The following is a 230,686-nucleotide window of genomic DNA, read 5'->3' on the forward strand; positions in this document are numbered from 1 at the left end:
TGTTATGGATTGGCTGAGATTTCATTATAAATTAGTTTAACTAATATAATGATTCCGGAAAACTTGAGCACCTTATTGGGTTGGGGATGGTTATTACCCCTCACCCTTCGGTAGCTCCCTAAAATAGGGGAGCAGGTATGGCGCCTATGCAAAATGCCAGTAAATGGAGGCATTAACAAGTTTTATAAATAATAATTTTTGAATTACCTGCCTCATACTCCCCTCCTTATTTTCAATGAGGGTTGGGGGTGGTGAAGATCATCTACTCATTATTTCCCCCTTGAATGATGGAGAAATAATTTACAGCTTTATCTCTTCATAATCTATAAAGTCTCCCGCTCTATCTGCAGCCCGGGCCTCTTTGTCTTTTGGAGGTACATAATCAACATGAAGTTTTCCAACCGGGCGGCGGGGTTGTTCTTGTTGACGATACTGGGAATTTACATGCTCCTGTGCTTTACTTACCATCTTCTTAAATAAAACAGGTAATAATACGCGGGCAATCATTTTGATTATCCACAACACAAGAATCGTTATAATAATAAACTTTAATACCATCTCAATTTAAATCAATACAAATATGACTATAAAAAAAATTAATTGTTTCAGTCAGCATTTCAAGCTTACATTTTTATGATAATTAATGAAGAAGCTTTTTAATTAATTCACCATGCTGAGGAAACTGTTTGATCAGTGCTTCGTTTGCTAATTCAAAATCATTAAAATCGAATCCCGGAGCAACTGTACATCCTACTAACGAGAAACCTTCCTTATTTATTGGACACGAAGCAAACCAGCATCCTGCTTTTACAATTCCCTGAAATTTACAGCCTCCCTCTAAATCGTTTCCAATCTTTAATGTTTCCAGCTCCCCATTGGGATGGATAATGTAAACCAGAAGAGGAATGCCATCATAAAAATGCCATAACTCATCCGATTGAATGCGATGAAAAGCAGAAAACTGGTGGCCCTCTAAAAGAAAGTAAATAGCTGTCGAAAAATTTCTGTTACCTCCAAACTTTTCGGGTAAAGCATTGGCATCAATTAACTCATCAGACCTATAAGTTTCGGCAAAATAACCTCCTTCCGGATGAGGCCGGAGCTTTAATTTGTCAATATAATAGGAAACACTTTGTTTCATTCCTCTACAATTTGAGCAACTCTCCCAACCTGCCCGTCTTCTAACCGTACTTTAATTCCCCTGCTGTGAAATGAGGAGCTGGTTAATAAATCTTTCACTATTCCCCTGGTTAATTTCCCGGAGCGTTGGTCTTTCTTCAAAATAATATCAACTTCTAAGCCGGGATATATGTCGTTTCTGTTTTGTCCGTTCATTGTTTAATAGATTTGAGATGTTAGATATGAGATATGTTATTAGTAAGAATAAAAAATACCAAATTATCGATTACAAATTTTAACTTTTGACTATTTTTACTTCTTTCCAAACTTCTCATCCATCATCTTCTCAAGCGCATACATTTCATCACGTAATTTGGCTGCGCCTAAAAAGTCCATGCCTTTCGCTGCGGCCAGCATTTCTTTCTTGGTTTTATCAATAGCTTTCTGAAGTTCAGGCTTCGTCATGTAGACTACAATCGGATCGGCGGCAATATTAGCTGCGCCTTCGTGACCAACATAAACTTTTTGAACACCACCTTTAAAATCCATTACAGAAGTTTGCTCAAGGATTTCCTCACGTGATTTGCCGATAGTAGTTGGCGTTATGCCATGCTCCTCGTTGTACTTCATTTGCTTCTCACGACGGCGATTCGTTTCCTCAATAGTGACCCGCATGCTTTCTGTAATCTTATCAGCATACATAATTACCCGTCCGCGGTCATTACGGGCAGCTCGGCCGATGGTTTGAATTAGTGAGCGCTCGGAACGAAGGAAGCCCTCCTTATCTGCATCTAAAATGGCTACGAAAGAAACTTCGGGCAGATCAAGCCCTTCACGTAAAAGGTTAATCCCTATTAACACATCAAACTCTCCCAGGCGCAATCCTCTTAGAATCTCAACCCGTTCAAGTGTTTTTACTTCAGAATGGATGTAACGGACCTTAATCCCCAGCCTGTCCATATATTTCGACAGTTCTTCAGCCATGCGTTTGGTTAGCGTGGTCACTAAAATTCGATCCCCCTGTTTAACGGTTTTATCTACTTCGTCGAGCAAATCATCCACCTGGTTTATTACCGGGCGGATTTCAATCACAGGATCTAATAAGCCGGTAGGACGTATAACCTGCTCTACAACTACTCCCCCGGATTTTTCCAGTTCATAATCTCCCGGTGTGGCGCTTACATAGATCGTTTGCGGAGCTAAGCGCTCAAATTCTTCAAAGTTTAAAGGGCGGTTATCCAGGGCTGCCGGTAAGCGAAAGCCATAATCCACTAGAGCAAGTTTCCTTGATCTGTCACCTCCGTACATGGCTCTCACTTGAGGGACAGTAACATGACTTTCATCAATTACCATCAGGTAATCTTCAGGGAAATAGTCCAACAGGCAGAAGGGCCGCATTCCGGGAGTCCTTCCATCAAAAAAACGTGAATAATTCTCAATCCCGCTGCAATAACCCAGTTCACGGATCATCTCTAAATCATAATTCACCCGTTCTTCCAGTCGCTTGGCCTCAAGGAAGCGCTGGTCACCGACAAATTGCTTTTTCCTTGTTTCCAGTTCTTCCTGTATTGCCCATACCGACTGGTTAAAGCGCTCCTTGGGTGTTACAAAAAGATTTGCCGGATAGACCACCATGTGGGTCATTTTCTCCAGGGTTTTTCCCGTTGCCGGATCTATGGCTGATAGTTCTTCAATGTCGTCGCCAAAAAAAGACACACGGTAGGCATGGTCCATATAAGCCGGATAGATGTCCACAGTATCACCCTTGACCCGAAAGGTTCCCCTTCTGAAATCGGCTGTCGTTCTTGAATACAGAATTTCTACCAGCCTGTGAAGGAAGGCATTGCGGCTGACGCGGGTTCCCACAGCAAATTTAAAAACGGAATTGCTAAAGTCTTCCGGGTTTCCCATACCGTATATACAGGAGATAGATGAAACAACTATAATATCGCGTCTTCCCGACATTAAGGAAGAAGTGGTACGAAGGCGAAGTTTTTCTATCTCTTCGTTTATCTGCAGATCTTTTTCTATATAGGTATTTGAACTGGCTATATAAGCTTCAGGCTGATAGTAATCATAATAGGATACGAAGTAATTTACGGAGTTTTCCGGAAAGAACTGCTTGAATTCACCGTAGAGCTGCGCTGCCAGTGTTTTATTATGACTTAATATTAATGTCGGCTTTTGAGTTTGTTCAATGACATTAGCAATAGAATAAGTTTTACCCGATCCTGTGACCCCAAGTAAAGTCTGGTAGTTTTCACCCCCTCTCACTCCTTCCACTAATTGTCTGATGGCTTCCGGCTGATCGCCGGCAGGCTGATACTCTGAAGTTATTTTAAAATCCATGCGAATATCAAAAGTACAAAAAGGTATTTTAGTATATGCTTAAAACGAATAGGAAGCTTGATGCATTAAAGGCCCTATGTCATTACTCGTACATCGATACCTGAGCAGCAAGATGAATACCATAATGCAATAATCTTGAATAAACTTTACTCAAATTATCTTTTCAATCTTCAGGATGACAAGCCCTTGAAGACAAGCGCTTGCCGAAATAATAAATGCTTTCCGAATGCAAACTTCTTAAGCAGGTTTAGGTTTTTAATAAGGAGATTAACAGAATTGTTTGTATCCCGTTCAATATAAAATGTCTAATTTTATTTTTGATGTTTGTACTAAGCACAATACCTTCCATTGGTAATAATTTTATTGCCGAACTACGTGATTCTCAAATTCAGCAGGACAGTATGCGTTTTCGTAAAAATCTTGAACGTTTGGGTGAGCTCTTCGCTTATGAAATCAGTAAAGGGATGGAATATGTGGATACGGAGTTTGAAACACCTTTGGGAACTGCGACCGTACCTATACTTAACGAACAGCCTGTTTTAGCCACCATTTTACGTGCGGGCTTACCTCTTCACCAGGGTTTATTAAATATTTTTGACAGAGCAGATTCCGCTTTTCTGGCTGCGTATCGGAAACCTACTAAAAATGGGGATTTTATCATTCAGCAGGAATATGTCGCTTCTCCGGACCTGAACGGAAGAATCGTCATCCTTTCCGATCCTATGCTTGCCACCGGGTTAAGCATGACCGCCTGCTGCAAAGAGCTCCTCAACCAATATAAAATTAAACAATTACACATCGTTTCGGTAATAGCCAGCGTCGAAGGCATTGCACATGTAAGAGCTAATCTGCCAAAAGCTAAGCTTTGGTTCGGAGCAATTGATGATGAAATGACCACCAAGGCATATATTGTACCCGGACTGGGAGACGCAGGCGATCTGGCCTTCGGGACACGGGAGTAAAAAAGCAAATACCCTTAAAACTTCATCTGTATATCAATTAATTCGCACATTTAAAAGGTCTGCACTTTTATTCGCACCTTTGCATAATTAATTCATTTGCAGAATCATGCTCCGCCATATATTTTTCGATCTCGATCATACCATCTGGGATTTTGATAAAAATGCTGAAGAAACACTTCATGAACTGTATCATACCTATTCTTTGGCCAGCCTGGGCGTTTCCTGCCCATTTACGTTCATTGAAACCTATACCCGTAATAATCACCTGCTCTGGGCAGATTACCATTTAGGAAAAATCACGAAAGAACACCTCCGTACTACCCGTTTCAGTACCACCTTTTTAGAATTGGGCTTGCCTGCCGAATGCATTCCACCCGCCTTTGAAGAGGATTATGTTCGCATTTGTCCAACCAAAACAAATCTGTTCCCGCAAGCTCATGAAACCTTAAGCTATCTTCGGAAAAAGTATAAGCTTCACCTTATTTCAAATGGATTTAAAGAATCTACCGAGTTAAAAATACAGGTTAACGGCCTGGCACAGTATTTTGAGAATATTGTGATATCCGAAATTATCGGGATAAATAAACCAGACCGAGCCATTTTCGAGTTTGCTTTAAATGCTGCCCAGGCAAAGAAAGAAGAAAGTATTATGATAGGAGATAGCCTCGAAGCAGATATTCGCGGAGCGATGAATTTTGGAATGGATGCTATTTATTTTAATCCTTGTAATAAAGAAAAACCGGAGGACGTGAAGACACAAATTCTCTGCCTGGATGAATTGATGGTGATGTTGTAGGCTTGTCTAAGTATCCTTCTTGTATCAGCCCCGTCATTCCTGCGCAGGCAGGAATACTAATGCTGGGCAAAGATAATCTGGATTCAAGGTTTTAATTTGACTGTTTCCCATATAATCGGGATGAATGGAGATTCTTAATCCCTCCTTAATCTTAAGCTAATATCCCTTCCTCATTTTAGGAAAATAAAATGACATCTGAAATTCTATCAATAATCTTTCTGGTCATCCTTTCAGGGATAATTATCCTGCTCTTTTTTTCTCCTTATGAGATGCAATTCGATGAAGAAGATGATTGTTAAATTAGAATTGACAGACAAAAAGTGATGATGATGTAAAATACTGCATTTTTTAATGGTTTGAGAAATTGTGAGCTATCGCTTATAATAGCTTAATACTATTGAATAGCTTTGTTAAAGGTGTCTGAGTATATTTGGCAAGGAAAATCATATGAAATATTTATTTGCTCATTTTTTCAAAGAATCTGCTTAGTATTACAATTAATCATGCGCATTTTATTTGCAATACAGGGAACAGGTAATGGCCATATAAGCAGGGCTCGCGAAATTGTGCCATTATTACAACAATATGGAGAGCTTGACGTGCTGATCAGCGGAACACAGGCTGATGTGCAGCTTAATTGCCCCCTTAGCTATCGATTCCATGGTTTTAGTTATATTTTCGGTAAGAAGGGCAGTGTAGACCACTGGAGTACTTACAAAAAAATGAATCTTCCCCGCCTGATGAGGGATATCCGCTCACTTCCTCTAAAAGAGTATGATCTGATCATCAATGATTTTGAGCCTGTAACCGCCTGGGCCTGCAAACTGCAGGGAAGGCCGAGCGTGGCGTTAAGTCACCAGGCTTCCTTTCTCTCTAAAAACACTCCCCGCCCGAAAGATAGATTTCACTGGCATGAATGGGTTTTCAAATTTTATGCGCCTACTACTCATCAAATAGGCTTTCATTTTCAGAGTTACGATAAATTTATCAATACCCCTGTTATTCGCAGCGAAATCCGAAACCTGGAAACAAATAATTTCGGTCATATCTCCGTGTATTTGCCGGCCTACCATGATCATTTACTGGTGAGTTATTTAAAAAAAATTCCCGAGGTTCGCTGGGAAGTGTTTTCCAAACATTCAGCCAGAACGTATACCGAAAACAATGTTTTAGTTCAGCCTATAAATAACGATAAGTTTAACCATAGCCTGGCCAATTCCGCCGGACTACTTACCGGTGGGGGCTTCGAAGGTCCGGCTGAAGCTTTGTTTTTAGGAAAAAAGGTTTTGGTTATGCCTATGAAGTATCAATACGAACAATTATGTAATGCCGAAGCTTTAAAAAAAATGGGCATACCGGTTCTATATCAGATGGATAATGAGTTTATTTCAAAAGTAAAACATTGGCTCGGCACCGAAATTACTGTTGCAGTAAATTTCCCTGATTGTACTTCCGCAATAGTTGAGAATATGATAAAAACCTATTCCGCATAAGTTTCTGAACACGATTTGTTTCCATCCCCGCAATTTTGTTTTATTATTGTCTTTTAAGAAAGCAATACGCAGTGCATGATAAGTCTTTTTAGAAGATTAAATCCCGTTAATATATTACTGCTTGTTATAATCGCCGTAATTCTCAGATTGGGGATCTTTTCCAATCAGCCTGAAAGTCTTGACTTTAAAATATTCGAGTCCTACGCCTCTGTTTTATTTAATATCCAGAGCAATAACCTGTTCAGTGTAGAGTCAAACCTTTTTTTTGCGCTTTTGCTTACGCTGGTACAGGCCCTTCTGTTTAACAGGATAGTGAACGAGTATAATTTGCTTGGCAAACCTTCCTTTATACCCGCCCTCATGTTTATTACCGGTTCAAGTGTGCTGGTCAATTTCCTGGTATTAACTCCCGTATTACTATGTAATTTCCTGACGATATGGATGTTGTCAAAGTTTCTGAGTATTCATAGGAAGGAATCCGCTCAATCTACCATGTTTGATCTGGGAATGATAATTGGTGCGGGTACCCTGATATATTTGCCATTTGTAGCCATGATGCTTTTGTTATGGATTTCACTGATAATTTTCAGAGCTTTTAACTGGCGGGAGTGGGTGGCCGGAATAATAGGATTTATCACAGTTTATTTCTTTATCGCGGTAGCTTATTACCTGACCGATTCATACGAAACTCTCAAGAATTTTAAGGTGCCTCTCGCCATTGAATTTAAGCTAGGTCAGATCAATATATATGATTACCTGGTCCTGGTTCCTTTACTTATTATCCTGTTTTTGTCTGGGCTTTCTTTACAACAAAAGCTTTACCGGAGTAATATTCATATCAGGAAATCTTACCTGCTATTTTTCTTTATTCTTTTATTTTCTATCTTATCTTTCTTTATTACCTCCCAGCATCATTTATTTCACTTTCTGCTTGCTGTTCCGGCAGCGGCAGCTTTTATGGCTTTTTACTTTATTTCTGCTACAAAAGCATGGTTTTACGAAAGTCTTTATCTGGTTCTGGTGGGCTTCATTATTTATTTTCAGTTTTTTTAAGAGATACTCCACTCCGTGGTTTGTGTCTCACAGACCACAATTCATGAGTTTTCCCCTTCGGAAGATCCCTTTACTTATATCCAGTGCGCAACCCTAGCAGATTTTACTTATGGTTGGTCTGTGGAGGCACGGAACCACTATTTCCTCCTTTTGAAAACAGGAGATGAATATGATAAACTGAAATACGATTATCATTATAAAAATCGTTTTTCTTAAAAATCAGTTGGCTATATCCAGTGATACAAAACCTTCCAAACCTTCTTAACCTTTTTTAACAAAATAAAAACCCGTAAAAACTTAAAATTTAAATAGTTTTGTATTATGAAATTCGGAGTAGTAGTTTTCCCCGGATCCAATTGCGATCAGGACAGCATTTACGTATTAGAGAATATTTTAGAGCAAGAGGTTGTAAAGCTTTGGCACAAAGATCACGATCTTCAGGGAACAGATTTTATTATCCTGCCAGGAGGTTTTTCTTATGGCGATTATTTAAGATCAGGCGCTATAGCCCGCTTTTCGCCTATTATGCAGGAAGTTATCCAATTTGCGAATAAAGGTGGGTATGTAATGGGCATCTGCAACGGCTTTCAAATTCTGACTGAAGCTGGTCTTGTTCCCGGAGCATTGCTTCACAACAGCAACAGGAAATTTATTTGCCGCAATGTTCATATCAAAGCAGAAACCAACAATTCATTAATCACCTCAGGTTTAAATACAGCTCAGGCTCTGAAAATTCCCATCGCTCATGGCGAAGGAAACTATTTCGCTACAGAAGATAACCTTAAAAGACTTAACGACAATGATCAGGTTCTTTTCCGCTATTGCGATGAAAACGGGCAGATCACTCCTGAATCAAATCCAAACGGATCTGTTCAGAACATTGCCGGTGTATGTAATGAAGGGCGTAATGTGTTTGGCTTAATGCCTCACCCTGAGCGTGCCGCTGACTCTGTTTTAGGAAATCAGGACGGACTGGGAATATTTGAATCGATCCTTAAAACGGTTCTTGCTTAATGACTAACCTCGTTATTGATATTGGTAATACTTTTTCAAAACTTGCAGTATTCAATAACAGGGTGATCACAAGCCTGATTCAGGTTAAAAATTTAACTATCCATTACCTGCGCAATTTTCTCGAAGAAAACGCCGTAGATAACGCAGTGATTTCCAGCGTTAATGTTGAGATAGATGCTTTTGAGGATTTACTCAAGTCAAAAACAAATTACTTCCGTTTCAGCGGATCCAGCTCTTCGGGTATTGTAAATCATTATAAAACACCTCAAACTTTAGGCCTGGATCGCTATGCTGCCGTAATCGCTGCAGAAGCTCTTTTTCCCGGTCATAGTTGTTTGGTGATCGATGCCGGCTCCTGTATAACCTACGACTTTGTTGATGCTCACAAGAATTACTGGGGTGGCAGTATTAGTCCGGGGATAAACATGCGCTTTAAAGCGATGAATGAGTTTACCGGCAGGCTCCCCTTAATTGAAGCCGATTTGTCGGGAAATTCAGAGTATGGTGACGATACCCGCTCTGCGATGTTAAGCGGTGTTCAAAAAGGGATCGTTTATGAGGCTATAGGCTTTATTAACTCATTCTATTCGAAGTGGCCCGACTTAAAAGTGATCCTGTGCGGAGGCGATGTTAATTTTTTTGATACCGAACTGAAAAATAGCATCTTTGCCCACACTTTACAAACCGAGCCGAACTTGGTACTTATTGGTTTAAATGAAGTTATCTATTATAATAATGACTAAGACTTTAAGAAATATATTTATTCTTGGCTGTGTAATATGCAGCTTTAACAGTTTTTCGCAGAGTACCACCAGTTCTCCATACTCGCAATATGGAATAGGGATGATCAACGGTTCACAATTACCCGAAAGCAGATCTATGGGAGGTTTAGCGGCTGGTTTGAGAAAACCTTCGCCCTACAGTAACGTCAATCTAGCTAATCCGGCATCATATTCGGCAATACGCATTACAACTTTCGATATCGGGGTTTATGGTGGTAATACAAACCTGAGCAGGGGCCAAGCTTCAGAGAATACTTTTGATGCAGCTCTTAATCACCTGGTTTTTGCTATGCCGGTAACCAAAACTTCGGCATTAAGCTTCGGACTGGTTCCATTCAGCAGCAAAGGATATAGCCAGACGATTTCAGATTCGGATGGATCTGCGCCTGTGAATTATGTGTATAGCGGTAAGGGAGGTACATCAAAAGCATATCTTGGTTATGGGTTTAAAATAGGCAGCCGCTTTAGTGTCGGCGCAAACGCTTCGTACCTGTTTGGTAAGCTTACAGAAAGTAAAGCGGTTGAATATGACGACCTTACATTTCTTAATTCCAGCACTCAGTCAAATAATTCTATATCGGGCCTTAATTTCGATTACGGAGTTCAGTACGAGACACCTGTAAGTAAAAATGTTAATTTGATACTGGGATATAGCGGTAGCTCAGCTTCTAAAATAAAGTCCAGAAATGATTTGTTGACAACCAGGTATTTTAAAAATGCTGAAACCGGCCTGAATAGTGTAGCACTTGATACCACTGAGTTTATCGAAAATGAAAAGAGCAATATTCAGCTTCCATTGATGCATACTGTGGGTTTTGCTATTCAACGCCCTAACAAATGGATGGTAGGCGCGGACCTGTCACTTGGCCAATGGAAAAACTACCGCGAAGGGAATAGCAATCCCGGCCTGCAAAACTCTATGGGGATTGCAGTTGGCGGCCAGATTATTCCTGATTTTACCTCCGTTGGAAGCTATTTTAAACTCGTGGATTACCGATTCGGATTTAAGTATGATAAGACGTATCTTAATCTTAACGATCAGAATATAAATCAGGCAGCAATAACATTCGGATTGGGATTACCTCTTCCTGCGAACCGTTCAACATTCTATAAAATAAATCTGGGAACAGAAATTGGTCAGCGGGGTACATTAAGCAATAATCTGGTACGTGAGCGTTATGTAAATGTATTCCTAAGCTTTACCATGAACGATCAGTGGTTCCAGAAATATAAATTTGATTAATAATGCTCTCCTTCAGATTTAACATCGCATATTTTTTTGCTTTGGGATGTTTACTATTCATCTCCTGCGAAAATGATCTGAAGGAAATCGAGAAAATATCAGCTAAAACCAAAGTTTCTGCAGATACATCAAGAGGGGTAGAAATTATTCTCAGTGATTCTGCTGTGGTTAAAGGCAAGCTTTCGGCGCCTTTGCTCTTATATTATAATACCTCAAACCCTTACAATGAAATGCCTGAGGGCCTTACTGTTATTTTTTATGATGAATTTCAAAAGGAAAGCAGCAGGATAACTGCCGACCATGGTATTCGCCGTGAAAATGAGCATTTGGTAGAATTAAGGAAGAATGTGGTGGTAACTACACAAAAGGGAGATACCTTTAAATCGGAGGAGCTTTTTTGGGATGAAACAAATAAGGTGTTTTATTCTAATCAGCTGGTAAATATTACGAAACCTGACGGCACTTCTATAAATGGTACACAATTTAGAAGCGACCAGAATTTTGATAATCCGGTTATCAATAATGCTACCGGAAGCCTTGCCACAGGCAATAAGCTAACCTATTAATAATGAATTTTTGAGGCTTGTTTTTTTGCTATAATTTTTTTTTAAAAATTGTATCTTGCGCCCTCTTTTAAAACGAAAGAAGAATAGAATATATGGGAATAATGAGTTTTTTGCGGAACCGTGCGGGTGCTATCCTTATAGGGGCAATCGGTTTTGCTTTATTTGCGTTTTTACTGGGCGATGCTGTTCAAATGGGCGGCTCTTTTATGGGTGGCGATCGTAACGAAGTTGCTGAAGTTGCCGGTAAAAGCATTTCATATGATGAGTTTAAAGCTAAGGTCGATCAGAACGAAGCTAACTTCAAGCAGCAAATGGGTGGAAACTTAAACCCTCAGATGAGTGCTTATGTTGTAGAAAATACCTGGAACCAGGTCATTTCAGAAGTTTTAATCGATAAAGAAGTAGAGCGTTTAGGATTACAGGTTGGTAAAGCCGAGCTAAATGATATGCTTACAGGTAAAAATCCGCATCCACAGGTAGTTCAAACCTTTACAGATCCTCAAACCGGACAGTTTAATAAATCTCAGATCGCTGGAATTATCGACAATGTGAAACTTCAGGGAGCTAACAGCCCGATGGGTAAACAATGGGGCGACTTCCTGCTTTCTATCAAACGCGACAGGTTATTTCAGAAATATAATAATCTTGTTAAAAACAGCATTTATGTTACTTCATTAGAAGCAAGAGAAGATTATGCCCAGCGCAATAAGCTTGCGAACTTCAATTATGTTAACTTAGATTATGCTTCAATTCCTGATAATAAGGTCAGCCTAAGCGATGACGATTACAGCGATTACTACGAAGAAAATAAAACCCGTTTCAAAAACCGGGAAGAAACACGATCTTTTGAATACGTAATATTTGATGCGAACCCTTCAAAAGAGGATTCATTAGCTGCCCGTTCTGCTATCAATAAAATTGCGGCAGATTTTCGTAACACAAAGAACGATTCATTATTTGTTGCTATAAATTCTGACACAAAAGCTCCTCTTGCTTATGTAAAAAAAGGTTCTTTAGAACCGGCGATAGATTCTGTGGCATTTTCATCGGCACCAGGTGCAATCATTGGTCCCTTGTTTTCAAACGGAGCATTCAAGGTTGCCAAGGTCCTTGATGTGAAAATGAGCCCCGATTCAGTAAAGGCAAGCCATATTTTATTAAATCCGGCTGCCGAAGGAGGAATGGATAAGGCTAAAGCCAAGGCTGATTCTATTCTGGCGCTTATTCGCAAAGGAACAAGTTTTGAAGAAATGGCGATCAAGTTTAGCGTCGATCCTTCTAAAAGTCAAGGGGGGAGTTTAGGTACTTTCGGACGCGGAGCCATGGTTCCAGCATTTGAAGATGCGGTGTTTAACGGAGCAACGGGCGATACTAAAGTTGTTACAAGCCAGTTTGGTGTACATATTGTACGTATCGATAAACAAATCGGTTCCTCAAGAGTGGCAAAGGTTGCGCTTGTGGATAAGGTAGTTGCCAGCAGCAGCCAAACTCAGCAAAAGGTATATCAGAAAGCTTCTGAATTTTTGGGTGCCGCAGATGACGACAAAGAATTTGACAATAGGGTTAAATCAGCGAAACTTCAGAAATTAGTTGCAGATAATGTTGCGGCTTCTCAGTCTAATGTTCCCGGACTTGAAAATCCACGTGAACTTGTTCGCTGGGCATTTGATGCTGAAGAAGGTGATGTAACCGATAAAGTTTATGAAGTAGGTAACCAGTATGTAGTTGCTAAACTTACAAGCATCCGTGAAAAAGGCCTTCTACCTTTAGAAAAAGTTAAAAAAGATATAGAGCCTATGGTACGCAACCGTGTTAAGGCCCGCATGCTCACCGAGCGTTTTGAAGAGGCGCTTAAAGGTGTGTCGTCTATCAGCCAGGTGGCCCAAAAAGTTGGCAGACAGGCTCAGCCGGTTCAGAATATAGTTTTCGCTAACCCCGTTATCCCAGGAGGCGGACAGGAAAATAAAGTTATTGGTACTGTATTCGGCTTACAGCCAAATAAACTTTCTAAACCTATACAGGGTGAGGCGGGTGTTTTTGTAGTGCAGGTAAATGGCTTTACAAATCCGGCGCCTTTAACAAATACGTTTAAACAGAAAGAGCAGATAATGCAATCAGTAGCTCAAAGGGCTCAAAGTCAATTCTTTGAAGTTCTTAAAGAAAAAGCGGAAATCAAAGATAACCGACTTCGTTTCTTTTAAGGAGTTTAAGCTAAATATCAGCCGGAAGAAATATTCTTCCGGTTTTTTTGTTATATAACAATAGGATGATTAAGCTTTACCCTAAGCTTTATAACTTCACATTCAAGCTTTTATCGTAAAATGGATATACAGGAAAATATTGTCAATCGCGTTGCCCAAAGTGGTTTAATAAGTCTTGATCCGGCAGAACTATATCCGGCCGGCGATAGAATTGTCTATGATATCAAAGATAACCTGTTTCACGGCTTAATGCTTCGGGAGAAAGATTTCAGGGAATTTATCAAACAACACGACTGGTCGCAGTACCAGGATAAGCATGTGGCGATTACCTGCTCATCGGATGCGATTGTTCCCACCTGGGCCTATATGTTATTAGGAAATAAGATGGCGCCTTTTGCGCGCACCATTGTTTTTGGTAACCTTGAACTGCTCGAAACCGTATTGTTCGACCGTGCTGTAAACATGCTCGATATTGAAAAGTATCGCGATGAACGGGTAGTTATCAAGGGATGTGGCGATATTTCTGTCCCTGTTTCAGCATATGTCGACTTAACAGCAAAGCTTAGCGGTGTAGCAAAAAGCATTATGTATGGCGAACCCTGTTCTACTGTGCCTATTTACAAGAGGAAGGATTAAGTGGAATTAAAAATTAAAAAGTAAAAATTAAAAAGTTAGAAATAAAAAGGCAGTTCATTTGAAAAGTAAAACAACTCCGGAAATATTGCCACAGCCTATAATACATTACGCAGCTTTATGAGAAAACTCCATCTTTTGGTTCTGTTATTTTTATCTTCAAATGTTGTGTATTCACAATATCTAGAGAACAGAAAAGAACCAGTTTTTAAAGTTGGCGAAGAGCTCAAATATAAATTGCGATACGGTTTTGTAACTGCCGCTGAAGCTACATTATCTGTCAGAAACAGTGATCTTAAATTTAATAATCAGTCTGTTTATCATTTATTGGCAGAAGGCAGAACCTCAGGGACCTTTGATGTTTTTCATAAAGTACGAAACCGCTATAACTCATACATTCATCCGACCCAATTACTCCCGTTTTTATATACTGAAACGATAAGAGAAGGGAATTACAGGCGTAATGACAAGGCCCGTTATCATCAGGAGGAAAAGAAAGTTGTTTCAAACAAGGGCACGTTCTTTGGTAAACGCAGTCAGCTGTTTGATATAGTATCGGCTTATTATTTTGCGAGAAGTCTGGATCTGAGCGAAGTAAAGCAGAATGAAAAATTTAAGATGACTTATTTTCTCAATGACGGTTTGGCCGATCTTGAAATAATTTATATTGGTAAAGAGAGGGTAAAAACCTCTATGGGCTATTTTAATTGCCTGAAATTTAATCCCTCGATTCAGGCTGGCCGGGTTTTTCGCGAAGATAGTAAGCTATATCTGTGGATTACTGACGATGGGAACCGTATCCCTGTGAAGGCTCAGGTCGAAATTTTGGTGGGCACCGTAACGATGGAACTCACTTCTGCTAAAGGTTTAAAATATCCTTTAGATGTAACAAAGATTAAATAATGATTGAAGTACTGAATACCCTGGTAGATGAAGATCTGCTGACAGAAAGTTTTGTGTGCCACCTTGATAAATGCAAAGGTGCATGCTGTGTTGAAGGAGATGCCGGTGCACCCCTCGAAAGAAGTGAGCTGGCTGTGCTGGAAGAAATCTATCCGCTTGTGAAGCCTTACATGACCGAAAAGGGCATACAGGCTGTAGAGGAAGCCGGAACCTGGGTTAAAGATGGCGAAGGCGATTATACCACTCCGTGTGTGGACGGTCATAAAGAATGCGCGTATGTAATGTGGGAAGACGGAATTAGCAAATGCGCCATAGAGCGGGCATACCTCGATGGTAAAACCGGCTGGAAAAAACCCGTTTCCTGTCATTTATACCCAATCCGGATTACCGAGTATCCTGAGTTTGATGTCCTTCATTACGATCGCTGGCATATCTGTAGCTCTGCATGCAGTTTTGGAAAGGAATTGAAAGTTCCGGTGTTCAGATTTTTAAAAGATCCTCTTATCCGGAAATATGGAGAGAACTGGTATAATGAACTGGAAGAAGCGAATACTGCATATAAGGAGCTGAAGGGATAAGCAAAGCGCTGTTGGTGAGGCGCGCACGTGGTCGGGTTTCGTTTCAAACTCAAAGCATCCTATGCAAACGTTCTTAACATAATTCCGAACGAATGGCCCTGTGGTATTGCATTGTGCGGAAGAGAGATATCTCCGCGGACAAGGGGCTTCACTTCCATCGGTAGGAGACCTCTCTCTGCTCTATCCCCAGCTATAGACCGTTCGAGGTGACGGCCGAGGTATTGGTTTTCGTGTTTGAACTGACAGCATCCTATGCAAACGCCCATAACATAATTTCCGCCATATCGAGCGAATGGCCCTGTGCTACTGCATTGTGCGGAAGAGAGATATCTCCGCAGAAAAAGGGTAGATACTTTCATTGGGGTAGTATTCGGAAATTTAGTTAATTGCCAATTGCTCCCACAAATCTATCCATTCTGGATTCAAGGTATTTATTAAAACCACCTTCTTTTCTCTGCGCCATTTCTTTATTTCTTTCTCCCTTCCAATTGCTTCTTCAATTCTGGAAAAGAACTCGTAATATATACAGTATTCAAGATTGTACTTTGCAGAAAAACTTGAGGGATATTTGTGTTCTTTATGCTCCAGTATCCTGTTAAGTAAATGAGAAGTTACCCCAATATATAAAGTAGTTCGATGTTAATTGGTCATGATGTAGATGCATCCTCCATATTCCATTTTTAAAAGTAAAAAATCTTATAAAAAGCTTTGTAATAAATTTCCCATAATATAATTCCCGTCATGTCGAACGAATGCCCTGTGCTATTGCATTGTGCGGAATAGAGATATCCGCGGACAGGAGGTAGCTGCTTCCATCGGTAAGAGACCTCTCTCTCTGCTCTAACCCCGGCTATAGGCCGTTCGAGGTGACGGATGAGTGTTTGGTTTCGTTTTCAAACTGACAGCATCCTATTCAAACGCCCATACCATAATTTCCCGTCATATCGAACGAATGGCCTGTGCTATTGCATTGTACGGAAGAGAGATAACTCCGCGGACAAGGGCTTTACTTCCATTGGTAGGAGACCTCTGCTCTATCCCCGGCTAAAGGGCTGTTACTTCCATCGGTAGGAGGCCTGCTCTATCCCCAGCTTAGGCCGTTCGAGGTGACGGATGGGTGTTGGTTTCGTTTACAAACTCAAAGAGCTGAGATTTACTCTATTCCCCAGTACCTCTCTCATTCAATAATTTTGATAAATTTGCAGCTTTAGAAATATTAATGAGCAAAATCATAGTTTTTGGAGCTTCAGGGCAGCTCGGCCAATGCCTTAAAGTGGTAGCCGGACAGCAAAATATAAAGGATATCAATTTTCTGCCTGAAGAGCAGGCCGACATATTGAATGTAGAAGCACTAAAATCTATCTTTCAAACCGAAGCTCCGGCTTATTGCATCAACTGCGCCGCATATACCGCCGTAGATAAAGCCGAAGACGAACAGGACCTCGCCCGGAAAATAAACCGCCAGGGAGCAGATAATCTTAGCCGTTTATGTAAGGAATATAGTACTACACTCGTTCATGTTTCCACAGACTTTGTATTTGCCGGAAATGAAGCCAAAGTTTTAACCGAAACCGATGCTGCAGAACCTGTAAACATTTATGGCTTAACCAAACTCGAAGGAGAACAGGTAATTGCAGCGACAAATGATAAGTATTATATTCTGCGCACCAGCTGGTTGTATTCCGAATTCGGGAATAACTTTGTTAAAACCATGCTTCGTTTTGGTAAAGAAAAGGAAGAGATGCGTATCATATGCGATCAGATTGGTACGCCAACCTATGCTATTGACCTTGCGCGTTGTATATTCCACATCATTAAGAACGACAGTCAGCAATACGGATTATATCATTACAGCAACGAAGGAGTAACTTCCTGGTACGATTTCGCGAAAGCTGTTTTCGACATCGCCGCACTGAAAGTTAAAGCGATACCCATTAAAAGTTCAGAATATATTACAAAAGCGATTCGTCCCGCTTTTTCAGTAATGGATAAATCAAAAATTAAAAATACATTTAATATCGAGATCCCCTATTGGAGGGATAGTTTGATTGAATGTATGAAGAAGTTGGACTAAGGAGATGGACTTGTTGACGTAGTTTCATACTGAGCTTGCCGAAGTATAAGCCCGTCGAAACATACACCTGCTTATATTAAAATAAAACGAATGAAAGGAATTATACTAGCCGGCGGGTCAGGCACCAGGCTGCATCCTCTGACCCTTGCCACCAGTAAACAAATGATGCCGGTTTACGATAAGCCGATGATCTATTACCCCTTGTCGATCCTGATGCTTGCAGGCATTCGGGAGGTTCTTATCATTTCAACGCCCCATGACTTGCCAAACTTTGAAAAACTTTTAGGGGATGGCTCCCGGCTTGGCTGCAAATTTTCCTATAAAGTGCAGGAGGTTCCAAACGGACTGGCCCAGGCTTTTGTAATAGGAGAGGAGTTTATAGGGGAGGACAGCGTTGCGCTGATTCTTGGAGATAATATTTTTTACGGCGACGGGCTCTCCATGCTTTTACAAGATCTTAAAGAACCTGAAGGAGGTGTGGTTTTCGCGTATCCCGTTTCCGATCCTGAAAGATATGGAGTAGTGGATTTTGATAAGGATAATAATGTGCTTTCTATTGAAGAAAAGCCCGTTAATCCTAAATCTAATTATGCCGTTCCTGGTTTGTATTTTTATGATAATTCCGTAGTGGAAATCGCTAAGAACATCCCCATGTCGCCTCGTGGTGAATATGAAATTACCGATGTCAACAAGGTTTATCTTGAGCGGGGAAAGCTTAAGGTAGGAGTGCTTAGTCGCGGTACTGCCTGGTTAGATACAGGAACCTTTAAATCACTGATGCAAGCCAGCCAGTTTGTACAGGTTATTGAGGACCGTCAGGGCCTGAAGATCGGATGTATTGAAGAAGTGGCTTACCGTATGGGATATATTTCAGCGGATGATTTAAGTGAAATCGCAGCCCCGCTTGTTAAAAGCGGCTACGGACAATACCTGTTGAAGATTGTTAATCAGGGGCTGGTGCAGTAATGCACTCGCCTATTAAAGCGGTTAACCACCGGATTACCGTGTGGACATAGGTTTTTAAGGCGTTATGATTCCCCTCTTGAGAGGTGTTAGGGGTGTATTTAGTATCCTTTTCAAATGCATAAACATATCCCATCAAATTTTGTAAGACTTGCAAATATATGCAGCCCATATTCACCGGCAACCTTAAAGCGTTTAGTGTCCCCCGCTGGCGGGGGAATACAAGGGGGTGGATTCGAACAGCACTATACTGGAATTAGTATAAAAACATCAACCCATGAAAATCTGCAAATAAAAACAAAACATGCCACCAAAGATTGAAGACATCCACATCGCAATTATCGGACTGGGTTATGTCGGCCTGCCTTTAGCGCTGGCCTTTGCCGAAAAACACCCGGTCACAGGATACGATACCAATCCTGTCCGTATAAATGAATTGCAATCCGGACACGATTACACTTTACAGGCGAAATCTACCGATCTTTTAGACAGCACTGTAAAATTCAGCGATAGCGCTGCAGATATTCAATCTGCTAATGTGTACATCATCACCGTACCAACACCTGTGGATGAATCAAAAAAGCCCGATCTGGGTCCATTGCTTGAGGCCTCTGCCAGTGTGGGCCGACTGTTAAAAAAGGGTGACATTGTAATTTATGAATCTACCGTATATCCCGGCTGCACCGAAGAAGACTGTGTGCCGGTTCTACAGGCTGTCAGCGGTTTGAAATTCAACATCCAATTTTTCTGCGGTTATTCCCCCGAGCGGATCAGTCCGGGCGATGCTGTTCATACCCTGAAAACTATCGTAAAAGTAACCTCAGGTTCAACCCCCGAGGTCGCCGATTTTATTAATACCCTGTATGCAGGCATCATAGAAGCTGGCACCTTTAAAGCAAAATCCATTAAAGTGGCCGAAGCAGCCAAGGCCATTGAAAATGCCCAGCGCGATGTGAACATTTCCTTTGTGAACGAACTGGCTTTGATATTCGACAGGATGGATGTCGATACCACAGATGTTTTGGAAGCTGCAGCAACAAAATGGAACTTTTTAAAATTTAAACCCGGACTGGTAGGCGGGCATTGCATAGGAGTGGACCCCTATTATCTTGCCCATAAAGCAGAACTATTAGGTTATCACCCGGAAGTTATTCTCTCCGGACGACGTGTTAATGATAATATGTCAACCTTCATTGCCAGTAAAGTTGTGAAGATGATGTTGGCAAAAGGCACTGCAGTGAAAAACGCCCGGGCTTTGATACTTGGTATTACCTTTAAAGAAAACTGTCCCGATATACGTAACACTAAAGTCATTGATATTTACAGGGAGCTGCAGCAATACGGTATTGAGGTGGATGTCTTTGATCCATGGGCCAAAGCAACCGAAGTATCTCAGACCTTCCAGTTTAATCTGCTTTCGGATATTTATCAGAATGAATACCAGGCTGTGATCCTGGCTGTGGCCCATCAGGAATTTTACGAACTGGATTACTCCGCCTTAAAACAGGAAAACACCATACTCTTTGATACCAAGTCGATTATAGACAGGGTTTGGGTGGATGCAAGGTTGTAGCTTCATGCGTCATACGGAGCCTGTCGGCTTCATGTCGAGCCTGCAGAGTCATGCTGAGCCTGTCGAAGCATAAAGTGGTATATGCCCACCCCAATCACACCCTTCGACAGGCTCAGGGTGACACCTCCACGCAGTCCTCACGAAAACTGACTCTTCAAATTTCGTCGCCTGCTGTGCAGCGTCGATACTCGTGCAGCGTCATACTGAGCTTGTCAAAGTATAGAGCTTGTCGAAACATAGAGCGGAGAATCTGCCTTTCAGTTTTGACATCCTACAATACAAACCAATTTCCTATCTTTAATGATGCAATACATGGCTGGTCTTCAATGTTCAGATGGGAGTTACTATGTTGGGGTTACAAATGATGTAGAAAGAAGATTGTGGGAACATCAAAATGGATTAGATCCCAAAAGCTATACATTCAAAAAGCGCCCGGTTCAACTCATGTTTGTTGAATACTTTCAGGATGCTACTCAAGCCATAGAATTCGAAAAACAAATAAAAGGCTGGCGCAGAGCGAAAAAAGAAGCTTTAATAAAACGGGAATGGGATAAGCTTCCTGAATTAAGTGTTAGCTATCAATCTCGCTTGAGGTGACTCCGTGTGGCGCCATACGAGTAGCGTCATACTGAGCTTGTCGAAGTACCAGCTTGTCGAAACATAAAGCCACTCCGTCTTCTTCCGGATTAAATTTTTCAATATTCCCCTCAATATCATGCAAATTTTATAATTTTATTGCCGGAATATTGCAAACCATTCTTGTTGTTTGTTGTTTTTTGATTTTATCCATCACTTTAATAAATAAATGTATTTTTGAAGGGCCCTTATCAGGCCATGCAAAATACAACACCCAAAAAAGACATTTGTAAATGAAAGTAGCGTTAATCACAGGGATTACTGGACAGGACGGAGCCTATCTGGCAGAATTTTTATTAAAAAAAGGCTATGAAGTCCATGGTTTAAAAAGACGGTCGTCATTATTTAATACAGACCGTATCGATCATTTATACCAGGATCCTCACGAAACAAATGTCAGGCTTAAATTACACTACGGAGATTTAACCGATTCAACTAACATCATACGTATTATACAGGAGGTTCAACCGGACGAAATCTATAATCTGGCTGCAATGAGCCATGTTAAGGTAAGTTTTGACACCCCCGAATATACCGCAAACGCCGATGGTATCGGTACCCTGCGTATCCTTGAGGCAGTGCGTATTTTGGGACTTACTAAAAAGACCCGTATCTACCAGGCATCTACTTCAGAATTATACGGTTTGGTACAGGCGGTTCCGCAAAGTGAAACAACGCCTTTTTATCCCCGTTCGCCTTATGCAGTGGCAAAAATATACGGCTACTGGATTACCGTGAACTACCGCGAGGCTTACGGAATGTACTCCTGCAACGGAATTCTATTCAACCACGAAAGTCCGATCAGGGGGGAAACTTTCGTAACCCGTAAAATTACCCGCGCTACCGCGAAAATCGCTTTAGGCCTGCAAAGCTGTTTGTACCTGGGTAACCTTTCCGCTCAGCGCGACTGGGGGCATGCGAAAGATTATATCGAGGCCATGTGGCTGATCCTTCAACAGGATAAAGCGGAAGATTACGTAATCGCTACCGGTATCACTACCGCTGTTCGTGAATTTGTACGCATGAGTTTTGCCGAACTGGGAATCGAAATCGAATTCAGCGGAAAAGATGAAAACGAAAAAGGTGTAATCGTCGATGTGGATCAGGCAAGGGCATTAGAGCTTGGCTTAAACACCGATGCTTTAAAGGCAGGTCAGACTATCGTTAAAGTAGACCCGAGATATTTCCGCCCAACAGAAGTTGATCTATTGCTCGGTGATCCTACCAAAGCAAAAGAAAAGCTGGGATGGAAATTGAAATACGATTTACCGGCTTTAGTAAAAGATATGGTGCACTCAGATTTAAATCTCACTAAAAAAGACGAATACTTAAAACAAGGCGGACACCAGGTTTTAAACTATTTCGAATAAAATACCCCAACGCAGACAGCGTTTGGAACGCTGTCTGCGTTTATCTTCTAAAAACTGACTTATTTTTCTCTGCATTAAGATTCCTGCCTGCGCAGGAATGACGGGTCGAGTAATTGGACGAGTATCGTCATCATCCTCATATCCACAACCATCATTTTTCGCGTATCGTCATTGCCGATGCGATTGGCAATCCTAAAGCGCCATACCGGTATCAGATTTATTGTGCTCAGCATTAAGATTCCTGCCTGCCCCTGTCCGTCCGGTCAGGCGGGCGTTCCGTTTCAGGCGGGCCCGCGCAGGGATGACGGTGATTGGTAATTTGACGAGACTCGCCATCATTGTTCTAACCACAACCATCATTTTTCGCGTATCGTCATTGCCGACGCCATCGGCAATCCTAAAGCGCCATACCGGTATCAGATTTATTGTGCACAGCATTAGGATTCATCTCCCAATCCGATCGGCAATCCTAAAGCCCCATACCGGTATCAGATTTATTGTGCTCAGCATTAGGATTCCTGCCTGCGAAGGAATGACGGGTCGAGTAATTGGACGAGTATCGTCATCATCCTCATAACCACAACCATCATTTTTCGCGTATCGTCATTGCCGACGCGATCGGCAATCCTAAAGCGCCATACCGGTATCAGATTTATTGTGCACAGCATTAGGATTCCTGCCTGCGCAGGAATGACGGTACCTGGTAATTGGACAAGAATCGTCATCATCCTCATAACCACAATCATCATCCACCCCTAATCGTCATTGCCGATGCGATCGGCAATCCTAATGCGCCATACCGGTATCAGGTTTATCGTGCTCAGCATTAGGATTCCTGCCTGCGCAGGAATGACGGTACCTGGTAATTGGAAAAGAATCGTCATCATCCTCATAACCACAATCATCATCTACCCCTAATCGTCATTGCCGATCCGATCGGCAATCCTAAAGCGCCATACCGGTATCAGGTTTATCATGTTCAGCATTAAGATTCATCTCCCAATCCGATCGGCAATCCTAAAGCCCCATACCGGAATATGATTATTTTACGACCCGTAATATTAATTCATCATAATAATATCTGGAAACCACCACCCCTTTTAATTCCCCGCCGGCGGGGGGTACAAAACGCTTTAACCCCGTTCACGCCCTGTACGAGATTATACCTTAAATACCCATATTTTTTGCACACGCAGGCAACCGTTATTAAGCACGATAATCATCAAAAACCAGAAGGTAGCGCCCGGCCCGAGCCCTCCCACTTTTTTGCATCTGGCAGGCAAAGCCGTTAAGCGCAACAATCATCAATTACCAGAATGTAGCAGTCAGCCCGAGCATACCTTTTTAAAAGCGAAAATCATTATCTCAGTCGCCTCGTACTCTCCTCCTTATTTCCAAGGAGGGGGCAGGGGGTGGTTATTATTGCATTGCCAGAATCTTTGGCACGGATTCCCATAGCACGGTGCCAGATGTGCTTTTTTGCAAACGCCCAGTCCAAACGCCATTAAAGCACGACAATCATCAGAAACCCGAATCTAGCGCTGGCCGGAGCAGAACGGCGAGCAGAGAGTTTGCCCTGTGCGGCTGCCAGCAGGAATGATGGGTTGGATAATTGAACGATACAATCGGAGTAAAATCACCCCTTTATCCCCTCCTTGGAAATAAGGAGGGGAGTATAGCGCTTTAGGCAGGCTGCCCGAACAGTCGGTCAGATATAAAAAACACTGGTTATCAGAGGGGTTATTCTTAGACATGGATTCCCAGAGCAGGATGCCAGATGCACTTTTTGCAAACGCCCACGCAAACGTTATTAAGCACGATAATCATCAAAAACCCAAATCTGGAAGAGGAGATCAGGCAGATGTTTCGTGAGCTGGATGCCTGCAGGAGCCTGTATCCTTTTAAAGATGAAAACGCGAATTGAGGCGGGAGGGAAGGCGCATTAGCGAAATCCTGCCCTGCCATGCAGAAAGTACGGATTTTAAGAATGCGAGTTAAACATCGTATGTAGATAAACACGGATCTTATCTTTTTATCCCACACGAAAATGTCTTTCGGGCACGAAATTTTATTCTTATGTATTTTGGTTCGACAAGTATTCTTACCGGCACTAACGCGCTTCGTGTCCCCCGCAGGCGGGGGAATAAAAAGGGGGTGGTGGCCTTTATCTTAAAATATCGGATCTTTCTAAATCGAGCCTGCTTGCTGCCACCTTGTTCAGTTCTTGTTCATACCTTGTTTACCCTTTGTTCAGCTCAAATGGCTCTGGAGGCGGTTTGAGCTGAACAAGAACTGAACAAGAGCTGAAGAAGGGCTAAACAAATGCGCGATTTTTGGTCAAAAATAGGTCGTTTCGGTTAAATCGGTGACATGGCTTTAATGCTGTAATCGCTGAATTCTATCAAAAAGATTTTCTTATTGCCAATAAACACCAGGTAAAAGCAGTCTGCCCCCTGCAGCGTTCATGTTTGTTCCCGGCCCTGCTCTACCCATGGTCACATATGCCGGCTATCTGCACTATATATGCTTCGTATCACGAGGCTGATTGCTCCGAAACTTCACGGTGCAGATTCGATGCAGATACGGAGGTGATACGAAGGAGATCGGTAGATGGGTGGATGATAAATCAGGCGTTGCCGGGGGTAACAGTAATTCCACCCGCCTTGTGCTCCGCAGGAATGACGGGACTGTTAATTGGACTATACAATCGGAGTAAAACCGCCCCTTTATCCCCTCCTTGAAGATATGGATGGGAGTATAGCGCTTTAGGCAGGCTGCTTGAACAGTCGGTCAGGTATAAAATGGATTTTCATAGCATGATAACAGATGCACTTTTTTGCACCCGTCCAGGCATGGTCTCGCTATAACTCGGCATTGTCCTTTTTTGCTAAGAAAAAGGGACTAGGCCTCCCGCGGCTATGAGCGGGAAAGAATACTATTTTTATTGAGATTATAAAACCAGAATGACGCTCCTATACTATCATTCTAACCCTGTGCTTTTTGCACCCGCCAGTCAAACGTCATTAAGCACGACAATTATCATTTTCCGCGGCTCGACTTGATCGGTAATCCTAAAACCACCCCTTTATCCCCTCCTTGAAGATAAGGATGGGAGTATAGCGCTTTAGGCAGGCTGCTTGAACAAGCAGGTCAGGTATAAAAATAGATTCCCATAGCATGATGCCAGATGCACTTTTTTGCTCCCGTCCAGGCCAAAGTTATTAAGCACAACAATCATCAAATTACCAGAATCTAGCGCCGGCCCGAGCAGAACGGCGGACCGGGAATTTGCCCTGTGCGGCTGAAGCTTCCCTGCCCCTGCCCGTCCGTTCAGGCGGGCGTTCCGTTCAGGCGGGGTTCTGTTCTTGGCGTTATTCACCTGTTTTTTATTGTTTTTAAATGGCTATTTTTATTGAGATTATAAAACCAGAATGACGCTCCTATACTATCATTCTAACCCTGTGCTTTTTTGCACCCGTCAGTCAAACCTCATTAAGCACGACAATCATCATCTTCTACGCCTCGTCCGACTTGATCGGCAATCGTAAGCACCATACCGGTATCAGGTTCATCGTGCTCTGCATTAGGATTCCTGCCTGCGCAGGAATGACGGGGATGAGGCAGGAAGAACAGAAACTATAAAATAAATGAAAAGGAACTTGTATAGCTCCAATACAATAAACACCTTGCGGTGTATAGTCAATCTACAATTAATTCAATAACCTGTATAGCTATATTAGGGTAAGACAACCCAAAACTCATCTCATACTTTATCCATACTTTATCTATGCCTTTGCCATACTTTAACCATATACTAGCCCTCACAATAGGGGCCTTCAAACAGGCTTAGTAAATCTTTTAAAAAAAGCCCTTTAACATTGTTACATTTCCATATCTTTGCCCTCGCATAAAAATGATGCTGTCCGAAAGCGGTGTTCATCCTGAGATATTTCGGAATCTGTTAAAAGATCCTGAAATGCACGCGCCGAAAAGGCGACAAACCGGATGGTCCCTGCACATGGATATTGTCTGGGTTTAAAGAGAAAAGGGATCCTTTAACTATGCTGAAAAACGTTGCTCTTATGAAATTTAAAAACATTAATAGATTGAATCTACCCAAATCTGTTATATTGCTTATACTGTTTTTATGCCTGGGTGCTATACACCCCGTAACAGCACAAACCACACAAAACTTCAGCAATATTAATGTTGACCAGCTATCCGACGCTCAGATTAAGCAATTCATCCAGCAGGTAGAGGCCCAGGGTTTAAGCGAATCACAACTGGAACAGGTTGCCCAGGCCCGGGGTATGAGTGCCACTGAAGTTGCCAAATTACGCGCCAGGGTTAACAAAATAAAGCAAGCAGGATCCTCAAGCACAAATACGAATACAGCAAATAGTAATACATCATCTGGCTCAGGAGAACGGGAACTAAACTTTAAAGCCGATACCACAACCGCTGAAGTGTCCGGCCCTGTTTCCAGGATCTTTGGCTCAGAACTGTTCAAAAACTCTAAAATTTCGTTTGAGCCAAACCTTCGCCTCGCCACACCTCAAAACTACCAGCTAGGTCCGGACGATGAACTGAACATCGATATCTACGGATATTCAGAGGCGAATTATAAATTAAAAGTATCCCCCGACGGTAACATCAATATCCCTTATGTGGGTATGGTTTCCGTAGGCGGGCAAACCATAGAACAGGCCAGTCAGAGGATTCGTTCCAGGCTGGCTAGCATTTATCCGAATATGCGCGGCGGAAATACCAAAGTGAATATCACCCTGGGAAATATCCGAAGCATAAAAGTAACCTTATTGGGGGAAGTTACCCGTCCGGGTACCTACACTCTGTCCTCTCTTTCTACAGTTTTCAACGCCTTGTATTCGTCCGGCGGTCCTGCAGAAAACGGCTCATTCCGGGAAATTGAAATTATCAGGAACAACCGCGTAATCGCTAAGCTGGATGTGTACGAGTTTCTTCTACGCGGCTTTCAGCGAAATAATATCCGTTTGCAGGATCAGGATATTATCCGTATCCCGACCTATAGAAAACGTGTAGAATTCTCAGGCGAGGTAAAGCGTCCCGCAATATTTGAAGCCACAACAAATGAATCTCTGGAAGATGTAATTGCTTTTGCCGGTGGTTTCACCAGTGAAGCTTATACAGCAAGGATCAAAGTGATCCAGAACACCGCTAAAGAGCGTCGTATCTCCGATGTTTTAGCTAACAACTTCAATACTTATACCCCTCAGAACGGTGACAAATATTTTGCCGAGCCCATTCTCGATCGCTTTGAAAACAGGGTAAGCATTACAGGTGCGGTGTTCCGTCCGGGCCAGTATCAGTTGGAACCAGCTTTAACCCTCGGACAGTTAATCAGAAAAGCGGAAGGTATAACCGAAGACGCTTTTTTACCCCGGGGATATATTACCCGATTAAGAGCAGATAATTCTCCAGAACTGATATCCTTCGACCTGACAAAGATCATGAACGGTTCGACTGCCGACATCACTCTCCAGCGCGAGGACCAGGTTACCATATCCTCTATTTTTGACTTACGCGAGGAATATAAAATAAGTATTGAAGGAGAAGTCAGGTCACCCGGTACAATAGGTTACGCAGAAAACATGAGCCTGGAGGACCTGATAATTTTAGCTGGTGGATTTAAAGAAGGAGCATCTCCCAAACGCATAGAAATTTCCCGCCGGGTAAAAGACAGCGAAGCAGGCGCAGCCAATTCTCGTATCGCACAGGTATACCAGTTAGATGTGGACAAAAACCTTATTATCCAGGGTCCGAAATTTAACTTACAGCCCTTCGATATAATTTCAGTAAGAAATGCCGCGGGATATGAAATTCAGCGCCAGGTAAGGGTAGAAGGGGAAGTCCTATATCCCGGAACCTATACCATTACCCGTAAAGATGAGCGCATCTCTGACCTGATCAAACGGGTTGGGGGCTTAACTGATCTGGCTTACCTATCCGGAGCTTCTTTAAAACGTACCGAAGCCAGTGAAAAGGGTTCTGGTAAAAATAAGATCAATACAGCTGAAGAAGATCAACAGAAAATACTGAAACTACAGCGTTTACAGGAGACTGCGAAGGATTCAACAGATATTATACAGCAACAAGATATTTTACGAAATGACTTTGTTGGAATTGATTTGGAAAGGATATTGGATAAGCCAAAAACAAAGCTGGACCTGATATTGGAAGAAGGGGATGTGCTTAGGGTTCCGAAACAACTTCAAACCGTGAAAGTGAGCGGGGAAGTCCTATATCCTACTACTGCTATTTACAATGGTGGAAAAACATTCCGGCAATATATTTCTGATGCGGGTGGATTTTCTGACCGCTCATTAAAGAAAAGATCTTACGTGATCTATGCGAATGGCGCGGTTAGAAGTACAGGAAAGTTTTTGTTTTTTAATAATTATCCGATGGTGAAGCCGGGGGCGGAGATATTTGTGCCAAAGAAAGCTGAACAAAAGAAACTGTCGGCTTCTGAGATTGTAGGATTGACCTCTGGTATTGCTTCACTCGGAGCAATTATATTGGGAGTTTTAAATTTGATTAAGTAGTGGGTCCTGAAAATATTATCAAAGTTAGTCAAGACGATGAGATATCGATGAAGGAAATCATCCTTCGAATTCAATACCTGTACAAATATTTATTAAAAAGGTGGCCCATTTTCGTATTGGCAATAATTTTGGGTGGACTTCTAGGAGTAATGTATGGGTACACAAAGAAGCCGGCTTACAAAGCTGAAATAATGTTTGTGTTGGAAGAAAGTCAATCAGGTAATGGACTTGGGGGATATACGAGTTTAGCTGGCCAGTTTGGAATAGATTTGGCGGGAGCAAGTGGGGGTGGGGTTTTTGCCAGTAGCAATCTACTGGCGCTAATGAAGTCAAGATCCATGATTCAGAAGGCACTGCTTACGCCTGTTGTAATAGATAGCACTAAGATCACCCTGGCTGAACTTTATATTAGAATAAATAATCTTCGCGACCAATGGGTGGATAGTAAATTGCTTGCTTCAGTAAGCTTTCCCCTTGGCTTAAAGCCAGAGGAGTTTTCATTAGCTCAAAATGCTGCAATGAAATTATTCCATGGGGCAATTACGACGAAAGATTTGAAGATTGAAAAGCCTGATAAAGAGACTGGCATAATATCCGTTAAGGTCATTTCAACACATGAGATATTTTCACAGCAATTTGCAGAGGCTCTCATTAAAGAGGTGTCAAATTTTTACATCGAAACAAAAACCAGAAAGTCTGCAGCTAATGTAGCTATACTTCAACATCAAACGGATTCGGTCAAGAGGGCGTTAAACTCCTCGATCACTGGCGTAGCAGTCTCTTCCGATGCTAATCCAAACCCAAATTTGGCCTTACAAGTATTGCGTACCCCTTCTCAAAGGAAGCAATTTGATGTTCAAATTAATCAAGCTATATTAACGCAGTTGATCCAGAATCTTGAAGTTGCAAAAGTTTCCTTGCGCAAGGAAATGCCTTTGATCCAGATTATTGATAGGCCTATAATGCCTCTAGAGGTCGTTGAATTCAGCCTTTATAAGGGATTTTTTCTCGGAGCTTTTTTAGCGTTCTTTCTGACAAGTTTTTATATTCTATTCAGAGAGATTTTGAGGAGTATAATGGCTTCAAAGTGAACATGACATTTGCTTTCATCAAAAAAGGTGTATATTTGCGAGTAGTTTTTTTACTCGATCTTGTGTTAAATTCCATTGTTACTTCTAAAACACGGTTAAAGCTTCTTTTAAAGTTTTTCATAAATAGCGACACTAAATCTTATTTAAGGTCCCTTGCTGTCGAATTCAATGAGTCCACTAATGCTGTTAGAATTGAGCTTAATCGTTTGAGTAAGGCGGGGTTATTACACATGCATACTCAAGGAAATACAGTTATTTACCAAGCCAATAAAATGCATCCTCTTTTTCCGGATATCGTGAGTATTGTTAAAAAGTATGTCGGAATTGACCAGATTATCGGCCAAGTGGTAGCTAAGCTTGGTGATTTAAAGCTCGCATACATCTCGGGAGATTATGCGCATGGAAAAGACTCGGGGATTATTGACATGGTTCTGGTTGGCAATATAAATAAGTTGTATGTAGCCAGTTTAATTGACAAGGCAGAGAGTGTAATAAAGCGAAAGATACGATCGGTAATATTTACTGAATTAGAGTATGAGCAATTTGCCAAATTGTCCTCTCCACAGAATATTTTGATAATTTTTAATGAGCGGCCAGAGTGTTGATTGACATTACTAAATATCAAATCCAAATTTACGTGAAACAAACATTAGATAATGGATTTTAGGAAGCTCTTGAAATCTGAATCTAAAAGTACCCTGATTTACTTGGTATCAACTTTAGTAACCGGTTTTGGCTCTTTTTTGATTATACCGATTTATTGGTCTAAGTTATCTTTGTCTGACTATGGCATCATCGCAGTAACTGACCTACTATCGGGGATTTTGGGTATTTTTCTTGGGTTAAATATTGAGCAAGGGATAACTCGCTACTATTACGAATGGAATACTAATGAGCGAAAATTTGCATTGGGAAGTTTATGGTTGACGAGTTGGGGGGCCATAATATTGATGTTTCCTTTGTTTTTTGCAATAGTTTATTTTTTCAGTGATAGTCTTTTCCCAGACATCGACTTCTATCCCTATATATTTATAGGATTGATCATTTCTTTTCTAACACCTTTTGACCGAATTCCTACAGTTGTATTTAGAGTGCTTCAAAGACCGTATTTGTATTCTGGATTCAATATAATATCATTTTTTATTACAAATGCGACAGCTCTAATCTTTGTTTTCGCTTATAATATGGGTGTCATTGGATATCTTTATGCAATGATTTTAAGTAAAATTGTCCTTATAATTGCCTACACCATTATAATGCTCCTTTTAGCTAAGCCTACATTGCGTTGGAAGTATGTTAAAGAACCGTTGGCTTTTTCATTTAATTTTGTGTTTCCCGAAATAGTAACCTCGATTTCAAGTCAGGGAGATCGTTATCTTTTACAGTTACTACTAAACGTGAAATTATTAGGGATATATTCTATAAGTTTAAAATTCGGGGCACTGTATACTAATATTCATAACATACTTAAATTGTCTTACGTTCCTTTTCTGATTAAAACAGCCGCTGAAGAAGAAAATGGAACCAATATTGTAAAAAAGACTATTCCATTTTATATCGTTCCGATGTTTTTTGGCTTTGTTATAATTAGCTTATTTGCCGACAATCTGATCGTTTTAATTGGGAATAAAGAGTATTTTCCAATAATTGACTATTTGCCCTGGGTTTGCTTTTCTTTATTAATTCCCAGTCTATATATGTATTATGCTCCTGGAATTTACTTGTCTAAAAATACTAAGTATCTTATTTATCCACCCTTGGCAAGTTCCTTATTGTTTTTAGTGTTTTCGCCCATATTAGTCCCATTTATGTCATTATTTGGACTCATAATCGCAAAGGTTATTGCCGGAGTCGGATACTTATATGTCTCTTTAGTCTTATCCAAAAAATTGTATAATTGGGATAATGATTTTTGGTTTTTATTTTTTATTTCAGGAGTAAGCCTTTTGATAATTCTAATCGACATAGCACTCTCGAAAATGGATATGAACAGTATTTATACAGAGTTTTTTTTGATCTTAAGTTTCACTCTTTCCTGCTTTTTAATTTTAAAACGGCACTGGAAATTAATTATATAGACATCGCATAAATTGAATAAAGCTAATGCATAAAGTTAAATTAATGTTACAAGACGCTGGTTATAAATTGATTAATTCTCTTTGGGGAATAGTCCCGCAGAGGGTCAAGATTTTGCTTATATCTCAAAAGATAGTTGACTATCTCGATTATTCTCATTCGAAAATTCGAATGATAATTAGCTCGACTGTGAGTTACCAAAGATTATACTCCTGCCAAAAGGAGCCTGGGACGGTTAGCTGGGTTACATCCAATTTATCAGAATCGGGAGTCTTTTATGACATTGGGGCAAATACGGGTGCGTATTCGTTAATTGGAGGAAGCAGACTGAATGCATATGGAAAGGTATATGCATTTGAACCAGTTCCAAGCACTTTTATAGAATTATGTCAGAATGTGCAATTAAATAAATTAGAAGAAAAGGTTATCCCTATAAATGTGGCTTTAAGTGATTCAAATTCGGTTGTTCCGTTCGGACTAAATAGTTTTAGCGGTGGAGTAGCAATGCATATGGGATTATCAGATACAGAAATATTAGCAAATAGCGACGAAACGGTGTTTAATTATTTGATTCGTACCCAAACATTAGATTCACTTGTAAAGGAATTTAATTTGTTGCCGCCCACCATTATTAAAATCGACGTTGATGGCCCAGAATTTAAGGTTCTTAAAGGCGCTTCAAATGTTTTAAAGAGCGAAAAGTTATTAAGCTTGCAGATTGAAATGGATGAGCTAAATCAGCCTATTAAAGAAATGACATCTTTCCTGGAAGATCATGGGTTAATATTCAAAGACAAATATCAACATGGGAATAGTGAAATTTTTGATTATGTTTTTGAAAGAAAAGTATAACTATATGAATTAATTTAACAAAACCTAAAATAGTACAAAATAGAAATTTAAAGATGAAAAATATCTTAGAAAATTTGGTCGCAAATCCGAACAATGTTTTTGTGATCGCAGAAATCGGTCATAACCATCAAGGGAAGGTAGAGATCTGTAAGTCAATGTTTTTAGCAGCGAAAGAGGCTGGCGCTCATGCAGTGAAGTTGCAAAAAAGGAATAATAAAACTTTATACACTAAAAGCTTATATAATGAGCCATATAATAGTGAAAACAGCTATGCTTCAATTTATGGGGAACACCGGGAGGCACTAGAATTTAATAAGGAGCAATATCTAGAATTAATCGATTACGCTAAACAGATTAACATTTATTTTTTTGCTACTGCTTTCGATTTTGAGAGTCTGGATTTCCTAATTAATTTAGGTATGCCAGCATTTAAAATTGCGTCAGGCGACCTGCTTAATACGCCCTTACAACGTAGGATTGCTAAACTCGGGAAGCCCGTTTTTCTAAGTACTGGAGGAGGCACTTTTAATGATATAAAGAGAGCTGTGGAGACAATTATAGAGCACAATCGGGAGTTAATAGTTTTTCATTGTACCGCATCATATCCTGCCGATGTTGAAGATATGAATCTCAACGTCATCCCAGAGCTGAAACGGTTGTTTCCTGATATTATCATCGGTCTTTCAGATCACGAGAATGGTATTGATGCTGCTTCTGTTGGATATATGCTAGGGGCTCGCGTCTTCGAAAAGCATTTCACCTTAAATAGAGCTTGGAAAGGAACTGACCAATCATTCTCACTGGAACCGGAAGGACTTCGAAAGCTAATTAGAAACCTAAACCGTATACCCATATTGCTTGGTAGCTCTGATAAACAGTTACTTGAAAGTGAGAAAAGACCGTTAAAGAAAATGGCAAAATCTTTAGTAGCTAAAACAAATTTAAAGGCTGGTCATGCTCTTAGCGAGGTAGATATTGCGATAAAATCTCCGGGAGGAGGCTTACCACCGTATGAATTGGAGAATATCATTGGTAAAGTGCTTAAAGTTGACATTAATGAGGATGAAAACCTACTATTTGAAAACTTTATTTAAATACAAGTCAACTATTAAAAATGAAATTTAAACATATACAATCAATTGTATTTGATTTTGATGGGGTGTTTACTGATAACACTGTAGTTGTTGATCAGAATGGTATCGAATCAGTTCGCTGCTGGAGAAGTGATGGTCTAGGCCTTGACAGATTAAGAGCTCTTGGTTTAAAATTATTGATAATATCCACTGAAGTTAACCCAGTTGTAAGTGTTCGAGCTAAAAAGTTAAAAGTGGAATGCTTTCAGGGAATATGTGACAAAGCTGAAGCAATTCTCAAATGGACTAAAGATAATAATGTAGATTTATCTAAAACCGCTTTTGTTGGGAATGACATAAACGATATAGCTGCATTTAAAGAAGTGGGTTTCGCTATCGCAGTAGCGGATTGTTATGACGAAGTAAAGCCCTATGTGAAATTTCAGTTGAGTAAGCCTGGCGGATATGGAGCTGTAAGAGAAATATGTGATTTGATTTATAATGATTACCAAACTTTATCTTCAGCGGTTTCTTCTAATACTAGTTCTAATCTTGAAGAAGTATGAGGGAAAATCTTTTTGATATTTCTGAGGAAATTGTAATTATTACTGGTGCTTCGGGGCAATTAGGTCTGGAATATTCAAAAGCTTTTCTTCATAAAGAAGCTAAAGTAATCGGTTTGGATTTAAGGGGGAATGATTTAATCATTGAGCTTTCTGAACAATACAAAGATAGCTTTACCTTTATAAAATGTGATATCACCGATAGCGAAAGCTTAAAACGCGCCGCTGTAGAAATTCAGGATATCTATGGTTGCCCTACTGTTTTAATAAACAATGCGGCTATTGATTCGCCACCCGAAGCGCCACTGGAAGAGACAGGGCCTTTTGAGGATTATCCGGAAACTTCTTGGGATAAAGTTATGAATGTAAACGTCAAAGGAGTATTTTTGGCCTGCAAAGTTTTTGGTTCTTTAATGGCAAATAATCTACGCGGTTCAATTATCAATATCTCATCTATATATGGTGTAGTTGCACCCGATCAGAGCTTGTATGAATACAAACGTGAAAGGGGAGAAGTCTTTTTTAAGCCTGTAGCTTATGCAGCATCAAAATCTGCTTTAATTAATTTAAGTCGTTATCTGGCAGTTTACTGGGCCAAAAAGAGAGTTCGTGTAAATACCTTGGTAATTGCGGGGGTTTTTAATGGACAGGAAGAAGGTTTTTTGAACGCTTATTGCCAAAGAATTCCAATAGGTAGAATGGCCAATCATGACGAATATAATGGGGCTTTAGTTTTTTTAGCCAGCAATGCGTCAAAGTATATGACTGGTTCTCAAATGACGATTGATGGAGGGTGGACTGCCATATGATATCAGATAAAATTATTTCTAATTGGATTGACGGTCAGATACAGTCCGTCGAAAACAAGGAGTTCCTTGATAAATACAACCCTGCTACCGGGCATAAATATTCTTCACTCGTAAATTCTACTGCTGAGGATGTTAAACTCGCTGTAATAGCAGCTCAAAAGGGCTTTAATATTTGGTCTGTTGTTACACCAATAGAACGCGGAAGGATTTTAAGCGAACTGGTAAAGCTAATGGAACAAACCAAGAATGATTTGGCATCTATAGTAGCTATCGAAACTGGTAAGCCCTTAAATGATGCAATTGGGGAAGTGAATGCTTCTATTTTGCAAGGTAAGTATTTTGCCGGCGAAGGAATGCGTCTATATGGACGTTCTTTGACATCAGGCATGCCAGGTAAATATTCACATACAGTACGCCAGCCGATCGGAATTGCAGGATTAATAGTTCCGGCTAATACTCCGATTGCCAATATTGCTTGGAAGCTATTTCCAGCGTTAATTTGTGGTAATTCGGTTATTTTAAAGGCATCCGAGGATGCTCCCGAAACCGCCTTGAGAATTGCTGAATTATCTAAAGAAGCTGGGCTTCCGGATGGAGTATTTAATGTTCTTCAGGGAAAAGGTGATTCGGTAGGTGTTGGCATTGTAGAGAGCACTTCGATATCTATAATTAGTTTTACAGGGTCAACTTCAACAGGGCGATGGATTGCAAAAACCGGCGGTGAGCGTTTAGCACGTGTCTCGTTAGAATTGGGCGGAAAAAATCCATTTGTTGTTTGTGATGATGCGGATCTTGATGCAGCAGTACAATGGGCTGTTTTAAGTGCCTTTAGCAATGCAGGGCAGCGTTGCGCAGCAGGTAGTCGTATTTTGATATTTGAAAACATTTATGACCAGTTTGTAGACAAACTGGTTGAAAAAACCAAAACACTAAAACTTGGTGTAACAGAAGGATGCAATTTGGGGCCGGTTATAAACTCCAGGCAGCAGAAGGCTATTCTTGCTGCTATAGAAAGAGCAAAAAATGGAGGAGGAAAAGTTTTAGTTGGAGGTAAAGCTCCTCAAGAGATTTCTTTAAAAAATGGATTTTATATAGAACCAACCCTAATCGATGGCTTAACAGAGGAAGACGAATTATCAACCAAAGAAGTATTTGGTCCTGTAGCAACCCTGCATCGTGTTTCAAGTATAGCACATGCCTTAAAATTAGCTAATTCTACTGAGTATGGACTTACTGCAGCTATTCATACAAAAAATGTTGACCGCGCGATGTGGTTTGCTCAACGGGTAAGATCAGGAGTAGTCAATATTAATATAGGAACCTTTGGAAGTGAAGCACATATGCCATTTGGTGGCATGGGAGCTTCTGGAAATGGAACAAGAGAGCCTGGAGTTGAGGCGCTTGATGTTTATAGCGAACTCAAAAATATTTCTTTCCTGGTGAGAGAATCAGCAATCTAATGAAAAAGTCTATTGCACTTATTCCAGCGCGTTCAGGTTCGCAACGTATTAAAGATAAAAACATCCGGTTTTTAGGAGGACACCCTATTCTTGCTTATTCTATACGCTCTGCAATTGATAGTGGTGTTTTCGATGCAGTAATATGTGCTACGGATAGTGAAGAGTATGCTAAAATAGCCAGATATTATGGAGCAGAAGTGCCGATGTTACGTAGCACGAGTATTTCAGGAGCCAAATCTCCAGATATAGAATGGGTGGAATGGATTCTTGATTTTATGAACAAGCACGAGCGGGCTTATGATATATTTAGTATTTTACGGCCCACAAGTCCCTTTAGAAAGGCAGAGACTATCCAACGGGCCATGAAACAGTTTTTAGCGCAACCCGAAGTACATTCCTTACGTGCCGTTGAAAAATGTAGTCAGCACCCAGGTAAAATGTGGGTTGTTCGTGGAGCTTACATGACTCCTTTAATGCCTTTAAGCCCTTCAGAACAGCCTTGGCATAGTAGCCAGTACGCAGCCTTACCTGATGTATATGTTCAAAATGCGAGTCTTGAAATAGCATGGACCCGGGTTGTTTTTGAACAGCACTCAATAGCGGGCAATGTTTTGTGCCCGTTTATCACTACCGAGGAAGAGGGACTTGACGTTAATAATGAATTCGACTGGTGGAGAGCTGAACGTCTTTTGGAGTTAGACTTAGCGACTTTACCGGAAATTAAAATTAAACCAATCATATTATAATTGTAATGGGCGAACAAATAACATATAGTATTTCTGAGGCAATTGAATCATCTACAAAAGGAGTATCACTGTCTCACTATGGAAAAGAGGCATTCGATATTTTGATAAAATCTGATGTTCCTCCAAAAGAGAAAACACAAATATTCGCGCAAATGGCCAGGTTTAACACCCTATACATGATTGCAAAAGCCGGTTCAGGGCATTTAGGAGGGAGCTTTTCAAGTTTAGATATAGTAAGCTGGCTTTATTTAAATGTATTAAAAGCGGAAGATCGATATTTTTCATCAAAGGGCCATGATGCCCCCGCGTTGTATGCTGTTCATACGGCTCTGGGAGTACTTCCTATGGAAAAAATTCATGCTCTCCGACGACTGGGAGGATTGCCAGGTCATCCTGATACTAAAACACCCGGTGCACATACAAATACAGGCTCTTTAGGCATGGGAGTATCAAAGGCTAAGGGCTTCTTGTATGCAAACGAGGTGTTAGGAAATGTCGAAGGTAGTGTTTTTGTGTTAACTGGTGATGGAGAACTCCAGGAAGGCCAGTTTTGGGAATCACTTGTCTCGGCCTCAAAGTTTAGAAACGGTAAATTAACCGTGATTGTAGATCATAATAAAATACAATCAGACACCTTTGTTGCAAATGTTAGTGATCTGGGAGATTTAGAGGCTAAGTTTAAGGCCTTTGGTTGGGACGTTCATCGTATTGACGGTCATAACTATGATTCTCTTAATACTTTACTTGGTTCTCCGGGTTCTGAAGGTAAGCCATTAGCAATAATTGCTGATACGATTAAAGGCAAAGGTGTTTCGTTTATGGAACATACTTCTATGCAGAAAAATGAAGAATATTATCGGTACCACTCTGGTGCACCAAGTCCGGAAGATTATGTCAAGGCTGCTAATGAGTTAAAGCAAAGTATTAACACTCAGGCTGAAGCGCTTAATATTTCATTACCAGAGACATTATCGGTTGAGTTTGAACCATTAAAATTACCTTCTGGAGCTGAGCGAATGATTCCGGTTTATTCGGAAGCGCTATTAAATATAGCTCGAAGCAACCCTAAGGTAGTTGCCTTAGATGCGGACCTTGTTTTAGATACTGGCCTTATTCCGTTTAAAAATGAGTTCCCAAAACGTTTTATTGAGTGTGGAATAGCTGAGCAGGATATGGTTTCACAAGCGGGAACAATGGCGCTTAGCGGACTTATTCCTGTTGTGCATTCTTTTGCCTGCTTTTTAACGAGCAGAGCATCAGAACAAATTTACAATAATTGCACTCAGGGCGGTAAGGTAGTGTATGTTGGGTCTTTAGCAGGTGTTTTGCCTGGTGGCCCTGGAAGTTCGCATCAGGCGGTAAGAGATATAGCGGCTATGTCGGCTATGCCGGATATTACAATTATAGAACCAGTCTCTCCATTCCAAGTCAATCTAGCTCTTAATTGGGCTATAAGATCCAATGAAGCTAGCTCTTACCTTCGATTGGCATCAATACCTATTGAAAGTAGGGAGGAATTTAATCAGATAAAAACTCTGGAAATAGGTAAAGGAAATCTTTTAAGAAAAGGAGGAGATACTACATTTTTAACACTTGGTCCGATTGTTACTATTGAAGCGTTAAAAGCAGCCCAAAAATTAAGCTCAGAACATGGAATAGAATGTAAGGTTATAGCAACGCCATGGGCAAACGCCTGTGATGTAGCATGGTTGAAAAGTGTATTGACAAATGATTTGGGCCCATTGGTCATTGTCGAAAACCATTATTTAGAGGGTGGTTTTGGTGAAAAAATTGCCAAAGTAATTTTAATGAATAAACTTACTAAAGATAGAAACATAACGATGCTGGGCATCAGCGGATTACCTAAGTCTGGCTTAAATTCTGAAGTTCTAAAGGCACATGGTCTGGATAGTGAATCTCTGGTGGAAGTGATTAAAAATCTGAAATGATTAAAAGTAAAATATTAGTCGTTATTACCGGTAATGAGTATATAAGAAATTATATACAAAGTGATGCATTGCGGGCTTTGGAAAGCGAATACGATTGTTACTTTTTAGGTTCAGACCAAATTACTATAAGAGAGCAGTTAATTAACAAACCCAACTTTTTAGGGTTCTACACCGAAGATCCCAAGCAAAAGGGAAGGTCTTATAGTTACTTTAATGTTTTGATGTATAAAAATCGAAATCAATGTAGCTCATTTAAATTTCGTACATATAGAACATATTATAAGCCTGAATCTTTTTATAATACAATTAAATTAATTTTATCAGAAAGTGTAAAGCTGAAGTTTGACTTTTTAAGAAAGTTCAAAGAAAAATCCAAAGTTAGGATTTTTTCTCGCACACCTTTTTTTAACTATTATGAGAGCAAGTTTAAAAAACTGCATTTAATAAACCCCTTACTTCTATCAGCTATTGAAAAGAATAAGATTGATATTGTTCTATTTCCATCATCAGCCTACGATCCAATTGGGGTGGATATTGTTCAGGCTTGCAGGAAATTCCACATACCGTCACTCTTTCTAATTGATAATTGGGACAACCTTTCAAGTAAATCAATCTTATTTGAAAAGCCAGATTATCTGGGAGTTTGGTCACAACAGAGCTTAGAGCATGCTACCGAAATTCAAGGTATTGAGAAATCGAATATTTTCATATTGGGCACACCACGGTTTAACCATTATTTTAAAGATCGTGACAGGGACCTTCCATCTTCCTTCAATTTTAGATACATATTATTTGTAGGCACGGCGGTAGCCTTTGATGAAGCAGGGATTATTACAAAAATCAATCAGGTTATGGAAGATAATCAGCATATCTTTTCAGGTGTTAAATTACTGTATCGCCCCCATCCTTGGAGACATAGTAAGGACTCAATAGCAGATAAAGATTTACCTCACCTAGTTATTGACCCACAACTGAAAGATGCTTATTTAAAGAAAGATGCAAGTTATGCCATACAACCATCTCTTGATTATTACCCATCTCTTATTAAAAACTCTGAATTTGTAATGGGAGGACTTACTTCCATGCTCATAGAGACATTAATTTTCAAGAAACCATATTTTGCCTTAGCATACGACGATGGCATAAATTTAACCAGTCCTCATAATGTACTAAAATACTATGTCCATTTTAAAGGTCTTGAAAACGTAGAGGCAATTAAGTTCTGTACTGAATTACAGGATTTTCCTTCTCAGTTTATAGAACAGTGGAATGAACGTGGCGATATCAATTCAAAGAAGGTGGATGATCAAAGGGAATATTACTTGTCTCATGACCAGAATATGGAATATAAAGATAAGTTGAAGTCAATAGTTGAAAATATTATAACAAAAGATGCTCACTAACAAACTAATTCTTATAACCGGGGCTGATGGCTTTATTGGCTCTCACCTTACAGAAACATTAATAAATGAAGGATATAGTGTTCGTGCTTTTGTTTACTATAATTCTTTTAACTCGTGGGGCTGGCTTGATACATTATCACCTGAAATAAAAGATAAGATAGAAGTCTTTGCTGGTGACATAAGGGACCCTAATGGAGTGCGTAAAGCCATGAAAGGAGTTGATGTGGTTTTTCATCTTGCAGCTCTTATAGCTATCCCTTTCAGTTATCATTCACCAGATTCATATATAGATACTAATGTAAAGGGCACTCTAAACATTATTCAAGCGGCTAAAGACTTAAAAGTTAGTAGGGTTATTGTAACTTCGACATCAGAGGTTTACGGAACCGCTCTATATATTCCTATAGACGAAAAGCATCCTCGCCAGCCACAATCTCCGTATTCGGCATCTAAAATAGGTGCAGATTGTATAGCTGATTCATTTTATAGGAGTTTTGATTTACCCTTAACTATTGTTCGACCTTTTAATACGTTTGGTCCAAGACAATCTGCACGGGCAGTCATACCTACCATTATCACGCAACTGCTAAATAATATCGAAGAAGTAAAGTTAGGAGATTTAACTCCTACACGTGATCTTTTATACGTGCAAGATACAGTTGATGGTTTCCTAGCCATAGCGAAATGTGATGAACTGATTGGACATGAATGCAATATAGCTACTCAAACTGAAATATCGGTAGCAGAATTGGCCCAGGAATTGGTCCGTCAAATAAACCCTAAAGCCCGGATTGTTTCTGATGAACAGCGAATCCGACCTGTAAAATCTGAAGTTTTCCGTTTGTATGGGTCAAATGAAAAAATAAAACAATACACCAACTGGCAACCTAAACATACTTTAGCAACAGGGCTCGCTGAAACTATAAAGTGGTTTAAAAATCCTGAAAATTTAAAGCAATATAAGGCAGGAATTTATAATATCTAACTCAAGATGGGCTCACTATTCCAAAATATTACAGATACAATCAAAAGCCAGTTTCCTGGGAAAGACTTTATTCCTTTACATGCCCCAGTTTTTAAGGGGAATGAAAAAAAGTACGTGCTTGATACAATTGAATCTACTTTTGTTTCGTCTGTAGGAGCCTATGTAAATAAGTTTGAGGAAATGATGTGTGATATAACAGGCGCTAAATATGCGGTAGCAATAGTAAATGGTACCAATGCATTACACATGGCTTTAATTCTTGCAGATGTTATTGCGCATGATGAAGTACTAACTCAAAGCTTAACCTTTATAGCAACTGCAAATGCTATTTCATACATGGGAGCTAGTCCGGTTTTCATCGACGTTGATAATGATACACTCGGCCTGTCTCCAAATGCTGTCGAAGCTTTTTTAGAGGATAATGCGCTACTTAGATCAGACGGTTTTACTTATAATCGACATACGGGTAAAAGAATAAAAGCATGCATACCTATGCATACATTCGGTTTTCCATGTCGTGTAGATGAGCTTTTCACTCTTTGTGAAAAGTGGAATATTAGTTTGATTGAAGATGCTGCAGAGTCTTTAGGAAGTTATTACAAAGAGAAACATACAGGGACATTTGGATTAATAGGGACGTTTAGTTTTAACGGGAATAAAACAATTACTTCAGGGGGCGGAGGAGCGATTGTGACCGATGACGTTGCAATAGCTAATAGGGCAAAACATTTAACTACTCAGGCTAAGCAAACGCATCCATGGGCCTTTATTCATGACGAAATTGGATATAACTATCGCATGCCCAATTTAAATGCTGCATTAGCTTGTGCTCAACTCGAACAACTGGATACCTTTGTGGATAATAAAAGAGAGCTCGCGTCTTTTTATAAAGAGTATTTTAAATCTATAAATATTACTCTAATTGAAGAGGTCGAGAGTTCAAAGGCGAATTACTGGTTGAACGCTATTCTTTTAAATGACAAGGACCAACGCGAGGCGTTTTTAAAATTTTCAAATAATAATGGGGTAATGACTAGGCCTTGCTGGGAGCTGATGCATCGTTTACCGATGTTTTCAAAAGCTGAAAGAGGAAATCTGAGCAATAGTGAATGGATTGCAGACAGATTAGTTAATATTCCAAGCAGTGTAAGGTTGTGAAAGAGGCAGTAATTATAGGATATTCTGGTCACGCTTATGTGGTATTGGACCTACTCTTAGCGAATAAATATTCAATAAAAGGATATTGCGAAAACCGTGTCATTATAGAGAACCCTTATAAACTTGTTTATCTAGGTTCAGAAAATAATTATGAAGTATATAATTCAATCAAGCATGTAGATATTTTTATAGCTATTGGAGATAATGCAATAAGGAAATCAATTATTGAGAACTTACTTGAGAAGGGAAGCCATCTGCCAAGTCTGATTCATCCTTCAGCTATAGTTTCAGATACCGTAACAATGCAAGGGGCCAATGTAGTTATGCCAGGCGTAGTAATAAATTCATGTGCTCGTTTGGGAAAAGGTATAATTTGTAATTCGTCTTCCATAATTGAGCATGAATGCCAGATAGGCGATTATGTTCATATAGCCCCAGGTGCAGTATTGACAGGAAATGTAAGTATTGGAAATAATAGTTTTATAGGCGCAAATGCCGTGATTAAACCAGGAATAAAAATAAGCGACAATGTAATTATTGGTGCTGGTGCAGTTGTAACTAAAAATATTGATAGCGGAGAAATAGTTGCTGGGAACCCTGCTAACCCCATTAATATTTGACATTTATGAGAAGAACATTAATCATAGCAGAAGCAGGTGTCAATCACAACGGCAATCTTAAAACAGCTAAAGTGCTTATTGATGCTGCAGCCAGAGCAGGCGTTGACTTTGTTAAGTTCCAGACATTTAAGGCTGATAAGTTAGTTAGCCCCGCTGCTCAGAAAGCAGAATATCAAAATAATAATACCGGAATTGAAGAAACACAACTTCAGATGCTTAAAAAGCTAGAGTTAACTGAAGAGGATCATAATGTTTTGGTGAAGTATTGTTCCAAAAAGGGAATAAATTTTTTATCAACGGCATTCGACCTCGAGAGCCTTGACTTTTTATACAAACTTGGAATCAGACTCTTTAAAATCCCCTCCGGAGAAATTACTAATTTACCTTATCTTGAAAAAGTTGCTCACCTTGCAGAAGAAATTATTCTTTCAACGGGAATGAGTAATATGTTAGAAATTGGCGAAGCATTAACAGTTCTTCAATCAAATGCAAAATTAAATACTCGTATAACAGTTTTACACTGCAATACAGACTATCCTACTCCCTATCAGGATGTAAACTTAATGGCCATGGAAAGCATTAAAAATAGGTTCGGTGTAAATATTGGCTATTCAGATCATACTTTAGGCATTGAGGTGCCGATTGCTGCAGTAGCGTTGGGCGCTAACGTGATAGAGAAACATTTTACCTTAGATCGAACTTCACCGGGCCCGGATCATAGTGCCTCGTTAGAACCAGATGAATTGAAGGCAATGGTTACAGCTATCCGGAATATCGAAAGCGCATTAGGGTCATCAGTTAAAGAACCCAGCTCTTCTGAAAAAAAGAATATAGAAATTGCAAGAAAAAGTATTCATTTGATTAAAAGTTTAACCCAAGGTGATTCCTTAAAGGAATCTGATTTAATTATGCTTAGGCCAGGTAATGGAATCTCTCCAATGAGATTGAGGGAAGTTATTGGTAAGACTGTAAATAAGGACTTAGCTGCAGGTAGTAAACTAAGATTTGAGGATTTGGAATGAAAATAGGTGTATTAACAAGCTCGCGAGCAGATTTTAGCATCTATCTTCCTTTACTAAAGGAATTGCAAAAAGATGCCTTTTTTGATCTGGAAATCATTGCTTTTGGAACTCATTTATCTCATTTCCATGGCTATACCATCCGTCAAATTGAAGAAGAGGGGTTCACTGTAAATTACACCATCGAGTCCATGCTGGTTTCTGACAGCAAAGAGGGCATTGCGACAGCGATGAGCTTAACCATGATGAAGTTTTCTACATTCTGGAAAGAACATTATAAGAACTTTGACCTTGTATTTTGCTTAGGAGATAGGTATGAAATGTTTGCTGCTGTTATGGCAAGTGTTCCTTTTCAAGTTAAATTTGCCCATTTACATGGTGGAGAGAAAACTTTAGGTGCTATTGATAATGTTTTTAGACATGCGCTTTCCCATGCATCGATGATTCATTTTACGTCTACAGAACAGTATAAGAGACGTATCGAGGAAATGATTGATGAACCAAATCATATATATCATGTAGGTGCTTTGAGCTTAGATAATTTATTAACAATTCGGTTATTAAGCATTGAAGAGTTTAAAGCTAAATGGGGCATTGACTTAACCGTACCTACGGTTCTTACAACGTTCCATCCGGAAACTATTAATGTAGATCTTAATATTAAGTATGCTGAAGAGCTATCTTATTCGATAATAGAAGCATCCAAAAAATATCAGTTTATAATTACGATGCCTAATGTTGACACTAGCGGTAACAGCATTAGAGAGATATTCAAAGAGAGATTTTCTGGTCTGAAAAACGTATTTCTTATTGAGAATTTAGGTACTCAAAGTTATTTCACCGTTATGAAGCACAGCAATTTCTTACTGGGAAATACATCTAGTGGGATAATAGAAGCAGCTTCCTTTGGTAAATATGTTATCAATTTAGGGGAGCGGCAACATGGCAGAGCCTGTGGAAACAATGTAATTCAAACAGATATAACCTCAGGAGCAATAGATGTGTCTATTGCAGCCATTGAAAATACTCCGGAATATTTAGGCGGCAATATATATTATAAAGCGGGTGCAACAGATGCTATAATAAATATTTTAAAAACAGGTCATGAATAATAACCGGCAGCATATTGTTAAAGTAAACCAGGAAGCACGGGCAGCTTTGCGTGCATTAGATATCTTGAAGGATAGTGTCAGTAGAACATTATTTGTAATTAATGATACAAACAAACTGGTAGGCTCGTTAACGGATGGTGATATCAGGAGAGGCCTTTTAAAAGGGCTGGAAATTTCGTATTCAATCGAGTCTTTTATGAACACTAATTTTAAGTATTTAAAAGAGTCAAACAATAATATCGATCGAATAAAGTCCTTCAGAGAGGCCGATATTAGTTTAATACCTCTAGTCGACGACGAGTTTTATTTATTGGAAGTTTTAGATCTTAAAATAACCAAGACTGTTATTCCTGTTGCCGCGTTAATTATGGCAGGAGGCAGAGGAGAGCGACTAAAGCCCTTAACCGATACGCAACCTAAACCTATGCTTAAAGTAGGCAGCAAGCCTATTCTTGAGCATAATATAGACCGTCTTATCTCATATGGCATAAAAGAGATTTTTATTAGTGTTAAATATTTAAAGCGGCAGATAATGGACTATTTTGGTGATGGTTCACCTAAAGGAGTAAGTATTTCTTATATAGAAGAAACTGAAGGCTTAGGAACGCTGGGAGCTTTATCTTTAATAAGCAAATCGGGATACCATGATATATTGGTGATGAATTCAGATCTTTTAACAAATATTGATTTCGAGGATTTTTATCAGTTTTATAAAGATCAAAATGCCAGTATGGCACTTGCAAGCATCCCTTACGAGGTAAATATCCCATATGCTGTTTTGGAAACTAATGACCATCACGTTTCAGCCTTTAAAGAAAAGCCGCGATACACGTATTATTCAAACGGTGGAATTTATTTAATGAAATTTGAATTAAGAAATCTGTTCAAAAAAGGCGATTATTATAATGCGACCGATATGATGGATCTTCTTATTCAAAAAGAGAAAGAAAGTTTAGTTCATTATCCTCTGTTAAGTTATTGGCTGGATATTGGCAAATACAGTGATTTTACCAAAGCACAGGAAGATATAAAGCATATTAGATTATAATGAGAGTGCTATACGTTATCCCCGCGAGAAAGGGGTCTAAGGGTCTTCCGGGAAAGAATATCAAGCTGTTAAATAACAAACCTCTAATTAGTTATTCCATTGATTTTGCCTTGCAAAACATGGACCTAGATGCTGAAATATGTATTACAACTAATGATGATGATGTAATAGCTATAGCAAAACAAAGAGGCATTGAAATTCCATTTAAAAGACCTGAACACCTTGCCTCTGATATAGCTAATACCTACGATGTTTTATTACACGCTTTGAATTATTACAAGGGAAATGGTAAAGAATTCGAAGCTGTCATGCTATTACAGCCTACCTCACCGTTTAGAAATTCATCAGATCATAAAGCTGTTATAGATACATTTGATCTAGAATGTGATATGGTGGTAACGGTTAAAGAGTCGAAAGAAAATCCTTATTTCACGATCTTCGAGGAGAATGAATTCGGATATTTGGAAAAATCAAAACGAGGGGAATTTCAACGTAGGCAAGACTGCCCTCAAGTGTATACATACAACGGCTCAATTTATTTAATAAGAGTTTCGTCATTGGAAGTTGCTCCACTAAGTACTTTTAAAAAGGTAAAAAAAGTGCTAATGCCTGAAAATCGAAGTATTGATATAGATACCATGGCAGACTGGGTCTTAGCAGAATATTTTTCCAACGCATATAATTAATGAAGACAGTAAGAATTATCCCCCGTTTAGATATTAAAGGACCAAATCTTGTAAAAGGCATTCACCTAGAAGGATTAAGAGTTTTGGGTAAGCCTTCTGATTTTGCGAAGTATTATTATGAACAAGGTGCCGACGAGCTGATATTTATGGATGTAGTTGCCTCATTATACGAGCGTAATAGTTTACATGATATTATATCTGAAACCGCCAAGAGCATCTTTATTCCTATTACAGTGGGTGGCGGTCTTCGGAGTATCTCAGACATTAAAGAAGTTTTAAGAGCTGGTGCCGATAAAGTTTGTTTAAATACCGCCGCAATAAATAACCATCAGTTGGTTAAGGAGGCGTCAAGAATGTTTGGCTCATCTACAATTGTCATCGCTATTGAGGCAATCAAGGAAACAGATGGACGTTATCTTGCATATACAGATAATGGCAGGGAGTACACTGGGGTTGATGTTCTTGAATGGGCGCAAAAGGCAGATGAACTAGGTGCAGGCGAGTTAGTGATAACTTCAGTAGATAGGGAAGGAACAGGTGAAGGATTTGATTTGGAACTTATATCTAGAATTAGTTCTCTGGTAAGCATTCCTGTAATAGCCCATGGGGGCGCTGCTAAAGCGGAGCACGTTACCTCTGTATTTAATGATGGATTTGCAGATGCTGTTGCCCTCTCTTCTTTATTGCATTATCATTTTATAAGAGAAAATGAATCAGAAGTTTCTAGTCTGGAGGGAAATGTGGAGTTTTTGAAACAAAAAAGAAGTTATCATATTTTTGAGCCCTGTAGTATTTCTGAGGTAAAGAATATATTAAAGTCGAATAATATTGATTGTAGGATATGATGAGTAAAGCTAAAAAAGTAACTATTATCGATTATCGGTTGGGTAATCTGTTTAGTGTAAAGCAAGCCTGTGATACTATTGGTTTGGGAACCAAAATCAGTACCGATAAAAACGACATCTTGGAGGCTGACGCACTTATTTTGCCAGGGGTTGGAGCTTTTATAGAGGCAATGAATAACCTTGAAAATTTAGAACTTATTAATCCTATAAAGGAAGTTGTTAAAGCTGGTAAACCCATTTTTGGGGTTTGTTTAGGGCTGCAGTTACTATTTACCGAAAGTGAGGAATTCGGTTCAGGAAAGGGATTAGACTTAATCCCAGGAGTAATTAAAAAATTTCCTTCATCAAAAGATAAAAAGAAAATTAAGGTGCCTCAAATTGCCTGGAATCGTCTTTACGCTTTTAAGCAAGCTTGGGCAAACACCCCACTTAATTCTTTAAGTGATCAAGAATTTATGTACTTCGTGCATTCTTATTATGTGCAGCCCTCAAATGAGTCATGCATATTAACGAAAACAAATTATGAAGGTGTTGAATATTGTTCTTCCATCTTAGAAAATAATATATTTGCAACACAGTTTCATCCAGAGAAAAGTTCAGAAAAGGGACTATCTATCTATAAAAATTGGGCTACAACTAATAATTTACTATAATGGCAGAAAAAGGCAATCTTGAAGCTTATTACGGCTTGCCGCAAGACGTAAAATTTTGCGAAAAATGTGTTATGTCTAACCAGCGCCCAGCTTCAACAGTTGAATTTAGACATACGAAAGACAGCAAGAAAGTTACCATGAATTTTGATGAACATGGTATTTGTGATGCATGTCGCACGGCAGAGATTAAAGAAAGTATCAATTGGGAAACTCGTGAAGAAGAATTAATTAAGCTTCTTGATAAGCACCGAAAGAATGATGGCTCTTATGATTGCTTGGTACCCGGGAGCGGAGGAAAGGATAGTGCCTATCAATCTCACGTTTTAAAGTATAAATACGGCATGAATCCTTTAACGGTGACGTGGCCACCCATTCTTTATACTGATTATGGACTTAAAAATTGGAAAAATTGGCTTGATAGCGGGTTTGATAATATTTCGTTCTATAGAAATGGAAAAGTAATGAAGCTTTTAACCAGGCTTTCAATCGAGAACCTTCTACATCCATTTCAGACGTTTATTCTGGGACAAAAAAATCTGGCGCCAAAAATTGCAGCTAAGCATGGAATTAATTTAGTATTCTACGGTGAAAATGAGGCCGAATATGGTAATCCTATTGCTGATAATATGACATCGTTACGGGATAAATCTTACCATAGCTTCGATCATTTAGAAGATATTTTTTTGGGTGGAGTTTCTGTACCGGAACTAATTGATAGCTATGATGTAAGGCTATCAGATATTTTAACCTTTTTGCCTCCAAAAGCTGAAGAATTGGAAAAAGCTAATATAGAAGTTCATTATTTGGGTTATTACTTAAAGTGGACTCCTCAAGAAGTTTACTATTATGCAATCGAAAATACAGGATTTAAGGCCAGGCCTTTTAGAACTCAAGGAACCTACAGTAAATACAGTGGTATAGATGATAAAATTGATGATTTGCATTTTTATACCACCCACATAAAATTTGGAATTGGGCGCGCATCTTATGACGCTTCTCAGGAAATAAGAAATAAACACATTACGCGTGAAGAAGGTGTCGCTCTCGTAAATCGTTTTGATGGTGAATTCCCCGACAGGTATTTTAACGAGATCATGGAGTACATTGGCATGAAGCCTGGGCATTTCCATGAGCTTTGCGATAAATTTAGGTCACCCCACTTATGGGATAAGGATGATAAAGGCGAATGGAAATTACGTCACAACGTAAGTAAGTCAGGTTTAGAAGACTAAAATCGAATATTATGTATTTGTTTAAAGTGTAGTGTTTAATGGATAACGGATTACCTCATTCTAAAACGACTCTTTTAGCAGTACAGGGCCCAACACAATTTATTGCAGCTTATATCGCTTTTCTTTGGTATAATAAGGTGATTGCAAAAAAGGATCCAGAAGCGGTACTATTGATATATGACACATATGCTCCTTCAGCAAATGAATCACCAATTAAAAATGCTATATTAAAGTTAGCTTCAATATTTCCCTGGCATGACATTGTTTTTCTTAATGAAAGTGATATGAGAAAGATATCATTGTCAAATTATAAGAAATCTATCTCAAAGTTGCGAGTAAAAATGCTCAATTATGATTTTGAAGAAATTTTTATCGCAAGAGATTACGGTAGTTTTGGTACTCAGCTTATCCTAAATACATATCCAACTTCTCTTCGCTTTGAATATGGGGATTCCTTTGGCTTGGTTGGAGATGAATCTGCTATAGGTCTCTCCTTTAAAGATTTTTTTAATGCCCCACTGCCTGTGCTTAAATCCGTCTTAAAACAGCTAATTTTCTGGCACTTTCCGGCTCGTTATAAGTTTACGGCCTCTATTCTTTCTATGCCTCTGGATTGGACAGGGAGTTATCTTAAAGGAAAACAACTAATGATTCCATCTAGAGAGTTTGGAAAGAAGGTTTTTACTGATCTGGCAGATCAGATTCCTGAATTAGCTAATTATTGTAATGACTTGCTTAAGGATAATGAGGTCCCGTGCAATTTATATCTTTTAAGCAATTTGGCAAATTCAGGATTAAGTACATTTGAGAATGAATTAGGACTATATGAAGAAATTATTAATGAGACTGCAGAAAGCGGCACCCTTATAATTTTAAAAAATCATCCTCGTGGATCCGAAATAATAATCGATAGGCTTCGTGAAAAGTTAAATAAGAGTTATAATGTTAAAATTATTAATCGTGAAGCTTTTAGCGCTTATCCAATTGAACTTTGGACCTCTTTGTTGAACAAATGTAACGTTTATCCAATTTTCTCAACCAGTGTAATTAGCTTAATGTATTTATTATCTAAGGGAGTTATAATGACGCTGGATATTAAAAAAATTGAAAGGTATATTTACCCCAATAAAAGAGATTTTATATTAGAGAGTGAAAAGATGTCAAGACAAGCTCTTGCAACGCTAATTGACTGGGATGCAAAGTCCCCACTATGGAGTGGTTCAAAAGTATAAATCCTTGGTAATAACAAAAATAAAGATTCTCCTTTGTAAATTTAAATATCGATTCAAGCGATATAAGACTTCTAATATTTCTTGGAGCGCGTTTTTAGCACCCAAAGTGCAAATATTAGGTATTGATAATATTTCAATAGGAAGAAACTGTACTATAGGGGAATCCACTTTATTTACTATTAATAATAGAAAAAATAAGGATGCCCAGCTTATTATTGGTAATAACTCCTACATCGGCAGGGATAATTTCTTTTCTGTCGGCAAATTAATTACAGTTGGAGAGTATTGTATCTTTGGTAATAAATGTTCTTTTATTTGTAGTGATCATAAGTTCCAAGATCCCTTAATCCCGTATGCAAAATCCGGGAATAGTTTTGAAAAGGTTATTCAAATTGGAGTTAATTGCTGGTTAGGACATGATGTTGGAATTATTGGTAACATAAGGATCGGTCATGGATCTATTATTGGAGCTAAAGCATTAATCACTAAAGATATACCGCCTTTTAGTATGGTAGTAGGAAATCCGTCGAAGATTATAAAAAGATATAATTTCGAAAAAGGGGAGTGGGTGAGAGGGAATGAAATAATAGAAAGCATTTTTCTAGACGAACAAGTCTATTTGCAATTTTTGCGTAGTTCAGGAGATTTGCCGATCGCTTATCATGCTAGTTCGTCATACAGTGGTGATCTTTAGTTTTATAAGAATTCAAAATATAAATCTGTCAAAAGGGGGCCGTACTTATTAATCAAATGAAAATAAACACTCAGATAACATCAATAGTATGAATGTATTAATTACGGGTGCATATGGTTTCTTAGGAAGATATGCGGCTAAAATGTTTAAACAGCAAGGTTATTTGGTCACCGGCATGGGACATGGTAAATGGTATTCCGATGAATATTCAAGGTGGGGAATTGACCATTGGGTAGAATCAACCGTTACGTTTGACTCATTGATGAATATAAATAAAAAGTTTGATTTAATTATTCATTGCGCTGGAAGCGGTTCAGTAGCCTTCTCAAGGGAAAATCCATATGAGGATTACCAAAAAAGCGTTCAAAGTACGTTGTCACTTTTAGAATATATTAGACTGCAAAATCCAGATTGTAAATTTATTTACCCATCCAGCCCTGCAGTTCAGGGAAATCTTGGTAATGTACTTATAAGGGAGGATATGATTTCCACACCTGTTTCTCCTTATGGATTTCATAAAAAGATTGCTGAGGAACTTTGTTTGTCTTATCATAGGAACTTTAACATTAAAATTGGGATAGTTCGTTACTTTTCTATTTATGGTGAGGGTCTGAAAAAGCAGTTATTATGGGATGCCTGCAGAAAGATTCAACAGTCAAACGAGGTAGTTTTTTTTGGCACAGGGAAAGAAACGAGGGATTGGATTCATGTATCAGATGCTGTTAATCTCTTGTTTTTTTTAGCTAATAATTTAACTGATTATAAAGTAGTTAATGGAGGAAGTGGTAAGAGCATTGAAATAGAAAGTGTGATTTCTTATTTATGCGAAGCTTTTAACAAGCCTGTTAACGTAAGCTTTAACGGCCAAATAAAGGAGGGCGACCCCCTGCACTTTTGGGCCGATTTGAATCAAACTTCAACTTTGGGATGGCAACCGAAAATTGATATTAAAGATGGCCTGAAGGGTTATGTGAATTACTATAAAACCCTTATTAATGATTAGAGTAGCTTTTTTGCTGAATTTCCCTTTGACCTACAAAGGGGGAATAAATTATTTAAAAAATTTATTTTACGCGATCTCAACTGTCAAGCGTAAGAAGGTGGAGATTTATTTGTTTGTCCCTGATGGTATCGACCAGGAATATATAGATGCTTTTTCACCGTTCGCTACAATTGTTAAAACTAAAATATTAACGCGGAGAGATCCTCAGTGGTTTATAGATAAGATCTCCGAAAGGATATTTCATTATAACATACTTCTTAACCAGGTACTGAGAAAATATCAAATAGATGTCATTTCGCACTCTAACTACGTCAGTAAAAATCATGCATTTAAAGTGCTAAATTGGATACCGGATTTTCAAAGTATGCATTATCCACATTTATGGACACCCAAAGCGCTTAAAAACAATTTCTCTTTTTATCATAAATTAATAAAGAGAAGTGATTTAGTAATTCTTAGCAGCAACAGCGCTTTTGATGATTATAAGAATTTTTCGAAAACAAATGAAGATAAAGTTCGTGTCTTACAGTTTGTTTCGCAACCTGAAAATGACCTAGGACCTCAGGAGATGAAAGATATGTTCAGCTCAATTAAATCGAAGTATAATATTGAGAATAATTTTTTTTACTTGCCCAATCAATTTTGGCAGCATAAAAATCATATTGTAGTTTTTAAAGCTGTTAAGATCTTAAAAGATAGGGGGGTTGACATTAAACTTGTAACGAGTGGTCAAATGGGGGATTACAGGGTTGGAGAAGAACATATCAACATGCTAACAAACTTTGTTTCCCAAAATAAATTAGATGAAAATATCTTACTACTAGGCCTTATTCCTTATCGGGAAGTTTTAGTAATGATGCAAAGCTGTACGGCTTTAATAAATCCGTCTCTTTTTGAAGGTTGGAGTTCAACAGTTGAAGAAGCGAAAAGTATTGCTAAAACCATAGTACTGTCAAATATCCCTGTTCATCGAGAACAAAGTCCCTCGAAAGGAATTTTTTTTGATCCTCATGATGCGGAAGCTCTGGCGGACATTCTCTTAGAGCTGTGGCAGAACCTAGTGACATCTCACAACTCAGATGATTTAACAAAAAGCGACCTTTATTTGCGAACGATTAGTTTTGCAAACAATTATCATGGCATCATTGAAGATGCCATGAAATTGCCTTTAAAGACACTCCGTTAATAGATCCTAGTTTTCTGTTAGCTATATTAGCTTACAGACTATTCGAACTAGCAATTATATGATAGCCCAAAATAAAAATCGTGTCGTTGATCTTTTGTTTATTATAAGTGTATTTTGCGTTACGCGATTAGTGCCCTTTTTTTTTCTGTCACCGATCATGAATATGTCTGTGTTAGCGATCTTGTTTGTAACGCTTGCAGTCTATCGATTTACGCGTGAGAATATCGTTATTGTACTTGGTCTGTTAATAGTGCCGTTGTGCCTAAACCTGTTGTATACAGTGTTATTGACAGATAATAATTTACTCATAAGCACAAAATTTTTTATTACTTTAATTACTGTCGGTCTCGCTTACTTTGTAACCGTTAATCGATATGCATTGAAGTGGTTTATCTGGTTAAATCTTTTGCAAGCTATAGTTCTAATCTCTATATTTCTTTTTGTTTTATTCTATATAGGTCCGAAAGAGTACTTGCCAATACGTTTTTTCTTTATTGAGAAAGATTGGGGCGATATCTATACCTATAACGGGTATTTTTTCAGAATACAAATTAGAGGCAGTGCTTTACTTCTTGTATCCATAATATTAACCAATGAAACAAACCTTATTAAAGGGAAGTATTTAACGCTAACGATACTTATCATAGGGCTAATTTTGGCCGGAAATTTTGCATTTTTAATTGCGGGTGCTTTATATATCATTTATTGCATTTTACGTATAGAAGGGAAAAGGTCTAATAATGCTTACTTGTTAATAATTTTAATTTTTGTTATTGCCGGAGTTTTTTTAAGTCCCTATATTTCTGAATATGTAGTTAGTACCCTAGAAAGTAAGCAGGAAAGCTCGATTGGAGCTAGGAATGATCAAGCTGCTTATCTTGTAAAAGATGTATTTGAGAATCCTTTTTCAACCATGCTGGGCCAGGGTTTGGGAAATACCTTACAAGTCAAATCAAGCTTCAGAGATTACACCACAAGTACTTATTATGAATTGCAGACTCTTTATATCTTCAACCAGTTAGGTGTTCTTTTTTTTCTTATTTACTTGCTATATCACATATTTATGGTCATTCAGAGATGGGGGAAGGCTAAAAACGTAATATTTATAACCTACTTAATTTACGTTTGTTATGCAATTACAAATCCTTACATTTTTGATACAAATCATTTTATTATAATTGTAGTTTTAAATTCATGGGTTAATACCATTAAATGCGATGCCATATACTAGTGCAGTCATAGTTCTATATAACCCAGTAATAGATGAACTAGCGAAAAATATATATGCTATTATTCCGCAAGTTAATAGCATAATCTTAATTGATAATTCAGTTAGACACTTAAACCTTGAATTTTTAAAGGAGATTAGGGAGTTAAAAAAACTGAAAATTGAATACATATTTAATAATCAAAATTTAGGGGTTGCGGCAGCACAGAATATTGGGCTAAAGATGGCCATCTCCCGCGGCGCAGAATATTTGATTATTTTCGATCAGGATAGTTGTCCGTCGGATAATATGGTTAGACAGTTGTTCGAGGATTACCAGTTGCTGCTTGAGAATGGAGTAAGTGTTGGTGCGATTGGACCAATGGCAATAAATATTCAAACAAATAAGCCGTACAATCCCAGAATACGAAGATTCAGACCATTTCCCCAAGTTCAGCACGTCCTTCAGGTCACGGAATTAATAAGCTCAGGCTGTTTGTTGCATAAAGACGTCTTAACGATAGTAGGCCTTATGGATGAAAAATTATTTATTGATGGAGTAGATCATGAATGGTGCTGGAGGGCTAAGACGTTTAATTATCATTGTGCGTTAACCACAAAAGCTCGTTTATATCACATGCTAGGCGAAGGTGATAGAAAATTTTTAGGCATAAACGTTGCAATCACATCTCCCTTCAGGGTGTATTTTCAATACAGAAACTTCTTTTACCTTTTGAAAAAAGGATATGTGCCACTCTATTGGAAGTTAAATAATGCTCTAAAATACGTTATCAAACTGCTTTATTATCCGGTTTTTATTCACCCGCAAAAAGTATATTTTAAGAATATAATAAAGGGGATTATAGATGGTGTTAAAAAAAGATGAGCAATATATAAGTTGAAACCTAAATGGCTAGTGTCTGTGTGATGAATTTTTCCGTTTTAATGTCCATTTATTCTAAAGAAAATCCTGTATTTTTTAGACAGGCCTTAAATTCTATCTTAAAGCAGACCGTACTTCCCGACGAAATTGTTTTAGTTAAAGATGGCCCGCTCCCAATCGAATTAGAAGAGGTTATTGAAGAATACCGCAAAATATTTTTCATGAAAATTGTACCGTTGGAGAAGAATATGGGCTTAGGGGAGGCTTTGAGGGTCGGGGTGAATGCAGCGTCAAATGAGCTAATTGCGAGGATGGATACAGATGATATCTGCTATCTTGATCGCTTTGAGATTCAATTAAATTATATTCGTAAGAACCCGGATGTTGCAGTTTTAGGCAGTAGTGTACAAGAGTTTGGTAGCTATCCAGAAGATCTGGGTTCTTTCCGCGTCCTTCCGGAAAAGGGTCAAGCATTACTACGTTATGCTAAATATAGAAGTCCAGTAAATCATCCCTCTATTATGTTTAGAAAGTCTGCCGTAATTACAAGTGGCAACTACAGTGGTACCATTAGGCTTTTTGAAGATTATTCGCTTTTTATGCGAATGATATTAAAAGGTTACAAATTCTATAACCTACAGCGAGCCTTGCTTCATTTTCGGGTGGGTGATGGAACTCAGAACATTAAAAGACGTAGCGGATTACACTATATCAAAAGTGAACTCAAATTTCTTCAATATGCCAGGTCTATTGGGTATCTTAATACACGCGAGTATTTGTTATCAATCATTATGAAGACTCCAGTTAGGGTTCTCCCGTTATTTATTGTAAAGTTTATTTATTTTCGTTTACTTCGAAAAAAAACCGGTTTATGAATATTGGAATTACAGGCGCGACAGGATTTGTTGGGATAAATATTAATTCCTATCTTACTAGGTTTAATCACACCTGTCAAACTATTTCAAGAACGGAATTGAATGGAGGTAAAGTTGACTTCGGAGCCATTAAAGCCATTATACACTTGGCGGGGAAAGTTCATAATTTAAAAGAAAGTGATCTTCTCGATGATTATTATAGGATTAATTTTGAATTGACAAGAAGTCTTTATGATAGTTGGTTACAATCTGAATCAAGTGTCTTTATCTTTATTAGCACAGTAGCTGCCGTAGCGGGTAGGGTTGAAGGCATTTTAACAGAGGATTGGTTTCCATCGCCCATCACCCATTACGGCAAGTCTAAATTGATGGCAGAACAATATATTCAGAACCAACCATTACCTGAAGGAAAATCTTATTATATCTTTCGCCCTTGCATGATTCATGGGCCGAATAACAAAGGCAATCTTAACCTCTTGTATAACTTTGTGTCTATGGGTATCCCATATCCTTTAGCATCTTTTTCAAATAAGCGCTCTTTTTTAAGTGTAGAAAACCTTTGTTTTATCATCAAGGAAATTCTTGGTAGAACCGATATCCCTTCTGGGATATATAATGTTGCAGATGATGAGCCTTTATCGACAACTGAGGTGGTAACTTTATTGGCCCAGGCACAAATTACATCACCCCGCCTATTGAATATTCCTCAGAAAATAATCAAGCTTCTTGCTAAAATTGGAGATAAACTACATTTGCCGTTAACTACAGAACGCCTTCAAAAGCTCACGGAAAACTTTGTGGTAAGTAATTATAAAATCAAGGCAGTTTTAAAAAAGGATTTACCTTTGTCTTCCCGGGAAGGAATGTTGAAGACAGCTCGTTCTTTTAAAAATTTGAGAAGTTAGACAATCTATTGTAATTTAACTCAATATTTTTTACAGCTAAAATATATAAATAGACCAATGAATGCAACAGAAACAAAGTTAAAGGGCTGTTTTATTATCGAGCCCCGAGTCTTTAAAGATTCCCGTGGCTATTTTTTCGAATGTTTTAACTCAGAGAAATTTGAAGAGTTAACCGGTCAGAGCGGACGTTTTGTACAGGATAATCAATCTGCTTCCATTTATGGTGTTGTACGTGGACTTCATTTTCAGAAAGGTGAACATGCTCAGGCTAAATTAGTTCGGGTTTTGGAGGGAAAAGTTCTGGATGTGGCTGTGGATATTCGAGAAAACTCAGAGACCTACGGTGAATATGTAAGTGTAGAGTTGTCAGCGGAGAATAATCTTCAGTTATATGTTCCAAGAGGTTTTGCTCATGGTTTTTCGGTATTAAGTGAAACCGCTGTTTTTGCCTATAAATGTGATAATGTATATAATAAGGATTCTGAGGGTGGAATTCATTATAATGATCCTTTCTTGAATATAAACTGGGAAATACCGGTAGATAAGATGGTTCTTTCTGAAAAGGATTTGGTTCTGCCGTTTTTGAGTTCGGTAGAGGTTTTTGGATAAAACCGCTTTATGTTTCGACAGGCCCATACTTCGACAGGCTCAGTATGACGCTGCTCCGAGAGGATTTGGTTCTGCCGTTTTTTAGATCGGTAGAGGTTTTTGGATAAATTAATTCCTGGAGATCGGGTATCAAAAGCTTAGTAATGGTATGGTCACTGGAAACCGCTTTATGTTTCGACAGGCTCAACATGATGCTACGCCGACAGGATATAGTTCTGCCATTTTTGAGTTCGGTAGAGGTTTTTGGATAAATATATTTAGAATGTATTTTGCAGTTTTCTGATAAGAGGATAGCACCGGGTGTCATTGCGAGGCTTGATTTGGCCTTTATGTGTTGGTGCTGTGGCAATCCTGTATTTAAAGGTTATGTGGGATTGACCAGGGGGCGGAATCGCTCTATACTTCGACAGGCTCAGTATGACGCTATGCCCGACAAGCTCAGTATGACGCTTCGCCCCTTGCCTTAAAATCGGGCAGACCTTTATATATGCTTTTCTTACGGTATTGTCCCTCAACATGACAAAACCTTTACCACCTCTCTCTTTTTCAGTGCTTTATTTATCCCTATCTTTGCCATCAGAATTTTTTGAAGCATGACATTGTTCTTATCCATAGCCTTTTTAGTAGGATTATTTATCCTCGAGCTCATCTACTTTAAGCTCGCGGATCATTTCAATATTATAGATCATCCCAATGAGCGTAGTTCGCACACCTCTATAACCTTACGTGGCGGAGGAGTTATTTTTCCTTTGGCAGCGGTGTTGTTTTACCTGTGCTTTTCTTTTCAATATCCTTATTTTTTAGCCGGCCTGGTAGCTATCGCTGTCATCAGCTTTTTAGATGATCTGCATACTTTAAACAAAAGGGTCCGGATTATAACCCATTTACTGGCTGTGGGGCTGTTGTTTTACCAATGGGGTTTATTTGCTCTGCCCTGGTATTGGGTAATACTGGTTGCTATAGTAGTTATTGCCACTATCAATGCCTATAATTTCATGGATGGGATCAATGGCATAACAGGTTCGTATAGCCTCTTAACTATTCTTTCATTATATTTTATTAATGAGCGAGTGGTCGCCTTTACTTCCTCTGATTTCTTACTTGTGATGGTTTTATCTCTGCTGGTTTTTAACTTTTTTAATTTTAGAAACAAGGCCAAATGTTTTGCCGGTGATGTGGGTAGTATAAGCATGGCCTTTATCATTATATTTTTAACAGGTCAGTTAATCCTGCAGACTCAGAATTTAACTTATTTCTGCCTGCTTTTAGTCTACGGTCTGGATGCTGTGACAACAATCGTTTTCAGACTGATCAGGAAAGAAAATATTGTTCTGGCCCATCGCTCGCATTTTTACCAGTATTTAGCGAATGAAAAAAAGTGGCCGCATTTAGGAGTGTCTGGCTTATATGTTAGTGTGCAGCTTCTTATAAACGCTTTAGTTATATGGGTTTTTTCAAACGCCGAAGGCTTTGAGGAAAGTTTCTATTGGTTATTCGGTTTGGTGCTTATTTCTGGTCTGGTGTTTCTACTGGTAAGAATTGAGGTTGAAGGAAAAGAAAGATTGTTTAAGAGGGAAGAGGCAGAAATATTGGAGTTGGAGTCTGTGGAAGGGTAGGTTAAGCTACCTGAAGCTTCATCACTTCAAATACAGCGCCTTTACTAATGGCTTCCTTTCCTTTCTCCATGATGATCTTTGTCATCTCTTCTGATAGATAATAATGGCCGCAATTTGTACACACCTCGGCAGGTACATCTTTAATCAGGATAATAGCGGAACCCTTTTCAAGGGTTACAGTTACATTGCCTTTTTGGATAGTCCCATTTTTACATAATGCACAATCCATGTCTATTTCTTTTTTATTTTAAAATCTGCCTTCCATATTGCATGGTCCGGCTCGTAAGCGGTAATAATGATACATCTTTCGTTTTCTGCATCTTTTGCAATCACCACATGTATCGACCTTATCTGCACAAAACCGAGTAATAAGAAGCTGGGATAAGGTTTATCGTCAGGATATTCATTTATAGCCTCGACATGTTCAAGAATGTGCCTGATGTTGTTATTTCAATATCCCGTTTAAAAGGCTACGGCATGGTCACTATATAAAACCTCTGCGCATTGCATCTATTCTTCTATTTCCGTTAAAACAGCCTCGCATTTTAATTTAATTACCTTTTTTATTAAATTCCGTTAAAATGTTTTTTGCACACTCCAGTCAAACGTCATTAAGCACGACAATCATCAAAAACCCGAATCTAGCGCTGGCCCGAGCAGAACGGCGGGTCGGGAGTTTGCCTGTGCGGCTGAAGCTTCCCTGCCCGTTCGTTCAGGAGGGCTTGCCCGTCCAGCAGGCGGGGTTCTGTTCTTGATTTTATTCACCTGTTTTTATTGTTTTTAAATGGTGTTCATGGTCTCGCTATGGCTCGGCATTCGTTCTTTTTTATCAAGAAAACCTGCGCAGCAAGCATTGAAGCCTTAAACAAACAATAGATCCTTTCAATAACGAACTAGGCCACCCCGCGGCTATGAGCGGGAAAGAATATCGTTTTTATCAGGTAAAAAATAAGCCCGGTAGCCACCCCCCCTTTACTTCCCCCCGCCGGCGGGGGATACAAGGCGCTTTAATCCGCTACTGTTCACGGTCTCGCCTCGGAATAAAAAGGGATACTTTGCAAAATAAACGAATAATTCTTTGCTCCGATAACAGCCAATTAAATGAGGTAGCACCCAAATTAAGAGTCTCACTCTTTTATTTTCTTAATTTAGCATTTTTAAAATCTACGCTTAGGCATCCTTATGGTTAAACACTGTTTCTTTTACTTATTGCTAATAGCATCTTCTCATGTTTTTAGTCAATCAAGAACATATACCTACGACTATCACCATTACCAAAAAATTAATTCATCCCTTTACTCCTTAGACACCAATCTCCATACTTCAATTCGTCCCATTTTTCCGAACGATAGTCTGCAATATCGTCTTCTGGATTCATTAAGTTCTTTACACAATGATACGTCAGAGCAAAGATCATGGATTTACCGGAAGATATTTACCGACCATCTTATACAGGTAGAGCGACCAGATTACAATGTATACATTGACTTCCTCCCGGATTTTCAGATTGGTCGCGACAGTGAGCGTAAGCGTGCTACCTGGTTAAACACACGCGGATTCCAGGTGCAGGGAAATATTGGCAAAAAGTTTCGTTTTTACAGCAGTGCCTATGAGAATCAGGGGAAACTGCCTGTATATCTTAATAACTTTGTGAATAGCAACGGAGTGATTCCGGGACAGGTCAACGCGAAATTTCTTTCTAATGGGGATAAGGACTGGGCCTATGCTTCAGCCCTGATTAATTATACACCGAACAAGTATTTTTCTTTTGTTCTGGGACAGGATAAAAACTTCATCGGTGATGGTTACCGCTCCATGATTTTATCAGATGTGGCTTCCAATTATCCTTTCTTCAAAATTGAAACCACTTTGGGAAATGTCAGATATATGAATCTCTGGGCGCAGTTCCAGGACCTGAAGGCACCTGTTTTATCGCACGATAACGGATTCAGAAAGAAGTATGGTGTTTTTCATTACCTGGACTGGAATATAAATAAACGACTTTCTTTGGGCGTTTTTGAGTCTATTATCTGGCAGGATGCTGATAGCAGCGGAAAGCGCGGCTTCGACTTAGGATATCTCAATCCAATTATTTTCCTGCGGGCCATTGAGGGTTATCACGGCTCTCCGGATAATGCCTTGTTAGGCTTTACTGGTAAATATAAATTAGCAAAGAATTTAACAGGTTACGGGCAGTTTATACTGGATGAGTTTACCGCAAAAGAGTTTTTCGGAGGCAGTGGTTATTGGGCAAATAAATTCGGAGTTCAGCTCGGAATTAAAGGCTTCGATGCTTTTAAAATCCGGAACCTGAATTTCCTTACCGAGTTTAACACGGCTCGTCCTTATACTTATTCTCAGCGAAGTTCATTATTAAATTACGGACATTACAATCAAGCTCTGGCGCATCCTTTCGGAGCCAACTTTAAGGAGTATCTGGCCATTGTTGATTACAGTTATAGGCGCTTTCAGTTTTTTCTTCAGGGTAATATTGCCGAATACGGCTTAGATCCCGCGGATGCTAATTTCGGAAAGGATATATTTAAACCATACACCACCCGGAACACTGCAAAAGGCAATTATGGAAATCAAACCGGGCAGGGTGTAAAGACTGATTTTGTTTATTTTGACGGGAGAACATCCTTTCTTTTAAATCCAAAAACTAATTTGCGAATTGAATTGGGTGCTGTATTCCGAAATGAAAAAAACTCATTAAGTTATGATAAAACAACCTGGCTGACGTTTGGCCTTCGCAGTTCCTTCAGGAATTTATACCAGGATTTTTGATCTTAATGATATCCCGGTAGCCACCCCCTTTAATTCCCCCGCCGGCGGGGGATACATAGCGCCTTAGCCCATCAAACGCTTTATTCGTAGATTTTAAACGATAATTTCAAATTCACTTGCCTCATACTCCCCTCCTTATTTTCAAGGAGGGGGCAGGGGGTGGTTAATTATTGCATTTACACAATGATCTTTGGCAGGAACTCCCATGGTTGGTGCTAGCTTTTTTGCACCGCCAGTCAAACACCATTAAGCATGATAATCATCATCTGCGGGGATCGTCATTGCCGATCCGATCGGCAATCCTAATGCATCATACTTTTAACCTTTTATCCGTGCTCCGCATTAACATTCCTGCCTGCGCAGGAATGACGAGGGTGGGTATTGGACGTATCGTCATTGCCGACCGATCGGCAATCGTAATGCATCATATTTGTAAACTTTTATCGTGCCGTATTAAGATTCCTGCCTGCGCAGGAATGATGGGGGTGGGTATTGGACGTATCGTCATTGCCGACCGATCGGCAATCCTAATGCATCATACTTTTAACCTTTTATCGTGCTCCGCATTAAGATTCCTGCCTGCGCAGGAATGACGAGGGTGGGTATTGGACGTATCGTCATTGCCGACCGATCGGCAATCCTAATGCATCATATTTGTAAACTTTTATCGTGCTCCGCATTAAGATTCCTGCCTGCGCAGGAATGACGGGGGTGGGTATTGGACGTATCGTTATTGCCGACCCGATCGGTAACCGTAATGCATCATATTTGTAAGCTTTTATCGTGCTCAGCATTAGGATTCCTGCCTGCACAGGAATGACGGGGGCGGAATTGGACGCGTATCGTCATTGTCGACCTGATATATCGTCATTGCCGATCCGATCGGCAATCGTAAAGCGCCATATCAGTATCAGGTTTATCGTGCCCAACCTAAACCTTGTAATTTTTTTAGTTTTCAGCTAATGTCTTCTATATAAGCCTTTAACGTAATGTTAAAAAAATACAGAGAATTCCAGGTACATGGCTGACCTTCCTTTTATAACCCTCCCTCGGGCAAAAGTTTATGATGCTTTAGCCCTTCAAAAGCCTTAAATCTTAGATTTTTTAAAATCATATGTTCAATATCATATATCTCCTTTGATCTGGAAGAGGCCCTTACAGTATTTAAACACTCATTCCCCTCACATACAGCCTATTGTCCGCCAATCAATATGCCGGTTTTCTTCATTCTCTTTTAATTTAAAGTAAATTATTCAAATGAAAAACTATCTTTGCGTTCACAAGCTTAACTATCTACATGTTCAGCAGAATAAACATAGTTCCCCGTTGGATAATTTTTTGTTTAGATCTCGTTTTTTGCATCTTCTCATTGTGCTTTGCCTATTTTATCAGGTTTAATTTTAACATCAATCAAATTGATATCAGTGAATTAAGCAGAAATGTACTGGTGTTTTCATTGATAAGCTGCCTGGTTTTTTATAATGCCCGCACCTATGCCGGAATAATCCGTTATACCAGCGCACAGGATTCTTTCCGAATTCTGTTTTCCGTATTTGTCAGTAACTTCCTTCTTTTTATAGCCAACCTTGTTCTCATATCCTTTCATGAGGCCGCAGTCATCAGCAATGCTGTGCTGGTTATTAACGGACTTTGCAGCTTTTTACTTTTAATCACCTACAGGGTTTTCATTAAATATTTCTTTATCTATATAAAAAACTTAAGCCTGGACAGGCGAAAGATCATGATCTATGGGGCCGGAGAGACCGGAATTGCTATGAAAAGGACTCTGGATCATGACCGCAACCTGAACATGCACGTTATCGCATTTTTAGATGACGATGAGAGAAAGTCGGATAAAGTAATTGACGGCATTAAGATCTTTCATCCAAGGGAAATGAAAAGGGTTATTCTGGAGGATAAGGTGAATGATATCCTGATTGCAGGTAATATCACTCCCGAAAGGAAAAACAATATCGTAGATTTTTGCCTGGAAAACGGGATTAAAGTATTAACCCTTCCATCTGTTCCGAACTGGATAAACGGGCACATCAATACCCAGCAGATTCACCAGATTAATATTGAGGACCTGCTAGAACGCGAACCCATTGAGATTCACAATGATATCATCGGAGCCCAACTGAAAGGTAAAAGGGTGTTGGTAACAGGAGCTGCAGGTTCTATAGGTAGCGAAATTGTGCGTCAGGTCGCTCTGTTTGAGCCTCAAATGGTTATCCTTAATGACCAGTCCGAATCACCTTTGCATGAGCTGCAGTTAGAGTTACAGGATAAGAATCTTGCTAATATTTTTCACGCTTTTATCGGCGACGTTAGGGATCAGTGCCGGATGGAGGCCTTGTTTCAGACCTTCAAACCACATTATGTGTATCATGCCGCGGCTTACAAGCATGTGCCCATGATGGAACATAATCCCGCCGAAGCGGTGCGCACGAATGTAATGGGTACTCACAATCTGGCAGATCTGTCTGTAAAATACGGGGTGGAAAAGTTTGTCATGATCTCTACGGATAAGGCTGTGAATCCTACGAATGTGATGGGGGCTTCTAAGAGGATTGCGGAGATTTATGTGCAGTCGCTTTATAATTCTTTTAAGCATACCGGTGTAAGCTATACCAATGGCTTAAGCCATTTAAACGGCAAGCAGGCTAAAACGGTGACGAAGTTCATCACCACACGTTTCGGAAATGTGCTGGGCTCGAATGGCTCGGTAATTCCACGCTTTAAAGAGCAGATAGAAAGAGGGGGACCTATAACCGTAACCCATCCTGAAATTACCCGCTATTTTATGACTATACCGGAAGCCTGCCGTTTGGTGCTGGAGGCCGGTTCGATGGGAGAGGGAGGTGAGATCTTTATTTTTGATATGGGCAAGTCGGTTAAGATTCTGGAACTGGCTAAGAAGATGATTCGTTTATCAGGGCTAATTCCTAATCAGGACATCAGAATAGAGTTTTCGGGACTGCGTCCGGGAGAGAAGTTATATGAAGAGCTGCTGAACGACAGCGAAAATACCTTGCCTACTCATCATGAAAAAATAATGGTGGCCAAAACCCGTGAATACGACTTTGAAGCCATTAATAAGGATATTGAGAAGCTTATTCAATTAAGTTGCCAGTATCAGGACCGCCAGGTAGTTGTTAAAATGAAGGAAATCGTTCCCGAATTTAAAAGCAAAAACTCTGTTTACGAGGACCTGGATGTGCAGCCACGCATGAAGCAGGTTGTAGCGGGGTAATCAGTCAAAACGTCATTAAACAAGATAATCACATCTTCTTCTGATCGTCATTGCCGACCTGATTGCAATCCTAATGCGCCGAACCGGTATCAGATTTATCATGCTCAGCTTTAAGATTCCTGCCTGCGCAGGAATGACGGAATGGGTAATCTGATCGTCATTGCCGACCTGATCGGCAATCCTAATGCGCCGTACTGGTATCAGATTTATCATGCTCAGCATTAAGATTCCTGCCTGCGCAGGAATGACGGAATGGGTAATCTGATCGTCATTGCCGACCTGATCGCAATCCTAATGCGCCGTATTGGTATCAGAATTATCATGCTCAGCATTAAGATTCCTGCCTGCGCAGGAATGACGGAATGGTTCTTCTGATCGTCATTGCCGACCTGATCGCAATCCTAATGCGCCGGACTGGTATCAGATTTATCATGCTCAGCATTAAGATTCCTGCCTGCGCAGGAATGACGGAATGGGTAATCTGATCGTCATTGCCGACCTGATCGCAATCCTAATGCGCCGTACCGGTATCAGATTTATCATGCTCAGCATTAAGATTCCTGCCTGCGCAGGAATGACGGAATGGGTAATCTGATGCGCCGTACTGGTATCAGATTTATCATGCTCAGCATTAAGATTCCTGCCTGCGCAGGAATGACGAGATGGGTAATTTTACGTTTAGTAACAACATCTCTAACCCTCGACCACTCCTTTAATCCTTCTCTCAGCTTCAGCAATCACTTCCTCATGCGTTTTCCCTGCCGGTTCAATAGGTTCCAGAACAGTATACCGGATTCCTTGTCCGAATTTTAAAGGATATGACCCATATTGGGTAAGTTCCCAGGAGCCCTGGATAGCAATCGGGACTACTAAAGCATCAGGGACTTTTTTCAACAGGGTAGCCACCCCGCCAAGGGCGAAAGGCTTCATTTTCCCGTTTCTGGTACGTGTTCCTTCCGGGAATATAACCGTCGACCACTTATTGTCGCGCATACGGCCTGCTAACCTGAGTATCTCTGTGATTGATTGCTTGGGGTCTTTCCGGTCGATATTGGCCCCTCCGCCATGAAGCAGGTTAAAAGAGATACTTGGAATCCCTTTAGTCAGCTCGATTTTAGAAACGAATTTTGCATGGTACTTTCTGAGGTGCCAGATCAGCGGTGGTATATCATAAACGCTCTGGTGATTTGCCAGGAAAATAATAGACCGGTTGAGGGGAAGCTGATGTTTATTATCAAACCTGACCACGCATCCCACGCAATAATAGGTGCTTTCCAGGAAAAAGTTCAGAATATCAACAGCGCGCTTATGTGCCGAATACCCCCCCAGCTTTAAACTGATCCATTGAATGGGATGGAAAATAAGCAGAAACATTCCGAATGTCAGATATTGCAGCGGAGAAAAGATGTAGCCAAGAATTTTGTTCATGCAAAATAATTATGCCGCAAAGCTAAGAGCTTATAACTTATTTTCAAGTGATAAGAGTTTTACGCGTAATATTGCCGCAACGCTAATAGAATCGCTGATTTTGCCTGAGGTAACCATTTCATAGGCTTCATCTAAAGAGACTCTCTTTACCTGGATTTCTTCAGTTTCTTCAGGTTCGGCCTCGCCCTGTTGCAAACCCCTGGCTAAATAGATCATTCCCGTCTCGTCGCCTACAGAATTAGACAAATGAATAGGTTGAAGTTCTGTCCAATCCGTAGCGGTCAGTCCCGTTTCTTCAAGCAGCTCCCTTTTAGCGGATTCCAGGAGGTCCTTATCTAAAGGTCCCCCGCCTTCAGGGATTTCCCAGTGATATTGATTTAATACATAGCGGTATTGCCCTACCAGCCAGATATGATTTTCTTCATCTAAAGCTACAATGCCGATAGCATGGTTTTTATAATGAATCTTTCCGTAAATACCCTTTCCGCCCGAAGGATTTATAACCTGGTATTCTGTGACATTGATCCATGGATTATCATATACCTCCCTGCCGGATAACGTTTTCCATGGGTTTTTATCTTCGTCGATCATGTGGATTTTAATAGGAAATGTTTCGCGAATTTAATAAAACGAGGCAAAGATAAGAGTTCATGATTATATTTTTTATAAGCCAGTTTTATCCAAATATCAAAACCACCCTTAAACCCTCACCTCAGAGCTTAATCACGCAGTGGTCTTCGGCGTCGCGTATTTGCAGATGCGATCGGGAATCGTAAAGTGCAATGTCGGTATGATCATATTTATCGTGCTCCGCATTAGGATTCCTGCCTGCCCCTGCCCGTTCGGTCAGGCGGGCGTTCCGTTCAGGCGGGCCAGCGCAGGAATGACGGAGCCGGATAATCAATTCACAACTCATCACTAAACAAATCCAACCACTTGGGATTTGTATCCTGAATCAATTTATCTTTCCATTCTCTCTTCCACTTTTTCAATTGCTTCTCCTTGCCAATTGCTTCTTCAATGCTTGGAAACGTTTCATAGAAAACTAATTTATTACAATTGTATTTAGCAGTAAAAGAATCAGGATACTTTTTACTCTTGTGTTCAGTTACCCTTGAGTAAAGATCCGAGGTTACACGCCACCTCGTTCCAAAATCAAAAATAAAAAAGAAAAGCAGGCCAGTATCATTTTAAGATTCCTGCCTGCGCAGAAATGACGATCAGGGTAGTTGACTGTATCATCGCTCTAACCCTAACGATAGTCTTACGCGTTTCTTCATTGCCGACGCGATCGGCAATCGTAAAGCGCCATGCTGTTATCGGATGTAATGTGCTCAGCATTAGGATTCCTGCCTGCGCAGGAATGACGAATTGGGTAATTTAGAGGAGTATCGTCATTGGCGACGCGATCGGCACTCGTAAAGCGCCATGCTGGTATCATCAGAGTTATCGTGCTCAGCATTTAGATGCCTGACAGGGGAGGGATGACCAGTTGGGTAAAATTACCGGGTATCATTTTTGCCTGCCGTAAATATCCTCCAATAAAAAAGCCCTCTGTACTACTACAGAAGGCTTTTACATATTATATTTTAAACTGCTTAAATTCCGAAAGCCGCTTTTACTTTATCAAGATAATCAAGCTTCTCCCAGGTAAACAATTCCACTTCCACATTTTTCTTTTCACCGTTTGCACCTTCAAACTGCTTGTTAACAATTTCAGAAGTTCTTCCCATATGGCCGTAAGCAGCAGTCTCTGCATACATAGGATTACGTAACTTTAACCTGGTTTCGATCCCGTAAGGAGTCATATCAAAAAGTTCTGAGACCTTATTGGCAATCTCGCCATCATTAAGACCCACTTTTGCAGTCCCGTAGGTGTTAACATAAATACCCATAGGGTCTTTTACGCCGATTGCATAAGATACCTGAACCAGGATTTCATCACAAACTCCGGCTGCAACAAGGTTTTTAGCGATATGACGGGTTGCATAAGCTGCAGAGCGGTCAACTTTTGAGGGATCTTTACCCGAAAAAGCACCACCACCGTGCCCGCCTTTACCACCATAAGTATCTACAATGATTTTACGGCCTGTTAAGCCGGTATCACCATGAGGCCCGCCTATAACGAACTTTCCTGTAGGATTGATATGATATTTAATATCGCTGTTGAACAAACTTTGTAATTCAGGTTTAAGCTGTGCTTTGATTCTTGGAATAAGAATATTGATGATGTCGGCGCTGATTTTCTCCTGCATCGCTTTTTCCTCTGCAAAATCATCATGCTGTGTAGACACTACTATAGCATCGATACGCACAGGTTTGTGATCATCGTTGTATTCGATAGTAACCTGGGATTTTGCATCCGGACGTAAATATTGAATTTCAGAATTTTCTCTGCGCAGTACAGCAAGCTCAATTAAAATCTTATGTGCCAGATCCAGCGCAAGCGGCATATAGTTCGATGTTTCGCTGGTTGCATAACCAAACATCATCCCCTGGTCTCCAGCGCCCTGTTCCTGTCTCTCCAAACGATCTACCCCCTGATTGATATCAGCAGACTGCTCATGAATTGCAGAGATGATACCGCATGAGCTCGCTTCGAACATGTACTCAGCTTTTGTATAACCAATTTTAGTGATTACCTCTCTTGCGATTTTCTGTACATCGAGATAAGTATTCGATTTAACCTCACCGGCTAACACTACTAAGCCAGTGGTTACCAGGGTTTCGCAGGCTACTTTAGAATCAGCATCCCAGGCTAAAAAGTTGTCGATTAGAGCATCTGATATCTGATCCGCTACTTTATCCGGGTGTCCTTCAGAAACAGACTCAGAAGTAAATAAATATGGCATATTAAAAAAAATAAAAAATTAAAAACTCAATCTTGAGGAAGGAAAGGGATTGCAGATGTAAAAAACTCAGTATTAGCAATTTTTTTACGTGGTTGCAATCTTGCTGCCCTAAGCAGCAAAGCAAATCATTCCACTGTTACGAGGGCGAAAGTACAATTATTTTTATATTAAGGGAAATTATAAGGTATTTTAGCTTTTTATATTTTCATTGAAAAAGAGCGTATTATTCATCATAAACCCCATATCCGGGGGCAAAAGAAAATCAGATTTTCCGGTATTCGCAAAGACCCGCCTGGATTTGAGTCTGTTTGAACCTGAGTTTGTTTATACCGAATGGCCTACGCATGCTAATGAGCTGGCGCAGGGAGCTGTGGAAAGCGGAAAGGATATAGTGGTTTCTGTGGGCGGCGACGGCACAATAAATGAGATCGCTTCAGCGCTGGAAGGCAGCGAAGTGATCATGGGCATCATTCCCTTTGGCTCGGGCAACGGACTGGCCAGGTCTATGAATATCTCCCTGGATAATGAAAAAGCTATTGCTGTTATAAATAACTTAAACAGCCGCAGGATTGATTCGGCAGCATTAAATGACCGTAAATTTTTTAATATGGCGGGCATGGGCTTTGATGCGCATATCAGTTTGAAGTTTGCCAGCCTTAAAAACCGGGGGTTAAAGGGCTATATCAGCACTGCTCTGACCGAAATTTCATCTTATGTGCCCGATGTGTATGATCTGATCATTGACGGAAATCATTTTCAGAGAGAGGCATTTATGATTAGTATTGCAAACTCGTGTCAGTATGGGAATAATGCTTATATATCGCCGGAGGCTAAACTGGATGATGGGTTACTCGATATTTGTATCATTAAGCCTTTTTCATTGGTTCAGTTGCCGCTGATAGGGTATCATTTGTTTAATAAAACTGTACATAAAACACAGTACGTTGAGATAATAAAAGGAAAAGATATACGTATTAACAGAAAAAACGAGGGAACAGTCCATTTAGACGGAGAGCCGGTAGAAATGGATAAAGAGATCAGTATCAGGGTCAAACCCCTTTCTCTCTCAGTTTTGAACTAATTATAATGCCAAAAAAAAACAAAAATATTGCCGGTGTGGTTTACTCCACAGACCCTGAATTTCAGTATCAGTTTGATGAGGAAGCGGAGCAGCAAACCCTGGCTCCAAATCAGCAGGATTTGAGAGTACAGCTGGATAAGAAACAAAGAGGCGGTAAAGCAGTTACCCTGATAACTGGGTTTATAGGCACCGAAACCGATTTAGCAGAACTGGGAAAAAAGCTTAAACAGAAATGCGGAACAGGCGGTGCCGCAAAAAACGGTGAAATTCTGGTACAGGGCGATTTTAGAGATAAAATTGTTGAAATGCTTAAAAATGACGGATTTAAGGTGAAAAAATCCGGGGGTTAATACCGATTTAACAAAAGCTTAACCTCTATTTGATCAGTATACTTGCATTTAAGAGAAAAAATAGTTTTCATTGTAAAACTATTTTTTTCAAATAAGAGTTATTGTCCGGTAAGAAAGGGTATAAACACGTAACGCATTTGTTATCTTAGGCGCGGGATATTTTTTATTATTTCGTAACTTATACTTTTATTAACCTATTGAATTATATTGCAATCAAAAATTAAACTAATATTATAATCTAAACTAAAACTAAATTTTAAAGTAAAATGGCAACCGCACCAAAAGCAACAACAGCAACAGCGAAGAAAGAGGGATCAGGTTCAAGCATCTTTGCAAGTTTAACCATAGTAATCTGTATCGTGATCGGATTTCTATTGTGGAAATTTGTAATGGGTAACCCTTCAAATTTTGAAGGAGGAGACCCTGAAAACGGACACCCACTACCAGGGAATTATTTTGGTATGGTTTACAAAGGTGGTTTTATTGTTCCTGTATTAATGGGAATGTTTTTAATGGTAATCGTTTTTTCAATAGAGCGTTTTATCGTAATTAATAAAGCATCCGGAAGTGGCAGTATCGATGTATTTGTTAAAAAGATACAGGCTAACTTAAACGCAGGGAATATCGAAGCAGCAATGGCTGAGTGTGATAAACAAAAAGGATCTGTTGCCAATGTTATTAAATCAGGATTAAAAAAATACCGTGAAGTGGAAGCAGATTCAAAAATGGATACCGAGCAGGCTTCATTAGCGATTCAGAAAGATATTGAAGAAGCAACTTCACTTGAAATGCCGATGCTGGAGCAAAACTTAACCGTAATTGCGACATTAGTATCAATTGGTACATTAGCGGGTCTGTTGGGTACGGTAACAGGTATGATTAAAGCGTTCGCCGGTTTGGCAACTGCTGGTGCACCCGATCAGGCTGCTCTTGCAAATGGTATCTCTGAGGCATTAATTAATACAGCAACCGGAATCGCGACTTCTGCACTGGCAATTATTATGTATAATATATTCACTTCTAAGATTGATAAGTTAACCTATTCAATTGATGAAGCTGGATTTTCAATTGTACAAACTTACGCGAGTACACATAAATAAAATTTTTAGAAGATTTTTATACCGGGCTTATGGAAAATCCGGTATAATTTCATCTCTATATAAACCGATAAGAAATTTAAGCGATGCCAAGAGTTAAAGTTCCAAGAAAGAGTACCGCTATTGATATGACGGCTATGTGCGACGTAGCTTTTCTGTTGTTAACTTTTTTTATTTTAACAGCAACTGCACGCCAGCCCGAGCCTCTGCCGGTAGATACTCCTTCATCCACAGTACAGATAAAACAACCAACAGTTGATATTGCTACTCTTACTATAGGGCAGGGGAAAGTGTTTTTTGCTGTTGCAGGTCAGAATGTGCGTACACGTACACTTGAATTAATGAGTGAGCGTTATGGCGTGCCCTTTACCGCTGATGAAAAAAACCGCTTCTCCTTAATTGAGACATTTGGAGCGCCTATTGGCAATTTAAAGCAAATAATTGGCATGAACGCGGGTGAGAGAAACAAAGAAGGCCTTCAGCCGGGAATTCCGATTGATTCGATTGCTAACAATGCTTCCGAGTTGCACTGGTGGATCTATAACGCACGTGTTGCTACCAAGGAAGTTAATGGTACATCCCTGCGTTTTAGTATAAAAGGCGACTCCAAAGAGCAGTATCCAACTATCAAAAAAATAATTGATATGCTTCAAAAGCAGGAAGTAAATAAATTCAGTTTAATTACTTCTCTGGAAGGAAGAGATTAATAATCTTTAAAATATTATAAAATGGCAGAATTAGATACCTCCGGCGGGGGTGGTAAAGGCGGGAAGGTTAGAAGTAAGAAAGCATCAACACGTATCGACTTAACAGCGATGGTGGATCTTGCATTCTTGCTGATCACATTCTTTATGCTTACTACTACCCTTGCGAAACCCCAGGCAATGGACCTTGCAATGCCGGATAAAGACGAAAAATTAGATCAGAGATTAGAAGTAGCAGATGATCGCACCATGACCATTCTTTTAGGCTCAAATAACAATATTGAGTGGTACATGGGAACAGTGGATAATCCATCGACACCCACGAAGACGATTTTTGGGAAAACAGGCATCAGACAGTCGATTCTGGACAAACTTAAGGACGTGAAACAGACAACCGGGAAAGATTTAATGATTTTAATAAAACCCAGTGAGAAATCCAACTACAAAAACCTTGTTGATATCCTGGATGAAATGAAAATCACCAATGTAAAGTCTTACGCTATTGTTGATATTACCACTCCTGAAATTGGATTACTTCAACGCGACAAATTTTATTGAAAATGGGAAAGTTAGATATTTTTAATCCGGCATGGCTCGATGTTGTTTTCGCAGGGCGAAACCAGGCATACGGCGCATACCAGTTGCGGAAGGCTAATCCTAAGAACACTACAAAGGCTCTCTTTTTAGGCAGCGTACTCTTTATCGTCGCGGTTAGTTCCCCTTTAATTTTAAAATACATAAAAGGGATAACACCGCAGAGCGAAGACGAAAAATTGATAGAAACAGAAGTAATTCTTACTCCTCCGCCTCCGGTTGACGAGAATACTCCTCCGCCTCCGCCTCCTGTAGAGCCTCCGAAACCAAAAACAGATCAGGTTAAATTCCCGCCTCCGGTGGTAGTACCCAAAGAGCAGGTAAGAGATGAAGAGCCGCCTACTGTAGAAGAGCTTAAGGTTGCTGACCCGGGTCAGAAAACCATTGAAGGTGATCCTACTCAGGAAGTGCGTATTGATGAGCCCGTTGGAGAAGCGCCTGTAGGTTCGAAAATTACAGAGGATAACGGTGTGTATAACCAGGCAAGCGTTGAGCTGATGCCTGAATATCCCGGAGGTATCCAGAAGTTTCTTGAATGGGTGGGTAGTAATTACTCATTCCCTGCTGCGGCTTCAGAAGCGGGAGTTTCAGGAAGAATGATTGTACAATTCGTTGTTGAAAAGGATGGTACATTAACAGATATCCAGGTACCCAGAGATTTAGGTTACGGTACCGGCGAAGCGGCCAAAAAACTTTTGTCAAAATCCAAAAAATGGAAAGCAGGAGTACAAAACGGACGTCCGGTTAGGGTTCAGTATACATTACCATTAATGCTAAAAGTTCCTGAATAACACAATGTTTCATAAAGAAAACAGAGAACAGAAATCGCCCGCAAAGCGATTTCTGTTCATTTTAGGGCTACTAATCTTCCTGTGTTATCTTGTTCTGGGCTTATGCCTAATATTCTGGAATAAGTTTTTACCACAGATTGAAAGTCCGTACCGGCATTTATTTGCGGTTCTTTTGATTGTATATGCAGCATTCCGTTTTAGCAGATTGTTTAAAACAAGAGAGGTTTAAATGAAATGTTCATTTGTTTACGTGGTCTTATGTTGCCTGGTTTTTCTATCCTGTTCGGAGAGCAAGACCAAGCAGTCTGCAACTGTGGGAACAACAAAAATCCTTGTTGATGATAGCTTTGCACCTATTATAGAAGATCAATACATTGTATTCGACAGCAGTTATCCCCGGGCAAAGATCGATCTCGTCTATAAGCCTGAAATTCAGCTGTTAAATCTGCTGCTGACAGATAGTATTGATGTCGCTATTATGTCAAGAAAATTGTTGGCCCATGAAGCCAGGTTTTATGAAAGCCGCGACGTTATTATCCGGACCAACCATATCGCTACAGATGCAATAGCACTTATAACCAGGCAGCCTGCCTCCGATTCGACAATAACTATTGATGAAATTAAGGCGATTATGAGGGGTAAATCTTCAAAAAGCCTCGTGTTTGATAATCCCAGCTCCAGCACGGTAAGGTATCTTAAAGAACTGGCAGAAATAAAAAATTTACCCGCGCGTGGTGTTTATGCCCTTAGCAGCAATGCAGAAGTTATTAAATATGTGCACAATAATCCGGGTACTATAGGTGTTATAGGATATAATTGGATAAAGCAGCCAACTAAAGAGTTAGAACCTATCGTTGAAAAACTTAAAATTATGTCAGTAAAAAATTCGCCGGGGCTTGCAGGCTCGGATCAATTTTATGAACCGACTCAAAATAACATAGCTTTGGGCTTATATCCGCTTTGCAGGGAATTGTATATAATTAACTGTCAGGGTGGTTCTGGTGTGGGCACGGGTTTTGCTGCTTTTCTTGCCAGCGAGCGCGGACAAAGAATAATGCTGAAAGCAGGTTTATTGCCGGATAGTATACCGACCCGGGAAGTTATAATAAGATAATTAATACATTAAATATTTAAGCATGAAAATGATTAAAAAAGGCGTAAAAACAAGTTTAGTTATTGCATTAATGGGCGGAACTTCCGTTTTTGCACAGTCGATAACGGATGTGAAGCAGGCGATAGACGCTGAACAATATCAAAAAGCTAATACAACATTGAAAGGCATGATCAGCGCTAAACCAGCTGATGCTCCGAATTATTTCTACCTGGGTAATCTGTATCTGAACTCCGGATATGCTGATTCAGCTCAGACTACATTCTCGAAAGGAATTTCAGCAGATGGGAAATATCCTCTAAATTATGTGGGACTGGGAGCATTGGCATTGAGAGCAAATAATACTGCTCTAGCTGAAGAGAACTTTAAAAAAGCAATTGATCAGGCCGGTAAAAAGGATAACGACCCGTATATATATGTTGCAAAAGCATATGTAGCGGCGCCGAAGCCAAATTATGCTGCCGCAATAACTCATCTTCAAAAAGCGATCGCGCTGGATGCTAAAGACGCAGAAGCATACTTAGCTTTAGGAGATGCATACAGGGGACAAGAGAAGATCAGCGAAGCTTTTAGTGCTTACCGTACAGCTTTTGATCTGAACAAAAATCTTTTGCGTGCTAAAATAGAGTTGGGAGTGATTAACAAACGTGCACAGGCATGGCAGGAATCTCTTGACGAGTTCAACAGTGTATTGAAAATTAATCCTAATTACGGACCGGCTTACCGCGAGATGGCAGAAACATATTTACGTTGGGCCAATACCGCTACCGAAACAGCAGACTACGAATCAAGGATTAAAAATGCTTTGAATTCTTATGTTAAATATATGGATCTGACAGACAGATCGATGGACTCAAGAATGCGTTACGCTGACTTTTTAGTTTTGTCGAAGGACTTTAAAACTTTGGAGAAAGAAGCGCAGGAAATGGCCAGATTAGATCAAACCAATCCGCGTATCTACAGATATTTAGGCTATTCTGCTTACGAAAACGGTCATTATGCTGAAAGTTTAAAAGCTTTGAATAACTGGATATCAAAAGTGGATAAGGACAGATTAATCGCTCATGATTACCTGTATCTTGGAAAGGCACAAATGAAAACCGATACCACGAATATGGCTACCGGAATTCAAAATCTTGCTAAAGCTATAGAATTAGATTCTACTCTTGCCGAGCAGATGAGTGCTATTGGAAAAGATTTATTTGCGGCAAAGAAATATGATGAAGCTGCCCAGGTTTACGAATTAGCTCTTAAAGGGCCCAAACCTAGCGTGACGGATAGATTCTATATAGGCTATTCACATTATTTCAATTACATTTTTAATGTACCTGCCGATAAGAAAGCACAATTTAAATCTTCGCTGGTGAGAGCCGATACCGCATTTAACAATGTAAATAAAGTAGTTCCAACCTATGCTCTTGCATATATTTACAGAGCCCGTATCAACAAGCTTATGGATGACGATCAAAGCCCTAAAGGCCTGGCTGTTCCTTATTATGAAAAATTTATTGAGATACAGGCAGCTGCCCCGGCTCAAAATGAAAATAACAAAAAGGATCTGATTGAGTCATATAACTATCTTGCCAACTATTATAGCAAGAATGATACAAATAAATCAAAAGAGCTTTTAAAGAAAACCTTAGCTCTTGATCCGGCAAATGAATATGCAACTGCTGCATTAAAAGCATTGGCAAGTCAATAAGATATCTGAGATTTTACAGGGCCGGTATCTGAAAAGATCCGGCTCTTTTTATTTATATTTGCGACCGTAATCTCTAAAATGGAAGCACAAAGTACACCGGTAAGTTATCTGCCGATCATTTTTCAAATGATTGTAGCTCTAGGGTTTGTTGTAGTTACAATGATTGCTACACACCTTCTGGGGCCCAAAAGGACAACTAAAGATAAGTTAACTCCGTTCGAATCCGGAATAGAAGTAATAGGAAACGCACGCCAGCCGTTCTCAATAAAATATTTTCTGGTAGCTATCCTGTTTGTCCTTTTCGACATTGAGGTGATTTTTATGTATCCATGGGCGGTAAACTTTCGTGAAATGGGAATGGAGGGTCTGATCGAAATGTTTATTTTTATGGGTACTCTGCTGCTCGGCTTTATCTACATTATCAAGAAAAAGGCTTTAGACTGGGAGTAGTAATTAGAACATTTCTAAATAAATATACCCTCCGAAAGAGAAATAGTAAACCTTTAAATTTGCCGCTTGATTCTATATAGATCCAAGCATTGGGAAGGACAGAAGAAATGAGTGATATAAAATTAGCAGAAGCCCCTCCGGGTATTGAAGGATCAGGTTTTTTTGCAACTTCATTCGATAAAGTTATCGGGCTTGCCCGTTCACATTCATTGTGGCCATTGCCGTTTGCTACTTCATGCTGCGGAATTGAATTCATGGCAACTATGGGTTCACATTACGATTTAGGTCGTTTCGGTGCCGAAAGGCCTTCGTTTTCACCGCGTCAGGCCGATATGCTATTAGTTATGGGAACCATCGCAAAAAAAATGGGACCTGTATTAAGGCAAGTATATTTACAAATGGCAGAACCCCGCTGGGTTATCGCTGTGGGTGCATGTGCATGCAGCGGGGGTATCTTCGATACCTATTCTGTTTTGCAGGGTATAGATGAAATTATTCCGGTCGACGTGTACGTTCCTGGTTGTCCGCCTCGTCCGGAAGCTATTTTAACCGGCGTGATGAAATTGCAGGATCTGGTTAAGGATGAATCACTGCGCAGGCGAAACGGAGCGGAATATAAAGATTTAATGAATAAATACGGAATACAGTAAATGGCTAAGATCAGCAATCAAACTGTACTGGATAAACTAAATACGCAATTCGGCCAAAAAATTTCTGCTGCTGCAGAACCCTATGGTCTTTTAACGTTTGAAACTTCTAAGGAAGATATTATCCCGGTTCTGACATTTTTAAAAACTGATTCGGAGCTGAAGTTTAACTTTCTTACAGACATCACCGGAATACATTACCCGGGAACAGAGCTGCCGATAGGTGTTATTTATCACGTGCACAGCTTTGTGAATAATGTCAGAGTTCGTATCAAAGTGTTTTTAGAAGAAATTAATCCGGTTATACCCTCAGCAACAGTTTTGTGGGAAGGCGCAAACTGGATGGAAAGAGAAACCTATGATTTCTTTGGAATTACATTTGAAGGACATCCCAATTTGTGCCGTATTTTAAATATGGACGACATGACGGTTTTTCCGATGCGCAAAGAATTTCCTTTGGAGGATCCAAACCGCGTAGATAAAAAAGACTTTTTCTTCGGAAGATAAAAATGAATCATCCTATAATCGCCGAAAGGCACGAGTTAAAAGAAACTACTACATTAAACCTGGGACCAACCCACCCTGCTACGCATGGAGTTTTCCAGAATGTGCTGGAAATGGATGGTGAACGTATAGTGAGTGGCGTTTCCACCCTCGGATATATTCACAGAGCATTTGAGAAAATTGCGGAACACCGCCCTTTTTATCAGATCACGCCTCTGACCGACCGTTTAAATTATTGCTCATCTCCTATTAATAATATGGGATGGCACATGACGGTTGAAAAGCTTTTGGGAATTCAGACTCCTAAACGTGTTGATTATCTCCGGGTGATCATTATGGAGCTGGCCCGTATTTCAGATCACCTTATCTGCAACAGTATTCTTGGTGTAGATACAGGTGCTTATTCAGGATTTTTATACCTGATGGAGCAGCGTGAGCATATCTACGAAATTTACGAAGAGGTTTGCGGCGCACGGTTAACCACAAATATCGGGCGGATCGGTGGATTTGAACGCGACTTTAATGATATTGCTTTCGCGAAGATTAAAAAGTTTCTTAAAAACTTTTCGCCGGTATTGAAAGAATTTGAGGCCTTGTTTAACAGGAACAGGATCTTTATTGACAGAACAGCAGGGGTGGCCGCGGTTGATGCTGAAACAGCAATGAGCTATAGCTGGACCGGACCGATACTCAGAGCCTGCGGCGTAGATTACGACGTTCGGGTGAATGAACCTTACAGTTCTTATGAAGATTTCGATTTTGACATCCCGGTAGGGAAGACAGGCGATATCTATGATCGTTATCTTGTTCGCCAGGAAGAGATGTGGCAGAGTATTCGCATTATTGAACAAGCTCTTGAAAAAGTGGAAAAAGAGCCCAAGGGGATTTTTCACGCAGATGTGCCTGAATTTTACCTTCCTCCAAAAGAAGAAGTTTATAATAATATGGAAGCCCTGATCTATCACTTTAAAATTGTGATGGGCGAAATAGATACTCCTAAAACCGAAGTTTATCATTGTGTTGAAGGAGGAAATGGTGAACTTGGATTTTACCTGGTAAATGATGGTGGCCGTAGTCCTTACAGATTGCATTTCCGCCGCCCAAGCTTTATCAATTATGCAATGTATGCACCTATGAGCGCAGGAATGCTGCTTTCGGATGCTATCATCAATCTGAGTAGTTTAAATGTTATTGCAGGAGAATTAGATGCTTAATATTGCTCAACCCGAGGAAGTAGTTTTTAGTCCTGAGCTTATTACTAAGTTCAATGAAATGGTTAGCCGTTATCCGGAAGGGAAACAGAAGTCGGCTTTGCTGCCGGTTTTGCATTTGGTCCAGGCAGAGTTTGGCTGGCTTAGTGCTAACTCCATGGACAAGGTGGCCGATTACCTGGACATCAAGCCGATAGAAGTATATGAAGTAGCTACTTTTTATACGATGTTTTTTTTGAAACCATTGGGTAAACATGTTCTGGAGGTTTGCCGGACCGGACCTTGCTGTTTGGTAGGCGCAGAAAAGATAATGAAGTATATCGAGCAGAAGCTTGGTGTTAAAGAAGGTGAAGTTACTGCCGATGGCTTATTCAGCTGGCGCGGCGTAGAATGTCTTGCAGCTTGCGGAATGGCTCCGGTATTACAGATTGGTCCCGAATACAAATTCCATGAGAATTTAACCGAGGCTAAAATTGATGAGTTAATTGATAGTTTAAGGCTGACAACTGCTGCAAAACCTCAAATAAGCTAATAAAATGGGACGCAAATTATTATTAGAACATATCAACGTTCCCGGAATAAATACTTTCGATGTGTATCGTCAGAAAGGCGGCTATCGTGCTGTTGAAAAAGCGCTGAAAACCATGTCTTCTGAAGATGTAGTTGAAGAAGTGAAAAAGTCCGGTCTTCGCGGGCGTGGTGGGGCAGGTTTTCCTACCGGGATGAAATGGAGTTTTCTGGCCAAACCAGAAGGTAAACCACGTTACCTGGTGTGTAATGCAGATGAATCTGAACCAGGTACATTCAAAGACAGATATTTAATGACCTATATTCCTCACCTTTTGGTGGAAGGAATGATCGCGGCCAGTTATGCCCTGGGTGCAAATACATCATATATTTACGTACGTGGCGAAATGATGCCGCAAATACGAATTCTTGAGAAAGCCATTGCCGAGGCAAAAGCTGCCGGTTTTCTTGGAAAAAATATTTTAGGCTCGGGTTTCGACCATGAGATGTATGTACAACCCGGTGGCGGGGCTTATATCTGTGGCGAAGAAACGGCATTAATTGAATCGCTGGAAGGAAAAAGAGGGAATCCTCGGATTAAGCCACCTTTTCCTGCGATATCCGGTTTGTATAACTGCCCTACTGTAGTAAACAATGTAGAATCTATTGCCGCGGTTGTGCCTATTATTAACGACGGTGGCGATGAATATTCTAAAATAGGAATTGGTAGAAGTACAGGTACCAAGCTTATTTCTGCTTCGGGCAATTTAAATAAGCCTGGAGTCTATGAAATTGAATTGGGTGTTCCGGTTGAAGAGTTTATTTATTCCGATGAATACTGTGGCGGAATTGCGAATGGCAAACGTTTGAAAGCGGTTGTTGCCGGTGGTTCATCTGTTCCGATTCTTCCGGCAAACCTTATTCTTAAAACCACTAATGGTGAAAATCGTCTGATGACTTATGAATCTCTGGCGGATGGTGGTTTCGCTAGTGGTACGATGCTTGGTTCCGGAGGTTTTGTGGCCTTTGATGAGGATCAGTGCATAGTAAGAAATACCTGGAACTTCTCGCGTTTTTACCATCACGAAAGCTGCGGACAATGTTCTCCTTGCCGCGAAGGTACAGGCTGGATGGAAAAGGTGTTACACAGGCTTGAATACGGTCATGGTAAATTAAGTGACATTGATTTACTGGTAGACGTTTCGAAGAAAATAGAAGGAAATACCATTTGTCCGCTTGGAGACGCCGCCGCATGGCCTGTGGCTAGTGCTATCCGTCATTTCAGGGACGAGTTTGAGTGGCATGTAAGCCAACCGAAGGAAGCAATGGAAAGAAATTATGGTTTGGCAGGTTATGCTGATCCCTTGGAATTAATTCAAAATTAAAAAGTAAAAATTAAAAATAGCGTTAACCTTAGAAGTCCGAACTAAGAAGCAGGGTGTTCGAGAAGAGACGTTAGAAAATTAGGAACTTATTGATGAGAGCGCTGAGCTATATAAATAATTGCTTCTATAGTCACCAATCTCGATAAGAATAATTGATGTACTCGCCTTAAATGCATTTTTAATTTTGATTTTAACTTTTATAATGCTTCATGCAGGCATTTTTAATTTTAACTTTTAGCTTTTAACTTATAATGAAAGTTACAATAGACGGAATAAGCATCGAGGTAGAGCCGGGAACAAGTATCCTGAACGCTGCCCGTCAAATTGGCGGAGACATTGTTCCTCCGGCAATGTGCTATTATTCTAAACTGGAAGGCAGCGGGGGTAAATGCCGCACCTGCCTTGTGAAAGTAAGTAAGGGTTCAGAAAAAGACCCCCGGCCGATGCCTAAGCTTGTGGCTTCATGCCGCACAGCGGTAATGGATGGCATGGAGGTCGAAAATATTACTTCACCGGAAGTGAAGGAAGCCAGAAAAGGTGTTGTAGAGATGCTACTGATCAACCATCCTTTGGATTGTCCGGTATGCGATCAGGCAGGCGAATGTCATCTGCAGGATCTAAGTTATGAACACGGTTCTGAAGCTACCAGGTATGAATTCGAACGCAGAACATTTGACAGAATTGATATAGGCGATAAGATTCAGCTGCACATGACACGCTGTATTTTATGCTATCGCTGCGTATACGTAGCAGATCAGTTGACCGATAGCCGCGAACACGGTATTCTGGGTCGTGGTGATGCTTCAGAAATATCCACTTATATAGAAAAAGCAATCGATAACGACTTTTCAGGGAATGTAATAGACGTTTGTCCGGTTGGAGCGCTGACTGATAAAACTTTCCGCTTCAAACAGCGCGTTTGGTTCAGCAAACCGGTTGATGCTCATCGTGATTGTCCTACCTGCACCGGAAAAGTTGCTTTATGGTACAAAGGTGAAGATGTTATCCGGGTAACCGCTCGTAAGGATGTATATGGCGAAGTGGAAGAGTTTATCTGCAATACCTGCCGTTTTGAAACTAAAAATACAAAAGACTGGGTAATTGAAGGACCAAGAAAGATTTCAAACCATTCGGTTATTTCATCAAATCATTACGAACAATTAGTTCCGCCAGCTGTGGTAAGAAAAAATCACGCTTTGCAGGAAGCAAATAAAGAAGAATTCGAAAGAGCAACTAAACATCACTAATGGAACTGGCATTCGTTATAGAGAAATTCGTTTTAGTTACTGTAATATTTATGGTATCCTTAGGTGTCGCAGCCTATTCCACTTTGGCAGAACGTAAAATTGCAGCTTTCCTTCAGGGAAGAGTTGGCCCGAGCAGAGCAGGCTGGGGCGGTATGTTTCAGCCATTAGCAGATGGAGCAAAAATGTTTTTTAAAGAGGAGATCATTCCAACTCAGTCTAATCCGTTTTTATTCATTGCGGGACCTTCACTGGCATTGATGACTGCATTAATCGGGAGTGCCGTAATTCCCTTCGGACAGTCATTAACTTTTGGAGATAAGGTTATTAACCTCCAGGTAGCCGATATAAATGTAGGCATCCTGTATATTTTCGGAGTAGTTTCTCTTGGAGTTTACGGAATAATGATTGGTGGATGGGCGTCAAATAATAAGTTCTCACTGATGGGGGCTATTCGTGCGGCATCGCAAAACATCAGCTATGAAATAGCGATGGGGCTTTCAATTATCGCCCTTTTGATGGTGACCGGAAGCCTGTCTCTTAAAACTATTGCCGAACAGCAAAGCGGCTTTTTAAACTGGAATGTCTGGGCGCAGCCACTGGGCTTTTTAATTTTTATTATTTGCGCCTTCGCGGAATGTAACCGGACACCATTCGATTTGCCTGAGAGTGAGAACGAACTGGTAGGCGGCTATCATACAGAATATTCTGGGATGAAGCTTGGAGGGTTTTTATTTGCCGAATACATCAATATGTTTGTATCATCGGCAGTAATGGCCACACTCTACTTCGGGGGCTACAATTTTCCTTTTATGAATGATCTGGGGCTACCTCCGAATGTTATAACCATTATCGGAGTTCTGTTCCTTTTTGCCAAGATATTCTTTTTCATTTTCTTCTTTATGTGGGTTCGCTGGACTGTTCCGCGTTTTCGCTATGATCAGTTAATGAATCTGGGATGGAAGGTGCTTATCCCCTTAGGAATAGCAAATATTGTGATTACAGGGATCTGGATAATAGTAAAGGACACTTATTTTAAGTAAAAATAAAAAGTAAAAAGTAAAAAGTAAAAAGTAAAAAGTAAAAAGTGCCACTGCAATAGCAGAGTGGCTGATGAAACAGGTTGAGATAAAATAGGCTTAAAATTACAGTATAGGCTTTGCTTTTACCTTTAACCATAAAAAGTAAAATATTGAAACAAGGTTAGATAAGAAGAAAAGTGTGGTTGGACCTGATGCAGCTTTCACCTTTTTGCTTTCACCTTTTAGCTTAATTATATGGAATCATTAAGTAACAGAAAAAAAGTAATCGAGCAAAAGCCTATGAGCCTTGCGGAGAGAATGTATCTCCCGGCAATAATCAGAGGACTGGCCATTACTTTCCGCCATATGTTCCTAAAGAAGGAAACAATCTTTTATCCTGAGCAGGAAAGACCTATGTCTGAAAACTGGCGCGGTTTGCATTCACTAAAAAGAGATGAAGCGGGCAAGGAACGTTGCACCGCTTGTGGCTTATGCGCACTGGCTTGTCCGGCCGAAGCGATCACCATGATTGCTGCTGAACGAAAAAAAGGAGAAGAGCATTTATACAGGGAAGAGAAGTATGCCGCAGTGTATGAAGTAAATATGCTTCGCTGTATCTTCTGCGGACTGTGTGAAGAGGCCTGCCCTAAAGAAGCAATTTACCTTGACGGACCATTTCTCAAAGCGGATTATCTGAGAAAAGATTTTATTTTCGGTAAAGATAAACTGGTTGAGGCTCCGTTCAAATCGTAAAAAATTATACCTTTGCCCATCTTTTCCGCATATAAGGAGAAGCAGGGCAAAGAAACAAACATACAATTAATGAATTTATTCTATTTAATTGCTTTTTTATCCATCTTCTTTTCGTTACTGGTTATCTTTTCAAAGAATCCGGTGTACAGTGTACTGTATTTAATAGTTACTTTTTTCACCTTTACTATCCATTATATTTTACTGAATGCGCAGTTTTTAGCAATCGTAAACTTTATTGTTTATATGGGTGCCATAATGGTTCTTTTCCTCTTCGTTCTGATGCTCCTTAATCTCAACGAAGATTCTGAGCCAATGAAATCAAACCTGATAAAAATTGCGGGTGTGGTTGCAGGCATGTGCTTACTGGTAACCCTTGTTGGTTCAGTTAAGGCTCTAGGTTCATCTGCTCCTGTGATTCTTAAAAATCCTGAAATCGGCCTGGTAAAGAACCTTGGAAAGGTACTGTTTAATGAATTCCTTCTTCCTTTTGAAATATCTTCTATTTTATTATTATCAGCAATGGTTGGAGCTGTTTTACTCGCTAAAAAGGACCCAAAGAAAATATAAATGGAATCTATAACAAATTCAATCCAGGGAGTTCCGCTAAATCACTACATCTTATTCTGTTCCATCCTTTTTTGTATCGGGGTAATGGGCGTATTAATTCGCAGGAATGCCATAGTGATATTTATGTCTGTTGAATTAATGCTTAATTCTGTGAATCTTCTTCTTGCTGCATTTTCGGCGTACAGAGGTGATGCCTCAGGACAAGTATTCGTGTTTTTTGTAATGGCTCTTGCCGCGGCCGAGGTGGCTGTAGGTTTAGCAATTATTGTTATGATATATAGAAATACCAGCTCAACAGATATTAATGTGTTGAACAGGTTAAAGTGGTAATATTTTTTTGAGATTTAAACGTCGAAAACGTTCATGATAAATTTAGTTTGGCTGGTTCCTTTATTTCCATTAATAGGATTTCTGATCATTGGCCTGGGCCGGAATATTTTACCTAAAACACTCGCAGGAATTATTGGTAGTCTTACAGTATTCCTTTCATTCGCAACCAGTATTGCGATCTTCTTAGAATTAAAGGGAAGTGCAGCCAAAACCTTTGTGGTTCCTTTATTCGATTGGATACAAGCCGGAAATCTTCTGGTTCCTTTTTCATTCCAGATTGATCCCTTAAGTTCGTTAATGCTGCTTATTGTAACGGGTATCGGTTTTCTGATCCATGTTTATTCGATAGGCTATATGCATCACGATACTGGCTTTGGGAAGTTCTTTTCCTATTTAAATCTATTTGTGTTTTTCATGTTGCTGCTGGTATTGGGTTCCAATTATGTGGTAATGTTTATAGGATGGGAAGGTGTCGGATTATGCTCATACCTGCTGATAGGCTTCTGGTTCACAAATCCATCGTACGCTAGTGCAGCCAAAAAAGCATTTGTAATGAACCGTATCGGAGACTTAGGGTTTTTAATTGCAGTATTCCTGATTTTCAGCACATTCGGGAGCCTTGAATTTTCAAATGTATTTCCGCAGGTAGCCACATTAGCGCCGAATAACAGCATGCTCACGTTGATTACGCTGCTACTATTTGTAGGTGCGATTGGTAAATCGGCTCAGATTCCTTTATTTACCTGGTTGCCTGATGCAATGGCCGGACCAACCCCTGTTTCGGCATTAATACATGCCGCTACGATGGTTACAGCAGGTATTTACATGATTGCACGCTCAAATATTTTATTTACCTTATCGCCATTTACACTTATGGTTATTGCAGTGATCGGTATTGCTACAGCAATTCTGGCCGCAACAATAGCTATTACCCAAACCGATATTAAAAAAGTTCTTGCGTATTCTACAGTTTCGCAATTGGGTTATATGTTTTTGGGATTAGGGGTTGGTGCTTACACCGGTGCTTTCTTCCACGTGCTTACACATGCATTCTTTAAAGCATTATTATTTCTTGGTGCCGGATCGGTTATACATGCCATGAGCAACGAGCAGGATATGAGATTTATGGGAGGATTAAAAAAGAAGCTTCCTATTACCTTCATCACTATGCTTGTTGGTACCATCGCGATAGCTGGTATTCCGCCATTCTCAGGTTTCTTTTCCAAAGATGAAATACTGGCCCATGCTTACGAACATAATAAAGTTTTATGGGTACTTGGTGTGATTGGAGCTTTGTTCACCTCATTCTATATGTTCAGAATGTTGTTCCTCACTTTTAACAACAAGTTCCGGGGTACGCATGAGCAGGAACATCATTTACATGAATCTCCGCTCTCGATGACTGTGCCACTGATTGTATTGGCTGTTCTTTCTGCTCTGGGTGGATTTTTAGGTGTCCCTGAAGTACTCGGAGGCCATCACTGGCTGGCTGATTTTCTGAGCCCGGTATTTTATCAGTCGAGCGTAAGAACCGGCGGGTTGAAACTCGATCATTCAACTGAATATCTTTTAATGGGTATTTCCGTTGCCGGAGCCTTAATTGCTGCATTGATCGCTTTTGTTAAATATGCAAAGAACAATCATGTGCCACTTGCAGATACTGCGGAAAGGGGTTTACTGGCAAACTTATCATACAACAAATATTATATCGACGAGATTTATTATGCCATTATTACTAAACCTTTAAATGCTTTGTCAGGCTTCTTCTTTAAAGTAATAGATAAGGGGGCGATAGACGGCTTTGTTAACGGATTAGGTAAGGGAACTACCGAAGTCAGCAAAGGTATGCGCCTTTTACAGTCGGGCAATATTGGTTTTTATATTTTTATGATGGTGGCTGGCATTGTTGGCCTGCTTCTTTACGGGTTCTATAATATATAATAAAAGGGATAAGAACATATAGATGGAAATTTTACTGCTTATATTTTTACCCATACTCGGTGCAGTGCTTACATCCCTGCTTGGTAAATCACAACAGGCAAGAACGCTGGCATTAATATGGTCATTGCTGTCATTAGGCTTAACAGTTTATCTTCTTATTGCTTTTAACCAACACTCCTCCAGATTTCAGTTTGCTGTTGATTACCCATGGTTAAGCACTTACGGCATTCGCTTTAGAGCGGGTATCGATGGAATCAGCATGATGATGGTCTTGCTGACAAATGGCTTAATCCCACTTATTATTCTCTCCAGCTTTAAACATCATTATAAAAATAGCGGTGCTTTTTACGGGCTGATTCTCTTTATGCAAAGTGGTTTATTACTGGTTTTTACTGCTCTGGATGCATTCTTGTTTTACATAGGCTGGGAAGCTGCTTTGATCCCGATATACTTTATCTGTGCCATATGGGGAGGAGAGAATCGTATTAAGGTTAATCTTAAGTTTTTCATCTATACCATTGGCGGTAGTTTAATAATGCTTTTAGGCATTATTTTTATGTACCTGAACACTCCTTATAAAAGCTTCAGTATCGATGCATTTTATAATCTGAATCTCGATGCCCATACGCAAGGATGGGTATTTTGGGCATTCTTTCTTGCTTTCGCAATTAAAATGCCTGTTTTTCCTTTTCATACCTGGCAGCCTGATACGTATACCGAAGCTCCTACTACTGGGACTATGCTGTTATCGGGGATCATGCTTAAGATGGGTATTTACGGAGTTATTCGCTGGTTAATTCCGGTTGCGCCTTTGGGGTTTGTGGAGTGGGGACAAACCGCTTTAATATTATCTATAATTGGTATCGTTTATGCTTCTTTAATTGCCTTCACACAGAAAGATGCCAAGCGTTTGGTGGCTTATTCCTCTATTGCCCACGTGGGTTTAATATCCGCAGGAATATTTGCGTGGAACCCTCAGGGAGTTCAGGGAGCTATGATCCAAATGATCAGCCACGGTATCAATGTTTTCGGATTGTTCTTTGTGCTGGATATCATCATCAGGAGATTAAATACACGGGAAATAAGCAGCATGGGAGGCATTGCCAAAGTGGCGCCCCAGTTCGCTATCGCTTTCCTGATTATTTTACTGGGTACAGTAGCCCTTCCGCTTACCAATGGGTTTATCGGGGAATTTTTACTCCTGTTAGGAGTTTATAAATACAATATCTGGGCAGCAGCAATATCCGGTCTTACAATAATTTTCGGTGCTGTATATATGCTCAGAATGTACCAGCGAATTATGCTTGGCGGAACAAACGACAATACTATTAATTTCGCAGAAATTGATGGCACCGAAAAAGTTGTTTTGTTTATAGTTTGTGCTCTGGTAATTTTTATTGGTGTTTACCCTCAGCCATTATTAGACATTTCCGATGCTTCTGTGAAAACATTGATTGAGTTTGTTAATAATCGCATCGCAGGAATAAATCCATATATACATTAGACAGTGACGAAAACATGGATGTAATAATAACGATATCTCTTTTAGCCATACTGGTTTTATACCTTGGACTGTTCAAAGCAGGTAAGGCTCTTTTACCTGTTTCAATCGTGGGATTGGTTGTGTCACTCGGACTAACCGTTAACCACTGGGATTGGGCCAACAATGTGCGTACAATTTTTAATGGTATGCTGTTGTTTAATAACTTTGCCGTTGCTTTTTCAGCAATTGCTATTGCCTCAACTATATTAATTTTACTCCTTTCTAAGGATTATTTTGAGCGTATCAGCAGTAATGTGGCGGAGTATTATACCATCATTCTTTTTTCGCTTGTTGGAATCATTATCATCGTTTCTTACCACAATTTATCCATGCTGTTTATTGGTATAGAGATTATGTCGGTGAGTTTATATATCCTTACCGGGATAAAAAAGCGTGATTTCGCTTCGAATGAGGCAGCTTTGAAATACTTTCTCATGGGTGCCTTTTCAACAGGATTTCTGTTGTTCGGTATTACCCTGTTATACGGGGCCTCAGGGTCGTTTGATTTATCAGAAATCAGACAATATGTAGCTTCCTCGAATTCAGAGATATCCCCGATATTTTATGCCGGTATACTTCTCACTATAGTTGGCTTGTGTTTTAAAGCCGGGGCGGCTCCTTTTCATTTCTGGACTCCTGATGTGTATGAAGGCGCTCCTACGCTTATCACGGCATTTATGAGCACTGTTGTAAAAACAGCGGTTTTTGCGGCTTTTCTAAGACTGTTCTATATGTGTATGGCTCCATTACAGGATTTCTGGACACCGGTTTTAGTTGTACTGGCTTCTTTATCATTGCTGATAGGAAATGTTACAGCTGTGTATCAGCAGCATTTTAAAAGGATGCTGGCATTTTCAAGTATCTCTCATGTTGGTTATATGTTGTTTGCTTTAATAGCAATCAATAGTTCATCCGATAATGCAGTTTTTGTATATGCGGCAGCTTATACCATAGCTTCCATAATTGCATTCGCAGCCTTAATGGTGGTTCAGCGTCAGGTGGGTAACGATAGTTTCGACAGCTTTAATGGTCTTGCGAAAAAGAATCCTTTATTGGCGATTACCCTGACTGTGGCGATGCTTTCACTAGCAGGTATCCCTCTCACTGCCGGCTTTATCGGTAAGTTTATGATGTTCACCGGTGTATTGTCTAAGTATCATACATATCTGGTTGTCTTCGCCGTGCTTAATGCAATAGTTGGTATATTCTATTATCTGCGTGTGGTTGTTGCCATGTATTTTAAGGACGCCGAACGCAACGAATTACTGGTTCCTGCCTACTTTAAAGTTGTCTTAATTATATCTACCCTTGCTACCTTAATTTTAGGGATTTATCCTGGTTTTATTTCCGATCTGATCTGATTATTAAAAAATTAAAATTTATTTTAATAATCGTAGATTTACGGGTATTCAAATATGTACGAAATCTGGGATTCAATCCAACATCTTATGCATCCGGAGACTTTACTGAGGGAAGGCGGATTTTATCTCCTTCTTTTCGTGGTATTTGCAGAAACCGGACTTTTTTTTGGATTCTTCCTTCCAGGCGATTATTTGTTATTCCTGGCAGGGATGTTTGTAGCAACAAATAAGCTTGATGTCAGCATTTATTTATTGATAGCAGGTTTGATTGCTGCAGCTATTTCAGGAAATTTTGTGGGTTACTGGTTCGGGATGAAAACGGGTCCTGCTTTGTACAAACGTAAAGATTCGTTTTTTTTTAAACAGAAATATCTGGCAGCGGCAGAGGCCTATTATAATAAACAGGGCGCCTTTGCCTTAATTATGGGTAGATTTATTCCGATAGTAAGAACGTTTGCCCCTATCATCGCTGGTATGATCGGCCTTGATCATAAGAAGTTTGCCTTCTATAACGTATCCGGAGCTTTACTCTGGATATCATCCTTAACACTCCTTGGATATTTCCTGGGGATTAAATTTGCAGATGAGGTTAATGAATACTTATTCTATATTATAATGGGTTTCATCGCAGTTACAGCGATTCCTTTAATATGGACATACTTAAAAAGAAAATTACCCTAAACAAAATATCAATAGTTTAGTTGAACGAAAATATAGATTACATATGAGTAAAGACCACCCCTGGCATTGCGTTTCACCCGGTGAAGATATTCCAAACCTAGTTAATGCCATTATCGAGATCCCTAAAGGCTCAAAAGCAAAATATGAGATAGATAAAGAGTCGGGACTTTTACGGCTCGACAGAATTCTGTTTTCATCTGTAATGTATCCTGCGAATTACGGATTTATTCCTCAAACATATTGCGATGATCATGATCCATTGGATATTTTAGTTCTGTGTTCGGCAGATGTGTATCCTATGTCAATTATCGAAGCAAAGGTAATCGGAGTAATGCATATGGTGGATAATGGCGAACAGGACGATAAGATAATCGCAGTAGCTAAAAACGATATGTCTGTTAATTATATCGACGATTTAACCGAGCTCCCTCCGCATGCGATGAAAGAAATTGTACGTTTTTTCCAAGATTATAAAGCTCTGGAGCATAAAAACGTATCCATTGAGGATCTTCTGGGTAAGGAGTATGCCTATAAAGTGATCGAAGAAAGCCTGGAGCTTTATAAGAGCACATTTGTAAACCTTATTTAAAAGAATGGGCCTCCAGATATTTTGGACTTTCTTCCTGGTTTTCCTGAACGGATTTTTCGTAGCAGCAGAATTCGCTATTGTAAAGGTCCGAGCATCCCAGATCGAAATTAAAGCGAAATCGGGAAGCCGTGTTGCTAAAATTGCCAAACACATTACACAGCGTTTAGACGGGTATCTTGCCGCTACACAACTGGGTATTACTTTAGCCTCTTTAGGCTTAGGTTGGGTTGGTGAATCGGTAATGGAACATATTATTACCAATGTGCTTACTTTTTTCCATGCCGAACCAGCGTTTATCGATTCGATGGCCAATACAGCATCTCCGATAATCGCATTCTCGGTAATTACCATTATGCATATTGTATTTGGAGAACTGGCGCCTAAATCTATTGCAATACAGCAGCCTATAGGAGTTACTATGGCTATTGCTTTTCCTCTTCATATCTTTTACCTTGTTTTCAGACCTTTCATTATATTGCTTAATGGCTTTGCCAATGCTCTTCTAAAAATATTTGGTATCAATGCTATCGGCTCTCATGAATCAGCGCATACGTCCGAAGAGCTGCAATATCTGCTTGAACAGGGGAAAGAAAGCGGCGCCCTGAATTTAAATGAGCATGAGCTTATAAAAAATGTGTTCGATTTTAATGAGCGGGTGGTGAAGCATATCATGGTACCCCGTACTAAAATATCGGGAATCGAACAAAACACACCGGTAGATGAGCTGATTGATACCCTGGTAAAAGAGGGCTATTCGCGTATGCCCATATACGAGGAAACTATTGACAAAATTATTGGTGTGATCCATGCCAAAGATATCCTTCCGCTATTGGCGCAAAAAAAGGAGCTTATTTTAAAGGATATCATCCGGAAACCTTATCTGATCCCAGAAACTAAGAAAATCAATGATCTTCTGGCTGAGTTTCAGCTTCGCAGAATTCAGATTGCAATTGTTTTGGATGAATTTGGCGGCACTGCCGGTATGGTTACATTAGAAGATATTGTTGAAGAGCTTGTAGGGGAGATTCAGGATGAGTATGATGAAGAAAAGCCGATTGTCGATAAAGTTTCTGACGGCGAATTTATAGTAAATGCCTCCGCTACAATTTATGATGTAAACGAATATCTTCCCCACGATTTGCCTGAAGATGAAGATTATGATACGGTTGGTGGTCTGGTGGGTGCCTTATTCGGCAAAATTCCCGAAGTTGGCGAAAGCAAAGAGTTTTACGGTTACAATGTAACGGTATTAAAGAAATCTGAACAAAACGTTGAATCAGTAAAGATGGAACTGGTCATTAATCCTGAGGATGTTGTTGATATACATTAAATAAAGGTGAACTATGCACCTGTTTTATACACCAGATATTTCCGGGGACAGTTATGAGCTTAATGAAGAAGAAAGCCGGCACTGTTCCAAGGTGCTTCGACTTGAGCAAGGCGACAAGGTAAACCTTATCGACGGGAGAGGAGGCTTTTATTTAGCTGAAATTGTTAACTCTCATCCTAAGCATACCAGTTTAAAAATCCTGGAGCATCATCAGGAATATTCCAGACGTAACCATTATCTTCATATCGCGGTAGCGCCAACAAAGAACATAGATCGTTTTGAGTGGTTTCTTGAAAAAGCTACCGAGATCGGGATTGATGAAATCACCCCAATTATTTGCGATCGCTCTGAAAGAAAGGAAGTAAAAACCGAACGTCTGAATAAGATCATAACCTCGGCCGTAAAGCAATCGCTCAAAGCTTATCATCCCAGGCTTAACGAACCGTGCCGGTTCAAAGATTTTATAAGCAAACCCGCAGCAGAAAAATTCATTGCTCATTGCATAGACAGTGAGAAAAGTTCTTTAAGTGACAGGATAACGCTTCATGGCAATTACACTATTTTAATTGGTCCGGAAGGAGATTTTTCTACCTCCGAGGTAGAAAATGCTATTGATTCAGGATATATTCCAGTAACTTTAGGAAACAGCCGCCTAAGAACAGAAACCGCCGCTCTTCAGGCCTGTTTTGAAATAAACTTTTTGAACCGCTAAAGCCTCATTAAGAGCTTTTGCAGGTAACCAATAAAATAAATGTAATCTATGAAAAGGCTGCTTCTCCCTGCGTTGATTTTGCTTGTTATCCTGAGTGGTCTGAAACCCCCTTCTTACAGGCTAGGGAAACTAAAATATAACGGAGGAGGGGATTGGTATGCTAACCGGAGCGCGCTGGTTAATCTTATTGAATTCTGCAATAAAAATACAGGTACGAACTTTGAGCCGGAAGAATCAATTGTTGAAGTGGGCAGTACAGATTTATTCAATTATCCTTTTGTTTATATGACAGGTCACGGCAACGTGGTGTTTTCCGATCAGGAGGCTGAAAATCTTCGGAAATATTTAATGGCCGGTGGATTTCTTCATATCGATGATAATTACGGCATGGACAAATTTATTCGTCCGCAGATGAAAAAAGTATTTCCTGAATTGAGTTTTATAGAATTGCCTACCAACCATCCGCTTTATCAGCAGAAGTTTAAATTTCCGGCCGGGCTTCCCAAGATACACGAACACGATGGAAAACGTCCGCAGGGACTGGGGCTGGTATACAAGGGGCGGGTTGTTTGTTATTATACCTATGAAACGGATCTTGGTAACGGATGGGAAGATGCAGGCACTTATGAAGATAGTCCGGAAACCAGGGAAAAAGCTCTGAAAATGGGCTCTAATCTTGTTCAGTATGCTCTAACACAATAATATGTATAAAGTAAAGGTAAATGGAAGGTATCTGTTCGCTTTTAGCAGCGATAATGGTGCTTTAACTTATGATGGAGAAAATGTTCAGATAGATCACAAGCTTAACAGCAGCACTCTAAGCCATATACTTTATGAAAATAAATCTTACCAGATAGAGCTTATTGAGCATCGGGCGGCAGAAAAAATACTTGTACTAAAAGTCAATTCCAAAGAATACCTGGTGGAAATTTCGGATCAGTATGATGAACTGCTTCATAAGCTGGGGTTTGATAAGGCGGTGTCAAACCATATTAAAGAACTGAAGGCTCCAATGCCGGGGATGGTATTAAATATACTGGTTAAAGAGGGTGATAAAATTGCCAAAGGTGATAACCTGGTTATTTTAGAGGCTATGAAGATGGAGAATATAATGAAATCTCCTTCCGATGGTATTGTGAAAGAGATCAAAGTAATGATTGGTGATAAGCTTGAAAAGAGCCAGGTGATAATGGGTTTTGAGTGAAATTTAACTTTAAAACTTGAATGTTTGGCCTCGCTCTGAGGGAGTTTTCATTAAACAGGAGAGCAGGTGAGGCGATAGTTAGCATAGTGGCATCCCTCTCTGCCTTCGGCATCTCTCCCAGAGGGCGAGAAAGCCCACCGCTCCCTTGCAAACGCCATAATTACAATCGAACTCAGCTTTATATATTTTTATCTTCAATCACCTTAAAGAAATTGTCCCGGTAGGTATCTCCGATGGGGATGGTTTTGTCGCCAATTTGAATCCTGCTTCGTTCGATACTCTCAATTTTATCAATGGATATGATATAAGATTTGTGAACCCTGATAAATCTGCCTGCAGGTAGGTTTTCTTCCATTTTTTTCATATGCTGAAGCGTGATGACACGTTCCGTTTTTGTGAAAATGGAGATATAATCTTTTAGTCCCTCAATGTAAAGAACATCGTCAAGATATATTTTTTGTATCCGATGTTCGGTTTTTACAAAAATAAAAGCATTTGGACCGCTGTCAAGATTCTTGCTGTTATTTGCGGGAGGAGTAAGCTGTTGAATTGCATTCTGAACTTTTACTACTGATTTATAAAATCTGTCGAACGCAATGGGTTTAAGTAAATAGTCGGCAACATCCAGTTCATATCCATCAAGGGCATACTGTGAATAGGCTGTGGTGAGTATCACATTACATTTACCGTTAATGATTTTGAGAAATTGTATGCCTGTTAATTCTGGCATCTGCACATCCAGGAAGATCAGATCCACCTCATCTTTTTGTACTATGGCCAGGGCCTCAAAAGCACTTGTCGTTGCTGTTACGAGTTTTAAAAAAGGTACCTTTTCTATATAATCTGTAAGGATATCAAGAGCTAAAGGTTCGTCATCTACAACAAGGCAGCGTATCATTTTATAAAGTGTCTATCCCGCTATAAGCCAGGATTTGTCTGGTAGCGAAGATATTGATTTATAGCGCATTTTTCCAAAAAGATACTGGACTGTAACTTTTTCCTGCCTGCATCCGTCTATATAATACACACAAACCTAAAACTATCATAGCATGAAAAGATTTGCATTAAGTGCCTTAGTGGTAACAGCTGTTTTACTGCAGGCATGTTCGTCTGAAGTATATAATAATTCGGCTTATTTAAACCAGGCAGGCGTGGAAGGAAAGAGGGTTGCCATACTTCCGGCTGAGGTGGAATTAACAGGACGTATGCCTGCAGATTTTAGTGAAGCGAAAAAGCAGCAGACTGAGGAGTCTGAAAGTATACTTATTCAGCAGGAGATATATAATCAATACCTGTTTAAATCTAAACCGAACAGGAAAAAGAAAAAGTATGTTGAGTTAATGAATGTCGACCAGGTGAATAGTAAACTGAGGGAGAAAGGAATTGACACCCGCAAGTCATGGACTATGAATCCAGATAGTTTGGGTAAATTAGTGGGAGCAGATATGGTGTTGAAGGTTAGGGTGAAGAAGAACCGGATCATGTCTGATGCTGCCGCTTTTGGCATCGGGGTAGCGACTACAGTGCTGGGGAATATCTTAAACAGAGGGAATGGTACAAATACCTCGGTAAATAACAGTGCAAAAACTTATAATATGTTTTTTGATGCAACTTTAACCGATATAAATAACCATGCGGTAATAACCAAATTTACGCATGACAGCAATGCAAGCTGGAGCCAGCCTCCTGAAAAAATAATTGAATCATCTGGAAGGAAGATTGTAAGAAAAGGAGGTATTTATGTTCAAAAGTAGAGGCTGAGTAATTCCTTCACAAACGCACGGAGGTACAAAGATTTTGATTGGTATTTTTCTCTGTGCCCCTGGCGTCTTAATGGCTGATTTTATAAACTCAACCATTTCTTTCGTATGGCTAATTGTTCTGTTGTCGCGCTTTTATCTATTTCAATACGGTATTTGCCTGAAGTTGCCTGAGTAATAGTCACCTCAATAGTCCGAATAATTCCATCTCTTGAAATGATTGCTGTAAGTTTATCGCCTGTTTTTTTCACAGCGATATGTTTAGCTAAGTCGGTGATTCCTTTACTGTCTGCAACTCCGGTAATCCGGTAATCATCAATGGCAATTAATTCATCATTTACGTTAAGGCCATCGTTCCAGGCAGCGCTTCCTCTTTGTACCGCTGTAATTACTACCTTCCCATCTCTTACTGCCGTAGCTATTCCAAGTGATGGGTTTGGTTTTCCGGCATAATCGTTAACCAGATACAAACCCGCATGACCCAGGTAAGAATTGAAACTTATGGGCTCAGTGCCATTAATATATTTAGTATAAATTTCATCAAGAGATTTACCCGCTATTTTTTCGGCCATGGCTTTAAATTCCGCATCGGTGTATCCTCGTTTCTGATTTTTATAAAATTCATCATACATGGCTTTCATTACATCATCAAGCCGCTTTTGACCCTTGGTTGAACCAAGAATTTCCAGGTCTAAGATCATTCCGATCAAGGCCCCTTTATCATAATAAGAAATAGTGCTGTTCCTGGAGTTTTCGTTCGGCCGGTAATATTTTATCCATGCATCAAAGCTGGCTTCACTTACTGGCTGAATTCTGTTTCCAGCCTGATTTTCTACCGTATTTATATCAGTTGTAAGTGTGCTGATGTATTTTTCCGGAGAATATATTCCGGTGCGGCGCAGCATTAAATTATCATAATATGCTGTAAAGCCTTCGGCAATCCATAAATTACGGGTGTAATTTTCATTGCTGTAATTAAATGGTCCTAAAGCCTCTGGGCGTAATCTCTTTACGTTCCATAAGTGGAAGTATTCGTGAGCCACCAAGCCTAAAAAGCTTTTGTAGCTGTCCTCCTCTGCATATCCAAGTCGTATTGCCCCAAGAACAGTGGAATTAAGATGCTCTAAACCTCCGCCACCGGCAGATGTATTATGAACAATAAAAACATACCGTTTATTAGGGTTTTCTTTGAATATATCAGTTTCAGCTTCAATGATTTTAGTCATGTCTTCAGCTAATTCAGTTTTATTATAATTCCCACCGCCATACATGGCAACTTCGTGTTTTACACCCGCAGCTTCGAATTCAAAGGTATCGTGAGTACCTACCTCTAATGGTGAATCGTATAGAATATCATAATCGGGAGCATAGAAGGTTTGATTTTTTCCTTTTACAGGATCTAATCCAGTTGATATTTTGTTCCAGTTTTTATAAGGTTTAATAACAATTGTTGAAGGAGATTTAAGCATTCCTTCAGGATACATTAATAGTCCGCTTGGTGATAAAAATGCATGCGACGCATCCACAAAACTGGTCCGTACTGAAAGCTCAAAAGCATATACCCGGTAACGAATGCTGATGTTTTGGTTCCGCGTATCTGAAATACGCCATGTGTTTTTGTCGATTTTAGCTGCCGATAAGATGGAATTGGAAGAATTTCTTGCAGAAAAGCCTTCTACATTTTTTGCAAACTCTCTCACCATGTATGACCCTGGTGTCCAGACAGGCATTTTTACGTCAAGGTAATTGCCTTTACTCTCTTTAATGTTCATTTCAATATCAACATAATGTGCCTGAGCTTCGGGAAAAGAAATTTGGTAAGCTATTTCGGATTGAGCAAAACTTTCTTCCGTGTTAAGTGCCATAAATAAAATATAAATAAGGGGGTAAATCAGAGCCTTCTTCATTATTCAATTTTAATCAAAAATTTTGTATAGCCAACCACAACTTATTTCAGATCTGTAAAATAGTTGGTACTTTCAACTAATACTATTTAGCCAACTTACCTTTGTAAAGGTTATGAGTATTAAACAGCCATTGGCACATCTTCTGGTTTCGGTAACGAAAAAGTATTTAAGCATCTTTTCGCAACAAACAGAAGGAGTAGGTATAGACAGATATCAGTATGTTCTTGTTCTGATTAATTTACATGACGAAAAATTAACTCAAAAGGCGTTAAGTGAATTATTGGAAGTGGACAAATCGTACATGGTGAATATTATCGACTATCTGGCAGATAAGGGATACGTGGTACGGGAAACAAACTTAAAAGACAGGCGGCAGCATTTGATTAAATTAACCGAGAAAGCGAGAGCTGTGGTTCCTGAGATTGAACAGGTTATAGCGGGTTTAAACAAGAAATCAATGGAAAATTTATCTGAAGGTCAAATTGAAATATTTTCTGAGGTACTGGTGCAGATTAACAGTAATTTGTCCGGGGGTATACCAAGTGAGATCATTATAAATTACAAGAAATAAAGAAAATGAAACTTAAACATATTATTTACGCGGTACTTATTATCTGCTTCGGATCTCTGATTGTATACCGCATTTCCAAAAATAAGGAAGTGGCCGGACAAGGCGGAGGTGGCAAGAAGGGAGGGCCGGGTGGGTCCGAGCAAAGACCTATGAGCGTAAATGGTATAGTTGTGATGCCCGTAAATTTTGCCAATTCACTAACGGTAACCGGTTCTATTGACGCAAATGAAGAAGTTCGTATAATAAGTGAGGTTTCCGGTATTATTAAAGGGATTTATTTTAACGAAGGAAGTAATATCAGAAGGGGGCAGGCACTGGTTAAAATAGACGACTCTGAGCTAAGGGCGCAATTGGCCCAGGCAAATACAAAGCAGAATCTATCGTCGGAAAATGAAAGAAGGGCCCGTTTATTATTGCAGAAGGAAGCAATCAGTCGGGAAGAGTATGATATTGCTTCGGCAGATTTTCGTACGTCCAGAGCCCAGACCCAGCTGATTCGTGCCCAAATAGCTAAAACTGTGATCAGCGCACCCTTTAGTGGCCGGATAGGACTCCGGGCTGTTTCTGTGGGTGAGTATGTAACTCCTGCTATGCCGATAACTAATTTGGTAAGTATTAATCCGGTTAAGATTACTTTTTCAGTTCCGGAGAAATATTCACGACAAGTAACGGCAGGAACAGCCATTAATTTTACGGTAGCGGGTTCTACGCAGGTTTACACTGCCCGGGTATATGCAATTGAACCCAGGATAGAAGCAGCAACACGGACATTACAGTTAAGAGCCAGGGCAGATAATCCCTCAGGATTACTTATTCCCGGGTCATTTGCCAATATTTCATTACCCCTCACAACTATTGAAAATGCTATTTTGGTTCCTACCGAAGCTATCATTCCTGTTCAGGATGGAAAAAAGGTTTTTGTAACCGACAGTGGTAAAGCAAAAGAAGTCATGGTTCAGACATCTACCCGTACCGAGAAAGATATTTTAGTGACTTCAGGGTTAAAAGCAGGGGATACCGTGTTAACTACCGGAATTATGACAATGAAAGAAGGAAACAAGGTGAAGGTGAAAACAGGAAACAGAAAAAGCGTGAAGCTATGAGTTTATCAACCACAAGTATAAGACGGCCGGTTTTTACTATTGTAATTAACCTGATGCTCATCCTTTTTGGAATAATCGGTTATACCTTTTTGGGTGTCAGAGAATTTCCTTCTATCGACCCGGCAATAGTATCGGTCAGAACAAGTTATTCTGGTGCTAATTCGGATATTATTGAATCTCAAATTACAGAACCCCTCGAAAAAGCAATAAATTCTATTGACGGAGTACGGAATATAACCTCCTCAAGTAACCAGGGAACCAGTAATATCACTATTGAATTTAATCTGAGTAAAAATTTAGAAGAAGCTGCTAATGATGTACGGGATAAGGTTTCCCAGGCAGTGCGCAGTTTGCCTGAAGATATAGATTCTCCTCCGGTTGTCTCAAAAGCGGATGCAGATTCGGACCCTATTATTACAATGACCGTCAGAAGCAGTACGCGGGATCAGTTAGAATTAAGTGATTATGCAGAAAATGTTATCTCCCAACGATTTCAGACTATTCCCGGAGTAAGTAGTGTGCAGATCTGGGGTCAGAAACGTTTTGCTATGCGCTTATGGTTAAGTCCTGAGAAATTAGCTTCTTACGGGCTTACTGTATCTGATGTCAGGGATGCTTTAAACCGGCAGAATATTGAATTACCATCCGGTAAAGTGTCGGGGGCAAATACTGAGCTCGTTGTAAAAACTCTTGGAAACCTCTCGAACCAGGAACAGTTCAATAATCTTATAGTTAAGTCTGATGGAGATAAAATAATAAGGTATAGCGATATCGGATCTGCAGAACTGGGCCCGGAAAATCTTGAAACTAAAATGAGTGAATCGGGCCAGCCTATGATTGGTTTGGCCATTATTCCTCAACCCGGAACAAACTATCTGGAGATTGCTGGTAAATTTTATGATGAATTCGAAAAGTTAAAAAATGAAGCGCCAAAGGACTTGCAACTCGACATTGCGATGGATAACACGCTGTTTATAAAAAAATCAGTTGTTGAAGTTGCCGAGACAATTTTGATAGCGCTTATTCTGGTAATCTTAATTATATACTTATTCTTCCGAGACTGGGGAATTGCTTTCAGACCATTAATTGATATCCCGGTTTCTTTAATTGCTACCTTCTTTATTATGTACCTGGCTGGGTTTTCTGTAAACGTACTGACCTTACTGGCCATTGTACTTGCAACAGGCCTGGTTGTGGACGATGGTATTGTTGTTACAGAAAATATTTATAAAAAGGTAGAAGAGGGCATGTCGCCGATTGAGGCTGCAATTAAAGGTTCAAACGAAATTTTTCTGGCTGTTATTTCTATTTCTATTACCCTGGCCGCGGTATTTCTTCCGGTAATTTTTCTTGAAGGTTTTGTAGGGAGGCTATTCAGAGAGTTTGGGGTGGTTATCGGGTCGGCTGTATTGATTTCAGCGTTTGTATCGTTAACCTTAACCCCCATGCTTAATGCCTATTTAATGAAAGGCGGAGCCCAGAGGAAGTCGAAATTTTATATTTGGAGTGAACCCTATTTTCAAAAAATGAATTCGGGTTACGCATCGGCCTTAGGCAACTTTATGAAAAAGCGCTGGCTAAGTTTTCCTATTATTCTTTTGTGCCTGGGTATAACCGTTTTTTTCTACACCAAACTTATAAAAGAAACTGCACCCCTGGATGACAGGAGTATGCTACGGCTCCAGGTTTCTGCGCAGGAAGGCGCTTCTTATGAATATACTGATCGCTTTATGCAGGAATTAACGACTTTATTAAATGATTCTGTACCTGAAAAACAGGTCGCGCTTGTTATTACTTCGCCAGGGTTTGGCGGTTCCGGATCGGTTAATAGCGGAATGGTGCGATTAGGACTAAAACAGCCCGGAGAGCGGAAGCGTTCCCAGAAGGAAGTCGCCGAGTATTTAACGAAAGTGACTAAAAAGTATTCGGAAGCACGTGTGAACGTTACGCAGCAACCTACCATATCAGTAAATCGCCGGGGCGGACAACCGATACAATATATTATTCAGGCGCCCAATTTTCAAAAGCTTCAGGAAAAAATACCTCAGTTTTTAGATGTAGCAAGTGAAGATCCTACATTTTCGATGGTAGATGTTAATCTGAAATTCAATAAGCCTGAAATTAACATTACTATAAACCGCGAGAAAGCGCAGAGTTTAGGTGTTTCGGTATTGGATATTGCTCAAACACTGCAGTTATCATTAAGCGGACAACGCTTCGGGTATTTTATGATGAATGGCAGGCAATATCAGGTTTTAGGTCAGTTTGAACGTGAGGACAGAGACGATCCATTAGATCTGACATCATTATTTGTGAGAAGTAATACAGGACAATTAATCCAGCTGGATAATGTTGTTAATCTGGAAGAGCGGAGCAGTCCGCCGCAATTGTATCATAACAACAGGTATCTTTCCGCAACGATATCGGCTGGTTTAGCGCCAGGCAAAAGTATTGGTGATGGAATAGAAGCCATGGATAGAATCAAGGAGAAAGTATTAGATGATACATTTACCACAGATTTATCAGGCGAATCGCGGGATTTCGTTGAAAGCAGCTCAAATACAGCGTTTGCTTTTGGGCTGGCGCTTTTGCTGATCTATCTTATTCTGGCAGCGCAGTTCGAAAGCTTTATTGATCCTATGGTTATCATACTTACAGTACCGATGGCAGTAGCCGGCGCGATGTTTTCATTATGGCTATTCGGACAGACATGGAATATTTTCAGCCAGATCGGAACAATAATGCTGATAGGTCTTGTCACGAAGAACGGGATCTTAATTGTGGAGTTTGCTAATCAGCTCAGGGAACAGGGCAAACCCAAAATGCAGGCTATTATGGAAGCTTCGGAAGCCAGGCTTCGTCCTATTTTAATGACCAGTCTGGCTATTGCATTAGGTGCTTTGCCGATTGCATTGGCCCTGGGCGCTGCCTCTCAAAGCAGGATTGGAATGGGGGTGGTAATTGTAGGAGGAACTATTTTTTCGTTAGTCCTTACCTTATTTGTTATTCCCGGCATTTATTCTATGTGGTCTAAAGAACGTAAACATCATCCTGAATTCGACAGAATAAAGGAATTTGAAAAGGAAGAAGTTATTGCACATTAAGTTGTTTATGAAATTAAAAAATATAGTCTTGTTATTTCTTTTGGGGATTTATGCAGGCACAACATCAGCTCAGGAAATATTAACTCTGGAAGAGGCTGTAAGAATTACTTTAGAAAATAATTACAATATTCTTATTTCAAAAAATGATGCTGAAATAGCTGAACGGAATGTTAACCGGGCCAACGCGGGCATGCTCCCCGCTGTTTCAGGCACTCTGAATAATAATAATACTATTCAAAATAGTACACAAACACGGTCTACCGGCGAGGTTACAGAAAGAAATAACGCGAGAGGAAATAGCCTGAATTACGGTGTTGGACTAAATTGGACTATTTTTGATGGTTTCAGAATGTTTGCCCGGTATGACCAGTTGAAAGAGTTGCAAAGGTTGGGCGATGCCAATCTTCAACTGAATGTTCTGACTACTCTGGGTGATGTCATGGAACAGTATTTTAATCTTGTTCAACAGCAGCAGCAGCTCAAAGCATTCGATACGGCAGTATCCATATCCAGGTTAAGGGTAAAAACAGCTCAAACCCGGTTTGAAGTAGGAAAAGCTGCCCGCCTAGAAATTCTGAACGCCCAGGTGGATTATAATACCGATACTGCCAGTTATTTACAGCAGGAGGTTCTGTACAAAACTTCGCAAATCTCACTAAACGAATTAATGGGAAGGGATGTAAACATACAGTTTCGCGTAGCTGATGGATTTCAAATCGATGAAAGTCTTGTGCTCGGTAAGCTTCTTACCTTATCTATGCAACAGAATCCAGCTTTAAGGGCCGCCCTGATAAGTAAGAGAATAGCTGAATTGGATTTAAAACAGGTTAAAGCTAACCGATATCCCGTTATCGGGTTAAATAGCGGCTATAATTTTAACCGTTCTGAATCAGCCCTGGGCTTTGCGACCCAAACGACCGGACGTGGTTTCAACTATGGCTTGAGCGCTTCTGTAAATATTTTTAATGGTTTTTTGCAACGCAGAAATGAAAAGAATTCGGAAGTGCTAATAAGAAGTGCGGATCTGGATTATCAGCGGATTAACCAAAGCGTAAACGCCCAGTTAGCAAGTGCATATCAAACTTATCTTACCAATCTGAGTTTGGTAAAACTCGAAGAAAACAATCTTAAAATTGCGAGTCAGAACCTGGATATAACCCTTACAAGGTATCGTTTAGGGACTATTACCCAGGTAGAAATCAGAGATGCACAGCTTAATTATTTAAACGCAGCAGTTCGCTTAAATAACTCGAGATACCAGGCAAAAATAGCAGAAGTTTCGTTAAAGGAAATTTCTGGTTCCATAAATTTGTAATATGAATATTATTCATAGTTTTATAAAACTTTTTTAGTGCCCATCCGTAGAAAATAACATCCAACTGCGGTTTATGCCATATATGGAAGACTTTAAATACAAATCTGTGTTGCTCGTGGATGATAGTTATGTAGATAACCTTATCAACCGGAAAATGTTGCAGTCGTATAATTTCGCAGATGATATTACTGTTATTGATTCTCCCTTAAAAGCAATTGCCTATTTACATCAATGTGTTGATGAAGGTACATTTCCCGACGTGATCTTTTTGGATATAAGAATGCCGGAGATGGACGGTTTTCAATTTCTTGAAAATCTGAATGATATTACCGATGTAGAAAATTCCAACTTAAAAATTTATATGTTATCTTCGTCTCTTGACCCAAATGATTTGAAGCAGATTGCCGATAACGATTTGGTGTCAAAATTTATCAGTAAGCCTCTTACTGAAAAAATACTGAATGAGATTGGATAAACATGATTCTTGTAGCCGATAGCGGTTCCTCAAAAGCAGATTGGACAATAACCATAAGCGATACTGAACGGGTAGAGTTTAGCACCAAGGGTATTAATCCTTTTTTTATTAATGAAAAGGAAATTTGCAAGCTCCTTTCAGGCTATGATGAGGTTCAGGAGTATAACTCTAAAATAAAAGAAGTTCATTTTTTCGGTGCCGGCTGCTCGAGTCCGGATAAAAGGGAAATTGTATCAAATGGACTTTCAAAGGTATTTTCAAAAGCTTTTATTAATGTAGAAGATGCTGTTTTGGGAGCCGTATATGCCACGTGCGGTACCAGTAAAGGATTTACCTGCGTGCTGGGTACCGGTTCAAATATTGCCTATTTTGATGGAGAGCGGACTCAATATGGAAAGCATGGAATAGGATTTGTATTGGGGGATGAAGGATCGGGTGCCTATTTTGGTAAGAAAATAATTACAGCTTACCTGTATGGTTTAATGCCAAATGATCTGAAAAAGTCATTTGAGGAGTTGTATGGCATTGATAAGGAAAGCGTTATTGTAAACGTTTATCAGAAACCCTCACCCAATATCTATTTGGCTTCATTTTCCAGATTTATGTATAAGCAGCGGAATAATGAATTAATACGATCTATCTTACTTGAGGGTCTGGAAGAATTTGCCAAAATGCACATTCTCCGGCAAGCCAATTACCAAGCTTATCCCTGTCATTTTGTAGGGTCTATTTCTTTTTTCTTTCAGGACCTTGTAAAGGAGGTTTGCAATAGAAATAAAATTAAGCTGGGAAAAGTAATTGCCAGCCCCATTAACGAATTAACCGAGTACATTATTAAAAAAACGATTTGATTTTTTTTCTGTTGTTAAGGAAATAATCCGGTTAGAAACGCAGTTTAATCACCAGAGTTATTAAACAAAATTTGCATTTATAATTTGCTAAATATATCTTCGTAATAATACGGAGCAAGACTATTCCAGGAATACTGGTGTGGTCTTGTTTGTTTTTTATACAGTTTAAACCTACTAGTGAGTCATGACAGAGGTAACATATTATACCAAAGAAGGAATTGAAAAACTTAAAGAAGAGTTGCATTACTTAAAAACGGAAGGCAGGTCTCAGATAGCAAAAGCTATTGCAGAAGCGCGGGATAAGGGAGATCTTTCTGAAAATGCAGAGTATGACGCAGCGAAGGAAGCACAGGGTATGCATGAAGCAAAAATCTCCAAACTTGGAGAATCACTTGCAAATGCCAGGTTAATTGATGAGTCAAAACTGGACTCTTCAAAAGTACTAGCTCTGTCTATAGTTAAAATAAAAAATATTAGAAACGGATCATCAATGACCTATCAGCTCGTTTCGGAAACAGAAGCGGATTTAAAATCAGGTAAGATCTCAGTTAAATCTCCAATAGCGAAAGGTCTGTTGGGTAAATCTGTTGGTGATAAAGTGGAAATTGCGGTTCCGGCCGGTAAAATGGAATTTGAGATACTTGAAATTTCCAGATAATGGGATCAATATTTTCTAAGATAGTTGCCGGAGAGATACCTGCTTATAAAGTGGCTGAGAACGAAGAGTTCTTGGCCTTTTTAGATGTACATCCATTAGTAACGGGACACGTACTTGTAATTCCTAAAGTGGAGGTAGATTACATTTTTGATCTTGAAGATGAAGTTTACATCGGTTTGCATGCATTTGCAAAGAAAGTTGCTTTGGGCATTAAAAAGGCTATTCCATGTCAGCGTGTCGGTGTTGCGGTAATGGGGCTCGAGGTTCCGCACGCTCATATCCATCTCGTTCCGATGAAGAGTATGAGTGACCTAAATTTTTCGAAGCCAAAATTAAACCTCTCGGCAGAGGAGTTTAAGAAAACAGCAGATCTGATTGCCCGGGAAATTAGCTTATAGCTTATCTTTAATTTTCAGAGGGTTGGCACCTGCCAGCCTTCTCTCATTATCCTTTACAAAAGCACCCCAACCAGAATAACTTTTGCTCTCTCCGCTTGTTCCGAGTCGTTGAAAGGAGTGACATACAGCTACCGCAAGCCCATCAGTGGCGTCCAGAAACTGCGGAGTTTCAGTGAATTTTAACAGTGTTTGCAACATTGCAGAGACCTGCTCTTTAGTGGCATTTCCATTCCCTGTAATAGATTGCTTGATTTTTCTTGGAGCGTATTCAAAAATCGGAATGTTTCTGGAAAGAGCCGCGGCCATAGCAACACCCTGCGCCCTCCCTAATTTGAGCATTACCTGGATGTTCTTACCATAGAAAGGAGCTTCAAGGGCCAGGCAATCCGGATGATACTGATCTATCAAAGCGATAGTCTTCTCGAAAATACGCTGAAGTTTTAAAGGATGATCATCTAAATGATCGAGTTTTACGATGCCAAGGTTGATCATTTCAACGTTCTTTTTGACTTCTTTAACAAGCCCATAACCCATTATTGAGGTTCCGGGATCTATTCCCAATATGATTCGCTCCTTTGAATTTTCTTTCTGCATCCAGACAAAAATACTAAACAGTTCGCATTAATAGTTTGCTGAGGATTTTTGTAACATTGCAACAAATTCTATAAATGACCAACAGTAAGAAGAAAACTATCAATACAATTATAAAGATTAGTATTCTGGTACTGGCTGCAGTTTTTATTTTCCATAAACTAAACAACAATAAAAACCTTGTAAACTTTGAGCACCTGCTAAATGGTCTTTCAAAAAATAAGGTCTATAGCATACTTTCACTCGTGTTTGTACTTATGTTGGTAAACTGGTTTTTAGAGGCTCTTAAATGGAGGTTTTTAGTAAAGCCAATACAAAGAATTAGCATAGTGAAGGCGGTAGAGGCAGTTTTTTGCGGACTAACGCTGGCGGTTTTTACTCCTAACAGGATAGGTGAATATGGGGGGCGGGTATTTTTTCTCGCGCCCAGAAAGCGGGTGTTGGGCATAATTGCAATGGGAGTGGGCGCCATAGGACAAATGGTGGTTACCAATATACTTGGAGCCATAGCTATTTTATGGTTTATAGGTAGTTATGTTGAAATGAGCTTTTGGCTCTATTACGGAATAATTACTTTGGTAGTTTTCTATTGCCTCTTTTTTCTATTGTTATATTTTAATATCAGTTTTTTATTGGCCATTCTTAACAGCATTAAATTCTTAAAACGGTTTCAGAAGTTTTTTAGAATATTAGCAAGGTATAAGTATTCGGAGTTAATTGTTGTTTTTTCATATAGTCTGTTACGGTTCATGGTTTTTACATCTCAATACTGCTTGATTATTAGCATGTTAATACCAGATATTCCGCAGTTTCAAATGGTTATGATGATTTTTATACTCTTCTTTATTCAATCAGCTTTACCTTCGCTGGACTTGCTTGATGTAGGGGTAAGAGCCATGACGGCTACATATTTTTTCAGTTTTATTACATCCAATGAAGTGGCTATTATGGCGGCAACAGCTTCCATATGGTTGGTAAATCTTATTATTCCTGCTATTTTAGGCTCCGTATTCGTTTTTAAACTTAATATTTTTGGCACTCACCGCACTTAGCTTTCTTACGTTCACTTTAATAATTTTTTATGCACTGGCTGTACTTTTTTTCAGATATGGCTGGATGAGGATTTCTCTACCAAAAGAAAGCTTAAGTCTGCCTTCAACATTTGTAAGCATTCTGATAGCTGCAAGAAATGAGGAAGATAAAATAGCTACAACTATTGAAGATATTTTGGGTCAGGTTTATCCTAAGGGACTAATAGAGCTGATAGTGATCGACGATCATTCAACAGATCGGACAGCAGAAATTATTTCAGGGTATTCTGATTCAGGGGTTAAGCTTATTAAACTTAATGAGGATAAAGCTTTAAATTCGTATAAGAAAAAAGCAATTTCTGAAGCAATAGCAGTTGCTAAGGGCGAGCTCATCGTTACAACAGATGCAGATTGCAGAATGCATAATAAATGGTTAAGCACCATTGTTTCTTATTACGAAAGCAATCATTTCAAACTGATCTCTTCGCCCGTTGTATTTTATGAGGAAAAGAATTTTTTTGAGCAATTGCAAACCCTGGAATTTTTATACTTAATTGGCCTGGGGGCTGCTACCATAGGAAACAAAAAACCTTCAACCTGTAACGGCGCAAATCTGGCCTACAGAAAAGATGTTTTTCATGAGCTGAAAGGGTTTCAGGGAATAGATGACCTTGCTTCAGGGGATGATGAACTATTTCTGCACAAAGTGGCTTCAAAATATCCGGACGATATTGGCTTTTGTAAGTCATATGATGCCCTGGTGTATACACATGCCAAGCCTACGCTTAGCGATTTTATTAGTCAGAGAAAACGCTGGGCATCTAAAAGTACCCGGTATAAGGATAAAAAAATTGTTGTGCTTGGAGTAAGTATCTGGGTATTTAATTTACTTATTGTTTTTAACGCCGTACTTGGCTTTTTCTATCCAAGTAGCTGGGATGTTCTTTTTATTGTATTGATAATTAAGTTCTTAGTGGAGTTTTTATTTTTGCTGCCCGTTACAGATTTTGTTAAGAGGAAATCATTATTGTTATATTTACCCCTGTTAACCTGCATACATACCATTTATATAATTTATATTGGCATCGCAGGAAATTCAGGTAAATATATTTGGAAAGGCAGGCTCGTAAAATAAATTAAAAAATTTATGCTTAAACGGTTAAATTCTTACTTTTAACGTATTGAACAATCAATTTGGAAGCATTTAATAGCAGTTCTAAAGAGCCTGAAGAAAACGATCTGATTCAGTTGCTGTTAAAGCGGCAGGCTGAATTAAATGCCTTGCTCGAAGTTACTTTAGCAATTAATAAAAATAGCGCAGCATCTGTGCTTTTCGAAATGCTTGAAGTTGTTCTTAAGGTAAACCTTAACGTGGGTAAGATGCGTCTTGTAATAAAAGATGAGCATCAGTTTGCCTGTGTTTCCCGGTTTGGCGGTAATTATGAGAGTTCCAAAGTTCTGCAGCAAATTTGTAAAGAACTTGAACTTACTAAATCAATAATATCTCTTACAAATCATGCCGATGAAATTTTATGTGAGTATGATTTTTTTGTTCCCGTAAGGCACAAAAGAAATACCCTTGCATTTGTTCTTATTGGCGATTTTCATACTAAACCGGAATTAGTTAGTCACGAGCTCAACTTTATTCAGACACTGATAAATATTATAATTGTTGCCTTAGAGAATAAAAAGCTATTTAAGGAGCGTGTACATCGCGAACGCTTTCAGCGTGATATGGAGTTGGCCAGCGAAGTGCAAAGTATGCTCGTACCCCTGCAGCTTCCTAAAAGCGAACGGTTTGAAATAGCTGCGACCTATCTTCCTCACGAGAATATAGGAGGTGATTATTTTGATTTTATCAGGCTAAATGAACACGAGTTTATTTGGTGCATTGCTGATGTGTCTGGTAAAGGTATTTCTGCTGCACTGCTTATGGCAAATCTTCAGGCCAGTTTACGCGCCTGGGCTTCTGTAGAGAGCAGTATGGAGAAAGTGGTTACCAAGCTCAACGAAATTGTCACTTATAATACCCACGGCGAACGATTCATCACGCTTTTCCTCGGCCGCTATAATGAGCTGACAAGAGACATGCAATTTGTAAACGCCGGTCATAATTCTCCGATCCTGATAACAGACGACGGGTTTCGGTTTTTGCAGGAAGGCACAACACTTCTAGGCAGTTTTGATACTCTGCCCTTTGTAAATACCGGAAATTTAACTTTGCCTCCGAACTCTTTAATTTTTAATTATACCGATGGCCTGATTGAAAGCCCGGATGAAGATGTATTTATTTCTGAAGAAGAATTAGTGCATTATCTGCAGCTGCACAGGCACGTTCCGGTAGAAGTTATCAATAAAAACATTCTGACAGATATTCAATCCTCCCGGATGGCAAAAATGAGTTCGGATGATATAACTTTGTTAACAATAAAAATCCTTTAGTGTTGGAAAATCGGGCTTTCAGCTAGCCAATAAATGCCTATTTTTGATTTTTGTTTACATTTTAACTTAGGAGATGCTGTTTTCCTGTTATCAGAAGGAGTTTATAGAAGCTGGATGCGATGAAGCAGGAAGGGGCTGTCTTGCTGGTCCGGTGTTTGCCGCGGCCGTAATATTGCCGCATAACTTTAAACATAAACAGCTTACAGATTCAAAGCAACTCTCGGCAGATGACAGATATGCTTTGCGTAAAGTGATTGAAAAGAAAGCGATTGCTTACGCAGTGGCCAGGGTTGACCATGACGAAATAGACCGGATAAATATTTTAAACGCGTCTTTTTTAGCGATGCATAAAGCTTTGGATATGTTATCCATACAATTTGGCTTTATCCTGATTGATGGTAACCGCTTTAAAAAATATAAAGAAGTGCCTCACGAATGCATCATAAAAGGTGATGGAAAATATTTTTCTATTGCGGCGGCATCTATTCTTGCCAAAACCTACCGGGATGATTTCATGAAAAATATAGCACTGGAACATCCTGAATATGAATGGGCAAGCAATAAAGGTTATCCCACGATAAAGCATCGCGAGGCTGTTCTGAAACATGGATTTTCTCCTTATCACCGCCGCACATTCAGAGTTACTGATCCCCAGTTAGATTTATTTGAACCGGAAGTAGTGATAGAGTGTATTTAATTAAAAACACGCTGGTATGCCGGCCCTCTCAGAGCATTTGATTATTTTCGGCCCTCGATTTAAAATATGAAGGATACCGCCTTAACACAAAAACATATATCATTGGGAGCCAAAATGGTTCCGTTTGCAGGTTTTAATATGCCTGTTCAATATGAAGGAATTAATGTGGAGCATCAGGCCGTGAGAACAGGTGTTGGTGTATTTGATGTGAGCCACATGGGCGAGTTTATTTTAAAAGGAGATAAAGCACTTGACCTGATTCAAATGGTGACTTCTAACGATGCTTCAAAGCTTGTGGATGGAAAGGTGCAGTATTCCTGTTTGCCGAATACAAGTGGAGGAATAGTTGATGATTTGCTGGTATACCGGATTGATGAGAAAACCTATATGTTGGTAGTTAATGCTTCTAACATAGAAAAAGACTGGAACTGGATATCGCAATACAACACCTTTGGAGTAGATATGAAAGATATCTCCGGTCGCACCTCCCTGCTTGCCATACAGGGTCCTAAATCAGCGGAAGCCTTACAGAGCCTTACAGATATTGATTTAGCTTCCATGGAATATTATTCCTTTAAGAAAGGAACTTTTGCAGGGATATCAAATGTGTTAGTATCTGCAACTGGTTATACGGGTGCCGGCGGCTTTGAAATTTATTTCGACGAGCAACACTCAGAGTTCATTTGGGAAGCGATTTTTAACGCAGGAGCAGCTTTTGGTATTAAACCCATTGGTCTTGCTGCCAGAGACACACTTCGTTTAGAAATGGGCTTTTGCCTGTACGGGAACGATATCAGCGATACTACTTCCCCCCTGGAAGCAGGTCTGGGCTGGATCACCAAATTTTCTAAAAGCTTCGTAAATTCAGATGCGCTGGAGGTTCAAAAAAAAAATGGTGTGTCAAGAAAATTGGTTGGGTTCGAACTTATTGACAGAGGAATCCCCCGTCATGATTATCCTATCACAGATGCCGAAGGCAATGAAATTGGCATTGTAACTTCAGGCACTCAGTCTCCCACTCTTCAGAAAGCAATTGGTATGGGGTATGTTAAAACTGACTTTGCCAAGGAAGGAAATGAAATTTATATAAGTATAAGAAATAATCCTGTTAAAGCCAGAATTGTTAAAATGCCTTTTACTAAAGTTTAAGAATGTCTAAAATAGTAGCACTAAAATCAGATAAGTTAAAAATTGAAGTTTGTTTAACACCGGCCTTACTTCCTCTCCATAAATTAGAAAACAGCATTGTTGTTGTGATCGATATTTTCAGGGCAACATCATCCATTTGTTATGGAATTGAAAATGGTGCGGATGCTATAATTCCCGTTTCACATGTTGAAGAATGCGCTGCATATCATGGAACGGAGCATTTGCTAGCTGCCGAAAGAGATGGTGAAGTAGTTGAAGGTTTTGATTTTGGAAATTCTCCCTTTGCATATACCCCCGAAAAAGTAGCAGGTAAAACTATCGTATTAACTACCACAAACGGAACACACGCTATCCAGCTGTCGCGTGGCGCAAAGCGAATTGTTATAGGCTCGTTTTTTAATCTAAGCGCCCTGTCTCAATGGTTAAAAGAGGAAAATGAGCATGTTATCCTGGTTTGTGCCGGATGGAAAAATAATTTCAACCTGGAAGACACAGTTTTCGCAGGTGCTGTAGTTAACCGCTTAAAGAGTGATAAATATACCCTTGACGACGCCGCAATAGCAGCGGAAGATCTCTTTGTTTTGGCTAAGGATGATTTAGGTGCTTTTCTTTCTAAAAGTTCTCATAGCGAACGCTTGAAGAAATTAGGCATCGAAAAGGACATCGCGTTTTGTCTGAGAATAGATGAGACGAGTGCAATTCCGGTATTGGATGGCGACAGGCTGGTGAAATTGTAGCAATCTAAATTGCTATTTTAACTTCTCATTATTTCTATGCCTGTCGGCATCGCGAATATTTTTCTTTTCGAGGTTTTTTTGCAGAGCATCGGTTAAATCAATCCCGGTTTGATTGGCAAGACATATCAGCACAAATAATACATCGGCCATTTCATCGCCCAGATCAACATGTTTATCCGATTCTTTGAAAGATTGTTCGCCGAATTTACGCGACATGATCCGGGCAACTTCACCCACTTCCTCCATCAAAATAGCGGTGTTAGTTAACTCGTTGAAATAACGGATGCCTGTGGTGTTAATCCATTGGTCTACGATCTTTTGAGCTTCTTGTATGGTCATTATAAACACGAGTTTTAAGGCACGAATTACACGAAACTAATTGGTTATTACAAGTGGAATGAGAATTGTGAATTTAAATCATGAGTAACACAAACCTATTTGGTTAAAAAAGTACGCGTTTGAATGCACTTCTAAGCAAGCGGCTATTACCTTATACGACTCATCTTTAAAGAATATTTCAGTCAATTCGTGAATCTATTAATTAGTGATTTTCCTTGTCCTTTGTATCCATTATAATTGTTACCGGGCCATTATTTAATAACTCAATTTTCATATCGGCGCCAAATGTCCCGGACTGGGATGCATTACGGGTAAGTGCATCAAATTCGATTTTCATAAGTTCGAAGTAGTGGCTTGCTTTCTCAGGCTTTGCCGCTCGTGTAAATCCCGGTCGGTTGCCTTTCTTTGTTTGAGCGAATAAGGTGAATTGTGGAATCAGGAGAATATGCCCATCCACATCATTTAGGGACTTATTCATTAATCCCTGCTCATCACTAAAAATGCGCATATGGACGATTTTTTGAGTTAGCCAGATAAGGTCTTCAGTACTGTCAGATTCTTCTATCCCGAGTAAGATCAAAAGTCCGGTACCGATTTTTCCGGTAACATTCCCGTCTACAGTGCATGTTGCATGTGAAACGCGTTGTATTACTGCTCTCATAGTTTATAATATGCAAGATAAGAGAAACAGGCGAGATGAAAGGTTTTATCCTTAAGTTCTATCTTAAACTTATCATTTAGGCCCTTGTGTCATTACCATGATAAATACTGAGATAGCTTTCATATCGTGATAAATCAATTTCGCCTGATTCAACGGCTTCAATAACCTGGCATCCGGGTTCATTAATGTGACGGCAATTATGGAACCTGCATTCATTCAGACGTTCTCTGATTTCAGGAAAGAAGTGTCCCAGGACCTCCGGTTCGATATCAAAAACGCCAAGTTCGCGAATACCGGGAGTATCTATGAGATAGCCGCCTTTGGGAAGATGATGCATTTCCGCGAAGGTCGTAGTATGCTGGCCTTTATCGCTCCAGTCTGAAACAGCGCCAGTTTTAAGATGTATATCAGGAATAAGAGCATTTATAAGTGTGGATTTTCCGACACCAGAGTGGCCGCTGAAAAGGGTGACTTTGTCTTTCAACAAATCCTCAACCTGGTCTACATTAGTGCCTTCCACCGCTGATACTTCATAACAGGGATAGCCTACTTTTTTGTAAATGTTTTCATATTCAGCCAGAACCTCCATTCCTTCTTCGCTAAATAAATCCAGTTTATTAAAAATTAGTCCCGCCGGGATATCATAGGCTTCGGCGGTTACTAAAAACCGGTCGATAAATCCAAGAGAAGTACGCGGTGAAGCTAATGTAACAATCAGGAATGCCTGATCAAGATTGGCCGCGATAATTTGTGATTGCTTTGAAAGATTAATGGATTTACGGATGATGTAATTTTTGCGTGGTTCAAGTTTTACAATAACACCAGTATTTTGATCGGGTTCCATTTCAATGTGCACAATATCACCAACAGCGATTGGATTGGTGGTCCGGATATCTTTGATCCGAAATTTCCCTTTAATGCGGCAGTCAATAACCTCACCAGAATCGTTTACGACCTGGTACCAGCTTCCTGTAGATTTTGTTACTAAAGCTCGCATTCTTTACAGATTTAAAATAATCCTTAAATTGTTTTTTAAGTCCTCTGAGACCTCTTTGGAGATTTTACCCACTCGTTCTTTAATTCGTGAAAGATCTAAGGACCTTATTTGATCTGTAAGTATATAAGATTTTTTTTTAAGTCCGTTTTCTAATGTCGCTTCCACGGGCAATCGTAAAATTTTCATATCACCTCTTTCCTGTGATGAAATCGGGCAGGCAATAAAAGATGAATGTTCGTTTGAATTGAGCAAATCGCTTTGTATAATCAAAACGGGTCTGGTTTTACCAACTTCAGAGCCATTTCCCGGATCCAGATCTGCTATCCAAATATCGAACTGTTTAATCTCAGGATTGTTCTTCATCTAAAAATTTTTGTAAATCAACTAAAGATGCTTCATCAAAATCGCTTATTAGTTCCTGATCGTAACTATTGTCCTTTATAAGAGCAATTTCTTTTTTAATTTGAGTCTCCAGCCTCTTTCTCTTAATAAGGTTATTATAGGCTTTTAAAGCTGTTTTTAGGTAATTACTGCGACTGATTTTTAACTCCTTTACTTGCTCTTCGGTTTCCTCGAATAGTTTATCATCAAGTTTTAATAAAATGCTTTTCATATTATTAATCTTAGATATCAAATTTAGATATACTTATTAGATATACGAAATTTGGAATGGTTTATTTTATATGGAAGAATACATTGATTTTTACACCTGATGGAAGCGGCAGTCCCCGATCTTATCGGGGCTATAGCGTACAGCAGGACTGTAGTTTCCGCAAAGACGAATGCTGCTTTTTCAAAAAAATACAAATTGTTTGTTAATCTAAGATTTTACTGCTTACTTTACGCCCGATTTAAAAAACAATGAAAAAGTATATTTATACCATGGTTACGATTACTACCACCACGCTAAATTTAGCTGGAGGAAGTTCGGATATGGTGTAACTTAATTATAAAAGGAAACCAAAAAACGCCTTCCTCCGTTAGGGGAAGGCGTTTTTTGTTAAAAATTTACGTTAAATGAAGGTCTTAAAATTCGGTGGTACTTCAGTTGGTTCGGTTGACAGCATCCGCACCCTGATAGAAATTCTTAAGAGAGAAAAGTCTGAACGCCAAAACCCGGTAGTGGTATTATCAGCGATGAGCGGAGTTACAAACTTGCTTATCTCGATGGCAGACAGGGCGGCAAATGGCGAGGACTTCTCTGCGCATCTTTCAGAATTAGAAAACCGCCATTTTGATGTGGTTAAAGCATTGTTGGAGGTGCCCCGTCAAAATCCAGTTTTCACCAAGTTAAAACTGTTTTTCAATCAGCTTGAAGATTTGTTGCAGGGGATTTCAAGTTTGCAGGAACTGACGCCAAAAACCCGAGACCTGGTGTTAAGCTATGGAGAGCGCTGTTCTACATTTATGGTGAGCAAAATTGCAGACCAGAATGTTGGTGAAGCCCTTTATGCGGATGCTTCAGAATTGATTAAAACTGATAATACATTTGGTCAGGCTCGTGTTCAAACTGAATTGACAGAACTTCTGATTAAGAACTTTTATGAGCAAAATAGCGATAAGCTGATTTTCGTAACAGGATTTATCGCCAGCAATGAAGCTGGAAAAATAACAACACTAGGTCGCGGGGGCAGTGATTATACTGCAGCCCTGATAGGATCAGCTTTGAATGCGGAGGAAATAGAAATCTGGACGGATGTAAATGGAATGATGACCGCTGATCCAAGGATGGTAAAAAAAGCATTTCCATTGAAGGAGCTTTCGTACACCGAAGCGATGGAGCTTTCATACTTTGGAGCAAAAGTTATTTATCCGCCAACTATGATTCCGGCGTTTTTAAAGAAAATTCCGATTGTTATACGCAACACCTTTGAACCCGATTTTAAAGGGACGGTTATCCGCCACGATTGCCGTGAATCTGAACATCCGATTAAAGGAATTTCATCTATTAACGAAATCAGTGTGCTTAACCTGCAGGGCAGCGGAATGGTTGGCAAGGCAGGTTTTAGCGGTCGTTTGTTTTCTTTACTTTCCAGGGAGCAGATTAACGTTATTCTGATCACCCAGTCATCATCCGAGCACAGTATAACGTTCGCTGTTCATCCCGCGGATGCGGTAAAGGCCAGGCTTTTAATTGAGCAGGAATTTGAGCTTGAGCTTGAAGCAAAAAAGATAGATCTTCCTTCAGTTGAAGAAGACCTGGCTGCTTTAGCTATTGTGGGTGAAAACATGAAACAAACCCCGGGAATTTCCGGCACCCTGTTTCATGCTTTAGGAAGAAATGGTGTGAACGTCAGAGCAATAGCTCAGGGTTCTTCTGAATATAATATTTCTGTAATTATATCTCGTCACGACCTCGCGAAAGCCCTTAATGCTGTTCATGATGCATTTTATACCGAACTTAAAAAGAACCTGAATATCTTCTGTTTAGGAACAGGAAATATTGGCTCAACCCTATTCAGGCAGATTGAAGAGCACAGTGAATTTTTGCAGTTGCAAAATGGGGTGATGATAAATGTTGTGGGCATTAGCAATAGCCGGCAAATGGTATTTAACCCAGGCGGAATAGCGCTGAATAATTGGAAAAATATTTTGGAGCAGGAAGGAGAGGAAGCAGATCTGGCTAGTTTCGTAGCCAGGATGCAGGAAATGAATCTGCCTAACGCTGTTTTTGTAGATAATACAGCAAGTTTGAAACCTATAGCCGTTTATGAAGATGTTTTTCGTTCAAATATTTCGGTAGTTACCTGTAATAAGATAGGTAATTCATCTTCATACAGTCAGTATAAAAACTTCAAGGATTTGGCATTTCTTCATGGAGTAGATTTTTACTACGAAACCAATGTGGGAGCGGGCCTTCCTATTGTTCGTACCTTAAAAGATCTGATGATCAGCGGGGATAGAGTGATCAGGATTGAAGCTATTCTTTCCGGAACGATTTCTTTTATCTTCAATAATTTTAAGGGTGATGTAACTTTTCACGATATAGTAAAACAGGCGCAGGAAAAAGGCTTTACAGAGCCCGATCCGCGTGATGACCTTCGAGGAACAGATTTTATGAGAAAAATGCTTATCCTGGCCCGCGATGCCGGATATCAATTGGAGCCCGATGAAGTGGAAATAGAAAGTATGCTGCCTGAGGCATGTATAAATGCTACCAGCGTGGAAGAGTTCTATCAAGAGTTAAAGAATAATAATGCATTTTTTGAGAATTTGAAGAATGAAGCTGCTAAGGGAGGAAAAGTCTTACGCTATATCGGTATGCTGGAAGACGGAAAAGTTTCGATCTCCCTTCAAATGGTAGATGATAGTCATCCTTTTTATATGCTTTCAGGAAGTGATAATATTATCTCTTTTACAACCGACAGGTATAAAGAAAGACCACTGGTCGTAAAAGGCCCTGGAGCAGGTGCCGAAGTTACAGCAGCAGGTGTATTTGCAGATATTGTTAATGTGGGCGCTCAATATCCAAACTATTTTTAGAAACGCTTATTAATACGCTTTGTCATCTCGACGAAGGAGAGATCTTATCACTTTAGATTTCTCCTTGTGGTCGAAATAACAAAAACGATGATTTATGAAAGAATCAATTAGAGTTTTTGCTCCGGCTACCATAGCTAATGTTGTTTGCGGGTATGATATACTTGGACTGGCGGTTGATGCTCCCGGAGATGAAGTGATCATGCGCAGGAAGTCTGAGCCTGGAGTAATAATTACAAAAATTTCTGGTGATGACGGTCGTCTTCCTATGGACGCTTCAAGAAATACGGTAAGTGCAAGTGTACAGCATTACCTTCATCACATCGGCCGTGCTGATGTTGGGGTTGAAATAGAACTACATAAAAAAATGCCGATCGGGAGTGGATTGGGATCAAGTTCGGCAAGTACTGTCGCTGGATTGTTCGCTATAAATGCTTTGCTTGATAATCCTTTGTCGAAAATGGAACTTGTCCCCTTTGCGATGAAAGGTGAGGAGCTGGCCTGCGGTACCGGTCATGCCGACAATGTGGCTCCGGCTATTTTAGGTGGTTTCGTACTAATCAGAAGCTATGAACCGTTGGATATTATAAAGCTCTCCTATCCGGAGAATTTGCATTGTGCGATCGTCTTTCCCGAGGTTGATGTGCCTACAAGGGATGCAAGAAAGATGATTCGCGAAAAAGTATTATTAAAAGATGCTGTTGTGCAATGGGGTAATATAGCCGGCCTGGTAACGGGTCTGTTTATGAAGGACCTGGACCTAATAGGCCGCAGTATGAAGGATGTTTTGGTAGAGCCGGTTCGTTCTATTTTAATACCAGACTTCTATAAAATGCGTGAAATCGCTCTTGAAAACGGGGCCATTAGTTTTGGTATTTCGGGATCTGGACCATCCGTGTTTGCATTTACAAAGGATGCCGATACCTCAGTTAAAATTACAACAGCTATACAACAGCATCTCTCAAAACTTAATATAGGAAGCCAGGCTTATACATCGGCGGTGAACGCGGATGGTCCGAAAATTCTAGATTAATAAGGTTAAACTAATTCGCCTTAGGGGCGGATACAAATTGCAAAACTTGAAACTTTACAGCACCAATAATCCAGCATCATCCGTAGATTTTAAAGAAGCGGTATTTAACAGCATGCCACAGGATAAAGGTTTATATATGCCTTCATCTATACCGGCTTTAGACCCTGATTTCATTAATTCTATTGAAAATTATTCTTTGAAAGAAATCGCGTTTAAGGTTGCAAAAAACTTATTGCAGGATGCTATTCCTGATGCGGATCTGAAGGCGATTGTTGATAACGCGATCAATTTTCCGGCACCCGTTGTCGAACTTGATGAAAAGACCTATGTACTGGAACTTTTTCATGGCCCTTCATTGGCGTTTAAAGATTTTGGTGCACGGTTTATGAGCCGTATTATGGCTTATTTTCTTGAAGAAGGAGAGAAAACCCTGAATGTTTTAGTTGCGACTTCGGGCGATACCGGGGGCGCCGTTGCACTGGGCTTTTTAGGTGTTGAAAATACCCAGGTCACTATATTATATCCCAAAGGAAAAGTTAGTCCGATTCAGGAATTGCAGCTGACTACAAATGGTCAAAATATTCGTGCTGTTGAAATCGATGGCACTTTCGATGATTGCCAGGCCCTGGTTAAACAAGCTTTTGTAGATGCCGATTTAAATAAAAAATTCAGGCTTACATCTGCTAATTCAATCAATATATCTCGTTTAGTGCCCCAAACTTTTTATTATTTTAATGCCTATGCGCAGTTAAAACGTGAAGGGAAAACGGATGTAATATTTTCTGTCCCAAGCGGAAATTTCGGGAATATTGGTGCAGGCCTGCTCGCCTGGAAAATGGGCTTACCCGTAAAACAATTTATTGCTGCTACAAATGCGAACGATACCGTTCCGGAATTTTTCAAAACAGGCTCATACCAGGCGAAGCCTTCTGTTGCAACACTCTCAAATGCTATGGATGTGGGAGCTCCGAGCAATTGGGTACGGATTATGGACTTGTTTAAAAATGACCTGCAGGAAATAAAGAAGGTGGTGTCTTCTGCAAGTTATACCGATGAACAAACCCGCGAGTCGGTTCAAAAAATATTTAAGGATTATAATTATGTAGTTTGTCCGCATACAGCGATTGCCTGGTTGGCCGTGGAAGATTACCGGAAGCAATCGGGAGATGAAGCAAGCACAGGAGTTTTTCTGGCGACTGCTCATCCTTGTAAGTTTCCTGATGTATACGATGCGCAGATGACAAGCATGATCATTATACCTGATCAGGTTGAATCTTTGATTGGTAAACCGAAACAGTCTGTGGAAATGCCGGCAGACTTTAATTTGTTTAAGGAGTATTTGTTAAATAATTAGCGCGTGCGCATAGATTGTTTTTATGCGTATCTTTGTTGTATGAAAGCTAAAATTAATCTGTCTATTGATGAAAGGCTTGTGTATAAGATCAAAGCTTATGCTGAAGAAAAACATACCAGCGTTTCTGAATTGGTCGAAGAGTACTTTAAGCGTACGGTAGAAAAGACGGTAAAAATGAATAATCTGATTGATCTGGTCAAAAGTTTGCCTAAGGTTGAGCTTCCTTATGCGGATGATGTGGATTTGAAAAAGCAATATTACGAAGAGCAGGCATCGAAATATGGCTTCTAAGATATTTTTAGATGCGAATGTTTGTATTGATTTTCTACTTCAACGGAAAGGTTATGAACCATCTGAGGGAGTATTTGAAAAAATTATTTCACAGGAGTTTAGAGGATATACCACTCCGGCGATCATTCACATTATAGCATATTTATTGAAAAAGGTTCACCCCAAAGCTACAGTCAAAATATTAGTTCTTAATTTGCTGGCAAATGTACAAGTGATTGACTGTAATCATGAAGTAGCAGTAAACGCAGTCAATTCTCAAATGGCTGATATAGAAGATGCGCTTCAATATTATACAGCAATGCATTATAAAATTGATTATTTCATATCTCTGGATAAGAATTTAATCAAATCCGCAATTCCCACTTTGCCAATTTACACCCCAGAACAACTTCTCCAGGAGTTTACTGAATAAGTATGATCACAACTATAATTTTTGATTTAGGCGGAGTTTTAATCGATTGGAAGCCTGAATACCTTTACACGAATATTTTTGCAGATGAGATGGAAATGCGGCACTTTCTTGATACGGTTTGTTCAGGCGACTGGAACGAAGAACAGGATGCAGGGCGCACCATTAAAGAAGGGACTGATTTTCTTGTAAGTCAATTCCCCGATCATGAAGAAAATATCAAAGCATATTATGGGCGGTGGGAAGAAATGCTTGGCGGAGCAATCGGAGAAACAGTAGAGATTTTTAAAGAATTAAAGTCCGCCGAAAAGTATAAAATCTATGCTTTAACCAATTGGTCGGAAGAAACATTCCCCATTGCTCAACGGAAGTTTGATTTTCTGAATTGGTTCGATGGTATTGTGGTTTCGGGTACAGAAAGGATGCGTAAGCCTGATCCTTCATTTTATCAGTTAATTTTAGACCGTTATCAATTACCGGCGGATGAGGTTTTGTTTATTGATGATAACTTAAGGAATATAAAAGCTGCTCTTGAAATGGGTATTGATAGCATTCATTTTACAAGTCCTGAAGAATTAAGGATTGAGCTGGAAGAAAGAGGGGGATTGTAATTAAAGAGTTTAAGGCCGTTTGTATCTTTCTAAATCTGAATGTGAAATATAGATAGCAGCACTCCCGAACTTGTTTCGGGAGTGCTGAAAAAAATACTCGAAATGACAAAATTCTCTAATGCCTAAAATATCGCCTCAGCAATTCTCTTTGTCGGCCCGGGGTTACTCATTGTATAGAAATGCAATACAGGAGCACCGAACTTCATAAGTTCTTTACATTGCTCAATCATATATTCAATCCCTACTTCTTTGACATCTTTTTCTGACGAGCAGGCCGATATCGCTTTTGTCAGATCCTCAGGTAAATCCAAATGAAAGATCTTTGGAAGGCTCACCAGTTGTTTGGATGAAGTAATAGGTTTTAATCCTGGTATTATAGGAACATTGATCCCGTTTTCGCGGCAAAGATTTACGAAATCAAAATATTTCTGATTATCAAAAAACATTTGGGTAACAATGAAATCGGCACCCATATCAATTTTCATTTTCAGATAATCGAAATCGGTTGACATGTTAGGGGCTTCAAAGTGTTTCTCCGGATACGCTGCTACCCCGACACAGAAATCAGACTTATTTGATTCATTATGGTCGTGAAGATATTTGCCTCTGTTTAAATTGAGTACCTGGTCCAGCAGATCTGTTGCGAAGGCGTGTCCACCAGGTGTCGGAATAAATCCGGCATCGCCTTTACGGGCATCTCCTCTTAATACCAGTACATTATCAATGCCAAGAAACTGAAGATCAATCAGTGCATTTTCTGTCTCTTCTTTAGTAAACCCGCCGCATATCAAATGAGGGACTGCATCGACTTTGTAGCGGTTGATAATAGCTGCGCAAATAGCAACCGTACCCGGACGTTTACGATAGGCTACCTGCTCAAGCAAGCCGTTAGGGTGTTGTTTGTATATAAAGTCTTCGCGATGATAAGTTACATCAATAAACGGTGGTTTAAACTCCATTAATGGATCTATCGCATCATAAATATTTTGAATACGTTGCCCTTTAACAGGGGGGAGAAGTTCGAAAGAAAAAAGAGTTTTTCCGTTTGCGTTTTTAATGTGTTCAGTTATCTTCATATCAATTCGCCGCAGGCGAAACGTTTTTTTTGTAATTATTTTTTTAATAGAATACTGCCGTGATGCTTGATTAGTAACCTAAATTTGGACTTAGCCATCTTTCCGTAACTTCAAGATCCATGTTTTTGCGTTTGGCATAATCCACTACCTGGTCTTTTGATATTTTACCTAAACCAAAGTAACGAGAATCGGGATGCGCAAAGTAGAACCCGCTTACTGCTGCAGTAGGGTACATGGCAAAACTTTCTGTAAGTTTTATTCCAGTGGCATTTTCTGCATCCAGAATGTCAAACAATGTTTCCTTCTCAGTATGATCGGGACAAGCAGGATACCCCGGAGCCGGACGTATACCGACATATTTTTCTTTGATGAGTTCTTCGTTGCTCAGACTCTCATCTTTAGCATAAGCCCAATATTCCTTCCTTACCAGTTCATGCATCCGTTCAGCGAAAGCTTCCGCCAGACGATCTGCAAGTGCTTTAACCATGATGCTGTTATAATCATCATGATCCTCTTCATATTTGGCGACCAGTTCATCACATCCAATACCTGTGGTAACAGCAAAGCCTCCGAAATAGTCCTGAATGCCTGTTTCTTTCGGCGCAACAAAATCTGATAGCGCATAGTACGGTTCACCAGCGGCTTTTTCAACCTGTTGACGAAGGGTGTGGATGGTGGTTTTGCCAGAGGATAAAGAGTCATGCTCCAGAACGATATCATCGCCGACTGCGTTGGCAGGCCAGAAGCCTATCACACCATTTGCCTGCAATAATTTTTCATCCAGTATTTTCTTTAACAAAGCCTGGGCATCATCAAAAAGTTTTTTTGCTTCATCGCCCACAAATTTATCTTCGAAAATACGGGGATAACTTCCCCGCAGCTCCCAGGTATGGAAAAACGGAGTCCAGTCGATATAAGGAACCAGCTCATCCAAAGGATAATTTTCAAAGACTTTAGTTCCTAAGAATGCTGGTTTCGCCGGAGCAAAACTGCTTAGATCCAGCTGAAACTTATTCTCTCGCGCCTCTTCTATTGATTTAAACTTTTTATCAACGCTTTTATTTAAATGTGCCTCCCGTGCTTTGTCGTATTCGCCGCGAATTTGATTAATGTATTCGTCGCGGTTGTCGTCGCTCATCAGGGTGCTGCAAACCGTTACACTGCGAGATGCGTCAAGTACATGAACCATTGGTCCCGAGTAGTTGGGAGCAACCTTAACTGCCGCGTGGATACGTGATGTGGTTGCACCACCAAGAATCAAAGGAATTTTAAATTCCTGGCGTTCCATTTCTTTGGCAAAGTGAACCATTTCATCCAATGAAGGAGTAATTAATCCGCTTAAGCCAATAATATCAACATTATGTTTCCTGGCTTCGTCAATGATTTTTTGTGCCGGAACCATTACCCCCAAATCAATCACTTCGAAATTATTACATGCCAGCACCACGCCCACAATATTTTTTCCGATATCATGAACATCACCTTTAACAGTGGCGAGTAATATTTTACCGGCATTTTTACGCTGGTTGCTGTTAACGTTGTTTCGTTTTTCTTCTTCAATAAAAGGTAAAAGATAGGCCACCGCCTTTTTCATTACGCGTGCAGATTTTACTACCTGTGGCAAAAACATTTTACCCTGACCAAAGAGGTCGCCTACTATCCCCATCCCGTCCATTAACGGGCCTTCAATAACTTCCAGAGGTTTATCATATTTCTGACGGGCTTCCTCAACATCGTCATCTAAATATTCAATAATTCCTTTTATAAGAGAATGAGATAGACGGCTTTCGACACTTTCTTTGCGCCATTCTTCGTCTTTAACTACAACTTTACCTTTAGTTTTAATCGTGTCGGCAAATTCCACCAGTCGTTCTGTAGCATCCGGACGGCGATTTAAAAGAACATCTTCAACTAGTTCTAAAAGGTCTTTAGGGATTTCCTCATAAACCTCAAGCATTCCGGCATTCACAATTCCCATATCCAGACCGGCCTTAATTGCGTGGTACAGGAATGCAGAATGCATAGCTTCACGAACTGTATTGTTTCCCCTGAAGGAGAAGGATATATTACTTACTCCACCACTTACTTTGGCAAGAGGCAGGTTCTCTTTGATCCAGCGGGTTGCGTTGATAAAGTCGACAGCATAGTTGTTATGTTCTTCCAAACCGGTTGCAACCGTTAAAATATTAGGGTCGAAAATAATATCCTGAGGAAGGAATTCAACTTCATTAACTAATATATCATACGATTTTTTACAGATCTCGATTCTGCGCTCGTAAGAATCGGCCTGGCCCTCTTCATCAAAAGCCATTACCACTACAGCCGCCCCATATTGTTTAATTTTGCGGGCATATTCTTTGAACTTTTCTTCGCCTTCTTTTAGTGAGATGGAATTAACAATTCCTTTTCCCTGCAAACATTTTAAACCCGTTTCGATTACGCTCCATTTGGAAGAATCGACCATTATCGGAAGCTTGGAAATATCTGGCTCTGAAGCGATAAGATTGAGGAACTTGGTCATGGCCGCTTCAGAGTCAAGCATGCCTTCATCCATGTTGATATCGATAACCTGGGCACCACCTTCCACTTGCTGGCGGGCAACTGTAAGCGCACCTTCAAAATCGCCACCTAATATCAGTTTAGAAAATTTAGGAGAGCCGGTAACGTTTGTACGCTCACCGATATTCGCGAAATTGGTTTCTGGAGTTAATGTAACAGGCTCCAATCCGCTTAAGCGCAGGTATGGTTTTGGCTCTGCCGGAACCCGTGGAGGATATTTTGCAGCCTTTTCGGCGATGCATTTAATATGCTCGGGCGTTGTTCCGCAACATCCGCCTACAATATTTACAAATCCGTTCTGAATGAAATCTTCTACTAAATGAGCCGTTTCATGCGGGACCTCGTCATAAGCACCAAACTCATTTGGCAAGCCCGCATTTGGGTAAGCTGATATATAACAACCTGCTTTCGCAGATAATTCTTCAATATGAGGACGCATATCCTTAGCCCCCAACGCACAATTTAAACCTATACTTAACAGGTTAGCATGGGATAAAGAGTTTAAAAATGCCTCAACCGTTTGCCCTGAAAGTGTACGGCCACTGGCATCAGTAATTGTTCCGGAGATCATGATTTCAATCTTCCCGCCGATTTCATTCTCGTAATTTTTTGCAGCGAATAATGCAGCCTTGGTTATTAGTGTATCGGTGATGGTTTCAAATAGCAGAACATCAGCTCCACCTTCCACCAAGCCTTTTATCTGCTCATAATAAGCATCGACAAGTTCATCGAAAGTAACTGCACGGTAACCAGGATCGTTTACATCGGGCGACATTGAAGCCATTTTTGTTGTTGGCCCTAAGGCACCCGCAACAAAACGAGGTTTATCCGGATTTTTAAGAGTGAATTCTGTAGCGACTTCTTTTGCGATACGGGCTCCTTCAAAACTCATTTCGTATGACAGGTCTTCCATGTGGTAATCAGCCATGGAAATCCGCTGGGTGCTGAAGGTGTTCGTTTCAATAATATCGGCCCCTGCTTCCAGATATTCAGCATGGATAGCTTTAATTATATCCGGCCGGGTAATATTTAACAAGTCGTTGTTGCCACGTACATCGCATGGGTGATCCTTAAAGCGTTCGCCCCTGAAATCTTCCTCTGTTAACTGGTAGCGCTGGATCATTGTACCCATTGCCCCGTCTATAACTAAAATACGTTTCTTTAATTCTTCTCTGATGCTCATTGTTTTTTAGATGTGAGGTGTGAGATATCAGATGTGAGAACAGATCAGACGCATAAAGTCTCATATCTCATATCTATCATCTCAAATCTCTCTTTACAAGCTTATTTTTGAAAAGTCGGTATCCGGCTTTGACATTCACTTATCTTTCTTCATCCTTAGTATGGAATCAGTTAGAATTTAGCACCTTGTAAGCACAGGTTGCTAAGACTTCGCAGGGTCTAGTCCCTCCGTCTTTCTGAATAAGCGTTGCAAAAATGCAATAAAAATATTTAATAGCAAAATGAAGGATGTTTGTTGTGGTGGTTTATTGCGAAATTGACCCTGCGATGGTATCAAATGTCTGATTCAGTATATTGGGGTTCAGAATTAGCTTAATCGTTTAACGAGCTGTTCTTCGATTTTTTTGAAAAACTGAACGGGCTTTAATGACCGCCAGGAAACTTCATCAAGTTCTCCGCCGAAATTGATATAATAATCGATATTGCTCCTTTTAAATTCATCTATAACATGCTGCCTGAAGTTTACGCCGGCAATCCATCCATCTTCCACGTCCTGAAACCATTCTTCATAATATGAGTCATCTGAAGAATGAAAATTGAGTACATTCTCGCCAACTAAAATGAATTTGTTGATGCCTTCATCTACCATCAGTTCCAGAATTTCTCTTTTAAGAAGCATAATGTCGTTATAAATGGCATCGTTCCATTCGCCAATGAGTTCAATTATTGCGTATTGCCTGTCGTAGTCTACAAAAAGTGCTTTGATGTATAAAGTCTGAGACCCAAAGGAATCCCATTGGGGATGGATATAATAGTTATATATCTTTTTATCAAATTCAAACTCACTATATTCCGTCTCATAAAACGGCGAACGTTCATCTTCTGCCGCTATATAATCATCCCGCCACCGATAAAAAGGTTCTATTTCGTGCATTCTTCAAATGTGTAAATATGCAGTTTGCAAACCCGAAAGCCCCTGCATGTGTTAAAATTCTAATGTTGATGTGCAATGTTTTGCATTATATTTTATAATTGGATGACGAGCATTTAGCAATTGCTTATCGCATATCCTTATAATTTGTATTTAATTATTTCTGTATTTCTCTACAGCTTCTCTTACGTTTCCGTGCTCCTCTAATAGCTTTTGAGCAGTTTGCTCATCTACACCAGTCGCTTCCATTACCATATTTACGGCACGTTCCACAAGTTTATTGTTACTTAACTGCATGTCGAACATTTTATTTCCTTTAATCCTGCCTAATTGAATCATCACGGTAGTGCTGATCATATTAAGTACCAGTTTTTGTGCTGTTCCTGATTTCATCCTTGTAGAGCCGGTAACAAATTCTGGCCCTACCACAACTTCAACCGGGAATTTTGCTTCAGCGGCTATTGGACTTCCGGTATTACAAACAATACATCCGGTTACAATTCCAGCTTCATTGGCACTTTTTAAACCGCCAATAACATAGGGCGTTGTGCCGGATGCGGCAATTCCGATTAATACATCACTGTCTGTGATCGGGAATCTCAGTAAATCTTCCCAGGCCTGTTTGGTATCATCTTCTGCAAACTCAACCGCTTTACGTATAGCCGAATCACCTCCTGCGATAATTCCCACGACCAAATCATGAGGCACTCCAAAGGTCGGAGGACATTCAGAGGCATCAACGATACCGAGCCTTCCGCTGGTACCTGCGCCTATATAAAATAAGCGTCCTCCCTGTTTCATTTTAGAGACGATCACATTTACCAGGGCTTCAATCTGTGGAATAGCTTTTTCGACAGCCAGCGGAACTGTTTGATCCTCGCGGTTAATTCCCTGCAAGAGTTCAGTAACCGATTTTTTTTCGAGACCGGTATATAAAGAGTCTTGTTCAGTCGTTCTAATCATAAGTTAAAGGTCGGAATATATTCAGAAAAGAAGCCTTAAAAAAAGCTTTTTTGTGACAATTTTATATCGATAAATCTCAACCTCATTTACTACTTTTAGAACGCTCTTATCGCATGCAATCATCCACTAAAAGTAATTTATTTGTCGCTTCCTGCTATGCCGGAATATTGGCCCTTGGCATGGCCGTTGGTCCCAAGTTTGGTCACGAAAACAACACTTCGCTAGGAAGTTTTGTGCCATTTATTTCCGGAGAGAAGACAGAAAAAGTTGAACAGGTTTTAAGGATCATAAAAGAAAATTATGTTGATCCTGTGACGGTCGATACCCTTCAGAACCTGGCAATTAATCAGATCCTTTCGCATCTTGATCCTCATTCCCTCTATCTTCCGCCAATCAAAGCCAGAGATCAGTCGCAAAGCCTTGAAGGGAATTACAGCGGAATCGGAATTGAATACCTTATTCTAAACGATACCATACTGGTGACTTCAGTAAAAAACGGTCCTGCACAAAAAGCCGGAATACGGGCAGGTGACAAAATACTTCAAATTGAAAACAAACTTGTAGCAGGCAGGAAAATCACCACTACGGAAATAGTATCGCTTATTAAAGGCCGTACCGGAACTTCAGTCAAACTCCTTGTTAAAAAGCGAAATTCTCAGGCAGTTGATTCAGTTTCTATAATGCGTGATAGAATAACAATTAGCAGCATTGATGCCGCTTATATGATTGCTCCTACTGTTGCTTATGTTAAAATCAGCAAGTTTGGCGCCCATACAGATGAAGATTTTTTGCTGGAAATAAGCCGTTTACAGCAGAGTAATATGAAAAATCTGATATTGGATTTGCGGAATAACGGAGGTGGATATCTCAGCGCGGCTACGGCCCTTGCAGATGAGTTTTTGCCCGAAAAGCAACTAATAGTTTATACCAAAGGTGAGCATGAACCGCGGACCGACTATTTCGCAACTAAAAATGGGAAATTTGAGCAAGGTAAGCTGGTAGTACTGATTGACGAAACTACGGCTTCAGCAAGTGAAGTTGTAGCTGGCGCGGTTCAGGATCTGGGAAGAGGCGTTGTTATCGGACGACGATCTTTTGGTAAAGGGCTTGTACAGGAACAATTTAATTTCGGTGACGGATCTGCTCTCAATCTAACTATTGCGCGTTATTATACTCCACTTGGACGCTCTATACAAAGGCCATATAAAATGAGTTCGGAAGCATATTTTGCGGAAGCGTCTACCAGGCTAGAAAATAATGAGTTAAATACTGACGGTACTTTGAAAGATAGTTTATTCGATAAGAGCCAAGTCTATAAAACAGCTTCGGGACATGTTCTCTATGGAGGAGGCGGAATTATGCCGGATATCTATATTCCAGTGGATACTTCTGCATATAATTCCTTTTTTTATGCTTTGCGGGCAAGAGGTCTTCTGACGGAATTTTTATTTAGCCAAATTGTAAATAATTATCACCCTGTTTCCTTAAAACAACTATTAACGGATTTTAAATTAAGTGATGAGGACTATCAACGATTAATATCTATTGCCGTAAAAAAGGGGGTCAAAGTATCTCCTAAAGCTTCAGCAGTTGCTAGGAAAGCTGTAAATAAAGAAATTAAAGCTTCCTTAGCAAAGTTTTATTTTGAAGATGAATCCTATTACAAAGTTGTAAATTCAAGTGATGAAGCAATTTCAAGATCGCTTCAGGAAATGAAGTAACCTTGAAATTTTTTAACGATTGTCAGAACCTTTGGACATCGAATCGGTAGGCATATTGTCAAGCGTGCTATCCGTATTCATCGAGGTGTCAGAATTTAATTGATCCTGGATCATTGAGTCCGCAGCCCTTGCTGCGTCAATGGAATCTTGAGTATTCGAATCTCTGTTTGACCCGCCACATGAGCTGAGTGCAATACATGAAACAACGAATAATGTCGAAAATAATTTGTTCATATCTTAACTGTTAATCCAAAAATAATAAGACAAAATTTAAAAAAATAGGTGTTCTAAAAATCGCGAATACCATTGACGATTTTTTTTACATAACATTATTTTTGTCTGAAATATATTTGAATAGGAACACCACTGAAGTCAAAATGTTCTCTCAGCTTATTTTCTAAAAAGCGTTTATACGGATCCTTAATGTACTGAGGTAAATTACAGAAGAACGCGAACATCGGTGAAGATCCACTGATCTGCGTAATGTATTTTATCTTCACATACTTTCCTTTTAATGCAGGGGGAGGGTAGTTTTCAATTATCGGAAGCATCACCTCATTCAATTTTGAGGTAGGGATTTTCTTGGTTTTGTTCTCAAAAACCTTAGCTGCCGCTTCAACTGCTTTAAAAATTCTCTGTTTCTCAACAACTGAGGTAAAAACGATAGGCACATCGGAGAAGGGCGCAAGACGTTGTCTGATCTCGTCCTCGAATTTCAGAGTGGTTTTGTTGTTCTTCTCAATTAAATCCCATTTATTTACCAGGATAACAGCTCCTTTTTTGTTTTTCTCCGCAAGATGGAAAATGTTTATATCCTGAGATTCTATCCCTTCAACGGCATCGATCATCAACAATATAACATCAGCTTCCTCTAAAGCTTTGATGGTCCGCATTACCGAGTAAAACTCAATATTCTCTTTAACTTTAGTTTTTTTACGTAATCCGGCGGTGTCAATCAGCATGAACTCATGGCCAAACTGATTGTAATGGATATGAATTGAATCGCGGGTTGTGCCTGCGATAGGAGTAACAATATTTCTGTCTTTCCCGATAAGGGCATTGATTAAGGACGATTTACCGACATTTGGTCTTCCTACAATTGCATATTTCGGAAGCGATGAATCATCAGGCTGGTCTTCTTCGAAATGGGAAACCACCTCATCCAAAAGTTCACCTGTTCCGGACCCTGTCATCGAAGAGATGGAATAAATCTCACCTAAGCCAAAGCTGTAAAAAGGATGAAGATCATCAAGCAGCTTGTTATTATCTACTTTATTGGCAACCACTAATACGGGTTTTTTGCTTCTGCGAAGTAAATCGGCGATGCTATCGTCCAGATCGGTGGGCCCGGTTGTAACATCCACCATAAAAAGGATAACGGTTGCCTCTTCAATGGCGATGATTACCTGCTCCCGTATCGCTGCTTCAAATACATCAGCCGAATTGGCCACATATCCGCCCGTGTCGACCACCGTAAAGTTCTTGCCTATCCATTCTGCCGATCCGTAATGGCGATCGCGTGTAACGCCGCTCTGATCGTCTACAATTGCTTTGCGCGATTCGGTTAAGCGGTTATATAAAGTGGATTTCCCAACGTTGGGCCGTCCAACTATAGCTACTATATTACTCATTCAATTTTTGATTTTTTGATTTACGAATTACGATTGCAATTCAAAATCAAGTATATGGCAATTCACTTTATAAATTTACGAATGCAAAAATCGTAAATCTTAATTCGTAAATTGTAAAATTTTAATCTTCGTATCCAAAGCTCTTCAGGTAATTCTTCCTGTTGCGCCAGTCGGGTATAACTTTAACAAACATTTCAAGAAATACCTTTTTCTGAATAAACTCTTCAATGTCTTTACGTGCATAGGTGCCAACTTTTTTAAGCATTGCGCCGCCGGGTCCAATCAGGATATTTTTTTGCGAATCACGTTCCACAATTATTTCAGCGCTTATCCGGGTGATTTTTTCTTCCTCTTTAAATGCCGTTATAATTATTTCAGTGCTGTAAGGGATTTCCTTCTGATAGAGTTTAAAAACTTTTTCCCTGATTATTTCAGATACAAAGAAACGTTCATTTCTGTCGGTAAGTGCATCTTTTTCATAATATGCGGGATGCTCCGGTAATTTATCCATGATGAAATTCATTACAGCATCTACATTGTAATCATGCAGTGCAGATGTTCCAAAAATCACTTCAGGATTCAGGGTTTCTTTCCAGTGCTCAATTTTAGCTTCAACCTCTTCCTGGGTTGATGTGTCAATTTTATTGATAACAACGGCAATAGGAGAGGAGGTTTTCTTTAATTTTTCAATGATATCGTTTTCGTCGAAACGTTCATTTATATCGGTCACTAAAAGAATAATATCGGCGTCCACCAGCGAATCATTCACTGCTCCCATCATACTTTCCTGCAAACCGTACTTGGGTTTTATCACTCCGGGAGTGTCAGAAAAAACTATTTGGTAATCCTCTTCATTTACAATTCCAATTATGCGATGACGGGTAGTCTGCGCTTTAGGAGTTATAATGGATATTTTTTCGCCGACAAGCGCATTCATCAAGGTAGATTTCCCTGCATTTGGCTTTCCAACGATACTCACAAATCCGGCTTTATGCGACATGAAAAATTATTTTAAAATATATTTGGACTGCAAAGAAACGAAATATATCTTTGCAGTCCAATTCAGGGAGTAAGGAAATAAGTAATAAAGCCTAAAACCAAAGATTGCTAGAGTGCGGGGTGGAGCAGTTGGTAGCTCGTCGGGCTCATAACCCGAAGGTCATCAGTTCGAGTCTGGTCCCCGCTACCAAGGAAGTTGAAAGACACTTCTTTTTTTATGGCCCGTTCGTCTAGGGGTTAGGACGTTAGATTTTCATTCTAGAAACAGGGGTTCGATTCCCCTACGGGCTACTGGAAACACTAGCAAAAATCATTAAAAGCCTGCAAATCAACTGATTGCAGGCTTTTTTGTTGGAATCAAATCACCAAAATATGCATGATTTCGCATAATTCTGGTGAGCAATTCGGTGAGCACTTTTTCCAGGAAGAGGTGCTCACCAGAAACGACATAAGATTCTGACAGTCAACCTGTTCACTCAATGAACATCTTGTAGACCGGGGCTGCGAAAGGTAACTTTGTTTCACCTTTTAAATGCTATTTTTTTATGTTCACTCCGTACAATGTGCTTTTTTATCTTAAAAAGCGTAACACTTACAAATCAGGACCAGCTCCTATTTATCTTAGAATTAGCGTTGATGGACAGCGCACAGAAGTTTCTGTGGGCCGCGAATGTGATCCATCGCGTTGGAACTCCCATGCCGGTAGGGCTACGGGGAATAAAGAGGATGTTAGGGCACTAAACACATTTCTTGACAGTGTGCAGTCCAAATTAAATGTTGCTCACCACATGCTTCTGGAAACCGGCAAAGAAATTACAGCCGAAAGTTTGCGCGACCTGCTCACCGGAAAAAAGCCAAAATCAAAAATGCTGCTGGATATTTTCCAGGAACACAACAAAAATGTTGAAGCCCTACTTGGAAATGGTTTTGAGCCCAACACCTTAAAAGGCTATCGTACCACCGTTAAGCACTTGACCGCTTTCCTCACATGGAAATTTAAAGCCACCGATGTTCCCCTCGACAAGCTTAATCATGCTTTTATCACCGACTTTGAATTTTATCTGAAAAGTCAATGTAAGATTAGTGGTGTATCTGCAGTTAAGTACATCAAGAACCTGAAGAAGATCGTAAACAGTTCCCTGGCTCATGGCTGGCTGTCAACCAATCCTTTCAGCAATTACAAATCGACGGCAAGGGCAGGAGAGCGGGTTTATCTCACCAAAGAGGAACTGGACACCATGCACAAAAAGAAAATAAGCATGGAGCGTCTGGCCCAGGTGCGTGACATTTTTCTTTTCTGCTGTTATACAGGTTTGGCCTACGCTGACATCAAAAAGCTAAAGCGCTCGGAAATAGGAATAGGGGTGGACGGCGAAGCCTGGATTTTCACTACCCGGAAAAAAACAGACACATCTTCAAGGATTCCTCTTCTAAGTAGTGCCCTGGAAATTCTCGACAAATACAAAGAGCATCCGCAATGCGATAGTGACGGAACGCTGCTTCCGGTACTTAGTAATCAGAAAATGAATGCCTACCTGAAAGAGATTGCAGACGTATGCGGTATCTCTAAAACGCTGACCTTCCATATTGCCCGGCATACCTTTGCCACTACGGTCACTTTAAGCAATGGTGTCCCTATTGAAACAGTTTCGAAGATGCTAGGACATACCAACCTTAAAACCACGCAGCATTATGCGAAGATTTTGGATATTAAGGTGAGTGATGATATGAGGCTACTGAAGAAGAAGCTTTCGGGAGAGTTTTGAAGTAGTTTACTATGAGGAAAGGACAGCCAGTACTTGGTTGTCCTATTTTAATTTACAGCATATGATCTGCTGCAGCAAAGTTAACCTGCGAAGAGAAAGCAGTAAACCGGCTTTCGGCGGCATAAATTCTCCTTCCTTCGTCAGTCCGATTTATTCCACGACCAGTTGACAGCTTTATCTTCTTCAGTAAGAGGTGGCTTAACCGTTCATGAGACTGGAGATTTATCCTTGGTCTTTCGTGAAGTCTTTCTTCAAAGATCTTTTCACAACCCCGGCATTTTCAAAGCCATCTTTTTCAACTTCAAGCTTCTGGGTATAGTGCTTACTGGTGCGAGTCATTTTTTTTAAGGTGTCTCATGCCAATTTTAGACAGGCGTTCTATTTCCTGGGTACACTTTTCCGAAGAATGTATAAATCATAAAAATCGACCGTTTTCTTAGACTGCAGTAATAAGTGGCTTAATTTTTGAAATAATATTGCTAAATTGAATTTTATTATATTTGTACAAATCATATACAGTTGACTACAAGGAGCATTACAGATCAGATCACTACGCTTAAAACCGTAACAGCAGAGGTTTCTTCTTCGAAGGATGCTGCCTTAGCATTTTTGCTAAAGGCTGGTATTATTTCTGAGCCAGTTCGTAATGCAAAAATATCAGGTTTGAGTATAGTTAAAGCAAGTGACCAACAAGCTACTTTAACTCGTTTAGCAGCTTTTGCTTCCTCTTCAAGGGGGCAATTTTCAGGAAGAACTACTGGAAAAAAAGCATCAGTAAAACATACCGGCACAAGGAAAACCTCTTCTAAAAAACATTAATGCCGTCCGTATCATCCGGTTATATTATTGGATATCATAGCTGCGATAAGGAAGTTGGCCTACGCCTCATTAATGGATTCGATGAACTTAAAGCTAGCACTAACACTTGGGACTGGCTTGGGGAGGGAATATACTTTTGGGAGGATGACCCCGCTAGAGCCTTACAATATGCTTTAGAAAATGCTTCTGGAAAGCAGAAAAATAAAACAGCTGCAATTACACCGTTCGTGGTAGGTGCAGTAATTGACCTTGGGAAATGCTTGAATTTAGTTGAGGTTGAATCATTAATCATTTTGGCCGAAGCGCATACTGGATTAGCGAAGGTGATGGAGATCGCCGATGCACCCATGCCGATCAACCAAGATAAAAACAGAGCGTTGGACTGTGCGGTTCTAAATTACGTCCATCAATCTAATGAAAATGAAGGAGTTGATCCATATGATAGTGTCCGGTGTGCATTCCCTGAGGGAGATGCGGCATTTCCAGGCTCAATGATCACAGAGCGATTGCACATTCAGCTGTGCATTAGAAACCCAGAAATGATAAAAGGCTATTTTCTTCCTAAACCACTGAATCAATTTAATCCACATTTAATAGCTAAATAATCTTAAACCGCTCTAACGGCATTCTATTTTTGATATAGGCTAATAGGCCAAGTCCATCTTACTTACTCTCAAAGATTCATAATGCAGCAGCTAGCAGTTCATAAAAACGAAAGTTTTACGTATTTACTGTAAGTCTGAACAATCCTATCCATTTCACCGCGTAGGCACCAAAGAGCGCATAGCCAGACAATGGCTCAAGGCCGGGAAAGCCAATATCAAATAGACAACATTTCCCGCTTGTATAGCCTTGAACCATTGGCGGGCGTCGGTATCTTTGTCGTGGGTGGTGAAATGGAACCATTCTAATAGTGAGATTCAAATAGTGCATGCGGCACTTGCACAAACATCTATTGCTTAAATAAGAAGGCTGCTATTTAAGTAAAATGGCAAAAAACTTAAATAAGGGATTTAAAGGGACTATAAAAGTCCCTCATCAGCAAATGAAAAATACTCCTCTGCTGTAATTATCAAATGATCTAATACTGATATATCTAATAACTTTCCTGCCTGAGTCAGCTTATTAGTTAATTGTCTATCTGCTTCACTTGGCTTCAAATTTCCTGATGGATGATTGTGAGCCAGAATAATTGAGCTAGCATTTCCTTTCAACGCTGTAGCAAATATTACTTTAGGATCTGCAACTGTACCTGCTACACCTCCGGTGGAAACAGTGAAGATTCCTAGGACTTTATTTGCCCGGTTTAATAGCATGATCTTAAACTGCTCAATCATTTCAAACCGGGTATTGTCCCAGTTATGAAAGAAGAAGTTGTAAACGTCTTTTGAACTTGATACAGTTGGCCTTTCTGAAGCTTTGAACTTAGGCTGATAACTTACGGTAATTTCAGCAACCTGGAATAGTGCGATTTGACTTGATAGCTTTTCCATAATCATAGATTTAATTAATTATGGCGCTCTCAGCGGCTGTAAACCAGACAAAGGGCAAAGTGGAGATTCAAAAAATGCGGAGGCTCCGCCCTAAGGTGGATACCCATTTTTTTAATACTACTTTGGCGAAGCGAAACCGTGTCTGGGTTATGGCCGAAATTGGTGCAGATGATTAATAAAGATTTCCTCCCTATATGACCTATAATTGATTCAAAAAAACATTGGTTTCCGCAACTATATCAGCTGGAATTTCAGGAGAAAACTCTGTTTCCGAAATATTAATTCCTTGAGCCTCGTTTATCGTATTCACTTCTATCTTATTAAGTTCAAAGAAAGCATATGTGAAATGACCCTTTCCAGTTTGACAGACATACTTAATAACCCTCTTGTTATTTCGAAAGAGAGCCAGAAACTCAATATTATCAAAGTAATTGTCAAGGTTTGGGTGGATAAATAAATATTGATTTGGGTCTCTAGGATTTAAATGTATCGTTGTGGAGTCTATCAAAAAATCCAGCCGCTCTCCCTTGATTTTCATGTTGCATCTCTTACATGACACACTAAGATTAAATAGCTCAAACATAAAATCTCCGTACTTTGCTTTTGGCAGGACGTGCTCAATATCTATCACCATCTTAAATTCATTAGTAAAATCCTTTCGGCAATAGCAACATTGATCTTCTGTAATCGTTAGGTAATGAGTTTTAATTTTCGCCTTTACGTCAGATAATAACTCATTGTCCCATACCTTACCACCTTCGGCGATGGCAGACTGAATAATCAATAAATCATTAGCATCTAAAGGCATTATTGACGTTCTTTAATTTTTCTACCCATTTCAATTATTCCATCTAATGCTTCTTTTTGCTGATCACTATAAGATGAGTCTTTGAAATCATTTATACTATGTTCAAACTCTTCTAGGTTCATCATGCCAGCAGCAAGCTGGTTCATTTCTTTTACAATTTTTTCCGACAAAAACCTATTCTCAGGAGTAGTCACATCAAAATAATCTTGATACATCTCTTCAACATTTTGTGTGTCATTATGCTGATCAGTGAATAATCCGTTGCTTCCTTTAAATACCCTTACTCCTTGTGAGGTTATTTCTGCAGCATTTATTATTAGAGGCGAGTGTGTTGCAATAATAATCTTAGGCTCATATCTATGAAAGTGATCCACTAGTAACTTCACGTATTCAGTTTGCCACTTAGGGTGGAGACTATTTTCAGGTTCATCTATTAAAACGATTGAACGTGTGTCAATGCTTATCGTGAGATATAACAGAGAGGTTATCATCGTTAATTCTCCTGAACTCGCACTATTAACAGGTAGCATTTGTCTTTCTTTACATAAATAAACCTCAATTTTCTTTACGATTTTAAGACGTCGCAGTTGTTCTTCATAAAGTAAAATACTAATCAAAAATGAATCTCTCAGGTCATAGAAATTTCCATGGTGTAAATTGATTCGCTGAATATCATCTCCATACTGGGATTCTTCAACGAACCTGGACAAGCAAAAGATTAGATCCTTTTTAATTTTTGAATCAAGTTCTGCTTCTTCAATAATATACCTATAATCTTTATTAATCCCTTTTACTTGTAAACCTATTACTGGGTCTAAATTAACATACTTTAAAGCGGCTCCTATGTTATTAATTCTTTTATTATCATCACTCGAGAGAAGTTTCAAAGCCCTCTTTAAAGTTTTTTTAGCTATTGTTTTTCCTGTGGATGCCCGCAGAATTTCAAATCGATTATCTCGAATGTTAAACTTATCGTGGATTGTATTGGCGACTGCTATGACCTTGTACCTCTGAGAGGCAAGGTAATATTTTGCAACTTCATTTAACACTGTGCTCTTACCGCTGCCATTCTCACCGATGAGTATATTAATATCATCGCCAAATTCGGATCTGTCAAGGAGAGGTCCAGGGATTCTAATATTACTATTAAAAAGCATTTTTATAATTTAATTATTTGGAGGAATAGCTTGCATTTCAATTTCTAAGATAAGGGTCTTGTCTGCTTAGAAGATTCATGCGTTGAACTGTTCTTACTGCTATTTTCTGAATGACCTGTATAGCCGTTACTTTAACAACTACATCAATAGGCTCCAAAACATTATCATTTAATAGGCCCAAATAGGTTTTGCCAGCTAGTGGAGTTTTCATTTGCCCAGCGTCATTTACGACATCCCCCGTTTTGTATTGATAGAATGTGTTACCAGCTTTAAATTGAAGTACATTATTCCAATCAGTAATGAACCAATATTTGACATTATCTTCTCCCTGCACCTTATTAAAAGCATTCACACCGTAAAGCGCTAATGCTCCCAAAGTCCCATAGCCTGGAAGCTTCGTGAGGGCCGCTGCTGTACTTGATAAAAACCTGTCTCTTGCTTCAGTATATGCCTGTTTTCCAGCAGAACCAACGCCAATATAATAGCTCCAAGCAATAGTTCCCTCTGGTAGCTGGAAGTCGACAATAGTTCGATTTGTATTCCCATTTAATGCACTTTGTGATGAAACTTTTGCAAGTTGGTCAACCACCTGAACAATTGAAGTATCAATCCGCTCTATGAATCTCTCTTGAACCGGAGTATACGTGGTATCTTTATGCGTTTTCCAATATACATTAGTATTGAAATTAGTAGTTCGTTCAGATGAAGGAATGCGTTGAATTTTAAGCTTACAAATCCGTCCTGCTATCGATGTATTCGAGAAGCGAACCTTGTAAATACCTGTTCTTCCAATATTCAACGTTTTGTTTGAAATCTTATTAATCTTATACTCCATAAATTTGGAAGCTTCAGGCAGTTCAATGATTTCAAATTCCTTCAACTCTTTCCCATTGACCTCTTCAAAGTTTATTATAATCTGATCGCCTTCAGCAAATCCGTAATACAAAATATTCTCCTCTAATGCAGGTACTTTAAATGTGCTTTCCACAACATCAATTGGGGTTTGGGCTGTGGTTGATAGAGTAAGAAGTACTATAATAATGTTGAGTAGATGTTTAATCATAATTACCTGTTTTATGAACTAAGCTGCGCCTGAACGACTAGAAAAGGTTCCTTGCTTACTATGTAATAAAAATAATTGAGCACATGCCATCGCATCAGAAAGTGCATCATGATGGATTAATTCTATACCATATCTCCTGCATAAGAGATTAAGCTTTTGACCATAAATCTTATAAGTACAATGTGATTTAAAGCCGGGGGTGTTCATTCTATAATATGCAAGTGTTTGCTGTAAGCAACTAATGTCGAAAGAACTATTATGAGCAACAATATTTTGATTGCAAATAAAAGGTTCTATTAAATGCCAGACTTTGTCAAAAGTCGGTGAATCTCTGGTCATTCCAGCCGTGATTCCGTGGACTTGAGTGTTGTAAAAAGAATAAAAGTTGTCAGGTGGTTTAAATAAGAGAGATAGCTTTTTGGTTACTACGCAGTCTTCTACTCTAACCAGACCTATTTGACAAATGCTATGGCGCTTGCCTTGGGCCGTCTCAAAATCAATAGCCGTAAAGGTATTTAATGCAGTCATTAAGCAGATAGATTTGAGGCAGATCTTCCATCTTCAACAAAGTCCCAGAAATCAAATTCATGCACTAGAGAAATCTGATGCCCCTGTTTTCTAAGACCAACAGCCATCTCTACCTTCCGCCCATAGCAAGCAAAAGCCCAGCAAGGGTTGCCTCCATCGCCTACAATCAAATAATCCGTTGTTTTAGTAACGGTATTGCTGAAGATGCCTCCAAAAGCTTTTATCTGCTTCTCAATATCGCTGCGTTTTGCCCTTTTCGAAAGGCCGGTAAAACAAAATGTTTTTCCTGCGAAAACGATATTAGGATCAACCGTACAAATACCACTTATTGTGACGTCCGCTATTTCATACTTGATCTTTGAGGTGAGTTCCGCATCTGTGAGATTGACAAATTCATTGAAATACGCCATTAGACGTTTTCTTTCATGGTCATCAATTTTACCATCTGATAGAACCGATACAACTAAGCTTCGAAGCTCATCATATGGATAATAGCTCGCTAGATGTTCGTTCTCTTCTAACCATTGGTCTAAGGCAGCAACTTCCTGATCATTTATTGAAGCGTCAGCCAGTATCCCGTGACAGATACCTTGCAAAGTTTGCAGATCGGCTGTAGCTCCGTTGTAGAAATAGCTATCTGTTTCATATTTCTGACAAAGCCAGAATAGATCTTCAACTAGCTCTTCTCTATTTGAATCTTCTCTAAGAGCTTCTGCAATAACCAGCATGAAGTCTTTGAAAGGGTTCCGATTAACAAGATCATGATGTTTGGTACACCAATTCCTCAACTCGGATAATTCAGCATCGTTAACTTTTTTGTCAAGGTTAATTCCTAATAGGATGCCTTTTAAAGAATTGATGGCTTTGTCAGCTTCACTCTTAGTTGTGAATTGACGGAATGGTAGGTTATCGTAATTGTGCATAAGGTAACTAGTAAAATTTGAAAAAGCAGTTTATATGAATTATTGAACATGTCGATACCTTTTCGAACGCATATCGAATGCTTCTTTTCCACCTTCCATGATAGTACAAATGGCATTCTTAATACCTGTATCTTCAATACAGCCAAGTTCTTTTGTCTGGATATATTTAGAATCAGAATCCATAACAATTATATACTCACTATCACCATTGACTGGAATATTAGCATTATGAGTTACGGTAATTATTTGCCTGCTTTCTTTTGATTTTCTAAGCTTGTCTACCACGAGGTCATAAATCAGAAAATTGTCCAAGTCATCCTCAGGCTGGTCTAAAATCAGAGGTTTATCACCTTGCGAGAGAATTAATGTTAGTATGGCTGCGGTTTTTTGACCTGCTGATACATTTGATAAAAGTTTCCATTGACCAGCTTGTGTTTTATATTCTAGCTGTATTTCGTCTTCTGGAAATATGAGGTCTACTTTATCTAATTGCTCGCCATTTAGAGTTTGGATCTTGGAAACAAATCTTTGGAAAAAGGCACCTGACGTATATGTGCCATTATGCATTGACAAAATTAAATCAAAGGTTGCTTGATTATGCGTTTGAGGTGAACCAGACTTCCAGGTTTCAACAAGTTTATTAATGTCGTCATCGAATGCATTCTGGCAACCAATTGCATTCCTTAGTTTTTCTTCTAAATTACTATAGTCCTTACCGTATTGCACCTTAGCTCTAACATTTCCATCTTTTAACAAGTCGGAAAGAAAGGTCTTTCTGGCTTCTGTTAACTCTAATCTTTTAGCGACGAATTCGCTTTTTAGTAAAGCTTTCTCAGCTTCCTTTAGCAAAATCTCCTTTTCGGTTTCCTCGAGTAATAGTAAATCTTGCTTTTTCCTTTCTAGTACTTTTATATCCTCCTCGATTTGGTCTATTGTCTCTACACCAGCTTCAATGAGTTGAGATTTCTTTTCATTGAACTTCTTTATAGATAGCTTTCTTCCACTATTCCAAGAAGTAGCTCCAATCTCGTTTCTAAGAGCTCTAGGAATTTCAGAGTATTTTGACTTTATTTTTAAAATGTTTGAAGCGACCTCTTGTACTAATTTATTGATAGTTTCAAAGTGTGGCCTTAACGTTTCACGATTCATATCCGAAGCGTGATCAATATTCAATTGAGGCAATAAAACACTCTCTGCCAGGTTTTCAAATTCTATTTCCCTAGATTTAATTTGGTCAACAAATGCTTTCAACTGATTTAATTCGGTTTGAAAAGCCTGAGTATCCTGTAATTCTTGTTGTATACCAATTTCATTGAACTTGTTGATTTTGTTTTGAGTGTCAGCAATTTCTGCAAGTAAGAGAGGTTTTCTTTCAACCTTAACTTTCATTGTTCTTATTATAGAAGCTTTTTCTATGTACTCACTAGCTTTTATTTCAAGTTCTGTTTTTAGGTTCTTGATAATATCTGTTGACTCATCAATCCGCTCACGTAAGGAATTTAAGTTAGTGGCTATTTCATAAATTTGTTTTTGAGAAAATATGTCAAACTCCAAGAAGGTCATGAAGGTGGGGTCGTGTAACTCAAACTGGCCCGATACCTCGTTAAGTTTATAAAGTTCGATGGTTGGTACAGGATTAGTCCCTTGAGCCATTCTAACGCTGAAAATCTCGTCTCTCCTTTGAATTGTTATTTCTATTGTACAGCCAGCTTTCAGAACCCCTCTTTTTGCTCTATCAGTTAATTGAAAAAACCTCTTAAATTCATCATGCACAGAATCGAGCGAACTTAACTCATCTCCCCTTTTAAAAACCCCTCTAATAAATTGCAGGATAGATGACTTTCCACTCCCTCTTCCACCAATAATACTGTTCATCTGAGGGCTAAATTCCAATTCTAGAGGTGCAGAAGCATGCGAAATCTCCGTTGCACATATTTTGATCTTCTGTATCCAAATTAGGGGATTGTTATATGGTTTTTGATGGTTTAAACAATCGAAATCTGGTCTGATGCGGAAACGATGAAGAAGTAATGCTTGACGTAAGCTCTCCAAACTTGGCTTTTGTTCCATTTTGATCCAAGTATAACGGCTTCCGATACCTGCTAGTCCATGCTTTGAGTCACGGGGCGCGTGCGGATTATCAGAGAAAGTTAGAATAGCCTTCTCACACTTTACAGCTTGCATTACTGTTTGCCTCCAGTCTTTAATTCTTTCTTCTGTAATTTTAAATTTCCGTTCAATTATTTCCTTATCAGTGGCTCCGAAATACTTATTAATTGAGTTTGTTAAAATCTCCTTTTCTGTCGAATTGTATTTGCTTTCAGATATTAATATCCCCGGGTGTACGACTTGAACCCCTAATAATCTATCGTCCTTTAAAATCTTTTGTCTTGGAGTATTTGCGACTTCAGACAATCCATTAAATTCATCAATATGTGCAGGAATACATAAAGCAGACTGACTAGTTGCCAAATCAAGTATTTCCTCGACACTCATTGGGGAATGTGCGTCTTGTTCACCGAACTGGCTTCTATTTATGTGGGATAATGTAATGAAGTCTTCGACTGTTTGCTTTGTTGCTTGAGTATCAAAAACTATTAACAAGTGAACTTTAGCATCGCTACATGTCAATTCCACACCAGGAAAGACGACTAAACTAGTTCCGTGGGCTGCCGCTTTCAAATCATCAACCCACTCTCCTGTATTATGATCAGTAACAGCTACACAGTCTAATCCTTTTTGAATAGCTTCTTGCACCCACTGTTCGGGTGTTATGCTTCTATCACGAAAGCATTTACTTGCTGGAGTATGAAGGTGTAGATCACACTTATACCATTTGGTTCCTACCATAAAGCTTCAATGAGATTGGATATCTTGAGCATCTTAGTAATGTTATACACTTTCACTTTACTAGTATGCTTTTCTTTTTGGAAGAAAGAAACGATAGGTAAAATAGAAATTGTAGATAAGGTTACCAAACTTACTAGAGAATAGTCGGATTTACAATAGGTATATTGATCTTGATTAGCAATTATTTTTTAAACTACGCGATTCTACGAATTCGCGGGCCCCGTCTAAATCGAAATACTTTTGCTTCATCAAATTGACTTGGTGTTCAACCGGCAAATAAGCTCCCCATTTTGAGAATCCTAACACCCCCGGATTACTTATCAGCAATTCTTGAATATGCTGGTCAATATTTTTCAAGGTCTCGGGCAACTTTTTCAGACTAGCTCGAAACTCTACTTCAGGACCTTCTATATCAATTGAACTGTGGGAGTCATTAAGGGTGCTTTTTATACCGGCGAGATCAAATAAAAAACCTAGAGTATGGTTGATTCGTGTTCCGGTAAAAGTAAACAGCTGTAAATATGTCTTTGTAACTAAAAGAGGTCTGTCTCTGCTTAAGTCAGTAATATCAAATATTCTGAACTCCTTACGCATAGATTCCATTTCTTCCGAACCTAATTTATCTAAGACTTCAAAGGTTTCATTTGAGTAAATGATCTCAAACATCTTAGTACGAATCCTTGGATGGATTGTAGCCCCCCCGCCAAAGAATGAAGGTTTCTTCCCGTCAAGAGCTTTTATAACTTCAATCTTCTTTGTCTCGTAATCAACGTATTTTATTTTCCAGATTTTTGCTGCTAATAAAATATTTTCATCCTCTCGAATTTGGGGGCTTATTGGAATTTCACCGATCTTGTTACCCGCGTTCAGCACTTTGAAATTTTCCTCAGCCTTAAAGACACTATAGAAATCTCTGCTGTTTACAATCCATTCGCCTTCCACACCGATTATAACTTCGTTTTGCAGTTTCTCAAGAAAGTCTATTTCAATCAAATGCTTTACTATTGCTTGGCATTCAGTGGTTTCTATTTTTGAAAAGGCGAAGTTGCGTTTTAATTCTTTGACTAACTGTTCAATCCTAATGCCGGAATGTCCTTTAACAATTGATAATATTTGATGTAATAAAATATCATAGGGTTTATCTGTTATCAGGGGAGGTTCGATATATCCTTCCTTATACAAAAGCCAACAGGCTAAAGATTGTAATAAGCTCCATTTATCAGTGGCATAAAGAAATAGATTGCTTTTCTCCCCTTCTTTTCGTCCGCTCCTTCCTACACGCTGTATTAACGATGCAATGCTGTGTGTTGCATCAATCTGTATTACTTGATCAACCGAACCAATATCAATCCCTAACTCTAATGTGGATGTACAAGAGATACAAAAGTTTTGTCTGACGCTGTTCTTAGCAAAGTATTCTACGTATTCTCTGACCTCTTGATCTACCGAGGAATGATGTGAGAAATAGTTCGCATGCCCCTTTACTCTTTCTGAGATCTTTTTAAGTTTTACAGCAACTTCCTCCGCGCGTCCTCTGCTATTAGGAAATATTAATGCTTTAGAATCTTTCGTTTCCAGGTATAGATCCTTCATCAACTCCAAAGGCAATTCATCCTTTTCACCTATAAAAAATTTAAACTGAGCATTGATTTCTTTAGCTGTTCTGTCAAGCAGAACTTTGGTCTTTAATTCATCTCCGGTAAACTTCTTTGCTTCATTATAATCACCAATAGTTGCTGACAGTCCTACTACAGTAAAAAGGTCCGTATTAATATCTTGCAATCTAGATAGGATAGACTTTAGTTGGACACCTCTGTCAGCCCCAATAAAAGAATGTATCTCATCAATTACAACGAACTTTAGATTAGAAAAAAGATGTTTTACGTTATGCGGCTTATTAACAAACATCGCCTCTATAGATTCAGGAGTAATTAAGATGATGCCGTTCGGTTGTTTGATTAGTCTATCTTTCCCGGACTTATTCGCTTCTCCGTGCCATTTAGTGACAGTAACATCAAGGTACTTACAGAGCTCTTCGATACGACCAAACTGGTCATTAATCAATGCAATTAGTGGGGAGATATAAAGAACCTGAACTCCAGGATCTTCGAAATTTACCTTAGAAAGGATGGGAAGAAATGCTGCTTCGGTTTTTCCCGAAGCCGTTCTGGAAGCTAATATATAATTGTCTCTGGTTGAAAGGATTTTCGATATAGCCGCTATTTGGATGGGTCTAAGTTCTTCCCAGCGTTTATCGCGTATATACCGGCGAATCGGCTCTGAAAGTAAATCGAAAGACATTATAATTCTTCGATGCTGTCTAACGATAATTCATTAGGTCTCTCATCTGAAATCTCTATCTCACCAAATAGCGTTGCTTTGTTCAACGTAGGATTTTGACGAAGAATATTTAAAATATTAAGAAAATCCCTGATTACCTCTCTTGGTGTAAGAAACTCTGAAGCCCCTGGCTTGTTGAATATCTCCTCCATAAAAAGATGAATATCATCATCAGTGATATCGATTTGGGTAGAATAGTTGAAGTCGAAAATTGCTTTTAGCTTTTTAAGTAGGACGAATATTTCATTGGGGTTCAAAGGCAAAAGCTTGATTACCGGTTGAGCAAAATCTCTTATAGATTCTGTTTCAAATTTATTTGTCTCTAACCTCGTTTTCAAGGCATCGTAGCTGAAAAGTCCTCTTCGTTGGTTTTCAAGTGTTTCTCTTGTTCCAGCGAAGTTGAAAAACAGATGGGTTACTTTACCCTGGAAGCAATCATTGTAGATAGTTAGAATCTTTTCATAATTTTTCTCTCTCATGACGGAGGTGGAAATTTTATAAAGGTTAATTGCTTCATCTAGGTTTACCATAAAGCCGCTATATCCCATACTGACAAACAGCTTACAGAAGTTTTTCAGCATATCATAGTAGTTAAGGTCATTAATAACCTCTCTTACTCCCAAATCCTGCTTTGCGTCCGTTTTGGTTTTATATTCCCCTTTTAGCCATTTCAATGCATTTCTTCGTAACTGCTCATCATCCTTTATATAACCCTCATAATATTTCATCACTACTAAGCCAAAATCAAAACCACCAACATCAGTAATTTCATTAATGGTTTTCATGATGTTAGCTTGAATAAGGCTTAGATATTGCTCGCTTCTTATGTCAGTTAATAGAATATTATTTTCCTGAGCAGTTTTAGTAATAACTTGTTCAATCCATTTTTCCAGCAAAGTAGGCAGTGCTCCACCTTCTGGCTTGGTTTGAATGGAAACATTGTCCATAATGGATGCATATAACGCAACTCCTTTGCCGTCATTTGAATACAGACGGTTATCAGGTGTAAAGTCCGCATTTGCAACTACAAATTTTTGCTTTAAAGCAACAGTGTTTAAAAGGTGCAACATGAAGGATTTACCAGACCCGAAATCACCAATCCAGAACTTGACCATACTGTGCCCATTCTTTACATCTTCTAATGCTTTTATGAATGCATCGATTTCTTCGGATCGACCAACAGTGATGTGCTGAACACCGATTTTTGGAACTACACCACCAATTAGTGAGTTAATTATCGAGGTCGCCTCTTTTGGCTTAATGTTATCTATCATTTCTAAAGATTCTTTGGTAGTAGTTTTCGTTTATAATGTAATTATCTTCCTCTTCTTCAATCAAAATATCATCTAATACTTCGTAGCAAACATCATTTATACTTTCTATAAGTTGATTTTTGAAAAGCCCATTAGACTTTACGAAGACATTCATCTCCATTTGAGAGACCGTAAGACTCGACTTGACAAATAAATTCAATAGTTCCGTCTGATTATTATCCAGCAAAATATCATTAGTCAAAAGTGAAGGTTTCGGAGCTTCAATTTTAGGAGTAATTTGGATTTGCAACTCCTCGTTGTTCAATTGCTTAGTTGTAACAATATTCTCGCTGTCTTCAAGCTCATCTTTCAGATATTCATTCAGAAGCTCCACAGTACCGGAATGTCTTTGATGCACTACCTCAATAGCTTCCTTGTCAAGAGCTATTTTTTTACGTTTAGGAACATATATTTTTGAAACTGATTCCAGAGCTTTTTCTAACTTCCGGTCTTTAATAAGTTCACTTATTACTTCCTCAAAATCGTGCAGTTGCTCACTTGTCTTAAACAGGCTTTTTTGAATGGTTTTTGTTAGCTTCTTATTGTCAAAAGTTGAAGAGTTTAAATCTTGATATAAATAATATATGTACAATGTTAATGACGCCTCCTTGTTAATAGGTGCAATGCATTTCGAGGCTTCGAAGTAAATGTTTTCAGCTGATGGATTTCGTTTATTCAAATACGCAAGGCGCTTTATTTCTTCAATAAACTTCTTTCCATCACTCAAGTCAATAGAAATTTCTTCAAATTTTCGCTTCCATCGATTTGTATTTTTTGCATAAAGGTCAATTTCAGTCGCCTCATCCGGTTCAGCTACGGTTGGCAACAAGGAGTTTATAACCTCTTTAATCTGGGATGTTATTTCGTCAAGAACAGTGGTTATTTCTACGTGAGTATAATATGTGTCCGTATTAACTTTCCTTTTATGTCCATACAATTCCCGTACTGCGTTTTCACAGTATTTGAAAGCAATTGAGTATATGTCCTTTGGAGTGGACTCTATAGTATATTTATAGTTGTAGCTGTTTGCTCTGTACTTGAAATGCTTGCGAGCTATGATATCGCCAATAATCTCAAATTGTTGTTTTATTGGCTTTCCGTCCTTTGAATAGCGGTTTGTTAACTCTTTGATGGTTGCTAGAAAGAGCTTGATAATCTCAAGATTACAGAAGTCAATGCCCGAAAAATTATTACTTGAATAGTAAAAATTATTAAGAATATCGGTTTCCTGTTTTGATAACTTAAGCTTTGTTTTGTACCTGACGCCTAGTCTCCAGTCTTCGTAATCGGTTTGATAATATTGTTGTATTTCCGAGCTTTGTTGGGTTCGCAACCGAGTTATACCATCTTGGTCTCCAACCTTTGCCATTCTTTCAACTAGGAAAGACCTTCCATAAGACTTCGTTTTGGGATAACATTGACCTAACGCGTATAGCTGTTTTTCTAATAAATGAATGTCTTTATGAAGCTCATAATCGATTAGCAAGTCAAACAACAAGATAAATGCATAATTAGTATTACCTTCTAAGTCCAGAAAAATATCTTCTAAAAAGCTCTTCTTAAAAGTTCGATAAAACTGCAGTTGGGCATTAGAAGCATTATTAATATCAGAAAAAGAATACACATATTTATGGCTCCAAAAAGGAACGTCATCTGTATATTTTACAAGGTTGAAACCTAACTCGGTTGGGGTGATCTGATAAGTTTCTCCTGTTATGTCTACTATTGAATTGTCAACCATGCTTACTGGTTCTTTAGTTAGCACTCTGGAATCAGAGAGCTTTCGATCTCTTATTAAATCATCTTCTGAATAATAATTCGACTTAGGTAATCCATGGGAAGATTTTTCTTTCGGACGGCTAAGAAGATAAATAATAAATCCGATTAAGGTTAGAGTTAGAAAAGTAGCCATAATGGTAGTTGCGTTTGAAAATTGTCGCAATTACTCTTTGATAAGGCCACTTGCAGGCATGTATGCCTCGAGTGTTGAAAATACATCTTGATCATAGATATTGTGAAAATTAGGTTCCCTAAGATAAAAAAACCCAGAAGAAAATGTATGACTAAAGAGTTGCCATTTTGGAGCGGTATAAATAGAGTCCTGCACCATCAATTGGTTAGCCCTAAGGTTCTTTTGCACTTTTAAGCCAAGCTTTTTCCATTGCTTTTTTAACCTGTTTGGTTGCATGCTCATCCATATACACCCAAGCTCTAACACATCGTTCAGCCCGTTTATTATATTGATACGCTTCCCAAGCCTTGATACTCTGCTGACATAATGAGAAAAGGCATGCAATAGCTACAAAAACCATCCCCCATGGTATAAGTCTGCCGAATACAATTCTATAATAAGTACCGGCATTTGTCTCAGGAAATAATAAGAGCCGATAAGATTTAACAGTATGTTTGGGCTCATTTTCAATATGTGCAGAGATGTTAGCTAGCGTTTGTTTAATTTGAACCAAGTCACCGGCATTTTGTGATAGCAACAACGTCTGCTTAATCGACTTGAACTCTTGAGAGTAATCAGGGATATTAATCACTGGTTGCTCTGTTTTCTCTTGTTCGAGCTTCATTATTCGTTTCTCATGCAGCGACAATACAGATTCTGTATCGCTCAGTCTTTCGTCCATTTCTTCTGATTTCATAAGCTTAGGCCTTGGTGTTTACGCTTTTTCTTTTTCTCTTCCTTCATTATGTTAGGGTAATCATTAGGAGTGATTGTAAGAAGACTCTCCAACAACGGCTTGTCAGTATTCTTGGGTTTTAAATAGTTGGTTACTTGCGGCGGTTTAAGGTAGGTTTTCTTTACTGGCTCTTTATTTAGAGTCGTTAAGTTACCAATGTTGGAACCCTGTTTTTGAGAACTCATAAGATTATTTGTTAGCACCTGGTTCAGCTTACCATAGCTCAAACTCCTGTCAATCTCTGAGCCTTTGAGTTTTAAGCCATCCTTACTGAAGGAGATTCCCTGAACTTCTGCTGTTCCACCTTTATATTTATAGTGTAGTTCAATACCGTGTCGCGTTAGCAGATTCGCAAGTTCTATCCAGGTTTTTGCCTGAGCTGATGTTTCTTTGATAGCATCGTATAGCTGGTACTTAATTCTATCTGCTCCCGTAAGTCTGGCCCGGTTCACCTGTGCTTTTCCCTGGGCCATGTGATAGTTATACTTTAAAGTAAGCTGCTTGCATACTTCCGCATTTCGCTTCCGCTGGTACTGGTCGGATATGGTTTTCGCGTCATTGTTGACACGATTATAAACGATATGAATATGCGGATGCTCCCGGTCGTGATGCTGAACAACCAGGAGCTGGGTGTCGGCTATTTTCATTTTCTGGAGATACTCCTTTGCGTGATCAGCCATAGCCTCGGGACTTAGCTTCTCTTTATCCTGCACACTCCAGCTTAAAACAATATGGCCAACAGCCTGACCCAATTCAGGATTCATTTTCCGCTGCATGTTGAAGTCCCTAATGATATGCTGGATGCTGTCTGTTCTGATTCCTTCAGCATGAAGAATGGTTGCTTCCTCTCGCTCTAGGTTATAGTGGATACAGCCTGCAAAACTTTTCCCAGTTTTAACTTTCCCGATCATCAGAGTTTAATTTTTTCAAGGTTTCGTCAATCTCAAAAAGGATATCTCGGCAGCGTTTCAGAACTGATAATAATCCTTCCTTATGAGCCAGGTGTGTGATCTGGTTGAGGTTGTTGGCCATACCGGTTAGCATTCTCAAGTAGACTAAGTCTTCAGGATTTAGACGGGCAACGACCTTCGCCCGTTTGGCAGCTTGCCGAAACCATTCGCTGACTGACATCCTTGCTTCCTTGGCTTTATGCTGGATAACGAGAAGCTCGGTATTGGTCAGTCTTACCCGGATATCATTACAGCGTTTAATCCGTTTTACCGGTCTTCCACCTTTATGCTTTTTCGGTTTTTCTAAGGTCGCTTCCATAATCTCTTTTCAAATTTTTTAATCCTTTTGCGACCATCGTGAGAAAAAGGCAAGTTGGTTCCGGCTACCGCCGGAAGAGTTTTTGTGGAACAAAAACACAAACTTGCTCCCTGCAAAACGCCAACAAAATAAGGCGCCCTCTCTAGGCCAAATCTTAATGGATTATTCATCTATTATTTACTTTACATTCCAATAAATCAGGCTTCCAATCTTCGGGTGATACGACGGTTCATACCTGATGTAGCCCGACTCATGAAGTTCTTTGATGCACTTGTGATAGGTAGCGATTGATGCAATTTTTGAGTAGCCCATCAGCTCTTTTCGGGTTACCGAAAACGGACTCTTAAAGTTCTTCCGTTGCCAGCAGATAAAAAGTGCAGTAAACAGGCTTATGTGAGAAGTCAGTAATTCCGGGTCGTTTGCGATGCGTTTAAAAAGCATGTTAAAGCGCTTTGCTTCCTGTACTATCATAAGCTCTTCATAAATCGTCCGGTGATAGAAATGTTCTTTTGCTGGGTGCTACTTCCGTTTTCAAGCAGGTTGTAAATGTCTTCCTGTTTGTAGTAGTAGATGGTGCCTACCTGGGTGAAGCGCAGGGTGCCATTAATTCGCAGATTTTGCAAAGTGCCTGGTGAGATGTTCAGGAGTTTCCGCACGTCCTGGCTTTTTAGCCACTGTTTTCCCTGGGGCTGATTTGGCTGAATAATCTTTAGCAGCTCTTCTAATAACTCGGACTTAAACTGCTGTAAGTCTTCTTTGGTGATGATTTCCACTGACATAATGTTTCTCATTTAATAGGTTTCAAAATTCCCGATACCGGCAAATTATTCTTCACACCTTGTACCGGAGGTGTGTGTTTTTTATTCAGGCTGTTGGTACCTTCCACATATCAAAGTTTCGGATTCCGAAAACCTGAACTTGGGTACTTTTGGGTACTACCTATGTTTTTTTGTAAAGGACGGAAGAGACAAAAAAACCTATGGTACATTTTTAAAAATGTACCATGGAATAAGGGCATTTTGGGAAACTTTGAGACAGATTGGGATAGATTTTTATCTAAGTAGATCTGGCGAATACAGTATATTAATTTCATGTGCATCGAATTGATGCTCAAAGTTCGGTTTAGTCAAAGTGTTAGGTTCGCAAGGGATTCGCAAGGTGCGAAGGTTTTTTGCTGATGAATAAAGTAGCTGTTTAAACGTTGCTCGTTATAAAACTCACACCTTGCACCGGAGGTGTGTGTTCGACTCTGACTTAAAATATTAATCAATGATGTATATTATCTCCATTTTTATTATATTTGATGAAAATATTCACCATTATGAATACGAAGAAACATATTGTGTTTCCAAAATACCTAAAGGTTCTGGGAGTAATGGGTGAGAACATCAAGCTTTCAAGAAAACGACGGAAACTCACCAGTATCCAGGTGGCAGAACGTGCGGGTATAGATCGTGGTACACTGAGGGAAATAGAACGAGGCAATCCTAGTGTCTCAATGGGGGCTTATTTTAATGTTCTTCGAGCTCTTAATCTGCAGGACGATTTTTTGAAAATTGCAGCAGATGATGAATTTGGAAAAAAGCTACAGGATCTGCAATTATTAACACCTCCCCATCATGGCAGCAAATAGAACCGATATTTGGGTATATGCACATTGGAAGGGGCTGACTGAGCCCCAGCTAATCGGAACGTTGTCGGCACATCAAGCCAAGGGTAAAAAGGCTTTTAGCTTTGAGTATGAAAAGTCGTGGATAAATTCCCAGGCTCAGGTTTTACTGGATCCGGATATTAGCTGGTATACCGGAACTCAGTTCCCGCTCGGCAAAGAAAACTTTGGGGTATTTATGGATTCAATGCCTGATACATGGGGACGCAAACTTATGCAGCGCAGAGCGACGTTGAAAGCCAAAGAAGGCAACACGGTCACACCCAATCTATATGAGATTGATTACCTCTTGGGAGTTCACGATAGCACACGAATGGGGGCACTGAGATTTAAATCAGAGCCTGACGGGCCATTTCTGGATAACGACTTCCACTCACCAACCCCACCATGGGCTCACATCCGGGAATTACAACAAAGTGCTGAAGCTTTTGAAGATAATGAGAACCCGGCTGATGAAAAGAAATGGCTGGACCTGCTTATTGCACCTGGCTCATCGTTAGGAGGTGCCCGGCCTAAGGCCAATATTCTTGATCAGGATAATCACCCCTGGATTGCAAAGTTTCCTTCAAACAACGACACCACCGATAAAGCTGCCTGGGAGTACCTCGCGTATCTACTGGCGATTGATGCTGGTATTGATATGGCTGAATGTAAATTGGAAAAAGTACGGGGACAGTATCGAACTTTCTTCACGAAAAGATTTGACCGGGAAAATGGAGAGCGAATACATTTTGCTTCGGCTATGACTATGACAGGAAAAAATGAAGACATTATTCGGGACGAAACACCAAGCTACCTGGATATCGCAGAATTTTTGCAGTATTCCGGAGGGAATATTGACTCCGACCTCCGGCAGCTTTGGAGAAGAATTATATTCAATATAACCATTTCTAATACCGACGATCATTTACGGAACCACGGTTTTATCCTGAGTGATAAGGGCTGGCGCTTATCCCCGGCCTATGATTTGAATCCTTCGATTGACAAAGCTGGCCTTGCTCTTAATATTGACATGGATAACAACATGCTCGATTATGATTTGGCAAAAAGTGTGGGTGTGTTCTTTCGCCTTGGAGAGCAGGAGATGGATAAAATAATAACAGAAGTTAGAGTTGCAGTAGGGAAGTGGAGACAAGTGGCAGCCGAGATTGGAATATCAAGGGCTGAGCAGGAATTAATGGTGGGGGCGTTTACATTATCTATTAGATAGATAATGTAAGTTGTTAATCCGAAACATATTCATTTTAAATGATGGTGAATGCAGTTATTCAATTTTCTAAAATAACTCAATATAAATTGTAGAATTGGAGCACCTTAAACTTGATCCTGATCTAAATGTCCGACCTAAACAACTTCATTAAAAACGAGCTGAAGAACCGGCTAATCGATTATACCAATTCGCCAAATTATATCCTGGAACACCATGGAGCGGAACGTCAGAACATCGAAGCCTACAATGGTCGGCAACTGCTGGAAATGCTGCAGAATGCGGACGACGCGTCAGCATCGGCAATAGAAAAGAAAGCCGAAATGGTGCTGGAACGGGGGGTGCTGCGCATATCCAATAACGGCGCTCCTTTTGATGAAGGTGGCTTTACTTCTTTGATGTATATCCACCGGAGCTTTAAGCCGATGCAAAAGGATATGATCGGTCAAAAAGGTCTTGGCTTCCGTTCCATACTGAGCTGGGCTAAAAGTATTGTGATCCAAAGCGCCGGGCTTCAGGTCGGCTTTTCCCAGCAACGCGCCGAAACCTTTTTGAAGGATCTGATTAAAAGACGGTCTGATATCGGCGATTTTCTGAAGCATCAGTCGTCGGAAAAGTTTCCGATAGCGGTATTGCGACTGCCGGAGATACTGACCCAACAGCAACCCTTTTACCCCTTTGATACCAACGTTCTGATCACCCTGAAGGGCGAAGAAACAGCCAGCGACGTCAGCCTACAGATGTCAAATATGATCTCGATGGAGACGATGCTATTCTTAAAGAATCTGGATAAACTAGAACTGAAAAGTCCGAAGCAACATATCGTATACAGCCGAGAACCCGAAGGCGACGGTATCCGGGTAACCAAACATGACCGTTTGACGAATGAAATCACTTCCAAAGCCTGGCATATAAACCGGATTACGGGAAAACATAAAAAGAAACATTATGAACTGGCCATTGCTTGGAATGACCAGCTTGATGATAAATGTGACCTCTTGTATAGTTATTTTGAGACCAAGGTCAGGTTGCCTTTTCCCGCGATCTTGCACGGTACTTTCGAACTAACACCGGAACGGAATGGTATCACTGACGACACGGCTGGCCATAATCTCTTCCTGATCGGCAAACTGGCCGATCTGCTGGTGGACACCGCTCTGCGAGTGACAAGAAAAAACCAAGGTGTATCCTACGATGCCCTGCAGCTGCTAAACATCAACTTTTCGGCCATGGACCCGCGGCTGACCGAATTCAAATTTAAGGAAGCGCTTTTCGAGCGAATGAAAAGCAAAGCCATCTTTCCAAACGTGAATGGCAAATATATTACCCATGACAAACAGCCGGTTTTTTACGAGTCATCGATTCCGCATGTTCTAAAAGGGGATGATGTTAACGACCTACTGATCTTTTGTAATGATAAAAAAGTCATTGGCCTGCTTGATGAACTGGAGGTCTATAAATACCCATTTAGCCAGATCTGCAATATTGTTTCCCAACGGCTACAATCGCTGGCAACTGGGGAAGCCGCGCAGCTTCTGCAATTTTTATTCAGCTTTGCCAGTTATTCTGCCGAGTTCAAAAAACCGGATTTTAACAGATACAAACTTCCTCCTTTGCTGACCGATGGCAGTCAGGTACTCATTCCCTGGATCAACCAGATCTTCCTGCCGCATGACCAGCAAAGGTCCTTTGAGTTGCCAGCGGCGATCAAAGTTAGCTTTATCGACGCGGAGTTATATGGCCATCTGGCCACGCTATATGGCAGCGAACACAGTAGCCTGCTTTCTAGCCACCTGCGCCTGCTGGGTGTCCGGGCCTATTCTTTTACGGAAATTGCCATAACGATTATCGTCCATTATGAACGAAGTGAAACAACCGAAAAGGTGCTGGAATGCCACAGATATCTTTTTCAGCTTTTTCAAACCGAATATAACAAAGGAGTACCTGCGCCGCTGCAAACCAACCGGCAGGTCAACGCGCTTAGTCAGAAAAACAAGGTAATGCCGGTGGAAAAACTTTATTTCGGAAAGGTCCACGGGCATGAGCTGGCCGAGCAGCTTTATAGTTATGACAAGAACAAGTTGCTGGCACCTTACCGAGAGCTAGGCTTTGCGGCGGAAGACCAACCGATGGCTTTTACTTATTTCAGTTGGTTAGGCGTTGAAGACCAGCCGCGCGCTTATGTCAAGCGGATCGCTGAAGGTAGTCCGCATTATGCCGGATACAAAGAATATCTGCTACGAAACTACAATTACAAACATGCCTGGGATAATTACCACGAAAAGTTTAATAATTATGAGCACCTGATGCAGGACCTTACTTCTGTAGACGAGATTAGTGTGACTGAATATGATGAAATCGACACCATATTACAGCGCGCAAGACCCGAGTATATTTTTAAGTGGATCAACACATCGCCGAATTTGAAGAGGACACTAGAGAACAACGAAGAGATCCATAGTTCTTCCGTTGTAGCACTGACCATCAGACCGAAATATTATAAGCGGCAATTCTCAGCTACAAAAATGAGGTCTTATACCCGCTGGGTGATGGCTAATACGCCTTGGCTTCCTGTGGATTCAACACTAGGCAAAGGCTCGCCTGATCGCTGTTGTCTGTCTAGAACCATTACCAGAGAGTTCAGCCCCTATGTCGAAAAGCCTAAACTGGACCTCGCCAAAATGGCTGAAAAGCTCAAGTTGCCGGAGGAAACACTAGAAAGTTATTTGGTGCTGATCGGCGTACATCGGGAGATCAGCTCTTTTTCCATGGTTACGCTTTACGATATGCTTGGTTCGCTGGAAAAGACAGATACCCAAAAAACGATAGGTTCAACCATCTACCGCGAGATCGCCAGCAATTATAATGATGCCAAACTCGATGTGCGGCACCCCGCCTACCAGAAATTCCTGGAAGAGGGAAAAGTACTTTGCACTAAAGGCAACGCAACCGGCTATTTCCCAATTAGTGAATCTTACTATATCAACACGAAGAATTTCGGCAACAACGTCCTGAAACGCTTCCCTCTGATCGTGGTCGATAAAAAACGCGGATCGCAAAAGATCAGGCGCATCTTCGGCGTGCAGCCTCTTCAGAATATCTCTTTCGACATCATCGGCCAGCCGGAGCTCCATTCCCTTAACCCATTGTTCGAAGAAGAGATTGCCCGCTTCAAGGCGCTGGTCTATGCCCTGCGCATTGGCACTGATAAGGACGGTGATATTAAAAGCAGAGTCAAGCGAACGAAAATTCACCTAGTGGAGCATATCAGCGCCGAGTATTCCCACGCTGGCAACAGAGAGGCCTTTTTACTCGAACCTTTTGAATTCGTTAACAAAAAGAGCAATTACTATTTGCTCGTGCCTCCCGGAGTGGACGATCCGGACGAACTTCGGCGCAGCATCGCCATGGGTGATGCCATCGCAGAAATCTTTACCGCGGTTATTAATACTGAGGAACACCGCTCCTTTATCCGGGAGCTTTTTTCCACCCGAGAAGCCAACCGGGAGGAATTGCTGCTCAGGGAGAACCAGCTGGAGAACAATTATATCATCACAGCCGCAAAACTGGAACTGAATATTGTCGATGATATCCGGCTTTCCTTCTGGAGAGCCTTTTCGCTGGCTTCGACCAAACACGTTAAAACCGAAATCAGGGACGAGCCCCGACTCCGACAATTCCTCGTAACTAAGTTGAAAGCCGAAGGATCTCTGCTGGAAACGTTCATCAATATCGACACCTATTCAAGCCTCTCAGAACTGGACGTGCAGGAGCTGTTTTATGATATGTTCCTTAAATTCAAACTAGACTTCGCCGTGTTCTCGCGGCACTTTACTGGTCTGGATTTTTCCCTGCTATTTCGAAACGGCTACGAAGATCTGAAAACCCGCTATAAACAGCTGTTTATGGAGTCGCTTTACAAACAATTGCTTGCCACAGGTGAACTGGAACTTAAACGGAAATACTTTATACTACTGCGCAAATATGACGCCGACGCCTATGATCCGGCTGACCGTTACCAAGCTGACCTCATCCAATATTTTAAGGTCCGTGTCAGCAAACGGTTCAAATTGGAGTTGGCCGACCAAGGGTCCCTTTTTTCCTGCAATGACTTGATACATGCGAAGGTTCAAGAACTGGCTGCTGGTGGTATTCACATCCCTGAATTGCTGCTCGAAAATGAAGAATTTCAGGCGATGCTTTTGTTCAATGAAATTGATGAAATCAACACGTTGATTCAAAAGTTTCAGCAAAAAGATGAAAAGACCGGGGATAGGCCGCCAGGCGAAAAACAGATCAGGGTCAGCGGCAGTCTGGTCACTTTTACCGATTACCGATCCTTGGCCGAACAGCTTGCCCAAACTACTGACTTCAGCAAATTCAAGATTCGGACGGGCCAAACCCTAAAAATGGACCTGCCTGACAAAGGCGTCAAAAGGGGCAGCAATTCCTCCGGCAAACGGGCAGTCAGGTTCGGCAGTGGAAACGAAGAGGTAATTGGCTTTATCGCAGAATTCCTGGCTTTTAACCAGTTGGTCAGGCGGTATAGCGAAAAAACCGTGGAATGGGTTTCGGAAAACGCCTTTCGCGCCGTAAATGCCTACACCAGCGAAGCGGGAAAAGGTTATGATATCGAGATCAGGGAAAATGACAAGGTACGCTATGTGGAAGTAAAAGGCGTCTCTAATGTCCGCGACGGATTTAGAATGACTGGTACTGAGATGGCCAAAGCCTTGGAATATCCGGATAAGTACGACCTGTTGATCGTAGAGAACCCGCTCGGCGAGTTGCCGATCTTCCGTTATATCCGCTCTCCCTTCAAATTCAAAAAGGAGGAGTCTTTGCTGGCCAATAAGCATATGAATGTCTTGAACGACAGCTTTATGATCAAATTCAAGTGGGATGAATAATATTTGTCTCTGAATAGAGATATACTTTTGCGGATACTCAAAAGCCTAAGGATAGAGGCAGGATAAATACTTAGCGGCTGCGACGCTCCACACCGTTATTTCTTCAAGAAGATTAAATAGGAAAAATCAGATAGCACAGTTTCAAAAACTGTGCTATCTGGTGTCATTTCCGTACCTTTATTATGACCATTTGCAGCCCAAAAACTGCCTTCTGGTGAACATTTGGTGAACAGGTCAAAATATGATTTTGTAAAATGTTGATTTTCAGTATAGTTAGGGCGTGGTTCGATTCCCCTACGGGCTACAAACCCGCTTTACGAAAGTATAGCGGGTTTTTTGTTGATGTTAATCTTTGTTCCTGATCCATAAATTCCCCCTCCTTCGTCAGTCCTATTTATTCCACTAAGGGGTGGCTTAACAGTTCATAAGGTTGAGACCTTATCCTTGGGTGTCGAGAATTAATCCCTGGCAAAAAAGAGGTAGAATTGATTATACGATCGATTCATAGTTCTCATTTATTTTTACCTAAAGGCAGGAGATTCTTCCTAAGAGCTAATTTCCAGCTTATATCCTTTCCCGTGAATATTAACAAGTTTAACTGTAGAATCATTTTCCAGTTTCTTTCTGAGTTTTGATATAAACACATCAAGGCTACGGCCGACAATTATGCCTTCATCCTCCCATATTTCTTTTTGCAACCTGTTTCTGTCTATGATTTCATTAGGAGCGCTTGCAAAAATGTATAGCAATTTAGATTCTTTCTGAGTGAGTTCTATTTGTTCAGTATTATTGATAAGGTATTGCTTGTCGTTATAAAAATGATATTTCCCAATTCGGATAAAATTGTCTTGAAAACTCTTGTCGCCTTTACCTGATATACTTTTCTTTTTGTGGTAAATCTTTACTCCTGAAAACACTAAAACCAACGCAAAAAGGGCTATTCCGGTTGATACAAACTTCTTTGGCAAACCCAAAAGGCTGGCATTATGGAATGATATATTGATTAAATAGAAGCCTTTGGATTGCTGCCGGCCTCTACAGGGTACGATATTCTTCTGCTCAGTTTTTAGTATTGCATACCCAAATATCATTTCATTGCTTGCGCATTCTATCACGTTTACAATATAGTCAGAAGGAAGCTGATTGGCTTCGATCGTTCGGTGTATAATCTTTACAAGTGAATCAGGTGTAAAGGTAAACTGACTTGCGAATCGAATTTGATATTCATTTTCAGCAATCTGCTTTACGGGCAAAACTCTGGATGAACTATCGCCGGAATGCAGCAGTACTTCATGTCCAATTTTCCTCATAATTATAATTTCTTTCGCCTCTTCAAAATCCGTATCATTTAACTGGCTTGCGCTAAGTACATAAAAAAGGATAAGCAAAGAGGCAGCAATGAAAATTGATAGGTACTTAAAATTCATATATAAAAGTAAGCTATTCTAGCTGATCGAAGATAAACTGCAGAGGGTCTTTACACTCGTTTACATTCTTTTACAACTCTTAACACTTTACCTGAAGGCATAGGATATAGCTTTGCTCTGATAAATGTAAAAACCTTTTAAATGCTTTTTATAAACAAATATACTAATGATGAAATACACGTACACTTATCTCCTGCTGCTTGTTTTCTGCACTTACTGTAAAGGACAAAACAAAACAAACCTCTCAAAAGATAAAATCAATTCCAAAACTAAAGACTCAATCAGTTTACATGGGCCTAATAGTGGCGTTTTTGAAATAAAACAGGATAGAAAAGGCAATATCTGGATTGCAACTAATGATGGTGTTTATAAATACGATGGAAGATCGTTCTCCAATATCACAAGTAAAGTAAGTTCAGCCCGCTTTATTTCTGTTTTGGAAGATAGGAAAGGTAATTTTTGGTTCGCTTCCCTTGGTTCGGGGGTTTATTTTTATGATGGGAAATCGTTTAGAAATTTTACAACCGGGGATGGCCTTGCCAGTAACCGCGTTTTTTGTATGTATGAAGACAGGGCCGGTAATATCTGGTTTGGTACAAATGATGGAGCAAGCCGTTACGATGGGAAATCCTTTCGGAAATTAAAAATGAAAAACGTACCGGCCCCTGCTGGTGCTGATTCCGTGCACGTGTCCGCCTATCAATCTATGGTTTCGAAAGATAGTTGGCTGCATAATGATATTCATACTATTATCGAAGATAAAACCGGGAAATTATGGTTTGGCACCAGGGGTAATACCTTCATTTATGATGGGAAAACATTTACCCCGCTCGCCAATAAAGACGGCAAAGCTTTCAACAACGTTTGGCGTATACTCGAAGACAGAAAAGGCAATATTTGGTTTGGTGCCGACGGTCTGTGGCGCTTTAACGGCAGCACCTTTACCAAAATTAATCAGACGGGTGCCGGTGTTATCGTCGAAGATAGAAAAGGAAACATTCTGGCTAGTTCAGGGGGGGCAATTTTTCGTTTTGATGAACAGTCATTGTCTAATAAAAATCCACATGTAACCGAAATAGAGACAAAAGGTGAAGGGCTTAAAAATCTGCCTTTCGGGATTTTAGGAGCTAATGATGGAAGCATTTGGTTTGCATCTGGGGGTGGGGTAAGCCGTTATGATGGAAAGACCCTCACGGACTTTTAGGCAATTAAAAATAACGTTTATCGTCAATTGTTACTTCCGCTAATTACTAATCATAGTTCCAATTAAATTAAAAAAAATGAAAAGATCATTTGTGTTTGTTCCGGCCATTCTCATAGTATTATTTCTACTCAATTCTTTTTTTGTACTAAAAGGGAAGGACGCAAAAAAGAAACCAATAACAGAGAGTAAATCATCGAAGATTGCTAACATCATTTTTAAATCTACTGATGGTGGACAAACATGGCAGGACATTAGCGAAGGGCTGCCTGAAAAATTGCAGAGGGAAGGTATGCAGAGTGATGGTTTCTTTGCAAATGAATTTGGGCTCTATTTACGTGCCGGAAATGGGATATATCACAGTGAACCAAATTCCACATCTCCTTTTTGGAACAAAGAGATCTTCCCTGGTAAACAGAGGAACATTGTCCCTGGCAAGAACGGGATACTTGCATATAATTTCAGGGGCCAATTTTTAAAAAAAATAAACGGAAAGAGTGATTGGTCGCCCATGTACACGAACTTTCAGGAGCAAGCCGTACGCATTAACAGAACGATCGATTGGATGTACACGAATTATAAAGAGAGACAAGTATGCAGCGTTTTTGAAACTACGGGAGGCACTGTTTTCATCGGCTCCAACGGCGCCATTTTTAAATCCACTAACAGTGGAAAAACTTGGAAATATGTGCATGTTGGAGGCTGGGTAACGAAAATGGTAGAGTCAAACGGTGTACTTCTGGCTGCCAGCACTCAGGGAATATTAAGATCGACCGATGATGGTGAAAGCTGGGATCGTGTTATTAGTGAAGGGAGCGATGGCATCGCTGTGGAACGTATCGACGGAGGATTTGTGGCTATAGCCTACAACAGAATAACCCAAACCAACAGAATACACATTTCATTGGATAGTGGGAAAACCTGGAATGTTATAGGTGAAGGACTTCAGCCTTCCTGGAACAGTTCATTTATCAAACAAATAGGCGGACTTCAGCCTTCATTGTATATTTCATCAATCAAGCAAGTGGGCGAATATTTAATGTGTGGTCGCTCAGATGGTATATTCCGGTCATCTGACATGGGTAAAACATGGAAACTGTTACTTCCTTCTATTGAAAATAGGGGCTTCAAATTAGCTGTTTCAGGCAACGCGATTTATGCCATACCAAATAAAGGATGTTGATTAAACAATCCCACCTATATAGCCCGTCATTGTGTCAATGCCGGGAAAAGCCAAATTAAAACAACAACTATTTTCGCTTGTATAGCTTTGACGCAATTGTAGGCGTCGGTATGTTTGATGTAGGTGGTGAAATGGAATTCCTAAACTAAACTCTTTGAGTCTGGTACGGTACCCTACTCCCCTTAAAATTGTCGCTATCCACCTCTGGAACTGTTGTGCCTGACAGGTAAATTTGTAATACAAAATTCAATCATTTATATTAATTATAAACCGACACACGATTTTGGATTGAGATAAAGTAAATATGAGAAAAGTAATCGCAGCAATCAATATGACACTTGACGGGTTTTGCGACCACACAGCAGGTATTCCGGATGAAGAAATACATCAACATTACGCTGAACTGTTAGATAATGCCGGCGTTGTTCTGTATGGAAGGATAACTTATCAACTTATGCAATTCTGGCAAGATCTGTTAAAAAATCCTTCAGGTGAAAAGACAATGGACGACTTTGCTATGGCAATAGATAAAATTCCAAAAATAGTTTTTTCCCACACGTTGAAAAATGTAGAATGGGAAAGTGCAAAGCTAGCAAACCGGGCCCTTGAAGAAGAAGTTTTAGAGCTCAAGCAACAACCGGGCAGAGAAATTTTAGTTGGCAGCCGTAGTTTAATTATACAGCTAATGAAACTCAATTTGATTGATGAATACCAACTCTGTATTCACCCTGTTGTTGCAGGAGGCGGTTTGCCATTATTTGAAAATATAAGCGACAGAACTGTCTTTAAACTCATAAAAACTAAGACCTTTAAAGGTGGTGCAGTAACGCTTTACTATGTGCCGACAGACGAAAAAACAACGACCCGCTGACAAGGTATTGCCAAAAGCGGGGGACGGGGTTTTATGATAATTTGTGCCTGGCTGACCTTTGGTTTTTCAGTTTAGGGTTTGCTTAAAAAGCCCTGCCTGCGGCAATATCCTGTCCGTGGTCAACGATCGTTACAAGTGCTTTGCGAGTAGGTGACAGTGAGCGGACGGAACACAAGATATCAGTTGAATTTTAGACTGCGGAAGTTCTTATAGCAAACTTTTAACCCGGCGTTGCACTATCCGACACCCTGCATCTCGCTCATCATATATTGGAGCAAGCTAAAATATTTGCTGCTTCTTAGCCCATATACCTTTATAAACCTCTTTTAATTCCTGATCTAAAAAAGAGGATTCAATATAGATGTTTATCTGCTTGTTTTTTGATGTGAATTTTTTAAAACTGTTTTCGATTGCTTTTTGCGGGATTTGGAGACTCTTTCCTAAAACTATAAAGTCGTCTAACTGAATTTTTTTCTTTTTACCATTCAATGTCAGGGCAAGTTCTTCATCGTCAGCAGGATTCAATAGATTTACATTCAGCAAATCAAAGGCAGGGCTTAAATGTATGCCATTATCCTCATGCACTACGGCGAAGTTCTTCAGGTGCATGTCATTATTGCCAGTGAGGTAGGAGAATAATACAAGCTCGAAATAATTCAAGGCATCTAATCCTGTATTCGTGCAATACTTATGGATAAGTTTTCCTATTTTTTCATATGAACCTTTGTATTTGCTTTCAGTTAAAAATTCAGAAAGCTGACAAAAGTCTTCCATGTGTACCTTTTCACCATTTACCCGGTCAAAACGTTTTGCCAGATAAACAAGGCTGCCACCTGTTGTCTTAAGAAGAGTATGCTCACAAACCGGAATCCTGAATAGTGATGCAAGGTGCATGGTTAGGTCCTCCGTTTGTGGCATCATGGTAAAATGTCCGTGTTGTGGCTTAAGTATGTATTCGCCCCAAAGTCCCACAATAGTTAACCGAGTATTTTCTTTGTTTTTTTCTAAGGTAACCGACAGTTTAGGCTGAACACCCGTGATCGCGATTCTTTCGTTTATAGTTTGATCGGCAAGCTCTTTCAATAACTGGTCATTCAACTCCAGCCTGGGAGCAACCGGTACTCCGAAGAACTTTTTGGAGCATTTCTCATGGTACTCCTTATCTCCTGAATCCTGATAACAAAACCAACAATTTGCCATACCTATATTTCTTCAGGGGTAATAGTTACGGCTCCGATAGTGTCACGGCAGGTGAGTAATAATAGTTCGAACCGATCATTAGATTTAACTTTCCAGTGTTCTGCGGCAATGTCAAGCAGCCAGCCTTCTGGTATCAATCCATCGAAAAAGGGAAATAAAACTCTACTTGTATACTTTTCCTCAGATAGGGGTAAGGTTAAACTTACTGGCTTAGCAGATTCCATTTCCAGGTATTCTGCTGCATAAGCAAATTCATAACCTTCCTCTGTTTCGGCAACTATACCCGCTTTAAGCTCTTTATAAAAAACTATACCGCGTTTACTCATGGTCCTTCTGTTTTGATATCACGCCTAATTGCGCCCCAAATAAAGCAAGTACCTGATTAACTTTATCCATCCGGAGCGTCGTTTTACCTTGTTCTATTTCCCTGATAAAACGGAGGCCCACACCCGCTTTTACCGCGAGATCCTCTTGTGTGAATCCGAATGCCTTGCGTTTTTGCTTCAAATAGTTAGAAAGCATTTTTATACCCTTTAAGGTGCAAATATAGCTAATTAAATTAGATTATACCCTTTCGGGATTAAGCATCTGATAAATGACGAATTTATACCCGAAAAGGTATATTAACGAAAAGTGGGGCCTAACACTATTCGAATACGGCATTCTACATTTGGAAATAATAATTACTGTGCTACTTTTGCATTTAACCATATGGTTAAATTAAATGGTTAATGCAAAAAGATAAGTCAACAGAAGAAAGAATTTTAGAGGCCGCAAAGAAAGTCTTCGTATCAAAAGGCATGGCAGGGGCACGTATGCAAGACATTGCAGATGAAGCCGGCATAAATAAAGCTTTACTGCATTATTACTTTCGAAGCAAAGACAAACTGTTTGAAGTAATCTTCCTTGAAACCGTTGCCGGCTTTGTCCCGCGGATAAATGTGATCATGAATTCTGAGATGTCCTGGAAGCAAAAGATAGAAGCTTTTTCTACTGAGTATATTGAAAAAATAATGTCTAATCCTTATTTGCCCCTTTTCGTGATGAACGAAATGCATAAGCAGCCCGAAGAATTTATGAAAAAGATGTGGGGCGGAGACAGACCCCGACTGGAAAAATTCATCATGCAAATCCAGCAGGCTATAGAAGCCAAAGAAATCAGGCAAATACATCCCGCGCAACTAATGATGAATATCATGGCACTTTGTGTGTTCCCTTTTATCGGAAAGCCATTGCTTCAGATGGTGGCGGGAATTAATGATAAGGAGTTTTTTTCCTTAATGGAAGAGCGTAAAAAGCTCGTTCCTGAATTTATTATACAGGCACTTACACTGTGAAAATATTTGTCATGAAGTTAGCTAATTGGTTAAATTATTTGGTTAGAATAATAGTAATAATAAGCCCTTGCACATTATTCGCCCAGGAATTAAGTCTTGAACAGGCACAGCAACGCGCCAGAGAAAACTACCCGGCTATTCAACTGAAAGCTCTGATAAAACAAACCGCTGATCTCAGCATTCAAAATCTGAATAAAGGGTTTTACCCGCAGCTTGCATTAAACGGACAAGCCACCTATCAGTCGGATGTTACCAGGATTAACATCTCTTTGCCTGGAATAATAGTAAATCCGATGAGCAAGGATCAGTATAAAGCCACCGCCGATGTGAATCAGGTATTGTTCGATGGTGGATTAATAAGCAAGCAAAAGCAGCTGCAACGGTTAAACGCTGATGTCGAAACCGAAAGGAATGAAGTCGAGCTTTACAAACTTCGTGAGCGGATAAACCAGATCTACCTGGGCATTCTGCTGCTTGACGAACAGGTAAAGCAAGTTGAACTGCTTGAGTCGGATATCGAGACAGGTATTCGTAAAACCAGTGCTTTGGTTGAAAACGGACTTGCGTTCCGCTCAAATCTTAACAGCCTGGAGGCTGAGAAGCTAAAGACAGAACAGCGAAATATAGAACTGAAATCATCCCGCAAGGGTTTGGTTCAAACATTAAGCCTCTACCTGGGAACACCTTTAGATGAAAATGTACAATTTCGGCCGCCATCTCCGGTAATAATTGAGGCCGAAATTAAACGCCCCGAGCTTACTCTGTATCAGAAACAAACCGACCTTATTAATCAGCAAAAGCAAATGGTGTGGTCCAGGAACCTGCCCAAAGCCAGTCTGTTCGGACAGGGCGGATATGGCAGACCGGGCTTAAATATGCTGCAGAATGAATTTGATTGGTTTTACATGGGCGGCGTAAGGCTCAACTGGAACATCAGCAACTTATATACTGCAAGAAAGGAAAGACAACTGACTGAACTAAATGCTAAATCTGTGAGCATACAGAAGGAAACCTTCTTATTAAATACAGCCAGCCAACTTAGTCAGCAAAAGTCTGAAATAGAAAAGCTGGAGGCTCTTGTTGAAACGGACAAACAAATCATCGCCTTGCGCAGAAAAATAAAAGTCGCGGCTAATGCCCAGCTGGAGAATCAGGTTATCAGCGCATCCGATTATATAAGGGAGGTGAACGCAGAAGATCAGGCCAGACAAGCTTTAATCATCCATCAGCTGCAGCTGATACAGGCCCAACTAAATTATAATACTATAGCAGGAAATTAGATATGAAACCACTGTTGATTTTAGTACTTGTTGCAGGAATCGCGTCCTGCGGCAGAAATGCAGATAAAGCAGATGCTTCGGGAACCTTTGAAGCCCGGGAAGTTGTCGTCTCTTCCGAAATCGGCGGTAAAATTGTATCGTTTGACATTGAAGAAGGGAAAGCCTTTGCCAAAGACATGATAGTGGGAGTGATCGATGCCGAAAACCTGGTACTGCAGAAAGAGCAGGTTGAAGCAAGCATTAATGCCCTGCAACAAAAAACAGCGGATGCTGGTCCGCAGATAGAGTTACTCAGAGACCAGTTAGGTGTGCAAGCTTCGCAGTTAACTAACTTACTACGTGAACGGAAGCGAATATCAAACCTGCTGAAAGAAGATGCCGCTACAGGAAAACAACTGGACGATATCAATGCTCAAATCGAAGTTCTCCAAAAGCAAATGGGGGTTACGCGTCAGCAGATTAACGTGCAGCAAAGTGCCATCAGATCACAGAACCGCAGCGTATTGAGTGAAGGTCAGCCATTGCAGAAGCGCGCAGAGCAAATAAACGACCAGATAAAACGTGCAAATATCACTAATCCCATAAACGGAACTGTAATCACCAAATATGCGGAGGCGGGTGAGGTAACGTCCCCCGGAAAGGCACTTTATAAAATTGCCGACCTGAGTATCATTATACTTCGAGCCTATCTCAGCGGAAGCCAGCTTTCGGAAGTGAAGCTTGGGCAGAACGTTAAAGTATTGGTAGATAAGGGCGAAGATGAATACAAAGAATTTACCGGCACCATTACCTGGATCTCAGATAAAGCAGAATTCACTCCTAAAACCATTCAAACTAAAGATGAGCGGGCAAACCTGGTATACGCCATCAAGGTAAGAGTCAAAAACGATGGTTATCTCAAAATAGGAATGTACGGCGAAGTAATTCTTAACAAAGAACAATGATGAAAGCTGTAACAGCCGAAAATATTGTGAAAACCTATGGCAGTAAAAAAGCCATTGCCGAAGCTCTGAATGATATTTCTTTCGAAGTTGAGCAGGGTGAGCTATTTGGTATTATCGGACCTGATGGCGCCGGTAAGACCAGCCTGTTCAGAATATTAACCACTCTGCTTCTTGCGGATAGCGGAAATGCCACGGTAGACGGTTTTGATGTAGTAACGGATTTTAAGAGTATCAGAAAACGGGTGGGGTATATGCCCGGAAGGTTCTCTCTTTACCAGGATTTAACGGTAGCAGAAAATCTTGAATTCTTTGCCACCATTTTCGAAACTTCCATCGAAGAGAATTATGATCTGGTGAAAGAGATTTATTCGCAGATTGAACCTTTTAAAGACAGAAAAGCAGGCAAGCTATCCGGAGGGATGAAGCAGAAACTGGCTTTAAGCTGTGCCCTGATTCACAGGCCTTCGGTACTTTTTTTAGATGAACCAACTTCGGGTGTTGATGCGGTATCCCGTAAGGAATTCTGGGATATGCTCAAGGGATTGAAACAACAGGGAATTACCATTTTGGTATCCACTCCCTATATGGACGAAGCCGGTTTGTGCGACCGGGTGGCCCTTATACAAACCGGAAATATTCTGTCGGTCAATACTCCCAAAGGGATAGTCGAAAACTTTGGAAAGCCCCTGCTGGCCGTGCGTTCCGCAAAAATGTTTAGCCTCCTGAATGATTTAAAAGGTTTCGAATCCACCGAAGAGGTCTACGCCTTTGGTGAGTATCACCATTTGGTACTTAAAGAAAACACAGACATGGAAACAGTTCGCCGGTTCATCCTTTCAAAAGGACACCAGGATGTCGAAGTGCTTGTTGCAAGTCCCGTGATTGAAGATTGCTTTATCTCTTTAATGAAAGCCTCATGAATACCGAAAGTGCCATAATAACAGAAAACCTGACCAAGCGCTTTGAAAATTTCACCGCTGTAGACGCGATATCTTTTGAAGTGAAAAAAGGTGAGATATTTGGTTTTCTGGGAGCCAACGGAGCTGGAAAAACAACTGCTATGCGCATGCTTTGCGGACTTTCAGTTCCGACATCGGGCAAGGCTTCGGTAGCGGGCTTCGATGTATATAAGCAAACCGAAGACATTAAAAGAAATATTGGCTACATGAGCCAGAAGTTTTCACTTTACGAAGACTTAACAGTAAAAGAAAACATGCAGTTCTATGGAGGGATTTATGGTAAAAGCAATGCCTTTATTAAAGAGAAAACGGCCAGCGTACTTAAGCAGCTGCACCTTGAAGATGAAGCTAAAAAACTGGTTAAATCTCTGCCTCTGGGCTGGAAGCAAAAGCTTGCTTTCTCAGTAGCCATTTTTCATGAACCCGGAATCGTGTTTTTAGATGAGCCCACCGGGGGGGTAGATCCGGTTACCCGCAGAGAATTCTGGAACTTAATTTACCAGGCAGCCGAGCAGGGAACAACTGTATTTGTGACCACCCATTATATGGACGAAGCAGAGTATTGCAGCCGCGTGTCGATTATGGTAGACGGAAAGATTGAGGCCATGGATACGCCTTCGGCACTGAAAAAGACTTATGAAGCAAAATCGATGGACGAGGTTTTTCTAAAGCTCGCAAGGAAGGCAGTAAGAACGGCAGATTAGGAGGGAAGAAAGTAGAAAGTAGAAAGTTAAAATTAAAAAGTAAAAAGCTGCAATTTAAAAAATTAAAAACCTGGCTAAAGATTATGAAAACATCGTATTTGGACATCCAAGTCGAAAGGACTAAGAAGTCGAAGCACACCATAGTTCTAAAAGTCGGGATCTCAGGTCTCAAATCTAATCTCCTCTCATGAAACAATTCTTTTCGTTTGTTAAAAAGGAGTTTTATCACATTACCCGTGATAAACGAACCCTGTTTATTTTGCTGGTGATGCCCATAGTGCAGATCATCATTTTCGGGTTCGCCTTAACTAATGAAGTGAAAAATTCGGCTATTGCTATTCTCGACCAGTCAAAGGATGCGGCAAGTACAGAATTAATTGGAGAGATAGATGCCAGCGATTATTTTACGGTTCAAAAGCAGCTCTCCTCTTACAAAGAAATAGAGCCCGAATTCAGAAAGGGTAAAATAAAAATGATAATGGTTTTCCCTCAGGAATTTTCTGAGGATCTGCGACATTTCAATAAAGCACAGGTACAGCTAATTACTGATGCTTCTGACCCGAATGTAGCCAATACGATAAACTCATATGCCAGTTCAATTATCAGGGATTACCAGAACCGGATCAATAATGACCTTAAGCTACCCTATACCATCAAAACTGAATACCGGATGCTTTATAATCCGCAACTGAAGGGAGCTTACAGCTTTGTACCGGGGGTAATGTCTATGGTATTAATGCTTATTTGCACCATGATGACAGCCATCACCATTGTGAAAGAGAAGGAGATCGGCACCATGGAAGTAATGCTGGTATCCCCGGTCCAGCCTCTGAAAATTGTAATCGCCAAAGCTGTGCCCTACCTCTTATTGTCAATTGTAAACATTTGCAGCATCTTATTGCTTAGTGTTTTCGTGCTGCATGTTCCGGTTAATGGCAGTATTACCTTATTAATGTTCGAAAGCATTTTATTTACGCTTACTTGTTTAGCCTTGGGACTTCTGATTTCTACCGGTACCGATTCGCAACAAACTGCTATGTTCATTTCCCTTACGGGAATGTTTCTTCCAACCATCATGCTGAGCGGCTTTATGTTTCCGATTGAGAATATGCCTTTACCCCTGCAAATTGTGTCGAATGCTGTTCCCGCGAAATGGTATTATATTATTGTGAAATCAGTCATGATTAAGGGAGTCGGCTTTTCGGCAATATGGAAAGAAACACTGGTTTTGGCGGGTATGATGATATTTCTGCTTGGTTTAAGCATTAAGAAATTTAAAATCAGGCTGGTATGAGAGTACTAAAGTTTCTGCTTCAGAAAGAGTTCCGTCAAATCTTCCGCAATCCTGCCATCCTGCGTATTATTTTTATAATGCCCATCATACAGTTGGTAATTCTTCCTCTTGCGGCAGATTATGAGATGAAAGATATTAAACTGAGTATAGTCGATCTGGACCATTCATCCTATTCGCAGCAGCTTGTTTCAAAAATCACGGCTTCAGGTTATTTTAAACTGACGGGTTTCAGCAGTTCTTATAAAACAGCGATGAGCGATATCGAAGAAGACCGGTCGGACCTTATACTAAGCATCCCATCCAGGTTTGAAAGAGATCTGGTGCGGGAAAATGAGAACACGCTTTTCATATCGGTAAATGCCATAAACGGTGTGAAAGCAAATTTAGGAGGTGCCTATCTATCCATGATCTTCCAGGATTTCAACCGCGAAGTACGTCTGAAATGGGTGCAGTTCCCGAGGATGAATCCGGAGCCGGTGGTGGATATTACTTACTCTAACTGGTTCAATCCCAGGATGGATTATAAACATTTTATGGTGCCAGGCATCCTGGTGATCCTGCTTACTATGGTCGGATCTTTTCTGGCGACATTAAACATTGTGAAAGAGAAAGAAATAGGAACAATCGAACAGATAAATGTTACACCCATAAAAAGGCATTATTTTATTTTAGGCAAGCTGATCCCCTTCTGGATATTGGGGATCGTGATCCTCACTATTGGCTTAACCATTGCCAGAGTAATTTACGGCATCATTCCTCTTGGCCATTTTTATGTGATCTATGTTTTTGCCGCGGTATACCTGCTCGCTATACTGGGTTTAGGCCTGCTCATTTCAAATTATACCAGCAACCAGCAGCAGGCGATGCTTATTTCTTTCTTTCTGATGATGGTGTTTATCTTGCTCAGCGGACTTTACACTTCAATTGACAGTATGCCCTACTGGGCGAGAATGATCACCCGCTTAAATCCAGTCAGCTATTTTGTGGAGGTGATGCGTCTTGTAGTTTTGAAAGGAAGCGGGTTGTACGACATTTCGGGGCATATTCTGACGATGCTTGGATTTGGTCTGGTACTTAACGGCTGGGCGGTTTTGAGCTACCATAAAAGGAGTTGATGTGCCCGCCGACTCAGAGGGTTGAGCGTTAAGAAAGGTTGAAAGAAAGCATGCAGAAAAGAACATTAAGAGCTGCAGAGACGAACTCCGGAGAAGCGTATTAGAAAAGTACGTGCCAGACAAACCTGACCCGCGGCTTGGATTGCAGCTAGCTTTCTTTCAATCTTTTAGCTCAAGCCTCGACAGCCTTGATTTTTCGTTCTTTTTATCAAGAAAAAGAACAAGCCCTGCCCGGCAATGAGGGCAAACGTTCATCATTTCCCCTCCACTGCTCGTAGCGCTGAGCGGATCAGAGGAGTGCCTGGTATTGCTTTCCTTTGTCGCTTGCCGATCCTCACGGCCTCCCCACTCTTAAACCCCAGCTTCAAGTCTCAGGAATTCGGAATTATGTTGTCATCGTTTTTATAAATCCTGCTATCTGCATCCAGCAATGGGTTCATACCACTTTAGATGCTGCAAGGCAAGTCTCTATTTATTTTTATACTTTAGATATAAAGATGCCTGGAGCAGTATTGCATTTAGGCAGCTCATCTCTACACCAAGAAAACTCTTAATATGGATAATAAAACATCAAGAAGGATTTTCCTTCGTTCATCAGCTATCCTTGGCCTTGCAACAGCTTTCAGAATCGACGGAACATTTGCAAAAGCGATATCCAAAAATGATTTTCCTTCACCTGCTGACGGAAAAAATCTGGTGATTCTATTTCAGGGAGATTCGATTACTGATGGTAATCGCGGGCGTAATAACGATCCTAATCATATTATGGGGCATGGCTATGCATTTTCTGTTGCAAGCCGTGTTGGAGCCGACTTCCCCGCATCGCAGCTAACTTTTTATAACAGGGGAATTAGCGGAAACCGTGTTCCTGATTTAAAAAACCGCTGGCAAACCGATACATTGAATCTTAAGCCTGATGTATTAAGCGTTTTAGTTGGCATAAACGATGCCTCCAGGTTTATAAGCAGCCAGGCCACAGGAGTGCAGGATTATGATCTGTTTGAAACTACTTACAGAGATATTCTTTCCCAAAGCAAACAACAAAATGCTGAAACTCTTTTTGTGCTTTGTTTGCCTTTTGTTTATCCTGTAGGCAGGGTGAAGGAAAAGTGGCAGCCTTACCAGGATACCGTAGCAGAACTTACAAAAAGAATAAAAAAGCTGGCTCAGGAATTTAATGCTGTAATTGTAGATTTTCCGGCGGTTTTCGAAAAGGCATCGAAAAAGGCCCCCATTGATTACTGGACCTGGGATGGAATTCATCCTACCGTAGCCGGGCATGAACTAATGGCCCGCGAATGGATCAGACAGGTGAGTACTAGGCTTAAATTTTTGAAGGCTTATAAATATAAATAAGTTGATAAATCCTGGAGCCTTGAGTTGCTGGATGCTTAATAACCGTTGGATCTTAATGCGTCAAATGCATCCAGCCGGGACGGCCTCAGAGGGTTGAGCGTTAAGAAAGGTTGAAAGAAAGCTTGCAGAAAAGAACATTAAAGAGCTGCAGGGAAGCAATCCGGAGAAGCGTATTAGAAAAGTACGTGCCAGACAAACCTGACCCGCGGCTTGGATTGCAGATAGCTTTCTTTCAATCTTTTAGCTCAAGCCTCGATAGCCTTGATTTTTCGTTCTTTTTATCAAGAAAAAGGACTAGCCTGCCCGGCAATGAGGGCAAACTAACCTGATTTCCTTTCGTCCGCTCATTGGCCGCGGAGGCCTAGTCCTTTGTAGGGCAAAGGACCAAACCCTTTGTGAATCCCGAGGTGCCTTTTGCACAGGTCTCATCCGCAGTCCTTGCATCAGCGCTCAGGGCTTTGCCTGGCTTCCTCTTGCGCTCAATCCCAGACATCAGGAAACCAGCCGATGCCCTTTTCCTGCCCGCATGGGCCTGCTGATGCAAGAACTCTTTCCGGCACTTGCGGGATTCACGGGTCTCCGTGGGTTGGGATACGGCGAATTGGAAGGTTGCTGGATGCATAGTGCTTGTTGGATCTTAATGCGTCAAATGCAACCAGCCGGGACGGCCTCAGAGGATTGAGCGTTAAGAAAGGTTGAAAGAAAGCATGCAGAAAAGAACATTAAAGAGCTGCAAGGAAGCAATCCGGAGAAGCGTATTAGAAAAGTACGTGCCAGACAAACCTGACCCGCGGCTTGGATTGCAGATAGCTTTCTTTCAATCTTTTAGCTCAAGCCTCGACAGCCTTGATTTTTCGTTCTTTTTATCAAGAAAAAGAACAAGCCCTGCCCGGCAATGAGGGCAAAGATGCACTGTTTTTTTGAGAAGTTTTCATGATTTCCTTTCGTCCGCTCATTGGCGCGGAGCCTAGTCCTTTCACAGCGGAAAGGATCATGCCGAGCGTAACGAGACCATTTATACCTTTGAAAACAATAAGTGCTTATAAATAACTTTCGCTGTGTGAATCCCGAGGTGCCTTTTGCACAGGGCCTACCCGCAGTTCTTGCATCAGCGCTCTGCCTGGCTTCCTCTTGCGCTCAATCCCAGACTTCAGGAAACCAGCCGATGCCCTTTTCCTGCCCGCATGGGCCTGCTGATGCAAGAACTCTTTCCGGCACTTGCGGGATTCACGGGTTCTCCGTAGGTTGGGATACGGTTAATTGGAAGGTTGCTGGATGCATAGTACTTGTTGGATCTTAATGCGTCAAATGCATCCAGCCGGGACGGCCTCAGAGGATTGAGCGTTAAGAAAGGTTGAAAGAAAGCATGCAGAAAAGAACATTAAAGAGCTGCAAGGAAGCAATCCGGAGAAGCGTATTAGAAAAGTCCCTGCCCAGACAAACCTGACCCGCGGCTTGGATTGCAGATAGCTTTCTTTCAATCTTTTAGCTCAAGCCTCGACAGCCTTGATTTTTCGTTCTTTTTATCAAGAAAAAGGACAAGCCTGCCCGGCAATGAGGGCAAAGATGCACTGTTTTTTTGAGAAGATTTTCATGATTTCCTTTCGTCCGCTCATTGGCGCGGAGCCTAGTCCTTTCACAGCGAAAAGGACCATGCCGAGCGTAACGAGACCATTTATACCTTTGAAAACAATAAGTGCTTATAAATAACTTTCGCTGTGTGAATCCCGAGGTGCCTTTTGCACAGGGCCTACCCGCAGTTCTTGCATCAGCGCTCAGGGCTTTGCCTGGCTTTCCTCTTGCGCTCAATCCCAGACTTCAGGAAACCAGCCGATGCCCTTTTCCTGCCCGCATGGGCCTGCTGATGCAAGAACTCTTTCCGGCACTTGCGGGATTCACTGGTCTCCGTGGGTTGGGATACGGCGAATTGGAAGGTTGCTGGATGCATAGTACTTGTTGGATCTTAATGCGTCAAATGCATCCAGCCGGGACGGCCTCAGAGGATTGAGCGTTAAGAAAGGTTGAAAAGAAAGCATGCAGAAAAGAACATTAAAGAGCTGCAAGGAAGCAATCCGGAGAAGCGTATTAGAAAAGTACGTGCCAGACAAACCTGACCCGCGGCTTGGATTGCAGATAGCTTTCTTTCAATCTTTTAGCTCAAGCCTCGACAGCCTTGATTTTTCGTTCTTTTTATCAAGAAAAAGAACAAGCCTGCCCGGCAATGAGGGCAAACTTCATCATTTCCCTCCACTTGCTCGTAGCGTCTCGCTACGACCTCACGATCCTCAGATGACGGAATTTTGTTGTACCTTTTTCATAAGATCCTGTAGCTATTCTATAAGCTTTTACATCACCCTCAACACCGTATCTTAGCTTATTAAACGTAAATTTTACACTTATTCGAATGGCTTTATTATATATTTAGCTACAGATTATAAATTAATGATAATATTCTATTAAGAATTCAATGAAAATGAAAAGATCCTATCAAATTGTCGCCGCAAGCTTGATTCTGCTTGCTTTTTTATGTCGGGGAGTGGAGGCAAATGCACAGAATGTTAACAGTGTCGCCGGGCAGCCTGAACCCGGACAAATACCACCACATCCGCCGCGCTTGCCCGAAGGTGCTATTCCCGCATTTCCCGGAGCATGGGGAGGAGGGATGTTTACCACCGGAGGACGCGGAGGCAAAGTTATTGCCGTTACAAATCTTAACGATAGCGGTCCGGGAAGTTTCCGTGCTGCCTTAGAAACAGCCGGGCCACGTATTGTTATATTTCGTGTTGCTGGCACGCTCAAGGTGAGTGATGATCTTAATATCAATCATCCGGATATCACCATTGCGGGCCAGTCCGCTCCGGGCGATGGTATCTGTATTGCCGGTACACTGAATATCAACACACACAATGTCATCATCCGTCACCTGCGTGTGCGCCGTGGAGTTCCTACAGGCGGACAAGGTGATGATAACATAGGGGGAAATCCAGACAATCACATCATCATCGACCATTGCTCTACGAGCTGGGGTATGGACGAAAACATTTCGCTCTACCGGCACATGAGACAATCGCTGGACAAAAGCACACAGATAAAGGATGCCGCAGAGAATATTACCATTCAATGGACTATTTCCAGCGAAGCTCTCGATGCCCGGGGACATGCTTTCGGTGGCACCTGGGGAGGAAACCCATCTACATTTCATCACAACCTCTTCGCCAGCAATACTGCCCGCAATCCATCGATAGGCATGTCTGGTCCCTTTGATTTCCGGTACAATGTTGTCTTCAACTGGCGTCACCGTTCAATAGATGGCGGAGATGAAACTTCTATGGTCAATCTCATCAACAACTATTTCAAACCGGGGCCTGCTACCAATGAAGACATGCGCGCGGTCTTCGCCCGTATCGAACAACGCAGTATGTATTCTCCCGGTAGTGCGTGGGCCGAAGGTGGCTGGTACACTAAAGCGGCCAATCGTCCCGGCAAATGGTATGTTGCGGGCAATATCATGCACGGCAACCAGGAGGTAATTAACAACAACTGGGCCGGTATGCGCGGACCAGAGAACCTTGCGCGCGTGAATACCGCATTCGAAGGATGGCCGGTAGCGCCACACCAGACAGCCGGCGTCGCTTTCGAGTCGGTACTTGCGAAAGCCGGAGCAACTTTACCAAAACGCGATGCGGTTGATGTCCGGGTTACCGAAATGGTGCGCACAGGAAAACCAATGACGCAAACCGGTATCATCAAAGCCGTGTCCGAAGTTGGAGGTTATCCAAACCTGACATACGATCCTGCCCGGGTACCTGTTGATACCGACAGCGATGGTATGCCCGACGCATGGGAAATCAAAAACAAGCTTGATCCTAAAAATGCCAAAGATGGCGCTTTGGATTCTGACGGCGATGTATATACTAATGTTGAAGAATTCCTTAACGGGACTAATCCCCAGGAAAAAATCAATTACCGCAATCTGGGCAACAACATCGATTCAATTAGTTAAGCAAAATCTGAGACCAGGCAAATAAAGAGGCTGGTTTGAAAGATAAGTAAACAAACAAGCCCAATCTCAAAAAAGAGGTTGGGCTTTTGCTTTAGATGGAAGGCTGGGTGATGGGGCTGGTAGGAAATGTCCCGGGTGGGGCTGCGTCACTTGATCATAGACTTTGTTAGCACACTTTGTCATGGCAAGAGCAGCGAGACATCTAATCTTCATGCTCAAGAGATTTCTCCTTTCGTCGAAATGACAAGGGGGATTAAATAGCGATATGCGCTCGAACAAGTACATGGCTCTTGTTGCCGACATGGCGCATTACGATTGCCGATCAGATCGGCAATGACGTCGCTCTAAAAACGACGATTATCATTCAGCAATAACGACACTCGTCCGACAATCCGTCCCCGTCATTCCTGTGCAGACAGGAATCCTAATGCAGAGCAAAGTGCTCTTTCCGGCATGGCGCTCTAGGATCGCCGATCAGATCGGCAATGACGTCGCTCTAAGCACGACGATTATCATTCAGCAATAACGACACTCGTCCGACAACCCGTCCCCGTCATTCCTGTGCAGACAGGAATCCTAATGCAGAGCAATTGCCCTTTCGCAGGCATGGCGCTTAGGATTGCCGAGGCAATTGTTGATACACCCTGTTAGCACACTTTGTCATGTCGAGAGCAGCGATACATCTGATCTTTCATACTCAAGAGATTTCTCCTTTCGTCGAAATGCAAAATCCCAAAGTCCTCTCCTTTGGACAGGATTTAGTTGAGGCCATTCCTGGCCCGTCCTCTTGGTTCATCGGCTTCATGCAGCACAATGTCTGAATGTAAGAACCCTGCTGCATCTGCTGAATCTTTTACTTTGATAGCACTGCGTTCTAACATTTCTGATTCAAATTCAGTCAATACGCTTTCCCTCAATCCGGCGTCTCTCCAATCAGATTGGGCTCTGCATCCTTTTGCAATTCCACGAGCAAGAGCTAAGGCATCCAGCAAAGCTTGATTTGCACCCTGTCCTTTGAACGGGCTCATCGGATGGGCCGCATCTCCAATCAAAGTCACCGGTCCGCCCGTGGCCAGCAATTCTGGCCTGAGTAATTCACGGTCATAAACAGGGTAGCCTGACACCTGAGCTTCCAAAGTAGCTGCTATAATCTGGGGAACGGGATGGTGCCATTGCATTCTGCGAATTGCTTCTTCTTTGAGTGCTTTTGCTCCCAGCGCACTCAACGCTTTAGCTTCCTCTAAAGGCGTTTGGAAGCTAAATTGCCACATTATCGCATCTTGCGAATAAGGCATCATATAAATTCGCTCATTCCCATTTACGGTTTGAAATACCGTGGCAGAGTCCAGCAGCGCACTCTCAACACCTTCAAGAGCCTCGAGCGAACAGATGCCCAATATAACTATACAACCAAGGTAGCGCAAGGGTGTACTATTCTCGCCAATGAGCAAGCTCCGGACCGAACTGCGAATGCCATCGGCTCCAACTATCAAATCTGCCCGGTGAGTTTTAATCTCTCCATTCAATGAAAAACTAAGTTCAACGCCATCATTCTTAGACTTCTTAAAATCTACCAGCTGATGTCCCCATTGCACCGCATCATTTCCACCTAGCTGCTCCAACAGGGCTAAACGCAGAGACTGACGGGCGATATGAACATTGGTGCGCTTTGGATACCCTGTTTCATTCTTTTGCAACCACTTCCTCACTCCCCATTCTGCAATCACTATTCCATCGGGGTTATGAACCACATGCTTTGTTGAAATCAATCTTCCTTTTAGAGAGAAAATCCCTAATCCCTCAATCGCTTTACTTGCTTGTTGCAGCGTAAGGCCGTAGCCTTGAGAACGTGTATTGAAGCCAGTATCTCGCTCATAAAGCGTAAAAGGAATCCCGCGGTGCAAACAAGCTACAGCCAGCGCAACTCCGCCAATACCACCGCCAATAATGGCTACATGCGGATAAATTTCCTTAGTCGGAATTGGTTTACTGGCGGACGAAATTAAACCGGATCCGCTGCAATCCAGGCATGGATATAAGTCACCCTTAGGGGGAACAGGAGGCGTTCCTTCGCCATTTGTTATTTCGAATTCTTTTAATGCTATCTGGTAAAGGAGCCGCACTTTCTTACGGAGCTTTCGGCGTTTTTTGCTTCGTCCGTTGCATTCAGGACAAACAGCCCAGTAAGGGCTCGTATTTTTTGTGGTTTTCAATCTTGTTTAATAATGCTTGAAATTTTTCGGGATTGCCTGGATTACAGCCAGAAAAAAAGGTAAAGCCGTTTTATATTGTATTTCAGTTGGTTTTTGTAACGTTTATTGTGTGGATAAATTATGATCTATAATTCGAATCGTAAATCCATAGATCTATTCTTCGTTAGGGCCGAAAGGAAACTTTACTAACACAGTTTGGCTCATGACTCCCTTTTCAAATTTTGCAATGCAGGCGTCCTTGAATGGGGGCAAAATATTTCCGTCTTCCTGTGAAAGATATTTCTGGTCAGAGTTTCCTTTGAGGAAATAATACACTTTTGTATTGCCGTATTTTGTATGTGGCATCTGTTTACCATAAGTCTCCATTTCTTTCCAAACGGTGTCCTCCACAGAAACAGCATATACACGAAGTACCGGCCCTGTGTTTTGCTCGTTGCGATAAAAGGCCAGTTCTTTAAAGTTTCCTTTCAAATCTTTGCCGGCGGGAAGCGTCAACGATTCGTAAACCATGTAGAGGCATATTGCCGCGCCGAAAGCGGTGAAAAAATAGCTGCGTTTGATAAGCATCGGATAGTTTTTCATCAGAATATATTTGTCTTTTAATGGCTATGACGCTATCATGAGTATGTTCATTGCTATTGGTGAGCGTTTGCTCATGATGGTTTCATTTGAATATAATTGTTTTTTATAGGCTATGAAGCTATCATGACCATATTTTTCACAGGTATTATTTTTTTAGAGGTGTTCAAGAGAACGCTTCGCTAAGTTCATTGCTATTGGTGAGCGGTTTGCTCATGATGGTTTCATCAGAATATATTTGTTTTTTATCGGCTATGAAGCCCGTCCGAACGGCATGGCCGGGCGGGCTTGCATGAGCTTATTTTTCACTCGTTTATATTTTATCAGCGGTGTTCAAGAGAACGCTTCGCTAAGTTCATTTCGGTTTGTGCGCGGAAAGCCCGCCTGCTTTTCGGGCAGGCTCATGCAGGTTTCTTTAGCAAAGATAGAACTAAAGTATCTGGTCCGACGGTTCAGAGATGTCAATTACAGAGTTTAGCCTTTGTTGGTGACAACACCAACATGAGCAGAGAAAAAATGGGACATCAAAGGATTTCTACCCCCAGTGTTCTCTCGAATATATAGCAAACTCTCTCATACTTAATTCGACTGCACTTGCAAGTCTTCTCACGTAAAAAGCTTCCTTTTCATGGCCGTTTTTATCTCTCATTTTTAAAAACACCGGATTAGACGCTTTTTCGTTTATTTGCACCAATGCAACGGTTTTACCGCCTAGATATTTAAATGTCACATCAAATTTTCCAGTAAAAGCATTACCGAAATAATTCTGAACAAGGTTATCAAAGTGTTTTAAAAATTCGTCTTCCTTATTTTTACCTTTAAAAGTTGGAAAGTCGGTCTCGTCCAGGCCTATAACGTTTCCGTTATCGTCTATGCCAATAAGGATAGTACCGCCTCCGGTATTTAGAAATGCTGCTATATTTTTGAAGGTACTATGCTCTACTGTATTCAACGCTTGTTCAGTTTTTAAGCAAAATCTTAATGACGATTTAAATTCTATAACTTTCGATTCACCACCATTAATCATTGATTGAATTTCGTTTATTCTTGGATTTTGAACGTAATAATTTAACTTTTCAAATAAGCTGATTAATCCATCTGGTGTCTTTTGGTAAATATCTTCACCTGAAGTAAATCTTCTATATCCATCAAATGCGTCGTCGTCACCTGTTAATATTATCCTAGGAAAGTGAGGAAAATTAACATCTAAATATTTTGTTGCTGTACCTATAAATCCTTCGTGTTCAATTTCCTGATCATCACTGATTAAACATTTGATGTCAAGTATGACAGCAACAATTTTCGAATTCAATTTTGGCATGACTGCCTGAAGTCCTTCAAAGCTTCTTTTATAAATTAACTGGAAGCCTCGGGCTTGAGCTTCAATTAAAAAGCTTTCTTTGAAAGCTTCGTCATCATCCACTAGTAAGATATTATTCATATTGATTAAGGTTTTTGGGAATTTCAATCGTCAAAAAAAATCCTTTTTTGACATTTTCTTTTATAGCTAAATTGCCACCGTGTGCTTTTACTATCCTAAAGATGTAATTACCCCCGATCCCTGAGCCTGAACTGTTTTTACTCTTTGTAAAAGGTGCTATATAGCTTTGTTCACTAAGGGGAAATGCCTCTCCATTATTGCTGTATTCTATAACAAGAAGGTCTCTACTTCTATCTTCTGAAATAGTAAATTGTACTTTATTGACGTTAGAGCCTTTTTTAAAAGCATGTTTTTCAGCATTAATTAAAAGCTGATCAATAATTGTTTTGAAGGATTTGTCGTGTATGAATGCGCTTACATGAGCGCCTTTAAGTTCGATAGAAAAACGACTTCTTATCTCCAATCGTTTTGAATTCAAATATTCTTCAAAAAGCTGAAATACATCTACTTCAATAAAATCAGTTGGCTTCAGGTTAAAGCTCATTACATCTTTCACTGTTGACAACATATCACTCAATTGTTTAGAATCATCCAAGAGCTTCGTACACACATCCAATAAATTATAGTTTTCAGTTGGCTCAATTTCATTTACCAAGTCAATATCAATATTCTCTACAAAAGTTTCTTCGTCATATTCAGTAACCTTTTCAAGGCTGTTCTTATTAATAATCCGCTTTATCTTACCGCTCAAAGTGCTGATATTTAACAGTTTTGGCCTTAACTCATGTACAAGAGTGCGAACAATATCCGACTCTAGCTGAATTTCCTGCTCTTCGAAACCAATTGCTTTTAAGCGTTGATTAACCTTCGCTTTTTCGCTCGCGATAATATTCGCTTTTTGGGTTGCGATAAATTCATTCTGAGAAATTAAAGGCATGTAAGGTATTACAATTTGTTTCAGCGCTTTGATGCTTATAAATGGCATTGCAGCGCCACTTCTCTTTTGTTCAATTTGGCTTACAACTACCGGGGAATAAAGCTGATAATACAGATACTCAAGATTTAGAGAATGCTGTCCGGTAGGTACCAATGAGAAGACCCCCGTATGAGTGATTATTTCTGGAATCTTGGAACTCGGTTTAAAATAAGTCGGTTTCAAATTATCCCCGAGTCGTGCGACTAAAAGCATTTCTGACCTAAAAACGAGACGTTGGTAGTTTGGAGACCTAACATAATTTTCAAATCTATTAGATGAAAGATACATATCCAGGATATCTTTTTCTAAGTTCTCTATCTTGATATATGGTATACCTTCACTATACCCTATATCTCCCCTGTTGTTAATCGTATTTCCAGCCTGTATATGCACTAAATCAGATAAGAGGACAGCTTTATTTTCATTAAGTAGGTTATTTACCTCTTTAAAAGTTTCGATATAAAACTTAACTTGAAGGGTATCTCTGATTAAAATATCTGCTGTGGAAACTATCTGAACAGTGTTATCGTCTATATATTTTTCCTTATACGAATCGATAACCTGCTTTGTATTAAATTTTATGTTCCTATTGCTGGTTCCGGTATTTTCGACATTTATAAATTTCACGTGGCCGATTAAGTAAGAAGGCTTTCTTTTACTTAATACTATAATTGACGCTTTTCCATTTGTATATGGTTTCAAGCTTCCGGAAGGGAGACTTATCACAGTTTCTATGAAATCTTCTCGCAATAGCAAGTTCCGGACCTTCTGTTCACTTCCTCCAGAATCAAGAAATGAATCAGAAACCGTGAACACCGCTTTTCCTTTGCTGTTTAATTTAGATAATATAAAAAGAACCAGACTACTTAGCCCTCGTCCACTCTTTGGAAGCTGAATATCCCAACGAGAATTCAACTCTAACTGGATATCAGGATTAGGGGCACTCAATAATGGAAGATCACCGATAATGTAATCGTAGCTATTATCTGACTTTAACTCATTAAAACAGTCTTCTGTTTTAATTTCAACATGAAACGCCCCATTCATTACCAGGTTCATGAATGCTAATTGAGTAGTTCGATAGTTGATTTCTGTACCTTTGATGTAGAGAGATTCTCTACTTACCTTAAACGCTTTTGTCAATAATCCTGCAGTTCCGCAAACAGGATCATACAAGCTTCCACCTTTAGGATTTAATATCCCTACCATTAACTCACTAACTTGATGAGGTGTACGAACTAATTCAGACTTAAAATTATCTGATAAATTGAGCTCTAGAATATACTCAAACGCAGCACCAAATTCTTCGGTTGAAAGTAGGCTTGTATCTATAGCTTCTAGATTTAATATTACATCTCTTAGTTTTTCTAAATCAAGTCTTTCTAGTAAGTTACTGATATCGGTGAAAATGTGAACCGGAAATCGGTTGTCACTATCAATGTAAGATATGCTTTGCAGCCAGTCACGGCTGTGCGTTGACTTCAATAAACCGTATGACTTATAAGTTGGAAGAGTAATCTGTTTGGAAATTTCCGAATCCGGACTTAAGTCATAAAGTCTTTTATAAAAGAATAAGCCCGCTATGATAAACTGCAAATCCGTATTGGTATAGGTGCCCCTTAAAATATTTGCAATGTACCAGTATGAAGAAAGCAGCGCGTTCCACCTCTTATCACTACTAAGAATAATGCGGCCGTTAATATTGTCGAACAGATGAGAGTATTGATTAACTCTGGCATCAATCTGACTGCTAGTTAATAGCTTAGAATCACCTCGTTTGTATAGCTGTCTAGAATTTATCTCTTGTGCTATTTCAACCGGTGTTAAAGGGAAACTCGTTTCTTCTAAGACTAGATAAATAGCTTCATGTAACTTCATAATACGTAATTAATAAATAATAGGCGTAATTCCTTACCCTTGCTTTTGTTAGCATTTTCCCCCCACTTTGGCGCAAGCATGCAGCCTTAGCCCTGGGCGAATGGCTGCTTGTGCCTTTGCATACCAGACTCAGATTCGCATTCTCAATCTGTTGTTTGTTTTCATTTAAAGCACAAGTACCCTCTGCTCATTGCCACCCTGCATACTTGCTCTAAAGGGGGCTACACAGACTTGCGGTTATTTAACCATCTGGTAAATCCTATTAAATAATTCAGTCGTCAATCCACACTGATCAGAACTGGCCCCTAAATAATTATCTGGTTTACGATAACAACCAGTTCTCTGAATTCTAAGAAGCATAGGATTAAGTTCTTCGGTAGTAATACCTATCTTGTTACATACTTCCAATTTAAAATCATCCCAATAAGAGCTCATGTTTTTCATCCGAAAAACTTCATCCTTATCTGCAAATTTTTCTTCATATTTAAACTTAATCATTAGAATTGCAAACTCCCTATCCGTCAATTCATTAAAGATTGCAGTGTAGTCTTCAAACTGGTCTATGTTAATCTCGCCTTTATACAAATGTTTTAAAATTTTTGCAAATCTTTCTATTTTTTCATCGGATCTTGTTCTTAATACATAGTTAACCGTAGAAAAATAAGCATGCAAAAATTCTTGATTTTCTATTACGTCAGGAGATAATACCGCTTCCCCCGTGTTTTGCTGAAAAAAAATTTTTATTTTTTTTTCTTTATACTCAGTAATGTACTTTCCAAGCAATCCATCTATTACAGAACCGATGGGAAAACCACCTAAGTTTAGTAATTCCACTAGACTTTTTACGGTTGGATTTTCCTGATACAAGTCTAAAAGATTCTCAAGAGTTTCTCCCATTGCTTAACATTAAAATTGTTTTAGGTTTGCCAGTTATGCCCACTTTCTAAGTTTCTTGCCATAGGCCTCATCAAATTCTTTTACAGCCAACAAGCAAGTAGCATATAAAGAGTCAAAATATGTCATTAAGCAAGTAACTGGTTTTCCATTAAGTTGTTCTCCCTCTTTTCTTATTCTATTATCTATATACTCCAACATTAATTTTCCACTCATCACATCTTTATAAAGTATTCGCATAGTAGATGAGGATGTAGCATAATACTTTTTCATTAATCCGTTGATATGTAACTGTTTTTCACGTGTTAACTTATCGTATTCCCGAGCTGCAAAAGTTTCAAGGGGATCGCAGTATTTCCTTAATGGATAACCCACCTCTTCAAGTGAATCGATTACTGATTCTAACCAACGAGATCTAAATGAATTTTGAAATTCATCAAATGTTAAAAGCGCAACATTTGAGTTTTTAGCAGCCTCGAATGCACCCGATTGAAACCCATTTTTTGATATAATGAGCCCCATATTAGCTCCATAATCTGCAATTACAGATCTGAAAGAATGAATTATGGTTTTTGGGACAGCACTTGTCCAATATTTGCACTCAACTATATTTATATCAACTAAATGATCTGTTGTTTTTTCACAATATACATCGACGTTTACCACTCCCCTTGCTGTTTGAATATCCTTTTCTACTGTTGCATTAAAGCCAAGATCTAAATATATCTTAGCAACTTTGTTTTGCAAATCACGCCAGTCAGAAGGTTCTAAATTATAAATAGGGATCATTGGAGTTTATGTTAATTGAAATTTTCTGCGAGTGTGTAACTAAATTGTATCCCCTATTTATTTTTAACCCCCTATCCATTCAAACTATTATAAACCTTCTTCAACATATAACTCCTCACCAGCCCTCCAAACTCCTGATCATCCATCATCTTAGAAAAAATATCCTGGTTCTGCTCCATGCGGCCAATTAGCTTATCCATGAAGATATCATCAAAGCCGAATTTGAAATTTTCAATGGTATTCGATCTGGCTTGCTGAACTAATTTAGAATCTGCAATTAATTCCGCTTCTATCTGGTCGAAGAACAATTTGTCGGCATCACCAAACTCCGTTGAAAACCTCTTATTCAACACCTCAATAATTTCCGAAAGGGCAGCCCTTTCCTCCTTGTTCATCCGGATGCCGGATTCATTTGAACCATCCAAGCCATACTCTCCAAGAGGCTCAAGCGCTATGTTAGTTTCACTGATTCGTTGCAGTCTGTAGTATTCCAGTGAAACCTCGTCGCCTAGTTTAAAGCGGTCGCTACTGTTACGTGGAAGGGTGCGAAGCAGAAACTTGCCGTAGGTATATAGCTTTTCCAACCCCACATCCTTAAAGGGCATTATTTGAGTAAGGAAAGAATACAAGCGCACAAACGACTGAAGGGAATTCTTAAAGCCTTCCTGCGTAGACTGTGTGGTGATGATATCATCACTGGTATTCTCCAGAGGCAGTTGTTTGTAGCGGTCTACCGCCGGACCCATATACGCATACAGCTTCTTTTGCTCCGTAGCCGAAAAAGCTTTCGCCGATTTAAAATAAACATTGCAGAAATTATCTACTTCCGTATCCCAAATAACCTGCGCTTTTGTAATCTCGGTCTTTAAATCGTATAAATGATTCGGGTCGGTGGTTGTTTCTACAGTAGTTAATTCGTAGTAGGGCTGAAAGGAATCTAATATGTCCTGTGTTTCGTTGGCGAAATCCAGCACAAAAGTATCTTCCTTTCCGGCGCTCATGCGGTTGAGGCGGGAAAGTGTTTGCACCGCCTTAACGCCTGACAGTTTCTTATCTACATACATGGTATGCAGTAAGGGCTGGTCGAAACCGGTTTGGTATTTATCTGCTACCAGCAGTAACTGGTATTCGTTGGTATTAAACTTCTTTGGAAGTTCCTTTTCTTTAAAGCCGTTTAGTTCAACTTCAGTGACTCCTTCGGGATACATGTCATACATCACCTTGGCCGAAAAAGCTACTATAGTTTTTATATCAGTATAGTTTTTCTCTTTGATGTAGCGGTCGAACTCCTCTTTATAACGCACTGCATGCAAACGCGAACTGGTTACTACCATTGCTTTTGCCTTGCCACCAATCTTCTTAGAAACCACCTGTCTGAAATGCTCCACCATTACTTCGGTTTTCTGAGCCAAGTTATGTGGGTGCAGCGATAGAAAACGAGCGATTGCCCGTGCTGCCTGCTTTTTATTAACCGCCGGGTCGTCTTCTATTTGCTTAGACAGCTTAAAGAAAGTTTTGTAAGTAGTGTAATTGCTTAGCACATCTAAAATAAAGCCTTCTTCAATGGCCTGCTTCATGGAATATACATGAAAGGGCTTTGGAATGCCTTTGGTATCCGGTGTGCCGAACACTTCAATGGTTTTGGCTTTAGGTGTTGCCGTAAAAGCAAAGAAGCTTAAATTGTCCTGCTTGCCTCGGGCCTGCATCGACTTGCGAATTTCATCCTCGGCATCTTCATCTAAGCCGGAATATGTTTCTTCCTGCTCCGCCTCTTCCAGTGATTTAGCGGCAAGCACTTCTTTCATTTTCTTTGTCGCTTCGCCGCCTTGCGATGAATGTGCCTCATCTATTATTACTGCATACTTGCGATTAGGCAAGGTTTCTATCTTGTCTAAGATGAAAGGAAACTTTTGCAGCGTGGTGATAATGATATTTGAACCGGAAGAAATAGCATCAGAAAGCTGCTGCGAATCTTTATCTATTTTATGTACAACGCCTTGCTTGTGTTCAAACTGATAAATGGTGTTTTGCAGCTGGTTGTCTAATACTTTTCTGTCAGTTATTACAATGACTGAATCAAAAATACGCTCGTTGCTGGCATCATGCAGACTGGATAAGCGATACGATAACCAAGCGATGGAATTGGACTTACCCGAACCTGCGGAATGCTGTATCAGGTAATTTTTGCCTGCACCATGTTCACGAGCATTCCTTTCCAATTTGCGAACCACCTGTAATTGGTGGTAACGCGGAAACACCATCGTTTCTTTAACCTTGCTAACACCATCGAACTCGTATTCTTCCGAACTTAAATGAAGGAACTTGCCGATGATATCCATAAAGCTATCCTTCGCCCATACATATTCCCATAAGTAGGAGGTACGGTAACCATCCGGGTTTAGCGGATTACCCGCGCCGTTATCTTTACCTATATTAAAAGGAAGGTAACGGGTACTTTTTCCGGCGAGCTTGGTAGTCATAGAACATTCGTCGGCATCCAAAGCGAAATGCACCAGGCTGCGTTTTTTAAACTGGAAGATTGGTTCCGTTGCTTCCCTGTCGTATACGTATTGCTTTTTGGCGTGGTTAATATCCTGACCAGTAAACTGATTTTTTAACTCAACGGTAGCGATAGGCAAACCGTTTAAGCTTAAAACCATATCCAGCGAATTGCTGCCCTTACGCTCGTAAAATAGCTGGCGGGTTACCGATAGCTGATTGCTTTGGTATTGCAGTTCTGCATTGGCGTTAAGGGTCGACTCGGGTTTTAAATAACCCATTTTAAACTTTACACCATAATCGGTAAAGCCGTTACGAATTACATCCAGCGTACCTCGTAAATCCAATTCCTTTAATAAGCGCTGGAGAACTTTTTTCTCAATATCTGTTTTATGGATGTTTGAGATTTTATCCCATTCTTTAGGTTGAGATGCTTTCAGAAAACCCGTGATATAACCGGGAAATAAACCCAGTTCTGCATCAAAATCATCGGAGAAACCTTTTATATAGCCTCCCTGGCTGGTTAACGATTCTTCTATTGCTGCTTCAAATGTTTGTTCGGTGTGGATTCCTTTTGCCATGCTTTCAGGAGACTAGTTCGGTAGATTCTGCTATAACCTCATCTCTTACATCTACTTTACCCGTCACTACTTCTGAAATTAAGGCTGTTTTATATTCTTTTAGGAGTCGGATTTCTTGTTGGGCATTCTTTTTTATCAAATCAATTTCTCTGTTCTTATCATCAATGAAACGAGAAATTTCGTTCTGTTCGGTAGATGAATTCGGTAGTGCTATCCAAAAATTATTTAACGTACTAGTAGTTAATTGGTTGATAGTGGCAGTGAGAAATAATGCAGATTGAGAGGTAAATATAGAAGAATTAAAATAATGCTTCAAGAATTTCCAATTCGGAGATCTAAAGATCATCATAAAGGCTCCAAATGTACTACCTTCCATATCCTTGTCAATGCATATATTTTTTCCGATAAGATTCTTACTACCATTTCTTGAACAGATTAAAATATCACCTCGCTTTAATGTTAACTTCACTGGTATTTTACTATTTACATACACATTATCTTTTAAGCTCAGCTCTCCGTTTTGTATATTGGAAGACCTTAAGACAAGAGTTCCCTCATTTTCTTCTACAACATTATTCGGTGCATAGGTCAGTCCGCCAAAAGCGGACCCAATAAATTTCAAACGTTTCAATTCCCAATGGTTTGGTATTTTGCCTATCCATTCAACCCCGCTATCCTTCATCGGCCCATCAGGATTTAAACCTTTGGTTACTGACTGGTTAATAATAGCAGTACGTTCTTCATTTAACAGCTCAATAAGCTTTTCCTTATCAGTGATGAGTTTATCTATTTGAGTTGTTTTATGGTCGAGGTATTGAGCTATTTGGGTTTGTTCTTCGATGGTCGGAACAGGGATATAGAAGGACTTTAGTGTCCCCGTAGGTAATTCTTTAAACGTTGAACCTTCTCCTAAAGACTCCAAAAAAGGCCTTGCGTGTTTTAGGAAATAATAGCAATAGACGTTGTTAATTGCCGTTGGTATAACAGTCTTACACCCTTGATTAGTACAAGCTTGAATATCTAAAATGCCTATATGTCCGATAGGAGCCCTCGTAGATATTACTACAGAGCCTTTACTCGCCATTCGGGTTCCACAACTCTCGTACCCCTCTTTTGTGATAGTCCTTCTTGTGTTTACTATTAATCTGTCTTTTAACTTCCCTAAATCGTCAGTTGTTACCCAGTTAACATCTCCATCCCAGTATTTGTCTTCAGAACTGCTTGGAGTGGAGCCATTTTGGATTGTTGAAACATGTTTGAGTGCTACACATTGCCATCCCTTCGGTATGCATCCAATCCATTCAACACTAGAATCTCTATAATCTTTATACCTCTTCATTAAGCAATCACCTCTTTAATTAACCCCAATGTTTCCTCTTCCAATGCCATGATATCTTTTCGGATATCCTCTAAAGAACGGAGCGGCTTATACTGGTAAAAGTATTTGGTGAAGTTAATTTCATAACCCACTTTAGTTTTGCTTTCGTCAACCCAGGCATCGGGCACATGCGGCAATACTTCCTTTTTAATGTATTCGGGTATATCCTGCTTTAGTGGAATGTTTTCAGTATCACGCAGACTGCTGTCGGCTTTTGGCTTTCCGTTCTTATCTGTTTTGATATTTCCTTTGGCATCTCGCTCGGGTCGTTCTACCGTTACCTTGTAATAGCCAAAGTCTTTATTGTCAAATATCTTGCTGTATTCATTAGCCACAAAATCGCCGTAAGCTTTGGTGAGTTCGGCAATATGACTGTTGCTTAGTTCATTTCGTTTATTACCCAGAGATTTGCTCATTTTCTTAAAGAAATCTACGGCGTTTATCAACTGAACTTTCCCTTTCCGCTCTACAGGTTTATGATTAGACAGCAGCCAAATGTAGGTGCTGATACCTGTATTGTAAAACAACTGGTTGGGCAGGGCGATAACCGCTTCCAGCATATCGTTCTCTATGATCCACTGACGTATGCTCGATTCGTTCTTTGTAGAGCTTGGGCTGCCTGAGAACAATGGAGAGCCATTAAACACAATCGCCAAACGGGAACCTTCAGGTTTCATTTTAGAAATCAGGTTCATCAGGAACAGAAAAGAGCCATCGCTGGTAGATGGCAGACCTGCCCCAAACCGTCCGCCAAAGCCTTTCTCCTCGTGTTCGGCTTTTACCTTTTTCGCAATCTTCTCCCACTTTACACCAAAAGGAGGATTGGTAATCAAGTAATCGAACTTCTGATTAGCTAAATGGTCCTCCGAAATGCTGTTGCCTTTTTTAATGTTTACCGGGTTCTGCCCTTTAATCAGCATATCCGATTTACAGATGGCGTATGATTCGGGGTTCAGCTCTTGTCCGAAAACTTCTAAACGGGCATCCGGGTTCAGCTCATTGAGGTATTCTTCGGCAACGCTTAACATGCCGCCGGTTCCGGCACAGCAGTCGTATATCGTTTTAACAATTCCTTTTTGAGTTAAAATTTCCCTGTCGTTTAAAAATAGCAGGTTGATCATTAATCGAATAACTTCCCGCGGAGTAAAGTGCTCCCCGGCAGTTTCGTTGGATATTTCCGCAAACTTGCGTATCAGTTCTTCGAAGAGATAACCCATTTCCATGCTGCTTACCTTGTTCGGGTGCAGGTCTATTTCCTGGAAACGTTTAACCACCATAAACAAGAGGTTATTATCGTCCATGCGGTTAATCTGGTTATCAAACTCAAATTGTTCGATAATTTCGCGGGCATCAGCAGAGAAACCGTTGATGTAATCTCTAAGGTTCGCGGCTATGTTGTTCGGGTCGGCAATCAACTTATCGAAGGTAAACTGACTGCGGTTATGGAAATTGTAGCCAGCTACTTTATTCAGAATAGGGTCGATATTCTGTACTTTAACGAATTTTGCTTGCTCTAATACTTTCTCTTTTGTTTTTTCCAGCACACAATCCATCCTTCGTAAAACGGTTAAAGGCAATATTACTTTACCGTAATCGCTTTGCTTATAATCACCACGCAACAAGTCGGCTATAGCCCATATAAAGTTGGCGGTCTCTTTAAAATTCTTCATGAATATGATGTTTCAGAACTAAACTCAATCTGCCCTAAATGTATCAAATTGAATTGAGATAGGAAATTGAAAGATACAGGGAACTACCGTGACGTCCCTTCGCTCTTCGGAATTTGTACAGGAATCTGCTCCGGGTTCACATGGACAATGAAACCGGACTCATTTCAATTAAAGTTTAGTGTTTAAATACTCTAATATCTCTGCTTTTAATCCTTTCACTTACTCAATCTCATACTCCGAAATAATGGTCCGTTTAAACTCCATCACTTGCGGTGAAATTTTAAAACCGCGTCCTCCGTACCCTTTTGCGAAAGTTTGTATTTCATCGTAGGAAGTATAGCCAGAATCGTCATGCCCGTTAGATGCACCTGCATTACTTAGAAAAACCAATTTCCCTAGTTTCACACCGGCCCTGTTGCCCAGCTTTTTGGCGGATTGGAGGGCATCGTCATATGCCAGAAGATCGGCTTCACGGAAAAGGCTGTCGGCCTTTGAGTGATCAAACTGAATTTGGGAAATGCTGTTGATTTTTGTCTCCTTAATTTCCCGGTTAATTCGGTGAACTTCCGGATATCGTGAAGAACGAAATCGACAGATTGTTCGGCCCTAAAGCCAGTGAAAACATTCATTCTTCCGTTGTGTTGGTAATGCTTATCTGCCGATATACTGCTGGTTTTAATATCATTCTCGTTTGTGCGATAGCCTGACAGGATTGTTAGGACAGAATCCAATGTATGTTGTGTCAATCTAACGGCATTCACCATTTTTGGCTGGGTAAAGGATACCTGGAGTGTTAGGATAACAAGGTCGGGTTTAGCTCTGATCTTTCCCTCTCCGGTAACGCGGATGGTTTCGGGAATTTTGCTTGTAGTACCGGCACATGCTGCGAACAGCAGACAAAAAATGGTAAGGAATATTTCATATAGGTTTTTTAAAAGGTTTAGGAGTTAATGTACTCAATTTTCCTTAAATGCAAAGGTAAGGGGCTTAAGCGCTTATTAAATATCGCTATCTTAGAAGCATAATAGCAAGGTTTCTTAGCCCTGTAAGAAAATTTACCATATGAAACTTAAATCACTTATCCTGCTCAAAGCCTTGATGATTGGCGGCGGTTCTCATGCGAATGTGAAGACTACCCAAACTACTTTGATGTAGCGGGCATAAACGCAGATGCTTACGTGCTTGCGGTGAGGCTCGGAAACCAAATTGAAGGAGCTTACAGGCTGGAAAATAATGAAAATGTTGACTATAACAAGTTCCTTATCCACCTTACACCTACGAAGACGTATTATGGTAAACGGAGTAAAACTATTGGATTTTCGTTTACAAATTCTGCCTATGCTTGCAAATGTAGTGAGGAGTACCCTGGTTGGATGGGTTCTATAGAGCAATTGTCGGAAATTAAAATTTATAGTGACTCTGCATTCAACTTAGGAGAAAGTCCCTCTGTGCTGTTGAACCAATATTTTGAAATGGCTGGCATGACTGGAGACACGTATGAGGATTTCTTTGATCTCGACGCACTACTCAGCACCAAACCTGAGCTATCTGTCTTCTCCGTTAAACTTCGCCTCAAGGTGAAACCAACTGGTTCCCTGAATCATAAGTTCAGTATTGAATACAAGCTCACAAACGGTGAATCCTATACTGCTACAACGCAACAGATTATATTCAACTAAGATCGAGATAGGTTTGGAAGGAATTCAGGGACTTCTTCATGATCCTTCTGCGCATTATAAATTCCGAAGAGCAGAAGGTTTGGGATTTCCTTTTGTCCGCTCATTGGCGCGGAGCCTAGTCCGTTCTTGATTAGTATTTATGTTTTCTTTGGAATCAAGGAGGGCTTCGCCGTATGGCATAGCCGCAACCTGCGAAGCAAGCATGAGTGCAAAAACAATAAACACCTACGAATAACGGACCAAAACGGCCTAGAAAGAAAGAAGCTTCATCCGCAAGGCAAACACCCGGCCCGCCTTTCTTTCAGCCCAGCGCTCGTGTGTTCTACATTTGATGATTTTCGGCTGCGAAGACGGTGACTTGCAGGATGACAAGGAACCGACATAGTTCTAGGCGTTAAGTATGAACATTTGCCGGAAACTACAGCATCAATAACAGAATATCAGATCAAGTCTTTCGAATAGTGACCGACGTGCGAGCGGTGGGAGAACAAAAATGCGGCCGAGCTTATTTTTGTTCTTGATTTTTTGCTTACTTTTTTATCAAGAAAAAAGTAAGATGCCCGCCCGGCATAGAGGGCTTCTTGCTCTTCGGAATTTGTAATTCCTACTTTATCGCAGGTTCTGTGAACCGCAAACCAGCCAACCAGACCTGCTTAATATCATTTTACCCTTGCGGATGCCATAGCATCAAATATATTATTCCGGATTGCAATTTCCGAAGAGCGAAAAAGTTTTAATGATTTCCTTTTGTCCGCTCATTGGCGCGGAGCCTAGTCCGTTCTTGATTAGTATTTTTGTTTTCTTTGGAATCAAGGAGGGCTGCGCCGTATGGCATAGCCGCAACCTGCGAAGCAAGCATGAGTGCAAAAAAACAATAAACACCTACGAATAACGGACCAAACGGCCTAGAAAGAAAGATGCTTCATCCGCACAAGCAAACACCCGGCCCGCCTTTCTTTCAGCCCAGCGCTAGTGTGTTCTACATTCGATAATTTTCGCTGCGAAGATGTTGAATGCAGGATGCCTACCTAGACGGATACAGGAAACCGGCAGCATCCATAACAGAGTAAAAGTTCAAACATTAGCATTAACCGAAGAACGAGCGGTGGGAGAGGTTGCTGGATGCTTAGCTGTTGGATCTAATACGCCAAATGCATCCAGTTGGGAGGGCCTCAGAGGATTGAGCGTTAAGAAAGGTTGCAGAAAGAACATAAAGAACTGCAGGGAAGCAATCCGGAGAAGCGTATTAGAAAACAACCTACCAGACAAACCTAACCCGCGGCTTGGATTGCAGATAGCTTCCTTTCAAGCTTTTAGCTCAAAACTCGACAGCCTTGAGTTTTCGTTCTTTTTGTCAAGAAAAAGAACTAGCCTGCCCGGCAATGAGGGCAAACTTTCATGATTTCCTTTTGTCCGCTCATTGGCGCGGAGCCTAGTCCTTTCACCGCGGAAAGGACCAAACGCGTTGTGAATCCCGAGGTGCCTTTTGCACAGGGCTACCCGCAGTTCCTGCATCAGCGCTCAGGGCCGTGCCTGGCTCCTCCTGCGCTCAGGCCGGGCTTCAGGAACCAGCCAATGCCCTTTTCTTGCCCGCATGGGCCTGCTGATGCAAGAACTTTGGCAGGCACTTGCGGGATTCACGGGTCTCCGTAGGTCGGGATACGGTGAATTGAAAGGTTGCTGGATGCTTAGCTCTTGGATCTAATGCGCCAAATGCATCCAGTAGGGAGGGCCTCAGAGGATTGAGCGTTAAGAAAGGTTGAAAGAAAGCTTGCAGAAAAGAACATAAAGAGCTGCAGGGAAGCAATCCGGAGAAGCGTATTAGAAAATAACCTACCAGACAAACCTAACCCGCGGCTTGGATTGCAGATAGCTTCCTTTCAAGCTTTTAGCTCAAAACTCGACAGCCTTGAGTTTTCGTTCTTTTTGTCAAGAAAAAGAACTAGCCTGCCCGGCAATGAGGGCAAACTTTCATGATTTCCTTTTGTCAGCTCATTGGCGCGGAGCCTAGTCCGTTCTTGATTAGTATTTTTGTTTTCTTTGGAATCAAGGAGGGCTGCGCCGTATGGCATAGCCGCAACCTGCGAAGCAAGCATGAGTGCAAAAAAACAATAAACACCTACGAATAAAGTACCAAAACGGCCTAGAAAGAAAGATGCTTCATCCGCACAGGCAAACACCCGGCCCGCTTTTCTTTCAGCCCAGCGCTAGTGTGATCTATATTCGATGATTTTTGGCTGCGAAGATGTTGAATGCAGGATGCCAACCTAGACTCTCGCTCTTCGGAATTTGCAATTCCGAAGCCTTATCGCAGGTTCTGTAAACCGCAAAAACGATCTCAGTTCTAGGAACGCAAAAACCGAACGTACTTAATAGCTCTTGGATCTAATGCGCCAAATGCATCCAGTAGGGAGGGCCTCAGAGGATTGAGCGTTAAGAAAGGTTGAAAGAAAGCTTGCAAAAAAGAACATAAAGAGCTGCAGGGAAGCAATCCGGAGAAGCGTATTAGAAAAGCACCCTACCAGACAAACCTAACCCGCGGCTTGGATTGCAGATAGCTTCCTTTCAAGCTTTTAGCTCAAGACTCGACAGCCTTGAGTTTTCGTTCTTTTTGTCAAGAAAAAGAACTAGCCTGCCCGGCAATGAGGGCAAACTTTCATGATTTCCTTTTGTCCGCTCATTGGCGCGGAGCCCTTCCTTGTAGAAACAGCAGCAATAACGATACTCGTCCAACAATCCAGCCCCGTCATTCCTGCGCAGGCAGGAATCCTAATGCAGAGCAAAGTACCCTTCTTGAAGGTATAGCGTATTACGATTGCCGATCAGGTCGGCAATGACGGCGCTCCAGGAATGACGATTATCGTTCAGCAATAATGATATTTGCCAATTTGGCGCAAGGTACTGTCTTCATAGCACCAGTATTACACATCCTCAAAATCAAATCCATTAATTTTTTTTACTTTGGTTTAAGTATTAGCTAACCTATCAGTACTAATAAATTCATTCAAAATAAAACAATAAAATCTATGATAAGCCCGGGAATTAAGCTTAAAGCTGTTGTTCTGTTAGTTACATTATCCATATTTTCATTAAAGTCTGCAGGCCAGCAAATGGGAGCTGAGGAAAAAGAATCCATGGAAAAAGGCAATGCTGCTTTTAAAGGTGGAATAAGGGGGCTGAAGGGTGAAGGTCTGAATCTTTCTCCTGAAAAGGTGGAGTGGTGGAAAGATGAAAAATTTGGAATGTTTATTCATTGGGGATTATATGCCATTCCGGGTACTGGCGAATGGACCATGTTTAATCAAAAAATTCCTGCAGAAGAATATGCTAAGCTTGCGGATCAGTTTAATCCAAAGTCGTTTAATGCTGAAGAATGGGCGGGTATCGCTAAAAGCGCGGGGATGAAATACATGGTCATGGTATCAAGGCATCATGATGGTTTCGCTTTATGGGACAGTCCTTCCAGTTATCGTGACTTTAACAGCATGGAAACTGCTTCGGGCCGCGATTTTGTAGCCATGTATACCGAGGCCTGCCGTAAAGCTGGTTTAGCGGTAGGCATCTATTACTCACCTATGGACTGGCGTTTCCCGGGTTATTTTGATCCGAAAGGTCTGCCTGAAAATGCGGCATTGATGAAGAAACAAGGATATGGCCAGGTTGAGGAATTGATGAAGAATTATGGCAAGATCGATATTTTATGGTATGACGGGGGCTGGCTTGCGCATAAAGACGGAGATGTTGGGGCAGCCTGGTTTTGGGAGCCGCTGAAACTGAATACGATGGTCCGCAAATACCAACCGGATATTCTCATTAATCCGCGATCGGGTATGTTTGGCGATTTTCAGATTAATGAAGGTGGCGCAGAAGTAAAAGGACCTATCATTAACATACCATGGGAAAAATGTTTAAACCTGAACGGATCGAGCTGGGGTTATACGAAAACACAAAATTTAATGTCTCTTAAAGAGGCGATTACTATGCTGGTAAATGTGGTAGACAGGGGCGGCAATATGCTGCTGAATGTGGGCCCTGATCCTGATGGCGTGATCCCCGCGACCCATGTTGCCCGGTTGAAGGAAATAGGTGCCTGGCTGAAAAAGAACGGCGAGGGTATTTATGGTACGCGTCCCGGCCCTTTTGAGCCTGTGGATGGAGTTTATGGCGCTACCCAGAAAGGCAGGAATATCTATGTTCATTTATTGAGCGTTCCGGCAGGAAGTTCGGAACTTAAATTGCCGGCAATCGACCGGAAATTGGTGAGATGTAAATTTATAAATGGTAAGAAGGTGAAGTTTAAGCAGGATAAAACGGGTATTAGGTTGAGTATAGATTCAGAGGAACTTGACCCGGTGGTGAGTACGATTGTGTTGAAAATGAAGTGAGGGGCTGGCAAATAAAATGAGGAGTGGAATTTAAATGCGTGGGTTTGGGATTTCCTTTTGTCCGCTCATTGGCGCGGGAGCCTAGTCCGTTCTTGATTAGTATTTTTGTTTTTCTTTGGAATCAAGGAGGGCTGCGCCGTATGGCATAGCCGCAACCTGCGAAGCAAGCATGAGTGCAAAAACAATAAACACCTACGAATAACGGACCAAAACGGCCTAGAAAGAAAGATGCTTCATCCGCACAAGCAAACACCCGGCCCGCCTTTCTTTCAGCCCAACGCTCGTGTGTTCTACATTCGATGATTTTCGCTGCGAAGATGTTGAATGCAGGATGCCAAACTAGACGACGTACAGGAAACACCCCGTCATTCCTGTGCAGACAGGAATCCTAATGCAGAGCAAAAGTGCTTTTGTTGCCGGTGTGGTGCTTTACGATTGCCGATCAGGTCGGCAATGACGGAGATCTAAGAATGACAATTATGGTTCAGCAATAACAATACTCGTGGGACAACCCTTATTTACTCAATCCTATCTTCCATTTTTTTTTCATTTATATAATCCTTCACGGGCAATTTTTTGTTCTCAATTATAGGGAAGGAGGTTTAAAATTCCGATGAAACGATTTTTGCCAGTATTACTCGTCCTTTGGATATCCGGGCCGGCCTTATCGCAAAATTATAGGGACCTGCGCAACAACATGGTCAGCGAGCAGATAGAAGCCCGCGGCATTACGCACCGGCCCACGCTTGAGGCCCTGCGTAAGGTGGAGCGGCATTTGTTCGTGCCCCTTCAATATCGCAAATATGCCTATAGTGACACTCCTCTTCCGATAGGCTATGACCAAACCATTTCCCAGCCATTTATGGTAGCTTATATGACCCAGGTGCTCGACCTCAGGGCGGATGATCGTGTACTTGAAATCGGTACAGGGTCGGGATATCAGGCAGCCGTTCTTGCTGAGATCGTTAAGGAGGTTTATACCATTGAGATCGTGAAAGAACTGGGCATACAATCCAGAAAACTATTGAGCGAGCTGTACAAGAATGTAGAGGTGATTATTGGCGATGGCTACAAGGGCCTCAAAGCGAAAGCCCCTTTCGACGCTATTATTGTAACAGCCGCAGCCAATGAGATTCCGCCCCCGCTTATTGAACAATTGAAAGAGGGCGGAAAAATGGTCATTCCGGTTGGTTCGCCTTCCATGGTGCAGGTTTTGAAGCTGGTTGAAAAGAAAAAGGGGAAGATATCCATCACCTACCTGACCGAGGTGCGTTTTGTGCCGTTTACTCGGGAAAAGAATTAAGTCGGTATTCTGAGATCCTGGGGCGTGTCTAAATCCTTCATGTGCAAAGAAAGAGTCTGCATTCAACCAATTTGTAGGGTTTACATAAATTCAATTTGAGCCGGCATAATTTAATAGGTGTTCATCCACCCCCTTTAATTCCCCCGCCAGCGGGGGACACAAAGCGCTTTAAAACTGAATCAAGAAATGAATAAAACATACCCCAAATTTTTAGATTGCCTGCATTGGCAACATGCTGTCCTCCGCTGGTGGGGGTAGGGGGTGGTTCTGCAATTTGAATAAATCGAATTCAGGTTTTAAGGGCTATAAACACATCTGTCCCGACCAGCACGGGGGTAGTACCCTCTCTGCCTTCGGCATCTCTCCCAGAGGGCGAGAAAGGCCAGGGCTCTTTGCAAATGCCGTAAAGTTATTTCTCATTTGCTGGTGGGAGCTCAATGGAAGGAACAAACCTCTCGCGTCCAGTTTGAGGTTAGGGGTGTGTTTAATCCTTAAGTTAATGACATTGGGTGCGAGCTTCTAATTCGTATCCGAATGCTTTGGCTGCGCCGCCTCGTCATTTTGCCGATGCGATCGGCAATCCGAAAGCGTTTTGTATATCATTTGTCCAGCACGGGGGTAGTACCCTCTCTGCCTTCGGCATCTCTCCCGGAGGGCGAGAAAGGCCGGCGCTCTCCTGCAATCGTCATAACCTTGTAGAGGCTTTATCATATTCAAAAACTGACTGATAAAATTTCTCACAGTTTACATCCTTGTGTTAAATAATGTTAATTCCATTTAATTAACCATGCCTTTATTGAATACTAAAGAATTAGTTATACTTTCGTATAACCTAAAACCAAATCATGAAACATCTACTATGGACAAGCTGCTTGCTTTGTTTGTCTTCATTCTCGCTTTTAGCACAAGATGCATATTCCGTTAGGGGCATAGTTCGGGATACCTCCGCAAATGCCGACCTTGTCAATGCTTCAATCGGCGTCTTAAATTCTAAAGATTCCACGCTTGTAAAATTTACAAGGGCTGGTTCTGATGGCTCTTTTTCGTTAACTAATCTGAAGCCCGGTAAGTTTATACTGCTGGTAACCTACCCAAAGTATGCAGATTATGTTGAAAATTTCACTTTAGACTCTGCTAAGAAAGCAGCAGATTTTGGAAAGATCAATATGTTTCTGAAATCTAAATTACTGGCTGATGTGATTATCCAGGGGAAAGTTGCGGCTATTAAAATAAAGGGTGATACTACTGAGTATAATGCCGGAAGCTTTCAAATACAGCCAAACTCTAAAGTTGAGGATTTACTAAAGCAGCTGCCCGGAATTCAGGTTGACAAGGATGGCAAAATTACCGCACAGGGAGAAACGGTAAGCAAGGTTTTAGTTGATGGCGAAGAATTTTTTGGTGATGACCCCACCCTGGTTACCAAAAATTTGAGGGGTGATATGGTTGATAAAGTGCAGTTGTATGATAAAAAGAGCGATCAGGCAACTTTTACGGGAATTGACGACGGGGTTAAGACAAAAACCATCAATATAAAACTGAAAGAGGATAAAAAGCAGGGATATTTCGGAAAAGTTGATGGTGGCGGCGCAGATGGCGACTTTTATCAGGGGCAGGCGATGTTTAATGCTTTCAAAGCAAAACAGAAGATTGCCGCCTATGCCACGGTTGCCAATACCGGGAAAACCGGACTGAGCTGGGAGGACGGAAATAAATACGGCGCTTCCAGTGTCGAAATGACTGATGGCGGAGGAATTATGATTAGCAGCGGGGGGGATGATATATATTATAATGGACAAGGAATTCCTTCTGCGGAAACCGGCGGTGCGCATTATGATGGAAAATGGAATAATGATAAAGAGTCTATAAACACAAATTATAAAGCGGGCGCTTTATCGATCGACGGAGTAAGAAATAATCTGTCACAAACAAATCTTCCGCAAAGGACCGCGAATGGTCTTGATACTACAGCCACTTTCAATGGGAATGATAACCAGCAATTCAGTAACTATACTTTCAGGCAAAAGCTCGACGCGACCTACGAATTAAAAATAGATTCTTCATCCAATTTAAAAGTAGCTTTAGACGGAACTTTAAGAAAGAACAGGTCAAACAATTCCAATTTCAGTGAAAATACCCGGGAGAACGATTTTAGAGAGAACATAAATCAGAATAATAGTAACCGGATTACATCTAATGACGGAAAAAATAAATCATTGAATGCCACGATTTTCTACAACAGAAAACTGAAAAAAAAGGGCCGTACATTTTCAATCAGCCTTGGCCAGGCACTTAGCCAGAACGATGATGAAGGCTTTTTGTATTCGAAAATAAACTATTATGACGATTTAGGAACCTTTACCAGGGATACTGTAGTAGATCAGTTCAAAACGAATAACTCGGTTAGCTCGAGGTTTAACAGCAATATAACTTTTACCGAACCTTTGTCTGCCACACTCTCTGTAGTGTTAAACTACGGGTTAAATCTTAATAACAGTTCCTCCGACAGAAAATCGTTTAATAAAGGTTCCCTGAATAGTTATGATATACTTGATGACGTGTTCAGTAATAACTTTGATTACAACCAAACCTCTAATCAGGGGGGAGCAATCTTTAATTATAAGAAAGATAAAACTGTCATAAATTTTGGAAGCAAAGTAGACCGGGTAGTTCTGGAGCAGATTGATTTGAACGCTGATAGAAATTATAAAAGGAATTTTATCAATTTAAGTCCGCAGTTTTCCTACCAGTACAGGTTTACTCAATACAAATCTTTAAGAATTGGGTATAACGGTAATACTCAGCAACCCGGTATCAACCAGATTCAACCCATCAGAGTGAATACTGATCCATTAAATATTTCTTTGGGAAATCCGGATTTGAAAGCGTCATTCCGAAGTTCCATAAATGTATCGTATAATACTTTTAAAGTGTTGAGCAATCAATATTTCTATGTTAACGGAAGCTATTCCTTTAATGTGAACCAGATTGTGAACAGTACTGATACCGATCCGGAAACGGGAAAGAGTATTTATCAATCTTTAAATCTTACAGATAAGGTTTCGTCAAATTATTATTTCAGAGGGAATTTTAGCAGAAAAATTGATGCCTTAGGATTTAATGTAGGGTTTAACTTTTCTGCCAATGGAAATAAAAGCTTCAACTATATAAATCAAGTCTTAAATACGCTGCAGTCTGACAGCTATTCAGGAGGTTTAAGTTTATATAAATACGTTGCTAAAAAATATGACTTTAATATCAATATGGGCCCAAGTTATAACACCAATAAATCGACGGTGCAAAACAGGGTTAACAATAATGGCGGGGGCTTCAGATCGGGTGGTTCATTCTCAATTTATCTTCCCGGTAAATTGCAGATAAGTTCTGACTATGAGTATACGCTGACTAAAAAGACAGAAACGTTTAATCAGGATGTCGATTATTTTATCTGGAATTCTTCATTAAGCAAGAAGTTTTTGAAAGATGAAAGTCTGAAGTTATCTCTTTCAGGGAATGACCTTTTAAATCAGAATATTGGCTTTCGGAGAAATGCGTATGGCAACTCCATTTCACAAAACAGTTACACTACAATAAAAAGATATTACCTGGTTTCTCTGCTCTGGGATTTTAACAAAATGGGTGGCGGACTTAAAGCAAAAAACTAATTATATGAAACGTATCTATTTTACCCTTTTAGGCTTACTGTTTTTTACAGGTAATTTGTTTGCTCAATATGCCCGGTTTCCTACTGTAGGAGTCATTGAGTTTGAGAAAAAGATCAACATGCACGCTCTTATTAAAAAAAGCATTAATAAAGATAATGAGAGCTATATGAACCAGGCTTTTGAGCAATACAAAAAGAATCAGCCTCAGTTTAAAACTCTAAAAAGTACTTTGTCTTTTACAAAGGATAAAAGCCTGTTTATTCCTATTGAAAGTCAGGAGAGTCCTTCTTTTTATAGTGGGCATCCTGCCGTAACTCAAATTAATACGGTCTATAACGACCTTTCTGCGAACGCCAGCATCATTCAAAAGAAAGTATTTGAAGAAACATTTTTGGTCAGGGATACTACCCGAAGCATTAATTGGAAAATAACTAATGAAATGCGTGACATAGCCGGATTCTCGTGTCGCCGGGCCAACGCGGTTATCATGGATTCAATTTATGTTGTAGCCTTTTATACTGATGAAATACCTGTTTCCAGCGGTCCGGAAACCTTTTCCGGTTTGCCCGGGATGATTTTAGGAGTAGCGTTGCCACACGAAAATATAACCTGGTTTGCTACTTCAGTGACTGACAAGCCTCTGGCTAAACCCCTGGTGTCGCCTGCTAAAGGCAAATTGACGGATAACAAGGGCTTGAGGAAAATTCTTGAAAGTTCTTTGAAGCAGTACGGTGAATATCTTAGTATGGCTTTAAAAATCTATTTGCTTTAAAAAATGATTTGAAATACTAAGCCGAAAACCCTGGAAATCTTTAATGTAATGCCGATAAGCGCCTGGCGGCCCTCTTAATTTATCCGGAAGATCAGGTAAAATGATATAGGTCATTTTATCTAAGCGCTTTGATTCTCAAATTTGGCATTCACAGAATGCATCACAAAACAAAAGCAATTGGGATATGGCTCCTTATCGGAGTCGGTATGATTATCGTTCAGGTTGTTCTCGGAGGCATAACCCGCCTAACCGGCTCTGGCCTGTCAATTACTGAATGGAAACCTCTGATGGGTGTTTTGCCGCCTTTAAATGAACTCGAGTGGCAGCAGGCGTTTCACAAATACCAGCAGATCGCTCAGTTCAAGCAGCTTAATGCCCATTTTTCGTCTGCCGATTTCAAATTCATTTTCTTTTGGGAGTGGTTTCATCGCTTATGGGGGCGCTTGCTGGGTTTGGTCTTTTTTATTCCTTTTTTAGTATTTCTAATTAAGGGAGTGTTCACGAAGAGCATGATTAAGCCCTTGCTGGTTTTGTTTATTCTTGGTGCTTTGCAGGGATTTATAGGCTGGATAATGGTAAAAAGCGGCTTGAATGATAGAGATTTATATGTGAGCCATATCAGGCTGGCCATACATTTCGTCGCTGCAATGGTGTTATTGGTGTTTACGTTTTGGTTCGCATTGGAAGTTCTTTTTTCCAGAAGAATGCGGGTGTCTGATTCTTATCTGAAAAACTTCAGTCTTATAATTCTCGCTTTAGTATTTGTCCAGTTAGTCTATGGCGCTTTTATGGCGGGCTTAAAGGCCGGTGTTTTTGCCCCCACCTGGCCTGATATCAACGGAATGTATTTAATTAATGCTCCTGAAGTCCCTTTATGGAGAGCGTCTGTTTCTGATCCGCTTACCATTCATTTCATTCACAGGACACTTGCTTATATAATCGCCCTTTTATTAGTGGTTTGGACTTTAAAAGTCCGGAAAAAAAGAGGTAGTAATTTTTTTCATCAGGTAAAGTGGCTGCCCTTATTATTAGTCGTGCTGCAGATGGTTTTAGGGGTATATGCCACTTTGACGAGCTATAAGGCAATACCGCAAGGCTGGGGTGTTTTTGAATGGAACGCTCAGATGCATCAGTTGGTGGCGATTTTCTTAGTGCTTTCTTTAACCTTGATGGTTTTCGTTCTCAAAGGGCGGGAACATTAAATGGCATAAAAAAAGCCCCCGATAAGTGTCTGACTTTTTGGGGGCTTTTCGTAAAAAGTTTTTTTTATTCTTCAACAATTTCGCTGTGCGGAAAGCTTTCTTCAACTCTTTCCTCTTTAAAATAACGTTTCTGGAAAATAAGGATTGAGATAACTCCTATTGAAATAGCAGCATCTGCAATGTTAAATACAGGCCTGAAAAATACAAAATCTTCTCCTCCCCATATCGGAAACCAGGTTGGAATGATTCCCTGTATTATCGGGAAATAAAACATATCCACTACTTTTCCGTGAAACAGGCCGGCATAACCGCCGCCCTCAGAGAAAATTTTTGCAGTTTCAAAGTAAGTGCTTTCAGAAAATAATAATCCATAAAAGGATGAATCAATAATATTTCCAAGGGCTCCGGCAAATATTAAAGCTACATTCAGGATCAAGCCTCTGTGATATTTATTTTTTATTAGATATACCACACCATAACCAATCATAGAAACAGCTGCTATTCTGAATAAGGTAAGAGCAAGCTTTCCGGCTTCTCCTCCAAATTCCATCCCAAAAGCCATTCCGTTATTTTCGGTAAAATGGATGATGGCCCATTTCCCTAAAAGATTGAACTCCTGACCGAGAGTCATATTCAGTTTTATCCAGAACTTTAGTACCTGGTCTGCAATCAGGATAAAAACTATGGCAAGAAAAGGCTTGTAATAAGCTTTCATTAACTTTGTTTCAATTTAGCTTCCATGCTCAATGTAGTGTGAGGAACTGAGCGTAAACGTTCTTTTTGGATTAATTTTCCGGTTTCGCGGCAAATACCGTAAGTTTTATTTTCAATACGTACCAATGCGGCTTCAAGATTCTCGATGAATTTTTTCTGACGGGCAGCCAGTTGATTTATCTGCTCTTTCTCTAAAGTAGCAGATCCATCTTCCAAAGTCTTGTAAGTTCCGGCAGTGTCGTCGGTTCCATTAAGATTCGGATTGCTTAAGGATTGCGTTAATGAGCCTAGTTCTTCTTTAGCGATTCTTAATTTTTCCAGAATCAGCTCCTTAAATTCTTGTAATTCTGAATCAGAATATCTTGTTTTTTCGTGGTTTTCCATCTTAAGCTTTAGTAATAGAGATTAGTAATTCTTGCTCATCAATTTCAACTTTCTCGCCCTTGTTTAATTCGTTAACAAGTTCAAATGAGTCGGCCAGAATTTCAGCGCAAATATATGATAAATTATTTTTTACAGCTTCTGTGATATAAGGGTGGCTGCTTGTACGTACATTAATCTTGTCGGTTACCTCGAAATCTAAATCTTTTCTTAAATTTTGAATCCGGTTTACCAATTCCCGTGAAATACCCTCCTGTTTTAATTCATTAGTTATCGTAACATCTAAAGCTACGGTTAATTTGCCCATGTTTGTTACCTGCCATCCCGGTACATCTTCTGCTATTATTTCTACATCATCAATAGAAACACTAAGGCTAAAGTCCTCTTTTTCAAACTGAACCGATCCTGTACTTTCAAATACATTCAGTTGTTCTTCAGACAAAGAAGTTATAAAGGCTGCTACATCCTTCATGTGCTTGCCTGCCTTAGAGCCAAGAGCTTTAAAATTAGGTTTGATCTTCTTCTTAATTATACCCGATGTGTCGTTAATGTATTCTATACTTTTAATATTCGTTTCAGAAAGAATAAGCTCTTTAACATGCTCAACTTTTTCCTGGAAACTGCTATCTAACACAGGTAACAGAATTTTGTTTAGGGGCTGCCTAACGTTTATCCCTACTTTCTTTCTCAGTGATAAAATCATCGATGAAATATTCTGAGCAATAAACATCCTTTCTTCTAAAGCAGTATCAACCAGAGTTGCCTGATAAACAGGGAAATCTGAAAGATGAATGGATTCGGCTTTTTCTTTATTGGTAATGCTGTTCAGATCCAGATATAAACGCTCGCTAAAAAATGGAGCAACTGGCGACATCAGTTTGGCTACCGTAATCAGACATGTATATAACGTTTGATAAGCAGAGATCTTATCTTCTGTGTAATCGCCTTTCCAAAAGCGGCGGCGGCATAAGCGAACATACCAGTTACTCAGATGTTCATCCACAAATTCCTGGATAGCACGTGCCGCACGGGTTGGCTCGAAATCAGCATAAAAGCCATCTACTTCTTTGGTTAAGGTATTCAAAAGAGAAATTACCCAACGGTCTATTTCAGGCTTGTTTTTAAGGTCCGTTTCCGCTTCAGAATATTTGAAACTGTCAATATTAGCATATAAAGCGAAGAACGCGTAGGTGTTGTACAGTGTTCCGAAGAATTTACGACGCACTTCATCCAGACCTTCCAGGTTAAATTTTAAATTATCCCATGGAGATGCATTGCTGATCATATACCAACGGGTGGCATCGGCGCTGTATTTCTCGATAGTTTCGAATGGATCAACGGCATTGCCTAAACGTTTAGACATTTTATTTCCGGTTTTATCCAGAACCAGGCCGTTAGAAACAACATTTTTAAATGCGATGGAGTCATTCAGCATTATTGCGATAGCGTGTAACGTAAAAAACCATCCGCGTGTCTGGTCTACGCCCTCAGCGATAAAATCCGCAGGGTAGGAGGCTTCAAACTTATCTTTATTTTCGAAAGGGTAGTGCCATTGTGCATAAGGCATTGCTCCCGAGTCGAACCATACATCGATCAGATCGGGTTCCCGAAGCATTTTCTTACCTGTGGATGAGATCAGAATTAAATCGTCGACATATGGCCTGTGCAGATCAAAATGACCTTCAGTAAGATTGTGCAGTTGCGCCTGTGCTTTATCTAATTCTTCATTGTCCAGCAAGCCACTGTTAATTGCGGCAGAAACTTTTTCTATTAACTCCTCAATAGAGCCGATACAAAGTTCTTCAGCACTGTCTTCTGTTCTCCAGATAGGCAGAGGCGTTCCCCAGTAACGTGAGCGTGAAAGATTCCAGTCGACTAAATTTTCCAGCCAGTTGCCAAAACGTCCCGTTCCGGTAGCCTCTGGTTTCCAGTTAATGGTTTTATTTAATTCTACCAGGCGTTCTTTTACTGCTGTAGTTTTAATAAACCAGCTATCCAAAGGATAGTATAAAACGGGCTTGTCTGTTCGCCAGCAATGCGGATAGCTGTGTTCGTACTTTTTAACGTCGAATGCTTTGTTATCTTCTTTAAGCTTAATGGCGATAAGGACATCGGTAGGCTTAAAATCAGAAGATTTGCGTTCCTCATCGGTGTAGAATTCTTCTTTTACATAATGGCCTGCGAAGTCGGTAACTTCATCCACAAATTTCGCCTGACGGTTCACCAGAGGCTGCTGTTTGCCGTTTTCATCAGTTACCAAAACGGCAGGAATACCACTCTCTCTTGCTGCTCTAAAGTCATCAGCACCAAAAGTGGGTGCTATATGAACAATTCCGGTACCGTCTTCAGTAGTTATAAAATCACCTGAAATTACCCTGAATCCATTTTTCTGTAAATCTTCATTGCTGACATATGGCAATAGTTGTTCGTATCGCAATCCGACTAGATCAGCACCTTTAAATTCCGCGGCAACTTCCCATGGAATCAGTTTGTCGCCCTCTTTATAGTCCTGAAAAGAAGTGTTTTGAGCTTCTGTTTTAAAATGTTTTGAAACCAGTTCTTTAGCCAGTACTACACTAACAGGAGAATACGTATACTGGTTAAATGTTCTGATTTTGACATAGGTGATATTATTTCCGATAGCCAATGCGCTGTTAGAAGGCAGAGTCCATGGAGTGGTGGTCCATGCTAAAATTGCAGTGTCCTCAGCTTCATTCTGAACTAATACCGAAAGCAGGGGATGAACCTGATCTTTTTTAATTCTGAACTGGGCAATGATAGAGGTGTCTTTTATATCTCTGTACGTTCCGGGCTGATTAAGCTCATGAGAACTTAAGCCTGTACCAGCAGCAGGTGAGAATGGCTGAATAGTGTATCCCTTATATAATAATCCCTTTTTATAAAACTCTTTTAATATCCACCAAAGGCTTTCTATATAATTGTTTTCGTAGGTGATGTAGGGATGTTCAAGGTCGACCCAGTAACCCATTTTTTCGGTAAGATCATTCCAGACATCTGTATACTTCATTACCTCTTTCCGGCAGGCCGCATTGTAATCATCTACAGAGATTTTCTTTCCGATGTCTTCTTTGGTAATCCCTAAAGTTTTTTCTACGGCAAGTTCAATAGGCAATCCGTGAGTATCCCAGCCACCTTTACGTTCAACACGATAGCCTTTAAGGGTTTTGTACCGACAAAAAATATCTTTAATGCTTCTTGCCATTACGTGGTGAATGCCAGGCATTCCGTTGGCTGAAGGCGGACCTTCATAAAACGTATATGGGTTAGAAGCAGGACGATTAGAAATACTTTTCTCGAATATCTTATTCTCCTTCCAGTATTCCAGAATTTCTTTCCCTGTATCTGATAAATTAAGTTGTTTATATTCTTTATACATCGCTGGCTTCGGTCCAAAATAAGGTTGCAAAGGTAAGAAATTACCCTTAAAAAATTAACGTATAAGCTTTTATAAAACGCCTTTATTATAGCATATTGTCGCTGCATGTTATGTTTCTGTATAGCGTATAGTACAAAAAATCATGAATATTAGAAATATAAAATACTTTTATACTCTTCAGGCTTTTATTTAGCGCTGGCTTGATTTTCGCTATTATAAAGGAAGTGTGAAAGATTTAAAAACCCTTAACAGAGGTTCGTATTTCAGAGGTTAAAGGAATTAAGTCTAAAAAAAATTATATTCAAATGAAAAATCGATTTGTAAGAAGAGGCGTTATTGCATTTGTTGCAGGAATAGCTTTAAATATAGTAGGATATATTTTAAAAGATAATGGTAATGATCTGTATAGTTGGGCTATGATAATTGGCACCATTTTATTTGGTATTGGATTCCTGTTAATATTCTACAGTCTTTTCAGAAAAGTGGAATATCAGGGAATTAAAGAAGAAAGAGCAGAAGAGGCCGAAAAATTCGGCAACCATAATCTGGAGATAAAATAACCAATCTTACTTCGTTTTATTGGCCTGCTTGCTTATTCTCTTTTCGAGAGAAAGTAGTAAAGCAGGCAATAAGGTAAGATTGGAGATCAGGGCCAGCATTAAAGTAATGGACAGTAAAATGCCCAGTGAAACCGTTCCGCCAAAGGTGGAAGCGATGAATATTCCGAATCCAAAGAACAAGATTAAAGCCACATAAATCATACTAACGCCGGTTTCCTTCAAGGTATCTTCCACTATCTGAGATATAGTTAAATTAGTGGTTCTCAACTCCTGCCGGTATCGTGTCAGGAAATACATTGTCTGATCGGATGCAATGCCTAAAGCGATACTAAAAATTAATATTGTTGATGGTTTTAATGGAATACCAAAGAAGCCCATAATGCCGGCAGTGATAATTAGAGGTACAATATTGGGAAGCAGTGAAATCAATACCATCTTAAGCCCCCTGAATAATACCCACATAATCAGGGCTATTAATCCTAAAGCTAACAATAAGCTGTCGCGAAGATTATCTAAGAGATAATTAGTGCCTTTTACGAAAATAACACTCGATCCCGTCAGGTCAACCTGGTAGCGTTCGGGGTTGAAAATAGAGTCGACCCTGGGTTTAATTTCTTCAAGGAGCCTGTTTACTCTGTAAGAACCAATATCTGCCATCTGAAAACTTACCCGGGTGATTTGCCTTTTACTGTCTACAAAACTTTTCAGCATATTTCCTTTCCCGCCAGAGTTACCTGCGTAGGCAAGGATAAAATTCATTTCCATTTCGTTAGGAACCCTGTAAAAGTCAGGATTGCCATCGTAAAAGCCTTGCGAAGAGAATTTTAAAACTTCTATTAAAGACACCGGTCTTGAAAACTCCGGGTACCCCGATATCATATCCTGCAACTTTTCAATTTTTTTAATGGTTGCAAGCTTCATTACCCCGTTTTTCCGTTTTGTATCAATACTTACTTCTAATGGAAGTACGCCCTCAAAGTTTTTTGCGAAGAAATTCATGTCTTCATATACCGGGTCGTTTTTGGGCAGATCATCAACTACGTATCCATTTATATTAATAAGACTTATTCCAAAACAGGAGACTGCAACTATAATCAGGGTGCCGATATAAATAGCAGGCCTTTTGGTTTGAGCCAGATTATTTAAAAGATTAAGTAAGCCACTCAAAACAGGCCTGTTTAAGTGTTCGGTGTGTTTGATATGCGGATCGGGCAGGTAGCTGAATATGATAGGTATAAGAGATAAGCTCATCAGCCAGGTGATCATTACCCCGATCGCCGCCACAATTCCGAATTGCATTAACAACTCACTTTCTGTAAAATAGAGTACTCCGAAGCCGATTGCTGTGGTGAGGTTGGCCACAAACGTAGTAATTCCTATTTTTTCGATCACCGTTCTTAACGCGATTTTTTTATCTCCATGATCATTAAACTCGTTGTGGAATTTGTTGAGAAGTAAAATGCTGTTGGGTATGCCTATTACCACAATTAAAGGTGGAATCAGACCTGTAAGTAATGTCAGTTCGTAGCCAAATAAGACCAATATACCCAGGCTCCATAAAACTCCGGAGATCACCACCAGAACCGGAAACAGTACGGGATAAAACGAACGGAAGAAAAGCAGTAGGATTAATGCCGCCACTAATACGGAAAGGCCGAGAAAGAGTGCAAATTCTTCAGATACTTTTTTACTGATTATCGTTCTGATATAAGGTAATCCCGAATAATGGATATCTATATTTTGTGCTTTTTCAAACGCGTGTGATTTATTGAGAATAGAATTAATTACCCCAATTCGTTCCCTGGTATTCAAAATATCCCCATCAAAAGTAATTGCCATTAAGGAGGCATTGCTTTTTGAATTGAAAATTAAGCCTTCATAAAAACTAAGACTGTAGATATTTTTCTTTACACTGTCCATTTCTTTTGAAGAAGAAACAGGCTTTTTCAAAAGGGAAGCAAGAATGAATTTTTTGTTAAGTGTGTCTTTTTTTAATTCAAATAAACTTGTGCTTGAAAGCACCTGCTTTATGCCATGGAGTTTTTGAATGTCGGAAGTTAGAGTGCTCCATGCATTAAAAGTAGTAAGCGCCCAGAGTTTAGGAGATTGTACTCCCAGTACCATGACACTGCCATCCTCCCCAAAGTTTTTCTTGAACTCACGGTAACGTGCAAAGGCGGTATCAGTTGTTGGCAAGGCTTTGCTTCCCGCATAGGATAAGCGAACCTGGCTGGTTTTATAAGCCATGAAAACTGTTACCAGTATAAAAAACAAAGCTATTGGGAGACGGTTAGACAGTATAAACTTTGATAGCTTCTCCCACATATATTATTATATTCGAATGAATTGATTGGGCGTAAAACTACAAAAATTACTTAATTTGCTGGGATACCGAAGGTTGGGGCGTACTGGAATACTTACAAAGATTTTCTGTGCCGGTTGTGAATTTGACATTAACTATTTTAAATGAAGAAGTTTTTTAAAGGCTTTCTCTATGCATGGCAGGGAATCGTATATGCTTTTGCAACGCAGATAAATTTTAAATTCCATACATTTTCAGCGATAGTGATTGTTGCTTTAGGGTGCTTTTTTAAGTTAGACTTATTTGAGTGGCTCTGGATATCTGCGGCAATAATACTTGTAGTTGTGGCGGAACTATTTAATACAGCTTTGGAAGTATTGGTTGACCTGGTTTCTCCGGATTATAACGAGAAGTCAGGCATCGTAAAAGATTTGTCTTCTGCTGCGGTGCTGCTTACAGCAGTTCTTTCGGCCATAATAGGCATTAGTGTTTTTCTACCAAAGATTCTGGCGTATGCTTCATAAGATCAGAGGAATCGTTCTTAAAACAACTGATTATTCCGAAAGCAGCGTTGTGGTTCAGGTGTTTACAGATAAGTTTGGTTTGCAGTCTTACCTGATTAACGGGGTTAAAAAGCCAAAGTCTAAAATTAAGCTGAACATGCTTCAGCCTCTGCATCTGTTGGAAATGGTTGTTTACAATAAACCTAACGGAAGCCTTCAGCGCGTTTCTGAACTGAGAAATCAGCCCGTATTGCAAAGTATTCCTTACAATGTGATTAAAAGTTGTTTGACGATGTTCATTGATGAAGTTCTATATAAATCCTTAAAACAGCATTATGAAGATGAACCTTTGTTCAATTACATTTACAATGCTGTAGAGCTGCTTGACAGAACAGAAGAAGGTTTGGCTAATTTTCATCTCTTTTTTTTATTAAGACTTACCAAGTATTTGGGCTTTTATCCGGACAGGACACTGGAAAGCGGGGCGAAATTTTTTGATTTAAAGGAGGGAGGATATTCCCAAAGTCAGCCCCTTCATCGTTTTATAATAGATGAGAATTTGATTTCCGACTTTTCTGAACTTATCGGTTCAACTTTTGAAAAACTCCCTTTTTTAAATTTAAAATCGCAAAACAGGAAAGCTTTGCTGTCAAAAATTTTAGATTATTACGCTTTGCATATTGAAGGTTTCGGAGAGGTGAAATCGCATCTTATTCTTGAAGAAGTTTTGAATTAAGCAGATTTTGGACTGTTGAGTACCATGCGATTGATAATGATTTCAAGTTCGTTCAGATCGAATGGCTTTTCTAAATAAGTGTCCGCTCCGGCCTGTTTTGCCAGAGTTTGAATATCATTATTTGCCGAGAAGTAGATTACCGGGATATGCTTCAAATCATTCTGGTTTTTCAGGGTTTGTGTAGCAACAACTCCGCCAGTATCCGGAATCCAGTTATCCATTAGTATTACATCCGGTTGAATGCTTCTAACCGTGGTATCGATATTGTTGCAATGCGGAGAAGTGTAAACTTCCCAACCTTGTTCTTCAAGAATGTAAGTACATATTGAGAGAATATCCACATCATCATCAAAAATAAGTATCCGTTTAGCCATGCATTTAATCTTCTTGGTGAACTTGATAGTAAATGAGAGAAACAGGAGGTGTCATATTTGTTCCTTCTAATTAATCTACAGGCTCCGGGCGTGCCCGGCGGAGATTCTACTTACTATTGTTGTTATAACTTCGATGATTAGAGAATTGTTTTAAAATTGAAACAATTGTTAATTAATCCACTCAAACCTGGTGTAGGGAATTAATGCCGCTGGAATTCTTATGCCTTTTTCTGTCTGATTATTCTCAAGTAAAGTAGCTACTATTCGCGGCAGTGCCAAAGCACTCCCGTTTAAGGTATGAGCAAGCTGAGGCTTGCCCTCTTTTCCTTTAAACCGAAGTTTTAAACGGTTACTTTGAAAGGTTTCAAAATTTGATACAGAAGATACTTCGAGCCACCTGCCTTGTGCTGCGCACCAGGTCTCCATATCGTAAGTTAAGGCAGAAGCAAAACTCATATCTCCTCCGCAAAGCCGCAAAACCCGGTAAGGCAATTCAAGTTTTTGTAATAAAGACTGAACGTAGGTGCTCATACTTTCTAAAGTGTCGTATGATTTATCCGGATGGGAAATCTGTACAATTTCGACCTTATCAAACTGATGCAGACGGTTTAAACCGCGAACATGTGCTCCGTAAGAACCCGCTTCGCGGCGGAAGCAAGGAGTATAGGCGCAATTCTTGATCGGCAATTCCTCTTCCTTTACAATTACATCACGGTATAAATTGGTTACCGGGACTTCAGCAGTTGGTATCAGGTAAAGATTGTCAACACCTATATGATACATTTGCCCTTCCTTATCAGGAAGCTGTCCGGTTCCAAATCCCGAAGCCTCATTAACCACTATTGGGGGTTGCATTTCGCGATATCCTTCGGCCTCTGCGTGATCCAGAAAAAAGTTAATTAATGCTCGTTGAAGCTTTGCTCCTTTGCCTTTATATACAGGGAAACCAGCGCCTGCTATTTTATTGCCTAATTCAAAATCTATGATGTCATATTTGGCGGCCAGTTCCCAATGCGGTAAAGCATTTGCCGGGAGCGATGGCTTTTCACCATGTTCAAAAATTGTCTCGTTTTCTTCAGGTGTAGATCCTTTGGGAACACTGGTATGCGGGAGATTGGGAAGAACAACTATTTTATTTTGTAATTCCTCTTCAATAGAAACCAGTTTCTCAGAAAAAGTCTTTGCTTTTTCTTTTAGAACCGGACTTTCCGCTTTTAAGCTTTCCGCTTTCTGCTTTTCACCCTGTCGCATTAAATCCCCAATCTGCTTTGCAATAGCATTAGATTGAGCAGAAACATCATCCAGTTGAACCTGTGTTTTACGACGTTCCTCATCCAGTCCGATAATTTCATCTACCAGTTCAGGCTGTTTGAAGTTCTTTAAGGCTAATCGCTCTAAAACCTTTTCCCTGTTTTCACGGATATAATTAACTTGCAGCATCTTTTGAAAATTTCGACAAAGATAAGAGTGGTTGTGAGTTGTTAGGTATGAGATGAGAGATTTTTTATAGAGTGTTTGAGATTATTAAAAATTGATGTTCAAGTAGTATGATAAGAAATTGATGGGACATTGCAGGCAATTATACATGGCAGAATGGCAATACAATTTTACAGTCAATCAGTCTATCGGTTTTTAGAAGTGGACTTTGAAAGGGATTATAGAGAGGAGCAGCAAAAAATTAATGGATAAGTTAGTTCAAATTATGACCGGTAAACTCTATCTCGTACCAACACCCATAGGCAACCTTGAAGATATTACTTTGAGAGCCATCAGAATTTTAAAAGAAGCTGATATTATTCTGGCAGAAGATACCCGCACCAGCGGCCCCTTATTAAAACATTTCGATATCGATAAAAAGGTATTTGCTCACCATCAGCACAATGAGCATAAAGCAAGCAGCGAAATCGTAAGGTTTTTAAAGGAAGGTAAAAACGTTGCTTTAATATCGGATGCCGGAACGCCGGCAATCTCGGATCCCGGTTTTTTTCTGGTCAGGGAGGTTTTAAAAAATGATCTCGAAATAGAATGCCTCCCGGGAGCAACAGCTTTTGTGCCCGCTTTAGTCAACTCTGGCTTGCCCAGCGACAGGTTCACGTTTGAAGGCTTTCTTCCGGTTAAGAAAGGCCGGCAAACACGCTTAAAGGAACTGGCAGAAGAGGAACGTACTATGATCTTTTACGAATCGCCACATCGCATTTTAAAAACTCTTGAAGAGCTTGCCGTCGCGTTCGGTGAAGACCGGCAGGCATCGGTATCGCGTGAGCTTACCAAGATGTTTGAAGAAACAGTAAGAGGGACTTTAACAGAGATAAAAATTCATTTTGAGACACATACTGTAAAAGGAGAATTTGTTCTTTGTGTGGCCGGCAAAGAAAAGAACGAGAAGAAAAAGGATAAAATGAAGGACAGAGAATATGAAGAATAATTAAACAGCCTATTTAAGTCAGGGAATCTCTTTTTTAATTTTTAATTTTAACATTTGTCTTTACGCTGCTGAATTTTCGAATTTTTAATTTTGACTTTCCAATTTAAAATATGCGCATTGAACCCTTTATAAACGACGAGCAAGATCCAAAAAACGCTGAAAAAGTTTTAGGCAAAATTTCAGACATGCTTACTCCCGGAGAGCAGGTAATTTATCTTGCTGTGCAAAAAAAACCTGCTGTAACTCTTATTCCTGATTCTATCGTGGTAACAGACAAGCGACTGATTTTCTGTAAGCCAGGGAATCTTGGTTTAACTACTAATTTTGAGATTTATAGCTGGAAGGACATTAAAGATGTATCTTTCAAGGAAGAGTTTTTTGGAGCTAAATTTACTGCCGTTCCCTCATCCGGTGAAAATTTTACAATAGATTATATTCCAAAAGTTCAGGCGCGTAAGCTTTTTCAATTCTGCAATCAGCAGCTAGAGCGTAACAGAGAATTAGAAAGAACGCAGGCTTTAGAAAAGGAGAAAGCGCTGAGACCTCAAAATGAAATCGCTACAAGACCTTCCATTGAAGAAAATTTCCAAAAGAGTTTTGAGCAAGCCAATATTCCGGTTGCCCCGAGTGTGCCCGTGCCGGAGATAGCCAAATCTTTAGAAGATGAAATAACACAAAAGCTTCAAAAGCTAAGGACTTTATACGAAAAACAACTCATTACACAGGAAGAATACGAAGCTAAGAAAGCCGATATTTTATCTCAGTTATAAAAAGTGCGAAATAATTATACCTTAGGGTTGGCTACTGCTTTTATAGCCTGGCTGGCCTGGCCACCAATTCCTTTTACCTCAATTTTACTGCTGATCGCTTTTATTCCATTGCTGTTAGCGGTAGAAAATATCATTAATTCTGATGCTAAGGGAAGAGGGAAAAAGATTTTTTCTTTGTCTTTTTTTACGTTTGCAATATGGAATACATCCTGCATTTATTGGGTTTTTAACTCACTTCATTCTGTAATGCCCGCATGGGTTGCTTTACTGGTTTCTTTAATTCCTTTCGGGTTAGCGTCTTTACTGATGGCCATTTGCTTTTGGTTGTATTACCGGTTGCGATTAATATCAGGGAGAATGACCAGCTATATCGGCTTGATTTGTATTTGGTTGGGCTACGAATTTTTACATCAAACCTGGGATCTGGCATTCCCCTGGATGAACCTTGGAAATGGCTTTTCAAATTTTCATCAAATCATTCAATGGTATGAATTTACGGGTGTGTACGGAGGAAGCTTATGGGTTTGGATTGCGAATATTGTTGGTTTTGAGTTTTACCTGACACGTAGAAATAAAATAGCCCATAAAAAGAATTTTGGATGGAGTTTTATTGCGATAGTACTTCTTCCCATCCTGTACTCCTTAACTCTGTATACCAATTACCAGGAAAAGGGCACTCCTTCGAATGTTGTTGTTGTGCAGCCTAATGTCGACCCTTATTTAAAATTCGGAGCTTTACCTTCCTCAAGCCAGATACAGCAACTTGTCCGTTTATCTGATTCTGTTGCTCAGATTAATACTGAATATTTTATCTGGCCGGAAACGGCGATCCCCGAAGATGTTAATGAGGGTCTTATTCATACCAATTCAAATTATCTCCAGGTTCAAAGCTTTCTCAGAAAGTACCCTAATGCAAACGTGCTTTCCGGAATTTCAAGTTATCTGATCTATGATTCTGCCCTGACAGAAACAGCAAGATACCTTGAACAGGATAATAAGTACTATGATAGCTTTAACGCTGCCATCCAGATCGAGAATTCTTCAAGGGTTCAGTTCTATCATAAATCAAAGCTGGTCCCTGGTGTGGAGCAAACGCCTTTTTCATCAGCAATGGGGTTCATGAAACCTCTGTTCGCAGCTTTTGGCGGTACTACCGGAGGCTATGGAAGTCAGAAGGAGCCTTCAGTATTTTATAGTCAGGGTGGAATTGGGGCTGCGCCCGTAATTTGTTATGAATCTATTTGGGGCGAGTATGTTTCTGATTATGTGAAAAAAGGTGCGCAGTTTATAGCAATCGTTACCAACGACGGCTGGTGGGGAAATACTTCGGGTAAGGACCAGCATCTGCTTTACGCAAAATTAAGGGCCATAGAAAGCCGGCGTTGGGTTGCCCGGTCTGCAAATACTGGTATATCCGGGTTTATTAACCAACGGGGAGATATTACTCAGCGTAGTAAATGGTGGCATGCGACTGCTTTAAAAGAAGATATCAATCTTAATGATGAGCTTACATTTTATACAACGCACGGGGATTATATCGCCAGGGCAGCCTGTATTCTTAGCGGAGGATTCTTAATATTTCTACTGTTAAATCTCTTTAGAAGAAAAATTTAATCAGTTTTTCATTTGAAAATTAGGTGATATAATAAATGTTATTTAGTTTCGTAAACGATTACGTAACCATTGCGAGCCAGAACAACCTTAATTGATATTGCCAAAAAGCTGAACATTACACCGGCAACCGTTTCGCGTGCCTTAAGCAATCATCCTGAGATAAGCGCAAAAACGAAGAAGCTTGTTAATGAAATGGCTATTGAGCTTGATTACAAGAAAAACAATATCGCCTCTTCTTTACGGCTCGGTAAAACTCATGTCATTGGGGTCCTGATCCCGACCGCAGAACACATTTTTTTTGGCTCCGTAATACATGGGATAACAAACCTTGCCAACCGCAATGGCTATGATGTCTTGATTTATCAGTCGAACGAAACCGAAGAATATGAGATTAAAGGTATAAATGCCTTTATCAGCGCCAGGGTTGACGGGATATTGGTATCGATAGCTAAAAACACCAGAAACTACTCGCATTTCAAAAAAGCACAATATGAAAATATTCCTATCGCGTTTTTCGACAGGAACAACGATGATTTGGGTATACCCTCAGTAGTGGTAGACGATTTCCAGGGAGCCTATAAGGCTACCGAACATCTAATCCAGAATGGGTATAAACGGATAGCTCATATTTCGGGCCCTCAGCATATAAAAATTTTCAGAGAACGGCTCCGTGGATATGCTGCTGCCCTTGCGGCATATGAGATGCAATATGACAGTGATTTGGTCTATGAGGGCGATGTGTCAATTGAGTCGGGCAAGACCGGAGTTTCCACTTTTTTAAAACTCGATAATCCGCCGGATGCAATTTTTGGGGTAGAAGATATCACGGCGCTTGGAGTGATCAAGGAATTAAAAACCCGGAATATTAAAGTTCCTGAAGAGGTAGGGGTTTTTGGCTTTTGCAATGATTTATTTGGCGAACATATTACACCTGCTCTGTCCACAATTGATCAGCAAACTATTGTAATGGGAGAAGAAGCATTTAAGCTGATCCATAATATGATTGTGCAGGGGCACACCACTGTTGCTCCCTCCAAAATAGTATTAGAACCTATAATGATTATAAGAGATTCGTCGATAAAACAAGCTAAACCTTTATAGATCTAAACAATGGGCCATTTACAAACACTTGACTATCTCGTTTTCCTGGTTTATTTTTTAATTGTTTCCGTTTATGGAGTTTGGATATACCAGAGGAAGAAATTTTCACAATCCGACACTAAAGATTATTTTTTGGCCGAAGGTTCATTAACATGGTGGGCTATAGGTGCATCGTTAATTGCTTCAAATATTTCTGCTGAGCAATTTATAGGCATGAGCGGGTCGGGATTCAAAATGGGCCTGGCGATTGCAAGTTATGAATGGATTGCGGCGGCAACCCTTATAATTGTTGCCGTCTTTTTCATTCCGGTATATCTGAAAAATAAAATATATACCATGCCACAGTTCCTTAGCCAGAGGTACAATGGTACGGTAAGCATGATCATGGCTGTGTTTTGGTTGCTGCTTTATGTAATAGTAAACCTCACTTCTATTCTCTATTTAGGAGCATTAGCCATCAATAGTATTTCGGGTATTGATAAAACTATTTGCATGTACGCACTAGCTGCCTTTGCCATCATTATCACATTGGGAGGTATGAAAGTTATCGGATACACTGATGTAATACAAGTGTTTTTTCTGATTCTTGGCGGACTTGTTACCACATACATAGCCCTGGGATTAGTTTCTGATCATTATAATGGCGACGGTATTATTGATGGATTTAATTTACTGTCGAAGCATGCACCGGATCATTTTGATATGATTTTTGATAAAAGTAATCCAAATTATATGGATTTACCGGGCCTTTCAATTTTATTGGGAGGCATGTGGATCTCTAATCTGAGTTATTGGGGTTGCAATCAGTACATTACTCAAAGAGCATTAGGGGCTGATCTGGACACCGCGAGAAACGGATTATTATTCGCGGCGTTCATTAAGATACTGATGCCTGTAATTGTTGTATTGCCGGGTATTGCTGCTTATGTTTTATATATGGAAGGCAGCTTTCAGCAGGAAATGCTCGATGGCGGGGAGTTAAATCCCGACAGGGCTTACCCTATTTTGTTGAATTTACTTCCAGCCGGGTTAAAAGGCCTGTCATTTGCCGCTCTCACTGCCGCAGTTGTTGCATCGCTGGCCGGGAAAGCCAATAGTATTGCCACCATTTTCACACTGGATATCTACAAAAAGAAGGTTGAGCCTTTGGCTACGGAAGAAAAAATGGTTTGGATAGGGCGGGTTACTGTTGTGGTAGCTATGGTTCTTGCAATTATTATTGCTCCGAAGCTAGGTATTGATAAAAAAGGAGGTTTTCAATATATCCAGGAATACACCGGCTTCGTATCTCCCGGTATTTTCGCTATGTTTTTATTAGGATTTTTTTGGAAAGGCACTACATCCGGAGCCGCAATGTTTGCAACAATCGGTGGATTCTTGCTTTCCCTGTTATTTAAGTTCCTTCCTCAATTTGCTGATCTTTCGTTCTTAGCACCCTTCGGATTCTCCAAAATAACCCCTCAAGGGTTATATGAAATTCCTTTCCTGGACAGGATGGGATTTGTATTTATCCTTTGTGTATTTGGAATGGTCATTATCAGTGTAATTGAAAGGCGTAATGGCGTAATCGCAAAAGGCCTGGATATTGACAGGAGCATGTTTAAGCCTTCACCTGCATTTATCGCCGGATCTCTGTTAATACTTGGAATACTCACAGCTCTTTATACAATTTATTGGTAACAAATCAAATTTGAAAATGACCTATCATCCTTCACCCGAACGTTATAAAACAATGGAATACCGGCGTTGCGGAAGCAGCGGAATAAAGCTTTCGGCAATGTCTTTAGGCTTATGGCACAATTTTGGCCAGGTCAGCAATTTCGAAAACAGCAGGAACCTCGTAAAAACAGCCTTCGATCATGGGATCACTCATTTTGATCTGGCTAACAATTATGGTCCGCCACCGGGTTCGGCGGAAGAAAATTTTGGTAAGATATTGCGCCAGGATCTCCGCAATTACCGTGATGAATTAATAATTTCTACTAAGGCCGGGTACACCATGTGGGATGGTCCGTATGGTGACTGGGGGTCAAAGAAATATCTTGTTTCAAGTCTGGATCAGAGCTTAAAAAGGATGAAGCTTGACTATGTGGATATTTTTTATCATCACCGTCCCGACCCGGAAACTCCTCTGGAGGAAACCATGCAAGCTCTGGATTTGATTGTTCGCCAGGGTAAAGCATTATATGCAGGCTTATCCAATTATCGCCCTGCGGAAGCAGAGAAGGCTTTTAAAATTTTGAAAGATTTGGGTACTCCATGTCTGATTCATCAGCCAAAATATTCAATGTTCGAAAGATGGGTTGAAGGCGGTTTGCTTGATTTACTTGAAAAGGAAGGTGTAGGATGCATCCCTTTTTCACCTTTGGCTCAGGGACTGTTAACAGACAAATATCTTCATGGCATTCCTGCTGATTCGAGGGTAGCAACGAGCGGCGTGTTTCTTAACGAAGACCACATCACTCCCGAAAGGATTGAAAAGATTAAAGCCCTGAATATTATTGCGAAACAACGTGGTCAAAAGCTGGCTCATATGGCTTTGTCGTGGATATTAAAAGATAAACGAATAACTACAGTACTAATCGGCGCCAGCAAACCGGAACAAATAACCGATTCGCTGCAGGCCTTAAAGAATACCGTCTTTAGCGCTGAAGAACTTGAGGCTATTAATCAAATTTTAGTATAAACCATTTAAAAATGAAATTACATACCAACCCTCTCTATCTGTTGTTTTGCCTGCTTGTACTTGCATGCGGCATTCCATCGCTAACATCTGCTCAAGCCAGAAATATTGTATCGTTCGACAGCAACTGGCAGTTTTTAAAATCTGATGCAACAGGCGCTGAAAAACCTTTATTTGATGATAAAAAATGGCGTACACTGGATGTTCCCCACGACTGGAGTATAGAAGGCCCGTATGATAAAGCCAATCCAACGGCACGTGGAGGAGGGTATTTACCCGCAGGTATTGGATGGTATCGCAAAACATTCAGTTTATCAGAAGCCGATGCCCGAAAAATCCATACCATAGAATTTGATGGGGTAATGATGAATAGCGACGTTTGGATAAACGGTGTCCACTTAGGTAAAAGACCCTACGGATATATCAGTTTTAATTATGATTTAACAAAGCACCTCAATTATGGTCAGGGAAAATCAAATGTAATTGCTGTAAGAGCAGATAATACCGTTCAGCCGGCTTCCAGATACTATCAGGGTGCAGGTATCTATCGTCATGTTCGCCTGGTTTCAGTAAATCCCGTCCATTTTTCGCAATGGGGTACATTTATTACCAGTCCGGTTGCAACCAAAGAAAAAGCTACCGTAAATATAAAAGCTGAAGTTAAGAACAACAGCACAAAGGCAGGTGAGTATGTTCTGGAAACTACTATTTTGGATGCCACTGGTAAAGCGATTAAAACTACAGAGAGCAGGCAAAATATCCCGGCTGAAAAGGCTCTTATAATTGAACAAAGTATTGAGGTTAATAATCCTAAGCTCTGGGATATTGAACAGCCGAATTTGTATAAAGCAGTTACGAAAATTTTATCAGGCAAAACCGTACTGGATGATCAAACTATTTCTTTCGGAATAAAAAATGCAAGGTTTGATGCTGCCACAGGTTTTTGGCTGAATGATAAAAACTATAAGATAAAGGGAGTTTGTTTACACCATGACGGCGGTGCGGTTGGTGCGGCAGTTCCCCTTGGTGTTTGGGAGCAGCGCTTTAAATTATTAAAACAAGTGGGTGTGAACGGAATCCGCACCTCTCACAATCCTGTAGCGCCAGAGTTTCTGGACCTTTGTGATAGAATGGGCTTTGTGGTTATGGATGAAACCTTCGACACCTGGACGGCAGCCAAACACAACGGAGAAAAAGGATATAATCTTTACTTTAAAGAATGGTGGGAAAAAGATACCCGGGATATGGTTCTGAGAGACCGGAATCATCCTTCCATCGTAATTTATAGTATCGGAAATGAAATACATGATGACTTATCTTATCCGGGCGGATATAAAGTGTATAAAGACCAGGAAGATGTTGTTAAAAAACATGATGGTACAAGGCCGGTAACTATGGGATTATTTCGACCTGCGAATTCAAAAGTGTACTTAAATGGGTTTGCTGAGCATATGGATGTTGTGGGCCAGAATTACCGTGAGAACGAATTGGTTGCAGCTCATGAAGCGAATCCGCACTGGAAAGTTATTGGAACCGAAAATACCCATGTATTAAACCAGTGGCTTGCTTTACGCGATAAACCATTTATGGCAGGGCAGTTTTTATGGACCGGGGTCGATTATTTAGGAGAAGCCGACTGGCCGGAAACTACCAACAATCAGGGTTTGTTTGACAGGGCAGGAAACTGGAAGCAGCAGTCCCTGCAACGCGAGAGCTGGTGGTCTGATAAACCGGTAGTTCATATTGTGCGGAGAGCCGAAAATGCCGGAGTTGGGCCATGGGTAGCGAATTGGACCCCCACAGACTTTGATACCTATGATAATGCCAAAGTTCAGGTTTACAGCAATTGCGATGAGGTAGAACTTTTCCTTAATGGTAAATCCTTAGGCGCATTACCTAAACCTGCCAATGATTCACCAAGGGAGTGGGATGTGACCTTCGAGAAGGGAACCATTAAAGCAATTGGGAAAAATAAGGGCAAAGAAGTAGCTTCTGAAGAATTTAAATCGGCGGGCGCTCCTGCTAAAATTATCCTGACAGGCAGTAAGGAAAAAATTACGTCTAACTGGGATGATGTTTCATTTATACAGGCGGTGCTTGTTGATGCAAATGGTGTTCCATGTCCGAATTCGGATAACCTGATTAAATTCAGTATTTCAGGCCCGGGTAGGATCGCAGCGGTTGATAATGGGGATATAACCAGCCATGAATCTTACCAGGCCAATGAGCGCCAGGCTTACCAGGGTAAAGCTATCGCCATTATAAAAGGAGTAAAGGGTTCAGGAAAGATTATCGTGAAAGCGCAGGCAGAGGGACTGGAAGCAGCAAGTTTAAATGTTGATCTAGCTCAATAAAAAAAGATTAGAGAGGCTGTGTTCAGGCGAGAGGCAGCCTCTTTTTAATTCGTATTGTCAAACCTTTTAAGTTTTTCGAAATCATCTATTGTATCAATATCTATATTCCCAAAAGGAAAGGGAACAAGAGCAACCAGATCGATGTTTTCATAGACAAGGCTTTTGGCTCCCTGTGAACCTTCAAGAGATATGAGTAAAGGAAAGAAGCTTCGGTCGAATAAAACAGGTGTTCCGATTGTATTATTGTAGCTACAGGCTGAGATATCTTTACTGCTTAACATTTTCTCTTTAATCAGCTTATTCAGTATGTCAGCATTAACAAAAGGCTGATCGCAAAGCATAATAATAGCCTGGGAAATATGAGGGTCAATGGTTAATAACTCAGATATTCCGGCTTTAATAGATGAAGCCATTCCATCTTCCCAATTCTGATTGATGGTAATATGAATATCAGGACACATCTCTGCCTCCCTGCGATTAGTTACTGCATCAGACCCCAGGACTAGCACTACAACAGAACATAAAGATGCCAGGCCCTCATCAATAGCATGGCGTAAAAGACTTTTTCCTTTGTAAATAAGTTTTTGTTTAGGCTGCCCTAAACGGCTGGACGATCCTGCAGCAAGGATAATAAGACCGGTCATAAATCAATCTTACACGAGTGAAATTTTGAATGGATATGCTTTTGTAAAGACACTGTTTTAACATCGTGGTCTTCAGTTTTGTATTTTAATGAAGTGCCTTCCCGGTTTGATGTAACAGCCTTAATTTCAGCAATAATGGATAAAGCTATTTCTTCAGGAGTTTCTGAACCTATATCTAATCCGGTGGGGCCGAAAACTCTGGACAAACTATCTTCGGGTATTTCAAATTCTTCCTCCGTTAGTTCATCGAGCATTCTTCTCAATTTCTTTTTAGGGCCAAGAGTTCCGATATACTTCAGGTTCAGGAGTATTGCTTTACGTAAAACCTCAAGGTCATAATTGTAATTGTGAGTCATTAAAACGGCTACTGTCCAGTCATCCACATGAATAGTATCAAATGCCTTTTCAGCCCTGGTAACCTGCACCTTTTTCGCCGATGGAAATCGTGAAGGAATTGCATAGTTAGGGCGGCCATCGATTACAGAAATTTCCCAGCCTAAAATGTTTGCAAATTGTACCAACGGAATTGCATCGTTGCCCGCTCCAAACACTACCAGGTGAATAGGGGGTTTTAAAAACTCTACAAATCCTTTGATATCAGTTGGTCCTGTATAATGCTTAATGACAGAGCGTGTGCTTTTCAGCGTAGTTAGTGCGTCGTTGATAAAAAATTCTTTGAGAGAATTAAATGGAAAGGTTCCTTCAACTTCGCCCGTATCTGTTATTAAAATCGAAGTCCCGGGTTGGGGTCCGGATTTATTATCCAAAGAAAAAAATGTGCCCAGAACGGCGTTCTGTCTTTTTCCAAGAAATGTTTTAAATAATTTTATTGGATTTAGCTCTTGTTTCGGATCTATAGGTTCTAATAGTACCTGGATGATGCCATTGCAGCCCAGGCCAACCCCGAATTTCGCATCATCGTCATCGCTTGTATCGTAAGTAACAAGCATTTTCCTGTTTTCTGCCATTGCCAGCCGGGCCTTGCGTAAGGCATCGCCTTCAAGGCAGCCCCCGCTGATCGCACCGGTTAATTCGCCGTTTTCGGTGATTAACATTCGTGCGCCTTCATGCCGGTAAGCAGAACCAACTACATGGACAACCGTTGCCAAAGCAGTGCTTAAGCCACGCTTATCTGCATCTTCGAATGCTTTAACAATTTCATGCAACTCTTTCATAATTAGCGAAAGAAAAATTGGTTAATGACCCGGAATAAAAAGGTTGTAACAATGGCCCGGCCCTTCCCTAAGGCTCAGGTTGTTTAATTAAAAAAAGTGTCAGACTCTCCACGCAGGCATCAAACACTTAGTGTAAAAAAAGCTTTGTTAATCTTAAACGCAAACCTGTATTATCTGGGATGCAAAAATTAGAA

At 40.2% G+C, this 230,686-nt stretch carries 201 protein-coding genes, 2 tRNA genes, 1 pseudogene and 1 riboswitch; of the genes and pseudogenes, 139 read left to right on the forward strand and 65 right to left on the reverse strand.

The window, feature by feature from the left end; all coding sequences use genetic code 11:
- Positions 1–300 precede the first annotated feature (300 nt).
- The 4 genes from WG906_RS14050 to uvrB all read right to left on the reverse strand — a co-directional run bounded on the left by WG906_RS14050 (position 301) and on the right by uvrB (position 3,468).
- Complete coding sequence (locus tag WG906_RS14050) at positions 301–558, reverse strand: DUF4834 family protein (protein WP_339993368.1); 258 nt, start codon at positions 556–558, stop codon at positions 301–303.
- Positions 559–640: 82 nt separating this feature from the next.
- Positions 641–1,141, reverse strand: coding sequence for a cupin domain-containing protein (locus tag WG906_RS14055; RefSeq protein ID WP_339993369.1), 501 nt, complete (start codon positions 1,139–1,141; stop codon positions 641–643).
- Positions 1,138–1,335 (reverse strand): YwbE family protein, encoded by a 198-nt coding sequence (locus tag WG906_RS14060; protein WP_339993371.1) that lies wholly within the window; start codon positions 1,333–1,335, stop codon positions 1,138–1,140. Before WG906_RS14060 ends, WG906_RS14055 begins: the two co-directional genes overlap by 4 nt.
- Before the next feature lie 96 nt (positions 1,336–1,431).
- Positions 1,432–3,468, reverse strand: a complete 2,037-nt coding sequence (uvrB, locus tag WG906_RS14065; protein ID WP_339993372.1) for an excinuclease ABC subunit UvrB — start codon at positions 3,466–3,468, stop codon at positions 1,432–1,434.
- 320 nt (positions 3,469–3,788) lie between these two features.
- On the opposite strand from uvrB, the gene upp reads away from it, so the two are divergent.
- From upp to WG906_RS14125, 12 genes are all read left to right on the forward strand, one after another.
- Positions 3,789–4,430, forward strand: a complete 642-nt coding sequence (upp, locus tag WG906_RS14070; protein ID WP_339993373.1) for a uracil phosphoribosyltransferase — start codon at positions 3,789–3,791, stop codon at positions 4,428–4,430.
- A 106-nt stretch (positions 4,431–4,536) separates the two neighbouring features.
- Positions 4,537–5,226 (forward strand): YjjG family noncanonical pyrimidine nucleotidase, encoded by a 690-nt coding sequence (locus WG906_RS14075; protein ID WP_339993374.1) that lies wholly within the window; start codon positions 4,537–4,539, stop codon positions 5,224–5,226.
- Positions 5,227–5,729: 503 nt separating this feature from the next.
- On the forward strand, positions 5,730–6,719 hold the full coding sequence (locus tag WG906_RS14080; RefSeq protein WP_339993375.1) for a glycosyltransferase family protein: 990 nt from the start codon (positions 5,730–5,732) through the stop codon (positions 6,717–6,719).
- 75 nt (positions 6,720–6,794) lie between these two features.
- Positions 6,795–7,772, forward strand: coding sequence for a DUF6427 family protein (locus WG906_RS14085; RefSeq protein WP_339993376.1), 978 nt, complete (start codon positions 6,795–6,797; stop codon positions 7,770–7,772).
- 321 nt (positions 7,773–8,093) lie between these two features.
- Positions 8,094–8,786, forward strand: a complete 693-nt coding sequence (purQ, locus tag WG906_RS14090; protein ID WP_339993377.1) for a phosphoribosylformylglycinamidine synthase subunit PurQ — start codon at positions 8,094–8,096, stop codon at positions 8,784–8,786.
- Positions 8,786–9,529, forward strand: coding sequence for a type III pantothenate kinase (locus WG906_RS14095; RefSeq protein ID WP_339993378.1), 744 nt, complete (start codon positions 8,786–8,788; stop codon positions 9,527–9,529). The genes purQ and WG906_RS14095 overlap by 1 nt, the downstream gene beginning before the upstream one ends.
- Entirely contained in the window at positions 9,522–10,811 is a 1,290-nt protein-coding gene (gene bamG / locus WG906_RS14100; protein ID WP_339993379.1) for a BamG family beta-barrel-assembly machinery protein, read from the forward strand. Before WG906_RS14095 ends, bamG begins: the two co-directional genes overlap by 8 nt.
- 2 nt (positions 10,812–10,813) lie before the next feature.
- Positions 10,814–11,377, forward strand: a complete 564-nt coding sequence (gene lptC / locus WG906_RS14105; protein WP_339993380.1) for an LPS export ABC transporter periplasmic protein LptC — start codon at positions 10,814–10,816, stop codon at positions 11,375–11,377.
- A 101-nt stretch (positions 11,378–11,478) separates the two neighbouring features.
- Positions 11,479–13,578 (forward strand): SurA N-terminal domain-containing protein, encoded by a 2,100-nt coding sequence (locus WG906_RS14110; protein WP_339993381.1) that lies wholly within the window; start codon positions 11,479–11,481, stop codon positions 13,576–13,578.
- A gap of 120 nt (positions 13,579–13,698) precedes the next feature.
- A complete protein-coding gene (locus WG906_RS14115) occupies positions 13,699–14,214 on the forward strand; it encodes a DUF2480 family protein (protein ID WP_339993382.1) in 516 nt (171 codons plus the stop codon).
- A gap of 117 nt (positions 14,215–14,331) precedes the next feature.
- The gene (locus WG906_RS14120; RefSeq protein ID WP_339993384.1) at positions 14,332–15,114 is read left to right on the forward strand and encodes a DUF3108 domain-containing protein; all 783 of its coding nucleotides are present in this window, start codon (positions 14,332–14,334) and stop codon (positions 15,112–15,114) included.
- On the forward strand, positions 15,114–15,692 hold the full coding sequence (locus WG906_RS14125; RefSeq protein WP_339993385.1) for a DUF3109 family protein: 579 nt from the start codon (positions 15,114–15,116) through the stop codon (positions 15,690–15,692). Before WG906_RS14120 ends, WG906_RS14125 begins: the two co-directional genes overlap by 1 nt.
- A gap of 378 nt (positions 15,693–16,070) precedes the next feature.
- On the opposite strand, the gene WG906_RS14130 is transcribed toward WG906_RS14125, so the two are convergent.
- Positions 16,071–16,313 carry a GIY-YIG nuclease family protein gene (locus tag WG906_RS14130; protein WP_339993823.1) on the reverse strand — a complete coding sequence of 81 codons (243 nt, stop codon included), beginning with the start codon at positions 16,311–16,313 and terminating at the stop codon, positions 16,071–16,073.
- Between the two features lie 598 nt (positions 16,314–16,911).
- Between WG906_RS14130 and rfbD the strand changes: the two genes are divergently transcribed.
- The 4 genes from rfbD to WG906_RS14150 all read left to right on the forward strand — a co-directional run bounded on the left by rfbD (position 16,912) and on the right by WG906_RS14150 (position 20,899).
- Complete coding sequence (rfbD, locus tag WG906_RS14135; protein ID WP_339993386.1) at positions 16,912–17,766, forward strand: dTDP-4-dehydrorhamnose reductase; 855 nt, start codon at positions 16,912–16,914, stop codon at positions 17,764–17,766.
- A 90-nt stretch (positions 17,767–17,856) separates the two neighbouring features.
- Positions 17,857–18,732, forward strand: a complete 876-nt coding sequence (gene rfbA / locus WG906_RS14140; protein ID WP_339993387.1) for a glucose-1-phosphate thymidylyltransferase RfbA — start codon at positions 17,857–17,859, stop codon at positions 18,730–18,732.
- A 301-nt stretch (positions 18,733–19,033) separates the two neighbouring features.
- Positions 19,034–20,302: a nucleotide sugar dehydrogenase gene (locus WG906_RS14145; RefSeq protein ID WP_339993388.1), complete on the forward strand. Its 1,269-nt coding sequence runs from the start codon at positions 19,034–19,036 to the stop codon at positions 20,300–20,302.
- Between the two features lie 312 nt (positions 20,303–20,614).
- Entirely contained in the window at positions 20,615–20,899 is a 285-nt protein-coding gene (locus tag WG906_RS14150; RefSeq protein ID WP_339993389.1) for a GIY-YIG nuclease family protein, read from the forward strand.
- Here WG906_RS14150 and WG906_RS14155 read toward each other — a convergent pair.
- Positions 20,874–21,023: a hypothetical protein gene (locus WG906_RS14155; RefSeq protein WP_339993390.1), complete on the reverse strand. Its 150-nt coding sequence runs from the start codon at positions 21,021–21,023 to the stop codon at positions 20,874–20,876. The two genes, WG906_RS14150 and WG906_RS14155, sit on opposite strands and share 26 nt — an antisense overlap.
- A gap of 148 nt (positions 21,024–21,171) precedes the next feature.
- Here WG906_RS14155 and gmd point away from each other — a divergent pair, with 148 nt between their 5' ends.
- From gmd to WG906_RS14320, 33 genes are all read left to right on the forward strand, one after another.
- Entirely contained in the window at positions 21,172–22,308 is a 1,137-nt protein-coding gene (gmd, locus tag WG906_RS14160; protein WP_339993391.1) for a GDP-mannose 4,6-dehydratase, read from the forward strand.
- A gap of 4,082 nt (positions 22,309–26,390) precedes the next feature.
- Complete coding sequence (locus tag WG906_RS14165; protein WP_339993392.1) at positions 26,391–28,892, forward strand: SLBB domain-containing protein; 2,502 nt, start codon at positions 26,391–26,393, stop codon at positions 28,890–28,892.
- Positions 28,892–29,983 (forward strand): GumC domain-containing protein, encoded by a 1,092-nt coding sequence (locus tag WG906_RS14170; protein WP_339993393.1) that lies wholly within the window; start codon positions 28,892–28,894, stop codon positions 29,981–29,983. The genes WG906_RS14165 and WG906_RS14170 overlap by 1 nt, the downstream gene beginning before the upstream one ends.
- A 2-nt stretch (positions 29,984–29,985) precedes the next feature.
- Positions 29,986–30,588, forward strand: coding sequence for an ArsR family transcriptional regulator (locus tag WG906_RS14175; RefSeq protein WP_339993394.1), 603 nt, complete (start codon positions 29,986–29,988; stop codon positions 30,586–30,588).
- A 51-nt stretch (positions 30,589–30,639) separates the two neighbouring features.
- Complete coding sequence (locus WG906_RS14180) at positions 30,640–32,061, forward strand: lipopolysaccharide biosynthesis protein (RefSeq protein WP_339993395.1); 1,422 nt, start codon at positions 30,640–30,642, stop codon at positions 32,059–32,061.
- 187 nt (positions 32,062–32,248) lie between these two features.
- Positions 32,249–32,911 carry an FkbM family methyltransferase gene (locus WG906_RS14185; RefSeq protein WP_339993396.1) on the forward strand — a complete coding sequence of 221 codons (663 nt, stop codon included), beginning with the start codon at positions 32,249–32,251 and terminating at the stop codon, positions 32,909–32,911.
- A gap of 53 nt (positions 32,912–32,964) precedes the next feature.
- A complete protein-coding gene (locus WG906_RS14190) occupies positions 32,965–34,005 on the forward strand; it encodes an N-acetylneuraminate synthase family protein (protein ID WP_339993397.1) in 1,041 nt (346 codons plus the stop codon).
- Positions 34,006–34,025: 20 nt separating this feature from the next.
- Positions 34,026–34,550 carry a KdsC family phosphatase gene (locus tag WG906_RS14195; RefSeq protein ID WP_339993399.1) on the forward strand — a complete coding sequence of 175 codons (525 nt, stop codon included), beginning with the start codon at positions 34,026–34,028 and terminating at the stop codon, positions 34,548–34,550.
- Complete coding sequence (locus WG906_RS14200) at positions 34,547–35,356, forward strand: SDR family oxidoreductase (protein WP_339993401.1); 810 nt, start codon at positions 34,547–34,549, stop codon at positions 35,354–35,356. The genes WG906_RS14195 and WG906_RS14200 overlap by 4 nt, the downstream gene beginning before the upstream one ends.
- The gene (locus WG906_RS14205; protein ID WP_339993402.1) at positions 35,353–36,816 is read left to right on the forward strand and encodes an aldehyde dehydrogenase family protein; all 1,464 of its coding nucleotides are present in this window, start codon (positions 35,353–35,355) and stop codon (positions 36,814–36,816) included. The genes WG906_RS14200 and WG906_RS14205 overlap by 4 nt, the downstream gene beginning before the upstream one ends.
- Positions 36,816–37,562 (forward strand): acylneuraminate cytidylyltransferase family protein, encoded by a 747-nt coding sequence (locus WG906_RS14210; protein WP_339993404.1) that lies wholly within the window; start codon positions 36,816–36,818, stop codon positions 37,560–37,562. Before WG906_RS14205 ends, WG906_RS14210 begins: the two co-directional genes overlap by 1 nt.
- A gap of 5 nt (positions 37,563–37,567) precedes the next feature.
- Positions 37,568–39,511, forward strand: coding sequence for a transketolase C-terminal domain-containing protein (locus tag WG906_RS14215; RefSeq protein WP_339993406.1), 1,944 nt, complete (start codon positions 37,568–37,570; stop codon positions 39,509–39,511).
- Positions 39,508–40,914, forward strand: a complete 1,407-nt coding sequence (locus tag WG906_RS14220; RefSeq protein WP_339993407.1) for a hypothetical protein — start codon at positions 39,508–39,510, stop codon at positions 40,912–40,914. The genes WG906_RS14215 and WG906_RS14220 overlap by 4 nt, the downstream gene beginning before the upstream one ends.
- Positions 40,904–41,899: an NAD-dependent 4,6-dehydratase LegB gene (locus WG906_RS14225; protein ID WP_339993408.1), complete on the forward strand. Its 996-nt coding sequence runs from the start codon at positions 40,904–40,906 to the stop codon at positions 41,897–41,899. The genes WG906_RS14220 and WG906_RS14225 overlap by 11 nt, the downstream gene beginning before the upstream one ends.
- 6 nt (positions 41,900–41,905) lie before the next feature.
- The gene (locus WG906_RS14230; protein WP_339993409.1) at positions 41,906–43,057 is read left to right on the forward strand and encodes a LegC family aminotransferase; all 1,152 of its coding nucleotides are present in this window, start codon (positions 41,906–41,908) and stop codon (positions 43,055–43,057) included.
- Positions 43,054–43,677 carry an acetyltransferase gene (locus WG906_RS14235; RefSeq protein WP_339993411.1) on the forward strand — a complete coding sequence of 208 codons (624 nt, stop codon included), beginning with the start codon at positions 43,054–43,056 and terminating at the stop codon, positions 43,675–43,677. Before WG906_RS14230 ends, WG906_RS14235 begins: the two co-directional genes overlap by 4 nt.
- Before the next feature lie 5 nt (positions 43,678–43,682).
- On the forward strand, positions 43,683–44,699 hold the full coding sequence (gene neuB / locus WG906_RS14240) for an N-acetylneuraminate synthase (RefSeq protein ID WP_339993412.1): 1,017 nt from the start codon (positions 43,683–43,685) through the stop codon (positions 44,697–44,699).
- Positions 44,696–45,808: a UDP-N-acetylglucosamine 2-epimerase gene (gene neuC, locus WG906_RS14245; protein WP_339993413.1), complete on the forward strand. Its 1,113-nt coding sequence runs from the start codon at positions 44,696–44,698 to the stop codon at positions 45,806–45,808. Before neuB ends, neuC begins: the two co-directional genes overlap by 4 nt.
- Positions 45,801–46,856, forward strand: a complete 1,056-nt coding sequence (locus WG906_RS14250; RefSeq protein WP_339993414.1) for a nucleotidyltransferase family protein — start codon at positions 45,801–45,803, stop codon at positions 46,854–46,856. Before neuC ends, WG906_RS14250 begins: the two co-directional genes overlap by 8 nt.
- Positions 46,856–47,542 (forward strand): acylneuraminate cytidylyltransferase family protein, encoded by a 687-nt coding sequence (locus WG906_RS14255; RefSeq protein ID WP_339993415.1) that lies wholly within the window; start codon positions 46,856–46,858, stop codon positions 47,540–47,542. The genes WG906_RS14250 and WG906_RS14255 overlap by 1 nt, the downstream gene beginning before the upstream one ends.
- Positions 47,542–48,387, forward strand: a complete 846-nt coding sequence (gene hisF, locus WG906_RS14260; protein ID WP_339993416.1) for an imidazole glycerol phosphate synthase subunit HisF — start codon at positions 47,542–47,544, stop codon at positions 48,385–48,387. The genes WG906_RS14255 and hisF overlap by 1 nt, the downstream gene beginning before the upstream one ends.
- Complete coding sequence (hisH, locus tag WG906_RS14265; protein WP_339993417.1) at positions 48,384–49,040, forward strand: imidazole glycerol phosphate synthase subunit HisH; 657 nt, start codon at positions 48,384–48,386, stop codon at positions 49,038–49,040. The genes hisF and hisH overlap by 4 nt, the downstream gene beginning before the upstream one ends.
- The gene (locus tag WG906_RS14270) at positions 49,040–50,272 is read left to right on the forward strand and encodes an N-acetyl sugar amidotransferase (RefSeq protein WP_339993418.1); all 1,233 of its coding nucleotides are present in this window, start codon (positions 49,040–49,042) and stop codon (positions 50,270–50,272) included. The genes hisH and WG906_RS14270 overlap by 1 nt, the downstream gene beginning before the upstream one ends.
- Positions 50,273–50,310: 38 nt before the next feature.
- The gene (locus WG906_RS14275) at positions 50,311–51,504 is read left to right on the forward strand and encodes a polysialyltransferase family glycosyltransferase (RefSeq protein WP_339993419.1); all 1,194 of its coding nucleotides are present in this window, start codon (positions 50,311–50,313) and stop codon (positions 51,502–51,504) included.
- A 4-nt stretch (positions 51,505–51,508) separates the two neighbouring features.
- Positions 51,509–52,198 carry an acyltransferase gene (locus WG906_RS14280; RefSeq protein WP_339993420.1) on the forward strand — a complete coding sequence of 230 codons (690 nt, stop codon included), beginning with the start codon at positions 51,509–51,511 and terminating at the stop codon, positions 52,196–52,198.
- 88 nt (positions 52,199–52,286) lie between these two features.
- Positions 52,287–53,201: an NAD-dependent epimerase/dehydratase family protein gene (locus WG906_RS14285; protein ID WP_339993421.1), complete on the forward strand. Its 915-nt coding sequence runs from the start codon at positions 52,287–52,289 to the stop codon at positions 53,199–53,201.
- On the forward strand, positions 53,194–54,387 hold the full coding sequence (locus tag WG906_RS14290; protein WP_339993423.1) for a glycosyltransferase family 4 protein: 1,194 nt from the start codon (positions 53,194–53,196) through the stop codon (positions 54,385–54,387). Before WG906_RS14285 ends, WG906_RS14290 begins: the two co-directional genes overlap by 8 nt.
- 163 nt (positions 54,388–54,550) lie before the next feature.
- Positions 54,551–55,618: a hypothetical protein gene (locus tag WG906_RS14295; RefSeq protein WP_339993424.1), complete on the forward strand. Its 1,068-nt coding sequence runs from the start codon at positions 54,551–54,553 to the stop codon at positions 55,616–55,618.
- Positions 55,605–56,480 (forward strand): glycosyltransferase family 2 protein, encoded by an 876-nt coding sequence (locus tag WG906_RS14300; protein WP_339993426.1) that lies wholly within the window; start codon positions 55,605–55,607, stop codon positions 56,478–56,480. The genes WG906_RS14295 and WG906_RS14300 overlap by 14 nt, the downstream gene beginning before the upstream one ends.
- 23 nt (positions 56,481–56,503) lie before the next feature.
- A complete protein-coding gene (locus WG906_RS14305; protein ID WP_339993427.1) occupies positions 56,504–57,352 on the forward strand; it encodes a glycosyltransferase in 849 nt (282 codons plus the stop codon).
- Positions 57,349–58,257: an NAD-dependent epimerase/dehydratase family protein gene (locus WG906_RS14310; protein ID WP_339993428.1), complete on the forward strand. Its 909-nt coding sequence runs from the start codon at positions 57,349–57,351 to the stop codon at positions 58,255–58,257. The genes WG906_RS14305 and WG906_RS14310 overlap by 4 nt, the downstream gene beginning before the upstream one ends.
- A gap of 57 nt (positions 58,258–58,314) precedes the next feature.
- Positions 58,315–58,866: a dTDP-4-dehydrorhamnose 3,5-epimerase gene (gene rfbC / locus WG906_RS14315; protein WP_339993429.1), complete on the forward strand. Its 552-nt coding sequence runs from the start codon at positions 58,315–58,317 to the stop codon at positions 58,864–58,866.
- A 593-nt stretch (positions 58,867–59,459) separates the two neighbouring features.
- A complete protein-coding gene (locus WG906_RS14320) occupies positions 59,460–60,482 on the forward strand; it encodes an MraY family glycosyltransferase (protein WP_339993430.1) in 1,023 nt (340 codons plus the stop codon).
- Position 60,483: 1 nt separating this feature from the next.
- Here WG906_RS14320 and WG906_RS14325 read toward each other — a convergent pair whose 3' ends face one another.
- Together WG906_RS14325 and WG906_RS19490 are read right to left on the reverse strand one after the other, a co-directional pair.
- Positions 60,484–60,711 (reverse strand): type II toxin-antitoxin system MqsA family antitoxin, encoded by a 228-nt coding sequence (locus tag WG906_RS14325; RefSeq protein ID WP_339993432.1) that lies wholly within the window; start codon positions 60,709–60,711, stop codon positions 60,484–60,486.
- Positions 60,712–60,713: 2 nt separating this feature from the next.
- A complete protein-coding gene (locus WG906_RS19490) occupies positions 60,714–60,923 on the reverse strand; it encodes a DUF4258 domain-containing protein (protein ID WP_431844485.1) in 210 nt (69 codons plus the stop codon).
- A 768-nt stretch (positions 60,924–61,691) separates the two neighbouring features.
- Here WG906_RS19490 and WG906_RS14330 point away from each other — a divergent pair.
- From WG906_RS14330 to WG906_RS14340, 3 genes are all read left to right on the forward strand, one after another.
- Positions 61,692–63,269, forward strand: coding sequence for a gliding motility protein RemB (locus WG906_RS14330; protein WP_339993433.1), 1,578 nt, complete (start codon positions 61,692–61,694; stop codon positions 63,267–63,269).
- A gap of 332 nt (positions 63,270–63,601) precedes the next feature.
- Entirely contained in the window at positions 63,602–63,862 is a 261-nt protein-coding gene (locus WG906_RS14335) for a hypothetical protein (RefSeq protein WP_339993434.1), read from the forward strand.
- A 704-nt stretch (positions 63,863–64,566) separates the two neighbouring features.
- Positions 64,567–66,522 carry a polysaccharide biosynthesis protein gene (locus tag WG906_RS14340; RefSeq protein WP_339993435.1) on the forward strand — a complete coding sequence of 652 codons (1,956 nt, stop codon included), beginning with the start codon at positions 64,567–64,569 and terminating at the stop codon, positions 66,520–66,522.
- 693 nt (positions 66,523–67,215) lie between these two features.
- On the opposite strand, the gene WG906_RS14345 is transcribed toward WG906_RS14340, so the two are convergent.
- The 4 genes from WG906_RS14345 to metK form a co-directional block, all read right to left on the reverse strand.
- Positions 67,216–67,950, reverse strand: a complete 735-nt coding sequence (locus WG906_RS14345; protein ID WP_339993436.1) for a lysophospholipid acyltransferase family protein — start codon at positions 67,948–67,950, stop codon at positions 67,216–67,218.
- A gap of 30 nt (positions 67,951–67,980) precedes the next feature.
- Positions 67,981–68,541 carry an NUDIX domain-containing protein gene (locus WG906_RS14350; RefSeq protein ID WP_339993437.1) on the reverse strand — a complete coding sequence of 187 codons (561 nt, stop codon included), beginning with the start codon at positions 68,539–68,541 and terminating at the stop codon, positions 67,981–67,983.
- Positions 68,542–68,855: 314 nt separating this feature from the next.
- Positions 68,856–69,128 (reverse strand): GIY-YIG nuclease family protein, encoded by a 273-nt coding sequence (locus tag WG906_RS14355; protein WP_339993824.1) that lies wholly within the window; start codon positions 69,126–69,128, stop codon positions 68,856–68,858.
- Positions 69,129–69,548: 420 nt separating this feature from the next.
- Positions 69,549–70,802 carry a methionine adenosyltransferase gene (gene metK, locus WG906_RS14360; protein ID WP_339993438.1) on the reverse strand — a complete coding sequence of 418 codons (1,254 nt, stop codon included), beginning with the start codon at positions 70,800–70,802 and terminating at the stop codon, positions 69,549–69,551.
- Positions 70,803–71,010: 208 nt separating this feature from the next.
- Here metK and WG906_RS14365 point away from each other — a divergent pair, with 208 nt between their 5' ends.
- From WG906_RS14365 to WG906_RS14500, 28 genes are all read left to right on the forward strand, one after another.
- Positions 71,011–71,883, forward strand: coding sequence for a diacylglycerol/lipid kinase family protein (locus WG906_RS14365; protein WP_339993439.1), 873 nt, complete (start codon positions 71,011–71,013; stop codon positions 71,881–71,883).
- A 5-nt stretch (positions 71,884–71,888) separates the two neighbouring features.
- Positions 71,889–72,233 carry a translation initiation factor gene (locus WG906_RS14370; protein WP_339993440.1) on the forward strand — a complete coding sequence of 115 codons (345 nt, stop codon included), beginning with the start codon at positions 71,889–71,891 and terminating at the stop codon, positions 72,231–72,233.
- Positions 72,234–72,499: 266 nt separating this feature from the next.
- Positions 72,500–73,333 (forward strand): MotA/TolQ/ExbB proton channel family protein, encoded by an 834-nt coding sequence (locus WG906_RS14375; RefSeq protein ID WP_339993441.1) that lies wholly within the window; start codon positions 72,500–72,502, stop codon positions 73,331–73,333.
- Positions 73,334–73,416: 83 nt separating this feature from the next.
- Positions 73,417–74,037: an ExbD/TolR family protein gene (locus WG906_RS14380; protein WP_339993442.1), complete on the forward strand. Its 621-nt coding sequence runs from the start codon at positions 73,417–73,419 to the stop codon at positions 74,035–74,037.
- Between the two features lie 21 nt (positions 74,038–74,058).
- Positions 74,059–74,592 carry an ExbD/TolR family protein gene (locus WG906_RS14385; protein ID WP_339993444.1) on the forward strand — a complete coding sequence of 178 codons (534 nt, stop codon included), beginning with the start codon at positions 74,059–74,061 and terminating at the stop codon, positions 74,590–74,592.
- A 2-nt stretch (positions 74,593–74,594) separates the two neighbouring features.
- The gene (locus tag WG906_RS14390; RefSeq protein WP_339993445.1) at positions 74,595–75,419 is read left to right on the forward strand and encodes an energy transducer TonB; all 825 of its coding nucleotides are present in this window, start codon (positions 74,595–74,597) and stop codon (positions 75,417–75,419) included.
- 229 nt (positions 75,420–75,648) lie between these two features.
- Entirely contained in the window at positions 75,649–76,533 is an 885-nt protein-coding gene (locus WG906_RS14395) for a PstS family phosphate ABC transporter substrate-binding protein (protein ID WP_339993447.1), read from the forward strand.
- 22 nt (positions 76,534–76,555) lie between these two features.
- Entirely contained in the window at positions 76,556–78,232 is a 1,677-nt protein-coding gene (locus WG906_RS14400; protein ID WP_339993449.1) for a tetratricopeptide repeat protein, read from the forward strand.
- A 78-nt stretch (positions 78,233–78,310) separates the two neighbouring features.
- Positions 78,311–78,682 (forward strand): NADH-quinone oxidoreductase subunit A, encoded by a 372-nt coding sequence (locus tag WG906_RS14405; RefSeq protein WP_339993450.1) that lies wholly within the window; start codon positions 78,311–78,313, stop codon positions 78,680–78,682.
- Between the two features lie 107 nt (positions 78,683–78,789).
- Complete coding sequence (locus tag WG906_RS14410) at positions 78,790–79,332, forward strand: NADH-quinone oxidoreductase subunit B (RefSeq protein WP_339993451.1); 543 nt, start codon at positions 78,790–78,792, stop codon at positions 79,330–79,332.
- On the forward strand, positions 79,333–79,836 hold the full coding sequence (locus WG906_RS14415) for an NADH-quinone oxidoreductase subunit C (RefSeq protein WP_339993452.1): 504 nt from the start codon (positions 79,333–79,335) through the stop codon (positions 79,834–79,836). It begins immediately after the preceding gene.
- Positions 79,837–79,838: 2 nt separating this feature from the next.
- Positions 79,839–81,047, forward strand: a complete 1,209-nt coding sequence (locus tag WG906_RS14420; RefSeq protein ID WP_339993453.1) for an NADH-quinone oxidoreductase subunit D — start codon at positions 79,839–79,841, stop codon at positions 81,045–81,047.
- Positions 81,040–81,576 (forward strand): NADH-quinone oxidoreductase subunit NuoE family protein, encoded by a 537-nt coding sequence (locus WG906_RS14425; RefSeq protein WP_339993454.1) that lies wholly within the window; start codon positions 81,040–81,042, stop codon positions 81,574–81,576. Before WG906_RS14420 ends, WG906_RS14425 begins: the two co-directional genes overlap by 8 nt.
- Positions 81,577–81,580: 4 nt before the next feature.
- Positions 81,581–82,936, forward strand: a complete 1,356-nt coding sequence (gene nuoF / locus WG906_RS14430; RefSeq protein ID WP_339993455.1) for an NADH-quinone oxidoreductase subunit NuoF — start codon at positions 81,581–81,583, stop codon at positions 82,934–82,936.
- Positions 82,937–83,187: 251 nt separating this feature from the next.
- Positions 83,188–84,183 carry an NADH-quinone oxidoreductase subunit G gene (locus tag WG906_RS14435; protein ID WP_339993456.1) on the forward strand — a complete coding sequence of 332 codons (996 nt, stop codon included), beginning with the start codon at positions 83,188–83,190 and terminating at the stop codon, positions 84,181–84,183.
- The gene (nuoH, locus tag WG906_RS14440) at positions 84,183–85,223 is read left to right on the forward strand and encodes an NADH-quinone oxidoreductase subunit NuoH (RefSeq protein ID WP_339993458.1); all 1,041 of its coding nucleotides are present in this window, start codon (positions 84,183–84,185) and stop codon (positions 85,221–85,223) included. Before WG906_RS14435 ends, nuoH begins: the two co-directional genes overlap by 1 nt.
- Before the next feature lie 234 nt (positions 85,224–85,457).
- The gene (locus WG906_RS14445; RefSeq protein WP_339993459.1) at positions 85,458–85,955 is read left to right on the forward strand and encodes a NuoI/complex I 23 kDa subunit family protein; all 498 of its coding nucleotides are present in this window, start codon (positions 85,458–85,460) and stop codon (positions 85,953–85,955) included.
- Positions 85,956–86,024: 69 nt separating this feature from the next.
- Positions 86,025–86,522, forward strand: coding sequence for an NADH-quinone oxidoreductase subunit J family protein (locus tag WG906_RS14450; protein WP_339993460.1), 498 nt, complete (start codon positions 86,025–86,027; stop codon positions 86,520–86,522).
- A complete protein-coding gene (nuoK, locus tag WG906_RS14455; protein WP_339993461.1) occupies positions 86,523–86,852 on the forward strand; it encodes an NADH-quinone oxidoreductase subunit NuoK in 330 nt (109 codons plus the stop codon).
- A gap of 33 nt (positions 86,853–86,885) precedes the next feature.
- Complete coding sequence (nuoL, locus tag WG906_RS14460; RefSeq protein WP_339993462.1) at positions 86,886–88,793, forward strand: NADH-quinone oxidoreductase subunit L; 1,908 nt, start codon at positions 86,886–86,888, stop codon at positions 88,791–88,793.
- A gap of 22 nt (positions 88,794–88,815) precedes the next feature.
- The gene (locus WG906_RS14465; RefSeq protein WP_339993463.1) at positions 88,816–90,297 is read left to right on the forward strand and encodes a complex I subunit 4 family protein; all 1,482 of its coding nucleotides are present in this window, start codon (positions 88,816–88,818) and stop codon (positions 90,295–90,297) included.
- Positions 90,298–90,311: 14 nt separating this feature from the next.
- Positions 90,312–91,697, forward strand: coding sequence for an NADH-quinone oxidoreductase subunit N (locus tag WG906_RS14470; protein ID WP_339993465.1), 1,386 nt, complete (start codon positions 90,312–90,314; stop codon positions 91,695–91,697).
- Positions 91,698–91,751: 54 nt separating this feature from the next.
- Entirely contained in the window at positions 91,752–92,378 is a 627-nt protein-coding gene (locus tag WG906_RS14475; RefSeq protein ID WP_339993467.1) for a DedA family protein, read from the forward strand.
- A gap of 43 nt (positions 92,379–92,421) precedes the next feature.
- The gene (locus WG906_RS14480) at positions 92,422–92,967 is read left to right on the forward strand and encodes an inorganic diphosphatase (protein WP_339993468.1); all 546 of its coding nucleotides are present in this window, start codon (positions 92,422–92,424) and stop codon (positions 92,965–92,967) included.
- Between the two features lie 4 nt (positions 92,968–92,971).
- The gene (locus tag WG906_RS14485) at positions 92,972–94,297 is read left to right on the forward strand and encodes a hemolysin family protein (protein ID WP_339993470.1); all 1,326 of its coding nucleotides are present in this window, start codon (positions 92,972–92,974) and stop codon (positions 94,295–94,297) included.
- 13 nt (positions 94,298–94,310) lie between these two features.
- The gene (locus WG906_RS14490; RefSeq protein ID WP_339993471.1) at positions 94,311–95,009 is read left to right on the forward strand and encodes a 16S rRNA (uracil(1498)-N(3))-methyltransferase; all 699 of its coding nucleotides are present in this window, start codon (positions 94,311–94,313) and stop codon (positions 95,007–95,009) included.
- Positions 95,010–95,057: 48 nt separating this feature from the next.
- The gene (locus WG906_RS14495; RefSeq protein WP_339993473.1) at positions 95,058–95,711 is read left to right on the forward strand and encodes a DUF4159 domain-containing protein; all 654 of its coding nucleotides are present in this window, start codon (positions 95,058–95,060) and stop codon (positions 95,709–95,711) included.
- A 1-nt stretch (position 95,712) separates the two neighbouring features.
- Positions 95,713–96,213, forward strand: a complete 501-nt coding sequence (locus tag WG906_RS14500; protein ID WP_339993475.1) for an acyl-CoA carboxylase biotin carboxyl carrier protein subunit — start codon at positions 95,713–95,715, stop codon at positions 96,211–96,213.
- Positions 96,214–96,391: 178 nt separating this feature from the next.
- Here WG906_RS14500 and WG906_RS14505 read toward each other — a convergent pair whose 3' ends face one another.
- Positions 96,392–97,111: a LytR/AlgR family response regulator transcription factor gene (locus WG906_RS14505; RefSeq protein WP_339993476.1), complete on the reverse strand. Its 720-nt coding sequence runs from the start codon at positions 97,109–97,111 to the stop codon at positions 96,392–96,394.
- A 151-nt stretch (positions 97,112–97,262) separates the two neighbouring features.
- Here WG906_RS14505 and WG906_RS14510 point away from each other — a divergent pair, with 151 nt between their 5' ends.
- On the forward strand, positions 97,263–97,967 hold the full coding sequence (locus WG906_RS14510; protein WP_339993477.1) for a hypothetical protein: 705 nt from the start codon (positions 97,263–97,265) through the stop codon (positions 97,965–97,967).
- A gap of 89 nt (positions 97,968–98,056) precedes the next feature.
- Here WG906_RS14510 and WG906_RS14515 read toward each other — a convergent pair whose 3' ends face one another.
- On the reverse strand, positions 98,057–99,838 hold the full coding sequence (locus WG906_RS14515; protein WP_339993478.1) for a M61 family metallopeptidase: 1,782 nt from the start codon (positions 99,836–99,838) through the stop codon (positions 98,057–98,059).
- 154 nt (positions 99,839–99,992) lie between these two features.
- Here WG906_RS14515 and WG906_RS14520 point away from each other — a divergent pair, with 154 nt between their 5' ends.
- The 8 genes from WG906_RS14520 (at position 99,993) to WG906_RS14555 (ending at position 108,355) form a co-directional block, all read left to right on the forward strand.
- A complete protein-coding gene (locus tag WG906_RS14520) occupies positions 99,993–100,451 on the forward strand; it encodes a MarR family winged helix-turn-helix transcriptional regulator (RefSeq protein WP_339993479.1) in 459 nt (152 codons plus the stop codon).
- A 5-nt stretch (positions 100,452–100,456) separates the two neighbouring features.
- Positions 100,457–101,554: an efflux RND transporter periplasmic adaptor subunit gene (locus tag WG906_RS14525; protein WP_339993480.1), complete on the forward strand. Its 1,098-nt coding sequence runs from the start codon at positions 100,457–100,459 to the stop codon at positions 101,552–101,554.
- The gene (locus WG906_RS14530) at positions 101,551–104,658 is read left to right on the forward strand and encodes an efflux RND transporter permease subunit (RefSeq protein WP_339993482.1); all 3,108 of its coding nucleotides are present in this window, start codon (positions 101,551–101,553) and stop codon (positions 104,656–104,658) included. The genes WG906_RS14525 and WG906_RS14530 overlap by 4 nt, the downstream gene beginning before the upstream one ends.
- Positions 104,659–104,665: 7 nt before the next feature.
- Complete coding sequence (locus WG906_RS14535) at positions 104,666–105,973, forward strand: TolC family protein (RefSeq protein WP_339993483.1); 1,308 nt, start codon at positions 104,666–104,668, stop codon at positions 105,971–105,973.
- A gap of 82 nt (positions 105,974–106,055) precedes the next feature.
- On the forward strand, positions 106,056–106,448 hold the full coding sequence (locus WG906_RS14540; RefSeq protein WP_339993484.1) for a response regulator: 393 nt from the start codon (positions 106,056–106,058) through the stop codon (positions 106,446–106,448).
- A 2-nt stretch (positions 106,449–106,450) separates the two neighbouring features.
- Entirely contained in the window at positions 106,451–107,299 is an 849-nt protein-coding gene (locus tag WG906_RS14545) for an N-acetylglucosamine kinase (RefSeq protein WP_339993486.1), read from the forward strand.
- A 184-nt stretch (positions 107,300–107,483) separates the two neighbouring features.
- Positions 107,484–107,957: a transcription elongation factor GreA gene (greA, locus tag WG906_RS14550; RefSeq protein WP_339993487.1), complete on the forward strand. Its 474-nt coding sequence runs from the start codon at positions 107,484–107,486 to the stop codon at positions 107,955–107,957.
- The gene (locus WG906_RS14555; protein ID WP_339993489.1) at positions 107,957–108,355 is read left to right on the forward strand and encodes an HIT family protein; all 399 of its coding nucleotides are present in this window, start codon (positions 107,957–107,959) and stop codon (positions 108,353–108,355) included. The genes greA and WG906_RS14555 overlap by 1 nt, the downstream gene beginning before the upstream one ends.
- Here WG906_RS14555 and ruvC read toward each other — a convergent pair.
- Entirely contained in the window at positions 108,350–108,949 is a 600-nt protein-coding gene (gene ruvC / locus WG906_RS14560) for a crossover junction endodeoxyribonuclease RuvC (RefSeq protein ID WP_339993490.1), read from the reverse strand. The two genes, WG906_RS14555 and ruvC, sit on opposite strands and share 6 nt — an antisense overlap.
- Before the next feature lie 74 nt (positions 108,950–109,023).
- Between ruvC and WG906_RS14565 the strand changes: the two genes are divergently transcribed.
- The 6 genes from WG906_RS14565 (at position 109,024) to WG906_RS14590 (ending at position 115,002) form a co-directional block, all read left to right on the forward strand.
- Positions 109,024–109,998, forward strand: coding sequence for a lysylphosphatidylglycerol synthase domain-containing protein (locus WG906_RS14565; protein ID WP_339993491.1), 975 nt, complete (start codon positions 109,024–109,026; stop codon positions 109,996–109,998).
- Positions 109,979–111,112 (forward strand): glycosyltransferase family 2 protein, encoded by a 1,134-nt coding sequence (locus WG906_RS14570; RefSeq protein WP_431844484.1) that lies wholly within the window; start codon positions 109,979–109,981, stop codon positions 111,110–111,112. The genes WG906_RS14565 and WG906_RS14570 overlap by 20 nt, the downstream gene beginning before the upstream one ends.
- Positions 111,113–111,171: 59 nt before the next feature.
- The gene (locus WG906_RS14575) at positions 111,172–112,419 is read left to right on the forward strand and encodes a PP2C family protein-serine/threonine phosphatase (RefSeq protein WP_339993492.1); all 1,248 of its coding nucleotides are present in this window, start codon (positions 111,172–111,174) and stop codon (positions 112,417–112,419) included.
- 73 nt (positions 112,420–112,492) lie between these two features.
- Entirely contained in the window at positions 112,493–113,116 is a 624-nt protein-coding gene (gene rnhB / locus WG906_RS14580) for a ribonuclease HII (RefSeq protein ID WP_339993493.1), read from the forward strand.
- Positions 113,117–113,182: 66 nt separating this feature from the next.
- Positions 113,183–114,265: a glycine cleavage system aminomethyltransferase GcvT gene (gcvT, locus tag WG906_RS14585; RefSeq protein ID WP_339993494.1), complete on the forward strand. Its 1,083-nt coding sequence runs from the start codon at positions 113,183–113,185 to the stop codon at positions 114,263–114,265.
- A gap of 2 nt (positions 114,266–114,267) precedes the next feature.
- Positions 114,268–115,002 (forward strand): 2-phosphosulfolactate phosphatase, encoded by a 735-nt coding sequence (locus WG906_RS14590; RefSeq protein ID WP_339993495.1) that lies wholly within the window; start codon positions 114,268–114,270, stop codon positions 115,000–115,002.
- 12 nt (positions 115,003–115,014) lie between these two features.
- Here WG906_RS14590 and WG906_RS14595 read toward each other — a convergent pair whose 3' ends face one another.
- The 5 genes from WG906_RS14595 to WG906_RS14615 all read right to left on the reverse strand — a co-directional run bounded on the left by WG906_RS14595 (position 115,015) and on the right by WG906_RS14615 (position 117,612).
- The gene (locus WG906_RS14595) at positions 115,015–115,341 is read right to left on the reverse strand and encodes a nucleotide pyrophosphohydrolase (RefSeq protein WP_339993496.1); all 327 of its coding nucleotides are present in this window, start codon (positions 115,339–115,341) and stop codon (positions 115,015–115,017) included.
- 202 nt (positions 115,342–115,543) lie between these two features.
- A complete protein-coding gene (gene dtd / locus WG906_RS14600; protein WP_339993497.1) occupies positions 115,544–116,002 on the reverse strand; it encodes a D-aminoacyl-tRNA deacylase in 459 nt (152 codons plus the stop codon).
- A 76-nt stretch (positions 116,003–116,078) separates the two neighbouring features.
- The gene (gene rsgA, locus WG906_RS14605; RefSeq protein WP_339993498.1) at positions 116,079–116,999 is read right to left on the reverse strand and encodes a ribosome small subunit-dependent GTPase A; all 921 of its coding nucleotides are present in this window, start codon (positions 116,997–116,999) and stop codon (positions 116,079–116,081) included.
- A 3-nt stretch (positions 117,000–117,002) separates the two neighbouring features.
- Entirely contained in the window at positions 117,003–117,362 is a 360-nt protein-coding gene (locus WG906_RS14610; protein ID WP_339993499.1) for a type II toxin-antitoxin system PemK/MazF family toxin, read from the reverse strand.
- Positions 117,346–117,612, reverse strand: coding sequence for a hypothetical protein (locus WG906_RS14615; protein WP_339993500.1), 267 nt, complete (start codon positions 117,610–117,612; stop codon positions 117,346–117,348). The genes WG906_RS14610 and WG906_RS14615 overlap by 17 nt, the downstream gene beginning before the upstream one ends.
- A gap of 404 nt (positions 117,613–118,016) precedes the next feature.
- Here WG906_RS14615 and thrA point away from each other — a divergent pair, with 404 nt between their 5' ends.
- The 6 genes from thrA to WG906_RS14645 all read left to right on the forward strand — a co-directional run bounded on the left by thrA (position 118,017) and on the right by WG906_RS14645 (position 124,177).
- A complete protein-coding gene (thrA, locus tag WG906_RS14620; RefSeq protein ID WP_339993501.1) occupies positions 118,017–120,482 on the forward strand; it encodes a bifunctional aspartate kinase/homoserine dehydrogenase I in 2,466 nt (821 codons plus the stop codon).
- A 94-nt stretch (positions 120,483–120,576) separates the two neighbouring features.
- Positions 120,577–121,512: a homoserine kinase gene (locus WG906_RS14625; protein WP_339993503.1), complete on the forward strand. Its 936-nt coding sequence runs from the start codon at positions 120,577–120,579 to the stop codon at positions 121,510–121,512.
- Positions 121,513–121,558: 46 nt separating this feature from the next.
- The gene (thrC, locus tag WG906_RS14630) at positions 121,559–122,866 is read left to right on the forward strand and encodes a threonine synthase (RefSeq protein ID WP_339993504.1); all 1,308 of its coding nucleotides are present in this window, start codon (positions 121,559–121,561) and stop codon (positions 122,864–122,866) included.
- Positions 122,867–122,905: 39 nt separating this feature from the next.
- A complete protein-coding gene (locus tag WG906_RS14635; protein ID WP_339993505.1) occupies positions 122,906–123,157 on the forward strand; it encodes a DUF6364 family protein in 252 nt (83 codons plus the stop codon).
- Positions 123,147–123,569, forward strand: coding sequence for a type II toxin-antitoxin system VapC family toxin (locus WG906_RS14640; protein ID WP_339993506.1), 423 nt, complete (start codon positions 123,147–123,149; stop codon positions 123,567–123,569). The genes WG906_RS14635 and WG906_RS14640 overlap by 11 nt, the downstream gene beginning before the upstream one ends.
- 2 nt (positions 123,570–123,571) lie before the next feature.
- On the forward strand, positions 123,572–124,177 hold the full coding sequence (locus tag WG906_RS14645; RefSeq protein ID WP_339993507.1) for an HAD family hydrolase: 606 nt from the start codon (positions 123,572–123,574) through the stop codon (positions 124,175–124,177).
- 122 nt (positions 124,178–124,299) lie between these two features.
- Here WG906_RS14645 and WG906_RS14650 read toward each other — a convergent pair whose 3' ends face one another.
- From WG906_RS14650 to murQ, 4 genes are all read right to left on the reverse strand, one after another.
- On the reverse strand, positions 124,300–125,253 hold the full coding sequence (locus WG906_RS14650; protein WP_339993509.1) for a methylenetetrahydrofolate reductase: 954 nt from the start codon (positions 125,251–125,253) through the stop codon (positions 124,300–124,302).
- Between the two features lie 70 nt (positions 125,254–125,323).
- The gene (metH, locus tag WG906_RS14655; protein ID WP_339993510.1) at positions 125,324–128,995 is read right to left on the reverse strand and encodes a methionine synthase; all 3,672 of its coding nucleotides are present in this window, start codon (positions 128,993–128,995) and stop codon (positions 125,324–125,326) included.
- A gap of 136 nt (positions 128,996–129,131) precedes the next feature.
- Positions 129,132–129,241: riboswitch (SAM riboswitch) on the reverse strand.
- A gap of 120 nt (positions 129,242–129,361) precedes the next feature.
- Entirely contained in the window at positions 129,362–129,928 is a 567-nt protein-coding gene (locus tag WG906_RS14660) for a hypothetical protein (protein ID WP_339993511.1), read from the reverse strand.
- A 150-nt stretch (positions 129,929–130,078) separates the two neighbouring features.
- Positions 130,079–130,888: an N-acetylmuramic acid 6-phosphate etherase gene (gene murQ / locus WG906_RS14665; protein ID WP_339993512.1), complete on the reverse strand. Its 810-nt coding sequence runs from the start codon at positions 130,886–130,888 to the stop codon at positions 130,079–130,081.
- 113 nt (positions 130,889–131,001) lie between these two features.
- Here murQ and WG906_RS14670 point away from each other — a divergent pair, with 113 nt between their 5' ends.
- Positions 131,002–132,609: a S41 family peptidase gene (locus tag WG906_RS14670; protein ID WP_339993514.1), complete on the forward strand. Its 1,608-nt coding sequence runs from the start codon at positions 131,002–131,004 to the stop codon at positions 132,607–132,609.
- A gap of 12 nt (positions 132,610–132,621) precedes the next feature.
- On the opposite strand, the gene WG906_RS14675 is transcribed toward WG906_RS14670, so the two are convergent.
- The 3 genes from WG906_RS14675 to era all read right to left on the reverse strand — a co-directional run bounded on the left by WG906_RS14675 (position 132,622) and on the right by era (position 135,240).
- On the reverse strand, positions 132,622–132,843 hold the full coding sequence (locus tag WG906_RS14675; RefSeq protein WP_339993516.1) for a hypothetical protein: 222 nt from the start codon (positions 132,841–132,843) through the stop codon (positions 132,622–132,624).
- Between the two features lie 95 nt (positions 132,844–132,938).
- Positions 132,939–134,240 (reverse strand): ribosome biogenesis GTPase Der, encoded by a 1,302-nt coding sequence (gene der / locus WG906_RS14680; RefSeq protein ID WP_339993517.1) that lies wholly within the window; start codon positions 134,238–134,240, stop codon positions 132,939–132,941.
- Between the two features lie 121 nt (positions 134,241–134,361).
- A complete protein-coding gene (era, locus tag WG906_RS14685) occupies positions 134,362–135,240 on the reverse strand; it encodes a GTPase Era (protein ID WP_339993519.1) in 879 nt (292 codons plus the stop codon).
- A 113-nt stretch (positions 135,241–135,353) separates the two neighbouring features.
- Here era and WG906_RS14690 point away from each other — a divergent pair.
- From WG906_RS14690 to WG906_RS14710, 5 genes are all read left to right on the forward strand, one after another.
- Positions 135,354–135,429: transfer RNA gene (locus WG906_RS14690), tRNA-Met, on the forward strand.
- Positions 135,430–135,458: 29 nt separating this feature from the next.
- Positions 135,459–135,530 (forward strand) — tRNA-Glu (locus tag WG906_RS14695).
- A gap of 254 nt (positions 135,531–135,784) precedes the next feature.
- Positions 135,785–137,005, forward strand: a complete 1,221-nt coding sequence (locus WG906_RS14700) for a site-specific integrase (protein ID WP_339993520.1) — start codon at positions 135,785–135,787, stop codon at positions 137,003–137,005.
- A gap of 519 nt (positions 137,006–137,524) precedes the next feature.
- A complete protein-coding gene (locus WG906_RS14705; protein ID WP_339993522.1) occupies positions 137,525–137,824 on the forward strand; it encodes a hypothetical protein in 300 nt (99 codons plus the stop codon).
- Positions 137,824–138,429, forward strand: coding sequence for a hypothetical protein (locus tag WG906_RS14710; RefSeq protein WP_339993524.1), 606 nt, complete (start codon positions 137,824–137,826; stop codon positions 138,427–138,429). Before WG906_RS14705 ends, WG906_RS14710 begins: the two co-directional genes overlap by 1 nt.
- Before the next feature lie 417 nt (positions 138,430–138,846).
- Here WG906_RS14710 and WG906_RS14715 read toward each other — a convergent pair whose 3' ends face one another.
- Positions 138,847–139,317 carry a JAB domain-containing protein gene (locus tag WG906_RS14715; RefSeq protein ID WP_339993525.1) on the reverse strand — a complete coding sequence of 157 codons (471 nt, stop codon included), beginning with the start codon at positions 139,315–139,317 and terminating at the stop codon, positions 138,847–138,849.
- Positions 139,318–139,337: 20 nt separating this feature from the next.
- On the opposite strand from WG906_RS14715, the gene WG906_RS14720 reads away from it, so the two are divergent.
- On the forward strand, positions 139,338–139,493 hold the full coding sequence (locus tag WG906_RS14720) for a hypothetical protein (RefSeq protein WP_339993526.1): 156 nt from the start codon (positions 139,338–139,340) through the stop codon (positions 139,491–139,493).
- Positions 139,494–139,516: 23 nt separating this feature from the next.
- On the opposite strand, the gene WG906_RS14725 is transcribed toward WG906_RS14720, so the two are convergent.
- The 14 genes from WG906_RS14725 to WG906_RS14790 form a co-directional block, all read right to left on the reverse strand.
- Positions 139,517–140,125 (reverse strand): HNH endonuclease, encoded by a 609-nt coding sequence (locus tag WG906_RS14725; protein ID WP_339993527.1) that lies wholly within the window; start codon positions 140,123–140,125, stop codon positions 139,517–139,519.
- Positions 140,125–141,282 (reverse strand): AAA family ATPase, encoded by a 1,158-nt coding sequence (locus WG906_RS14730; RefSeq protein ID WP_339993529.1) that lies wholly within the window; start codon positions 141,280–141,282, stop codon positions 140,125–140,127. Before WG906_RS14730 ends, WG906_RS14725 begins: the two co-directional genes overlap by 1 nt.
- A 37-nt stretch (positions 141,283–141,319) precedes the next feature.
- Positions 141,320–142,345: a hypothetical protein gene (locus WG906_RS14735; RefSeq protein WP_339993530.1), complete on the reverse strand. Its 1,026-nt coding sequence runs from the start codon at positions 142,343–142,345 to the stop codon at positions 141,320–141,322.
- Positions 142,346–142,363: 18 nt separating this feature from the next.
- A complete protein-coding gene (locus tag WG906_RS14740) occupies positions 142,364–142,873 on the reverse strand; it encodes a 3'-5' exonuclease (RefSeq protein ID WP_339993531.1) in 510 nt (169 codons plus the stop codon).
- Entirely contained in the window at positions 142,873–143,796 is a 924-nt protein-coding gene (locus WG906_RS14745; RefSeq protein ID WP_339993533.1) for a BRCT domain-containing protein, read from the reverse strand. The genes WG906_RS14740 and WG906_RS14745 overlap by 1 nt, the downstream gene beginning before the upstream one ends.
- 39 nt (positions 143,797–143,835) lie before the next feature.
- Positions 143,836–146,646, reverse strand: coding sequence for a TrlF family AAA-like ATPase (locus tag WG906_RS14750; RefSeq protein WP_339993534.1), 2,811 nt, complete (start codon positions 146,644–146,646; stop codon positions 143,836–143,838).
- A 174-nt stretch (positions 146,647–146,820) separates the two neighbouring features.
- Complete coding sequence (locus WG906_RS14755) at positions 146,821–148,947, reverse strand: DEAD/DEAH box helicase (protein WP_339993535.1); 2,127 nt, start codon at positions 148,945–148,947, stop codon at positions 146,821–146,823.
- On the reverse strand, positions 148,947–150,260 hold the full coding sequence (locus tag WG906_RS14760) for an ATP-binding protein (RefSeq protein WP_339993537.1): 1,314 nt from the start codon (positions 150,258–150,260) through the stop codon (positions 148,947–148,949). Before WG906_RS14760 ends, WG906_RS14755 begins: the two co-directional genes overlap by 1 nt.
- Positions 150,250–152,211: a tellurite resistance TerB C-terminal domain-containing protein gene (locus WG906_RS14765; RefSeq protein ID WP_339993538.1), complete on the reverse strand. Its 1,962-nt coding sequence runs from the start codon at positions 152,209–152,211 to the stop codon at positions 150,250–150,252. The genes WG906_RS14760 and WG906_RS14765 overlap by 11 nt, the downstream gene beginning before the upstream one ends.
- Positions 152,212–152,422: 211 nt before the next feature.
- Entirely contained in the window at positions 152,423–152,947 is a 525-nt protein-coding gene (locus tag WG906_RS14770; protein ID WP_339993540.1) for a hypothetical protein, read from the reverse strand.
- The gene (locus tag WG906_RS14775; protein WP_339993541.1) at positions 152,944–153,897 is read right to left on the reverse strand and encodes a relaxase/mobilization nuclease domain-containing protein; all 954 of its coding nucleotides are present in this window, start codon (positions 153,895–153,897) and stop codon (positions 152,944–152,946) included. Before WG906_RS14775 ends, WG906_RS14770 begins: the two co-directional genes overlap by 4 nt.
- The gene (locus WG906_RS14780; RefSeq protein ID WP_339993543.1) at positions 153,881–154,255 is read right to left on the reverse strand and encodes a plasmid mobilization protein; all 375 of its coding nucleotides are present in this window, start codon (positions 154,253–154,255) and stop codon (positions 153,881–153,883) included. Before WG906_RS14780 ends, WG906_RS14775 begins: the two co-directional genes overlap by 17 nt.
- A gap of 177 nt (positions 154,256–154,432) precedes the next feature.
- Entirely contained in the window at positions 154,433–154,726 is a 294-nt protein-coding gene (locus WG906_RS14785; RefSeq protein WP_339993544.1) for a hypothetical protein, read from the reverse strand.
- The gene (locus tag WG906_RS14790) at positions 154,723–155,034 is read right to left on the reverse strand and encodes a helix-turn-helix domain-containing protein (protein ID WP_339993546.1); all 312 of its coding nucleotides are present in this window, start codon (positions 155,032–155,034) and stop codon (positions 154,723–154,725) included. The genes WG906_RS14785 and WG906_RS14790 overlap by 4 nt, the downstream gene beginning before the upstream one ends.
- Positions 155,035–155,576: 542 nt before the next feature.
- Here WG906_RS14790 and WG906_RS14795 point away from each other — a divergent pair.
- The 3 genes from WG906_RS14795 (at position 155,577) to WG906_RS14805 (ending at position 162,041) form a co-directional block, all read left to right on the forward strand.
- A complete protein-coding gene (locus WG906_RS14795; RefSeq protein ID WP_339993547.1) occupies positions 155,577–155,888 on the forward strand; it encodes a helix-turn-helix domain-containing protein in 312 nt (103 codons plus the stop codon).
- Complete coding sequence (locus tag WG906_RS14800) at positions 155,875–157,134, forward strand: type II toxin-antitoxin system HipA family toxin (RefSeq protein ID WP_339993548.1); 1,260 nt, start codon at positions 155,875–155,877, stop codon at positions 157,132–157,134. Before WG906_RS14795 ends, WG906_RS14800 begins: the two co-directional genes overlap by 14 nt.
- A gap of 125 nt (positions 157,135–157,259) precedes the next feature.
- Positions 157,260–162,041, forward strand: a complete 4,782-nt coding sequence (locus WG906_RS14805) for a protein NO VEIN domain-containing protein (RefSeq protein ID WP_339993549.1) — start codon at positions 157,260–157,262, stop codon at positions 162,039–162,041.
- A gap of 545 nt (positions 162,042–162,586) precedes the next feature.
- On the opposite strand, the gene WG906_RS14810 is transcribed toward WG906_RS14805, so the two are convergent.
- Complete coding sequence (locus tag WG906_RS14810; RefSeq protein WP_339993551.1) at positions 162,587–163,468, reverse strand: winged helix-turn-helix domain-containing protein; 882 nt, start codon at positions 163,466–163,468, stop codon at positions 162,587–162,589.
- Between the two features lie 166 nt (positions 163,469–163,634).
- On the opposite strand from WG906_RS14810, the gene WG906_RS14815 reads away from it, so the two are divergent.
- The 3 genes from WG906_RS14815 (at position 163,635) to WG906_RS14825 (ending at position 166,723) form a co-directional block, all read left to right on the forward strand.
- Positions 163,635–164,672, forward strand: coding sequence for a ligand-binding sensor domain-containing protein (locus WG906_RS14815; RefSeq protein WP_339993554.1), 1,038 nt, complete (start codon positions 163,635–163,637; stop codon positions 164,670–164,672).
- A gap of 76 nt (positions 164,673–164,748) precedes the next feature.
- Positions 164,749–165,852 carry a WD40/YVTN/BNR-like repeat-containing protein gene (locus tag WG906_RS14820; protein ID WP_339993556.1) on the forward strand — a complete coding sequence of 368 codons (1,104 nt, stop codon included), beginning with the start codon at positions 164,749–164,751 and terminating at the stop codon, positions 165,850–165,852.
- A 304-nt stretch (positions 165,853–166,156) separates the two neighbouring features.
- A complete protein-coding gene (locus tag WG906_RS14825; RefSeq protein ID WP_339993557.1) occupies positions 166,157–166,723 on the forward strand; it encodes a dihydrofolate reductase family protein in 567 nt (188 codons plus the stop codon).
- Between the two features lie 279 nt (positions 166,724–167,002).
- Here WG906_RS14825 and WG906_RS14830 read toward each other — a convergent pair whose 3' ends face one another.
- The 3 genes from WG906_RS14830 to WG906_RS14840 are packed head-to-tail and all read right to left on the reverse strand — an operon-like array spanning position 167,003 to position 168,445.
- The gene (locus WG906_RS14830; RefSeq protein WP_339993558.1) at positions 167,003–167,923 is read right to left on the reverse strand and encodes a HipA domain-containing protein; all 921 of its coding nucleotides are present in this window, start codon (positions 167,921–167,923) and stop codon (positions 167,003–167,005) included.
- Positions 167,924–167,925: 2 nt separating this feature from the next.
- Positions 167,926–168,249, reverse strand: coding sequence for a HipA N-terminal domain-containing protein (locus tag WG906_RS14835; RefSeq protein WP_339993559.1), 324 nt, complete (start codon positions 168,247–168,249; stop codon positions 167,926–167,928).
- Positions 168,242–168,445 carry a helix-turn-helix transcriptional regulator gene (locus WG906_RS14840; protein WP_339993561.1) on the reverse strand — a complete coding sequence of 68 codons (204 nt, stop codon included), beginning with the start codon at positions 168,443–168,445 and terminating at the stop codon, positions 168,242–168,244. The genes WG906_RS14835 and WG906_RS14840 overlap by 8 nt, the downstream gene beginning before the upstream one ends.
- A 209-nt stretch (positions 168,446–168,654) precedes the next feature.
- Between WG906_RS14840 and WG906_RS14845 the strand changes: the two genes are divergently transcribed.
- The 9 genes from WG906_RS14845 (at position 168,655) to WG906_RS14885 (ending at position 180,915) form a co-directional block, all read left to right on the forward strand.
- Positions 168,655–169,260 (forward strand): TetR/AcrR family transcriptional regulator, encoded by a 606-nt coding sequence (locus WG906_RS14845; RefSeq protein WP_339993563.1) that lies wholly within the window; start codon positions 168,655–168,657, stop codon positions 169,258–169,260.
- 11 nt (positions 169,261–169,271) lie between these two features.
- Positions 169,272–170,540: a TolC family protein gene (locus tag WG906_RS14850; RefSeq protein WP_339993564.1), complete on the forward strand. Its 1,269-nt coding sequence runs from the start codon at positions 169,272–169,274 to the stop codon at positions 170,538–170,540.
- 2 nt (positions 170,541–170,542) lie between these two features.
- Positions 170,543–171,484, forward strand: a complete 942-nt coding sequence (locus WG906_RS14855) for an HlyD family secretion protein (protein WP_339993566.1) — start codon at positions 170,543–170,545, stop codon at positions 171,482–171,484.
- Entirely contained in the window at positions 171,481–172,404 is a 924-nt protein-coding gene (locus tag WG906_RS14860; protein ID WP_339993567.1) for an ABC transporter ATP-binding protein, read from the forward strand. Before WG906_RS14855 ends, WG906_RS14860 begins: the two co-directional genes overlap by 4 nt.
- Positions 172,401–173,147, forward strand: coding sequence for an ABC transporter ATP-binding protein (locus WG906_RS14865; protein ID WP_339993568.1), 747 nt, complete (start codon positions 172,401–172,403; stop codon positions 173,145–173,147). Before WG906_RS14860 ends, WG906_RS14865 begins: the two co-directional genes overlap by 4 nt.
- 187 nt (positions 173,148–173,334) lie before the next feature.
- Entirely contained in the window at positions 173,335–174,441 is a 1,107-nt protein-coding gene (locus WG906_RS14870) for an ABC transporter permease (protein ID WP_339993569.1), read from the forward strand.
- Positions 174,438–175,556, forward strand: a complete 1,119-nt coding sequence (locus WG906_RS14875; RefSeq protein WP_339993570.1) for an ABC transporter permease — start codon at positions 174,438–174,440, stop codon at positions 175,554–175,556. Before WG906_RS14870 ends, WG906_RS14875 begins: the two co-directional genes overlap by 4 nt.
- A 555-nt stretch (positions 175,557–176,111) precedes the next feature.
- Positions 176,112–176,912, forward strand: coding sequence for an SGNH/GDSL hydrolase family protein (locus WG906_RS14880; protein WP_339993572.1), 801 nt, complete (start codon positions 176,112–176,114; stop codon positions 176,910–176,912).
- Between the two features lie 2,473 nt (positions 176,913–179,385).
- Positions 179,386–180,915, forward strand: a complete 1,530-nt coding sequence (locus WG906_RS14885) for a pectate lyase family protein (RefSeq protein WP_339993573.1) — start codon at positions 179,386–179,388, stop codon at positions 180,913–180,915.
- Positions 180,916–181,673: 758 nt separating this feature from the next.
- Here the strand turns inward: WG906_RS14885 and WG906_RS14890 are convergent.
- The 11 genes and pseudogenes from WG906_RS14890 to WG906_RS14940 all read right to left on the reverse strand — a co-directional run.
- Entirely contained in the window at positions 181,674–183,128 is a 1,455-nt protein-coding gene (locus WG906_RS14890) for an FAD-dependent oxidoreductase (RefSeq protein ID WP_339993575.1), read from the reverse strand.
- 153 nt (positions 183,129–183,281) lie between these two features.
- The gene (locus tag WG906_RS14895; RefSeq protein ID WP_339993576.1) at positions 183,282–183,710 is read right to left on the reverse strand and encodes a hypothetical protein; all 429 of its coding nucleotides are present in this window, start codon (positions 183,708–183,710) and stop codon (positions 183,282–183,284) included.
- 532 nt (positions 183,711–184,242) lie between these two features.
- Complete coding sequence (locus tag WG906_RS14900; protein WP_339993577.1) at positions 184,243–185,148, reverse strand: AlbA family DNA-binding domain-containing protein; 906 nt, start codon at positions 185,146–185,148, stop codon at positions 184,243–184,245.
- Positions 185,141–187,549, reverse strand: coding sequence for an N-6 DNA methylase (locus WG906_RS14905; RefSeq protein WP_339993578.1), 2,409 nt, complete (start codon positions 187,547–187,549; stop codon positions 185,141–185,143). The genes WG906_RS14900 and WG906_RS14905 overlap by 8 nt, the downstream gene beginning before the upstream one ends.
- Positions 187,550–188,179: 630 nt before the next feature.
- The gene (locus WG906_RS14910) at positions 188,180–188,839 is read right to left on the reverse strand and encodes a hypothetical protein (RefSeq protein ID WP_339993579.1); all 660 of its coding nucleotides are present in this window, start codon (positions 188,837–188,839) and stop codon (positions 188,180–188,182) included.
- 33 nt (positions 188,840–188,872) lie between these two features.
- Positions 188,873–189,625, reverse strand: coding sequence for a restriction endonuclease (locus tag WG906_RS14915; RefSeq protein WP_339993580.1), 753 nt, complete (start codon positions 189,623–189,625; stop codon positions 188,873–188,875).
- A 71-nt stretch (positions 189,626–189,696) separates the two neighbouring features.
- Positions 189,697–192,705, reverse strand: a complete 3,009-nt coding sequence (locus WG906_RS14920) for a type I restriction endonuclease subunit R (protein ID WP_339993582.1) — start codon at positions 192,703–192,705, stop codon at positions 189,697–189,699.
- 4 nt (positions 192,706–192,709) lie between these two features.
- Positions 192,710–194,044, reverse strand: coding sequence for a restriction endonuclease subunit S (locus tag WG906_RS14925; protein ID WP_339993584.1), 1,335 nt, complete (start codon positions 194,042–194,044; stop codon positions 192,710–192,712).
- On the reverse strand, positions 194,044–195,753 hold the full coding sequence (locus tag WG906_RS14930; protein WP_339993585.1) for a type I restriction-modification system subunit M: 1,710 nt from the start codon (positions 195,751–195,753) through the stop codon (positions 194,044–194,046). The genes WG906_RS14925 and WG906_RS14930 overlap by 1 nt, the downstream gene beginning before the upstream one ends.
- A 219-nt stretch (positions 195,754–195,972) precedes the next feature.
- The gene (locus WG906_RS14935; protein WP_339993587.1) at positions 195,973–196,158 is read right to left on the reverse strand and encodes a hypothetical protein; all 186 of its coding nucleotides are present in this window, start codon (positions 196,156–196,158) and stop codon (positions 195,973–195,975) included.
- A gap of 12 nt (positions 196,159–196,170) precedes the next feature.
- Positions 196,171–196,670, reverse strand: a pseudogene (locus WG906_RS14940) (SIMPL domain-containing protein); the annotation flags it as partial.
- 270 nt (positions 196,671–196,940) lie between these two features.
- Here WG906_RS14940 and WG906_RS14945 point away from each other — a divergent pair.
- The 6 genes from WG906_RS14945 to WG906_RS14970 all read left to right on the forward strand — a co-directional run bounded on the left by WG906_RS14945 (position 196,941) and on the right by WG906_RS14970 (position 208,759).
- A complete protein-coding gene (locus tag WG906_RS14945) occupies positions 196,941–197,432 on the forward strand; it encodes a hypothetical protein (protein ID WP_339993588.1) in 492 nt (163 codons plus the stop codon).
- Between the two features lie 3,026 nt (positions 197,433–200,458).
- The gene (locus WG906_RS14950; RefSeq protein WP_339993590.1) at positions 200,459–201,817 is read left to right on the forward strand and encodes an alpha-L-fucosidase; all 1,359 of its coding nucleotides are present in this window, start codon (positions 200,459–200,461) and stop codon (positions 201,815–201,817) included.
- Positions 201,818–202,430: 613 nt separating this feature from the next.
- Complete coding sequence (locus WG906_RS14955) at positions 202,431–203,120, forward strand: protein-L-isoaspartate(D-aspartate) O-methyltransferase (RefSeq protein ID WP_339993591.1); 690 nt, start codon at positions 202,431–202,433, stop codon at positions 203,118–203,120.
- A gap of 845 nt (positions 203,121–203,965) precedes the next feature.
- On the forward strand, positions 203,966–206,785 hold the full coding sequence (locus tag WG906_RS14960) for a TonB-dependent receptor (RefSeq protein WP_339993592.1): 2,820 nt from the start codon (positions 203,966–203,968) through the stop codon (positions 206,783–206,785).
- Between the two features lie 4 nt (positions 206,786–206,789).
- On the forward strand, positions 206,790–207,557 hold the full coding sequence (locus WG906_RS14965) for a GLPGLI family protein (RefSeq protein ID WP_339993593.1): 768 nt from the start codon (positions 206,790–206,792) through the stop codon (positions 207,555–207,557).
- Positions 207,558–207,712: 155 nt separating this feature from the next.
- On the forward strand, positions 207,713–208,759 hold the full coding sequence (locus WG906_RS14970; protein ID WP_339993595.1) for a COX15/CtaA family protein: 1,047 nt from the start codon (positions 207,713–207,715) through the stop codon (positions 208,757–208,759).
- A 64-nt stretch (positions 208,760–208,823) separates the two neighbouring features.
- Here WG906_RS14970 and WG906_RS14975 read toward each other — a convergent pair whose 3' ends face one another.
- From WG906_RS14975 to ileS, 3 genes are read right to left on the reverse strand one after another with little or no spacing between them, the layout of a single operon-like run.
- On the reverse strand, positions 208,824–209,474 hold the full coding sequence (locus WG906_RS14975; protein ID WP_339993596.1) for a lipoprotein signal peptidase: 651 nt from the start codon (positions 209,472–209,474) through the stop codon (positions 208,824–208,826).
- Positions 209,474–209,857 (reverse strand): TraR/DksA family transcriptional regulator, encoded by a 384-nt coding sequence (locus tag WG906_RS14980; RefSeq protein ID WP_339993597.1) that lies wholly within the window; start codon positions 209,855–209,857, stop codon positions 209,474–209,476. Before WG906_RS14980 ends, WG906_RS14975 begins: the two co-directional genes overlap by 1 nt.
- Before the next feature lies 1 nt (position 209,858).
- Entirely contained in the window at positions 209,859–213,251 is a 3,393-nt protein-coding gene (gene ileS, locus WG906_RS14985; RefSeq protein WP_339993598.1) for an isoleucine--tRNA ligase, read from the reverse strand.
- Positions 213,252–213,556: 305 nt separating this feature from the next.
- On the opposite strand from ileS, the gene WG906_RS14990 reads away from it, so the two are divergent.
- Positions 213,557–213,811, forward strand: a complete 255-nt coding sequence (locus WG906_RS14990; RefSeq protein WP_339993600.1) for a hypothetical protein — start codon at positions 213,557–213,559, stop codon at positions 213,809–213,811.
- Positions 213,812–213,817: 6 nt separating this feature from the next.
- Here the strand turns inward: WG906_RS14990 and WG906_RS14995 are convergent, their stop codons facing one another.
- Positions 213,818–216,136 (reverse strand): efflux RND transporter permease subunit, encoded by a 2,319-nt coding sequence (locus WG906_RS14995; protein ID WP_339993601.1) that lies wholly within the window; start codon positions 216,134–216,136, stop codon positions 213,818–213,820.
- 141 nt (positions 216,137–216,277) lie between these two features.
- Here WG906_RS14995 and WG906_RS15000 point away from each other — a divergent pair, with 141 nt between their 5' ends.
- Both WG906_RS15000 and recO read left to right on the forward strand, forming a co-directional pair.
- On the forward strand, positions 216,278–216,637 hold the full coding sequence (locus WG906_RS15000) for a diacylglycerol kinase (protein WP_339993602.1): 360 nt from the start codon (positions 216,278–216,280) through the stop codon (positions 216,635–216,637).
- A complete protein-coding gene (recO, locus tag WG906_RS15005; protein WP_339993603.1) occupies positions 216,627–217,352 on the forward strand; it encodes a DNA repair protein RecO in 726 nt (241 codons plus the stop codon). Before WG906_RS15000 ends, recO begins: the two co-directional genes overlap by 11 nt.
- Here the strand turns inward: recO and WG906_RS15010 are convergent.
- Positions 217,349–217,726, reverse strand: a complete 378-nt coding sequence (locus WG906_RS15010) for a response regulator (protein WP_339993605.1) — start codon at positions 217,724–217,726, stop codon at positions 217,349–217,351. The genes recO and WG906_RS15010 overlap by 4 nt on opposite strands.
- 168 nt (positions 217,727–217,894) lie before the next feature.
- Positions 217,895–219,166 carry a serine--tRNA ligase gene (gene serS / locus WG906_RS15015; RefSeq protein ID WP_339993607.1) on the reverse strand — a complete coding sequence of 424 codons (1,272 nt, stop codon included), beginning with the start codon at positions 219,164–219,166 and terminating at the stop codon, positions 217,895–217,897.
- Positions 219,167–219,428: 262 nt separating this feature from the next.
- On the opposite strand from serS, the gene rsmI reads away from it, so the two are divergent.
- The 7 genes from rsmI to WG906_RS15050 all read left to right on the forward strand — a co-directional run bounded on the left by rsmI (position 219,429) and on the right by WG906_RS15050 (position 228,673).
- The gene (gene rsmI / locus WG906_RS15020; protein WP_339993827.1) at positions 219,429–220,151 is read left to right on the forward strand and encodes a 16S rRNA (cytidine(1402)-2'-O)-methyltransferase; all 723 of its coding nucleotides are present in this window, start codon (positions 219,429–219,431) and stop codon (positions 220,149–220,151) included.
- Positions 220,152–220,261: 110 nt separating this feature from the next.
- Positions 220,262–220,921, forward strand: coding sequence for a PH domain-containing protein (locus WG906_RS15025; RefSeq protein ID WP_339993608.1), 660 nt, complete (start codon positions 220,262–220,264; stop codon positions 220,919–220,921).
- A 3-nt stretch (positions 220,922–220,924) separates the two neighbouring features.
- Positions 220,925–222,535 (forward strand): apolipoprotein N-acyltransferase, encoded by a 1,611-nt coding sequence (gene lnt, locus WG906_RS15030; protein ID WP_339993610.1) that lies wholly within the window; start codon positions 220,925–220,927, stop codon positions 222,533–222,535.
- 69 nt (positions 222,536–222,604) lie between these two features.
- A complete protein-coding gene (locus WG906_RS15035) occupies positions 222,605–223,636 on the forward strand; it encodes a LacI family DNA-binding transcriptional regulator (RefSeq protein ID WP_339993611.1) in 1,032 nt (343 codons plus the stop codon).
- A gap of 9 nt (positions 223,637–223,645) precedes the next feature.
- Positions 223,646–225,316 carry a sodium/sugar symporter gene (locus WG906_RS15040; RefSeq protein WP_339993612.1) on the forward strand — a complete coding sequence of 557 codons (1,671 nt, stop codon included), beginning with the start codon at positions 223,646–223,648 and terminating at the stop codon, positions 225,314–225,316.
- Positions 225,317–225,332: 16 nt separating this feature from the next.
- Complete coding sequence (gene mgrA / locus WG906_RS15045) at positions 225,333–226,322, forward strand: L-glyceraldehyde 3-phosphate reductase (RefSeq protein WP_339993614.1); 990 nt, start codon at positions 225,333–225,335, stop codon at positions 226,320–226,322.
- Between the two features lie 11 nt (positions 226,323–226,333).
- Positions 226,334–228,673 carry a glycoside hydrolase family 2 TIM barrel-domain containing protein gene (locus WG906_RS15050; RefSeq protein ID WP_339993615.1) on the forward strand — a complete coding sequence of 780 codons (2,340 nt, stop codon included), beginning with the start codon at positions 226,334–226,336 and terminating at the stop codon, positions 228,671–228,673.
- A 44-nt stretch (positions 228,674–228,717) separates the two neighbouring features.
- Here WG906_RS15050 and WG906_RS15055 read toward each other — a convergent pair whose 3' ends face one another.
- Together WG906_RS15055 and WG906_RS15060 are read right to left on the reverse strand one after the other, a co-directional pair.
- Positions 228,718–229,317: a nucleotidyltransferase family protein gene (locus tag WG906_RS15055; protein WP_339993617.1), complete on the reverse strand. Its 600-nt coding sequence runs from the start codon at positions 229,315–229,317 to the stop codon at positions 228,718–228,720.
- A complete protein-coding gene (locus tag WG906_RS15060; protein ID WP_339993618.1) occupies positions 229,314–230,492 on the reverse strand; it encodes an XdhC family protein in 1,179 nt (392 codons plus the stop codon). The genes WG906_RS15055 and WG906_RS15060 overlap by 4 nt, the downstream gene beginning before the upstream one ends.
- Between the last annotated feature and the right edge of the window lie 194 nt (positions 230,493–230,686).

This window comes from Pedobacter superstes (assembly GCF_037622515.1).
Lineage (GTDB): Bacteria > Bacteroidota > Bacteroidia > Sphingobacteriales > Sphingobacteriaceae > Paradesertivirga > Paradesertivirga superstes.

Coding starts and splice junctions, on each gene's coding strand:
- bamG (WP_339993379.1), top strand. CDS start 9,522: ATGACTAAGACTTTAAGAAATATATTTATTCTTGGCTGTGTAATATGC.
- WG906_RS14205 (WP_339993402.1), top strand. CDS start 35,353: ATGATATCAGATAAAATTATTTCTAATTGGATTGACGGTCAGATACAG.
- WG906_RS14060 (WP_339993371.1), bottom strand. CDS start 1,335: ATGAACGGACAAAACAGAAACGACATATATCCCGGCTTAGAAGTTGAT.
- WG906_RS14300 (WP_339993426.1), top strand. CDS start 55,605: ATGCCATATACTAGTGCAGTCATAGTTCTATATAACCCAGTAATAGAT.
- WG906_RS14900 (WP_339993577.1), bottom strand. CDS start 185,148: ATGAATAATATCTTACTAGTGGATGATGACGAAGCTTTCAAAGAAAGC.
- WG906_RS14175 (WP_339993394.1), top strand. CDS start 29,986: ATGACATTTGCTTTCATCAAAAAAGGTGTATATTTGCGAGTAGTTTTT.
- WG906_RS14510 (WP_339993477.1), top strand. CDS start 97,263: ATGAAAAGATTTGCATTAAGTGCCTTAGTGGTAACAGCTGTTTTACTG.
- rsmI (WP_339993827.1), top strand. CDS start 219,429: ATGACCGGTAAACTCTATCTCGTACCAACACCCATAGGCAACCTTGAA.
- WG906_RS14660 (WP_339993511.1), bottom strand. CDS start 129,928: ATGCACGAAATAGAACCTTTTTATCGGTGGCGGGATGATTATATAGCG.
- WG906_RS14295 (WP_339993424.1), top strand. CDS start 54,551: ATGTCTGTGTTAGCGATCTTGTTTGTAACGCTTGCAGTCTATCGATTT.
- WG906_RS14080 (WP_339993375.1), top strand. CDS start 5,730: ATGCGCATTTTATTTGCAATACAGGGAACAGGTAATGGCCATATAAGC.
- WG906_RS14395 (WP_339993447.1), top strand. CDS start 75,649: ATGAAATGTTCATTTGTTTACGTGGTCTTATGTTGCCTGGTTTTTCTA.
- WG906_RS14880 (WP_339993572.1), top strand. CDS start 176,112: ATGGATAATAAAACATCAAGAAGGATTTTCCTTCGTTCATCAGCTATC.
- WG906_RS14400 (WP_339993449.1), top strand. CDS start 76,556: ATGAAAATGATTAAAAAAGGCGTAAAAACAAGTTTAGTTATTGCATTA.
- WG906_RS14760 (WP_339993537.1), bottom strand. CDS start 150,260: ATGATAGATAACATTAAGCCAAAAGAGGCGACCTCGATAATTAACTCA.
- WG906_RS14210 (WP_339993404.1), top strand. CDS start 36,816: ATGAAAAAGTCTATTGCACTTATTCCAGCGCGTTCAGGTTCGCAACGT.
- rfbD (WP_339993386.1), top strand. CDS start 16,912: ATGAGCAAAATCATAGTTTTTGGAGCTTCAGGGCAGCTCGGCCAATGC.
- WG906_RS14520 (WP_339993479.1), top strand. CDS start 99,993: ATGAGTATTAAACAGCCATTGGCACATCTTCTGGTTTCGGTAACGAAA.
- WG906_RS14595 (WP_339993496.1), bottom strand. CDS start 115,341: ATGACCATACAAGAAGCTCAAAAGATCGTAGACCAATGGATTAACACC.
- WG906_RS14115 (WP_339993382.1), top strand. CDS start 13,699: ATGGATATACAGGAAAATATTGTCAATCGCGTTGCCCAAAGTGGTTTA.
- WG906_RS14965 (WP_339993593.1), top strand. CDS start 206,790: ATGAAACGTATCTATTTTACCCTTTTAGGCTTACTGTTTTTTACAGGT.
- WG906_RS14790 (WP_339993546.1), bottom strand. CDS start 155,034: ATGTCAGTGGAAATCATCACCAAAGAAGACTTACAGCAGTTTAAGTCC.
- WG906_RS14215 (WP_339993406.1), top strand. CDS start 37,568: ATGGGCGAACAAATAACATATAGTATTTCTGAGGCAATTGAATCATCT.
- WG906_RS14500 (WP_339993475.1), top strand. CDS start 95,713: ATGTATAAAGTAAAGGTAAATGGAAGGTATCTGTTCGCTTTTAGCAGC.
- mgrA (WP_339993614.1), top strand. CDS start 225,333: ATGACCTATCATCCTTCACCCGAACGTTATAAAACAATGGAATACCGG.
- WG906_RS14225 (WP_339993408.1), top strand. CDS start 40,904: ATGCTCACTAACAAACTAATTCTTATAACCGGGGCTGATGGCTTTATT.
- WG906_RS14145 (WP_339993388.1), top strand. CDS start 19,034: ATGCCACCAAAGATTGAAGACATCCACATCGCAATTATCGGACTGGGT.
- WG906_RS14920 (WP_339993582.1), bottom strand. CDS start 192,705: ATGGCAAAAGGAATCCACACCGAACAAACATTTGAAGCAGCAATAGAA.
- WG906_RS14325 (WP_339993432.1), bottom strand. CDS start 60,711: ATGGATTGTGCATTATGTAAAAATGGGACTATCCAAAAAGGCAATGTA.
- WG906_RS14370 (WP_339993440.1), top strand. CDS start 71,889: ATGCCAAAAAAAAACAAAAATATTGCCGGTGTGGTTTACTCCACAGAC.
- WG906_RS14855 (WP_339993566.1), top strand. CDS start 170,543: ATGAAACCACTGTTGATTTTAGTACTTGTTGCAGGAATCGCGTCCTGC.
- WG906_RS14190 (WP_339993397.1), top strand. CDS start 32,965: ATGAAAAATATCTTAGAAAATTTGGTCGCAAATCCGAACAATGTTTTT.
- WG906_RS14505 (WP_339993476.1), bottom strand. CDS start 97,111: ATGATACGCTGCCTTGTTGTAGATGACGAACCTTTAGCTCTTGATATC.
- nuoL (WP_339993462.1), top strand. CDS start 86,886: ATGATAAATTTAGTTTGGCTGGTTCCTTTATTTCCATTAATAGGATTT.
- WG906_RS14835 (WP_339993559.1), bottom strand. CDS start 168,249: ATGAGTAAACGCGGTATAGTTTTTTATAAAGAGCTTAAAGCGGGTATA.
- WG906_RS14645 (WP_339993507.1), top strand. CDS start 123,572: ATGATCACAACTATAATTTTTGATTTAGGCGGAGTTTTAATCGATTGG.
- WG906_RS15040 (WP_339993612.1), top strand. CDS start 223,646: ATGGGCCATTTACAAACACTTGACTATCTCGTTTTCCTGGTTTATTTT.
- metK (WP_339993438.1), bottom strand. CDS start 70,802: ATGCCATATTTATTTACTTCTGAGTCTGTTTCTGAAGGACACCCGGAT.
- WG906_RS14590 (WP_339993495.1), top strand. CDS start 114,268: ATGTCTAAAATAGTAGCACTAAAATCAGATAAGTTAAAAATTGAAGTT.
- WG906_RS14075 (WP_339993374.1), top strand. CDS start 4,537: ATGCTCCGCCATATATTTTTCGATCTCGATCATACCATCTGGGATTTT.
- WG906_RS14815 (WP_339993554.1), top strand. CDS start 163,635: ATGATGAAATACACGTACACTTATCTCCTGCTGCTTGTTTTCTGCACT.
- WG906_RS14180 (WP_339993395.1), top strand. CDS start 30,640: ATGGATTTTAGGAAGCTCTTGAAATCTGAATCTAAAAGTACCCTGATT.
- nuoF (WP_339993455.1), top strand. CDS start 81,581: ATGGGACGCAAATTATTATTAGAACATATCAACGTTCCCGGAATAAAT.
- WG906_RS14220 (WP_339993407.1), top strand. CDS start 39,508: ATGATTAAAAGTAAAATATTAGTCGTTATTACCGGTAATGAGTATATA.
- murQ (WP_339993512.1), bottom strand. CDS start 130,888: ATGATTAGAACGACTGAACAAGACTCTTTATATACCGGTCTCGAAAAA.
- ruvC (WP_339993490.1), bottom strand. CDS start 108,949: ATGCAGAAAGAAAATTCAAAGGAGCGAATCATATTGGGAATAGATCCC.
- thrA (WP_339993501.1), top strand. CDS start 118,017: ATGAAGGTCTTAAAATTCGGTGGTACTTCAGTTGGTTCGGTTGACAGC.
- WG906_RS14910 (WP_339993579.1), bottom strand. CDS start 188,839: ATGGGAGAAACTCTTGAGAATCTTTTAGACTTGTATCAGGAAAATCCA.
- WG906_RS14480 (WP_339993468.1), top strand. CDS start 92,422: ATGAGTAAAGACCACCCCTGGCATTGCGTTTCACCCGGTGAAGATATT.
- WG906_RS14955 (WP_339993591.1), top strand. CDS start 202,431: ATGAAACGATTTTTGCCAGTATTACTCGTCCTTTGGATATCCGGGCCG.
- serS (WP_339993607.1), bottom strand. CDS start 219,166: ATGCTGCAAGTTAATTATATCCGTGAAAACAGGGAAAAGGTTTTAGAG.
- WG906_RS14540 (WP_339993484.1), top strand. CDS start 106,056: ATGGAAGACTTTAAATACAAATCTGTGTTGCTCGTGGATGATAGTTAT.
- WG906_RS15000 (WP_339993602.1), top strand. CDS start 216,278: ATGAAGAAGTTTTTTAAAGGCTTTCTCTATGCATGGCAGGGAATCGTA.
- WG906_RS14275 (WP_339993419.1), top strand. CDS start 50,311: ATGGATAACGGATTACCTCATTCTAAAACGACTCTTTTAGCAGTACAG.
- lptC (WP_339993380.1), top strand. CDS start 10,814: ATGCTCTCCTTCAGATTTAACATCGCATATTTTTTTGCTTTGGGATGT.
- WG906_RS14825 (WP_339993557.1), top strand. CDS start 166,157: ATGAGAAAAGTAATCGCAGCAATCAATATGACACTTGACGGGTTTTGC.
- dtd (WP_339993497.1), bottom strand. CDS start 116,002: ATGAGAGCAGTAATACAACGCGTTTCACATGCAACATGCACTGTAGAC.
- WG906_RS14730 (WP_339993529.1), bottom strand. CDS start 141,282: ATGCTTTTTAATAGTAATATTAGAATCCCTGGACCTCTCCTTGACAGA.
- WG906_RS14375 (WP_339993441.1), top strand. CDS start 72,500: ATGGCAACCGCACCAAAAGCAACAACAGCAACAGCGAAGAAAGAGGGA.
- WG906_RS14150 (WP_339993389.1), top strand. CDS start 20,615: ATGGCTGGTCTTCAATGTTCAGATGGGAGTTACTATGTTGGGGTTACA.
- WG906_RS14710 (WP_339993524.1), top strand. CDS start 137,824: ATGCCGTCCGTATCATCCGGTTATATTATTGGATATCATAGCTGCGAT.
- metH (WP_339993510.1), bottom strand. CDS start 128,995: ATGAGCATCAGAGAAGAATTAAAGAAACGTATTTTAGTTATAGACGGG.
- WG906_RS14735 (WP_339993530.1), bottom strand. CDS start 142,345: ATGATTAAACATCTACTCAACATTATTATAGTACTTCTTACTCTATCA.
- WG906_RS14310 (WP_339993428.1), top strand. CDS start 57,349: ATGAATATTGGAATTACAGGCGCGACAGGATTTGTTGGGATAAATATT.
- WG906_RS14475 (WP_339993467.1), top strand. CDS start 91,752: ATGTACGAAATCTGGGATTCAATCCAACATCTTATGCATCCGGAGACT.
- WG906_RS15010 (WP_339993605.1), bottom strand. CDS start 217,726: ATGGCTAAACGGATACTTATTTTTGATGATGATGTGGATATTCTCTCA.
- recO (WP_339993603.1), top strand. CDS start 216,627: ATGCTTCATAAGATCAGAGGAATCGTTCTTAAAACAACTGATTATTCC.
- WG906_RS14050 (WP_339993368.1), bottom strand. CDS start 558: ATGGTATTAAAGTTTATTATTATAACGATTCTTGTGTTGTGGATAATC.
- WG906_RS14795 (WP_339993547.1), top strand. CDS start 155,577: ATGAATACGAAGAAACATATTGTGTTTCCAAAATACCTAAAGGTTCTG.
- WG906_RS14885 (WP_339993573.1), top strand. CDS start 179,386: ATGAAAAGATCCTATCAAATTGTCGCCGCAAGCTTGATTCTGCTTGCT.
- WG906_RS14865 (WP_339993568.1), top strand. CDS start 172,401: ATGAATACCGAAAGTGCCATAATAACAGAAAACCTGACCAAGCGCTTT.
- WG906_RS14515 (WP_339993478.1), bottom strand. CDS start 99,838: ATGGCACTTAACACGGAAGAAAGTTTTGCTCAATCCGAAATAGCTTAC.
- WG906_RS15055 (WP_339993617.1), bottom strand. CDS start 229,317: ATGACCGGTCTTATTATCCTTGCTGCAGGATCGTCCAGCCGTTTAGGG.
- WG906_RS14810 (WP_339993551.1), bottom strand. CDS start 163,468: ATGAATTTTAAGTACCTATCAATTTTCATTGCTGCCTCTTTGCTTATC.
- WG906_RS14530 (WP_339993482.1), top strand. CDS start 101,551: ATGAGTTTATCAACCACAAGTATAAGACGGCCGGTTTTTACTATTGTA.
- WG906_RS14765 (WP_339993538.1), bottom strand. CDS start 152,211: ATGGCTACTTTTCTAACTCTAACCTTAATCGGATTTATTATTTATCTT.
- WG906_RS14860 (WP_339993567.1), top strand. CDS start 171,481: ATGATGAAAGCTGTAACAGCCGAAAATATTGTGAAAACCTATGGCAGT.
- WG906_RS14405 (WP_339993450.1), top strand. CDS start 78,311: ATGGAAGCACAAAGTACACCGGTAAGTTATCTGCCGATCATTTTTCAA.
- WG906_RS14435 (WP_339993456.1), top strand. CDS start 83,188: ATGAAAGTTACAATAGACGGAATAAGCATCGAGGTAGAGCCGGGAACA.
- WG906_RS14850 (WP_339993564.1), top strand. CDS start 169,272: ATGAAGTTAGCTAATTGGTTAAATTATTTGGTTAGAATAATAGTAATA.
- WG906_RS14230 (WP_339993409.1), top strand. CDS start 41,906: ATGGGCTCACTATTCCAAAATATTACAGATACAATCAAAAGCCAGTTT.
- WG906_RS14755 (WP_339993535.1), bottom strand. CDS start 148,947: ATGTCTTTCGATTTACTTTCAGAGCCGATTCGCCGGTATATACGCGAT.
- WG906_RS14555 (WP_339993489.1), top strand. CDS start 107,957: ATGGGATCAATATTTTCTAAGATAGTTGCCGGAGAGATACCTGCTTAT.
- WG906_RS14650 (WP_339993509.1), bottom strand. CDS start 125,253: ATGAAGATAACTGAACACATTAAAAACGCAAACGGAAAAACTCTTTTT.
- WG906_RS14780 (WP_339993543.1), bottom strand. CDS start 154,255: ATGGAAGCGACCTTAGAAAAACCGAAAAAGCATAAAGGTGGAAGACCG.
- WG906_RS14745 (WP_339993533.1), bottom strand. CDS start 143,796: ATGCACAATTACGATAACCTACCATTCCGTCAATTCACAACTAAGAGT.
- gcvT (WP_339993494.1), top strand. CDS start 113,183: ATGAAGGATACCGCCTTAACACAAAAACATATATCATTGGGAGCCAAA.
- WG906_RS14770 (WP_339993540.1), bottom strand. CDS start 152,947: ATGAAATCAGAAGAAATGGACGAAAGACTGAGCGATACAGAATCTGTA.
- WG906_RS14725 (WP_339993527.1), bottom strand. CDS start 140,125: ATGCCTTTAGATGCTAATGATTTATTGATTATTCAGTCTGCCATCGCC.
- WG906_RS14385 (WP_339993444.1), top strand. CDS start 74,059: ATGGCAGAATTAGATACCTCCGGCGGGGGTGGTAAAGGCGGGAAGGTT.
- WG906_RS14535 (WP_339993483.1), top strand. CDS start 104,666: ATGAAATTAAAAAATATAGTCTTGTTATTTCTTTTGGGGATTTATGCA.
- WG906_RS14320 (WP_339993430.1), top strand. CDS start 59,460: ATGACATTGTTCTTATCCATAGCCTTTTTAGTAGGATTATTTATCCTC.
- upp (WP_339993373.1), top strand. CDS start 3,789: ATGTTTGTACTAAGCACAATACCTTCCATTGGTAATAATTTTATTGCC.
- greA (WP_339993487.1), top strand. CDS start 107,484: ATGACAGAGGTAACATATTATACCAAAGAAGGAATTGAAAAACTTAAA.
- era (WP_339993519.1), bottom strand. CDS start 135,240: ATGTCGCATAAAGCCGGATTTGTGAGTATCGTTGGAAAGCCAAATGCA.
- WG906_RS15060 (WP_339993618.1), bottom strand. CDS start 230,492: ATGAAAGAGTTGCATGAAATTGTTAAAGCATTCGAAGATGCAGATAAG.
- der (WP_339993517.1), bottom strand. CDS start 134,240: ATGAGTAATATAGTAGCTATAGTTGGACGGCCCAACGTTGGGAAATCC.
- WG906_RS14290 (WP_339993423.1), top strand. CDS start 53,194: ATGATTAGAGTAGCTTTTTTGCTGAATTTCCCTTTGACCTACAAAGGG.
- purQ (WP_339993377.1), top strand. CDS start 8,094: ATGAAATTCGGAGTAGTAGTTTTCCCCGGATCCAATTGCGATCAGGAC.
- WG906_RS14445 (WP_339993459.1), top strand. CDS start 85,458: ATGGAATCATTAAGTAACAGAAAAAAAGTAATCGAGCAAAAGCCTATG.
- hisH (WP_339993417.1), top strand. CDS start 48,384: ATGATGAGTAAAGCTAAAAAAGTAACTATTATCGATTATCGGTTGGGT.
- WG906_RS14915 (WP_339993580.1), bottom strand. CDS start 189,625: ATGATCCCTATTTATAATTTAGAACCTTCTGACTGGCGTGATTTGCAA.
- WG906_RS14805 (WP_339993549.1), top strand. CDS start 157,260: ATGTCCGACCTAAACAACTTCATTAAAAACGAGCTGAAGAACCGGCTA.
- WG906_RS14950 (WP_339993590.1), top strand. CDS start 200,459: ATGATAAGCCCGGGAATTAAGCTTAAAGCTGTTGTTCTGTTAGTTACA.
- WG906_RS14785 (WP_339993544.1), bottom strand. CDS start 154,726: ATGATAGTACAGGAAGCAAAGCGCTTTAACATGCTTTTTAAACGCATC.
- WG906_RS14870 (WP_339993569.1), top strand. CDS start 173,335: ATGAAACAATTCTTTTCGTTTGTTAAAAAGGAGTTTTATCACATTACC.
- WG906_RS14970 (WP_339993595.1), top strand. CDS start 207,713: ATGCATCACAAAACAAAAGCAATTGGGATATGGCTCCTTATCGGAGTC.
- WG906_RS14165 (WP_339993392.1), top strand. CDS start 26,391: ATGAAATTTAAAAACATTAATAGATTGAATCTACCCAAATCTGTTATA.
- WG906_RS14625 (WP_339993503.1), top strand. CDS start 120,577: ATGAAAGAATCAATTAGAGTTTTTGCTCCGGCTACCATAGCTAATGTT.
- rsgA (WP_339993498.1), bottom strand. CDS start 116,999: ATGCGAGCTTTAGTAACAAAATCTACAGGAAGCTGGTACCAGGTCGTA.
- WG906_RS14675 (WP_339993516.1), bottom strand. CDS start 132,843: ATGAACAAATTATTTTCGACATTATTCGTTGTTTCATGTATTGCACTC.
- WG906_RS14640 (WP_339993506.1), top strand. CDS start 123,147: ATGGCTTCTAAGATATTTTTAGATGCGAATGTTTGTATTGATTTTCTA.
- WG906_RS14270 (WP_339993418.1), top strand. CDS start 49,040: ATGGCAGAAAAAGGCAATCTTGAAGCTTATTACGGCTTGCCGCAAGAC.
- WG906_RS14990 (WP_339993600.1), top strand. CDS start 213,557: ATGAAAAATCGATTTGTAAGAAGAGGCGTTATTGCATTTGTTGCAGGA.
- WG906_RS14340 (WP_339993435.1), top strand. CDS start 64,567: ATGTTCAGCAGAATAAACATAGTTCCCCGTTGGATAATTTTTTGTTTA.
- WG906_RS14285 (WP_339993421.1), top strand. CDS start 52,287: ATGAATGTATTAATTACGGGTGCATATGGTTTCTTAGGAAGATATGCG.
- WG906_RS14095 (WP_339993378.1), top strand. CDS start 8,786: ATGACTAACCTCGTTATTGATATTGGTAATACTTTTTCAAAACTTGCA.
- WG906_RS14840 (WP_339993561.1), bottom strand. CDS start 168,445: ATGCTTTCTAACTATTTGAAGCAAAAACGCAAGGCATTCGGATTCACA.
- WG906_RS14125 (WP_339993385.1), top strand. CDS start 15,114: ATGATTGAAGTACTGAATACCCTGGTAGATGAAGATCTGCTGACAGAA.
- WG906_RS14545 (WP_339993486.1), top strand. CDS start 106,451: ATGATTCTTGTAGCCGATAGCGGTTCCTCAAAAGCAGATTGGACAATA.
- WG906_RS14700 (WP_339993520.1), top strand. CDS start 135,785: ATGTTCACTCCGTACAATGTGCTTTTTTATCTTAAAAAGCGTAACACT.
- WG906_RS14670 (WP_339993514.1), top strand. CDS start 131,002: ATGCAATCATCCACTAAAAGTAATTTATTTGTCGCTTCCTGCTATGCC.
- WG906_RS14960 (WP_339993592.1), top strand. CDS start 203,966: ATGAAACATCTACTATGGACAAGCTGCTTGCTTTGTTTGTCTTCATTC.
- WG906_RS14615 (WP_339993500.1), bottom strand. CDS start 117,612: ATGAAAAGCATTTTATTAAAACTTGATGATAAACTATTCGAGGAAACC.
- gmd (WP_339993391.1), top strand. CDS start 21,172: ATGAAAGTAGCGTTAATCACAGGGATTACTGGACAGGACGGAGCCTAT.
- WG906_RS14305 (WP_339993427.1), top strand. CDS start 56,504: ATGGCTAGTGTCTGTGTGATGAATTTTTCCGTTTTAATGTCCATTTAT.
- WG906_RS14635 (WP_339993505.1), top strand. CDS start 122,906: ATGAAAGCTAAAATTAATCTGTCTATTGATGAAAGGCTTGTGTATAAG.
- WG906_RS14995 (WP_339993601.1), bottom strand. CDS start 216,136: ATGTGGGAGAAGCTATCAAAGTTTATACTGTCTAACCGTCTCCCAATA.
- WG906_RS14800 (WP_339993548.1), top strand. CDS start 155,875: ATGGCAGCAAATAGAACCGATATTTGGGTATATGCACATTGGAAGGGG.
- WG906_RS14195 (WP_339993399.1), top strand. CDS start 34,026: ATGAAATTTAAACATATACAATCAATTGTATTTGATTTTGATGGGGTG.
- hisF (WP_339993416.1), top strand. CDS start 47,542: ATGAAGACAGTAAGAATTATCCCCCGTTTAGATATTAAAGGACCAAAT.
- WG906_RS14740 (WP_339993531.1), bottom strand. CDS start 142,873: ATGACTGCATTAAATACCTTTACGGCTATTGATTTTGAGACGGCCCAA.
- WG906_RS14565 (WP_339993491.1), top strand. CDS start 109,024: ATGACCAACAGTAAGAAGAAAACTATCAATACAATTATAAAGATTAGT.
- WG906_RS14465 (WP_339993463.1), top strand. CDS start 88,816: ATGGAAATTTTACTGCTTATATTTTTACCCATACTCGGTGCAGTGCTT.
- neuC (WP_339993413.1), top strand. CDS start 44,696: ATGAAAATAGGTGTATTAACAAGCTCGCGAGCAGATTTTAGCATCTAT.
- WG906_RS15025 (WP_339993608.1), top strand. CDS start 220,262: ATGCGCATTGAACCCTTTATAAACGACGAGCAAGATCCAAAAAACGCT.
- WG906_RS14750 (WP_339993534.1), bottom strand. CDS start 146,646: ATGGTAGGAACCAAATGGTATAAGTGTGATCTACACCTTCATACTCCA.
- WG906_RS14975 (WP_339993596.1), bottom strand. CDS start 209,474: ATGAAAGCTTATTACAAGCCTTTTCTTGCCATAGTTTTTATCCTGATT.
- WG906_RS14715 (WP_339993525.1), bottom strand. CDS start 139,317: ATGGAAAAGCTATCAAGTCAAATCGCACTATTCCAGGTTGCTGAAATT.
- WG906_RS14980 (WP_339993597.1), bottom strand. CDS start 209,857: ATGGAAAACCACGAAAAAACAAGATATTCTGATTCAGAATTACAAGAA.
- nuoK (WP_339993461.1), top strand. CDS start 86,523: ATGGAATCTATAACAAATTCAATCCAGGGAGTTCCGCTAAATCACTAC.
- WG906_RS14110 (WP_339993381.1), top strand. CDS start 11,479: ATGAGTTTTTTGCGGAACCGTGCGGGTGCTATCCTTATAGGGGCAATC.
- uvrB (WP_339993372.1), bottom strand. CDS start 3,468: ATGGATTTTAAAATAACTTCAGAGTATCAGCCTGCCGGCGATCAGCCG.
- WG906_RS14350 (WP_339993437.1), bottom strand. CDS start 68,541: ATGATCGACGAAGATAAAAACCCATGGAAAACGTTATCCGGCAGGGAG.
- WG906_RS14120 (WP_339993384.1), top strand. CDS start 14,332: ATGAGAAAACTCCATCTTTTGGTTCTGTTATTTTTATCTTCAAATGTT.
- WG906_RS14490 (WP_339993471.1), top strand. CDS start 94,311: ATGCACCTGTTTTATACACCAGATATTTCCGGGGACAGTTATGAGCTT.
- WG906_RS14875 (WP_339993570.1), top strand. CDS start 174,438: ATGAGAGTACTAAAGTTTCTGCTTCAGAAAGAGTTCCGTCAAATCTTC.
- WG906_RS14420 (WP_339993453.1), top strand. CDS start 79,839: ATGAATCATCCTATAATCGCCGAAAGGCACGAGTTAAAAGAAACTACT.
- WG906_RS14525 (WP_339993480.1), top strand. CDS start 100,457: ATGAAACTTAAACATATTATTTACGCGGTACTTATTATCTGCTTCGGA.
- rfbC (WP_339993429.1), top strand. CDS start 58,315: ATGAATGCAACAGAAACAAAGTTAAAGGGCTGTTTTATTATCGAGCCC.
- WG906_RS14450 (WP_339993460.1), top strand. CDS start 86,025: ATGAATTTATTCTATTTAATTGCTTTTTTATCCATCTTCTTTTCGTTA.
- WG906_RS14930 (WP_339993585.1), bottom strand. CDS start 195,753: ATGAAGAATTTTAAAGAGACCGCCAACTTTATATGGGCTATAGCCGAC.
- neuB (WP_339993412.1), top strand. CDS start 43,683: ATGAGAAGAACATTAATCATAGCAGAAGCAGGTGTCAATCACAACGGC.
- WG906_RS14610 (WP_339993499.1), bottom strand. CDS start 117,362: ATGAAGAACAATCCTGAGATTAAACAGTTCGATATTTGGATAGCAGAT.
- WG906_RS14485 (WP_339993470.1), top strand. CDS start 92,972: ATGGGCCTCCAGATATTTTGGACTTTCTTCCTGGTTTTCCTGAACGGA.
- WG906_RS14200 (WP_339993401.1), top strand. CDS start 34,547: ATGAGGGAAAATCTTTTTGATATTTCTGAGGAAATTGTAATTATTACT.
- WG906_RS14470 (WP_339993465.1), top strand. CDS start 90,312: ATGGATGTAATAATAACGATATCTCTTTTAGCCATACTGGTTTTATAC.
- WG906_RS14250 (WP_339993414.1), top strand. CDS start 45,801: ATGAATAATAACCGGCAGCATATTGTTAAAGTAAACCAGGAAGCACGG.
- WG906_RS14775 (WP_339993541.1), bottom strand. CDS start 153,897: ATGATCGGGAAAGTTAAAACTGGGAAAAGTTTTGCAGGCTGTATCCAC.
- WG906_RS14425 (WP_339993454.1), top strand. CDS start 81,040: ATGCTTAATATTGCTCAACCCGAGGAAGTAGTTTTTAGTCCTGAGCTT.
- ileS (WP_339993598.1), bottom strand. CDS start 213,251: ATGTATAAAGAATATAAACAACTTAATTTATCAGATACAGGGAAAGAA.
- rfbA (WP_339993387.1), top strand. CDS start 17,857: ATGAAAGGAATTATACTAGCCGGCGGGTCAGGCACCAGGCTGCATCCT.
- WG906_RS14255 (WP_339993415.1), top strand. CDS start 46,856: ATGAGAGTGCTATACGTTATCCCCGCGAGAAAGGGGTCTAAGGGTCTT.
- WG906_RS14495 (WP_339993473.1), top strand. CDS start 95,058: ATGAAAAGGCTGCTTCTCCCTGCGTTGATTTTGCTTGTTATCCTGAGT.
- WG906_RS14055 (WP_339993369.1), bottom strand. CDS start 1,141: ATGAAACAAAGTGTTTCCTATTATATTGACAAATTAAAGCTCCGGCCT.
- WG906_RS14345 (WP_339993436.1), bottom strand. CDS start 67,950: ATGAACAAAATTCTTGGCTACATCTTTTCTCCGCTGCAATATCTGACA.
- WG906_RS14415 (WP_339993452.1), top strand. CDS start 79,333: ATGGCTAAGATCAGCAATCAAACTGTACTGGATAAACTAAATACGCAA.
- rnhB (WP_339993493.1), top strand. CDS start 112,493: ATGCTGTTTTCCTGTTATCAGAAGGAGTTTATAGAAGCTGGATGCGAT.
- WG906_RS14895 (WP_339993576.1), bottom strand. CDS start 183,710: ATGAAAAACTATCCGATGCTTATCAAACGCAGCTATTTTTTCACCGCT.
- WG906_RS14085 (WP_339993376.1), top strand. CDS start 6,795: ATGATAAGTCTTTTTAGAAGATTAAATCCCGTTAATATATTACTGCTT.
- nuoH (WP_339993458.1), top strand. CDS start 84,183: ATGGAACTGGCATTCGTTATAGAGAAATTCGTTTTAGTTACTGTAATA.
- WG906_RS14390 (WP_339993445.1), top strand. CDS start 74,595: ATGGGAAAGTTAGATATTTTTAATCCGGCATGGCTCGATGTTGTTTTC.
- WG906_RS15050 (WP_339993615.1), top strand. CDS start 226,334: ATGAAATTACATACCAACCCTCTCTATCTGTTGTTTTGCCTGCTTGTA.
- WG906_RS14410 (WP_339993451.1), top strand. CDS start 78,790: ATGAGTGATATAAAATTAGCAGAAGCCCCTCCGGGTATTGAAGGATCA.
- WG906_RS14830 (WP_339993558.1), bottom strand. CDS start 167,923: ATGGCAAATTGTTGGTTTTGTTATCAGGATTCAGGAGATAAGGAGTAC.
- WG906_RS14925 (WP_339993584.1), bottom strand. CDS start 194,044: ATGAAGAGGTATAAAGATTATAGAGATTCTAGTGTTGAATGGATTGGA.
- WG906_RS14380 (WP_339993442.1), top strand. CDS start 73,417: ATGCCAAGAGTTAAAGTTCCAAGAAAGAGTACCGCTATTGATATGACG.
- WG906_RS14820 (WP_339993556.1), top strand. CDS start 164,749: ATGAAAAGATCATTTGTGTTTGTTCCGGCCATTCTCATAGTATTATTT.
- WG906_RS14720 (WP_339993526.1), top strand. CDS start 139,338: ATGGCGCTCTCAGCGGCTGTAAACCAGACAAAGGGCAAAGTGGAGATT.
- WG906_RS14845 (WP_339993563.1), top strand. CDS start 168,655: ATGCAAAAAGATAAGTCAACAGAAGAAAGAATTTTAGAGGCCGCAAAG.